Source organism: Thermococcus onnurineus NA1 (assembly GCF_000018365.1).
Classification (GTDB): domain Archaea; phylum Methanobacteriota_B; class Thermococci; order Thermococcales; family Thermococcaceae; genus Thermococcus; species Thermococcus onnurineus.
The window spans coordinates 332,610-553,194 of record NC_011529.1; the positions used below are offsets into that span (position 1 = coordinate 332,610).

Consider the following 220,585-nt stretch of genomic DNA (forward strand, 5'->3'; position numbering starts at 1 on the left):
GTTCGCTATCTTGTTCCATTTTCGAGAGAAAATAGCTATGGGTGCCCAAAAGGCTATCAGGATGAGCATTGACCCGGATGGGAAGTTTGTCTTTTATTCCTCGCTGTTTACAGTTCTCATCGGGTATCCTGTGGTTGTGGGACTTCCGGAAATCCTCAGCCCAAAGACTGCGGACATAATTAACGCCATTCTTGGCCTGATCATAATTACCGCGGGACTTTTAATGGCCAGACGCATTAGCGTCCCTTTGAGGGGCGTTGATGATCGTCTCCGAGAGCATGAAGATGAACCCACGCTCATCGACTCCCTGGTTGTCGGTTTGGCCCAGGGAATTTCTCTTATTGGGGGCATATCGAGGAGCGGACTCACTTTAACGATCCTCCTGAGCACGGGGGCGAGTGTAAAACGCGCCCTTGAGCTGAGCTTTCTTGTCACCCCGGTGTACCTCGTTATGCGGCTTGCGTTTATAGAGAGCTGGGATCCAGACCTCCCGGTGGCCCTTCTCTTTACCGCATTCCTCGCATCTTTCGCTACAAGCATTCTCACGATGAACCTCCTTCTCAGGCTCGCGGAGTCCTTGAATAGGAGGACCTTCCTTATACTCTTCGGTTCAATCGCGGTGATTGTCTACATCCTGGGGGTGATCTTTTGAAGGCTGTAGTGCTCGCCGCTGGAAAAGGTGAAAGGCTGAGGCCTCTCACAGACGACAGGCCGAAAGTTGTACTCAAGGTTGCCAACAGGCCGATAGTCGAGTACGTTCTCGAAAACCTTGACCCGTTTGTGGACGAGTTCATCTTGATAGTTAGATACCAGAAAGAGAAGCTGATTGAAACTCTCGGAGATGAGTTCAACGGAAAGCCGATAACCTACGTTGACCAGCTTGAAGGGGAGGGAACTGCCAAGGCCATGGAGTCAGCTAAGGATTATATTGAAGGAGAAGAGTTCATAGTTGCCAATGGCGATATCTACTTCGAGATAGATGGCATTAAGGAGCTTATCCAGGCATTCAAGAAGGAAAAGGCAGATGCTGCAGTGCTGGTTAAAGAGTTCGAGGATCTGAGTCACTTCGGAAAGATAGAGGTGGATGGAAACCTCGTCAAGGCTGTGCTAGAAAAGCCTGGAAAGGTCTCCGGTTATGCTAATCTCGGTGTCTATATCTTCAAGCCCGATGTTTTTGAATTCATCTCAAAAACGCCGCTGAGCAAGAGAGGGGAGTACGAGATAACCGACACACTAAACCTCATGATAAAAGCCGGAAAAAAGGTGACCTACGCGGCCTATTCCGGCTACTGGAACGACGTTGGAAGACCGTGGAACCTCATCGAGCTCAACGAGTACCTCTTAAAGAATAAGCTGAGGCACGAGATTAAGGGCATAGTGGAGGAAGGTGCGACTCTCGTTCCTCCTGTTGAGATTGGTGAGGGGACCATCATTAGGAGCGGTGCCTATATCATCGGCCCAGTGAAAATTGGAAGGAACTCTCGTATCGGCCCAAACTGCTTCATAAGGCCATACACAAGTATAGGTGACAACTGCCACATAGGCAACGCCGTCGAAGTTAAGAATTCCATAATCATGGATCACAGCAACGCTCCTCACCTCAACTATGTGGGAGACTCGATAATTGGAGAAAACACAAATCTTGGCGCTGGAACGATCACTGCAAACCTCAGACATGATAAAGGCAACATAAAAGTCGAGATAAAGGGCAAACTCGAGGACTCTGGAAGGAGAAAGCTTGGGGCGATAATAGGCCACAATGTCAAGGTGGGCATAAACGTGACCATTTACCCTGGCAGGAAGATAGGCAGCAACTCCTTCGTCGGACCTGGGGTTGTTGTGGATAAGAACATACCAAGCAACAGCCTCGTGGTAGTGAGACAGGAGAAGGTGGTGATGGAAAGATGATTTGGGGAGATATTATCCCACATATTAACTTTCTTTCGAGATGGTTGCTGTTTTTTGCCGTGGCGTACAAGACGTATCAAACCAAGGAAAAGGGCTGGGCGCTGTTGAGTGCCGCCTTTTTCATTAATGCCCTCGATGTTGAGAGCTACATCTTTGGCCCTCTCGGTATTGAACTAAGCGCTGAGATCTACAGAATCGTCTCCAAGATCCCCAACTTCTTCATAGCGATTCTACTTATCTGGGGAGCGATTCATTTAAAGTATGAGACGACCATGTTAAAGCACGTTGTGTATCTCTCGGTATTTTTGGTTGCTTCGTATGTATGGTTGCTTCTCTTAGCCACTAATGTCTTTGGGGATGACTTTATCCTGAGCTCCCTCTTTCCATCCTTTGCCTATGGCGGAGCCCTTATATACTTCGGCTTGGTGCTGAAACGCCATAAGATTTCGGGCCATGGTGTAGATGCACTGTTTCCATGGGGCTTGATACTCCTCGGAGCTCTGAACCTCACGTATCCATTTACTAGGAATCTCGATCAGTTCGTTCCAGTAGGGTTTTCTCTTGGCGCTCTTTTCAGGCTCATAGCCGCTGTGGGGGCAATCAAATTTGTGTTCAACCCTTTTCCCCATATTGAAGTTTCAGGTAAGCAGGATATTCCATCGGGAGCCTTTCTTTATTATACAAAAGATGACGTCTCTGGGAAGTTTGGCAAGTGGGAAAGCAAGTCAGGACTGGTTATGATAACACGCGAGGATGTCAACACGCTCAAACAGCGGATAAGTCCCGACGCTACAGTGTTTTGGATTACAAGGGCCAAGGAAGGCAGGCTGCATGACTCTCCTGCGATCTATGCCATAAGCCCAACTAAGATAGATATACTTATGGATTTCATAGCCAAGGCATTGCAAGAAGGCTACAGTATCATCTATATAGACGCCATTGAGTACCTCATTCTAGAGAATGGCTTTGAGAACGTCTTTAAGTTCCTCCTGAACATAAAAGACAGAGTACTGACTAGAGGGGGGACAATGATACTGGTAGTGGATCCCAATGCCTTGGAAACGTTCCACAGAAAAATGCTGGAAAGAGAATTTTTGGGGGATTGAGTCCCCCTTCAATCCAGTCCCATCTTTTCAAGGAAGCGCTTGTAGTAGTGAGTGTCCTTCTCGAGCTCGGCCTTCTGGAGGAGCTGTCTCTCTATTGCCCTCAGGGCATCGTGAACAGCCTGTATTGCTCCCCAGGTTTCTCCGGTCGCGATGAAGATGCCTCTGTCGGTAACTACTCTCATCCTTGCCTGATAGAGGTAGACTCCCCTGAACTTCTCGCTGAAGCGCCGGATGTGGAGGTATATTATACCCTCATTGCCTAGCAGATCTTCATAGCCGTCCACGAAGCGTTTGATGTCATCTATAATTCTCTCTCTGGTGAAGTCGCTCAGTAGGGCGGCATCTCCTCCGAGCTGGAGGTAGAATCTTGCCTCCTTCTCGACCATCCTTGAAATCGGCAGGAGCAAATCCTTGATGGTAAGGATACCTTTAACTTTCTCGTTCTCATCTACAATGATAAGGCCATCGATGTTGTTGTCTATCATTTTTGCAACGGCTTCTTGGACAGTGGCATCGGGTTGTATGGTAATGACGCCCCTTATCATGACTTCCCTAAGCTGGGTCGAGAATGGTGGTATCTTCTCACCGACGAGTTCACCTGTCTGAGCCCTGAAGCGCGGCTTTATAAACCTGACTATAAGGTCATGGAGCGTAACGAGGCCATCAAGCTTACCCTCTTCGTTTACGATGGGTATCCTGGATATAGAGTGATCGCGCATCGCCGCTAAGGCTTTGGCAACCGTGTCGTCTGGCTTGAGAGTGATGACGTCCTTCGTCATGAACTCCTCTACCTTTCTCTTTCCGAACTCTTCCTTAGCGATCCTGTCCAGGAGCATTAAATCGCTTATGACTCCAATTATTTCAGCTTTGCTCTCCCCAACTGGAAGGGAACGCAGGTCAACCTCGATCATAAGTTTGGCGGCTTTGCTTAGATCCTCATCCGGTTTGATAACTGGAGCGGTCTTATAAACATCCTTAACCTTAGCCTTGGTGGGATCCCACTTGAGGTGGGAGTGTATAATAAGGTCTTGAGTAAGGACACCCTTGTATACGTCTCCGTCAAAGACCAGAATAAGGTCGGGGTCTTCCTTCTCAAAGATACCAATCGCCTCAGAAAGTGGGGCGTTGATGTCTATCTTCTGGAACCTGTCGGTCATAACCTCTTGCACAAGAATACCGACCATTTCTGCCACCTCCTTCATTTTATTATTAGGGCGCCCAATAATTTAAACCTTTGCAATCCTGACTCGATAGATTTTAGTTAAGTTAGGTTAATAAATGTTTCGCGGAAAGGTTTATAAAACTCGCACGAGAACTCCAAACCGCGCCGGGGTAGCCTAGCCTGGGAAGGCGCGGGACTCGAGATCCCGTGGGCGTCAAGCCCACCAGGGTTCAAATCCCTGCCCCGGCGCCATCTGCCGAGCCCGTTGGGAGTCCTTTCCTTCCTTACACTTCCTTCCAAAGCTATTCTTGGGGAAATTAAAGGGTAGAAAAGCGGCTTTCAGTTAGGTGGTTATGTAAGCCCCCTCCTTCTCGACTATAACAGTGTGCTCGAACTGAGCAACGAGACCGCCGCGGACTTCCCTCAGTATCGGGTAGCTGTATATCGCCCCCACTCTATCGAGCTGGGCTAGGGCTAGCTTAAGCTGGCCTTCGGGCATAAACCCCTGGAGCCACCGGTATGCGAAGGGAAGGCCGTTGTACTCCCTCTTTATGTGCATAAGCACTCTTCTTGCCTGGGCCATCCTCACTGGCCTGTCTCTGAGATACATAAAAATCAGTGCCGGTGGAACCTCAATGACCTGTCCTGCCCCAGTTGTGGCGAAGGGTTCTATTGCTATCACGTCACCCTCCTTCAGCACGTAGCTGTCCGCTGGACGGTAGATGTTGGGGATTGAGATGCCGGCGTGGAGTTTATACCTCTCTATCTTGTGACCGCTGAGGTTCACTATCGGGTTGAAGCCGTATCCTCTAATGGTTTCTTCTATGGCCTTTCCAATCTCGTTTATCTTGATTCCGGCGCGGATGACTTTTATAGCGTTCTCGAGAGCCTCTCTCGCAGCCGTCACTAGGTCGTCCTCTTCCATTCCGACCCGGAAGGTCAGGGCGGTGTCGGCTATATAACCATCAACGTGAACCCCAATGTCAACCTTTAGGTAGTCGCCCTCCTTTAGAACGGTCTCGTCGCCCTTGTAGGGCGTGTAGTGTGCCGCTATCTCGTTTATCGAAAGGTTGCACGGAAAGGCAGGCTTTCCGCCGAGCTCGATTATTCTTCTCTCCACGAACTCGGCTATATCATAAAGCTTTGTCCCTGGCTTTATTAGGCTAATTACTTCTTTCTTAACCTGTCTGGCTATCTCCCCAGCTTTTATGAGGGCCTCCCTTTCATCCACGTTCTATCACCAGGATAAGAAAGCAGTCCCCGCCCTTAAACCTTTCCACCCAGGAAAAACCTTTTATTTGGTGCAGACCCTACCTCTACGGTGGGCCCATGCTCGAGCTTGGCAAGTACATCAATATATCAGACGATCTCTTCGTAGTCAAAAACCTGATAGGTGCAATCCTCCAGGGCGTCGGCCTTGCCTATCTCTTCCCGATACTGCTAGCCTGGTTTTATCCCGATGAAATCGACTACGTAATCTACTTTGCAATTCCTGGGATATTTAGTATCCTCCTTGGCGCATGGCTCGCGAGACACATGGGGAAGATTGAGGACGTCAATTTGAGACAGGCGATGGTCTCAGCAGCTTTTACATGGCTCTTTGCATCTTTCATAAGCGTCGTCCCCTTTATGGCTATTGGAGGAATGTCGTTCGTTGATTCTTACTTCGAGAGCATGTCTGCCTGGACTGGGACTGGACTCACCATGATGAGCAACCTCGAGAGCTACCCCCACATTCTCATCTTCTGGCGCTCTTGGATGCAGTGGCTGGGGGGAATTGGTATCGTCCTTGTCGCCCTTACTATACTCATTCGCCCGGGAGTCGCGGCGGCGAGGCTTTACAGAGCTGAAGCTAGGAGTGAGAGAATCCTGCCGAATCTTGTCAACACATCGAAGGTTATCTTCGAGATATACTTCGTCCTTACTCTGGTGGGTGTCTATCTCTACTATCTCAACGGCATGCCGCTTTTTGATGCCGTCATACACTCCATGACGGGTCTTGGCACGGGTGGTATGAGTAGCCACGACCTGAGCATAGGCTACTTCAACAGCACCGCAATAGAGGCAGTCACGATTTTCCTCATGATAATGGGTGCCGTTAACTTCACGGTTCACTACAGGATATTTCGGGACAAACACCTGAAGCCATTCTTTGAGGACGTTCAGGTTCGCTACATGTTCGTGTTCCTCTTCCCGACAATAGCGGTAATGGCCTTCAGTCTCGCCCAGATCGGCGATACCATTGGTGATGCCCTCAGACAGGCGGTCTTCCATGCGGTTTCTGCCATAACCTGTACCGGATTCGGGATAGCGGATCTCAGCAAGTATCCCGAGCTGGCCAAGTTCATGATAGGAATACTCATGGTCATAGGAGGCGGTGCTGGAAGCACTGCAGGCGGTATAAAGCTCATCCGAGTTACGTTGATGTACGAAAGCCTCAAGTGGACGATTCAAGGTGCGATACTGCCTAGGGGTGCGATAATCAAGAGGAAGGTTGGGAACTATATATTCAGCGACGAAGATGTTCAGGAGGTCATGAGCTTCACCATGACGTACTTTGCATTCCTTCTCATCGGAACTGTCTACACTATGGTTCGCCTTGGGACGAGTCTCGTTGATTCCTTCTTTGAGGTGGCTTCTGCCCAAGGAAACGTCGGTCTCAGTGTGGGCATCACGTCTCCAAGTCTTCCCGTTGACATGAAGATTCTCCTCATCCTCCACATGTGGATAGGCAGGCTGGAGATATTCTCAACGCTGGTGTTCATAATAAGCGTCTTCTTCCTCGCCCCCAGGGTGGTGGGCAAAAGATGAACGTGATAACCGTTGAGAACCTCAGCTTCAGGTACAGAAGGGCAAAGGAGTATTCCTTGAGGGATGTCAGCTTTGAAGTCAGGAGAGGTGAGCTACTTGGAATAATTGGCCCGAGCGGGAGCGGGAAGTCGACGCTCTGTCTGACGCTTAACGGTATAATTCCCCACTCGATAAGGGGTGACTTTTCTGGAGAAGTCATCGTCCGAGATCCTGGAACTGGAGAGGAGTATAACACCATAGAAACCCCAGTTGCGAAGCTTTCAACCGTTGTCGGACTAGTTCTCCAGAACCCCGAGAGCCAGCTCTTCAGCATGACAGTCGAGGAGGAGATAGCATTTGGCCTGGAAAATCTTGGCCTGGACCGGAACGAGATAATGAGGCGTCTTCGCTGGGTGCTTGAGGTTTCTGGTCTTAAAGGTCTTGAGAAGGAGTTCCCCCCCAACCTGAGCGGTGGCCAGAAGCAGCGCTTGGCGATAGCAGCTGTCCTAGCAATGAAGCCTTCAGTCTTGGTTCTCGATGAGCCGACCTCCCAGCTCGATCCCTTGGGGAGAAATGAGGTTTTAGGACTTGTTTTGCTCCTCAGGAAGGAGCATGGAATCACAGTCGTCTTGGTGGAACATCATACGGATTACATACTCCGCTTCGCAGACAGGATAATAGTCATGGATAAAGGATCGATAGTACTCGAGGGGAAGCCGCGGGAGATAGCGGAGGAAGCCGAAACTCTTAGGAGACTCGGTATAAATCTTCCCCCAAGCCTTGAGATATCTTACGAACTTAAAAAGAGGGGTTTAATAAGCCGGCTGGCTCTCACTGAGGAGGAACTTCTCTCCGGGATAAGATCTCTCTGAGGTTTAATGCTTCACCAAGGAGTGAGTGCTTCAGATCGTATAGCTTGAGCATGAGCTCGAACCTGGCGTCGGGGTCTTCCACTTCCTCCGCCAGTTTAAAGGCCCCTTCAAGTATTCTGAGAGCTTCCTCTCTGTTCTGTGTTCCCTCTATGGAGGCTATGTAGTATAGGGCCATAGCCTTGTGGAAGGGGCTGGCAATGTGTTTAATTATCAGCTTTGCCTTCTCCACCTCCCCTGCGCGGTAGAACATCTCCGCCAGATGTACGAGGACAACATCGAGCTTCTCTGGATCGCGGACCATCTTCATGGCATAGCCTGCCTTGTCCAGGAGGCCTAGTCTTATCAGGTTCATCAGTATCTCCCTGATTATATCATCGTGGTTTTCTGCCAAGTTAATGGCCGTGCGAAGGGCTAGGTCTCCGTTGAGTTCGTCATCGAGCCGGTAGAATAGGATTGCCAGATCAGCCATCAGCAGTGCCCGATACCGAGGATTGAAGAGGGCGTTGACTGCGGGTATCATCTCCTTTATTCTCTCCCGCGTTCTGCTGACATCTTCCTCGTTTAGTGTGCCGGTTTGCTCCTCCTTGTCCAGTTGCTCCACGATGGAGCGTATTACCATTCTCAGGGCCAGGAAGATGTTGTGCTCCTTCTCAAGGTTCTTTATCTGTTCTAGAGCCTCGTCTATCTCTTTCATTTTGAGGTATTCCTCAATTTCTTCTAGGATTTCGAGCTCGGACTTCTTTTCCTTTCCGCCTATGATGGATTTGAAAAAATCATCCAGCTTCCCCATGACCTACCTCCTTCTCAAGCATCAGCTCGAGGTAGGAACGCCTCTCAAACTTCTTGACCCCGAGGGAGGCCAGTATCTTCCTCAGTACTCTAACGGTCTCCTCCACGACCTCCTCGCTCTCAGCCAGCGCTTCTATCTCGATGAACTTTCCGAGGCCTTCAACCTCGTCGAGTGCTATGACAATGCCCTTATCAACGTAGTACTTTTCCCTGGTTTTCTCGACGATCAGCACCTCTTTGAATCCTAGACTCTCAAGGATTTCTGTATGCTTGTCCGGATCGCTCAGGGGAACCTCTATCTCCTTTCTCGTCTTCGAATTGGGATCGATTTTCGGCCCTTTATAGGTCATAATGGCCTCAAAGTGCCCGTTGAAACGTCTTATCCTGATCCTTAAAGCTTCGTCTGTCTTGGCAAAGTCCCGACAGGGATGCTGAAAGTAGGTGTCCTCGTGGTACTCCCTTCTTATCAGCTTGAAGTTCTCTCTCACCCTCTCAAACACTTCGTCGTCTGCATAGCCCTTAACCTCTATCTCTATCATCTTCCAACCCCCAAGTTCTTCTCAAGCTTCCTCAGGCAGGTGGGACAGTAGAGCGGCCCCTTAATGTCTGTATCAATTATCGAGTTTGAGAAATGCATGACGCATTCTCCCTTCGGGCAGTGGGGAAGACCAAAGACGTGCCCGAGCTCGTGCATGGCCTCTTTGATTGCTCGTTCAACGAAGAGCCTCCTGTTAGGCAGCTTCCCATAGAACTCCGGCCTGAGACGGAATGTGGAAATAACCGCCGCCCCGAGCCTCGAATTGGCCAGACCGAAGATGAAGTTCAATCCCTCCTCATAGAGGTCGAGCGATGTAATCCCGAGGACTGCTCTTGCATTCCTCATCCTCCCAAGCTCCGAGAGTGTTATCAGAAAAGCTCTCCCAAGAAACTGCCTCCTTAAGGAATTGTATGCCTTCAAAAACGGTTCTGGAGGGATAGCGTCGGATATCTCAACAGTGAGGCCGAAATGTGGATAATACGAGCCTACGAACTTCGCTATCTCCTCGGTCACCATTCCATCAACGGTGCCGATAGGCACGATGAGTATCACCCCTCAACACCCCTGAGGAATTCAAGGAGCTCCCTAACGTACTCGATGTATTCCTCCATGTTCCTGAAGGCTATCTCATCGTTCATAAGGTCGTAATCGTAGATGAGTACCTCCCTCAGCTGGGCGAGGAATTCCGCTTTTTCGGCAGTCTCTTTTGGCAGGATTCCCTTCTCTTCAAGGGACCTGATAAGATCAGAGTACGAAAGGGCTATTATTTCCCTTTTCCGACCGAGTTCCGAGAGGCCCTCAAGGAGGGCTTGTATGGCGAACTCGAGCCTCTTGTATATTCCATCCTTTGCTAGGCCCATCAACTTGAACTCCTCAAGGGAATCTGGCATTGCCTCCTTTATCAGCTCGATGCTCTCAACGATGTATTCAACGTTCACTTCCCACACCTATAATAGGCTGGGAAGACAATGAAATAAACTTTTCCCAGAGGGGGACGGAGAAGAGAGCTGAAATAATCAAAGGAAAGGGCTGGATGCCGGGTTCTATCCCGGAGGAAGTTGCGCCACGAACGTGGTATCATGGAGTGAGGTCCATTGGTCTGAGCTCCTCAAGCATGTACTTGGCGAGCTTTACCGTGAGGTCGATGTCCCTAAGGTCAGCGGTCTCGACCTGGCTGTGCATGTACCTTATCGGTATGCTCAGAACTGCAGTTGCGACGCCCTCGCGGTTTATCTGCATTATGTTGGCGTCCGTTCCGGTTGGCCTTGGGGAGGCCTCGACCTGGAGTGGTATCTCGTACTTCTTGGCAATCTCATCGGCAAAGGTCCTTATCTTGGGGTTAATGTTTGGCCCAACGTCCATAACCGGACCGCCACCGAGCTTGGGAACTATCCTGCCCTTGTCACCGACCTGCTTGGCGAAGGTGACGTCCATAGCGATACCAATCTCCGGATCGATGGCGTAGCTGGCAACCCTCGCACCCCTGAGGCCGACCTCTTCCTGAACGCTGGCCACGAAGTATATGTCCGCCTCATGATTCTCGATGGCTCTGGCAGTCTCAATCATCGCGTAAAGGCAGACACGGTCGTCAAGGTAGGGCGTTGCAACTCTGTTCTCGTTGAGCTGGGTGAAAGCTGGGGCAAACTCGCCAATGGTTCCAACCTTGAAGCCCATCTCTTCGGCCTCTTCCTTGCTGTCGGCACCGACGTCCACAACAATGGTGTCCCAGTTCGCCGCCTTCTTCCTGTCTTCGGGCTTCTGGAGATGCGGCGGTATGTGGCCGACCACTCCAAAGCGCTCGCCCTTCTCGGTAAAGAAGCGAATCCTCTGGGCAACCAGAGTCCTCGGGTCAACACCGCCAACGGGGACGACGTGGAGGTAGCCTTCCTTGTCGATGTGGTTTACCATGATGCCTATCTTGTCCATGTGGGCGGCGATCATTATCTTTGGTCCATTACCCTTCTTGTGGGCTATAACGTTGCCGAGCTTGTCGACGTAGATTTCATCGACGTAGTCCTTCAGAGCCTCAATAACAACATCTCTTATTCCGAGAAATTCGTAACCGGAAACACCTGGAGCTTCGACGACCTTCTTCAAAAGTTCAATATTCACCATGGCTTTCGCCTCCTTTAGATTTCCCTCTGAAGGTATTCGGCCTCCTTAATAAGGTTTACGAAGAGAAAAGAGAAGTCAGCCCAGGATGACCTGAAGGTAGGCCTCCTCGCCGGGCTCGAGGTGCTCTATCTCCCACAAAACCCTGTTATCCTCCACTTTCGCGCTTCCCTTCGTGGCCCTGGCACCTAGGGCAGTAACTCCCTTCTCGAAGCGGAAGTTGTCAATGCTCCTCAGTCTGGGGGCCTTAACTTTAACGAAGTAATAGCGGTCGAGCCTCTCCTCCTGGATAATGGGCATGAAGAACGCTGCGTAGGACGTTCCGGCGAGCAGGACGCCGGCTATGAGGAGTATTGCCGCGAGAGGACCATAATTCTTTGGCGGCTGCACGGGGGTGGTGGTCGTGTTCGAGGGCGAGCTGGTAGTGGTGGTTGGCGTTGGTGTGGGCGTTACTGGTGGGACGACCTTGGCACTGGCCTCGGCTCCCACGTACCTGCTGCTCTCGGCCTTGAGCATAATGGTTCCATAGCCCGTTTTCTCAAGGTCTACAACCGTTATTCCCGAAGAGTTCGTGACAGCGTAGTCCTTGCCGAGCGGCCCTGATGCGGTAACTGTTATGTTTGGAACGGGCTCTCCAGTGGAATCGACCACCTTCACTAGAAGTGTCTCGTTTTTCTGAAAATAGCTTAGAAAGAGCTTTTTCACCTCTACGAAGGTCGTAACGATCTTTCCGTCGAGATTGAGAACTATCTCGTAAGTCCCCGGCTGGTTCACGAGGTAAGAGACGGTTCCATCGTCGTCGGTTTTGAAGGGTACACCATTTATCCTGACGGAGATGTCGGAAACGCCCTTTTCGTCCTCATCGTACACGTGGACGTAGATTGCTCCGTCCCTGAAGTAGGCATCGTATCTCAGGTTCCTCTGGTAAACGCGGAAGGTTGCCGTTGTGCTCTTGAATCTGCCGCTGAAGTTGGCCCAGAAGTAGATCATGTAGTTCCCGACCTTCGGCGTAATGAGGGTGATGTTCTTTATCCAGTTCTCACCTGGCTTCAGGTAGATTGTGGTCGAGAACGTCTCGAGAACATCACCATCGCGGGAGAGAGTATATCCTATTCTTCCTATGATGACACCGTTCGCCTGGGATGTTATCCTGAGGGCAGCCGTGATGTTGCTCCCGTAAGTGTACTCGTCGCCTACGTCGATCCTGAGGGCGTAGTCGACAAAGGTCTTCACACTGACAGTTATTTGGGCCTCTGAATAGCTGGAGCCGGCCCTCGCGACGAGGGTGAGTGTGTATTTTCCGGGATCGACGTTGAGTATCTTGACGGAGAGCGTGTCCTGAATCGTCTCGTTCGGTTCAATTGGGTCTCGAATCACCTTGCTCTGGTAGAGGAAGCCCTCCGTTGGGCCGGTGACGTAAACCGTGACGTTTGAGAGTGTCTGGTTTCCAAGATTCATGAGCTTGAAGGGGATTATTATGATGTCCCCAGGAACACCTGAGAATTCGTCGTTGAGCGGGATTATGGCGAGCGGCGACTGGGCACTTACCGCCGGAAGAAAAACCGGAATCATCAGAATTATCAGGGGCAGACCTCTAAGCTTCACCCTTTATCACCCCTTCGAGGGACCTCTGCTTTCCAACAACTTCGTCAAAGGTTAGATAGTTTGGTGTCTGCAGGCTAACCTTATAGTTTTTGCCGCCGCTCTCCAGGTTCTCCGGGTAGAAGAAGCGCCAACCGTTGTTTATGAACTTGACCGCAATTATAGGTTTTCCTCCAAACCTCTCCGCAAAGGAAATGAGCTTCTCGTAGTCTTCCCTGCTGAAGTATAGCTTCTCGTCGTGGGTGCTCTTCACCTCTATGCAGAGGTAGAGCTTTCCGTTGCCGGCTATGATATCGACCTTCTTGCTTCCAGCCGAGCGAACAACCGCGAAGCCGGCCTTCTCGAGCATCTTTATGAGCTCCCTCTCGGCGCTTGCGCCTCTTCTGTATCGCATTGCACTCCCTCGGACTATCTTGTCCGGTTAGGTTTATAAGTTATGTCGAGGAGTTAAGGGCGGTGATGAATATGGCGATTTACGAGTTCGAGGGAAAGAAGCCTAAAATTCACGAGACCGCTTTCATCGATGAGACTGCCTCGGTCATAGGAGACGTTGTCCTTGAGGCGAAGACGAGCGTCTGGCCGTCTGCAGTCCTGAGGGGAGACATAGAGCAGATTTACGTTGGAGAGGGCTCCAACATACAGGACAACGTGAGCATACACACCTCCCACGGCCAGCCGACGATCATAGGAAAATACGTTACCATCGGACACAACGCCGTTGTCCATGGGGCGGAGATAGGCGACTACACCATCATAGGCATGGGCGCGATTATCCTTGACGGCGCCAGGATAGGCAAGCACGTCGTCATAGGTGCAGGTGCCCTCGTCCCCCCGGGCAAGGAGATACCAGACTACAGCCTCGTTGTCGGCGTTCCAGGAAAGGTCGTCAGGCAGCTCAGCGAGGAAGAGATTGAGTGGACCAAGAAGAACGCTGAGATTTATATAGAGCTCGCCGAAAAGCACCTGGGAAGCAGAAAGAAGATTGAGTGATGTCTGATGATATCCCGTTTGGTTTCACATATCCCTCACATTTTATTCAAGCCCGCCTACGACCTCTATGAAAGCTACCTTCTCGACAAGGTTAAGGGAGGTCGCATTCCGAAGCACGTAGCTATAATAATGGACGGCAACAGGAGATGGGCCAGAAAGCTCGAAAAGCCCCCCTGGTATGGTCACCTTTTTGGTTCCCGAAAGCTCGAGGAGATTTTGGAATGGTGCCGCGAGCTTGGAATAAGAACCCTTACCGTTTACGCCTTCTCCACGGAAAACTTCAGGCGTTCCCCGGAGGAGGTAAACGCCCTCATGAACCTCTTCGAGGAGAAGTTCCGTGAGCTCGTGAATGATGAGAGGATCCACAAGTACGGCATCCGTGTAAACGTTATAGGCAGAAAGGAGCTCCTCCCCGAGAATGTGAGAGAAGCTGCTGAAGAAGCCGAGAGGGTCACTAGGAAGTACAACAATTACACCCTCAACATAGCTTTGGCCTATGGTGGAAGGAGCGAGATAGCGGACGCCGTGAAGGAGATAGTGGACGACGTTCTGGCCGGAAAGATAAGCCGGGAAGACATCGACGAGGATCTCATTAAGAAGTACCTCTACTATCCCAACATGCCTGACCCGGACATCGTGATAAGGACGGGTGGTGAAGTGAGGATAAGCAACTTCCTGCTCTATCAGATAGCCTACAGCGAGCTCTTCTTTGTTGATGTGTACTTCCCTGAGTTCAGGAAGATAGACTTCCTCAGGATAATCCGCGAGTACCAGAAGCGGCAGAGGCGCTTTGGAAGGTAGCGTTCTTTAATTGGGACCTTCTTCTGGCAGAACCACCCTTTTTAAAATTTTCCGCTAAAGCTTATTAACATTGGACGAGATTTTTCCACGGTGGTGATCAATGAACTACGAGGAGCTCAGCCCGAGGATCAAAAAAGTTTATGCGCAAGTGAGATACCTTGATGACTATCACTGGAAGATCGAGGGTGACAGGATAATCGGAATTCACAAGAAGAGCAACGTTAGAATCACCATAGACGTCGCTGACAACAAGGAACACGCCGAGAAGCTCTCAGAGAAGAAAGCCGATGGAATCAGGATAATCGCGATTCCTGACAAGAACGTGTTCTACATTCACAACGGGGCTTTCATTCTCACTTACCGCTACCTAAAGGCCACTCTTGCAGACATAAACGACCACATAGTCTGGAGCGGCTTTAAGGTCGTCGAAGGAGAGGGCGGCCTTATTCAGGAAGACTTCTACGAGTACCTCGGAGGAGTGCTTGTCCAGCACATAAAGAACAACATGCTCACCGGCCAGGACTACGTTTTCTGGCAGTTCTACAAGTGCGAGCAGTGTGGCAAGTACGTGGACGTCGAAAGCCTTGAGAGTCACCTCAAGGGACACGGAATAAAGCACCATGAGAAGGGCGAGGAGAAGTACGAGGTCTTTGAGATAAACTTCCGGGAAAGAAAGGTCTACGACAAGTACGGCAAGGAAGTGCCCATGGAAAAATTCAGTGAAGAGGCCAGAGACTTTCTCAATGAAATAATGGCTGGCATGACGGGCCCCATTGAGTGATTCCTTCTTTTTTCTGTTGATGCAATCAGCGGGCTGGAATCCAGTATACAGCGTTCGTGGAGGTGATGGCAGTGATGGAGATGAACGTCATTGACATCTTCCGCAAGGAGGACTTTTCCGGTTCAACAGTTAGCATAATTTATGACGCCTACTCTTCCGCCTGGCAAATTTCTTTGTTGCTCTTGCGCTATGGTTTGGAAAACGGATACTTTGGAATCGTCTCAAACTACACCATCCCACTGAATGCGTTTATGAGAAAGGCAGGGACTGTTGGCCTCAATGTCATAGAAGCGCTGAAGAATGGAGAGATGGCAATAATAGACCTCTTTGGTTCAAGGTACCTCTCAAGGGAGGACATTCCAAACGTCTTCTACCTCGATAAGGTCGAGCCAGAAACTCTGAATCCGAAGATCGAACGCATATATACCACCAATTTGAAGGAATATCTCTCGGAGAAGCCAGCACTTCGCCTGATATACACTCTCGATGGTGCATCCCTCATGCTGGGTGAAGATAACACCCTAAAGCTTTTGAACCAGACCCTCGCTTCAAGGAGCATTGAGCTTCCCAACTCCACGCTGATTCTTGCCATCAATCAGGACGTAGTCTCCCGGCGCTTTGTTGCGTGGGTAGCAAGCATAAGTGATTACGTTATTCTTGCAAGGTCTCGGCTTGACGAAGATGGTCCAAGAGAGTTCCTTTATCTGATAACAGCTCCATACGAAGAGTTTGAGCCAACGGCCTATTCCTTCAGAGTCACAAAAGACAAAGGAATAGAAAAGCTAAAGGTACGAAAGATTAGCCCCTGAACTTGGGCCTCTTCGAGAGGAGAAGCGGCAGCGGCCTCGGCTTGTAGGGGAAGCCCTCAGTCTGGCTCCTTATCTCCCTTATGAGGTCCTCGAGCTGCATCTCACCCTGCTTTCCGTCGCTCCTTCTTCTGACGGTTATCGTGTTCTGCTCCTTCTCGTTTCTGCCGACGACGATAACGTAGGGAATCCACTCCTTCTCGGCCTTTCTTATCTTCTTGTTGAGCCTGTCGGAGGTGTCATCAACGTCGACGCGAATCTTGGCACCCTCGAGCTTTCCTGCAACGTAGAGTGCGTAGTCGAGAACTTCCTCGCTGACAGGAATGACACGGACCTGTATCGGGCTGAGCCAGAGCGGGAACATCGGTTTGATGCCCTTGGACTGGAGCTTGGCCTGCTTCTCGAGGATTGCGTACATAACCCTCTCGATGGCGCCGCTCGGCGAGCAGTGAAGGATGAGCGGGTACTTCTCCTTGCCGTCCTCGTCGTAGTAGGTTATGCCGAACCTTTCGGCGTTCTCAACGTCTATCTGGACGGTGCTAAGGGCAGCAGCCTTGTCGAGGTTGTCCACGAAGTTGAACTCAAACTTGAGTATGAAGTAGAAGAACCTCTGCTTCCACATCTCTATCAGGACGGGCTTGCCTATTATCTTTGCCAGCTCGACGATGAAATCTCTGTTCTCGTTCCAGAAGTCTTCGGTGAACCTTATGGCCACCTCGTAGTCCTCTGGAGTTAGTCCAACGCCCTTAAGAACTTCCATACTGAGTTTGTACTGCTTCTTGAACTCGGCCATGGCCTGTTTGAGGTCCCTGGCGACGGTGTGCATATCGGGCATCGTGAAGGCCCTAAGTCTTCTGAGGCCGGAAAGCTCACCGCTCTTCTCGCGCCTGAAAGAGTATCTAGTCAGTTCATACATCCTCAACGGCAGGTTGCGGTAGCTTATAATGGCATCCTTCTTGATGAGGAACTGGCCGAAACAGGCAGCAAAGCGGAGGAAGAACTTCTTGTCACCGCTCTTAACGATGTACTGCCTCGCCGGGAAGCGGTTGAGGTACTTTTCAAGCGCTGGGTGCTCGAAGTCGTACATAATCGGGGTCTCGACTTCCATCGCCCCGTACTCAACGACCTTCTCCGTGACGTACTGCTCCAGCAGTCCCTTGATGAGCCTGCCCTTCGGGTAGTAGCGTAGGTTTCCGGGGTCGCTTCCTGGTTCGTAGTCAACGAGCTCCTGCTCGAGCATTATCCTGACGTGTGGTGGCTCCCTGTCAGCGATACGGCTCTTGCTTATCTCGTAGTTGGCGAACTTTCTGAGGTTCTCGTGGCCGGTGAAGTCGAACTTGTCAACCTCTATGAGCTCACCTTCGGGGGTTAGGATGTACCAGTAGCTGACGAGTTCTTCCTCCTCTTTCTTGAGGGCCTCTGGAATCTCCTCCTCGGCCTTGGCTTCGCCGCTCGGGACTATCGTCCTGCTGAGTTCTGCCAGTGGGTGGCCCTTACAAGAGAGCTTGAAGGCCTTGTAGTAGCCGAAGGGGGCGCGCTTGACATTGAAGCCCTCCTCCCTGAGCTTCTCTTCGACCTCCCTAAGAACCTCCAGGGCAATGTCTGGCTTGGCCAGCTCACTGCTGAGGTGGGCAAAGGGATAGACGAAGACATTCTCGGCTTTAACCTGGGAGGCAACATCTTTGATTTCGTTAACGGCCTTCTCGACAACCTCATCGGGATTGGTCTCATCGACTTTTTCAACGCTTATGAAAACCGCCAGAACCTCCTCCAGGCGGCCTTTCTTCTGCTCCTCGCTTATTGGCTCTGGGTTTTTCAAGGCCTTGTCTTTGACCTCGTACTCCAAATAGTCGCTGTGTATTAGAAGCATTCTCATCCTTAACCACCACCATAGGCTCAATTGGAATTACTAAAACTTTTCCCCTTGGCTTTATAAATTCTCCCGCGTGGCAAAGACTTAAAAAATCCTGACGGGAACTCCCATGGAGGTGGGAGAATGGATGAAAAGAAAGGCGTAAAAAACGGCGACCTCGTTCTTCCTGGAGATTACCTCGGTGTCATCGAGGAATATCTCCCTGGTGAAGGTGTCAAGGAGGAAAACGGAGAGCTCTACGCCATCAGGGCCGGAAAGGTAAGGATAGACCCAGACAGGATGGAAATCAGTATTGAACCTGTCACCGATACGCCCCCTCTCCCACAGATAGGCGACGTCGTTATCGCCAAGGTCATAGAGGTCAAGCCCCAGGCTGCGATAGTCCAGCTCGTTAAAATTGAGGGCAGAAATGATAGGGAGATAGCTACCTCGAAGCTCGCCGGGATACACGTCTCTCAGGTCAGAGACGGCTACGTAGAGAGCATGACCAACGAGTTCAAGATAGGGGACATAGTTCGCGCTAAAGTCATCGCTAACGAGAAGAGCCCCATACAGCTCTCCACAAAGGGCTACGACCTTGGTGTTATATACGCCCTCTGTTCCAGATGCAGAGCACCGCTCGTGAGGAGGGGTAACCAGCTCGTCTGCCCAAGGTGTGGCCATGTTGAGACTAGGAAGCTCTCATCCCTGTACAGAAAGCTGAAGGTGTGAACATGGCGAGGGCGAAGAAGGTAATAACCATTCACGTTCGCGATGATAGAGAGAAGGAGGAGTTCCTCAGGGAACTCCAGAGACTCCGCCTGCCGGCTTTCATCTACGTCCACGGGAAGCTCAACGACCTAAAAATAAACATCCAGGGCACGAAGGAGGAGATACGAGATGCCATCCACAAGATCAGGGAGATACACAACCGCGTTAGGGCCAAGCTCTATCCCGACAGGCGCGGACTCTACCGCTACACTATAGATGACCTGTTCAGAGAAGCTGGGGCCAGTGTCTCGACGCCGATACTCCTCAAAACCCTCGAGCTCCTCGGAGAGACTGTGGAAGTCAAGGATGGGGAGCTGGTAACGTCGATGCCCTGGGAGGAAATCGTGGAACTCGTTGAGACCCTCGGCGAGTACCTCTCGGATATATCCCTCCAGACGACCAGACAGATAAGGGAGGTCATCCTGCCGGTTGCGGTGGTCTACGACATGGATCCATCCGAGGTTACAGACCTGCTTTTGGAGCTCGGCTTGGCGGAGTGGAAAGAGGATAAGTTTAAATACGAACTGGTGAAGAACAAGGATCAGGCGCTGGAGATACTGCTTAACCATCTGAAGGGTGAGGAAAATGAGGATTGAGGTCATCAAGCGTGAGGAAAACGTCCTTGAGTTCTACCTTGAGGGAGAGGACCATACCTTCGCCAACCTGCTCAACGAGGTGCTTCACGAAAACGAGCACGTCACCTTCGCAGGCTACACCATTGAACACCCAGTGCTAATGGCGAGGAAGCCGAAGTTCAGGGTTGTCACCGACGGCAAGATAACCCCAGAGCAGGTCCTCGAGGAGGCGGCGCAGAAGATATTCGACAGGGCTAGGGCAGTTCTCGAGGCCTGGAAAGAGGTCCTGGGCGAGTGAGCCCCACTCTTTTCTAATTTCTAGTCTACATCCAAAACCCTTAAATCCTGGACTGTTCTAACTTTAAGTTGAAACATTTCGACCTTTCGTGAGGTGGAATGATTGAAGCATCCTCCGGCAGCGCTAATTGCTGTGATCCTTCTAGGGCTTGTGGTGAGGCTCGTACTTGCCCCTTATTCGGCCGGCAGCGACCTGGCCCAGTTCTACGGCTTTGCAGGAACGATGCTGGAGTATAAGACCTGTTTCTATGCCTATGCCGATTCAATTGGCCACATTGGGGAGGGCTGGCCCTATCCTTGGCCCTATGTCTACGGTCCGGTTCTGGCGTACCTTCTCGCGCTGATCCGCTCAATTGTTGGGGGCTCTGTCGAGGCCTTTTGGAGCGGGGAAACATACTACGTTTACGTTGACCCAACTTGGGCTTTCTCCATCAAACTGGTTTTCATAGCTGCGGACACCTTCGCGGCCGTTACCCTGTACCTCCTTCTCAGGGGACGGGGCGAAAAAGTTGCCGTCCTCGGAACGGTTCTATACTATCTGAATCCGGTAACTATTTACGTTTCAGCAGTCTACGGTATGTTCGACCAGTTAGCTCTCCTCTTCTTCCTGCTTGGCCTCTACATATCGACCAGGAGAGAAAAGCTCCCCTACGCGCTCTATGGCTTTACCCTAACTGTCAAGCACACCCTCCTTTTTCCGGTCCTCGTTTCCCTCTGGGATGCCCTTCTTGATGGGAAGTCGGGCGTTAAGAGGCTTGCCCTCTTTTTCTTCGGTGCTTTGATTCCTTTCTTTCCGATGTTACTCCTTTGTCCTTCAAGCCTCCGTTCTCTTCCCGAGCTTCTAGGAGGAATGCGAGTTGGCTACACGCTACCGATTTCTTACAGCTTGAACGGAGTTTCGAGCCTAGCCACATACCTCCATCAGACGAGAGGAATTGATACGCTGGTTTTTCTCGAGCGCTGGTACATTCCCGCGGCCCTTCTATTTGCACTCGTCTTCCTGAGACATGCATTTGAGAAGGATTTGTTCGTCTCGACTTCTCTTGCCTACCTCGTTTTCGTTGCCACTTTCTGGAGGGTTAATCCCCAGTACCTAGCCCCTCTCGTGGCTTTCCTTATTATTATTGCTTTTCGGATAGGGGGTTTCTCTTCGGCTCTAGCTTTGGGAACTGCAATCTATACCGGTTTCTGGCCCATAATGCATCCCACTTCCTTCTGGTTCCACGTGCACCTGCGAAATCCCAACTGGGGGATGGTGGCCCTGATGGACCGTCTAACGCTTAGAATTTTCAGCGACGAGGCCTACGTCGCCTATAGCCTCGGTCTGACGGTCCTTCTCTACACTATAATCCTGACTTCAACGGTCCCACACCTCAAAAACCTTAAAGCCTGGCTCTCCGAGAAGGGGTGGGTGAGAGCTTGAAGTACGAGAGGAACTTCACGGACAAGGGACTGTCAAAGTTTGGCGATTCACTGATCAACTTCGTATTCTCGCTGGCCTTAAGCGAGTACCTTGGAAGACCAACAGGCGAAAGGGTCCCGAACGCTTCCCTGAGCATCGCCCTCGAGCTCTCCGGTCTGAGGCACGTGGTTCCACCGAGGACTGATAAACACGGCAAGGGGGACATAGCGGAAGCCATCTTTGCCTACGCCTGGCTTGAGGGGAAGATAACGGTTGAGGAAGCCGTGGAGATTTTGAAGGAAAACTTCACCGAGGATGTTACTCACTTCTCAAGGAGAAAAGAGGCGATAGGGAAGGCTTTTGCTGAGGTTTTCAAAGTTATAAAGGGAAGGCTGGACTTATAGGCTCGTCAGTAACTCTATAAGTCCCTGCTTCGTCGGCACCTTGGCGAACTTCTCTGGATCTTTGACCTTCAGCAGGAGAGGGACTTCGCCGAAGAGCCTGAGCACCTTTCCGAAGGGTATGTTCCCTTCACCGGGCATAAGGTGTAGGTCGCCGACACCATAAGCTAGGGCATCCTCGGGTTCAACCTGCGGGAAGAACTTTCCGAAGTTGTCATGTATCATGAGGATGACCGTCTTGTCGGTTCCGAGCTTGACGTCCTCGAGGAGCTTGTCAGCGTCTCCCTGGGCGCTCAGGAAGGCATGGGCGACGTCGAGTGCAAAGCCAACGTTCTCCCTATCAACGTTGTCGACGACGTAGAGGGTGTCCTTGACGCTGAAGGTGTTCTCGAGGGCTATCTTTATACCGAACGGGGCGACCATATCCGCCAACTGCTGGATGGCCTCTATCTCGAGGTCGAGCCTTCCGGTTCTGCCGCTCTGCATGACGATGACCTTAGCACCGAGCTTTATGGCGACGTCTGCTATAGCTCTCGCAACCCTGAAGTGCCGGGTATAGTAGATGTGGTCGCGCAGATTGACCGAGGTTGGCATCCTCACTATGTAGTCGATGCCAACGCCGCGGAGGGTCGTTTCTACGTTCCTGAGCTTCTTTTCGACGACGACACCGTTCTTGATAAGTCCAAGGGTGTGCGGGAATATCGAGACGAAGTCGTAGTTCTTTATCTTAACGTCGGCTAGAATCGAGGCGAGCGTCTTGTCCTTCGTGACGAAATGCGGATAAATCGTTACACCTATCTCCATGCTACCACCTACACAAGAGTAGAGCGCTGGATATAAAAGCTTAGCGAGGGGCAGAGTTTAAAAGTTTCAGTCCAGACTATACGTGGGTGAGTGAATGAGGGAAAACATCTGGAAATACATCTCGGCAATTCTCATTCTTCTCCTCGCGGCATCCAGCATAGCGGTTGTTCTGCTCTACATGCAGAACTCCGAGCTCCAGAACTACATACCTTCAAACGTCACAAACACGGTCATAGTTGAAGGATCCATCAACGCAAGCTGCAACGTTACGGCCTACAAGCTCCAGTTAGACGAGCTCCAGAGGCAACTTGACTTCCTCAAAGCTCAGCTGAGGGAGCAGAACCTCCCCGAGGGCAACACCACCATAGCCATTGTTCCCATCTTCGGGCTTATCGACGAGTACACTGCCCTTAGTATTATCCCGGTTCTTAGAGACATCGCCGGGAATGATTCCATCGGGGGCGTCGTGCTGTGGATAGAGAGTCCCGGTGGCTATGTCGGTCCGGTGAGGGAGATATACGCCACTGTTAAGAAGCTCAACCTCATAAAGCCTGTCGTAGCTTATACCGGTGGGATAGCGGCTTCGGGAGGCTACTACATAGCGGTTGGGGCGGAGGAGATAATCGCCGACCCGCTTGCTGAGGTTGGGAGCATAGGGGTCATCTACGTCCACTATAACCTTCAGCAGAACTACGAGATGAACGGGATAAAGGTGGAGGTCTTCAAAACAGGCCCATACAAAGACATGGGCGCCGAGTGGAGGGGATTGACCGAAGAAGAGAAGGCTATGATAACCGAGAGTGTTGACACTTACTTCCAGGCCTTCCTCCAGGCCGTGAGCAGTGGCAGGGGCATGAGTCTCAACGAGACGAAGGAGTACGCTACCGGAAGGACGTGGTTTGCAATGAACGTCACCGGAAGCCTCGTAGATGAGACCGGTGACCTGGACTACGCTGTCAAGGTGCTTGGGGAGATGCTTAATGTAACCAACCCGAGAATAGTGATTTACAGCGGTCGCTCATCTTCGAACTTTGCCATATTCGGAAGCACGGCTCTCCTTCTTGACCCCCGCTATGTTGATCCCTACCTGAAAACGGGCTGAGGGGGTGGGAGCTTGCTGTGCGAGGAGAAGCTCGAGGTGTTTGAGAACGGCTTCGAGGATGGGAAGTTCAACCTCAGGATAGAGTTCTATGGGAGTGATGCCAGAAGAGTTCTGCTGGCCATCATAAGGGAGCTCTACCTGCCGGACTACGGCGAGGACTACGCCTACCCCTTCGAGTGCGCCAAGGAGTCCTGGGGCATCTATATGGACGCTGGCGAGATAACGGCCGAAGAGTTCAGGCCAAGCCCGATAAAGTTCCTAAACCAAAGTGTCCTCAACAGGCTTGAGAAGGTCCTCGCGGGGATAAATGCTCCGGAAGAGGTTAAAGATGCCATCGACTTTGAGAAAGCCGAGATCCACAAGCTCAAGAAAGGTTTATTAGTCCTTGGGAAGAACTTCATCCTTGACGAGGGCAGGGGAGTGCTCTTCGTCTTTAACAAGCCAAGCGCGAGAGAGTTGATACTCAAGTACCTGGGGATGTTGGATGGAGCTTGAAGCTGCCATATGGATAGCGATTTCCCTCATAGTCCTTTACCTTGTATGGGAGACGGTTAGCCCTATCCTTTCCCCTATCATCATAGCCGTGACCCTTGCCTACATACTTTACCCATTCCATGAAAGGCTTGCAAGAAGAATGGGCAACCGGCTTTCTGCATTTACGATGACCATACTCCTGACAATCCTGACGTTTTTCTTCATAATAGGCTTTGCTTTGTGGATGAATGACGTCAAGCACTCGCTCGCTCACTACATAGACGGCTTCTTCACATGGCTCCTCACATTCAACCTCCCGCCCTCGCTCTACGAGCTCGTTCAGAAGCTCGCCGAGGACATACCGAAGCGCTTCGAGGAGTACATCCTCGGCTACACCTACTCCCTTCCCAAGCTCTCTCTCCAGGCAATAGTGATGGTCTTCGCCTTCTACGGCATCCTAGTCAACGCTAGGGCGATAAAGCGCGAGGTCTACTCTCTCCTGCCTTCGGAGAACCGAGAGCTGGCGATAAAGCTTCTTGAAAGAGCTGGCGAAACCCTCCACAACCTCCTGCGTGGCTGGCTCTCCCTTAGCGTTCTCAAGGGAATATTTGCTGCTGCTGGCTTTTTGCTCTTTGGAATGGCCGAAACGGGTGGTGCGATCGCTGCGGGAATTTTCACAGTTATATTCGAGCTCCTCCCGGTATTTGGCGGATGGGTGGTCTGGCTTGCGGGAACTGTGTACCTCATCAATGGGGGTAACATCCTTTGGGGCATTCTCTTCGCTTTCTACGGCATCGTTTTTATCTCGCCGCTCCCAGATTTTCTGCTCAGGCCGAGAATAGCGGTTAGGGAGAGAGGTGTAAACGCACTGGTTTCCCTTGTCGGTATTTTTGGAGGTTTTCTGGCCTTCGGATTCGTCGGCATCATAATCGGCCCCCTCGCGCTGTCCCTCCTGGCCACCCTCGTGGAGGAGTGGAAAGAAGTGAAAGCTAAGGCCCGAACCGCCTTATGAAGTCTGCTATCTTAACCGCATCGAGCGTTTCTTTCACATCGTGTGTTCTCACTATGTTAGCACCCTTGAGGACGGCTATTGCTGTGGCCGCCAAACTTCCCGGAAGCCTTTCCGAGGGGTCTTTTCTGCCGGTTATTGCTCCGATGAACGACTTTCTCGAAACGCCAATAAGTATCGGTCTACCAAATATCTTGAGGGCGTTGAGGTTTGCTATGACCTTGGAGTCCCACTCGTACCAAGGCGGCCACTCCGGGCGGAGAAATCCGATGGCTGGATCAACAGCAATCTCCTCGATGCCGTACTTTTCGGCTATGGTTATGCTCTCCTCGAGGAAATCTATGACGGTGTGAACCGGGTCGCTGAGGTTCCGTACTTCCCCGTGGGCGCAGACTATCACTGGGGCGCCGTATTCTCTAGCCACTTCTGCCATTTTCTCATCGCCTTTGAGGCCGGTAACGTCGTTTATAATGTCAGCACCGGCTTTGAGGGCTTCCTCCGCGACCTTCGCACTGGTGGTGTCTATACTTATCGGAACGTCAACATGCTCTCTGATGGTCTTTATCGCCCACACTGCCCTTCTTATCTCTTCCTCAAGCGGAATCTGGGTCTCAAGGTAGGGGGCAGTCGATTTCGCCCCGATGTCAATAAAAGCGGCTCCCTCCTCCACCATCTTCACCGCAGTTTCTATCAGCTTTTCTTCGTCATTTTTGACGCTTCCTTTGTAGAAGCTTTCGGGTGAGACGTTGATGACCCCCATTATCCTCGGCTCGTCCAAATCAACCCTTGCAAACTTCATGGTTTCACCTCGGTACTGAGCTTGATGCCCCAGAGTATAAATGTTAGGGTCGCGAGGGCTGTGAGCACGTGCCGTATTTCCCAGCTCATGTCGCTCCATATGAGGACGGCGTTCAGGAGAATAAATCCCCCCGGTACAGGAAGCTGGATCATGTCCCTGCCGTTCTTGACCAGCACAAGAACAAAGTACACCTCGGCAAGCACGAGGAGGGCACCCCCGGCAGTAACTGATACAAAAAACGGCAGGAACGCCACCAGGTAAAGCATCCACACCATCAGCTCCTCGAGGCCCAGATTTTCACTCCTCTGCATGTTATCACCGCAGAATGTAATTAAATTCATCCTAAAAAGTTTTTGCCAATGGTTAAAAAACATATGCATCAACTTTCTCCGGTGGTGTTCATGATAATCCGTACTCCCAGGAGGCTCCACCTCGGGCTCATTGACCCTTCCGCTACATTTGGAAGACGCTTTGGAAGCCTTGGAGTTGCCCTAGAGGGTGGCTATGAGATTAAGATAGTCGAGAGTGACTCCATGGAGATAGCCGCTGATGGCGAAGACAGGGAGACGATAGAGTTCGCGATAAAGAGGATGAACTCCTACTATGAAACGGGCGTTAACTATCTCGTAGAGGTTAGAAAGGCCATCCCGAGACACGTTGGTCTTGGCTCAACAACCCAGCTGAGCCTCGCGGTGGCGAGCGGGATAGCAGGGCTCAGGAATCTAAACGTTTCCGTTGAGGAGCTTGCAAAGGTTCTCGGCAGAGGTAAAAACAGTGGAGCAGGCATCTACTCCTTTAAATACGGAGGTTTTGTGATAGACGGCGGCGTTAAGGACGGCATACCTCCGCTCATCTTCCGCGAGGATTTCCCCGATAGCTGGGCATTTCTCCTCATAATCCCAGAGCTGGAGCCCGGCCTCGATGAAGAGGAAGAAAAGCCCGTCATGGCAGGAGTTGTTGGAAGGGTGGACGTCGCGATGGAGATATCCCATAGAATCCTGCTCGGTCTCCTTCCAGCGCTCAAAGAGAGGAACATAAAAACCTTCGGCGAACATCTAAGTGCCATTCAGAGCCTCGTGGGTAGGCACTTCGAAGCCTACCAAGGTGGCGAGTTCAGGGAAGACGTTGAGCTGGTACTTGACTTTTTGGCTCAGAAAACCTACGGGTATGGCCAGAGCTCCTGGGGACCGACGGTTTATGGGCTGATACTCAAGAGTGAGTTCGCAAGACTGAGTGCTGAAGCCCACGATTACCTTCGGGAACACGGAATTAGAGCGAGGGTTGAGCTGGGCCTTCCGAGGAACAAAGGTGCCGAGATAGCCGGGGAGAACGTCTTTCTTGAAAGGCTCCTAAAGAATGTGATGGGTGGGGAAAGTTGACCCTCGATCGCTTCATCAGGGTAAAATACAAGGTCGATAAAGCAAAAGTTGCCCGCCTAAAGGGAATCTTAAGAGAGCTTGGCTTGGAGTGTGCGAGGACAATTGAGGAAAAGGTTGACCTTCAGTTTGATGCTCTCAGGAGCCTGCACGAGAACCTGGATGACGGTGAGCTCTTCATAAAGCTCGTTATTGCTAACTCTATAGTCAGCTACCAGCTGACCGCCAAAGGCGAGCGGTGGTGGTGGGAGTTCTCGCAATATTTCTCTGATAACCCCCCAACTGAGGGCATAGCCGAGGCCTACGCTGAGTTTCTTCCAGTTTCGAGAACTAACAGGCGTCTCGTCGCTGGGAAGATAAAGCGGCTTGAGAAGCTCGAACCTTTTCTCAAGGAACTAACCCTTGACGACCTCAGAAGATACTACTTCGACAACATGGTGGCGCTCAGAGACGACCTGGCCATCGTGCTTGGTTCAAAGAAGAACGCTAAGACAATTGTCTTTGCTGTCAAGATGTTCGGCTATGCCGGGAGGATAACCTTTGGGGAGTTCGTTCCGTATCCAATGGCTATAGAAATCCCTGACGATGTGAGGATAAACACTTACACCAAGCGATTTACAAATGAGCCGCCGGTTAGCTTCTGGCAAAAGATAGCCGAGGAAGTTTCAATCCCACCGCTTCATATTGACTCGATTTTATGGCCGGTTCTTGGTGAGAATGAGGAGGTTAAGGAGAGGCTAAAAAAGCACTGTAATAAGGCTGAAAAGGTTCTGGAGCTTACCGTTCTGTAGCCTTTCTTAACCCCTTCGTTTTTATTAATCCCACTTAAAAGACAAAATTTTTATACTTCCAATATTAGTTGTAACATGATTGGAAACTCTTTCACGGTGATGCTGATAATTGGAGGTGAATTGTATGTGGTGGGGATTTCAGCTTGAGTTTAAGCAGAGCCTTCGAACTAAGAAGCTCTGGGTAATACTCGGCATAATGGCGCTTCTTTACATTCCTGTGTTCTACATCATGAAGAGCATGGGGGCGCAGGATTTCACCGTTGAGGCCGCCATGACGTTTCTGATACAGTTCGTCACGGGCATGGCGGGCTTCTTCATTGGAATACTCGCCCTTCTCATGGGTGCTACGGCAATAAACAGTGAGATAGAAAAGGGAACTCTCCGCGTTGCGATGAGCAAACCCATAAAGAGGCTGAGCTACATAGGCGGCAAATTCCTTGCCCATGCAGTGGTTCTCTTCATCGCCCTGCTCCTCTCAACGCTAATCGGCGTTCTAGGGGTTGTCTACCTTGGTGTTCCGCTGAGCGGCCAGCTCGTGGCGGATGTTCTGCTCCTGAACATGCTGCTCCTCCTGGCAATGCTTCAGCTCGTTGCCCTTGGATACATACTCTCGACTCTCATAAAGTCCTCGAGCTCTGCCCTTGGAGCGGCTCTGGTTCTGGTCTTCGTGCTGTTCCTCATCATGCCAAACATTGTAGGCTACCTTGTGTTTAAGGAGATGATGGACAACCCAGATATGAGCATGAGTGACGTCAAGCAGCTGCAGAAGGATTACACCACTAAATATCTCTTCTACGTGCCCACTTCCCAGGTAGGGGTAATCACCGAAGACGTTGGGACAACCATCGACGAAGGTGCTGAAAATCCTGAATACAGAGGTATGGCATACGCCATAAGCCACAACCTCGTGAACTTCGGGATAATAGTCGGAATGACTCTCCTCTATTTGATCGTCGGATTTTACAGGTTCAACAGGATGGACCTAAGGTGATGCTCATGCTGAGGATTGAGAACCTGGTCAAGGTTTACAAGGACGTTAGAGCCCTGGACGGCCTCAACCTCGAGGTGAAGCACGGCCAGATATACGGTTTCCTCGGGCCGAACGGTGCCGGAAAGAGCACCACCATCCTGAGCGTCCTTGGCCTAATCTTTCCCCAGGAGGGAAGGATAGAGCTCTTCGGTGAGGAGGTTTTTAGGGACGGAAAGTACGACGAGAACAAGCTCGTCGAGGCTAAGAGGAGAATAGGCTACATGCCCGAGCACGCCACCCTCTGGGAATTCCTTACCCCAATGCAGACGCTTGATATAATCGGTGAGGCCTTCGGAATTCCAAAGACCGAGAGGGAAAAGCGCGCGAAGGAGCTCCTCCAGCTCGTCAACCTGTGGGAGGTCAGGGACAAAAAGGTGGGCAAGTTCTCCAAGGGAATGCGCCAGCGTCTGCTTCTTGCCCAGGCGCTCATCAATGATCCTGAGCTTTTGATCCTCGATGAACCTATGACGGGTCTTGACCCAACGGGAATAGCGGAGTTCAAGGAAATCATCAGGGAGCAGAAGAAGGCTGGAAAGACTGTGTTTTTCTCGTCGCACATCCTTGCCCACGTGGAGGAGATATGCGACACCGTTGGTGTCATAGTCAAAGGCAAGCTCCGCGTTGAGGACAACCTTGACAACATCAAGCGCGAGTTCCTCATGAGGGCCGGCTACACGATAGTCCTCGAGACAAACAAGCCCATTGACTTCAGTGGAGCTGAGTGGGCCGTCACGCCTCTGGGAGAGAGGAAGTACCGCATCGTGGCTCCGGGAGACATCAGGGAAGAAATCCATGACTTCGTAGCATCACAGGGTGCTAAGATACTTACGATGCAGGTCAAGGAACCCAGCCTCGAGGAGATCTTTCTCAAGATGATTGAATAACTTTCTTTTCCTTTTTGAGGGGGATTTTGGCCGTCTTCAGAAATAAAATAGAGAATCAGAGTTTTGCCCTCTCGAACTCTTCCTTTTTATCAAGCGGCTTTGTGGCGTCGATTCCCCACTTTGTGGTGAGGCTCTTTTCAGCCGAGGGATCAAGGGAGCTTCCGCGGGCGTTGGGCACTACCACAAGATCTTTATCGGCCTGGAAGCGCGTCGCTATCGCCCACTCAACTTCCCTGTCATCGTATATGTTGATGTCCTCGTCCACAACGACGACGTGTTTCAGGCTCGGGTGCCCTGCAAATGCCGCTAAAATCGCGTTCTTGCCGTCGCCATCGTGTTGCTTGGTTATGCTGACGACCGCGTGGAGCCACATTGTCCCACCCTCCGTTAGGCGGACACCGTGAACCTTGGGGACGACCCTCTTTACGCTCGCGTATATCTGAGGCTCCTTCGGGAGGCCCATGAGCATGTAGTGCTCGTAGCCGCCAGGCAGGAGGGCGTGGAATATTGGATTCTCCATGTGGTGCATTCTCTCGAAGACCACTACGGGCTGCTTCCTTATGTAGTCGTAGGTTCCGGTTATGTCCACGAAGGGACCCTCATCGGTGAGCTCCGGAAGTATCTTGGCCTCGAAGACGAACTCGCTCTCAACTGGAACGGGAATGTCACCAATCTCAGTGACTTCTAGGGGCTTTCCAAAGGCCCTCTGGCTTATAGCCGACGCTATCTCGAGTTCGCTCACGCCGTAGGCTACACTCGTTGCTCCGGCGAGGAGAAGGTGTATGGGATTGCCGACGACTATCCTAACGTCGAGCTCCTCCCCGCGCTCCGCTCTATCCTTCCACATCGAATAAAGGTGCCTTGGCACAAGCCTTATCGCGACGCGCTTCTCGTCGATAACCATCATTCTGTGAAAGGACATGTTAACAAAGCCATTCTCGTCCTTAGCGATGACCATGGCCGAGGTGAAGTACTGACCGCCGTCCTTCGGGTAGTACTTTGGAATCGGGAGCTCCTTAAGAGAGAAATCTCTGGTAGAACTCTCCATGAACGGGGCGTTCTTGACCATCTGGTACGGCAGGGGGTTCTCCATGGCATCTGCTATGAGGTGAAGAATTTCTTCCTTCCTGATCCCAAGATATCCTGCTATTCTCTCCCTCGTTGACCAGATGTTTCCTGCAACTTCCCAGCCGTCCACGTTTCTGAAGAGAACGGGTCTGTCCTTATATTCTAGTAAATAGCGCGTTATCTCAAGCTCCTTGCTGACGGGCTTATCAATGACGACCGTATCATTAAAGTGCTCGATGATTTCCCTCAGCATTTTATCACCTGAGACTACTGTTCCAAAAGGTCTATAAAGCCTTTTTCCAAACTCCCAGCGATTGGCCATGCCCGTGGTGGTACTTCGTATTCCAGACGGCTCTGCACTGGTGTATATCGAGAAAGCTGATCCCCAGGTGTATTTCAGAATATATGAACTACTGACCTACAAAAAGGATTTTGGCAAATGGGAGAAGCCTGAAAGCCTCTACGACCCATATGAGAGGACATTTCCGGTAGGGGTTCTCCCTAGAGTTAAGAAATTCCTCAACTCCAAGGGTTATCGGGTCAGGGTAAAGGATGAGCGCCAGGTTAGGGGAGTTAAGCTCAACTCCACCTGGAACGAGAACTACATTATGCGCAAATACCAGCAAAGAGCCGTAAAGAAAGCTCTGAAGGAGAAGATGGGAGTTCTCTCCCTTCCCGTTGGAAGCGGAAAGACGGTCGTTGGACTGAGGATAATCCATGAGCTTGACCTATCCGCATTGATAGTGGTTCACACGAAGGAGCTTCTCTATCAGTGGGCCGACAAGGTAAGGGAAGTCCTTGGTGTTGAGCCTGGAATAGTGGGTGACAACAAGTGGGAAGAAAGGGCTGTGACCATAGCGATGATACAGACACTCCTCTCCAGAGGTGCCGATAAGTTGCAGAACGACTATGCGATAGTCATGTTCGATGAATGCCATAGGACATCTGCGGCCGAGAAGTTCTATCAGCTGGGCCTTTCCCTACCTCAGGTGTACCGCTTCGGTCTCTCTGCCACTCCCTGGAGGCGGATTAGGGGGGAAGAGATAAAGATAGAGGCCGTTGTGGGTCCGACTATATTCGAAGTCCGCGCCGAAGACCTGATCAGAGAAGGCTTCCTTGCAAAGCCCCGCTTTGAGATAGTAACTTACGAGTCCAGCATGCCGTCCTTCAGTGAGCGCTACAAGGAGCTCTACGAGGATATGATAATGAACAACGATGAGAGGAACCGGGCGATAATTAGAAAGGCCATTGAGCTTGCTAGGAGAGGCCACCGTGTTCTCATCGACGTTAGGAGGATAGAACATGGCAAGATATTGAAGGGGATGCTTGAGAAGGAAGGAGTAAAGGCCGAGTTCCTCAGCTCAAAGAGCCCGAACAGGTGGGAGATACTCGAGGACTTCAAGGAAGGGAGGATTCCCGTCCTCGTGTCCACGTTGCTCAAGGAGGGCGTTGACATACCGGAAATCTCTGCTATAATCCTCGCTGGCGGTGGTAAGAGTGACATTATGACCATCCAGACTATAGGCAGGGCTTTGAGGCCAAAGAAGGGCATGAAGGCCGTTATAGTTGACGTCCAAGACGACGATCCATTGCTCTTCACGCACTTCCTCGAGAGACAGAAGGCTTTGAAGCAATACTATGGCCGCTATTATGACATGGAGATGAACCTAAAGACCAAGAAGAAGGTCGCCAAATAATGCAGCTCTGGTTAATGCCTCTGAATAGCGTTCGAAGAGGTCGTGTTTTGCTTTTCTGATTCCTTTCTCGTTCCCTCTGAACTCGATGCCTTCATATTCTATCCCCCACAGCACCAACCCCTCCGGTCTCGCCGGTGGAATTTTCCTGGAGTACTCGCCGTTGAGCATCTTCTCCACTTCTTCCTCCGTCAGGATGCCCAGTCCACAGAAGCGGAGTGCATTTACTATTCTTCTGGCCATCTCCCACAGGAAGCTTTTGCCTTCGAGCTCAATTATGTAGTATCCTTGGCGTTTGATGATATCGGCTCTAATCAGTTCTCTCACGGGGTTTTTGTGGGGCTCAAGCCTTGCAAAGGCTGAGAAGTCGTGAGTTCCGATGAAGAGCTTTGCGCACTCCCTCATAGCCTTTTCATCAAACCCCGCATCAATGAGGTAATAGCGATAGGTCTTTGACTTGGCCCAGAAGCGGGGGTGGAAATCCTCCGGAACCTCGGCAGTTCCGAGAACCCAGACATCCTTCAGGTGGAAGTTGAGCACCTCAGGCCTGACCAGATCCGGCCTCGAAGCAACGTCAAAGGCCACAACGTTGAAGAATGCAGAAACGCCCCGATCAGTTCTTGATGCACCCTTGAAGTTGGAGCTCTCAACGTCCTCTATTATACCCAGCTTAGTGAGAGCCCTAATGATTTCCCCCTCGACGGTTCTAAGGCCTGGTTGCCTCTGAAAGCCATAGAAGGCAGTTCCGTCGTAAGCTATACGAAGGGCAAGCCTCATGATGGGAAGTTGTTAAGTGAAAGTTAAAGCCTTTTTGGTGTTTAATCTGTTGGCATTATGACAATTATATATGTAAAAATTGGGCAGATTTTGACAGATATCTTCAAAACTTTTCGAAATGTTTAATAAAATTGCCTTAGGATTATCAGCTTAGAAAGAGCTGAAGGAGGTGATCACCAAGTGGAGTCGGCAATTGAACCTGAGGTCTTCATAAACATCGTGAACTTTGATATTATGTGGCGGTTCGTTCTTAAGAACTTTGGTGGGGACTCGAAAAATGTCGGAAAAGATGCCAAGCCGATATTTTCATCACACTTTTCTATTCAAAACGAAAAGATAGATAATGAGAAAGGTCAGAGATACGGCTCCCTGTAGAGCGGCCTCAGAAAGACCTCAAAGGCCGCCACCGGCATTTCTATTCCCCAGTTTTCCAGCACCTTCGGGTGTATCTCCCCAATTATTCCTACTTCCTGACCGTTCACGATGATTTTTCCGACCCTTCCCGGGATGAAGCTGTTGTGCTCGATCTCTTTCAACTCATACTCGAGGCCGAGGTGGTGCATAACGCTGTCGAGAATCTCTTTAACTTCCGTGAAAGTTACGCGTGGATGGGCTATGGCAACTGCAAGCTTGCTCTCGCTTACGGTCTTGGTCTCCTTGTTCTCGTTTATGAGCGTTGTCTTTCCTACCTCGAATATTCTCTGCGGGTACTCCTCGTGGGTGTTCTGGCTCAGGAACTCCATTAAGCTGGGAATCAGCCATGCCCTCAAAGCGGACCACTTGGGGCTTATGGGATTCTCTATTTCCACGAGTCTCGCCGGCGGATGATGACCGTACTCCTCAAAGGGATGCTCTCCGAAGTCGAGGTTCATCTTGGTGTACTGAGCCTCCCTGTTGGTCAGGTTGAAAGTCATAACCTCCTGAAGGCCGTAGCCAACCATGAGCTCCCTCACGGTATCTTCAAACTCAACGAACTTATCTCCCCTGCCCTGGACGGCAAGCTTCGGCTCCTCCGGTTTGATCTCGTTGTAGCCGTAAGCTATGAGGACGTCCTCGAGCACATCACGGGCGTGCATTATGTCATCGCGGAATGCCGGGTACTTGAGCTTGGCCTTTCCATTTTCGAGTTCCACCTCGTAAAACATCCTCTCGAGGAGCTCCTTGATTTCTTCGTCGCTCAGATCTATCCCTGCGAGCCTCCTGATGTACTCGAACTCAACCTCGAACTCCTTTGGAGTTAGGTTGGGTGTCTCTATCTCGAAGTCTCCGTAAACGACCTTTACACTCTTTATCTTCCCGCCGCGCTCGGCCAGAGCAGTGACAACAACGTTAAGGGCGAGCATAATCTTGTTCAAGTCCCAGCCAGTGACGTCGACGAAGACGTTTCTGGTCTCAGTCGTCACCCTTCCGGTCAGCTCGGAGTTGATAATAGGGGGCATGGAAAGGACATTGCCCTCGCTGTCGACGAGGAGCGGGTAATATGGCTTGTCCTTTATCAGATGGCCGTATTCCTTGCCCTTCTCGTGCTTCTCGAGGATTTCTTCGAGACTCATCTTTTCCTCAAAGCCCAGCGGAACGAACTTCTCAGTCTTCTCAGCGGCGCGGTAATAAATTGGCGGCTTAACCTTGTCGAAGTCGAAGATGCCTATTGCAACTTCCCTTCTGCGCCTTCCGAACGTTAGCGCCACCTTTTCCTGGAGGTTGATCATCTGCTTGAGAGCCTCATCGTCGAGGCTGAGGCCCTCAACGATGGCGTAGACACCGTAGGGCCTGATATCTTTCAGCTTTTCATCAACGTAAACAACGACGTCGCTCTTTTCGACCTCATACCTTGGCAGGCCCTTCGCCATCCCAAGTGCCCAGCGGATCTGCCTCGCTATTCCCTCGGCGCTCCAGAGGTCTGGCCTGTTGGTGTCCTTTGAGTCTGCCTTGAAGTAGATCTGACCGTTCTCCTCCCAAACGTCGTCGAGCTCGCATTTCGCGTAGAGGAAAAGGTCTTCCCATTCCTCAACGGTGAAGCTCTTTCCGACGAGCCTCTCTAAATCCGCTTTCGAAACATCGAACTTCGGCATGAGCATCACCCCTTTACCAGACCAGCCTCGCCTCTCTCAGCCACCCCAGGTCGTAGCTGAAGAGATACCTTATGTCGTCGATTCCGAGTTTGAACATGGCAAGTCTGTCAATTCCAATTCCCCACGCTATTACAGGAACATCTATGCCTAGGGCCCTCGTCATTTCCTCTCTGAATATTCCAGCGCCGCCGAACTCGACCCAGCCGAGCTCGGGATGGTAGGCGCTCATCTGTACGCTCGGCTCGGTGAACGGATAATAGTCCGGCAGGAACTTGACTTTCTTGGCTCCGGCGATCTCAACGGCGAAGCGCTTGAGTATACCCAAGAGATGCCTGAAGTTGAGGTCTTCACCAACCACGAAACCGTCCACCTGGTTGAATTCTATGAGGTGCGTCCTGTCCAGGACGTCGGGCCTGAAAACGCGCTGTATCGTGAAGTATTTGCCCGGAATCTCGACACCTTTAGCAAGCTGCCTGCCGCTTAGGGCGGTACCGTGGGCTCTCGGCATCAGCAACATGGCTCTCTCCGGACTCCAGACGTAGCCCCAGCCGCGTGAGCCAGCTAAGCCTCTCTCGTGGGCGGTCTTAACCCTCTCGACGAGTTCTTTATTGGGTAGGTAGCCGCTTTTCGGATATTTAAGCTGATAAGTGTCTGTCCATTCTCTTGCCGGATGGTTCTGAGGCTGGAAGAGAGCGTCGAAGTTCCAGAACTGCGTCTCTATGAGGCTGTCAACAGTCATTTCGATGAAGCCCATCTCTATGAGCCTTCTCCTTATCTTGTCGAGGAATGCCCTGTAGGGCTGCTTCTTGCCGGGATAAATCCTTCTCACCGGCGCCTGGATGTTGAAGCGCTTGAACTCGACCTCACGCCACTTTCCGGACTTTATGAGCTCCGGCGTGAGGGTTGAGACTTCCTCCTTGAGCTCAAGGCCTTTATTTGCGAGCTCCTCTCCTTCGGGCGTTATCTCGACGGTTCTTTCGGTTACGATGTCTTCTTCGGCTATCTTCCTTCTCTTGAGGTCGTTCACCTTGATAATTTCCTCAATCTCACTGACGGGAATAGCTTCTTTCTCGGCGAGGAGCTTTAGTGCCCTGTCAATCGCTCTCTCCTCGGCTTTAAGGCCATTCTCCGTTATCTCGAGGACGAGCTTTCCATCCTCCTTCCTAATGCTCGCCCAGCCCTCCTTCCTGAGGAGGCCGACTATCGGCTTCAGCTCGTCCTCGCTGAGGACTTCTTTGAGGTCATCGAGTGTGACCTTGCCCTTTTTCCTGAGGACTTTCAGAGCCCTCCATTCTGGCAGTCCAATTTGAGCATATTTCTTACCGGTCTCGGTTAGCTTTGCTATCCTCTCGCTCTTCTCGTGGAGCCTCGCCAGACCTTTGCTCTGAAGCCAGAGAACGGCTCTCATGACCGCGACCTGGTCGAGACCGGTTTTTTCAACGAGCTCGTCGAATTTAGCCTTTTTCAACTCGTTAAGTTTTATGAGCGTCAGCTTCTCTTGATAGCTAAGCTCCATAGGGCCACCTCCTTGGGTTGAGTTTGAGAAGAGTTACTTAAGAATTGCGGTGAAAGAAAAATAAGGAAAACTCACTTCTTGTGGGGGAAGAAGACGACCTTTCCAGTCTTGCCGGCGCGCATGAGCTCAAAGGCTTCCTCAAACTTGTCGAAGCCCTTGTACTTGTGGGTTATTATTGGATCGAGGTTGAGCTTGCCGCTCTGAATAAGGCTCGAAACGGTGTACCAGGTCTCCCAGAGGTGCCTTCCGGTTATTCCGTGTACTTCAAGGGCCTTGAAGATTACGAGGTTGTTGATGTCAAAGGTGACCTCTCTCGGGAAGAGGCCGAGCAACGAGACCCTTCCTCCCGGTGTTACCGCCTGGAGGCCCTGTTCGAAGGCCTTAGGAGCGCCGCTGAACTCGAGAAAGACTTCAACACCGGCTCCATCAGTTATGTCCATAACGAACTTAACTGGATCCTCTTCGAAGGGGTTGACAACGTAGTCAGCACCAACTTTCTTTGCTAGCTCGCGTCTAAACTCGCTTGGCTCGCTGACGATGACAGGATAAGCGCCACTGGCCTTAGCAACGGCTATACCTAGGAGACCGAGCGGACCTGCGCCTGTGATAAGCGTGCTCCTTCCAGCTATTGGACCAGCAAGAACTGTATCAACGGCGTTTCCAAGGGGCTCTTGGAGGGTTGCATACTCGGGAGGCATGTCTTTCGGATTCTTCCAAGCGTTCTGGGCGGGAACTATAGCGTATTCGGCAAAGACACCGTCCATGTCAACGCCGAATATCTTTGTGTTCTGGCAGACGTGGTAGCGATTGTGCTTGCAGGCGTAACATTTTCCACAGACTATGTGAGTCTCAGCTGAAATGTAATCACCAACATTGATTGTATCAACGCCGGGACCAACCTCGATGACCTCTCCGGCGACTTCGTGACCCATTATCTGGGGCGGTTTGATCCTGCTCTGCGCCCATTCGTTCCATTCATAGATGTGCAGGTCAGTTCCACAGATACTGGTGGCAAGAACCTTGATGAGAACCTCTCCAGGACCGGGCTTGGGGATATCAACTTCAACGAGCTCCGCACCGTAGGCGGGCTTCGTCTTAACGATCGCCGGCATCTTTTCGGCCATAGCAACCATCTCCTTAATGTTTACATGCTTATCTAAATGGCGGGGCGATATAAACCTTTTGTGAAGGTTCAATGATGTAAACAATAGTTTTCCTGATGGATTATCGGAAACCTTATATTCTCCTTTGAGTATTTTCCAACTAAGTAAAGGGGGTCTAAAGATGGCGCTGATAGTCGTGACCGGGCGAGGAGGTGCGGGAAAAACTACCACCACTGCTAACCTTAGCACTTTCTTAGCCATGAGGGAATATCGTGTCCTTGCTGTCGATGGTGACTTATACCTGCCTAACCTTGGTTTCCACTTTGCACTTGATACTGTAAAGTACACTCTCCACTCGCTTCTCAAAAATCCCGAACTTGATCCTGAATGGGCCATCTACAAACATCCCCAGACGGGAGTTCATGTGATGCCAGGAAGCACGCAGCTTCAGGATGTTCTGGGCATCTCTCCAAAGAGATTAGTAGATATTCTGGAAAGAGTCAAATATCGGTTCGGAGTTGTTTTCGTGGACTCGCCCACTGGAATTCCATTTGACACGCTTCCTACCTTTGAGCTTGCCAACTATCAACTTATAGTGGTTGAAATAGAGCGCTCTCCGATATACTCTTTCGAGGTAATGGTTAAGAACGAGATAGAAAAGCTGAAAGCCCTAGGTGAGAGATATAATCTCAACATTGGTGTGATACTGAACAAGGTCAGGGAGTCAGAGGACATAGTTGACAAGATTATAGAGGCCGTTGAAGAAGACCTCAATGTTCCAGTTCTTGGGTGGATACCCTTTGATAACAAAGTTCCTGAGTCCATCAATTTGGGTGTCCCTGTCATTAAGTACTATCCTAACAGTGATGCCGCCATAGCCTTTCGGGAAACTGGAGAAGTCCTTGAAGAATGGATATTCGGCTGATTTCTGGGGGTGTTGAAATGAACATGGAAGGGCTCGTGGAGAAGGTAGCTAGCGGAGAAATAAAATTCCATCAGGTTGAAAAATATACAAACGGCGACAAGAAGCTCGCCACTGAAATAAGAAGGAAAGCTCTTGAGAAAAAGTTTGGGATAAGCCTCGAGAACATTGGACATTACTCCATAGACCCCAACCAAGTTATCGGAAGGAACATCGAGAACATGATAGGCGTCGTCCAGATACCGATGGGCGTTGCCGGACCGCTCAAAATTAACGGTGAATACGCCAAGGGGGAGTTCTACATTCCGCTCGCGACGACGGAGGGTGCATTAGTAGCTTCAGTCAACCGCGGTTGTTCTGCATTGACGGCAGCCGGCGGGGTCAAGACAACAATTATAAGTGATAAAATGACCCGTGCGCCGCTCCTAAAGTGTCCGGACGCAAGAAAGGCAAGAGAAGTTGCGGAGTGGGTCAAGGCAAACATTGGCTACCTCCAGGAGAAGGCTGTCTCTAAAGTTACGCGGCATGGAAAGCTCCGCGACGTTAAGCCCTTTATCGTCGGCAATAACCTCTATCTGAGGTTTGAGTTTGAGACCGGCGACGCCATGGGTATGAACATGGTCACCATTTCGAGCGAGGAGATAATGAAGGTCATCGAAGAGGAGTTTTCGGACGTTAAGTACCTTGCCCTCTCAGGAAACCTCTGTGTTGACAAAAAGCCCAACGCAATGAACTTCATCAACGGGCGCGGAAAGACGGTCATAGCCGAGGCGATAATCCCACGCGAGATCGTCGAGAAAAAGCTGAAGACCACTCCGGAGCTCATAGCAGAGGTCAACTACCGCAAGAACCTTGTGGGTTCAGCCCAGGCTGGCTCCTACGGCTTCAACGCCCACTTCGCCAACATTGTGGGCGCGATATTCCTTGCAACGGGCCAGGACGAGGCACAGATTACGGAAGGGGCCCACGGCATAACTCTTGCGGAGGTTACCCCAGAAGGAGACCTCTACATCAGCATAACAATGCCAAGCCTCGAGATAGGAACCGTCGGTGGTGGAACTAGGGTCCCGACCCAGAGGGAAGCCCTGAGCATCATGGGAGTTGCCGGTGGTGGTGATCCACCTGGAACGAACGCCAAGAAGTTCGCGGAGATAATCGCTGGTGCAGTCTTGGCTGGAGAGCTTTCACTGCTGGCTGCAATAGCGGCGAAGCACCTCGCCAAGGCTCACAAGGAGCTTGGGCGTTGAGCTTCTTTCCTCTTTTACCCAACGCTTAAAAATCCTAGAAGAGACGTATTTGGGGATGATGACCATTTCCCTCACTCTGAAGAGTGATGAGGAGCCGATGCTCTGACCCGGATATCCCTGTACTTATTGTAATCTAAACTGGTGAGAAAGCCCAAATTTATCCTTAGCCCCTCTATTATATTCCTGGATAACATAAAGCAAAAGAAAAATTAATTAGGATGTTTCCCAAAAAATGTTGGGATGTCTATGATGGTTACAGTTGAAATAGATGGGGACGCCTGCAGTGTTGTATCAATGAGCAGTCACTCAAAGTTGTTTGAGTTTTTATTTGAGAACATGCCAATACAGTCCCTTCATTACAGGACCTTTCTCGCAGATAAAGGTGTGTACATTGTAGAAACCCACGGGACGAAACTTTTAAGACTGGAATGTCCTGAGGGAAAGAAAGCCCTTCTGCATGAGCTTCATCATAGTGAAATTACTCCCCAGGTATTTCTCGAGACGTATCTGAGGGCTCTCTTCAACGTGCTTGACTTAGCCAAGATCAAAGAGAAGGTCGTTCTTCAGTATTATGTCGTCGATAAGTTCGTGCAACCAGTAAAAATTGAGATCAAGGATCATCCCGCTGGGTTTAGGAAGGGCTCCTTTACACTAATCGACGAGTTAATTGCTCAAAACTACGGAAAAGTTGGGCTAGGAAACGTTCGAAAGCTGACAAAGATACGATATGACCCATTGGACATCTTTGGTGGGAAAACCATTGGAAACACGATCCTGATTTTCAATAAGCGTGACTTACGTGAGCTGGCGTTCTTGTATTTCGACGACTATAAGACTGCAAAGACGCTGTTTACCCACACAACTGATTTTTATCTGAACAGTGTGTTTTTTGGTCATCTCAAATTCAAAATACGCAAATTCCTTGGCATTTGATGAATTCAAAGAATAAAATGGAACTTAAAAGGAAACTTCAAGGTGCGGATCCTTGGACTTCCTTCAGCTTTTTCTTTACGAGCTGGCTCACGAGCTTTCCGTCGGCCCTTCCGCGGAGCTTCGCCATAGCGCGGCCCATTATCATACCCATCGCTCCCATGCCCTTGGCCTTTATGACTTCGATGTTCTGCTGGATGACTTCGTCTATGATGCGCTCAACTTCCTCCTCGCTGAGCAGCGTCAGGCCCTTTTCTTCAGCAACCTGCTGGGCCGTCTTCTCTGGGTGAAGCGCGAGTTCCTTGAATATCTCTTCGAAGGCCTCCTTGGCTATCTTGCCGTTGAGATAGAGCTCAAAAGCATCCCTGATGTGCTCGTCGGTGATGTTTTCGATGGGAACCTCCTTTTTGAGACCCTTGAGTACGACGACGAGTATTGATGCAGCGAGGGACGGCTTGACACCCTTCGCTATGAGCTCTTCGAAGAGCTCGTCGCGTTCGTCATTTACAAGGGTTTCAGCAAGGCTCTTGTCGATATTGTACTCCTTTACGTAGCGTTCGGCCCTCTCCTGCGGGAGCTCTGGCAGGTTGGCGAGTATCTCCTCTTTCATATCCTCCGTGATGAGTATCGGCGGTATGTCTGTCTCGGGATACATCCTCGCCTTGCCGGGAAGCGGGCGCATGTACTGGGTGTTTCCATCGGGTAGAGCTCTTCTTGTTTCCTCCGGCACGCCGTCTATAGCCTCCCTCGCCCTCTGGAGAACCTCGCGGAGTGCTTTCTTGGCAGTTTCCTCCTCTGCGGCGACGAGGACGAAGGCGTCATCCTCGCCGAGACCGAGTTTTTCGATAACTGCATTAACCTCCAATTCTGTAATTCCATAATTCGGTAATTCATCAATGTGGAAGATACCTTTCACGTATTTCTTGGCTCTGTCAGCCATCTCAGTTCCGAGCCTCCTGCCGGGCTGAATCTCTTTCCCGATGAGCCCGCGGAACTTGGGGAGCTTAACGGCGAGGACCTTTCCACCGTTATTTATCGTGCGCGCTATTATCTTAGAGCCAGTGTTCTCGAATATCTCAGTGACGTCGTAGAATTCCTCTTTGATGTCCTCTGGCTTGACTCCGCGCCTCCTCAGCTCGTCTCGTATCTCGAGGAGCTTGAGCTGCCTTTCGATTTCTCTCTCAATGATGATTGGTATCATATCTAGCTCCTGGACCCCCTTGATCTCTACTCTGGCACCGCCCTTTATTGAAATGTTGAGATCCTGCCTGATGGTTCCAAGACCGCGCTTGACTTTCCTCGTCGCTCTCAGAGCGTCGCCTATGTATTTGGCGACCACCTTTGCCTGCTCCGGGTGGTGTATGTCCGGAGTCGTGCTTATCTCAACGAGAGGAATACCCAGCCTGTCGAGGCGGTAGATTACCTCCTTGTCTTTCCTCTCGACTATTCTACAGGCGTCCTCTTCAAGGCAAATCGTTGGGATTCCAACACTTCCCCACGGTGTGTCCACCTTTCCGTTCATGGCTATTATTGCCGTCCTCTGGAAGCCTGAGACGTTGGAGCCATCTATGACGATTTTACGCATGAAGTGAACCTCGTCAATGGGAGTGGCGTTGAGAAGGTAGGAAATCTGAAGGGCGACCTTGAGGGCTTCTTCATCCGGCATGTGTGGCGGCTCTTCGTCAATGTAAACGAGGTCTGCCAGTTCGTAACTGCCCTCGTAGATGTAAGTCCTCCCCTTCTTGAACTCCTCCAGAGCAGCCGGATCAATCTCGCCGAGCTCGCTTATAGTTGGCCTTAAACGACGCTGGAAGGTAAACTCCACCTCGTCGCTCAGCTCGCTTGGAACGGGTGAGAATAGCTTTTTGGTGTCGAGTTGCCTGTGGATTTCAAGACCGACCTTAAGACCAAGCTTCTCGTAATCGTACGCCATTGTCATCACCTCAGGAACGTGTCAAACCTCGTGTAGGGCGTTATCTCGCCCGCATAGTTCGTGAGCATCATTTCCCTGACCTCTTTTGGATCATCAGTGTGGCCAAGCACCCACATAAGCTTGACGTAAGCCGTCTCTGGAAGCATGTCTTCGCACGGAATAACGCCCGCCTTGAGGAGCCTTCTTCCAGTGGAGTAAACGTTGAGATTCACCCTGCCGTAGAGACACTGACTCGTCATGCAGACGGCAACGCCTTCCTCAGTAGCGCGTTGTATTGAGTCTATGACGTAGGTCGGCACGTGGCCGAGACCGGTTCCCTCTATGACTATGCCCTTGTACCCCTTGTCCACGAAGAAGTCTATTATCTCGGTGCTCATTCCGGGGAAGGCCTTTACCAAAGCGACCTTCTCCTCCATCTCGTCGTCGACCCAGACCTCGCTTTCAGTCCTTCTGCGGTAGTCCTTTCTGAGGAACTCAATCTCACCACCCGGCCATATTCTGGCTATCGGTATATCGTTTATGCTCCTGAAGGCGTCCCTCCTGCTGGTGTGCATCTTCCTGACCTTGGTTCCCCTGTGAGCGAGACAGTATGTGTCACTCGTCTCCCCATGCATTACAACGGCAACCTCGCCGAAATCAGCCCTTGCCATCCTGACAGAGCATATGAGGTTCATCGCCGCGTCGCTGCTCGGCCTGTCCGAGCTTCTTTGAGCGCCGACGAGTATGACCGGTTTGCCCAAGTCCCTGAGCATGAAGCTCAAAGCCGATGCGGTGTATGCCATCGTATCCGTCCCGTGGGCTATGATGACGCCGTCCTCGCCGTTGTTCAGTATGCCCGCAACTTCGTGGGCTATCCTGACCCAGTACGTCGGGCGCATGTCCTCACTGAGGATGTTCATAAGGAGCTTCGGTGTTATGTTGGCTATTTCAAAAATCTCCGGAACTGCCTTGGCAAGTTCCTCCGCAGTGAAAGCCGGATGGACGGCTCCAGTCTTGTAGTCTATCCTGCTTGCTATGGTTCCGCCCGTTCCAAGGATAGCAACGTTTGGAAGCTCTGGCCTTTTCGGAAACACTTCTTCGAACTCTACTTCCTCTCTTGGCTTCGCCTTCTCGATGATTTCAACTGAAACTATCTGATCAACGAGGATTCCAATGTTGTAGCCATTGTCAAGCTTGAGCGTAAGCGTCTCGCCGGTGGAGAGCTCGTAGGGGTTCATGACTATTCCTTCATAGATGCTCTTGTTTCCGTTATCCTTTTCGATTATTCTGACGTAATCCCCAACACTGAGGCCCTTTTCCTGCATAAACCGCTCAACTTTGCGCATAGCCTTTCCCTCCGCCTTATACTGGTGAGAGGTTAATATAAACCTTCGGGCTGGATGAATGACAAGAATCTCCCAAAAATTTAGATGAATTCTGTCATAATGACAATTACTTAGGTGCTATCTTAAATCTAGGCTCCTCTATCCACTCTGACTTGCACTTCGGACAGCGGGAGGGTATGTTTATCTCCGGCCTGAAGATAAAGCCACACTTCCTACACTCGGCGGGCTTTATGAGAAGAACCTTTCCCTCACGCTTAAGGGTCTTTTGTATGGCCTTCAGGTCTTCGAGGATTACCTTTTTCGCCCCTCTGCCGCGGAGTTCCAATGCTACTGCCAGCTCACCCGGTGAGTAATCGCGCTCCTCCAAAAGCTTTATTATGCGCTGCCTACGAGTCATCATCGCGAGATTGTCGAAAAGGTGAGATATAAAGCTTAGGGTGGGAACATGATAGTCGAGAAGGCTGAAAAGGTTCTTAAAGCACATAGCCTCTGTGACCACTGCCTCGGCAGGCTCTTTGCCCGCCTTGGAAGAAGTACTAACGAGGAACGCGGGAAGGCAATAAGGTTCGTCCTCAACATGGAGCGCTCAGCGAAAGGATTAGAGCCAATAGAAGAGGCTGAGAAGTGTGAGCTCTGCGGGAACGTTTTTGAGAGGATTCCCGAACTCATTGAACTCATGAAAAAGGTGAGCAAAGGGATAGAGTTCGACACTTTTTTAGTCGGTTCCCGCTTCTCCAAGGAGATAAAAGAGAGGGAAAAAGCCCTCTGGGAGGAGTTCGGTATAGACACTGGCGAGCCCATAAACAGAGAATTCAACCGCGAGCTTGGCAAGGCCTTTGGCCTCGCAACTGGAAAGGATACCTCAAAAACTCCGGATGTTGTTTTCATAGTCGAGCCATATTCGGGGAAGATCGAGCTTCAGATAAATCCCCTCTACATTTATGGCCGCTATAGAAAGCTTGTTAGGGGCATTCCGCAGACGCCTCTCCCGGAATTGGAGGAGAGCGTTGCGTCTATAATTTGCCGTCCATTTTCCAGGGCTGCGGGGGGGAAGTGCGTCTTTAAGGGCGCCGGCAGGGAGGATGTTGACGTTAGGATGCTCGGCAATGGCAGGCCCTTCATCCTCGAGATAAAAGGTCCAAAGAAAAGGAAGCTTGATCTCGGAGCTATAGCAAAGGAGATAAATGCGAGCGGAAAGGTGGAGGTTCTTGACCTTCGTTTTGTGACCACTAAGGAGGCTGAGGAAGTTCTCACAAAGAACCATCGGAAGGAATATCTCGCCCTGGTTCTCGTCGAAGATGGTGTAACTCCTGAGGAAGCCAGGGAAGTGGCGGGAGAGCTTAGAGGGCTTGAGATACACCAAAGAACGCCCTGGCGCGTGAGGAAGGCGAGAGCCGACAAAGTAAGGGTCAAAAGGATTCATGAAGCGGAGGCAAGATGGATAGACGAGAAGCACTTTGAGTTGAGGCTAATCACCGATGGCGGCCTCTACATCAAGGAGCTCATCTCGGGTGATAAAGGAAGAACCAAGCCTTCCGTTAGCGACCTCCTCGGGAAGCCAGCCTGGTGCGAAAGGCTGGATGTTCTGAACATCCTCGATGAGTGAAAACTTTATAAACGCTTTTCGCCGATTGGGTAACGGAGCCATAATAGGCTTAGTCCATACGCCGAAAAGGTTTGAAAGTCTGAAAAAGCCCTAATGGATGTCTATATACCCTTTGCGGGATGGGTAAAAATCTGTGAGGTGATTGATATGGTTCAGAAGGCCCACAGCTTTAGGAGGAAGACCAGGGGGAAGCTCAGCAAGAAGCCGAGGAGGAGAGGTCTCCCGCCACTCACCAGGTTCCTCCAGGAGTTTGAGGTCGGGCAGAAGGTTCACATCGTCATCGAGCCTAGCTACCACAAGGGCATGCCCGACCCAAGATTTCACGGAAGGACCGGAACCGTTGTTGGCAAGCGTGGCGATGCCTACATCGTCCAGATTAGGGACGGCGGCAAAATAAAGACCTTCTTCATCCACCCAGTCCACCTCAGGGCTCAGAAGGGATGAGCATGATAGGAAGGAAAAAGCTCGAGGAGCGTTATCTTACCATAGCGGAGACCAAAGAGCTCCTCGAGAGGCGTAAGGCCGAGGGTGTGGAGGAGAACCCGGAGGAACCGATGTTCTACGAGGCCAGAGTTAGCTTGGAACATGCCGAGCGCTTTGCCAAGCTCAAGCCTGAGCAGGCCGTTGAGCTAAAGGAGAAGCTCATAGGCCTCTTCGAGTGGCTCGACGAGAGGCTGGCAGCTAAGCTCGTTGACCTCATGCCAGAAGACTACTTCGACATCCGTGTTATCTTTACCAAGGAAGACTACATGCCTACCCGGGAAGAGGCTGAGGAGATAATAAAGCTCCTCGACGACTACAGGGAGTGACTCCTTTCTTTCCCTTTTCTCGACAAAGTATAAAAACTCCTGATGGGTATAATTTCTGGGGGAGAGAAAATGGATAGGTACCGGAGGCATTCTTACAGGGAGAGTCTCGAAAAGAAGAGGCGGAATGTTGAGTATGAGGAGTACGCCTATGTGCTGGACTATCTGCCGGAAGGATACACTGATTTGAAGACCGGCAGGAGAACCGGAAAGCCTGTGGCACAGGTAATAGGTGAAAAGGCATTCACTCTTCTCGAGGTGGCTCCAAGGGAGGATCTGATGCTGTACGAGAGGGTATTCATAGGCAAGGGGCAGAGGGATAAGATTCTCATGATCAACAAGAAGATCCATTACGATGATCTCACTGCTACCGCTAAGGCTGAACTCCCCTATGTTGTGGAAGAGATAGTCAAGAACAATGAAGAGCGTTTTGTCCAGTTCTTCAACATCGCCCCGCCGATAACCAACAGGCTCCACAGCCTCGAGCTTCTTCCGGGAATAGGCAAGAAGCACATGTGGGAAATCATAGAGGAACGTAAGAAGGAGCCCTTCAAGAGCTTTGAAGATCTGAGGCACAGAGTTAAGGGTCTTCCTGATCCAGCAAAGATGATAACCAAGCGCGTTGTTGATGAGCTTGAAGGGAAGGATCGCTACAGGCTCTTCGTTGGTTCCAGGAGGATATTCAGGGTATGAGGGAGCGCCTCTTTTCTCTCATTTCTAAATACGGATTAAGGGCAAACTCTGACCTTGGACAGAACTTTCTAATAGTAGACGATATCATCGAGAGAAACGTTGAGAGGGCTGAACTTAGCGGAAGAGATGTCGTTCTTGAAATTGGCCCCGGACTTGGTGTTCTCACGGATGCACTCAGCAAGCGTGCCGGGAAGGTTTATGCCATAGAAAAGGACCCACGTCTTGTTGAGATACTGCGAAAGGAGTACAACTGGTCCAACGTCGAGATAATAGAGGGGGACGCTCTAAAGGTTGATTTTCCAGAGTTTAACAAAATAGTCTCAAACCTGCCCTATCAAATTTCCTCCCCGATAACCTTCAGGTTCCTCGGATACGGATTCGAGAGGGCCGTTCTCATCTACCAGCTTGAGTTCGCACAGAGAATGGTGGCAAGGCCGGGCGACAGGAACTACTCTCGCCTCTCACTGATGGTTCAGGCCAAGTCCTACGTTGAACTCGTCGAGAGGATTGGACGAGGTGCGTTCTATCCCCGGCCAAAGGTTGACTCTGCAGTCATTGTCCTTGAACCCAAGCCGAAAAGTGAGGTCATAGAACTGAATGAGGATCTCGTTAGGGCTCTCTTTCAGCACAGGAGGAGTACGGTTGCTGCCGCATTGAAGAAATCCCACCACATGCTTGGTCTCAGCAAGGCTGAGTTCAAGAATGTTAAAGACGTGATTTCCTCGGCACCTTATGCAGAAAAAAGAGTCTTTCAGCTCTCCCCTGAGGAGGTTAAGGAAATAGAAGCATACCTAAAGGTTAACAACATCATCTAGTGAAATTAAGGGTAAAGAAGGTACGGAATTATCTCATTCTTCTTCCTCTTCCGGATAATCTCCAAAGAGTGTCACATAGAGCCTCCTCAACTTTTCGTAATGTCCATTTTCAATCTCCGCCAGCCAGATGAGAGTCGCCCTTACTTTTTCGTCGGTAGTTTGTTCTGCCAGATATGAATAAACATCGTGTGCAATTTTCTCTGTACCCATCAGGTATTCGAGAATGCCCCGGAGGTTTCCCTTAAACACCAGCTCTCTGAGGCGATCTTCGGACAGCTCTACCTCTAGGGCGGGGACATTAACCTTAATAACTTCCTCGCCTGGATACATAGTACGGTACAGCTTTAGCAGTGCTTCGGCGTGTTCCAAGCAGTCTTTATATATACTGAAGAAAAGCTTTGGAATCTGCTCATCCCAGTTGACCTCCTTACTCATTGTGTAGAGTCTGTAGTACATTTCAGCTTCCTTCACTTCTTGATCTATCCAATGAGCTATAAGCTCCTTGGTATCGAGCTGGGAAAGTGCTTCGAGAATTTTTTTAAACTTGATTCTCTCTCTTTCTTTTGTTTTGTAAATGGGGGTGGTCATGATCATCTCCAAATATACATTGGAAAGCAAACCGTTTATACTTTTCGATTTGATATCGATTGATTTTTAAGAGGCACAATAGACTCATCCACCATGATAGTTGCTATCATCGATGGCTATACCGATGAGCCTGCTGGATTGGGTGTTCCCCCGTACCTTGGTATATACCCGCGCTACGCATACGGTGCCATTAAAAAGGCACGTAAAGATGTTAGCATGTTCTATTTGACCATAGATGACCTTCGGGCAACGTTTGATGGTGAAAGGGGAGTTGCCACTAAAAACAAGACACCAAATTTCCCAAAAACGAAAGAGATACTCGAAAGGGCTGACGTTATAATCTACATCGGGGGTCTCCACACTCCGGGTAAGTACCTCTCAGCTGTCCCATCTCAGGTTGAAGAGGTTGCCCTGTTCCTAAAGCCCTTTAAAGGAATTAAAATACTTGGAGGACCGGCTTTCATGGGTTCTGCCCACCAGGGTGGGACAAAGATAACCTCTCGGGAGCTGATGTTTGCTCAGACGGTCTTTGACCACATCGTTTACGGGGACTTGGAGGCTTTTCTTTATGATTTCTTCCGGAATCCCAGAGAAGCCGATCCCTTCAGGTTTCGAACCTATGACGAGCTTCGCGATTACGCCCTCCTGGGTGCAGAGGTCGTGACGCAATTTCCTGACTTCCCAGATTTCGTCATAGTTGAGATTGAGACCCAGCGTGGCTGTCCAAAGGCTATGGGCATAGGCGGCTGCTCCTTCTGCACGGAGCCCGTGAGATATAGAAAGGTCGAGGACAGATCCATTGAGGATATTGTGAGGGAAGTTGAAGTTCTCTACAACCTTGGCGTGAGACACTTCCGCGTCGGTAGGCAGAGTTGCATCTTTTCCTATATGGCAAAATCAAACGGCCGCGTTCCCATACCCAATCCCAAAGCCATTGAAAGACTCTTCCGCGGAATCCGCTTAGTCGCTCCTGACATAAAAACCCTCCACGTGGACAATGCAAATCCTGCGGTGATAGCGAACTATCCTGAGGAGAGCAGGGAGATAGCAAAGGCACTCATTGAGTACGGTACACCCGGAAACGTCGTTGCCTTCGGACTTGAGAGTGCTGATCCAAAGGTGGCCAAGCTCAACAACTTGAACGCCACTGCCGAAGAAACCTACAATGCAGTTAAGCTGCTCAATGAGGTAGGGGGAAAGAGGGGCTACAACGGAATGCCATGGCTCCTCCCAGGAATAAACATACTCTTTGGTCTTCCTGGAGAGACAAAGAAGAGTTACGAGCTGACTTTCCAGTTCCTCAAAAAGCTCCTCGACGATGGCCTGATGGTCAGGCGCATAAACATACGTCAGGTGGTTGTCTTCCCCGGAACCCCTCTCTGGCATATGAGAAATAGAGTAAAGACCGAGAAGCACAAGAAGCTCATCCAGCACTACAAGTACAAGATAAGGCATGAAATCGATCTTCCAATGCTTAAGAGGGTCGTGCCCGTTGGAACGGTTCTCAGGGACGTTAGGGCTGAGGTTTACGACAACGGCCTTACGTACGGCAGACAGATAGGGAGCTATCCACTGATAGTTGGCATTCCCAAAGAAGTCGAGCTTAACAGGTTCTACGATGTTTTAATAGTCGATCACGGCTTTAGAAGCATAACAGGCATTCCGATACCCATAAATGTGAACCAGGAGAGTCCAAAGATTCTTCAGTACATTCCTGGTATCGGTAAGAAGAGGGTTGTGAAGATTCTGTCCAAGAGACCTTTCAGAGATGAAAAGGAATTCTTTAATGTGGTTGGGGATGAGGGAAAAAGAATACTGAAAGATTTAATCACTCTGTAGTGTTCCTCTTTTCTGGCCATGAGAAACCTATGAGGTTCTCGATGAACACAACCTCAGCCCTCAAAGTTTCGTCGGTGACTCCCTCTATTACCAGCACTCCCTTGCGGGGAGTGAATATTCTGTTTTCTGTTGCTCCTTCTGCTGGACCGATCAGGAGCACAACAAGGTGGTCCGGATTCCCTATCTTGCCGCGGCCGATATCGAGCTTAGTCCAGAAGTTCAGGTAAGTCTTTCTGTATCTCAGCCACGTCTGGTTGAAAGCGTACTGCTTGGCGGTTATGTTGTCGTAGCCCATTTCGAGGCCCTTAATGTAGTAGTTTGTTGTGAAGATGTTGGACACTACCCCAGATATCTCAGAGACTGTGAGTGTTCTGTATCTGCAGTCCCCGACATACAGCTGGGGGTTATCTTTACAGTTCTCTACGGAGGGGTCGCCGATAACTATCGTGAAGTACTCATAAAAGCTTCTAATAGTCAGATTCAGGTCAACTTCTGGGCTGCCTGTAATGTAACTGTCCACGGTAATGTTGAATATCTTGGAGCCCGCTGGGGGGGCAGTTCCCTGCTCGATGAGCTTCTGGTACTGCTCAGCGGTGAGGGCGTAGAACTGAGCAGAGGGCGTGTATATTACAACGTATTGGGTGGATGCTTTGGGTGGCTTTGGGCTGATGACGTTGTTGAAGTTATGATACGAGTACATTACATAGCTGATTGGAGCAATGACTATGAGGAGAACTACAAGAACGACTGCGAGCCTCTTTTGATTCAAGGCTAAAACCCCCAGAAGAGAGAATTAAAAGAGAAGGAAAGGCCTTCAGAGGCCAGCGAGGTACTCCATAAGGGCCTCGGCAGCAGCCTTGGTCTCGTCCCTGGTGGCACCAGCGACGATGACAACGTCGTAGCCACCAAGGGCATCCTGGATGTACTCGATGTCGCCTGGGCTGTTGTACCAGTCAACCTGGCTGATGCCCTGCTCGACGAGGTACTGGGTGACGCTGTTGGCGACTGGACCACCAACGAGGATGAGGTTGCTTCCTGGGTCCTCAAGGTTGACCTCATAGTCCATGACGGTTATCGGGCTGGCGACCGGCTTGACCATTACCTGGTCAGCGTAGATGCCAGCAACGTAGTACTCGGTGTCAAGGACATTGTCGCCAACGCTGAGCTCGATCTCGCTGACAGTACCCTCCTTCTCGGTGAGGGCTATATAGGCGTAGGCTACCTTGTAGGTGGTTCCCTCTGGGGCCTGAACGATGCTGTCGTTGGCCGGGTTGTAGTAGGCGTCATGCTCCTTGATCTCGAACCAGTACTTAAGGTCGTAGGTGCCGAAGATGTCAACCGGGTTGCCCTCGAGGGTGTCGCGGTTAGTGAGGGTTATGTTGGTTATGTACCAAGCCTCATCGTTGTTGTCGTAGTAAGTGTTGATAGTCATTGACCATTCCTTGCCGTCGTAGACTACAGTGGCATCGTTGGTGTAGTCAACGACGTCAACTTGGGCCCAAATGCTGGCTATGAGGTGGCCGTCGATACCGACAAAGGTGTCCGTGAGGAGGAGCTTTACCCTGCCGTCACCAAAGACGTCCACAGCGTAGTTCTCGTCCCAGGTTTCTCCGTCCCACAGTTCAGATGGGACCTCGAGGATAATCTGGCCGCTCTCCTCGCCGGTGACGGCGTTCTTGACGACGACGAGGGCCCTCTGGTCGATGATGCTTATGTCGAGGACGGTGACGATCCAGTCAGTGCCCTCGATGGCCTGCGGCTGGCCGACCTGATACCAGGCCTTGCCCTTGTCGAGACCTGCAGTGAAAGTGCCGTTGTTAACATCCAAGACATAGTAGGTCTGTCCGAAGACAGAGAAGGTGTCTCCGACTGTGACACCCTTGACAACTGGATTGGGGTCGGCAAGGGTTCCTCCGTCCTCAGCATCGTCGAGATACCAGCTCTCAACAGTGTCGTAGGTGGCATCAATGCCCCACTCTGGGTAAGCCGGGCTGACTTCGACAGTGGTGGATGTTGTATAGTTGTAGAGTACATAGTCAACGAGGACAGTGACGTTGCCCGGGGTGATTACGAGGTCGGCGTCCTTGGGCGGCATGGTGCCGTCCCACTCGGCGGGGTCCTTGGAGCTGAGCTGAACGTTCTGTATAGTAATGTGCCAGTCAATTAGTTCGTCCACGCCATCTATCATATCCTTGTCGTCAATGTCGGTGGTAACCATGAAGTTGCTTACCCAGTCAGTGTAGGTGCCAGCGTAGGCAGCACCATTCCACCAGTAGTCACCTGGAAGCTCGTCATAGCTGGTGGCCCAGCTGGTAATGTTCGTTATGCCGTGGTCCTCAGTTATCGTGGTAAAGTTGTAAGCGTAGATGGTCCACTCATCGAGGGTGGCAGGTGGGTACTCGGCCTTGATCTTCACGTAAGCGTTCTGGGCCTCGACCTGCTCGGTGGTGTAGAGTAGGCTTCCAAGGGCAACGGCTATGTCAGCGGCGCTGGCAACGTCCATGGCAGCAGCGTTACTTCCGACAACGATTTTAACGTTCGGGGTTCCATCGGCGTTAACGAAGAAGTCCTTCGGAATCTCCGGAACGGTCGGCTGGGCACTGGCAAAGCCGACGGTGGCTCCAACCATTGCGGCACCAACTGCAAGGGCCGCGATCTTCTTCACTTTCATTTCCCAACACCTCCTTAAGTTTGGGCTTACGCCCTAGGATGGTCTAACATGTGTTGTCAATCACTCTCTACCGGATAAGGGTATATATACTTTTCGCTTTCAGACCCTTTCTCTGCTTAAAAAGAGCACGCTAATTGCCGTAAAAATGAAAGGGAGCTTAATTAAATGCCTATAAGGTATTCGCCTTTTGCCGATAATATCATGGGTTGAGCTTGAACTCGGTGTTCTTTTTCTCCATGATCCGTCTTTTTATGGGCCTTGTAACGAGTTCGTTGACGAAGCTACCCAAGTCTGTTAGTGTGTTCTGGAGCTCATTGGCTGTGACGTCGATGATCTCGGGCTCCAGGATAGAAATTGCTACTGGAGCGTACTTTGCAGTCAGCTGGACGAGAGTTTCGAAGGGGGAAAGAAGCTCCGCCGCCAGAAGACCCTTAAACTGGTCATCTTCCTCCTGCCCCTGAACGGCGAGCTTGTTTATCCTGCACCCTTCAATCGTCAGGGCCTTTGCCATCGTGGTTTTTATACCCTCCTCGTTCTCCCCGAAGACTTCTATGACGAAGCGGTAGAGGATGTTCCTGTCTTCGACTATAAAGTCCTCAATTTCATCCCTTGAATAGCCGATTCTTGGCTCTGGAAGGTCGTCGAGCTTTGGATAGACTGCTAGCCCTCCGAATTCTTTCATGAGCTTGCCCATGAAGAGTGAGACCTCTCCGAGAATTTTCATGAGTCTCTTAGACTCTATCTCAATCTTTCCGGGTTTGAGAACCTCAACGATGGCTGGAGAATATTTAAGGGCCAGTCGGATTACGTTTTCTAGATCTCCGGAAATTCCAGCTTCTATAACCCCAGAATACTTAAGGAGCTCCTCATCTTCGTTTTCCAGCACGTCTTCGACGTTTATGTATTTGATTTTGACACCCTTCTCGTTTTTGAGGCTCTTGGCAGTCTCCTCCAGAGCCCTTTCTAAAACTTTCTTGTCGTTTCCAAGGGCTTCTATGTAGAAAATAACCTCAATCTCCGCCAATTTCACCACCACATCCAATCATATCGCTTTTTCATGTAAGTACCAATTATCGGAATCGGTTCACCGCAGTATTCACACTTCCCGTCCTTCACGTGGTACTCAGTGATTTTGAATCCCCAGCGGACTATTAAAGGTTTGCCACACCTCGGGCAGTAGGTGTTCTCCCCTTCGTGTCCGGGCACGTTGCCAGTATAGACGAACTTCAATCCCTCTTCCTTTGCCACGCGATATGCCATCTCGATGGTTTCAAGCGGTGTTGGCGAAAGGTGAGTCAGCTTGTAGTGCGGGAAGAAGCGCGAGAAGTGAACGGGCGTATCGTCGCCGAGGCTCTCGACGACCCACCGAGCGAAGGCCCTTATCTCCTCTTCCCGATCATTGAGCGTTGGAATGATAAGATAGGTCAGCTCAACGTGAATTCCGAATTCTTTCTTTGCTATCTCAGCAATTCTCTTGCTTGGCTCTCTGCTTGGTACGCCCGCTATCTTCATATAGAACTCATTACTGAAAGCCTTGATGTCGATGTTCATGGCGTCTATGTAGGGTGCTAGTTCCCTAAACGGCTCCTCGCGGATGTAGCCGTTGGTGACGAGGATGTTGTTCAGGCCTTCCCTCCGCGCTATCTTTGCAGTATCTAGCACAAACTCGTACCAGATTACAGGATCATTGTATGTGTACGCTATGCTCTCACAGCCGTAGCGTTTAGCCAATTCAACTACTTCGGGAGGAGAAACGTCTCGGATATAGAGGAGGCTCTCATCTGCCTGGCTTATCTCCCAGTTCTGGCAGTGCTTGCAGTGCATGTTGCAGCCGACGGTTCCGATTGAGAATGCACAGGAACCAGGCCAGAAGTGGAACAGGGGCTTCTTCTCAACGGGGTCTGTCGCCATGGACGAAACCTTTCCATAGTTAAGTGTGTAGAGCTTCCCTCCTATGTTCTTCCTTATCCTGCAGGAGCCCCTCTGGCCCTCATTGATGATGCAGTTAAGCGGGCACAAGCGGCATCTCACCTTACCCCCCTCTAGGGGCTCCCAGTACATCGCTTCTCTCATCTATCATCACCAAGGGGAGGTATTCTTACTTCCGTTTAAGCTTTTGGTATCTATCGTAGTACTCACGCATTGTCAAAAATTCGGCGCCCTGGCTCTTGTAGTAATCGATCAGCTTTCCGAGTAGCTCTATAGCTTTATCGCCCGTGTTGAATTTACAATCAAGTCTTATCTTTTCCTTCTGCATCGGCACGAATTCCCAGGGATGGGCAAAGTAAATCTTTGGTTCGCTTAGTTTTGCATGTATGAGCTTCTGGACGCTCCAGGGGAGCCTTATAACGGAAGAAGTAGTAGATGCTGGGACTTCAAGTACGCTTCCAAAGAACTTAACCCCATCTTGGTAGCCCTTGTACCTTGCCTTGGAGGAGTCAACTAAGATGCCGTTCTTTTCCAGTATATCATAATAGTAATTTGGGAACTGCAGGTTGGGGGCCCTAAAGGAGACTACTTCGCCAAACTCCCTGAGAACCTTAATGGATTTCTCTATGGCCTTTCTTCCTTCGTCTCTGGATAGCTTATCCAGTCTCTCGTGGTTGTAGTTATGGCTGCCCAGCTCATGACCCTCATCAATCACCCGCCTGACCAACTCTGGAAAGCGCTTCGCCATCTCGGCCGTGAAGAAGAATGTGGCCCTAATTTTTTTCTCGGCCATGAGGTCCAGGAGCTTTGGCAGGCCTTCCCTCATTCCTCTCGTTGTCGTTAGGTACGGCGGACAGTCGTGCTCAACGTCAAAGGTTATCGAAACCAGCATCAGCTGCTCCTCCTGATGAGTTTGTACAGCAGGTATCTTTTGTCCGTTCCATCGGCACTCTCCATCGTGAGTCTGTAAACCCTCAGGAGCTTTTTAAGTATGATATCCCAGGAAAACTCCTTTTCCGCACGTCTCCTGGCCTCTGTCCCCATTCTTTCTATGAGGTCCTCGTTCGTGAGAACCTGCGCAAGCTTCCGGCTAAGCTCTTCCTCACTGTTTCCAAGGAATCCTGTGACGCCGTCCACTATAAGGTCCGACAACCCGCTCTCGTTCCTGCCAACTATTGTTCTCCCTGTCGCCGAGGCCTCGAGGCCCACCATCGGGAACGCTTCAAGCATTCCAGGCATAAGCACTATATCTGCCGCCCAGTAGAATTCCATCACCTTCTCTCTAGGCATGAAGTCGAAGAGTGTTGTGCGTTCGGCCAGTCCAGTTACCTTGAGATTTTCTTCGAGTTTGGGTCTCATAACACCGTTTCCGACCGCTATCAGCCGTATCATCCTCTTGTCGATCCCCGAAAGCTTGATGGCTGAGGAGATGACGAAGGGCAGCCTGTGAGCCTGTTTTCTCTCCGTCATCCTGCCTATGTAAAAGAGGACTATCTCATCGGAAAGTCCAAGGGCTTTTCTGGCCTTCTCTCTCTCCTCTGGCTCAGGAGGCCTCCATTTTTCGACATCGATACCGTTTGGAACGACGACCACTGGCCTGCCGTTCAGCTTATTTTCGAGCAGATGCTTCGTGTCATTGGCCACAGGGGTGCTTACGGCGATGAAGGAATCGATCCTCCTTAGGTGATATCTTAGCATAGGGCCCAGAATCGGGCCGATCCGGGGATTCCCGTAGAAGGAGTGGTTCGTGGCAACGACTGGAACTCCTCTGATACCCCTGGATAGGTTAGCGACGGCTATCGAAAATGGTGAGTAGATGCTGTGGACGTGAGTTATATCGAAGCCAACCTCTTTATAGAACTCGTTTATCTTCCACAGCTGGCCGAGACCCACGCTGATGTGATGACTTTTCACGTAAATAGACGCTGGAAATCTCCTGACAGGATATGGAAAGTCATCTCCGTAAGGTCTTAGATGGCGGTAGTCATGGGTGATGACGTAGGGCTCATGCCCTGCCTTGAGAAGATTACGGGCGAGCTCATCCATGTGGGTCTCGATTCCACCGATTTTGGGAAAAAACCAGTCGGAGGCTATTGCGATTTTAAGGCTTTCCATACCTCCCGCCCTCCGGACGTTAGCAGTACAATGAATCCCACGAGGCTGCTGAGCACGTAGGAGACGAAGCGCTCCAGTAGAGTTATAGAAACTGCGAAGCCTAGTGGAATGCCGAAGTGGGTCAGCGTTCCAACAAGACCCCCTTCGATGATGCCAATGCCCCCGGGAGTAAAGGCCACAAGGCCCAGGAGCAGGTTGGCTATGGAGATAACCGCGATAAGGCTAAGGCTCAGGTCAAATCCAAAGGCTAGTGTTATGAGCTTGAGCCTTACGACGTCGAGTATCCAGACGGCGGAGCTGAGAAGGATTCCTGCTAGAGTTATGTTGTGGCAATCCCTAAGGGAGAGAATTTTCTCCATATCCTCATCACTCACGGGAGTCTTGAAAATCTTGAGGGAGAAGCTCACGAAGGAGCCCCATTTAATCCATATTGCTGCAGCGCCGGCGATTCCTATCAGGAGCAGAATATCCGGCATGGTTGAAAAGTACATCATTCCAATCAGGAACAGGACAAAGACAGGCACCGTCTCAAGGATACGCTCGTATATTATACTCACCGTGGATATCCCAACGGGAACCTTGCTTCTCCTGCTTATCCAGGTAATCCTCAGCAGTTCACCGCCGCTGCGACTCATGGGTGTTATGTTGTTCATAAATATGGACGCCAGAATGGCTTTTACCAGCTCGAGGAGCGGGACCTCTTTTCCCATGCCCCTGAGGACGAGCTTCCAGCGGATGGCGTAGAGTACGACGCTTATGTAGTATGTGAAGAGTGCTAGGGCTAGGTAATACAGGGGAATTTCTCCAATGAGGGTTAGATACTGCTCGGTTGATGCGACGATGTTCTCGAACATGCTCTCGCCAACCTTTACTCACGATGACAGTTTATAAATCTTATCCGAGTTCTGAGGGTAAGGGAGAAGAACAAAGCGAGGATGCCCACTTCAACGGCTATCAAGGTGTTCCCAGCCTATAGGAGGAACCTCCATCCGTTTTTCCTCAGTGGTAATGAACACTCCGGCCCCTTTATGGACTGTACCTATGACTGTGAAGTCGAAACTCAGTTCCTCAGTGTATTTCGGAGGAATAGTGAAAACCAGCTCAAACTCCTCCCCGCTTGCAAGGGCTATTTCAAGGGGATCCCTTCTGAGCAGTTCGGCCACTTCAAAAACCTCCTCCATTATGGGGAGCTTTGAGGCATCCACCTCTATCCTAACGCCGCTCATCTCTGCTACGAGATGGAGTTCCTTGGCAAGACCGTCACTGATGTCTATGGCAGCGTTTGCGTAATTTCCTATTTTAATCCCCTCCTTTACTCTTGCACGCGGTTCGAGGAGCTTCTCGTATAGAATCTCTTTCGTCGAGAGCGAAACGTCGAGATCGTTCTTCCATACGAGGAGTCCTGCCAGTGGCCTGCCGATATCCCCTGTGATACAGACTAGGTCTCCCGGCTTTGCTCCGCTCCTTGTTAACAGATGCCTGGTTCTTCCGAGTGCAATTCCATCTATTATCAGATCATCTGCCTCGTTGGTATCGGCGCTTAGGACGGGAATCTCGTAGAACTCAAGGGCATTTCCTATTCCCTTCGCTACTCCCTCAAGATATAACCCATCAAAGCCTCGGGGAACACCTAAAGAGAAAAGGAAGCCTATTGGTCTCGCTCCCATAGCCGCGATGTCACTCACGTTCATCGTCACGGCCTTAAAGCCAACCTGCTCGGGCGTCATTATATCCGGAACGTCTGTCTTCCCCACGAGCATGTCATTTGTCGCCACCAGCCATTCATCACCGATCCTCAGTGCCCCTGCATCATCGCCGAGTGGCAGATCACCTTGCTTTTTGAGATATTTCATGAAGAGTTCGATGATTTCGCGCTCCATGGACATCACGCCAAGGTTCAGATGGGATAGTTATTAGGATTGCTTTCGGCATCCGTCGAAGGTTTGCTAGACAAAGCGAGAAATTTATAAATGAAATTTGTGATAATTTGATTAATTCACCCAACTGCGGAGGGGAATAAGATGTTAAAATATCTGCTACTTGCGGTGTTCTTTCCTGTGCTGGCGATAGCATTGACGAAAAAGCTGGGAGAAGACTATGCGTGGGTAAACAGGAAGATAATCCACTTCAGCAGTGTTCCGGCAATTCTCATGTTCAGAGAAGGCCTTGTTTCTGGCATTGAACTTGCTGGAGCAGTTATGGTCTTTGCTATCGTCCAGCTCATAACCCATATAATGAAAAAGGAGCTCAACTGGTATCAGATAAGAGACAACTACGGCGAGGTCTTTTACTGCATCATGTTCAGCGCCATGGCGGTCTTTATGGATGTCAACTACGCCTCCGCGATAATGCTCGTGATGGCCATCAGCGATGGTATCACTGGTGTGCTCAGGTTCTACTATTTCAAAAAGAACGGCTTCAACGTCAAGCTCAGGAAGCACTGGATCGGCAGCGTGGGGTACATCCTCAGCGCCCTTATCATAGCCTTTGTAATGCTGCCTGATCTGAACGTTGTCATGAAGTTTGCTTGGTCTGGCATACTGATGCTCGCCGAGTATCAGAAAGTCATCGATGATAACATTGCCGTTCCAGTAGTTGCGGTTCTGATAAAGCCCCTCTTCATGCTTTGATTTCCTATTACTTTTTCTCTTGAGAGCCTCGCCCTTTAGGGCGGGGAGGAGGTCAGTTTTTCAAAAATTTCATCAGCGAAGTCTGCTTCGGCTTGTATTCTTCCTTCGGCACTTTCACCTCAACGCTCTCCAGCTCGTCTATTCTAGCCTTTCTTATTTCCTCGGGCAGTTTTATCTCTCCGTACTTTCCGCCTCCGCCTGGAATCACTATCAGCTTGCCCTTCCTGTAGGCCCAGACCGCTTTTGCCACCTCCTCGTGAACCTCCGCGAGACTCTCGATAGGCACGTCAACGAGGACTTCAATCTCGCTTCCGAACTCCTTCAAAAAGCGCTCCCAGATGGCCTTCACGGCCTTCGTCTCAACACCTTTGCCGATTACCATCGCTATTATCTCAGCCAGAGGGGCAAGTCTCAGGTAGGGCGGCCTGTCTTTGGGCCTTTCTTCTGTATCCGCCAGCTCGAGAATTCTGTCGTGGACACCCTTCTTTATCCTCCCGCCACACTTGGGGCACTTCCATTTGAAGGCTTTGGCTTCCTCTGGTGAATACTTGGCGTAGCAGCGAGAACAGGCGGTTAGATGGTACTTTCCGAGCCTCGGGTCAAGCCCGGCATTGAGGACTATTCTTCTCCCTCCGCGCTTCAAGATGGCTTTCCTGACCTCCTCAAAGGTTGCCTCTTTGATATTGAAGCGGTTGAACTCTCTCCCGAGTCGGTGTGGCATCGGGGAGTGGGCATCTGAATTGCTGAGGTAGGTGAGTCCGTGATGGGCTTTTATTCTATCTGCCATCTCAGAATCGGCGGAAAGGCCGAGCTCGAGGAAGTGAATTTTGGCCCCCTGATAGGCATCCTTCAGGCTGTTGTACTCCTTGTACAGTGCTGTCCATGGGGTAAAAGCATGGGCTGGGCCGATTAGAACATCGAGCTCGTTCGCAATGTCAGCTATTTCAGCAGCCGAAAGGTTGAGGTGTGGCCTTCCCTCGGTGTCGATGTCGTTTGAATATGGTCTCAGCGCCTCCCGCATCTCGCAAACGGCATCGATACTCGGAAAGATGAGAACGTGATGGACTCTCTTATTGTCCTCGATCTCTGTCGTTAGCAGAAAGCGGATTCCCTTTCTCTCGTAGGTTCCCTCGTCAATCTTTTCGGTGTACTTCAGAAGCTCCTCCTCCCACTTGGGGTTCAAGATGTCTCCCGTGCCCACAAGACCGAGTCCTTTGAAGCGTGCATTCTCTGCCAGCATCGGAATGGTCATTAACTTCGAGACCGCTTTCGAGTACCTCGAGTGAATGTGAAGGTCTCCATCGACGAGCATGAGCATCAACCAAAGGTTGAGGGGGTTAAAGCTTTATAACGGCTTCTCCATAGGTTCAATCGGTGGAAACTATGAAAGTCGAAGGATTCGTTGCCTCTCTGAGAAACGCCGAGACCATCGGCGAGCTGTTCAAGATACTCCAGAAAAAGGGAGTTCCGATAGTCGAGCTCGACGGTAAGAGGTTTCTTATCATCGTCGAGGGAGACTTCGAGGGGAGGAAGTTCTGGACCGAGATAAACGGTGAGAAGGCCAACCAGATGCTCGGTGATGCCATGCTAAACTCCGCCAGCTTCCCCTTCAAGTGCAAGAAGCCGTACACAGGTGGAAATGCCATCTTCGTTGCCTTCGATGACATTGAAGCTGACGAGTTTCTCGTTGCCTACCGCGACGAGGACTACGGCATCTTCTATCGTGTGAAGGACGGAAAGGCTGAAGAGATAACGAAGGAAGAGTACGAAGAGCTGAAAGATAAGATTCCTGAGTTCAAGGTCAAGGGCTTCTCGGAAGAACAGATGGACATGATGGGGGCATTCTTCGGCTGAAAACTTCCACGAGGATAACCATGGACTGGGAGAGCCGGCGCTACGTCAGGAAGTGGGTCACAGTCCTAGTACTGGCAGTCCTGGCTGGATTAGCTGGTGGTATAGGCGCCGTGCTCTTCAGGCTCATGGTGGCATCCGTAGGAAAGCTTTTCTTCTCTTTTCTCCTTCCGCTAATCGCCTATGAATACCACGGCTACAACCTCGGCTACATTTTCCTCCCGGCCTTGGGAGGCCTCCTTATAGCCCCCCTAGTTCGCTATGCGCCCAACATAAAAGGCAATGGAGTTCCCGAGGTCATTGAGGCGGTCATATTCAGAAGCGGCAACATCGGGGGAAAATTCGCCTTTCTGAAGATAATCGCCACCTCAATCTCTATAGGCACAGGTGCAAGCCTCGGAAGGGAAGGGCCCATCGCCTTCATAGGTGCCGCCATGTCCTCTGGTGTTACCCAGCTCCTCAAGCTTCCGCCGGAAAAGAAAAAGCTGCTCACCACCTGTGGTCTCGCCGCCGGAATAGCCGGGACATTCAACACTCCCCTCGCCGGCGCGATGTTTGCCCTTGAGGTTATATACATGGGGGCTTTCTCAATAAACCTCGTTCCTATATTTCTTTCCGCAATCGTCGGCAACGCGGTGACACTTCTAATCCTTGGAAGCGCATCGGGGATAACCATCCCCTCCGGGCTTAGCTATCATGTCTCGGAGCTGTTCTTTTTCTTTGCCCTTGGCATACTCTTTGGACTTATGGGTGTTGTCTATATCAGGGTCCTCTACACCCTTATAGACAGGTTCGAGGGAAGCAGACTTCCGGTTGAGGGCAGGCTTTTCCTCGGTGGAATGGCAGTTGGAGTTATGGGCATGTTCTTCCCAAACTATGGCATCTTTGGGGTTGGCTATAAAGGGATGGACTTGGCTATGCTTGGCGAACTGACCCTCACCATGCTCATAGCCCTCGGTCTCGTTAAGATGGCCGCGACGACCTTCTCCATAGCGAGCGGCTACAGCGGTGGTATCTTCGCCCCGAGCCTCTACATCGGAACCATGTTTGGCTCGGCCTTTGGAATACTCGTTCAGAATCTTTGTCCCTCCCTGCCGGTTCATCCATCGTCCTACGCCCTTGCGGGAATGGCGGCCTTCTTCAGCGCGATAACCCAGGCGCCGCTTACTCAAATCATCATGATAACTGAGATGACGAAGAGCTACACTATACTGCCTCCGATAATGCTCTCTTCCACACTCAGCTTCCTTGTTGCCAGAGCCTTTCTCAGGGGATCATCTGTTTACACACTCAAGCTTGAGAGAAAAGGTCTCCACGTAAAGACTGGCAAGCCAGTTATCCTAGAGACAATCTCCGTCCGCGAAATAATGACATCCATCCCGGTCTACGTCCATGAGAATGAGACTCTCTTCAGGGTGGAAAAGCTGATAGCAAAAACCGGCCACGACTGCTTCCCTGTTGTGAACGATGAGCACAGGGTCGTTGGAGTAATTGGTGTTAAAGACATCCTTGGAAAGTCGACGAAGCTTAAAGCACTTCCGGTCAAGAGGTTTCTGCGTAAAAACTATGCTGTTACTTGTCCAATGGAAACGGCCCAAGATGCCCTGGAGAAGCTTCTTGAATCTGATCAAAACCTCCTCCCTGTTGTGGAGAACTTTGAGAATATGAAACTTATAGGTGTTATTACCAAAAAAGACATATATAGGGCATACTATCGCGGGCTGGAGGGTATGTACATAGAATAACACTTGCCTGGAATGATGGGCTATCAAATGTACAGAACATAAATTAATTCAGGAAGCGAGTCAGAACTATACTGGAGGAATACAGAATGACGGGAGCATCGAACGTCCTGATTCCCAGCGTGGATCTCCTGGCCTATGTCTTCTTCGTAGTTCTGAGTATAGGCCTCGTGTCCCTGCTGATGAGCAAGAAGTTCAACATCTCATACATCCCGCTTTTCATTTTCTTCGGGATATTGGTCGGGCCGCTCCTCGGGCTGCTCAACAGAACTCTTGCCCACGAGCTGTTCAGCTACATCCGTGTGTTCGGTCTCGTGATGATACTGTTTACGGAAGGACATACCCTCAGCTGGAGGATGCTCAAACGGAACTTTGGAACTATAATAACCCTTGACACTCTGGGGCTTTTGATAACCGCCCTTATCGCCGCGCTTTTCTTCTCTTGGATCTTTGACGTTCCCCTTGTTGTCGGTTTCCTCTTCGGGGCAATAGTTGGGGCAACTGACCCGGCGACGCTCATACCCCTCTTCAGGCAGTACCACGTTAGGGAAGACATCGAGACAATAATAGTCACGGAATCTATCTTCAACGATCCGCTTGGTATCGTGCTCACTTCTGTTGCCGTTGCCCTGCTCGTTCCCGAGGCCTCGAGTGCCAAGGTTCTTGAGGGCATAGCTGGCTACGTTGGCATTTATCCCGCGGCGGTGCTATTTTTCTTTTACCAGATGTTCATGTCAATAGCCATTGGCGTGGCCCTTGGAATGGTGGGCTACAGCATCCTCAAGAGAGCAAGGGTAATGAACTTTCCCGAGGTCATTATATTCTCTCTGGCACTGGCCTTCGGCGGCTTCCTCCTTGGTGAGTTTGCCCAGGCCTCGGGCTACCTCGTGGCAACCGTTACTGGCATAGTCCTGGGCAATCACAAGGTTTTCTTCAGAGATGATCCGGGAACCGTCAAGAGGATCATGCGCGCCGTCGAGAGGGAGGTTCACTTCAACGAAAGCCTGGCGACGATATTTACAATATTCATTTTCACACTCCTTGGCGCGAGCCTCGATCCGACGATAATAACTTCCCACCTGCTGCCGGGTCTCGCAGTGGCTTTGGGTTTAATGCTAATTGCCAGACCTCTGGCCACACTCCCAATACTTAGGTGGCGCAGTTTCAAGGAGTACCTGTTCATAGCACTTGAGGGCCCAAGAGGTGTTGTTCCTGCGGCTTTGGCGAGCTTTCCTCTGACGCTTGGAATTACGTACAACAATCCACAGCTCGTTCAGTGGGGCGAAATAATCCTCAGTGCCACCATAATAACCGTGCTTGCCTCTGTCATTGTGGAAACGCTCTGGGTTCCCTTCCTCAGGAAACGGCTTCTCGAGGTAAGGAGCATTGAAAAAGAGATGAGGGCGGCCGGCTACAGGCTTTCCTCCTAACCCTATGGCCCCTTCCCCATAGCCCCAATGAAGTAAAAGAGCAGCTTTGCCGCTGTGAGTGCAGTTACATCCCCCAGTTCGGTTCCGGCGACTTCCATGATATCGAAGCCAGCAATTTTCTTGTTTTCTGCCAGCCACTCGATAGCCTCGATGATGTCCCAGAAGGCCAAGCCGCCAGCTTCGGGTGTTCCGGTTGATGGAACGAGCGAGAGGTCGAAAACATCGATATCGATGGATAGGTAAACCGGCTCCGGCAGGGGCTTCACGAGTTCGACGAATGCATCGAAATCGTAGTCCCTGGCGTGAACCCAAGCGATGCCGTTCTCTTCGGCGTACTCGACTTCCTCCTTTGTCCCGCTCCTTATGCCAAACATTGCCTCATTGACGCCGAGTTCGCTTATTCTTCTGGCGACGCAGGCGTGGCTGTAGGGGTTGTCTTCGTACTGGTCGCGAAGGTCGAGGTGAGCATCGAAGACAACGTAGCTTGCCGGATTCAGCGCTTCCACTGGACCAAGGGTTATTGAATGTTCACCGCCGAGGGTTATCGGTATCGCTTCCGGATTCACTCTTTTCAGCTCCTCGATGGTCTCCCTAACGCGCTCGGCAGTTTTTTTTGCATCACCTGCTATGACTGCGATATCTCCTATATCAGCTATTGGAAGCCCGGCTATGTCTATGTCATAGTCAAGGATGTAGCTCTCGAGGTTGAGCGTGGCGTGCCTTATGAGTGTGGGCCCGAATCTTGTTCCTGGCTTGAAGCTCGTGGTTCCATCGAAGGGGACACCGAGGAGTACGAATTTTGCTTCTTCAGGCTCAACGAGAGGGAATTCGAGCTTAAGTGTTTCGTAAGTGTAGAGGAAGTCCATACCCTCACCTCCGGAGAGAATTAAATAAGCTGTTTAAAAGGTTGCGCAGAAATGGAAGGAAAGACGAGAAGAGAATCACTCGCCCTTTATCTTCATGATCTTGATCCTGCCAAGGGTCTCCCAGTACTCGACGTTGATGCCTTCTTTGAGCTGGCCCTTTATCTCGTCGGCGACGCCGGTCTCGATCGGGACGTCGTAAAGCTCGTAGGTCTCCATGTCCATAATCTGGACGGTGTCTGGAGTCATGGCGATGATCTGGGCGGTTCTCTTGTCGATTATCGGAACGTCAACTTCAGCGCTGGTGGGCTTAACGATGCTTCTGACCTTACCGTCAAAGATGCCAACTGCCTCGATCCTGGCCTTGGCTGAACCGTGCTTGCCCGGTGAGGAAACGGTTATGTTGCCGATTCTGCAGGGCTCTCCATCGATGAGGATGTACCTTCCCGGCTTGAGCTTGCTAACCTGAACCTTGGTCTTGTCTCCCATTTTTCAGACCCCCATAAGCGTTCTAAGGGGGATTGGGAAGGGTCTTTAAAAAATTTTTGAATAAAGGAAAAGACCTCAGCGCCTGCTCTTCAGCAGCGTGGTGTTCATAAACACCGGAACGAAGAGGACGAGGCCGAGAAGTGCACCTATCTTCACGGTGATGGCTGGTGCTCTGATGGCGTAGTAAAGGGTCATAAGGCCGGCGAGGAAGAGCACTCCTATAACTGCAGCCACTATTCCGTTGTTGCGGGTCAGCTCCGATGCGAGGAGCGGGTAAGCCTCTACTGCAGCTATGAGCGCCCCGACGCTGAATGGCACAACGAGGAACATCGTCCTGATGTCCCCCACTACCATGACGCCGGCTAGTATCATGCCGAGGACGGCTACAAACGTGAGGCTTTTGCTCCTGTCCAACTGCATGACCTCAGAGAGTATCTGACTGCCCATCTCAATGAGGACTATTATCGTAGTCAGGCCAGCGAAGTACAGCGAGAGCATGAGGAGATAGATTAACCTGTCGGCGTGGGCTATGTTGCCCCTGAGAACCTCCGGAATGGAGTAGAAGACCTCAATGGAATCCATCGGGCTCTTCTCGCTGTTGATGACATACTCTTTAAGATCCTGGAACTTGAGATAAAGGTTCATAGACTCTTCCGCGGGGATGTTTGGGTTCTGGAAAGCCTTTCCAAATCCCTGATAGGCCGCACCGAGGGAGTAGGCGACGGTAAATGCGGCCGCGAAGCTGAGGATTATCTGAAGTATGAACACTATGCCAAGAACCTTCTTGAGGTCAAGCTCTTCAGGAGTGAAACTTCCTATCACGTAGTAGACTCCAGCACCAATGCCAAAGGAAACAAGCACGGAAACGAGCATGTAGAGGACTCCTCTGAATGTCAGGGACTGGTCAAATGAAGTTATCGATGACACTGCCATCTTCATATACTGGACGGCCTGTGGGGCTGTAACGGTGCTGAGGGCTTGGTTCCTAACGAGGATTGCCGAGACTATGGCGAATAGCACGAATAGGATAGATACAACAGAGATGAACTCCAAGGTTTTGCCCTTCGCCATCAGGAGAAGAATTACGGAGAGTATGATTGTGCCAACTGCAATAACTGGGACGTATTTCGCTCCGATTCCAAAGATGTACACGAGGCTGTAGGCGGAGTAGTAAGTAGTTATGCCGAGCATTATCAGAAGAAACATCACCAGTGTGAAGATCAGCGCCGGGGTTCTTGCTATCTTAAAGAACAGTTCGTAGATGAGGTACCTCGTCCGCTTGGTGCTCTCAGCTTCACTGTAGATTAGGAACAGCGCTATCAGCATTGGAATCAGCGAGATCAGAAAGCCCTTCAGTCCGAAGGTTATGTAGTATTTAGGCAAAACAAGGAAGTTCCATATCCCAAGAATGTAGCCCGTTATTAAGAACGCCATAAGGACGCTTATTTTCCTCATCGAATTACACCCCCGAGGAGATAGTTGGAGTTGTTTCAAGAGGCCTAAAAGAATTAAACATCGGCAAAATATAAAAACATTATGTAGCCCTTCTACCCTTTTCAGAGAACCCAATGCTCAAAGTTGATGATTATCTCGTTCACAACTGTCCATGCCATCAATGGGGCTTTGTAAAGGCTTATCTTCTTTCCGGGAATTTCACTCCTGAAGTCTCCGTGGGGAAATCCTCCGACAACCACCAGCGGGCTCTGGAGTCCTGCAAGGACCTTTCCAAACTCCTGAGGCTTCATGGACTCCCCGTTCTCGTGCATGACGAAGACTCCGTCCGGTTTTATTTCGTCGATGAGCTCAGCCAGGCTCTTCTCCTCCATGCGAAGCAGCTCAAGTCCCTCAGGCACAACACCGTTCTTGAAGAGACTTTCCATCAGACCAACGAAGCGGTTGTAGTTCCTCGGAATCCTTGTCTCTGGCTTGATGTAAATCACCTCGTCGTTCCTCGTGTGGACGTAAACGCGGAGCTTGCCCTCCTTGTTCGCTATGCTCTCAAGCGCGTTGAGGAGGCAGACGTGCACTATGTCTGGCCTCCCGCGCCTCTCACCGTCTTCGAGCTTCTTGAGCGCCGAGTGGTGGTAAGTGCTGTCCAGGAGTACTTCCTCTGGCTTCTTGTTCCTCCTCTTGGCGTAGTTGACTATCGCTGGGTGATCAACTATCGACTTTGGAGCCAGCTCCAGCTCGGAGTCAGCTATCACCAGGTGGAGCATTCTCCCACCTCTCCAGCGTTATTCCTCTCTCGGCAAGTTCCTCAGTGATCCGTGTAAAGGTGTCTATGCGCATTCCGAGTATCTCCGGAGGTATAACACCAAAGATGCAGCCCTTCTCGGCGACGAGACGTGCTACTATCGCAGCGGTAAAGCCCGTGACTCTGGCCATGGACGTGAATCCCTCTTTCTCTTCATCGTAGAGGAGGTAGCCGATTTCCTTCTTTTTGCCGTCGAGGATCCCCCTTCCAACGACCTGCATTATCGAGAAGTCCGGGCTCTCATAGGTCATCAGGGGAGTTATAACTTCCAGTGTCTTGTCTATGTGCTCCGACTTGAAGAATCCCAGCTCCCTTAAAACTTTCATCTTCTCGAGGTGTCCCGGCCAGCGGAGTGTCCACTCTTCGAGCTTTTCAGCTTTAACGCTCTCTAATAAAGAGCGCAGACCGTCGCTCACGAAAGCCTCAAACTCGAAGTCACCAACGGTTACTCTCTCGATCTTCTCGAACGGGTCAACTGCCGTAACATTTCCGTTTCTTATCACTCTCGCCGGCCTCGTGTATTCTTCAATTAGATCTTTAGGTGACCATGTAATTCTGTAATACAGCGGTGGGCGGGGCTCCCTGGGAAGACCGCCGACGTAGATGTAGCCTTCCTTAAGCTCGTCTATCTCCTGCCATATTCTTCCCATAAGTATGTGGCTCAAGCCCGGAGCAAAGCCCGCATCAAAAATGACTGTAACCTGTGCTTTCTCTGCCTCCTCGCGTAGTTCCAGCGGGTTCTCGGGCATGAATGAGACGTCCACCATGTCAACGCCCGCCTTTATGGCGGCCTTGACCGAGGAGTAGCCAAACCTCCCGGGCAGAGCTCCAACGACGAGCTCAAAGCTCTTCATGGTTTCCACGAGGGAATCGAAGTTCGAGGCATCTATTTTTACAGTCTCAGCGAAGTCTTTAACGGAGTTCAGCCTCTCCTCACTCCTGTCCCCTACCCAGACCTCGAACTCGTCTCTTAAATCCCAGGCTATTGCCCTTCCAACGTTTCCAGCTCCAAGAACGAGAACCTTCATGGTAACACCGGAGAGAACCTTGGCGAAGGTATATATAAGCCCTGCTCCTAATTCCTAAGATGCCCATCAGACTCCCAACCTTCCGGAAAAAGGTACTGGAGCTGCTCGCGTCATCCGACGAAGTCAAGGTCATGCACGTAAGCGACACTCCGGAAAGTTCCTACCGCTTCATCGAAGAGCTCATCGAGAAGACGAAACCGAACTACCTGATCCACACTGGAGATTTTGCGGATAACATAAAGCTCGAGAGAAGGCCCGAGTTGAAGCCCCTCTATCGGGAGGCGCTTAGAAAGCTCGCACGAATTTTAAAGGATTCTGATGCAGTAATCTACGTTGTTTCTGGCAACGAAGATGATCCGGAGATAGTGCGCGAGTTTTTCGGCGAAAGTATTGTCGAACCGGGGAGCACCGTGGAAATAGAGGGTTTCCGCTTTGCCCTAGGTCATACTTGGAAAGACGTCGTCAGCCTTGAAGCTGACTTTAGGCTCTATGGTCACAACTTTAAGCTGATTGAGAGAGGTCTGAACGGTGTTCTTGGGGTTAACTTTGTCTTACTCCCGAGTAGGAGGACTTGTCGGGTGAAATATCCATCAGGAACGGATTTTGATAGGGGCTACAAACTCTGGAGGGGTATGTGATGAGGTTCCTGCGTTTTGGGCCCTTGATGGTCTTTTTAAGAACCAAAGACGTAGGGGCTGTAAAGTCCCGTCTCGGTGAGATTTTTGGAGTTGAAGAGATATCCATCGAAGATGCGATACGCGAGAGCAATGAGTTTGAGACCGTAGTCTTCGTCACAGACGAGTGGAAGAAGGAGACGATTCCGCCGGAGATGGCTTTTCTCATCGACAGACACGCTTCTGTTGTCTTGAGCGAGGTCATAAACCGAGCTCTACCCGTGGAGAAAGTCCACATAGAGAGTACCATAATAATGATACGCGTACCTGCCAACGTCAAAGAAGGCCTCAAACTGCTCGCGGAGAAATACAATGGGGAGATAATGAACATCAAAACGGCACTCGACAAAGGAGAAGCAAGCGATACGATAATAGCAGTAACTGAGAAGAAGCTCAACTCCCCAATAGGGCCGGAGGACATAAAGGGGGCCGTTCTCATAAAGAAGGACTTCCTCAGCGTTTATCGCGAGCTTAGCATAGACGCTCCGGTACTGCTAATGAAGTTAATGCCGGAGTGGAAAGATATCACAATAAAAATCTACGATACAGACAAGCGCTACAATGAGAACATAGAGAGGCTCATGATGGTCATAGAAGACCTCGACCTGGGATTCATAGTTGCGGAGGGTTGGGACTGGGACTACCCGAGGCCGTTTATGCGCGTTCCGATCTACAAGCTCAAGCTGCTGACGTGGGAAGACCCTCTCCGGGTGAAGTTCCTACTGAAGGGGCTTGAGTACGTGGGCTACCAGAGGCTGTGCGACATAGATGTCTTTTTCGAGGGTAGGAAGATAAGCTGGGTAAGTGTTTCAAAGGGCTTGGAGAAGTTCGAACTCTCAAAAAAAGCGAGGGAGGAGCTCGAATCCCTATTAAGCGATGAAGTTAGAGAGAGGCTCAAGATCCTTGATGGGGCTCTGACTCGATAATATGGTCCATGGGTACAAGTATCTCGACTCCCTGTTCCTCGGGTTTTATGCTCTTCTTGATTTTTACCAATATGCCGTTGGAGCACTCCACTGAGATAACCCTTGTGGAGAGCTCTTCCAGCTGAGCCCGCGCACGCTCGCTGATCAGGCTGGGGTTGATGAAATAAACCGCGATTCTCTGGGGGACGTTAAGAAAGGATCTGAGAAGGTCCATAAAGAACATCTCATCCCTAATTCCGGCGTTGCTCTTCATAACGAACTCTTCCAACCCAAGGACAAGCAACACAGTTTTAGAATGAGAACTGAGGTACCTGCGGAACGTATCCCTGTACTTTCTAATGTAAACCCTTTCGTCGTGGGACACATCAATGTGTGCTATTATGTTTCCTGTTCTTAGCGTTCCCCCACCTTTTATAACATCAAGATTGTCTAGATCGACATCAATGCCGACGCTCTTAAGGTCTTGAACAATGATTGCTAGCCGGTCAAACCCATCTAGGATCAGAACGTTCGTACCCTTCTCCTGCGCGAACTTAAGGGCACTATAGAAAATAAGATGAAGCGGTGAACATGATGACAGCTCAACGGTTACAGTTTCTCCCATTTTGAACGACCTCACAAAATCTTCCAGAGCTTTCATGGTACCACCTCCAAACCAACGAACTCCAGACGAAGATGCTTAATGATCTCAGCTTTCTTTCCGCCCTCTTTGATCTCAAGGATAATTGGAAGGTAAAACTCCAGCTTCTCGAAAGTTTCAGGCCTCAGTACCCCTACATTGGCAAAGATGACACTGTGGAATCTCTTCTTGATACGGGTTTTCATGACCAACTCAATGAAGAACCTACTCAGGTCGTAGGGGTTGTTCTCCCAGATTGATAAGAGCTTTCCAGCCCCGAGGAAGAAAATCCTGGTCCCTGGAGTCGCAATCTCTTCAATTTTCCTGGCGAACTCTCGAGCAAAGATGGATACATCGTTGAATGGATTGATGGTTGATACGACTCTTCCCTCTTGGGCGATGCCCCCGATTCTAACTGTGGGTATGTCCTTCAAAAAAGTGACGTCCCTGCCACTCAATGCAAGAAATGTAGTAAAAATGTGGAACGTGCTGAAAGCATCTACAATAATTACGTTCTCTTCCTTTTCAAGCGCGTGCCTGACGGTACTGTAAAACAGGAGTTCCGGATGGTCGGTTGGGAGGTATCTAACTAAAATTGTATCCCCTAGAGTGGGAGATTCCAAAAACCTATCGATTCTCAATTTCATCAATGACCCCTCCTAGTTTAGCTACTTTATCTCTATGACTATATCTGATAAAAACTTTCCCTAAAGCTTCCTGAGCTTTGCCACGAAGAAGCCGCTGGTTCCATGTCTGTCAGGGTAAAAGCGCCTTGCCTTCTTTATCTCTCCGCTCAGCTTGACTCCGAAGGGCTTGATCAGGGCAGGCTCCCCGTATCTGAGAGGTAGAAGTTCGACGTCAAAGCTGTCGAGAGTCCACTGGATCACAAACTCGTTCTCTTCCGGCTCGAGGGAACAGGTTGAGTAGACGAGTATTCCACCCGGCTTGAGGTTTTCAAGGGCGACCTTAATCATCTGCATCTGCAGTCCCTGACAGAACTTTATATCTTCCATAGTTCTGTTGGACTTCCGCTCTGGGTTCTTGTGGATTGTGCCGGAGCCTGTGCATGGGGCATCGAGAAGGATTTTGTCGAACTCGATGCCAAGCTCACCCATGTGGAGTGAGGACTTGTGAATGAGTATCGTGTTGGTGATCCCGAGGCGAGAGAGGTTCAGGCGTGTCTCCTTTAACCGCTCTTCTCCAACATCAAAGGCGTAAATGATACCCTCGTTCTTCATGAGTTGAGCGAGATAGCTTGTCTTTCCACCGGGGGCGGCGGCCATGTCTGCTACAATCTCTCCGGGCTTCGGGTCTAAAGCCACGGGAGGATACATCGAGCTGGCCTCCTGGATGTAGAGGAGGCCGCTCAGGTATTCAGGCGTAGAGGTTATCGAGAAAGGCTCGCGCGTGAGGCAGAAGCCTTCCCGAGCCCACGGAACGCGCCTGAACTGAAAGCCCTTCTTGTTGAGGAGCTTCGTGAGCGTTGGAATCTCAACGCGAAGAGTATTCACGCGGAAGCATCTTGGAAGGGGCTTTTCCATGGCCTCCGCTATTGCTAGGGCCCTCTCACCCCAGAGCTGGTAATAGCGCTCCGCGAAGGTCTTGGAGTAGCCGAGGCTGAAGAGTCTTTCTAGCATGAATAGAGTTTGAGCGGAGAATTTTAAACTTTTAGCCCTTTTTCGAAGATAATAGGGAAAAGAAAGCTCAGACCTTAATTCCACCCATAACCAGAGCCATAACCGCCTTCTGGGCGTGGAGCCTGTTCTCGGCCTCGTCGAAGACGACGCTGTTCGGGCTGTCGATGACGTCGTCAGTAACCTCATCGCCCCTGTGGGCCGGGAGGCAGTGCATGAAGATGTAGTCCGGCTTGGCGTGCTTGACGAGGTCCTTGTTCACCTGGAAGGGCTTGAATATCTTCCTCCTCTCCTCAGCCTCGGCCTCCTGACCCATTGAAGCCCAGACGTCAGTGTAGATAACGTCGGCGTCCTTAACGGCCTTGACAGGGTCGTGGAGGAGCTCAAACGAGCCGCCGCTCTCGGCCGCGTTCTGCTCGGCCCACTTGATTACGCGCTTGTCAGGCTCATAGCCTTCTGGAGTAGCAACCACGACGTGGGCACCGAGCTTGGTTCCGGCTATCATGAGGGAGTGGGCGACGTTGTTTCCGTCGCCGACGTAGACGACCTTAAGCCCCTGAATCCTGCCCTTCTTCTCGAGTATGGTCTGGTAGTCGGCGAGAGCCTGGCACGGGTGGGAGAAGTCGCTCAGACCGTTGATGACCGGAACGTCGGCATACTTGGCGAGGTCAACGACGTCCTGGTGGTCGAAAACACGAGCCATTATTCCATCCACATAGCGGCTGAGAACGCGCGCGGTGTCGGCTATGGTCTCGCCTCTCCTCAGCTGGAGGTCGTTGGCGTTGAGGTAGAGACCGTAACCGCCGAGCTGGTAGATTCCAACCTCGAAGGAAATCCTCGTCCTGGTCGAGGGCTTCTGGAATATCATAGCGAGAGTTTTGCCCTCGAGAACGCGGTGCGGCTTTCCAATCTTGTTCCAGATCTTCATCATTTCGGCCGTCTTGAGAATGGTCTCAATCTCCTCCCTCGTAAAGTCCTGGAGGCAGAGAAGGTCTCTTCCGGCTAGGCTAACCACCATGTGCATCACCGCTTAAAGCTGGCGCTCGGTTTTAATAACCCTTTCGTCGAATAAATCTGCTTCCTGCTGAAATCTTTTGAGCATTAACGCTCTGGAGCTTTCCAAACGTAATGGACATCAATGGATTACTTATGCCATCGGTGTCTTTCCGATGGAGATGTGTCCAAAAATTTATGGTTCAAAGTAGAAAGCCTTTTATAAGATTGAAACCACAGATACCTTGAGGTGTGGCTCATGGGGAAGCTTAGCAATGCCAAAATTCTCGGTGGGGTTGGTGCCCTGCTGGGTATCGTGGGACTTGGCTTTATAGGCTTCATACTGAAGCTGCTGGCCGTGAAGAATATATCCGAGGCCACGGGGAATGAGGAGATATTCAGCAAGTACCTCTGGGCGGCGATCTTAAACATAATAGCCGGCATAATACTGTTCATAGCGTTCATCCCAATGATGAGCGGTCGCGAGAAGATTGGCATGGCATCGTTCGGTATAGGCGGCATAATAGCAGTTGTCCTGATGATCGTCGGAGTCTGGTTCATGAAGCAGAGCTACGACATGATAGCAGAGGAAACCGGTGTTGGCATGTTCCACACTGTAGCACTTCTCTACATAGCCGGCGCAATCCTGCTGCTAATAATGATAGGAGCCCTGCTGATAGTCATAGCAGCCATCCTTGAGGTTGTGGCCTTCTTCTCCCTCCCGGACGAGGTTCCTGGGAAGGAAGAGGCTTCTCCGGCCATCTGATTTCTCTTTTTACCATGTTTTTAATTCCCATGTCTCTCCGAGTAAACCTAATAAACCTGAAGCGGTTTTACCTTCGGTGGCGCTCATGAGAGATGGAATCAAGGTCAGACTTGTCAATTATACGAAAAAACCCCTCGAAACTGTCACCTGGGCAGCACTGATAAGCTACTGGGACGAATGGGAGACAGAAGCTTTCGAGAGACTGGGCGAAAAAGACGTTGAGATGCATCTCCCGAGGATTCTCGGCTATGGTCACGAGTCGATTCTTGAACACGCGGTTCTTACGTTCGCGATAGAGGGCTGTTCTCGTGTGTGCAGCCATCAGCTTGTCCGCCACAGGATAGCTAGCTACACCCAGCAGTCTATGAGGTACATCAAGATAAATCCCAGGGATGTTGAAGAGACCTTTGTTATCCCGGAAAGCGTTAAGAAAAACCCAGAACTCTACGAGAAATGGAAGAAACTTATGAGGGAGACGATTCAACTATACGAGGAAACCTACAAAGCTGGGGTCCACCAGGAGGACGCGCGCTTCATCCTTCCCCAGGCGGTGAGGACCAAAATCGTCGTAACCATGAACCTTCGCGAGCTAAAGCACTTCCTCGGCCTTAGAGCCTGTGAGCGGGCCCAGTGGGAGATAAGGGATGTCGCCTGGAAGATGCTGGGAGAAATCGCCAAGAACGAAGAGCTGAGGCCGATAATCAGGTGGGCCAAGCTCGGGCCGAGGTGCGTTCAGCTTGGTTACTGTCCTGAAGGAGAGCTCATGCCGCCAGGCTGCTGGAAGAGGACGAGGGAGAAGTGGAAAGAAGTGGCTCTGGGGTGAAACCCCCGTTAAATTTCTTTTACAAGGTCAGCTCTTGGTGGGTGAAGCTTATGAGTGATGAGAGGAGGAGTATAACCGACGTTATACGGGAAGAGATAATGAGGAGGCCCTTTGTGAGGGAGTGCATGAGCTTGGGAATTGTTAACTATAGCGCCCTTGCGAGACTTCTTGCTGAGGAGCTTGATCTGGACTCTTCGATTCCTGCCATTAAAATGGCACTGATAAGGCTCGGCGAAGAGCTCAAAAAAGAAAAATCCCTCTTGGAAGGCAGGGTTAGGGAGGTTATCGGGAACAGCATCATAGAGTTACAGTCAGACGTGAGCGTGATAACGGTTTCAAAGGAGCGCATTACTGGAGTTATAAAAGATATCTCCGAGATAATGAGTGAGTCACGATTCCTCCAACTGACCCAAGGGAGAGAAACATTTACAATCGTTATTGCAAGTGAAGATGAGGAAAAAGTGTGTCAATTGGTGGGAGAAACCGTCAGCATACTGAGGGATCAAACGGCACTCACCATAATAAGCCCAGGGAGAATAATTGAAACTCCTGGTGTAGTGGCCTTCATGACATCAGCACTCTCATCAAACGGGATAAATATAACTCAAGTGATTTCCTGCTACAAAGACACGATCTTTGTAATTGACCGAAAAGACGCCCCAAGGGCATACCAAATTCTAGAAGAGCTGATAAGAAGGATGCGGTAAATCGTTCTAAATAAACTGTTTCAAATATAACAAAACTTGACTATTTTGAAATATTTGTTACAGAAAACATAAAAACGTTTCGATTATTCCTCGAGTGCTCCAGTTTCGGGACTTGCAGGATAGCGGATGGTTGCTGGAACTGTAAGGAGGGATGACCATGTCAGACTTTGGAGTGCTCTCACTCTTGCCGCCTCTGGTGGCTATAGGCTTGGCAATACTCACCAAAAGGGTCTTATTCGCTTTGTTTTTTGGAGTGTGGGTAGGTGGATTTCTGGTTGCAGGTGGAGATCCAGTAGGTGCAACCACTGAGACACTGAAGTGGATAGTCTTTAACATAGCTTCAGCATGGGAAGAAGACGGCCAGATCATGACAGATCTGTGGAACACTAGAATACTGTTGTTCGACGCACTCATTGGTGCCGGTGTTGCACTTATATACAAAGCGGGTGGAATGAACGCCATCGCCAAAGCCGTAACTCGGAAGGTCAAGACTAGCAGGGCCGCTTCATTGATGGCGGCTATCTTTGGTACCATAATATTCTTCGACGACTACACGAACACAATCATTGTCGGAAACACCATGAGGCCCATCACCGACAGGGCAAGAGTTTCGAGGGAGTTCCTGGCTTACGCTGACGATTCCACCGCCGCCCCGGTGGCAGTTCTGGCCGTGGTTTCAACGTGGATAGGCTACGAGCTTGGACTCCTAAAGGACGCCATAGCAAGTGTGGGCGAAAACATAAGCGCTTACTCGGCTTGGTTCGCGAGCTGGCCTTACAGGTTTTATCCAATCCTCGCGGTCATCCTTGTCTACCTCGTAGCAGCTACTCACAGGCACTACGGTCCGATGTTGAAGGCCGAGTACAGAGCCAGAAAGGAGGGTAAAGTGCTCCGCGACGGCGCCCAGCCGATGATGACCACCGAGGTCGATGTTGGAATGCCTATAGGGGGCAAGGAAAGCGTCTGGGTATTCATACTACCCGTCCTAGCACTGGTTCTCATGACCTTCCTCGGCCTGTGGATCACCGGAGGTGGAAGTGCTGCCTATGCAGAGGGAGGATTCCAGGAGGTTCTGTCGAATGCAGACTCGACGTGGGCCCTCGTGTGGGGTTCGTTCTCAATGGTCATAGTTGCAATGGCGCTCGTCTTGGCTATGAAGATAATGACCCTTGAAGATGTCGAGCACACCTTGGTCGCAGGAATGAAGCAGATGCATTTCGCCATGATGATACTCATCCTCGCGTGGAGCATCAAGAGTGCCTGCGACGCCGTTGGAACTGCTGACTACATAGTCAGGGTGGCCTCAAACGTGCTCTCCCCTGGACTGGTTCCCTTCGTCATCTTTGTGGTGGCAGCGTTCATATCGTTCACGACTGGAACGAGCTGGGGAACCTTCGCGATAATGATGCCTATAGCGGTTCCGCTCTCCTACCAGCTTAGTGGAAGCTTTGGCCCGATTGTTTACGCCAGCATTGCCTCAGTCTTTGCGGGTGGAGTATTTGGTGACCACTGCTCCCCGATCAGTGACACAACCATCATGAGCTCGATGTTCTCTGGCTGCGACCATATCGACCATGTGAACACTCAGATACCCTACGCCCTCACCGCGGGTGTCGTTGGTGCAGTGATGCTTCTGCTCTTCGCCGCTGGACTAAGGAACGGCTGGGTGCTACTGGCGATAGCGGTGCTCCTTCTTGTGGTGCTTCACCGGGTCCTCAGCGAGTGGTACGGCAGACGGGCGGGTATCCCACACGGCAAGGTTCCCATCTATATTGTAGAGGAAAGCTGATTTTTCTATTTCTTTTTGTGTATGCAGTCGTTGACGGGTTCCAAACCAACGGTTTAAGAAATCCTTTTTATGCCTTCTTCTTTACGAATCCCCGGTGAGGACACTGTGAAAACGAAAAGCTGGGAAGTGGAAATACCTCATCCATGGGAGAGTCTCGAAGTAATCCTCAGCGAGCCTGAAAAAACGCTTCCGTTCTTCCCATACTTCGAGAGCATTAGCGGGGATACCGTCAGATTCAAGGTACCACGCTTTATCTTCGACTTCGGCTATGAGTTCAAGCTTGCCGTTGGATTCCGGAAAATGGGTGCAGTATATACCTTCACCGGCGATAAGGGAGTACTCACCGTTACTTTCGAGATGATTGGGAACAAACTTAAGATCACGGCCAGCTGGTCGGGCTTTGGCGAGATGTTCATGGGAAAGCCTCTGGAGATCTTTGCCAAGGGCATAGCCGAGGCCATACGTGACTTCTGCAACGCTCAGGCAGCCTGTCCGGTAGTGGCAATAGCAGGAGAGGAAGGTATTGTAGAGCATATAACTCCTGAAACAGCCCCCGCTTTAATAAAAAGGATTTCGTGGGAACTGCAAGGGCAGGATTTTACCATTGAGGGAGTATCGGAGGATGGGACGATACTATCGGCAACGGTGAAAAATGGCTATCTTGTACAGCTTGCGGTCAGGGACGCCCAAGGAATGGAGACGACGATAGAAGCTGAGGTTCCCGTACTGGAGCTCACGTCTGAACTCTTTGAGGGACTACCTCTCCGTGAAAAGTTCAAAATAAAGGTGAAAAGGCTTTAGGGCTTTTCTTCTTCTCTTAGAACTTCTTCCAGAGCTTTCTTCAGTTCGTCGTAGGCTTCTTCGAGTGACTCCGGAATTACTTTAGTGTCAGCTATGACGGGCATGAAGTTCGTATCACCGTTCCACCTCGGCACGATGTGGAGGTGCACGTGGTCATCTATGCCCGCCCCTGCAACGCGGCCAATGTTCACGCCCATGTTGAAACCGTGGGGATCCATAGCTTTCTTCAGGGCCTTTATCATGATCTGGGAGAGCTTCATAATCTCGAGGAGCTCCTCATCTGTTAGCTCTTCCCACTTTCCGACATGCCTGTAAGGAGCGATCATGACGTGACCCGGATTGTAGGGGTAGTTGTTCATTATTATGAAGCTGTGCTTTCCGCGGTAGAGTATGAGCCTCTCCCTGTCGCGGTTCTCCTTCGGGAAGTCGCAGAATATGCATCCGTCGTATTTGGGTGAGCGTATGTACTCTATCCTCCAGGGTGCCCAGAGCACTTTCATTCTCTCACCTCCAGTGGGAGAAACGGGGCAGGGTTAAAAGCTTTTTTGAACAATCTGAAATACCTTTCGAGGTTCAGAAACATCTGACAAAGCTTTTAACGGTTGGCCACCAACCACCTCTGGTGATAGACATGAAAAGGAAGGGACTTCTGATAATCCTCGATGGTCTTGGAGACAGACCAATCAAAGAGTTCGGTGGAAAGACCCCACTCGAGTACGCGAATACGCCTAACATGGACAGGCTCGCCAAGATGGGAATCCTTGGCCAGCAGGATCCGATAAAGCCGGGCCAGCCAGCCGGCAGCGATACCGCTCACCTTTCGATATTCGGCTACGATCCATATAAGGTCTACCGCGGCAGGGGCTTCCTCGAGGCGCTGGGAGTTGGCCTCGACCTTGACGAGGACGACCTCGCCTTCAGGGTTAACTTCGCCACCATCGAGAACGGCATCATAACCGACAGGAGGGCAGGAAGAATAAGCACAGAGGAAGCCCACGAGCTCGCCAGGGCCATTCAGGAGAACGTCAAACTGCCTGTTGACTTCATCTTCGTTGGGGCGACCGGCCACAGGGCCGTTCTTGTGCTCAAGGGCATGGCCGCCGGCTATAGAGTCGGCGAGAACGATCCCCACGAGGCCGGAAAGCCGCCCCATGAGTTCACCTACGAGGACGATGAGAGCAAGAAGGTGGCGGAGATCCTGGAGGAGTTCGTGAGGCAGGCCCACGAGGTTCTCGAAAAGCACCCGATAAACGAGAAGAGGAGGAAGGAGGGCAAGCCGGTAGCGAACTACCTCCTCGTCAGGGGCGCGGGAACTTATCCGAACATACCGATGAAGTTCACTGAGCAGTGGAAGGTTAAGGCTGCTGCAGTCGTCGCCGTTTCCCTCGTCAAGGGCGTTGCAAGGGCGATAGGCTTTGACATATACACGCCCGAAGGGGCGACCGGGGAATACAACACCGATGCGATGGCCAAAGCCAAGAAGGTCGTTGAACTCCTCAAGGACTACGACTTCGTGTTCCTCCACTTCAAACCTACCGATGCTGCCGGCCACGACAACAACCCGAAGCTCAAGGCTCAAATGGTAGAGAAGGCCGACGAGATGATAGGCTACATCATTGACAACATCGATCTCGAGGAGGTTGTCATAGCAATAACCGGCGACCACTCAACTCCATGTGAGGTTATGAATCATAGCGGCGACCCGGTTCCGCTCCTCATCGCCGGCGGTGGCGTCAGGGCCGACCACACTGAGGCCTTCGGCGAGCGCGAGTGCATGCGCGGTGGAATAGGCAGAGTGAAGGGTCACGACATAGTGTCTATGATGATGGATCTCATGAACCGCTCCGAGAAGTTCGGAGCCTGAACTCTTTTCCTCTTTTCTCTTCCGTGTCGCTTGAAATGAACTTCATTTTAACGTTCAAATGAAAAACTTAATAAGATTCCGAGACGAACCCCCAAAATAGGTGATGGTGTGAAGAGAGTTCCGGTTTTTAACGACCTCAAGAGGATAGGAAGTGACAGGGTCACTGCTATAGGCATAGGTACGTGGGGCATCGGCGGCTACGAGAGCCCTGATTACTCGCGAGATAAGGAGAGCATCGAAGCTCTCAAGCATGGTCTCGAGCTGGGCATCAACCTCATCGACACGGCGGAGTTCTACGGTGCCGGTCACAGCGAGGAGCTAGTGAGAGAAGCGATAAGGGAGTTTGAGCGGGACGATATATTTATCATCAGCAAAGTATGGCCGACGCACTTCGGATACGAAAGCGCGAAGAAGGCCGCCAGAGCGAGCGCCAAGAGACTCGGCACCTACATAGACCTTTACCTTCTCCACTGGCCCAGCGACAGCTTTGAGAAAATCAGGGAGACGCTTCACGCCTTGGAGGAGCTCGTTGATGAAGGATTAATCCGCTACATAGGAGTGAGCAACTTCGACCTTGAACTTCTCAAGCGCTCCCAGGAAGTCATGAAAAAGTACGAGATAGTCGCCAACGAGGTGAAGTACTCCCTCAGAGACCGCTGGCCAGAGACAAGCGGCCTGCTCGACTACATGAAGCACGAGAAGATTGCCCTGATAGCCTACACACCGCTCGAGAAGGGTTCCCTCGCAAGGAACGAGTGCCTGGCAAAAATCGGTGAGAGATACGGCAAAACCGCCGCTCAGGTCGCGCTGAACTACCTCGTCTGGGAGGATAACGTCATAGCCATCCCGAAGGCCGGGAGTAAAGCCCACCTTGAAGAGAACTTTGGAGCCATGGGCTGGAGGCTCTCGAAGGAAGACCGTGAAAAGGCCCGGAGGTGCGTCTGATGTATGGCTACCACAACAGGATAGCACGGGTGAACCTGAGCAAAGGTAAGGTAACCTACGAGAAGCTTGACGACGAGACGATCAGGAAGTTCATAGGAGGAAAGGGGCTTGGCTACTACATCATCTACCGTGAGGTTCCGCCGGGAACCGATCCGCTCAGCCCGGCGAACAAGCTTGTCTTCGCTCCAGGAGGAATGACGGGCTTAGTTCCGGGCTCGAGTAAGGTCATAGCCGTGAGCAAGAGCCCAGAGACTGGGTTAATAAGCGACTCCAGCGGTGGAGACGCCTTCGGGCCCAAGCTCAAGGGCCACTTCGACGCCCTGATAATCGAGGGGAAGGCAGAGGAGCCAGTATACCTCTATATCCATGATGGTGAGGTCGAGATAAGGGACGCCGAAGGCCTGTGGGGCAGAGGGACTTACGAAGTTGCTAAGGAAATCTGGAAGGAGCACCCAAAGGCCAGCATGGCCATGATAGGGCCCGCTGGAGAAAAAACTGCCAGGATAGCGAACATAATCTACGACACCGAGAGGGCCAGTGGAAGGGGCGGTCTTGGCGCGGTTCTTGGAAGCAAGAAGGTTAAGGCAGTCATTGTGGAGCCGGGCCAAAAACCGAATGTTGCTCATCCGGAAGAGTTTCAGCGGCTCTGGAAGGAGTTCTACAGTGAGTTCGCCACCAATCCGAAGTACGGGCACACGAGGAACTACGGAACCACCGATGCCCTCAGGAGCTCGGCGAGCCTCGGCATGAGTCCTGCCTACAACTTCTCGAGGCCTTACATCTCGGACGAGCTGGCGAGCAAATTAGCGGGCGACGAGGTCAAGAAGTATGAGATCGAGCCGGAATGGTTCGTGCACGGCAAGAGCTGTCCGATAAAGTGCGCTCGCTACGTCGAGGTAGAATACAAGGGGAGGAAGATACGCGTCAAGCCCGAATACGAGAGCATAGCCATGCTCGGAGCAGCAACGGGAGTCTTCAACTTCCCGGCTGTTGCGTACTTCAACTGGCTTGCCAACAACCTCGGGCTGGACAGTATAGCAGCCGGAGCTACAATAGCGTGGCTCTTCGAGATGGTCGAGAGGGGCCTAATCGGCGAGGACGAGATAGGTTTCCCCGTTAAAGGCTGGGGTGACGAAGAGGCCGAAGAGAAGCTCCTCAAGCTCATGGCCGAGAGGAAGGGCATCGGTGCGATCCTTGCCGATGGAGTAAAGCGTGCCTGCGAAAGGCTCGGAAGGGGCTGCGAGTTTGCAGTCCACGTCAAGGGCATGGAGTCACCGGCCTGGGACCCGCGTGGAAGGAGAACCTACGCCCTGAGCTACGCTACAGCCGACGTCGGAGCGAGCCACCTGAGGGGCTGGCCGAGGCCGCATCAGCTGCCCAACCAGGGGCCAGCTAAGGAGCTCGTGCCGTCCCTTATCGAGGGCAGGGATGAGAGCTACATCACCGACATGCTCGGCGTCTGTAAGTTCGTGCCCTACAAGATGGAAGACCTAGCGAGGCTCTACAGCATCGTCACTGGCGAGGAGTGGACGGTCGAGAGGCTGAGGAAAGTTGCCCAAGCGGTGGAGAGCATCGCCAGAATCCACGACGCCCTCGACTGGATCACGCCGCCGTACGACGATACCATACCGCCGCGCTGGTGGGAGCCCGAGCCTGAGGGGCCAGCGGAAGGCAACGCGGCCTTCATTGATTACAACGACTTTCTTGAGGCCAGAAGGGAGTTCTACAGGCTGAGAGGCTGGCACGAGGAGCTTGGCGTCCCGCTACCTGAGACGATGGAAGAGCTTGGCTATCCGGAGTTCAAGAGCGATGCTGAGAGGGCTTTGGAGACAGTGAAGAAAAGAATGGAAAGCTGATCTCATCCTTTTTCAATTTTCTGCAACAGACAGTCCTTTTCTGTGCAGTTAAAAGTTAGGACAACGTTCGTACGCTGGGGCACAATAACCCCGATCCACCAGACGTCATAGATCCATACCCTGAGTTTGAGTGTTCCGTTTCCTCTGAAATCGGGAGGTATTTTGATTATTGCGTCTTCTCTGGCTGTTTCAAGTTCAAATGGTTCTGATGACTCGGCTGAGAAGTCAACTTTAAACCCTCTGCTTATGAAAGCTTTCCTGGATGCACTGAAGCGGCAGACGAGGTAACGATAGTTGATGGCTTTCTTCGTCGAGTTCCAACAGGTTAGATTGCCCTTATAGGTTATTCCCGCAATACTGATTTCTTTCCCGTTAATGGGCGCATAATTTTGCTCCGCCAGTAAAGACGACTGGTGGACTACCAAATTAAAAAGGAGAATATAAAGGAAATAAACGACCAAGATCTCTCTAAAGTTGTTTGATATCCGATTTTTGAGGCTCATACATGGTTACCTCCAGTTACGGCCTTTGGAGCGGAACCCAGATTGGTATTGAGTAATATCTAGTGTAGAGCCTGTCTGTTTGGTATAAGGAATGAGGTACTGCTATTCCCGGTCTTACTGTGAGACAGAATTTTATCATATCTTCATCTAGCTCGTAGGGCAAGTGGACCGTGTATGTATAATACTGGCCTATCTCATCAGCTCCGAGATAGCCCAATATTACTCCCCGTGATGTTATAGTTACTGACCCTCTGTAATACTTCTTTAGAATGTTTGTACCTCTGTTGTTCCGGCTTTCTGCAGATAGGCCATTGAGTAGAATACTTATAAATCCTCCTCCTTCAATGTAATTGGAAACAAGGTCTATGAGGGTTCGATGCACTTCAGTAAATTGTCTGCTAGTACGATGTCCACCTATGGCTTCATAATTGAGTTCTATCGGAACATTTGGATATCCAGAACCGAAATAACCTCCACAAAACTCAAATTTAGTGTATAGTGAATGAAACTTTCCATATTTGGGAGCTACTGCATAGCCAACTGAGGTAAATCCTTCCATTCCGTCCTCAAGGTATGCGTAGTTGCTTCCTCTTTTTCTGCTTCCGTAGATTGTCACAACAGCCCTACCAACGACGTTGCCATCGTGGTCGTAGATGTCGAAATACCTTTTTATTGGATACCTAGCCGGTGATGGGGTGTAGTAATAATATCCCATAGGGATTATCTTGTTAGCAGGGGCTCTTTGAATAGATATTTCAAACTCCCCGATATTGAGTGTTTCGTGTTGGGATAGGTTAAATGGCCCAAATGTTAGAGAAATGCCTTGCCGGGTTATGATTGAGGATTTAAATTTTGAATATACTTCACCATACGACAAGGTAAATCTAATGTTATTGCTTTGGCCTATGATCGCTGGGGAAATTGTTCCGGTGGGATGAGCTTGCTTAGTGTTCACAGTGTCAAAATCTCTGAAGACAGGGGAATAAACATTCCACAATATTGTTAGATTTGTTACTTCTTTGGAACTAACGACAAGAATAGTTTTTAGTTTACCTCTCTCAACAAATATTATTTCTGAAACAAGTATTTTTCCTAGGTGGTATTTTCTGATAATTTTTGTGGCTCCACGGTCTCTCTTGATACTAATGTTTGCAGGCTCTCGAGCCAAGTTGAAGATTGTTCCATCGTCCGATAGCAATTTGAATTCTTGATTGAGTCCTGTATATTTGAAAAATGGGATTTCCCTTAGACTGTTTGGCATAGAATTATTCTTTAGAGATACTAAGAACTTCCCCTCATCCCCTATTGGAGGCGATATTGCGCTTGCCGTTCCTGCAGTCATTCCAACCATCAGCAATCCTAGTAGGGCTACCAATAACGATTTCCACTTCACCCAGATCCCTCCGAGGTTTCTGCATCCAATATCTGGTAGTTGACTTTATAAAATTTCCTATTATTAATAGTAATCATTTCTTTGTTAATTATAATTATAGTACAATTCACACATAAATGTAAAATGTGAAAGAGGTGGAATACACCAGAAATGTCACAGAAACCTTAGAAGAAAAAAGAATACCTCAAAATTCTAGTCTGGGGGATAATATTTCACCCCTTCAAAAACGCCTCTACAAGGTTCCTCGTCTCGTTGAATGCCTCGAGCGGGATTCCCTTCGGCAGGCCGCCGATCTCTCCCTTGACGTCCTTGAGGACGCCTTCACCGGCGCCGAGGAACATCCCCTCGCTGACTATTCCGCGGAAGTTCGCCGGCGGGAGCAGGGCAACGGCAACGCGGTTACCCTCCTTAACGGTGAGGTCGTTGGTGACCACAGTTATTGCCCTCTCGCCGATGTTGACGTTCGTAACCAAAAGCCTGTCCGCGTTGGGGTGCTTCCCGACGCTCATGACCTCGCCGACCCTTATGTCCACCGCTATGACCGGATCGTTTATCTTACCTAATGCTAGGCGCTTGTCAAGGTTGAGGATAGTGTTGAGGAAAAACCTGATTTTTGCCACAGCCTCCTCAACCTTCTCGCGCTCGCTCTTGTCGGCCAGGCTGAGGAACTTGTGATGCCAGTCGTCTCCACCAAGAGCCTCGATTATGCCGTTGGCCTTCTCCTTCAGAGCCTGCATCTGCGGAGTCTCTATGAGTTCCTTCGGCTCGATATAGGAGTAGCGCATGGCCTGTATCTCGGGGATCATCTCCTTGGCAAGCTGGATGGCCTTCTTCTTGTCCCACTTGCCCTTGAACTTTGCTCCCTCAATCGTCTTCAGGAACAGCTCCACGCTCTTCTCCGCCACCAGTAAGCGGTAGTCCTTGCTCGTGTCCCACATCTTCTTCACCCTCCAGAGCTTTCAGAACGCGGTTCTTAACGCTTTCGTCCCTTATTCCCTCAGCTATAGAACGGGCCTTCGCTTTGTCTCCCCAGCGTGCGTAAGAAAGCGCAATCTCACCGAGGAGCTCTGAGGCCTTTTTATCGTCTCGAACAACCCCCGCGATTATCAGCGGCTCCTCGAGGAAGCCTATGCGAAGGAACCTCCTTGCGATGCGCTCCAGCTCAACATCTGTCGGCCTGAACTTGCCCACGAAGATTATCTCAAAGGCGTCGTCGAAGACCCTCCTCCCGAGTCTCGGCTGCTCGTGGAGGAAGAGCCAGTAGGCAAGCTCGAGCATCGAAATTGCTCTGCTCTCCAGCGGGAGGAAACGCATCATTTCTATCGCCAGCTCGACTTCACCTTTCTCGAGGAGCTCCTCAACTGCAGCCTTACCCCGCTTGAGGACGTCCCTTATCAGCTCTATTTTGTCCTCCAGGTGCTTGGCCTGGAGCTTGAAGAATATCGACGTGTAAACGTCCCTCGCCAGCTCGTAGAATTCAATGGCTATCTGGTTTGGAATCTCGTCCGCGCTCTTCTCTATGAGTCTTGCTATTCTTATCAGGGAAGAAGTCGCGGCGGAGGAGAGCCCCCTTGAGGCCTGGAGGAGTTCAACCGCTTCCCTGAAGAGTCTGAGCGCGTCTTTATACCTATCGGAGAGAACGAGGTTTCTCGCTATTCCCGCTAGAGCCTCTCCCCGTATCCTCGGGGAGTCTATCGAGTTCGCCAGCTCGATGGCCTTTTCAAAGTATGCCTCTGCATCGCGGTCCCTATCGAGCGTGTACAGCGCCCTCCCCAGAAGGGAGTATGCCAATGCCCTTTCTGGGGTAGCGCTTATGGACTCAAGGGTATCGAGCATGTTTGCGAGAACCTCATCCCTCGGGAAGGCCGTTAAAATCTCAGTTAGAGCAACAAGCCTCTTTATTGGATTATCTATTCCCAGGGCGCTTCTGAGGGCACCCTTGTAATCCCCTTTTGATAGGTAACGCTCCACCCCCTCCGCCACGAGAACCACCGACCGCTAGGAATGGGAAACCAAAGTAAAAAAGGCTATCGCTAACCCTTTACCTTTCTGTCCCACTGTTCGAGCATCATGTCAAGGGCAAGCAGACTGTTGAGTCTAAGGCGAACTTTCTTATTCTCCCAGTCTATCGAGCCCTTGAACTCGTTGAGGAGATCAAACACCTTTTCCGCTTCTTTTGTCGGCAGGTTCCTGCCGTAGAACTCCTCACCGCAACTCGGACACTTAAAGACAAACCCTTCAAAAGCCTCCATGAACCCATCCTTATCGCTGAAAATCTCCCGAGCGTTCTCCATCGGGAGCATCTGTCCAATGAGCTCTGCCCAGTCAAGAGTTGCTCCACAGAGCGGGCACTTGGCCATTTTCAACCCTCCAGATTTCTCAAAAATTTCTCTATTTCTTTCAAAATCAGCTTAATTCCCTCATCGAGGTTGGCTTTGCCGTTGGCTCCCGCGGCCCCGGCGTGACCGCCACCGGAACCCTCTATAATCGGACCGACTTTCTCCATGATCTTACCTAGGTGCAGGCCCTTCTTCACGAGGCTCTCCTTCGCTCTCGCAGAAATTCTAACGCCCTTCTTCTCGCTTCCAACTATTGCTATATCTGCCCCGAGCTGGATAAATGTCTTGCATGCCAGGGACTCGTAGGCCGAAACCTTGGAGACAGCGATTATATACTTCCGGAATTTCCTTATCTCCAGCCTCTGACAGGCCTTTAACACGGCCATCCTCTTGGCCTGGTCAATGTTCTCATCGCTAACCGGGGCAACAAGCTGGAATATCTCGCCCATCTGAATTGGGAACCTTTCCAGAATCTCGCTCACGGCTTTGAAGGTTTTGGCATTGGAATATCGGAACGTCGCGGTGTCGGTGACTATTCCCGCCAGGAGGGCCTTAGCTGAGGTCTCGTCATAAAAGCCGAGATATTTAAACAGCTCCCAGACGATTTCAGCGGTCGAAGTTCTTGAGGAATCAACAATCATTATATCGGCCCTTATCGGATTCTCCTTCTCGGCGTGGTGGTCTATCACGATTATGAACTTGTCCTTGGGAATTTCAATAGGTTCGAGCTGCTCCATGGAGGATGTGTCGAATATCACCACGACGTCCTCACGAACCTGTGGATCCTTCTCGATAGGGACCGGAGAAAGAGTCAGAAGCCTTTTGGTGTATGAGGATATGCTTTGAGCAACACCGATTCTGACATCCTCTATTCTAGTGGATTTAAGGTAGAGGGCGAAGGCTATCGCCGAGCCGAGGGAGTCCGGATCAGCGTTGTGGTGGCAGAGCAGGAGGAAGGACTTGTCCCTTGAGCTTTGCAGGAAGCGCTTAAGCTTGATTTTCCCTTTCATTGGCTATCTCCCTCAGCTTCCTCTCAACAATTTCGTAGGCCCTCTCGACGGCCTCGTCGATGAGCTTATCAACGTCCACCTTGACGAAGATTGGAACCTCTAGATAAACCTCAATCTCAAGGTCGAGGGTCTCCTCCCTGTTTATCCTCATCGTGACCTCGATGTCCTTGACCTCGCTCCTCGTGAGGTGGTCGAAGACGTAGTCTATTATCGTCTCCTGGGCCAGTTCGCCTATCTCGATGAGCTGCTCTTCGCTCAGCTCTGGAAGACCTATATGGATAACCCTCTTTCCGCTGCTTCCCTTGTCCATCGCTACCACCCCAAAGGAAAGAGAAGAGATCAGCCGGCGGTCGGCCTTAGAGCAGTCTGTATCTTCTGGGTGAGCTCCTTGAGCTTTTCGTTGAGCTTCTTCTCCTGCCTCTCGAGGGCGTTGAGCCTAACTTCGAGGGTCTCGACTTTCTCCTTCAGCTCCTCGAGAGCCTTGGCCTTGTCGGTCTTAACGATGAGCGTCCCAACGGTCTTGTAGATGACGGTTCCCTCCTCAACCTTCTCGATTTCCTCCAGAGCCTTCTTTGCCTCGGTGAGCTCGAGCTGGACCTTTTGCTTCTGCTGGATGACGAGCTGGAGCTGCTGCTGGTAGCCCTCAAGCTGTCCCAACATAGCCTGAACCTGCGGCGGGATGTTCTGCACGACAAACACCTCCGTAATCGTAATGTCAGGTTAGAATAAGGACGGGGCTTTAAATAGTTTAGGCTAAACTTCTAGAGAATCCATCGCGACCTTAATCCAGCGAAGGTATGAGTTGAGGGTTCCCCTCAAAGCCGAGTTGTCCCTCGCAAGAAAGTGGATAATGATTCTACTTCCCTCGAGGAGAAAATCGATTTTGCTCCTTCTATACGGCACGCTCTTATGCTCGTAAAGGACACTCTCATAAACTACCCTAGCCGTCTCCTCGTCGGGAAAGGAGAGCTCAATTACTCCCTCGATTGGCCAGGCTTCTTCTTTATTCCGAGGGCCTCCTTGTAGTCCCATCTCCGGCCGTCCTCCATTATCCATATCTTGACGCTTATGAGCGGGCCAACTGCCCTCTCTTTCGTCACGTCGAGGCGGTAGAAGTTGACCGCCATTCCGCGCGGGTGTCTCTCGATGACGCCGAGAACATCTGTATTGTATCTGTCAGCTATACCGAGAAGGGAACGCTCCTTTCTGGGAACGAACTTCCCTCCAGTCAGCTCGGCGAAGGCCTGCGCGAAGGCAACGTGATCGAGGCCGACGCGTTTGGCGGTGGTGACGATGAAGGGCATCTCCTCGCGTATGGGCCTTATGTTTCTGAAGCCTATCTCGCGCTGGAGCTTTATGCCGTGGAGGTAGAGGTAGCCGAGGTAGCCCCAGTCGTCGGGGTCGACCTTGATGAAGGTCATCTTTAACGGGTTGCCTTTCCAGACGTTGACAATGAGAAGCCTCTCGTAGTTCCTGTCGTAGGCCTCCATGAGAAGGTCTTGGATGGTCTTCTTACCCCTCGTCAGGTAGAGGGAGTTGGGGAACACCCTCTCCAGGTCGTGCCCGAAGCTCCTCGTCCTCCTGGTGGGTCTGTGTGAAGTCGTTATCAGCATCATGGCCCTCACTCAAAACTCAGTTGATTGGATAAAAGCCTTTCGAAATTGGAAAGAATCAGATTGCCTTTACGCGCCTGGCCACCCTGGGCCTGGGCTTGTAGAGTATCTTGCTGCCGCAGTAGGGGCAGCGAACCTCTCTGGTGTTCTCGAGGTCGAGCTCGACCTCCTTTCCGCATTTCGCACAGCGGTAAACGGCCATCACCATAGTTATCACCCTAAACTAAGCAAAGGAAAGGGGTCAGGCCTTGGAGGCCGTAACACGCTTGGCGACCTTTCCAGCCGGGGTAACCGGCAGGTAGGCGCCGCCGGCAAAGGTGGCACCGCACTTCTGGCACTGCCATATGCCGGTACTTATCCTTCTGACCGCCTTCCTTCCGCAGACCGGGCAGATGTGCTTCTGCTTCATCTTGGCCTCAACGGCCGCGACCCTTCTTCTGATCTTGAGACCGTACCTCGGACCGAACCTTCCGGCTGAACCGACCTTAGTAGTCCTTCCCATGAGCATCACCCCTAATTATCAGCAATTTTCACGACTGAAGGGTTTTTCCGGGGACGTTTTATAAACCTTTGCATATACCTGGACACCGAGCGGGCTTATGCCTAATAAACCTTTCGCGTGGAACTTTGCCAAACAACGTTTCATCAGGAAGCTTTTGGAAAAAGCTTCATTAAAAGTTCGTGATTCCTTTCAATATTGCGTCCGGTAAGACGTATTTCACAAAAAGAATGTAATTCAAGAGTTAAAAACTGTGTTGGGTTGTGCTCTTAAAATGGATTTGCTCTTTTTGAGGCACCCGCAGGTGCCGATGGAGTGAATCCATGCAAATTACGCGGTTTTAAAAGGTTTTGAATTCAGAACAGGAATTTCGATAGGAAATACACTTTTTTCATTGGACTCGGCAGTTCAAGAATCACGAATCTTGATCAAACTCAACGGGACTGTCGTCCCGTGCGTTGGAGCTTTGCTCCAACGTCGCGCAGGCGAAGTTTGTATCGAAAGGGGGCCTTTGGGAGTGTCGGCCCCCTGGGGGTCCCGAGGTCATCGCAACCCAATACTCCTCGGGCGTTCCAATTTTAGCATAAAGCCTTATAACACTTACACTAACCTCGGTTAGGTGAAAGTATGGGTGGAACGATCAGCAAGATAGTTCACTTTCGCGATGAGGAAGAGTTTCTCGACGACATGACGGAGATAATGGAGCGCTTTACCTATCTGGCGAGCCGCTACGGCCACAACCCGATAGAGGGCATTCTCCTCTGGGACTACATAGGAATTCAGGACGAGGAAGGCATTAAGATATTCCGTGTTGGCGAGTTTCCTTACTTCGAGGGCACGCTGAAGCTCGACCTTGAGACTCTGCGCGTCATGGAGCGCTACTTCGACGAGATGGAGAGCAAGTGGGACGAGCTCCGCGTGGAGGACATCGCCTACTTCGTGGAGATGCTGAACGAGGCTCTTGGGAGGGAGATAGTCTTCTACGAGGCCTATGATCTTGGTCTCGACAGGGACACGGCTTACATAATCCTCAACCTCGTGAGCCTCCATTACCTCGAGAGCGTTCTTGACGGGAAGGACCGGGAGATATTCGAGGAAGCCGTTCAAATGCTCATGAAGTATATTTGATTCAATGATTACAGAATCATGTAATTATGCAATTGCAGAATGGGGTGGTGGCTATGCTCGTCAAAAAGAGGGGCATCTTCACTGAAGAGGATGCGAGAAAGGTCATAGAGATAGCGAACAGTGAGAATGTCACGGAGATAATAGTCATGGCCGAAAGCGTAACCGAGGAGGCCAAGAGGCGCCTCTGGGACTACGCGAGAGGAGTCCAGCTCATGGCTGACCTCACTGGCGAGGATAGGAGCGTGAGGGTTGAGATACTCGAGGGTTACGTGAGCGATAAGGTAAAAGGAATAGACCTCAGTGAGGTGTCGGAATGAAACTCATAATGGCCGAGGTGTTCAACAGCTGGCAGGGGGAAGGAGGGAGCGTTGAGGGTTCTGCCTTTGGACGGAGGCAGATATTTGTCCGATTCGCAGGCTGTGATCTTAACTGTGTATGGTGCGACTCGAAGGAGTTCATAGATGCCTCCAAGGTCTTGCGGTGGCGCTATGAGGTGGAACCTTTCACCGGAAAGTTCGAATATAAACCTAACCCGGCGAGCTTGGGTGAGGTAGTCGATGCCATTCTGCGGCTTGATACGGGGGATATACATTCCATAAGCTACACCGGCGGCGAGCCAACGCTTCAGGTCAGGCCGCTCAAGGCCCTCATGGAGAGGATGCACGAGCTTGGCTTTTCAAACTTCCTTGAGACCCACGGCGGCCTTCCAGAGCTGATTAAGGAAGTAGCTCATCTCACGGACTACGCCAGCATCGACATAAAGGACGAAACGGCTAAGGCAACTGAAGACTGGAAAGCTCTCGTTCTCCGTGAGGTAGAGAGCATCAGAATCCTGAAGGAAGCCGGCGCAGAGACCTACGCCAAACTCGTGGTGACGAAGGACACAAAGATAGAGAACGTCCGCTGGTATGCCTCCCTCCTGAAAGGCCTCGCACCACTTGTTATCCAGCCGCGAGAACCCATTGACATCTCCCAGCCAAAACTGATGGAGTTCTACCGCGAGGCGGCTCTGATAATGGGTCGGAAGAACGTTGGACTGAGCTTCCAGGTGCACAAGTATCTCAACGTCTTGTGAGGTGTAGGCATGAAAAAGGCCCTCGGGCTTGTAGGTCTTTCGGCGGTTTTTGTGCTCATCTCTATGTACACTCAGAACTCCAATCCGACAGCTTCCCAGGTAAGCGCTGTTCTATCTCTCGTCATTCTCATCATAGGCTCTTTCTACCTCAATCGCGACGAGAGGGGAGGTAAGATAGTCCCATGGGCAGGTTTGGTGCTGCCCCTTCTCCTCTTCCTGAACTACGGGAACCCGCTCTACCTGCTCGCTGGTCTTTTCCTTGGAATCGGCTTTCTCTGGAGATCAGAGCTCTCAGTAATTCCACTCGTTTTGGCAGGCTTTCTCCTTGGCTGGCTCGCCCTTCAGGAGGATGCATATCTCGTAAGAACCATCGGTGCCTTCATCCTCGCAGCGAGTATAATCACGGGCGTCGCTTCGCTATATTTTGCTCTCAAACTTAGGTGAGTTTTTAAGTCCGCTCGCGAACTTCCACCGGCGATGATGACATTGGCCTTTGGGGTTAGTGATGCCCGGGATCGACGGCCTGAGCCAAAAACTTTTAACCTTTAACTTCCTCCCAATCTCTGGTGGTAATAATCGAAGTCCTCAAGTGCGAGCACTGCGGCGCTCCGCTCGAGACGACGCCGGAGGATATAATAGTCGTCTGCCCTTACTGCGGCTATCCGAACGCCTATGATGAAGTCTTCTCCAAGGATAACGTCTTCTTCGTGGAGAGCCTTCCAAAGAAGGAGATCCTGCGCCTATTCTGGGAGAGGGTTGAGAATGACAAAGACTTCCTCGGACTCCGGGGAAAGATAAAGATTGCGAAGGTTGAGGGGGTTTACGTTCCCCTCTGGTTCGGCAAGGTGGAGGGAAGAGGGTACGTCCGCTTCGTGGACTACGAAAGAAAGGGCAACAAAAAGAGGAAAGTCGTGAAGTACCATGAGTTCGAGGACGATTCAGTCGTCTGTATTCCTGCCAGGAGAAGTGTTTACGACATAGCTGTCGAGGCATTGGCAGAGAAATTCGAGCGCGGCGGATACATTACGTTCAAGGAGCTCAGAAACACGCTCAAATATATGATGGAGGTCAGACCGATCAAAGAATTAACGCCCGAGAAGTGGGAGGGCCTTAAGCTGGAGTTCCTGAACACCGATTTTGGCAAGGAGCAGGCTAGAGCAGCGTTGCTTGATAGGGCTTCTGACTTTGCAAAGGAAAGACACGTTCCCAAGGACAAGCCCTTGAAGGCTTTCTCTTTTGGCGGTGATGTCGAAGAAGTTGCCCTTGTCTTCTACCCGCTCTGGAAGGTCTACTACGACTTGGAGGGTGGAACGTATTTCGTGGCCTATGACGGCAGCAAGGGGAGGGAAGTTATAGCGCTGGAGCCCGTCAGGATATGGCGTAAGGTGGCTTACTTGACCACGGCCCTCTTGGGGGTTGGAATTGCGGCTTTCTTCTCCATGTTATACGGAAACTTAGCTTACTGGGAAGTGGTTGCCCACGCTAGACAGGGTGCCCTGGGTATGCTGATCCTTCCGGGTCTTGGGGCTTACTTTGGCTACGAGCTTGCGAGGGGATACGGAAGGAAGATGGCGCGCGACGTGAGGGTTGAGAGATGAAGGTCAAATGTCCTAACTGCGGAGCGGAGTTTGAGAGTGAGGAAGCTGGAATAGTCACCTGCCCCTACTGCGGCTTCCAAATCAAGCTCGGTGAAGCTAAGACCTTCACCTACGACCTAAAGGTCGAAGACCCCTGGAGGCCTTTAAGCTCGTTCATCAGACTCCAGAGGCTCTCGCCCAATGACGTCGAGTGGAAGGCAAGAATCCTGGAGCGAGAACTGTTGTACATTCCCTTCTACGTCTTCTTTGTGAAAGCCGAAGGGCTTGCCCACAGCGGTGGACTCTCGACGGCCGATGGGCGAGTTGAGTTCTTTAACTACGTTACCGTTCCAGCCGCTGATGGCTTTGACGAGCTTATTAACTACCCGTTGCCGACGAGGGGCAGGCGCTACTTCGATGGAAATGTGGGGGGAAGGCTTGTCGAGAAGAGCCTCAATGAGGGAGATGCTGAAAAGAGGCTGAAGAGGGAGATACGCGAGCTGCTGAAGATGGAAGCCAAACGCTATTTCCACTGGAGAAGCGTGAGCATGGGCATGCCGACTTTCGAGCTCCAGTTTGATGGCCTCGTTTACTATCCCATCTGGAAGCTGAAGTACAAGTACGGCCCCTTCACCTATCGCGCGTATGTTGATGGCGCCGACGGCAGAATTCCCTATGCGGAGTTTCCCATCTCCTTCACGAAGAGAATTGTTAATGCCCTCCTCGGATTCGGTCTCCTCGCATCGGGCTTCTTCTTCGGGAGGTTCTTCATGCCCTATGGAGCCACTGCAGTTCTTGGCTCCATGGCAGGGGCGCTCTTCGGGGCTTGGCCGTCCCTAAAGCGAGCCTTCCGCTTCCACGGGAAGGCCAGCGAACACAGGCTTTTAAGCGAAGTTGCTGAGGATTTCGCTCCGGAGGGGGAAGCCTTTGAGGCAATAAGACGCTTCTTGAAGGCCCACTTCTAAGCCGTCAAATTTTTAAATCCTCACTATTTTAGTAACCGGCGGGAAGATTAATTGGAGGAGGTGAAAGCATGCCGGTCATCGAGGAGGTCGCAAAGGTTTCCTTCGAGAGGGTCGGCATGCACTCCCATATAAGGGGCCTCGGCCTCGACGAGAACGGAAAGGCGAAGTTCATGGCCGACGGCATGGTGGGGCAGGTTAAAGCGAGAGAAGCGGCTGGAATAGCCGTCGAGCTCATCAAGCGCGGAAAGCTCGCTGGGAAGGGAATCCTCCTCGTTGGCCCGACCGGGAGCGGTAAGACGGCAATAGCCATGGGAATAGCTAGGGAGCTCGGCGAAGATGTGCCCTTTGTCCAGATTGCCGGAAGTGAGATTTACTCCGCCGAGGTCAAGAAGACCGAGTTCCTGAAGCAGACCCTCAGGAGGGCCATAGGCGTTAGAATCAGTGAGGAGAGGAAGGTCTACGAGGGTGAAGTCAAGGAGATTGAAGTCAGAAAGACGAGGCACCCGTTCAATCCGTACGTGGAGATTCCCGAGAGCGTGATAATAACGCTCCGCACGAAGGACGACGAGAAGACCATAAGGGCCGGCAGGGAGATAGCCTACCAGCTCATGGAGCTGGGCGTTGAAGAGGGCGACGTCATACAGATAGACGCTGAGACGGGCAGGATTTCAAAGCTCGGAACTGTCAAGGAGGAGGAAGGCCTCTTCTTCAAGAGAAAGGTCAACCTGCCGAGCGGTCCGGTGCTCAAGATAAAGGAGTTCACCTACACTGTCACGCTCCATGACCTCGATGTTGCGAACGCGAGGGGAAACATCTTCGGACTGCTCTTTAGCTCTGGGGCGGAGATAAGCGACGACATCAGAGAGAAGGTCGACGAAATGGTCAAGAAGTGGATTGAGGACGGCAAGGCAACGCTTGTCCCGGGAGTGCTCTTCATCGACGAGGTTCACATGCTCGACATTGAGGCCTTCTCGTTCCTCGCGAGGGCCATGGAGAGCGAGTTAGCACCGATACTGATACTGGCGACCAACCGCGGAAGGACGAAGATTAGAGGAACGGACCTCGAGGCCCCGCACGGCATACCGATAGACATGCTCGACAGGCTGCTCATAATCAACACCGAGCCCTACAAGAGGGACGAAATCCGCGAGATAGTCAAGATTCGTGCGAGGGAAGAGAAGATTGACATAAGCGAGGAGGCGATTGAGTACCTGGCAGAGCTCGGCGGGAAGACCAGCTTGCGCTATGCCGTCCAGCTGCTCGCTCCCGCCAGCATCTTAGCGAGGGGTGGAAGGGTGGAGAGGGAACACGTAGAAAAAGCTAAAGAGTACTTCGCCGACCTCAGAAGGAGCATAGAGTTCGTCGAGAAGCTGGAAGGAATGCTCCAGTGATTCCTTATCTTCTCTTCTCCCCCATTATTTCTATGAGCCTTCTGCACAGCTTGAGGTGGAACATGAACTCATGGTATGTTCTATTCTGCTCCGGAAAGATTACTTTCAGCTCGTTGAGCCCCCGCTTGCCTCCAAACTCACCGAAGATTGTAACCCCGTTCACCTCGACGACGCCAAAAACAGCGGCGAGGTTGAAGATGAGCGTCCTCAGCTGGTAGGCTGAAACTTCGTGCCTCCCTAGCTCTGCCGTTGGGTATTCGAAGAGGAAGTACTCCAGCCCTTCTATTTTGGCAACATCCGTTATCGCTATGTCCGCCGTCAGGAAGACGAGCAGGGTTGGTGTCATCTCGTCGTAGCGCTTGAGGGACTTGATAATGATCTCGTCGTTGTTGTGGGCGAGCTCATTGACGCTTTCGGCTATGATTATCCTGTCTTTCAGCCTCTCAAACTCTTTTAGGGCAATGTATGCAGCCTTTCGAGACTTCTTGACGCGCCGGTTGCTGAACTCCTTGAGCAGGTGGGCGTTCTTGACGGCTTTCCTCATCTCGCTCAGCTGACCGTGGCGGTATTTGTAGTTCATTGAGTTCTCTATCTCCTTCTGCACACCCTCTGCGACGACTATCTGGTAACCGTCGAGTGGCCGGAAGCCCGAGATAAAGCGGTGGTAGAAGAGATTAGTGTCGGGAGCGAAGGCAACCCCTTTGCGGAGGTACTTGTAGAGCTCGAGGCTCTTCATGAACCCGTTTATGTTGTCGTAGCGCAGAATTCCGGCCGAGATGAATGCCTCATAGAAGTCGCTGTATGTCGGCAGTTCGTAGGAGAGGTGCTCGGGAACGGCCTCGTTGAATTCATGGCGGTTTACCAAAACGTCCAGTTCGTAGCCTTTCTCGCTTGGTTCTACCCTGAATAGGGGAAGTTCGTAGAGGGGGTAGCTTACCACTATCTCTGGCAAGATATTGATGAGCACCTGAAGCTCGGGCTTCTCAATTATTTCATAGCTCAACGACATTCCCATCACCGAGGAAGTTCTTGAGGCGCTGCATATGCTTCGGGATCATCATATAGGGCCTGTCCGGAAAATCCATGTCCAGCAGGGCCATGTAGATTATCCTGTCGACTGGAAAATCCCTTATCTGAACTACTGCTGCCGTTGCGAGGGCCTTCCTTCCCGAGGTTATGTCGAGCCCGATAGTGTATCCCTCTTCCGCAAGCCTCTGGAAGAGCTCCTTGAACTTCTTATCCGCCTCGAGAAAGCTGTTGTTGGGTATCACGACGGTCTCTATCTCAGGGTTGAAGTTGTAGGCCTGCGAGATAACCTTTATGGCCTCCACAACTTTGGGCAGCTTTTTCCGGTAGACTTCCTCCGTAAAGATGAAGACCTTTCTTGGCTTCCTGTTCCTTGAAACGACGGCATAGTAGGTGTTTACGAGCGCCCATTCCGAGCGACCGAGCAAAGTTACGTAGGCTATCTTTCTCGGATTTATCATGCAAAATTCCCCCATGCGAAGGCGATTACTTTATAGGCGAACGCCCGCAGGGATGGTCTAGGGGTTATCCTCCCCTCAACGGCTTTATGGGCGAGAGTGAATGGCACGAGCGGGAGGATGAAATACTCCACGCCGTAGGTTTCTATCCCTAGACCTCTTAGGATGAAGAGAACGAGCAGAGCCGCGAAAACACCCGCTGGAAGTGTCAGTACTGTGAGGAGAATCAAATCCGCGGTCTTATCCTTCTTTTCTATGCCTGGGATCGCGACAATCCAGAAGAGGAAAATCAGAACGAGGAAGTGGAGCAGGAGTTCCTCGAATGTGACATCTATCAGCGGCTCGCCCTTGGCGAGCAGATAGTAGAACCAGGCCGCTCCAAAGGAATAAACAAGGGACATCGGGATAGACACTCCCCACTTCATTCGAGGGAAGCCTTTCTCATTCTCCATGCTTCCACCTCATTCAACTAACAGCATCCCGTACAAAACGCTTTCGGAGAAGTCTATCTCCACGAGCCGGCTGATCTCTATGCCGATAGCATCTACCGACGGTCTCACTTTCGTTGGCATCCTGCAGGGCTCTCCCCTCTCAAAGGTACAGTCGTCACAGAGGTTGCAGCTGCCCGGGAAGAGTGCCATTGCGTACATCTTGCCCTCCTTGAAGAGCTCTTCTTCGCGCTTGAGAAGGTAGAGGATGGCCTTTCTCTTCTCGGCTTCAAAATCGTCCATGTCAATTTCAAACTTTATGATGAGTGCCTTTCTGAAGTGGCTCACCCACTCCCTGGCTTCCCTCCAGTCCGGGGCATGCGGGGGACAGCTCGGCCTCTTCCCGTACATGGGACAGGTCATGCACTTCCAGACGGGTCTTGGTGAAACAACTATCTCCCCCGCGTTAATTTCTCTCTCCCAGAGCGCCCTCATAGAGCATCGAATGTGATACTCTTGGGAGACTTAAAACCTTAGCCGTAGGATGGGTGACTGCTATTGTCATTAACAAATCTTTGGGCCAAAACATTTTTATGTTTGAAAACCTATTCACTGATATAAGGATAGTTGCGCTCGTGCTGGTTTCGGTTTTGCTGCTCTCAGCCGGTGGGTGTCTATCCCCCAATAACGAAGATTGGGATGTGAGAATGGATTTGGAGATAGGCTCCGTCTTCCACAACGGGGATTTCATCCCGGTGGAATTCACCTGCGACGGCGAAAACGTAAACCCACCGATATTCATTGGCCACATTGACTCAAGGGCCAAGAGCCTTGTGATTAGTCCCACCAATGGGAGAAGTCGATGCCCCAATCCACGTCGTCCAAGGAGTGAATGACTTCGGAAAGATAGGTTATAGCGGACATGTCCACAGAGGGGACACAGGGTGCACCACTATCAATTCAAGGTCTATGCCCTTGACACAGAACTCAACCTCAAGCCCGAGGCAACGAGAAGGGAGTTGGAAAAGGCCATTGGGGGTCATGTTATCTAGTGGGGAGAGCCGGTAGGCCTCTACGAAGAAAATAAAAGTCATGAGTAGAGCAGTTTCACCACGAGATTTATTGCACTCTGAAGTGCAGACAGGAAGTTCAGGGTAAAGAATATCCAATCTCCTATTATATAGGAATATATCGTCAGCAGTGTTGCCGCTACAACGTAGATTACGATAAACTTCAGGTTCAGCGGGCAGTGTTTTTTCTTCACGGTCTCGATGGTCTGAGGCAACCACGAGCTGACCAGCAGTAGCATTCCCAGGAGTCCTATTATCTCTCCACCGTTCATTTTTCTCACCCGAACGGGAAACGGGTGAGCCTAAAAAAGCCTTGTGGATGTATACATGTTAAAACCAGGTAATAGAATGTCCTAAATAGGCAAGTCTAAGCTAAAGCTGGCTCGCGAGCCGAGACATTGCCCATGTTTTAACGTCTTCATCAAGGATACTGTTGATAATTCCCATTGCATCGGAGATCTTACCTGCTTTGGCAAGGGTTAGCGCAACTTCAGCCTGTATCTTCGAGCGGTTTGAAAGGTCAGTTATGTAGTTGGCTATTTTCATGGCCTCTTCGGGTTTGTCAAGGTTCAGAAACTCAAAGGCGAGACTCATTAAAGCCTTGGTGCTTTCGTCACGGTTGTCTATATCGAGGGCGGATTTTATGGCCCTTTCCAGGACTTCCCTATAATCGGCCCCTCTCTTTGCCAGCACGACAGCAATGCGTGAGAGGGCCTTTGCCCTGATGCCTTTGTCGGGTATATCTTCCGTCATCTTGACGGCTTCTTCGAAGTTTCCGGAATCAACAAGCTTGAGGACCGCCTCATAGAGCGCCCGAGAGCGATACCACTCCTGCATGATTATCCCCACAATTTTTGGGCTTTGGAGGATTTAAGCTTTCCGCGGCCAAGGTTTATAACCTCCCACGAGAAGTATCTGACAGGTGAGAAAATGAGGAGGACTGCTTTACTGTTGCTTTTCCTCCTGACAGTTTCGCTGCTCTCCTACGCAGTGGCCGAAACCCAGATAGATTCAAACAAAGTTCACTTTTACATGTATGGCATGAGCACCTGTCCGCACTGCCAGAACATGAAAAAGCTCATCCCAGAAATCTATGGCCCCGAAAGTCTGACCTATTACGAACTCGTGAACAATGAGGAGAACCAGAAGCTCTTCGGCGAGCAGTACAAATACACAGGCATTATGGGAGTTCCTGCGGTAGCAATAACCTACAACGGAACCCTTTACGCTATAATCGAGGGAGAGTTTAACGTCTCGGCGACGCCCGAGATAATAGAGGCTGCCATGGAGAACAACGGGCTTATCCTCTTTGTTGCCGGCCAGGCTTACATCATTAAGAACGAGACAATCATACAGAAGCTCCAGACTATATATGTCGAGCACAGGCTTCCCGAGGCTGATACAACTGAGACTTCAGAGATTACAACTTCCACGCCGTCTGAAGATGAAACCACAAGCACAAGCGAAAACAACGACAAAGTGTGCGGTCCGGGAATAATGGCCGTTCTCGTGATAGTTCCCATTGTTCTCCTGAGGAGAAGGCGCTGACCTTTTGTTCTCAACTTTTTGTTTTAGAAATCCACAAAAAGTTATGGGATGGAGTGACTACCATGAGGAGTGAAGTAAAGGCGTTGGCTATCATCCTACTAACTTCCTTTGGGATAAGCTCCTTAGCACTCTGGGCACTCGGTTTAACTCACTTCATCCCCCAGTTTTTCACGCTTGCAATGAGCGACTCCATAAACCCGTGCACCTTTGTCATCTACACCATGCTCCTCATAGCACTCTCCGTTAGAGAGATTTCACGGAGGAGGCTCTACATCGTTGGGGCGTCATTCATAGCGGCCGTATACATCTCATACTATCTTCTGGGCGTTGGCCTTCTCTACTTCGCTGGCCGCCTGCCTCTCTGGGCTGCCGGCGTTGCGGCCATAATCTTCGGCCTTTATACTATCGTTACTGGATTAATGGAGAGGTCTAGGGTTTTTGGTAAGAGCGGCCTCAGGAAGAAGATATTCAGCAGCGACGCGACACTCTTAGGAGCTTTTACCCTCGGTGTTATAGTGTCGACGACTCTCCTTCCTTGCTCTGCCGGGAGCTATCTCGTCTATGCGATAATAATCTCAAAGAGCGGAAAAACGCTCGCTTTTCTCCTGCTTGCGCTCTACAACCTCGTCTTCGTGCTCCCGCTGGTGGTCATACTGTTGGCGATGGGAAGCGTCACAGAGAGCAAGCGCTTCTCCCAGGCGATGGTGAGGCACAGCAGGGAGCTGTCCGTGATAGCAGGGATACTGCTCATAGCGATAGGGATCTGGGTTCTCACGGGGGCCTCACTGTAGGCCTAGCAGCATCCTTACTTTTCTCTCGAACTCCCCAAAGTTCGGCACGCCTATAAACTCTACTCTGTTGTTTATCAGTATGGTGGGAGTTCCTAGGATGTTGTGCTCCATAGCCTTTCTCTGTCCTTCTGGCGTTGCAACACTCAGCTCTCTTGCAACGACGCCGTTATACTTCCTCTCGAGCTCCCTTGCCATCTGGACTGCTATTGGACAGTAGGGACAGCCTGGGGCGGTAATAACCTCAATGACGACCTTCGGCCCCTTTGACTTGACCTCTATCATTCCAGTCCTCTTCATCAGCTCGAGCATCTTTTTTCTCCTGATCATCTCCAGCTCGTCCATGACTCACCCCCCAATAAAGATGTAGAAAAGGGGGCTTAAAAAGAAATTCTTGAAAAAAGCTTCAATCAACGGCGTTGAGGTGAATGAGGAGCAGTATCGCGAATATTACCGCCAGTGCAATGTGAACCTTCTTCCAGTTCCCCAGTATCTTGACGAACTTCTTGGCCATGGTACTGTCGTGTTTCTTTGCAGCTACTGTTACTTTGCCGTGAATGTAGCGTCCAACAAAGCCGCTGACGTTCAGCAGAACAAGTGTTATGGCCATGCTGAGACCGGTTATTCCAGCGAGACCTGAGTAATTATCGCACGAGAAGAAGTGAACGAACACCAAAAGGGTACCTGTTATCGTGAGGGCATGGTGTATCGTAAGTGGATAAATCGGCCCAAACACCGTCACGTAAGGCTGCTCAGGCTTTATTTCGAAGCCCCACTCGCTCGTTTTCTTGTGAATTATCAGAAGTTTCCGCTTGGTTAGGGAGTAATAAACTACTCCAGTAGCAATCATCGCCACACCGACTACGGCGAAGGCGGTGTAGCCAGCCTCGTATTCGTCTTCTTCCCCTTCGTACTCGTCGGCAAGAACGAGTGGAGCTAAAAGGAGAATTAAAAGAACCAAAGCGAGAGCCCGCTTCATCAGGATTCACCTCAGAAAGCTCCGCTTCCTAACCCACATATCTTCGCGAAGGGACAGACGGCACAGTCCTCTGTGTACGGCTTGAGGTATGGCTCACCCTTCACGGCCTTCGTTATCTCCTTGGCTTTTTCCATGGCCTCGTCTTCTCCTTTAAGAACGAGTGTTACGCTGCCCTCGGCTCCACCGGCACCTCCGGCAGCGATTGGTATTGCCTCAACGTCGGCAAGTATTCTGTATGCCTCAACTTCCGTCACTGGGTGAGCATGGGGGATTGGAACCAGAGCCGCGTAGAGGCCTGTACCCCAGTCAAAGGAATATATGCCAGTGAGCTTGGCGCTCTCTTCGACTGGAGTGGGTACGAACTTCTCCAGGCTTATGGGCGTTATCGTAAAGACTCCTTTGGTTATCGTCCAGCCAAAGGTCTTGCCTATCGTTCCTCCGTCTGGGGCGGCGGCAAAGACGGCCACATTCCAGTTTACGTCTATCGCATTTCCGCCCTTGATGAAGACGTCCTTCGGCCCCATCTCTTTCAGAGCTTCTATCGGCTCGCCCTCAAAGGGCTTCCCCTTGTAGAGGACGAGATGCTTCGGCCAGGTATTCTTGGGGGTAACGCACGTTCTGCCTTTGCTTATTGTTCCAACGGTCCACTTCTCCTTTTCGATTTTCTCCCCGAGAAGTTCCTCGGCTATATAAGCTGCGGTTGTTCCGGTCGCGATGTAGACAAAGCCGTGCTTAAGGGCGTGCTGGACTTCTTCCATGGCCACTACCGCTTTGGCTATCAACCTTTTGCTCTCGGGTGGAGTGAGGGTTACAAGTGCCCTTTTCATGAGAATCACCCAGTTAAGATACACGTCGAAACATATTAAATGTTGTGTTAGTCTCAGCGTAAACTTTCGGCTAACCGAACAGCTCCAGGCAGACCCTGCACTGGGCAGGGTTCAACTCAGGATCAATTTGAGAGTGGAAAGAACAGACGTAACCTTTGCTCAGCATCTCCAGTGAGATTTGAACTAGCCTTAAGTGGATTTCGTACTCGGTAGGCCTCTTCTGGATTATCTCCTCGGCGAGCTTTTTGAGGCCATCATCTATGTCTGGGAATTGGGCAACGTCTATTAAAGCCCCCCTGTCCATCCTCAGATATCGAGAAACGGCAGACTGGGTAATGTGCAAAAGCTCCGCTATCTGTGTCTGCTTGAGTCCCTTCTCCCTGAGTATCTCTACAAGCCTGCGCCTCAGCGAGGGATAGACATAGCGTGAAGCAACTTCGAAAGCATTCGTTTTCATATACCCTTGTATGACGCACGGAATATTTAAGACTTTTGGTCGAATTTAGGCCAAGCCTTAGGTTGGATTAAACGGACATTTTCTTTGTCATAACTCGTGGTTCTCTGGAGATTACAATGTAATGACACGTGTCATATATACTTTGGGTGGGCGAGAAAGTCGAAAACATCTACTTCAAAAATTAGAACATGATGTAACAGTTAATACAATCATGCGTCCCGAATATTTTCTTTCCAGCTATGTAAATATGGCCTTTTAGGTTAAGAAACCGCAAACTTTTTATGAAGGTATCTTCATTTATAACTCGAAGTATATGACAGGTGTCATAGGAGGGATCGTGATGAAGTTGTCTGGAGGTGTTGGGATGCTCTGCAACCAGTGTTCGATGAGCCTAAGTGGTGGCTGTACCGTTAGGGGCGTGTGCGGAAAAGATCCGGACTTGAACTCCCTTCAGGAAGCGCTGCTCTATGGAATAAAGGGCACCGCCGCCTACTACTACCACGCGCTCGAGGTTGGCTACGACAATCCAGAGATTGGCCACTTCCTTGCCGAGGCCCTATACTCTACCCTGACGAACGTCAACTTCGACAAAAACCGCTTCCTTGGACTCATTCTTGAGAACGGAAGGATTCACCTAGAGGCCATGAAGCTCCTAGACAGAGCCTATGTGGAGACCTTCGGCAGGCCGGAGCCGGTAGAGGTCCCCACTGGAACTGCTGACGGGCATGGTATATTAGTCACCGGCCACAGCTATAAGGCACTCTACGAGCTCCTGAGGCAGATAGAGGAGATGGGACTGCAAGATGAAATTAAGGTGTACACCCACGCAGAAATGTTTCCCGCTCATGCATATCCAGAGCTGAGGAAGTTCAAGTCGCTCTACGGCAACTGGGGTGGCTCGTGGCTCTATCAGAGGAAGGAGTTCGCGGAGTTTCCAGGGGTCATACTGGGTACGAGCAACTGTGTGCAGCAGCCGACAAAGGCCTACGCGGACAGAATATTCACAGTTGGAATAGCCGGCCTTGAGGGAGTTCCTCACATCGAGGACTACAACTTCGAGCCGCTTATCAAGCGCGCCCTTGAAACACCGAAGATGGAGAAGATAGAGGGAGGAAAGCTCCTCACGGGTTTCCACCACACCAACGTGCTGGCAATGAAGGACAAGCTGATAGAGCTGATCCAGGAGGGCAGGATAAGGCACATATTCGTGGTTGGCGGCTGTGACACGCCACACAAGGGCATGAGGTACTACGAGAGGCTCACCGAGCTGATTCCGGAAGATGCCATAATACTCTCCGCCGCCTGCGGTAAGTTCCGCTACAACGCAAGGAACTACGGCACCATCGACGGAATCCCGCGCTTCCTCGACTTCGGCCAGTGCAACAACGTCTACTCCATAATCGAGATAGCCGTGGCCCTGGCGAGCGAGCTTGGAACGGACGTGAATTCGCTCCCGGTCAGCATAGTTCTCAGCTGGATGGAGCAGAAGGCGATAGCCATCCTCTACTCCCTGCTCTACCTCGGAATAAAGGGTATCTACATCGGTCCAAAACCGCCGGAGTTCCTTACCCCGGCTGTCTTCGAAATCCTGAGGAAGCAGTTTGACCTTAGGCTTATCGGAGACCCAGAAAAGGATCTAAAGGATATGCTCAACAGAGGGATAAAGATTGAAGAAGGGGCGGCTCTGGTAGAAGAGCTCGATTAATCTCTCTTCTCCAGTTTTTTAAGTTCTTCCATCATCTTCTCGAATTTCTCGTCGCTCATACCGAGAAGCTTTTTGGCTTGCCTAAGGGTCACCGTCCGGGCTAAGGTTTTCCTCATTGCCGGGTTCTGGAGCGGAGAGAAGCCATACTTGACGAGTATCTCAAGGGATTGAGGATATGCCCTGAGGAGCTTGGCCACGTTGGTGTCTTCTATTATCTCATCCAAGTTATCGTCGCACTCTTTAACTTCCATTTAAATTCCTTTGAGCTTTCGGTCTTCGTAACTTTGAGGACGAAGAAACCGCCGACTTCTCTAACTTCAATGTTGTATCCTGCCTTCTCTAACTTGGGAATCAGGTCAACGAAGGGCCTGTCACCTATCGCCTCAAGGATATCACCAACCTTGAGCTTCCCGAAGCTCTCGAGGATCATAACCGCTGGTTGGGGTGGTTTCAAACCCCCAACATCGAGCATCATTTTCGCTTACCGTTCGAATGTATGACACTCGACATATAAGCTTTGCTGGTCAGGATTGTTTAGTTTTCTATGCCCAGATATGTCCAGAAATACTTATAAGCGCCACCTATGACATATGTCATGAAGGTGACTAAGATGACCGAGTTACTGAACAACAGGGAGTATAAGAAGGAGCAGCTCAAGAATCTGCTCAAAAAGATACACGAGGGAGAAGATGTAAACAAGCTGAAGGCCGAGTTTAAGGCAGCCTTAAGTAGCATCTCCCCCCTTGAAATCCCGCTCATCGAGCAGGAGCTGGTGAAGGAAGGCATCTCCGCCAAGGAGATAGCCAAGATGTGCGACATCCATGTCGAGCTCTTCCGCGAGGCAGTTTCGGGTACTGACGAGCTCGAAGAGAAGGATCTTCCAGAGGGACATCCGCTCAGGACTCTCTACGAGGAGAACAAGGAGATAATGAAGGACGCCGAAATGCTTAACCTTTACGCCTCGACACTGGTCAACACCAAGGACGAGCGCATGAGGAAAGAAATCCTCGGCGTTCTGGAGGAGATAGTGGGCAACCTCAGGAAGGTCGGTTTCACGCACTACAATCGCGAGGAGATGCTTACGTTCCCGTACATCGAGAGAAGGGGTCTAACTGCAATAGCCACTGTCCTCTGGACAAAGCACGACGAGATAAGATTCATGATTAAGCGCCTTGCTGAACTTCTAGCGGGAAGAGAAGAGATGTCTTGGGAGGAATTCGTGGAGAAGTTCAAGGCCAAGGCAAGTGAGACCTCATTCGCCCTTAGTGACATGGTCTTCCGGGAGAACAACATTTACTATCCGACCCTCAAAGCCCTCCTCACGGAGGGAGAGTGGAAGGCCATCCGCCAGCAGGAAGACGAGATTGGCTATTACAAGGTGAACCCTCCCATGTGGGATCCCGGTGAGAATGTAAAGCCGCTTCACCCATGGGAGATTGATCCCGAGCTGAGCGTTGAACAGCTCCTTGAGCTTCCAAAGGAAGTTCAACAGGCCCTGAAGGGTCAACCTCTGGAGTTTGACAAAGCTGAACTCAAACGTGAGGGCGACATAGACCTTGGAACCGGCTACGTTAACGTCGAGGAACTCAAGGCAATATTCGAGGCCCTTCCGGTTGATGTGACCTTCATAGACAAGGACGACCGCGTGAGGTTCTTCTCACCGGGCGAGAGGATATTCGTTAGGACCCCTTCCGTGCTCGGAAGACCTGTCCAGCTCTGCCATCCGCCCAAGAGCGTCCACATCGTGAACAAAATCCTCAAGGCCTTCAAAGAGGGCAGGAAGAAAGAGGCCACCTTCTGGATACGAATGGGGCCGAAGTATGTTTACATCAAATACGTGCCGCTGTTCGATGAGAACGGCAACTACCTCGGGACGCTGGAGATGACTATGGACATAGCAGAGTATAAAAAGATTGATGGCGAAAAGAGACTGCTTGACTGGAGGGATTGAAATGATTGTTGTCAATGTTGAAAATGCTGAGATGATGGAGAACCCACATGGTGTCGATGTCAGAAAGCTAGTCGCGATGGAGAAGGCTCAGATATTCCACATCACACTGAAGCCGGGTGAGGCTCTCAAAAGGCATGCAACGCCAGTGGATGCCTTTATCTACGTCATCAAAGGAAAGGGCATTGTGGAAGTTGGCGACGAGAGGGCGGAGGTTAAGAAAGGAAGCCTTGTATACCTGCCGAAGGACGTTCCCCACACGGTTTCTAACTCTGGGAGCCTAGAGATGGCGTTCCTTGTTATTAAGGTGGTGTGAATGATTAGAGGAAACCCGGAGATATTCAGAAGGCGTGTGGAGAGGTTCCAGAAACTGCTCCGGGAGAACGAGATAGATGGTGCTGTCATAAGGACACTCTCCAGCTTCATCTACTTCACCGGCACCAAATGGCTCCGTCCGAGCCTCTTCATCCCTGCCGAGGGCGAACCATTAGTTTACGTTGTCAAGGGAGAGGCGGAGCTTTTCAAAAGAAAGAGCTGGATAGAAAATGTCGTCGAGTTCCAGAAGGTCGAGGACCTTATGGCTGGTGTTGTGAGCTGGATACATCGCAACGGCATGGAGCGTGTCGGTCTTGAGTTCGGCATTGAAAGGGACGCATATCTCATATTCCTCAAGATATTCGAGCGTCTCAATCCAACGGTTGAGATAGTGGATATCCTTGATCTCACGATGGGCCTCAGGATGATAAAGGATGAATGGGAGCTCGACAATATCAGGAAAGCTGGAAAGATAGCCCAGAAGGGTATGAAGGTTTCAGAGGATGTTATAAAGCCTGGCATGAGCGAGCTCGAGATAGCGGCCGAGGTTATGCGCGAGCTCATGCTCAACGGCTCTGAGGATCCAAAGGTCTACGTTTCAACGACACCGAGGGCACATGCCGAACCCTTCCGCGACCTCAAGGTTCCCGAGAACGGGGTTGTTACCGTCGTTATAGGTGCCGACTGGAACCACTACTATGCCAATATGGCGAGGACTTTCGTGATTGGAGACCCTGGTGAGAGTGTAAAGAAGGCAATCGAGGTCAAGGAAGAGGCCTACAAGCTGGCGCTTGAAGAGACTCGGATTGGTGTCCCTTTAGCTTCCGTGGAGAAGAAGCTTGCGAATTTCTTTAAGGAGCGGGGCTTCGATGATGCTTACATAGCTGGCTACACCCACGGAGTCGGTCTGTTAATCGAGGAACCGCCGATAACGACCATCGTCGTCCCACAGAGGGCCGCGAAGGTACAAGAGAATATGGTTCTCACAATAATCCACCCGCCGCTCATGATTCCACAGGGCACTATAAAGCACGAGGACACTTACATAGTAAAGAAAAACGGTCTTGAGAGGGTCACCTAAAACACCCTTGCGTAGCCCCACTTCCGGACGCTCGTCAGGATTGATGTTTCCGTGCTCCTTATTCCCTCGATCTTTCCCAGCTTTTCTATTAGAAAGCTCTCCAGCTCCTGCAAATCCTTCACCGTTACCTGCATGAGTATGTCGTGCGCTCCTGTGGCTATGCCGAGAACATCAACTTCAGGCAGCTTGCTTAGCTCTTCCGCTGCTTGCTTTATTTTGTTTGGCTCGATGTCAACGGCTATGAATGCCACTATGTTATAGCCCGCCTTGAATGGGTTTATCAGTGCCGCGAACTTTCTTATGATTCCCCTTTCCAAGAGCTTCTTCACGCGGAGCCTTACCGTCGACTCAGGTACTCTGAGCCTCCTCGCTATCTCCGAGTAGCTCGCCCTCCCGTCCTCCTGGAGGATGTGGAGTATCATCCTATCGAGTTCGTCAAGGTGTTCATTCTCCCGCATTATGCAACCACCTATTCTGTCAATTCGACATTAAGGTCTTAAGCTTTTCTGCGAATTCACCAAAATTTGGGCGAAATTACTATTAATTCTACAACGTGTATAGCATTGGAGGCGAGATTATGGAGAGGGATGAAATAATCATGAGGTATTCAAGGGTATTTCCCAAGGCAGCGCGCGTTACCTACGCCCCTATAGTCGGAGTGAGGGCTGAAAACGCCAAAGTGTGGGACATCGAGGGGAGGGAATACATAGACTTCCTGAGCAACGCTGCTGTCCAGAACGTCGGCCACAACAACCCGCGCGTCGTGAATGCCGTTAAAGAGCAGGCCGATAGGCTGATTCACTTCACCTTCATCTACGGCTTTCCAGTCGAGCCCCTGCTCTTGGCAGAAAAGCTCGCCGAGATTTCCCCCATAGAGAATCCTAAAATCTCCTTTGGTCTCAGCGGAAGCGATGCCAACGATGGGGCAATAAAGTTCGCGAGGGCCTACACTGGGAGACGTCACATCCTCAGCTACCTAAGGAGCTATTATGGGGCAACGTATGGGGCGATGAGTGTCACCGGTTTGGAACTTGAGGTCCGCTCCATCGCAGGAGAGCTAAGTGAAGTTCACTACATTCCTTACCCAAACTGCTACCGCTGTCCCTTTGGCAAGGAGCCGAGGACCTGCCACATGGAGTGTGTTGAGTATCTGAAAGAGAAGTTTGAGGGAGAGGTTTACGCAGAGGGAACGGCTGCACTCTTTGCCGAGCCCATACAAGGCGACGCCGGGATGGTAGTGCCGCCGGAGGGCTACTTCAAAAAAATCAAGCGCATCCTCGATGAGCACGGCATTCTCCTCGTGGTGGACGAGGTGCAGAGCGGACTGGGTAGGACTGGAAAGTGGTTCGCGATAGAGCATTTCGGCGTTACGCCGGATATAATAACCCTCGCTAAGCCCCTCGGTGGCGGCTTACCTATAAGTGCGATAATCGGAAGGGCCGAGATAATGGACTCCCTGCCACCGCTCGGCCACACCTTCACGCTGAGCGGCAACCCAGTGGCGAGCAGAGCGGCCTTGGCAGTCATCGAGGAAATCGAAGAGAAAGATCTTCTTAGGAGAGCCAAAAAGCTCGGAAAGTATACGAAAAAGCGTCTTGAGAAGATGAAAGAGGAGCATGAACTCATCGGTGATGTCAGAGGGCTTGGACTGATGCTCGGCGTTGACCTCGTCAAGGACAGGGATACTAAGGAGAGGGCCTATGAGGAGGCAAGAAAAGTTGTATGGCGCGCCTACGAGCTCGGCCTTGTTTTGGCGTTCCTCCAGGGCAATGTGCTGAGGATCCAGCCGCCACTAACGATAGAGGAAGATGTGCTTGAAGAAGGTTTGAACAGGCTGGAGCAGGCGATAGCCGACGTCGAGGAAGGTAAGGTTCCAGATGACGTTCTTTCAAAGGTGCAGGGATGGTGATTTTAACAAGTTTTTGTCTATTTAGCTCATTTCCGAAAACTTTTTAAACAAATTTTGATACAGCTTGAGCGGGCTTCAATGGAAGCTTGGGAGTTCGAAAGGAAGAAGGTTTTGAAGATTGGGATCGAGGATAGAGTTGAGCCCTCAAAAGCTTTGGTTTTTGGCCTTCAGCACGTTCTGGCGATGTTTGGAGCGACCGTCACTGTTCCGCTGGTCGTGGGCGGTGCAATAGGTCTCAGCGGCGACCAGGTTGCCCTCATGATACAGGCGGTTCTTCTGACTATGGGTATCGCGACGCTCCTGCAGACAACGATAGGCTCGCGCTACCCGATAGTCCAGGGTTCGAGCTTTGCCTTCATCCCAGGGCTGATAGCGATAGGCTCAAGTATTGGCATGGCTGCTGTACAGGGTGCACTTATCGTGGGGGGCTTGATTGAGGCGGCTATAGGCTGGCTCGGTATAATCGGCAAGGTCAGAAAGCTCTTCACACCCCTCGTCACAGGAGTTACAATAATGCTCATAGGCTTCAGCCTGGCGGGCGTTGCCGTCAAGAACTTCCTCAACTTTTATGCCGACCCAAGCGGAAGCACCGTCGTGAGCTCCGTCATCGTCGCGGGGGTTACCTTCCTCACAACAGTGTTCGTCGCACTGAAGGCAAAGGGCAGCCTCAAAGCAATGCCCGTTGTCATAGGTGCCTTGGTGGGATACCTCGTCAGTATCCCCATAGGCCTAGCCAACTTCGACCTTGTGAAGAACCTTCCAGCATTCAGCCTGCCCAAGCTTCTTCCCTGGGGTGAGCCTATATTTGATACGACGGCCGTTGTCATCCTGCTCTTCGCCTTCATGGTGAGCATAATCGAGAGCGTCGGCGACTACCATGCCATAGCGACCGTTACCGGCTCGGAAATAACGGAGAAGCACATAGCCCGAGGTATAGGCAGTGAAGGTCTGGCCTGCTCGATAGCCGGCCTTTTGGGGGCCTGCGGAACGACGAGCTATTCGGAGAACATAGGGGTCGTTGCCCTGACAAAGGTCGGGAGCAGGCACGTCGTTCAGGTCGGTGCAGTCATTCTAATCCTTCTGTCGCTGGTTCCCAAGTTTGCGGGGGTTCTGGCATCGATGCCGGCCCCAGTGCTCGGCGGTCTCACCCTGGCTCTCTATGGCATGATAAGCGTCACAGGGCTTAGGTTGATAACCGAAAAGGTCGAGCTCAACGACAGAAACACACTTATACTGGCTGCAGCTCTCGTAGCCGGCCTTGGAGCACCGCAGCTTCCGGCAGAATTCCTCGCCCACTTTCCGGAGATAGTTTCCAGCATACTTGAGTCAGGCATGGCGGTTGGAGCATTGACGGCAATAATCCTTGACAGGCTCCTTTGATCTTTCAATTTTTGAGAAAAGAAAAAGGAATTAGTAGATGGGACTCCTGTACGTTCCTCTGAACTCAAGCTCCTCAGGCATGTTGGAGAACGCTATTATCTGGTAGATTGCGGCAATTAGCAGCAGGATGCTGCCTATGAGTATTATGAGTGTTAACGCACCCCACCAGAGCCATTTGGCGGTCTTCTGGAACTCTTCTACCCCGGTTATTTCGTACATGACCTCCCACGCCTGCTTCTGGAAGTATACTGCCAGTATAAACACGGCGATTATGAGTATGATGCCGAGCAGAACCATCCCTATACCGAATGTCTCATAGGGCTCATTCATGCCGCCTTTCGGCAGTGTTATTGCTCCAATCAAGATGAGAACTATTGCGAATACTACTCCTGCAATGGCCACAATGACGCTGTAGAGGTAATACTTGAAAGGCCTCTCATCACCAACCTTATCTCCGATTCCCTTCAGGGCGAGCAAGACCAGTATGAATGCAATCAGTGATAGCGTGCTTCCAAAGACGCCGATGTAGGGTATTGCTCCCATAAACGCCGCGACGAGCGCTAAGATTGATCCCCAGAGACCGAAGTTCTTTTCATTTCTGACGTCTATTGCCATAGAATTCCACCAAATTAATAACTCACGAACTTCTTAAAATCATTTCGAAAAAATGGCAAGAAATTAATGGGAAAAAGAGGTTCATTCTTTCTTTTCTTCTATCTTCCCAGCTTCCTTCTTCTCAGTGGGCTTTTCAACAGGCTTGGTATCATTCTTTTCCGCTGCTTTTGCGGCTGCCTTCTGAGCAGGCTTTGTCGGTGGCTTCGGCGGTCTGATGCCGTAGCCGAGTATCTTGAACTTCATGACCTCTCCGTCTCTCAGGTAGTAGGTGACCTCCTTCGTTTCCTTGTTGAACTCTATCTTCTCCACCGGGAATCTGTAGTCGGGGAACTTCTCGTTTATCTCCCTGAACTTGTCTGGATGGATTGGAACCCAGTCAAAGAGCTCCAGCTCCTCGTCCTTCCACTCGGTGGTGAGGATGTAGTTCTCGATGAAGCCCAGCGCTCCAGGTGGACAGACGTCGACACAGAACTCACAGAAGGTACACCTGCCATAGTCTATCTTTGGATGTGGCCTCTTCTCCATCTTGCCATCCACTTCTATCCAGGTCATCTCTATTGCCCTCGCCGGACATATCTGGCCGCAGAAGTTACAGCCGACACACTTCTTCCAGTCTAGGGTGTGGAATCCCCTGTAGTCCTTAGCTATCTGTACCCTCTCGTAGGGTATCTTGATAGTAACGGGCTTCTTGAAGAGGTACTTGAGGCCCATCCAGGGCTTGATGAATGATGGCTTCTTCCTGACTTTCTCCTCTGGGGCGACCTTAAAATCAACCTCCATTTTCATCACCTGTCAATGTCTGGTGGACAGTTGTCAAGGCTCATCAATATCACGGGGACGTCGGCTATTCTTGCTCCAACCAAGAGCTGCTCGAGAACCCTGACTCCGTGGGCTATACTTGGGCCCCTTATCTGCACTCTGTACGGCTTGTGCTTTCCATCACTGACGACATAGGCACCAAAGTCGCCCTTCGTTGATTCCACGTGGGCAAATGCATCTCCAGCCGGAACCTTAAACCTCGGGAGATTCTTGAGCTTGGGATCTTCAACCTTATACGGTCCGCTCGGCGGTCCCATCTCGAGGAGCTGGTCGAGGATGTAAAGATCCTGCTCAAGCTCGAAGCGCCTTATCAAAGCCCTCGCGAGGGCATCGCCCTCCTTCAGGACGGGAACCTCGAAGTCGAGCTCTGGATAGAGCAGGTATGGATCTGCCCTCCTCACGTCGTAGGGAACGCCGGTGGCTCTGAGGTTTGGCCCAGTGACGCCTTCGGCGAGGGCAAACTTCTTGTCCATCACTCCAATTCCCTCAAGCCTCCTGTGGGCAACGTAGTTCTCGAAGACAAGGTTGTCGAAGTCTGATAACTTGCTCCTGATGTACTCGACGGTGTCCTTGAGCTGGCGAAGCCACTTGTCGCCCGGAATGTCCCTCCTGACACCGCCGGGGATGGTGTATATGTGATAGACCCTGGCACCGGTCAGTTGCTCGAAGAGGGCCATCAGCCTCTCCCTGTAGGCAGCAGCCCACTGACCGGCAGTGTAGACACCGAGCTTGAAGCTGAGACCCATTATCCAGAACAGATATGCGGAAACCCTCGCCATTTCGAGGACGGTTGTTCTAATCCACTGAGCCCTCTCTGGAACCTCCCAGCCGATTATCTCATCAACGGCCATTGAGTATATTGCCTCGGGGACGTCTGGCTCTGGAACACAGATTCTAAGGAGGAGCGCTATGTTCGTGTGCCACGGCCTGTACTCGGCGAGCTTCTCAAAGCCCCTGTGGAGGAAGCCGGGGTTGGCTATAGCCTTCACAACCCTGTGACCGTCCATCTTGAGGATTATGCTGAAGTTCTCAGTAGCCATGTGCTGTGGGCCAAAGAACAACTCGTAAGTGTCCTTATCGATTGGGAGCAGATCCATCCCATTTTCTCTCGCTTCCCGAATGAGCTCATTCTGTGAAACCATAACTCTCACCTCAAATCACGTAGTTGTCCTTATCCTCATCGAACCTGTCGAGCAGCTTGTACTTCTTCTTCACGTAGGTCAGCATGTCGAAGTCCTTTCTGTGCGGGAAGAGCCCCTGCTCGGTATCGTCGAGGATCCACGGCATCTCCATCTTCTCATTGCCCTCGAAGTAGACTCCAAAGAAGTCGTGGGCGTCCCTCTCGTAGGTCTCAGCCACAGGGTAGATATCCTTGACGGTTGGCATCCTTGCCTTATCGAGATCCCTCGGAATCCGTGTTCTGACCATGGCGTGGGTTCTGTGGGTCACGCTCCACATCTGATAGATAAGCTCAAGCTCACCGTCGTTGGGCCAGTCGACGGTCGTTATCTGGAGCATGAGCTCGAAGTCGTTATCCCTGAGCAGCATGAGGAAGTCCCTTATCCTGTCTGCCGGAATGCTGAACTCAATCCTCCGTTCGCGCCGCACCTTGCCCTCGGCGTAGGGGGCTTTTTCAAGGATTTTGTCAACGAGCATCTGCTCTCTCTCCCACTTAACTTCCCCCATCTCGTTCACTCCTCCTTTTTCTTGTCCACCAGCCATGGGATCCACCTTCTGGCTTCCCTCTCACGCCATCCTTCGCCGAAGAGCTCGTCCTGGTTCTTCTTGTACCACTCGTAGTTCTCCTTGTACCTCTTCCATCCGTCTGCTGTTCCGTTCTCAATCATCTCCATTATCTTCTGGATTCCGTCCATGACTGCCTCTGGCCGCGGCATGCATCCGGCTATGACGACATCGACCGGGATGTACTTGTCGAGGTGCTTGATAGCGTTGTAGGCGTCCCAGTAGATTCCACCGTTGAGCGGGCAGGAGCCGTGCGCCAGGACGTACTTTGGATCAGGTGCCATTTCGTAGGTGATTATGATTCTTTTGAGGGTCTTTGGCGTAACGTAGCCCGTGATGAGGAAGAGGTCGTACTGTCTTGGACTCGGGTCCGGTATCATACCGAATCGCTCTAGGTCATACCTTGACGTCATGAGGGGCGGCATCTCTATACCGCCGCATCCGGTACAGAACGACACAATCCAAAGGCTCTTCTTTCTCGCATAATTAAAGAGAGGTTCAAAGAGTCTCCAGTCCACCATTTTCATCACCTCACAGGCTTGCAAGTATCGCTCCGAGTGCGGCTATGATGGTCGGCCACTTCCAGTAGAACTTGGCCGCCTGGTCAATCGTGAACCTCGGGAATATCGTGCTGACGAATACCGCTATGAGGAGCACCGCTATCTGCTTGACGAGGAGTATTGCAAGGCTGGCTATGGTGTTCAGTATCGGGCTTGCAAAGGCAGTAATAACTGCTCCGCCTAGGAATATGTTGCTGAAGAACAGCGTCTCCGCGAAGAGGGCTATGGCGTGCTGTATCTGGAGTATCCCCATGTGTTTTCCGCCGAACTCGACCATCGGACCGAGGGAGATTTCACCTGGTGCAATCATGATGTCGAAGGGCTCCTTGCCGAACATTGCCTGAAGGACGATGTCGTAGGCTATGGCGGCTAAGAGGAGCGGCAGGTGTATTATACTCCATCCGCTGATCTGCTGAGCCATGACTATCTCGTAGGTGCTGAAGGTTCCGTAAAACTCTGCGAGTGCTATTATCGCGAAGCCGAGGGGCACCTGAATGGCCAGCATAGTAAGCAGGGCCCTCTGGGCGCCTATTCCTGCATAGGGGTTTCCTGAGCTCATTGCAGCGAACATTATTCCCAGCATCGGTATCTCGAGGAGGAAGGTGATGAGGATGAGGTCCCCGTAGGCCCTGAGTATGCTGACGCTTCCCAGCGGGATGAAGAACAAAGCCAGTACCGTAGCTCCAAGGGCGTAGATGATGCCGAAGTCGTAGATTAATCCGTGGGTAATGTTCTCCTTCTTGCCGAAGAACTTGATGGTGTCAAGTATGGGCTGATAGATTGGCGGTCCTACCCTTCTGTGTATCCTTGCGCTCACTTTCCTGATTATTCCCATGAACATGAACCCGACGAAGGTCGCATAAATTAGGAGGAATAAAGCCTTCAGCGCTACCTCAAGCATTCTTCACACCCCCCACATAGCGAGGATTAACAGGACTATGGCAAGATACCAGGCATAGCTCTGGACGTTTCCATTGTAGACGTAGTTCCTCATGGTCTCGGCGAAGTCCTCAACAGTCTTTCCAACGTCCTTGTAGAACCTGTCAAAGCTCATTCTGAGCCAGAAGGACAGGGCCTCCTTGAGCGGAAGGAAGAAGTTCCTCCTGATGGTGAGGTTGTACTCCATCGTTACTGGGTTTCCTGACTGGTAGGTGTCCGTAACGGGGACTTTTCTCACGCCTGCCCCCATGAAGTAGACTATGGCCGCAATGAGCATGCCGACCACAAACCAGACGGTGAGGAGGAGGCCGTTGTACTTACCGAAGCCGAGGTTCAGCTCCCATATAGTTCCACCGATGACCTCTCTGCCGAATATCTTGTTTAACTCCTGGGCCACAAGACCTGGAGCGACACCGAAGACGACGTTGAGCACCGCAAGTATGCCCATGCCTATGGCAAGGGGCAATGGAGCGTCCTTGGTGTCATCAAGGTCGGTTGGCCTCTGACCGAACCAGACTGCGTAGGTGAACCTGATGAGGTAGACGAAACCTACGGCACTTCCAAAGAACACCATCGCACCGAGTATTGGCATGTTCTGGCTTATGACCGACTCAAAGATTAGCCACTTGCTGGCGAAGCCGACCATCGGCGGAATTCCAGCGAGGCTGAGTATTGCTACAAAGGCCATCGCAAATGTTACTGGCATCTTCTCTGCCAGTCCGCCCATGTCTTTGAACTCCGTCTTCCCGGTGCGGTAGATTATGGTGGCCACTATGAGGAAGAACAGTCCCTTGAAGAGGGCGTGGCTTATGGCGTGGTAGATGGCGGCTTCGATGCTCAATGCAGTCCCAACACCTATGCCCACTAGGATGTAACCTATCTGGCTTATACTGGAGTAGGCGAAGAGCTTCCTGATGTCCTCCTGGAGCGCCGCGAGGATGCCGCCGACGATAATGGTTAGACCACCGAGAAATGCTATGATGTAGCCGAACTTGGGGACGGTTCTAATCGTTCCGAATTCGTAGAGCAGGCGGTAGCCTATGAGCATGTAGATGAGGATAAATCCGTAAACGCCAGTCTTGCTGAGGACGCCGCTGAACATCGCGGTGTAGCTCTGGTTGGTCTCGCTGTAGGCATCGGGCGCCCACACGTGAAGCGGGAACATCCCGGCCTTAACGCCAAAGGCGACCAGGAAGAGACCGAAGATTAACGCAATTTCGCCCTTGCTAAAGATGGTAGATGAGCCGACAGCCGCCAGTGCCGCGTCCTGTGAGAACGCTCTGTAAACTTCTATAAAGCTGAAGGAGCCGACTTTGGCGTAGATTATGCCTATCGCTATGAGCATCGCGTAGGCTCCGATAACGCTGAGCACGAAGTACTTGAGTGAGGCCTCCCTGTTGTACTTGAGGACCATCATGAAGCTTCCGAAGGTCATGATTTCCCAGAAGATGAAGAACCCTAACAGGTCGTAGGCTATGAAGATGCCGTAGACGCCGGTGAGGCTCATCAGGGCAAACAGCCACTCGTAGCCGTTCTTTGAGGTTGAGACCATTCCAAGCACTGCGGCAAGGCCAACAACACCGGCTATCATAGCGAATATCCAGCTCATGTGGGTTAATGTGAACTCAAGGGTGAAGCCGGCAAAGTTCAGCGTGTGCTGTATCATTCCTTCGGCATCAACGGTTGGATAGAGCTTGATGAGGTAAGCTAGGGGAAGGGCTGCACCGGCAACGCCGAGCAGCTCTCTAATAACTTTGATGTCAAGCGCCCAGGCGATAACGCCAGCAATCAGAGGCGCGAAAATGATAACGATGAGTTCGTTAATCATGCTCCCACCCCCATCAGTGGAACGTTCTTAACGTACTGGGCCACGTTGAAGATGTCCTCCCCAGCCTTCCTGGCGAGCTCCCAAACGTAGTCCGGGTAGACTCCTATGACGACCACCAAAGCCGCGAGGAAGAACATCATGAGGCCAATGACCATGCTCTCGCTGATTCTCTCTCCCTCTCCTTCGAACCATATGGCGTGGAGCAGCCTGAAGTAATAGACCGCCTCCACGACGCTCGCTGAAAGTACAAGTACTGCCGCCCAGGTGTAGCCGACGTTCAGGGTCGCAAGGATTATTCTGATCTTGCTCCAGAAGACGTTGAAGAGCGGTATTCCGATGGTGGCTACTGCACCAACTGAGATAGCGAAGGCCGTGAGCGGCATCCTCCTGCCGAGTCCCTGGAACTTCTCCAGCTCTGCACCGCCGAGGGTTATCGCCACGTAGCCGACGGCGAGGAACAGGAGAACTTTGACTATTGCGTGGTTGATCATGTGGAAGACACCAGCGTCAACGCCGGCCTGAGTGCCGAGGGCGAAGGCGAGTGCTATGAAGCCTATCTGGGCGATACTGGAGTAGGCTATCATCCTCTTGACGTTCTTCTGCCTAAGCGCTGCCAGCTCGGCAACGACGACGGTGAGGGCGGCCATTACGATGAGAAGCCTGAGCACTGAGCCCCAGCTCTCGACGACCTGCATGAGGTAGATAATCCTCGCCATGGCGTAGAGGGCAGCCTTGACGACAAAGGCGGAGAACATGACGGTGATTGGGTGCGGTGCTGCCTGATAAGCGTCGGGCGCCCAGGCGTTGAGCGGGAAGAGCTCAGCTTCGACGGCCAGACCAAGAATTATGAGCGCGAGGCCGACCTGGGCTACGGTGGGATCCATAGTTGCTGCGAGCTGGGCTATCTGGGCCATGTTGAGGGTTCCGAGGGAGCCGTAGATTAAAGCGACACCGATGAGGAAGAAGCTTGAACCGATTCCACCGAGGATGATGTACTTCATTGACGCTTCGGCCGATTCACCTGTCTTGTTGTAGGCCGTGAGGGCGTAGGCAGTTATTGCCGTTATCTCCATGAAGACGAAGAGGTTGAATATATCACCGGTCGCTATCATTCCGGTGGCACCAAGCATCAGCAGGAGGAAGAGCATGGCATACTTGTCGATGGGTTCGGTTTTGACCGCGCTGATGCTGAAGATCGAAGTGAAGAGGCTAACGACTGCTATTATGAGTACGAAGAGCGCCGCGAAATGGCCGAGGTAGAGGTTGATTCCAACGGGTGGCTTCCAGCCGCCGGCGATGACTATTATTGGCTGGCCAGTAGTATAGACCTCCTTGAAGACCCATGCGGCTATTCCAGTCTGGAGGGCGGTAACTAGGATCAGGAAGTACCTGACGGCGTTCTTTCCCATTCCCTTAAACACGGGGACGAAGAACGCGCTGATGAGGGGTAACGCTATGAGCAGAGCAGCGTACTGCCCGTTCATCCTCTCAACCTCCTTATCTCTTCAACGTTAAGGGTTCCGTACTTCTCGTAAATCAGTATGGCAACGCTAAGGGCCATGGCGGTGGTGGCAACTCCAATAACTATAGCCGTGAGAACCAATGCCTGCGGAATCGGGTCAACTGCCTGGCTCGGACCTATTCCTTCGCTCAGTATTGGGGCGCTCTTGCCGCTCACGTAGCCAATGCTGATGAGTAGCAGGTTAACACCCGTTTCCATTATGCTGAGGCCTATGAGAATCTTGAGCAGGTTCTTTTTCACCAGGATTGCGTAGAGGCCTACGAGGATGAGCGCTATCGCACCAAAGTAGTAGACGCTTATCATTCGCTCACCTCCTCCTTGAGCATGTTGTCGATGATTCCGCTGAGCTCCGTGCCGACCTTAATGCCGATGATGGTGTAGATTATTGGTATGAAGCCACCGCTCAGCAGTCTACCGACGTTGTCCCAGCCAAACTGCCAGGTCTGCCATATCCAGTCGAAGAGGAAGTAACCGCCTATTGCGAGACCAACTAGACCAACGGCGACGTAGCTCATGCCAGCTAGGCCCTCAGTGACCTCAAAGCCCCTGTGTGGGATTTCGTAGGTTATGAACGCGAGGTACAGCAGCAGGAAGGCAGTGGCAATGGTGGCTCCTCCTGGGAATCCTCCACCCGGGGTGAGGTGTCCGTGAATGAAGATGTAGGCACCGAAGAGCATCACGAAGGGGAAGAGCAGCCTCGTTCCGGTTGTGAGAACTATTGAGCCCTCGGTCTTTGCGGTTCTCTCCTTCTTTCTTCTCCAGAGCAGGGCTCCAACGCCAGTAGATGCTATAAACAGGACGGTGACCTCACCAAGGGTATCAAATCCGCGGTAGTTGACGACGACGGCGGTGACGGCGTTAACAGAGCCGGTCTGCTGTTTCACATTGTCGAGATAGTACTGGCCGACGAGCATCTTGTCCTCGCCGAAGGGGACCCCGGCCAACCCCTGAGCCAGCCAGTACCCTATGATGAGGAGTGTGATTATTGCCAAAGCGCGCTTGACTACCATCTCACCCACCACCCGGGCGTTTCTTCTTCCTCCGTCTCGAACCTCTGGGTTCTCTTAATGGCGAATATGAACACGGCACCGCTGAGTGCAGCACCTATTGCTGCCTCGGTCATAGCCACGTCCGGAGCCTGCAGGAAGAAGAACAGCAGTGAGGCGAACAGGCTGACGGCTGCCATTCCGACGGCGGCAGCTAGTATGTCCTTCCACTCGACGGCGAGTATTGCGGAGACTACCATGATCGCAACTATTAAGTGGGGGATGTAATACGCGAGGTTCATTCCTCACCACCCTCTCCGGTTTCATCAGTTTCTTCGGGGGTTTCCTCGGCTTTGACCTTCGCCTCGAGGTGCTCACTGTACTTGTCGACGATGCTGCCTTCCCACAGTGGGATTCCGCTCTTGTACGCTGCCCTTATGAGTGCGTGGGCGCTTATTGGGTTGGTAAGCAGGAGGAACACAGCGATGACAATGGTCTTTGTGAGCCATGCCGCGCTTCCGAAGTCGGTCCCGAGAGCCCAAATTCCGACACCAACTATGACACCCAGAGAACCAAGGGTGGCGCTTTTGGTCGAGGTCTGCATCCTGTTGTAAACGTCGGGCATCCTGATCAGACCTAGGGCTGATAGGAAGTAGAAGAACGTCCCCAGCAGGACGAGAACTTCTCCGATCACCGTAAGAGCGTTCATAGGCCTCCCTCCATGTAGCGCGCGAATGCCATGACTCCACCGAAGGCCAGAATCGCGTATACCAGGGCAACGTCGAGGAATATCATTCTCTGGTAGTAGAGCGCGAAGAGCACCATTAGTCCGGTGGTTATGGTTGTCATTATATCAACAGCCACGATTCTGTCCACTGTCGTTGGTCCTCTGAAGATCCTGTACATGCTGAGGAGCGTTGCTATCGCTATCAGGGCGAGATAAACGTTTATCCCTATCATCCGAAGATCACCTTCAGGAACTTTTCAAAGGGCTCGGTTATGCTCTTAGAAGCGCCTTCAACGGAATCATCCTTGACGTCTATCCAGTGGATGAAGTACCTGTCACCGTCAACGTCGAGGGTTATGGTTCCGGGCGTCAGGGTTATTGAGTTCGCAAGGCTGAGCTTCCCAACGTCGCTCTTGAGAACAGTTCTGCACTCAACAATTCCTGGGTTTATGGGTCTCTTGGGGTGAAGAACTCTGTATGCAACATCGAGGTTGGCCATGATCATTGCCCAGAGGAAGTAGGGTATGTAAGCTATTGCGTAGGCGATCCTCTTTGGATGCAGGTTTGCGAGGCCATTGGTGGTGAATATCTCGTAGGTGAAGGCTCCGACGATTAGAGACAGTAGCAGGCCGAATCCGAGTTCTTGTGGATCTAAACTAGCCGTTAGAAACAGCCATATCAGGAACAGCACGATAACCGTGTACAGGTAGCGGCTTATCTTGCTTGCTTCTCCCATTCAGCAACCCTCCAGTGGTTGATGGAAGTGCTCCCAACAGAGTTAAGCGAAGCTAATTTTAGGTTTAAAACAATGACTTATAAACCTTACCAGCGAAGAACAAAGGTTTAAAACTTTTGGTTAAAATAGAGACGGCAGATTTGTTCTATGATGTTAAGAAGAGTCCTTTGGGACGCATGACTTTATAGAAGTCATGAACTTCTCAAATTTGTTTACTAAAAGTTGAGAAAGTTGAGGAAAACTTCAATCAACAAATTACAGGAGAAGAGAGGGTTCAATAAATTGAAATCCTCTTGACGCCCTCAAGCTTGGAGAGTTCGTTTATCAGGTCTCCAGGAATCGGCTTTTCAGTGATGATGGTGAGTGTTGCTTCGGGATACAGCTCCGGATCCTCGGCAACTACCTGAATAATGTTGATGTCCCTCTCGGCGATCTTCTGAGCGATCTTGGCGAGTATTCCTATCGCCCTCGGCTCGGGCTCGATCTCAATGACGCCGTAGCCAACATGCCTCCCGACGTACTTCATGTGAACGGTTGGCTCGAGGTTGGTGTATATCTCCTTCAGCTCGGGTATCTTGAGTATCATGCCGACGGTCTCCTTGACGACCCTTCTGTCCACGTCAAGGGCCTTGGCTATCTTGGTGTATGGAACCTCTATGTCGCCCGCTTTAATCTTCATGTCGTCAGAGACGCGAAGGCCATACTTGAGAAGCGTTTTGGCAATCTGCTTTCTGACGGGATATTCATCAAAGTAATGCTCAATCTTTCCCCACATGATCAATCACCCATGGTAGTCCATCGATAGACTGTTTAATTCAATAATATTAAAATGTTTCCATGCCCGCATGATGGCAAAAGGTCTTCCCTTAAAAATCTTTAGGCGGGGGAGTCTTTGAGATTCCATCATGTGACGGATTTTTTATCCATCGACGAATTTTTAAAAGGCGTTTAGGAAACCGGGAATCATGATTGAAGTCAAGCTCCCCCATACGTACTTTGAAGATCTCGGCGAGAGTGTAAGACTAATCTGGCGAGATACTCTCTATGCCGAGTTTGAAAAGAGTGAGCTGATTCAGGTTATAAAGCGAAAATATCGCGTGAAGCCAGAGGTTACCGCGAGGGATGGTGCGCTCATTATCGATACCGATTATTCCGACGTCGAAAAGTACATTGCAATATACATTCAGAACAACCTCGGCGCCCTTCTTAGAAACAGGTACACAAATCGAAAGGTTCTCTACATTCACGAGGGGATGGACGTTCCTTTACTTGGTTACAACGCTTTTGGCTTAATAGATAGGGGAACTAATCTCATCCAAATTAGGGGTGTGAGCGGCTGCAACCTGAGCTGCATCTTCTGCTCTGTTGACGAGGGGCCCTATTCAAGAACCAGAAAGCTCGACTATGTGGTTGATATTGATTACCTGATAAAGTGGTTTGACGACGTCGCTCAAATCAAGGGAAAAGGTCTTGAGGCACACTTAGACGGTCAGGGAGAACCACTTCTCTATCCTTTCCGCGTGGAGCTCGTTCAGGCTTTGAGAGAGCATCCGAACGTTAGGGTAATCTCGATGCAGAGTAACGGGACTCTGCTAAACGATAGACTCGTGGAAGAACTTGCTGAGGCAGGTCTCGATAGGGTGAATCTCTCACTCCACTCCCTCGACCCAGAGAAGGCCAAGATGCTTATGGGGCGGAAGGACTACGACCTTCAGCATGTCCTGGACATGGCCGAGGCGCTGGTAAACGCCGGAGTGGACGTGCTCATTGCCCCAGTGATAATCTTCGGCATCAACGACAACGAGGCCGAGGCCTTCATAGAGTTCGCGAGGAGGATTGGGGCGGGTAAGAGATGGCCTGCTCTTGGCTTCCAGAACTACATCCCCTACAAGTTCGGCAGGAATCCAACTATAGCCAAGCTCGTGCCGTTCAAAAAGTTTTACGAGTGGCTCCGCGAGCTGGAGCAGAAGACCGGCATGAAGCCCCTCGTCCTGAAGCCTCACCACTTCGGCATGGAGAAGCGTGAATTCATCCCCCTTGCCTTCAGGCCGGGGGAAGTTGTAAGGGCCGAGGTTGTTCTGCCAGGCAGAATCCAGGGTGAGATGCTGGCAAAAGCCAGGAACAGGCTTATCGAGGTCATCAATACAGATGCCGAGGTCGGTGACAGGATAAAAATCAAGATAGTGAGAACGAGGCATGGGATTTACATAGCAACTCCCATTTAGGAAGATTATTTAAGCACTGCTCTTCCACAATACTTTGATGATTAGTATGAATTGAGGTCTTCATAGGGGCATCTTCTTGTAATGGCTGTCATAGGTGTTTATTTAGCGTCACAAGTTCCACTTTAACTTAAGAGTACACTAAGAGCATTTTACTCCATATACTCCCCCAATTCGACTAGAGTAAGTCGCCCCGAAGGCTCAGAAGCCGTTTACGTTGTTGTTTTGGCCGATGGTTCCTTTTATCCTACGGACGTCAAAAACTGTTGAAGCGGAAAAATGATGAATGACGTTGAAGACTGGTTCAAAACTTTATATAAATCGTGAACTCCTCACATTCAGCTCTCCTTTTTCGTAAAGCTCAAGCAGAATTTCAGCTATTCTCTGTCCCGATTTTCCATCGCCGAAGGGATTTGGAGCACTAGCCATCTTCTTGTAGAATTCCTCATCGCTCAGAAGTCTTTCGACGTGGCTCAGGGTTCTCTCCTTTTCGAGACCAACGAGGACGTTGCCGCCGGCTTTCACGGTCTCTGGCCTCTCAGTGTTGTAGCGGAGGGTCAGGCACGGTACGTTGAGGATTATGCTCTCCTCCTGAACACCTCCCGAGTCCGTCATGACTATTTTCGCGTTCCTCTGGAGCTTTAGGAAGTCGAGATATCCAAGCGGCTTCGTGACGATAAGGTTCTCTATCGCCTCAACACGTTCCCAGAGGCCAAAACTCTCGAGCTTCTTCCTCGTTCTGGGATGCATGGGATAGACAACCTTAACCGGCAACTCCTCAAGGATTTCCAAGAGCCTTCTGAGATTCTCCTTGCTGTCCGTGTTCTCAGCTCTGTGGGCGGTGAGGAGTATGTACTCCTTGGGTTTGAGGCCGAACCTTTCGAGGACGTCGCTTTTCCTCTCGGCTATCTCTGCGTTCTGGAGGACTGCGTCAACAACGGTATTGCCCACGACGTAAACGTTCTCAGTTATGCCCTCGCGTTCGAGGTTTTTTCTTGCCTCTTCCGTCGGGGCAAAGAGAACCTCACTTGCGTGATCCGCTAAAATCCTGTTTATCTCCTCCGGCATCGTTCTGTCGAAGCTCCTTAAGCCAGCTTCAACATGGGCAACGGGGATTTTCAGCTTGACGCTTGCCAGTGCGCCGGCAAGGACGGTGTTCGTATCGCCCTGAACGAGCGTGACGTCGGGCTTTTCTTCCATCAGGACCTTTTCAATCTTAATCATTGCCGTTCCCGTCTGTTCGGCCTGTGTTCCAGAACCAACTTCAAGGTGGTAGTCTATCCTCCTGAGCTCTAGCTCCTCGAGGAATACACTGCTCATCTCGTAGTCATAGTGCTGGCCGGTATGGATTAAAAGGGGCTCAACGCCCCTCTCCTCGAAGGCTCTGATAACAGGAGCAAGCTTTATTATCTCCGGCCTCGTTCCGAATACGAAGGCCGGTTTCAATACTCTCCCCTCCCAAGGCCTTTGAAGATGAACCCCTTGGGCGGATCTTCTACGATGTGCCTGCCGTCGATGAGGATTCTGTTTCTCATCAGCTTTCCGAGCTCCTCCCAGTCGAGGGATTTGAAGGCCGTATGGTCGGTTGCTATGACTATTGCATCTGCGCCTTTAACAGCATCTTCTATGCTCTCATGAGTCCCTTTTACGAAGGGATCGTAAGTTCTAACCTCTTTAACCTCCTCATTTATGGCGTCCATAAAGGCAAAGGCCGGTGAATTCCTGGTGTCATCACTGTTTCCCTTGTAGGCCAGACCAAGGATAACTACAACTGCCTCTTCGGGCGGCAGATTTATCGTCCTGAGAGCCTCAAAGAGCAGATCCTTCGTGAAGAGCGGCATGCTGTCGTTTATCTCTCTTGCCAGCTTTATCAAGCCGAAGTCTTCCTTCGCAGGCCAGACGAGAAGGTGAGGATCTTTCGGCAGGCAGTGTCCGCCGACGCCTATTCCTGGAACATGGATTTTAACCCTCGGGTGGGTGTTGGCCAGCTCTATCGCCTCAAAAACGTTTATTCCATACTGATGGGCCAAGAAAGCGAATTCGTTGGCCAAAGCGATGTTTACGTCGCGGAAGGTGTTCTCCATGAGCTTGACTACCTCGCTGACGGTGGAGTTGGTCTTGAAGGTTTGTCCCTTAACAAAGGAACGGTAAAGCTTCTCGGCGAGTTCGGCGCTCTCGGGAGTTATTCCGCCAAAGATTCTTGAATTGTAAATGAGCTCTTTAAATATCCTCCCCGGCATGACCCTCTCTGGGGCGTGAACCATGTAGAAGTCCTCCCCGGGTTTGAGTCCAGTGATCGCTTCAATCAACTCCGCCATCTTCACTGTGGTAAGCGGCGGGACCGTGCTCTCTATGATAATGAGCGAGCCTTTTTTCATAGCCTTTGCAACGGTCTCCACGGCACTCTCGAGATAGCTTAGATTGGGCGTTTTATCTTCCTTCAGGGGAGTCTGGACGCAGATTATGTAAACGTCCTTTTCTCTTATCTCTTCTGGATTTGAGGTCGCTTTCAGGTTGCCGCTTTCAATGGCTTTTCTAAGGAGTTCATCTATCTCCGGCTCGATTATGTGTGCCTTTCCGGAGTTTATCTTCTCAACGACCTTCTCCCGTATCTCGTAGCCTATAACCCTAAAACCCGCGTTGGCAAACATTATGGCCGTTGGGAGGCCGATATATCCGAGGCCTATGACCGCTATCTCCGCTGTTCTTTCCTCTATCATCTTTTCTAGCATGCCTCTCACCTATCCCAGTGGAGATGTCTCTCAATAAAAGCCTTTCCCAAAAAACGATTTCTGAACTGATTTCTGCGATGTGAGTGACTCTGGGAGAATTTTTGCCCTCCTGTGGGCTCTTACCTGTTTTTTGTTTTTTCATCACGTCAATTTCATCGAAAGAAAGCGTTTTAAACGTTCTTTTGGCCTAAACCCCTACTGAAAAACTTTGAAAAGAAGGCTTCACAACCGTTTTTTGGGAAAGTCTTATATTGAACAGGGTTGTCCCGTAGTTAGGTGAGTGGAATGAAGGTATGGATAGACATCACGAACGCTCCTCACGCTCACTTCTTCAAGGGTATAATCAGGGAGCTGGAGAAATCCGGTCACGAGGTTCTCATTACCACCCGTGAGTTCGATGGGTTAACCGGCATTCTGGACATGTTGGGATTCGATTACTACGTCGTCGGCAAGCATGGCGGCGCAACCCTGGAGGGCAAGCTCCTTGCAAGCACTGAAAGGATGTACAAGCTTTCCAAGCTTATCATTGAAGAGAAGCCGGATCTGGCACTCTACAAGCACTCTGCCGAGGCACCGAGAGTTGCTTTTGGGCTCAAGATTCCCTCCATCGGCTTCGTCGATAACGAGACGGCAGTTGCACAGAACAAGCTCATCCTTCCATATACCAGTCTATTGCTTTACCCAATTGCAATAGACGCCTACGAGCTGCTCAAATGCGGGGCCGATCCAAACGGCATGCGCCCGGTTAAGGGGTTCTCAGAGCTTGCCCATCTTTACGGATTCGTTCCCGACAGAAAAGTTCTCAAAGAGCTTGGTGTGAAAAAGAACGGCTACATAGTGATGCGCACCGAGCCCATAAAAGCTAACTATTTCAACGGCTCCGAGAAGAGTGTCCTTGAGGACATTATTCCAGTGCTGCCAGACGTTCCTATAGTTCTCTTTCCGAGAATAGAGGGGCAGAAAAGAAGGTTTGAGAGATTTTCCAACGTCATAATTCCGGAGAAATCTGTGGACAGCCTCAGCCTGCTATACTACGCCAGGTTGATGATAGGTGCCGGTGGAACGATGAACAGGGAGGCCATAGCTCTTGGCACTCCAACTATCTCAACGTATCCCGGCAGGCTCCTTGCGGTTACAAAATGGCTGGTCGAGAAAGGGGTTAAGTTTCACTCCACAGATCCGGTAAAGGTCGCGATGATGGCCGAGCGCATGATGGAGCTGAACGGAAGCTACAGGACATACATAAGAACAGTCATCAGCGGCTTTGAGAATCCGATGGATGTCATTCTCAAGGAGATAGAAACCTACGAGGAGTTTGGAACATTCAGGACAATGAAAGTGGAAGAATCAGCCAATTCCGGCGATGCTCGGAGTTATGTAGGCCTCAATGAACGCCGCAACAAGGAGAAGTAGTATTGAGAGAGCAAGAAGCCTCAGAGCCTTTACTGTCCCTCTTCTGAATCTTTCCCCGGCTTCTTCATCCCCATGGACTATTTCTCTGTACCATATTATACCCGCAACTCCTGCCACAGCCAGGGCTGGAATCTCGATGACCCCATGAGGGATTATCCCGAGGACTATCTGCCCCGTCGAGAGCTCCCCTGTAAGCTGGATAGCTCTTACAACCAAGCCGACAATGAAGCCGTTAAAGGCCATTATGAACCAGGGGCCGAGGCCAAAAAGCAGGCCCGAGAGCATCATGAAAAGAGCAACCATGGAGTTATTGGTGAATATTAGAACAAAGTTCTTGAAGCTGGAATCTGAAATTGGCCCGATTTCTTCGGCTATTTTCTTGACGGCATCTATAGCTACGTCGGGATTGCCAAGGGCGAAGGCGTAGCCCAAAAAGGACGCCGCGATGAACACCAGGAGTAGAAGAAGGAAAGTTCTTGCGGGAGAGCCCTTTTTTGATCCGGGCACCTCGCTCACCCTCACTTCTTAAGGGCATTCTTAAGGGCTATCTTGAAGTCCTCGACGTTCACGTAGGGCATCTCTATGTCCATCCTGACGGCAAAGAACTCGTCGATGATCTGCTCGAGCTCCTCCAGCCTGTGGCCCTCAAGCTCTCTTTCAAGGTCGTGGATAGCCTCCTCTGGGTGCATGAAGAAGTCCCCAGTTATCTTGACGTTCTCGGCTATCCCCTTCTCTTCGTCGAACTCTATCCTTATCAGGCCCTTCTTGGCCTTGTGCTCACCGACGTGGTGCTTCATACCCATCCCCAAAGTAAATCCCGCGGAGAACTTTTTAAAGGTTGGGTATAAGTGGTTGCGGTGGTGGGAATGGGATACACTGAGGTTAAAGAGAAGGTCAGGCTCATCTTAACGGAAGAACTTAAGAAGATGCTCCAGGAGAGCGGCAGGGAGTGGGAAGGTGAGGTAACCTTTGATGAGACTCCAAACATCGAGCTCGGCGACTTTGCCACGACGGTTTCCTTCCAGCTTGCGAGGGTCTTCAGGAAGGCGCCCAAACTAATAGCGGAGGAGATAGTTGAGCGCATTAAAGACAAGCTTCCTGGGGAAGTAAGCGACGTCAAGGCTGTAAACGGCTACATAAACTTCTACCTAAATTACGAGGCTTTTGGAAAGGACCTAGTCAGTGAGATTCTCAAAAGGGGCGAGCACTACGGTGAGAGCGAGTTTGGGAAGGGCAGGAAGGTCATTGTAGAGCACACTTCCGTCAATCCGACCAAGCCTCTTCACATGGGTCACGCGAGGAACGCTGTTCTCGGAGATACGATGGCAAGGATTATGCGCGCCCTGGGCTACAACGTTGAGGTTCAGAACTACATTGACGACCTTGGCGTTCAGTTCGCCCAGGTTCTCTGGGGATACCTCAACCTGAAAGAAGAGTTTGAACGGCTCGAGGCAGAGCTTAGGGAGAAGGGAGTCAAGGAAGACGTTATAGACCACGTTATGGGCCTTCTTTACGTCGAGGTTAACAAGCGCATAGAGGGGAATCCTGAGGTGGATAAAGAAGTCCGCGAGCTTATGAAGAAGCTTGAGGAGGGTGACAACGAGATAGCCGAAATCGGAAGGAAGCTTGCCGAGAGAGTCGTTAAGGCTCAGATGATGACGACCTATAGGATGAATATCACCTACGACCTCCTCAGCTGGGAGAGCGACATAATGAGGAGCGGCATTTTTGAGGAGGCCTACGGCCTTATCGAGAGCAATCCCAACTTCTTCTGGGCTGAGGAAGGTAAATACAAAGGAGCCTTCGTGATGGACCTCAGAAAGCTCTTCCCTGACATGAAAAACCCCTTCCTCGTCCTTAAGAGGAGCGATGGGACGGCAACTTACACCGGCAAGGACATAGCCTATCACCTCTGGAAGTTTGGCAAGGTTAGCTCAGACATGCTTTACAAACCGTGGGACAGGCTGGAAGACCACGAGACCTGGACGACGGCCCCCGACGGCGAGGAGATGTCCGGAAAGTTTGGTAAAGCGGATATAGTCATTAACGTCATCGGCGCCGAGCAGAAGCACCCGCAGATGGCCATAAAGTACGCCCTTCAGCTCCTTGGCTTTGAGGACTCGGCTCAGAACTTCCACCACCTCGCTTACGAGCACGTTGTGAGGCCAGAGGGCAAGTTCAGCGGAAGGAAAGGGACCTGGGTTGGCTTCACCGTTGATGAGGTTCTCAACGAGGCGGTTAGGAGGGCAAAGGAGCTCGTCGAGGAGAAGAATCCCAACTTAAGCGAGGAGGAGAAAGAAAAAATAGCGGAAGCCGTCGGCGTCGGTGCTGTTCGCTTTAACCTTGTCAAGTACAGCCCGGACAAGATAATCACCTTCCGCTGGGAGGACGTGCTAAACTTCGAGGGAGAGAGCGCCCCCTACGTGCAGTACGCCCACGCACGCTGTGCCTCAATCCTTAGGAAGGCCGAGGAGAGCGGCGTTAGCGTTGAGTGGGAGGAGCTCCTCAAGAGGGCTGACTTCTCAAAGCTCACCAACAGGGAGAAGGAGCTGATAAAGCTCCTTGCAAGGTTCCCGGAGATAATTGAGGGAGCAGGAAAGGACATCAAGCCGCATTTGATTCCATGGTACGCGAACGAGGTGGCGAGCCTCTTCAACAAGTTCTACATGGACCACCCTGTCCTCAAAGCGGAGGATGGAGTGAGGGAAGAGCGCTTGCTCCTTGTGCTGGCCACGAAGCAGGTGCTGAGGAACGCTCTGGCTCTGCTCGGCATAGAATCACCGGAGAAGATGTGAGAAAAGCTAAAATACTTTCCTTTTCTAACTTTTCCGGTGATGTTATGCGCGGTGTTATAGTTCCCCTTGTAACACCTTTTAACGAAGACTACTCTATTGATGTTCCTGCCCTTGAGGAACACATAGACTTTCTCCAGAAGGCCGGCGTTCATGGAATATTTATCAACGCGACCACTGGCGAGTTCACGAGCTTGAGCGTCGAGGAGAGAAAGTTCCTGGCCGAGAAGGGGCGTGAGCTTGTCAATACCACATTCTACCTTGTGGGAACGGCTTCCACGAACACATTTGAAGTCATAGAACTGACAAAGCACGCCCAAGACCTTGGCGCCGATTACGTTGTAATAGCTCCACCCTACTACTGCCCGCTGAACGAGACGGCCCTCTTTAGGCACTACTCGATGGTTGCCGAAAGAACCGATATCCCGATAATCCTCTACAATATTCCGAGCTGCGCAAACCCTCTGAGCGTTCAGCTTATTAAGCGGCTCGCCCTTGAGTACTCGAACATAGCTGGCGTCAAGGAGACGATAGACAGTGTGAACCACGTGAGGGACGTGATCATCGAAGTCAAAGGTGAGCGGGAGGATTTCATGGTGTTCACAGGCCTCGATCAGCACTTCCTTAATACCCTAATCCTTGGCGGTGATGGGGGGATAATGGCGTGCGCAAACTTCGCCCCAGAGGTTCACCTTGCACTCTATAAAGCCTTCCAGGAGAAGCGCTTTAAGGACGCGTTTATCTATGCCCAAAAGCTTGCAAGGCTCTCGAAGGTTTATGACTTGGCCTCATCTTTCGGTTCGGCGATAAAGCTTGCAATGAGCCTCAGAGGCTTCTCAATAAAGCCTGTCCTTAGACCCCCGTATATCATCGACGGAGATGAAGTAAAAGAAGAGATCAGAAAGCTCCTCCGGGAGGTGCTTTACTGAATCTTGTACCTCAAGAAGGCTCCAAGACCGCCAAAGGCCTTGTAGAACTGCTGACCCTCTTCGGTGTCGAGGGATATTATCTCAACCTCGGCACCGCTCTCTTCTGCCAGCTTTATGAGCTCCTCGGCGACGTCCCACTTCTCGAAGCTTATGTTCTGACTGCCGCACTTCGGGCAGTGGGTAAGCTTCTTCTTGTAAACATGGAACTCCTGCTCGCTCATTGTCTTGAGCTCCTCCCAGCCGCAGGCATTGCACTTCGCCTTAACCCTGACCTTGTCGTAGCCCTCGCTGATGAGGAGCGTGTCAACGGCACCGAGCTCTAGAGCCTTCCTGACTTCCCTCTCGCCGTAGGTTATCAGCCCAGTGTCCTTGACGAGGTGCCTGAAGAAGTCCTGGATGAGCTTCCTTTCCTTCACAGCTTCGTGCTCGCTGAGTATGTCGCTGGCCTTCTCAACGAGCTCTCTGAGGCCATATTCGCCGTGGTAGCTGATGTCAACGACTCCGATTACCTTCTTTCTGAGCTCATGGTGTAGGTAGTCGCCATCAACGAACTCTTCCTTGGTCGGCCCTGGGCCGCCTATGATGATTCCCTTGAGCTCACCCTTTTCAAGAAGCGGTAGGAAGGCCTTGGCGGCGTGCTCGGCGATTCTCTTCATGAACTCGTGGGTTTCCTGCTCACGAATCCTCTCGTAACGCCTCGCCGACTGACCACCTGCCCTCGTTTTTCCTGGGACGTTTGAGGTGAGATCATCGATAACCTCAATCCTCTTACCCCTCAGAAGGCCTATCGTGGCTTCGTTCTTCTCGACGGTTATTAGACCGTAGGCGTCCTTAACGCGGAGCATTTCCTCAAGAGGCTCCGTTACAAAGGTCTGGTCGCAGCGGTAAAGGCGAACCTTAAGGGGTTCCGGTGGAACTATGGCCCAAAGTTTTATATCGCTCACTCCCTCCTGCTCACTCACATTTCCAACGAAAAGGGCCAAACCGTTCTCGGGGGTTTTTCGATAGAGCTTGAGGTGCTGCATGGCTCTCTCAAGGGCACCAAGAACGTTCTTTCGGGTGGATTTTGATTTAATATTCTGGGCAGTTCCATACTCCTCCCTAAGCTGTTGCATGACCTTGTTTATGTCGTAGCCCGCTGGGATGTAGAGGCTTACAAGCTCGGTCGCTCGGCCTCGATAGCTCTTCAGCTCCTCCACTTTTTTCTTGAGCTCATACATTTCGGCTGATTTGTGAGACATGAGCATCACCCTCCAAAACTTCTCTCGCCCCAAGAAGGGCACGAAAAGGGAATTTATAAAGATTTAGATAGAGGCTAAAATCGAAATCTGGAGGGAGCTATAACCACGAGAGTATCACCAGCAAAATAACTCCCACGATGCCGCCTATGGCCACGATAAGGATGTTCAGGAAGGTGTACTCAACGTGTGCTATTCCGACGGTGTTGAGTATCCAGAGGAGTATTAGGCCGATAATTGCGTTGGTAACTAGGTACTTCAGAATGGCCACTGTCAGCTTAATAACTAGGTAAAGAGCAACCACCAGCAGGACTAAAAACAGCAGCGTTTCAATCATGAGACCACCTCAAGAGAGTTTTTCTAGGGTTTCCATCGCTATCTGGCCGAGTGGAACCCATTTCTTCCCTTCAAACGGGAGTATAACCTTGTCCTCAACATTTACGAGCTCTTCAACGTACTCCCTGGTCTCTTTAGCGTTGAGCTCACCGAGTAGTATCAGCGCAAAGCCCTTGGTGTTCTTGTCACCTTCTCTAATCTCCTCTATCAGGTCATTGATAATAGTGTCCTTAAGCTTCATTATTTTAGTCTGGAATCTACGGACAAGTTCGTAGGACAGAACCATTGCATTTTCCTTTACGTAGGGATTTCTATTCTTCGTGAGTTCCACCGCTTTTGGAAAGATTCTATCAATGTGGGATTCGAGAACTTCACCCCTCTGCTGGGCAATCATCCCAAGAATCAGGAGAGCATCTCCGCGAATTCCCGGCACACTATCGTCGAGGAGCTCAATGAGGCCATCGAGTGCCTTTTTGTCTTTCATGACCATTGTAATGATGTCACTAAACCGCTCTTCTTCTATGAGCTTTTTTATTTTATCTTTTTTTTGAGCCGAATGACAAGAATCCCATGGTATCACCCTAAAGCTAAATTGGGTGTGCTAATGTATTAAGTTTTTTGTTTGCCAACTTGGGTTTTAAAAATTTCCCACTAAACGATTATATAGAACACTTCAAACAGAAGCATAAACCCACAAATCTATCTATTTTTTTCTATAATGCTTTCCATTCTTGTTGAAATATTCTCCTCAATTGAGTCTTGGAACTCTCCAGCTTTGTGAATAGTCCCAAACCTTGGGCCAAAAACTTCCCTACGAACAGCATTATCAGAATAATTGCAATAGTTATCACAAAAAGATACTCCACTGAACCCTGAGCGTTTTTTTCTCATGCAAACCCTCCAACTAGTGATAAAGGTAAAAAGTTAAGATCGAGAATTTCGAACTTTAGCCTCCAGTTATGTTTCCTTCAAGTGCACTAGTTATATTGCTTTCCGCTTTATCGGCTATGTCACTTGCTCCTTGCCCTCTGTCGCTGAGCTGCCTCCAGACTATGAGGACTATGACCAGCGCGGCAGCAATCATAAACAGGTACTCAATAGCACCCTGGGCCTTTCTCTTCATTTTCTTCACCTCCGTGGGATTACTTCATACATTAATGCACTGAAAAAGCTTATATAGCTTTCTCCCCAAACTTAAGGAAAAGACCCTCAATACTGTGGAATCATCAGGGGTGGTCTTGTGGAGTTGTTAAGTCTCCAATGTGAATCCTCAAACATTGAAGATTGTATAAGTAATATCCTATCCAAGTCGCGGAAATTACTATCCTCGAAATCAGGTTTTATATCTTCCTCAAAGATAGCCCTAACTTTCGGTGCGTTCATGAACCTTACAGTAACTCTCCTAATAGATCCGCGTAGTAATATGTTAAAAGGCCTCCTTGCCGAGTATTCCACAGGCAGGAATAAAGAGGACGCGATAAACAAGACTCTGGAAAAAATTAACAGGTTCCTGCCCAGGGACGCACAAGTCGTCAACTTCGAAATAGGTACCTACACCACTCCCGTGACCAGAAGGACTTATGCAGTTGGTGTTGTTGTTTACAATGCACCCCTAGAGAAAAAATCCTTCACTGAGCTCACGATAAAAGAACGCAGAGAACTGCTGGCCGGTGTTCTGGAGTCCTTCAACTACAATCCGAAGGTTCTTAACATATCCGAAATCGCTAGAATGTTCGGTGTTTCGAGGGACTCAATATACTATGATATCGAACAAATCTTAAAGGAAAGAAAGATCAACCGGTGACCCAGAGCGGTCTCGGTGTTGCAGAAATTAGGAAGATCATCACTGCCAGAATAACCAAGACGAGCCTTTTCTTTGAGATTGAGGAGACCTCATCGAGTGCTCCAGGATTTCCGACCGAACCCATCAGGAGCACAAGCATGCCCCAAATGAGCCAGCCGACCCAGAGAAAGCTCATGCCTATGAGAACTAAACCAACAGCAATCGTGAGATAGCGGTGCGTCTTCTCACTGAGGAAGGCCCTTGCTATGTGGCCGCCATCAAGCTGAGCAGCAGGAATGAGGTTTAAGAAAGTCACTAGAATGCCCACCCATCCAGCAATGGCAACGGGATGTAAGAAAATCACTGTATCCTCTGGGAAAGTCACGATGTATTTCTCCAAGAGCAGGAATATCAGATTCTCCCCAAAGACTATACTGCCTTCTGTGGGCGAGACAAGTTCCGCTGGCACTGGAATGGAAAGTCTAAGTCCGATTATGCTTACCGGGAGGGCTATCAAAAACCCAGCTATTGGTCCGCTGATACCAAGGTCTATTGCTGCATTCCTTGTGGGCAGTGGTGATTTTACCCTGATTACTGCCCCAAGCGTCCCCAGCATGCTAGGGAAGGGAATGAAGTATGGCATTGTAGCTCTAACGCCATGATACGCCGCGGCTATCTTGTGGCCAAGCTCGTGGGTTCCCAGTATTGCCATGACACTTATCGAGAACGCAATCGCGTTGAGATAAGGGTTTCGTATTCCAGGAAGACCGTAGTAATTAAGGGTATCTATGTAGGCCAGCGAGAGGTAGTAACCGGCCAGGAATGTAGTGAAAATCGTCGCGATGAGGAAGATCCACGGCAACCACCTGTTGTCCTCCTTTATTTCCTGGGCAGGGAAGACAAAGAGCAGCACTTTACCCTCACGCTTCTTGAGAGCGGCCCAATAGCCGAGTTCTTCAAGCTCTCTTAGGACTCTCTCAAAGTTATTTTCCATTATCCCTTGAACTTCAAAGACGAAGACGTTGCCATCTATCTGTTTTAGTTCAAGATTATAGAACTCCTTCAGCTTTTCTTTGAGGTTCTCCGGGAGGGAAGGCCTGCTTGGCTGGACCTGCACTGTGAGCTCTTGGGACTCCGTATAGAATCCTACCAGAACCATGTCCCTTCCACAGCGAGGACAGGCTTTCTCGAGCAGTGGCTCGGATGAATCTAGGATCTCCCTATGTCCACAGTTGATGCACTCGTAGATGCCCCTCGACATTTTTTGCACTCCCTAAAAAGAATTGAAACGGACCTTAAAAATGCTATTCCTCAACTTCGACCAGTCCCTCGTCGGCTTTGACCCTGACCCTCTGTCCACTCTTGAGCTTGGAGACGTCTATGCCATCAACCATAGGAATACCCGCTATTATAGCTCCTGTTGCCACTATTGTCTCGGCCTCACCGACGATTATTGCCTTCGGCGCCTTTCCGTTCTTCTTAAGGGCGTAGATAACGTAAGAGCCAACGGTTGATCCCTTACCACGTGGAAATGCCAGGACTTTTCCAGCTATGCTCTGGCCCCTTATATCGCTCTCGGCGTCGGTAACTATTCCTGTATTGGGGTCAACGCCGCCGAGGAATGAAAGGGGCTTCTGCGAGACTATCAGTTCTCCCTCAGCCTTGCCACCGACGATCTTTCTGCCCTTGAGTTTCATTTTCTCACCTCACGGTGCCTCTTTTATGAGGTTTTCTGCATCGTCGAGCCTAACCTTGAAGCCAAAGGACCGGAAGTAGAAGGCTGATTTTCCGCTGTTGGTGGCCACTCCTCTGTACCAGCCCTTTATCGGCGAGACTACGAAGCATATGTCGGGAATAATCCTGCCGTTGTAGCGCTCTATGATCTCGGTGTAGCCTAGAGAATCTGCCAATGCCTTAACTGCTCTGCTTGCAGTGATAAAGAGAGGTATCTTCAAGGGTCTCCCGCGCATTCTCAGCAGTTCGGTGATTTCCTTAATCTCTGCTAGGGAAGCGTGTGGGCAACCAATTAGAATCATGTCTATCTCACTCCAGTCATCGGCGAACTGCTCCCTAACGGCTCTGATATCGGAATCCTCAACGGTTATCGTTTCGAGCTTGTCAGTTATAGCATCTCTATATTCAGGGGTCTCACCTTCCACATGATATAGAGCTATAGAGCCGCTCGCGGCCATAGCGGCGCCCATCTCTTTGAGATACTCAGTCATCTCGGGCTTCAGGCCTTTGATGTATGGCACGTCATTGCCGAGGATTTTTCCAAGGTGATAACCTAAGGCCGCATAGTCCACGAAAGTCCTGACGTTTGCATCAACACTGATTATGACGGTTGCTTTCCTGTTTTTGTCCAGATGCAGGCCGTAGTTAGGAGTTTTGCCCACTATCGCGGCGGCTAAACTTGAAGGTCCTCCTTCGCGGTTGGTCCTCGCACCCAAAATCGAGTTGGCGAAGCTTACCGCTGAACTTTCGCTCCAGGCCAAGTGATCACCGAACTTTGGAAGATTTGCCCCGTAGTAGGGGGTGCACGTGGAGGTAACTTCTATGCCCATCTTCCTGTAAAGCCCCAGAACTTCCAGCTGCTTTTCCATGAACTCGTCGTCGCCTATTCCCGCTGGGTTGAGGGTTGTGTAGACGCTGACTTTGGCTCCAGCTTCGACGAAGTCTCTCAGGAACTCGATTCCAGCGTCGCCGATGTTTTTGTATGAAACACCAGCAACCTGAGCACTTTTAATTGGAATGAGCCTGTCAGCACCGTAGATTTCTCCCAGAGCCACGAGTATCTCCATGGCCTTCTGGAGGGCGTAGCCGTATTCGCCGGCCAGGATGAGTTCTTCCTCTTTGGTCAGGTACATTCTACCACCAGAGAATCTGGGGAAAGAGGAGTTATAAACTCTTCTTTTCAACACTTATTAACCGTAAAATTATTATACTAAAAAGTTCTAATTTTTAGTGACATCATCGGAGGTGTCTACCATGACATCTCCAGTAAAAAAGTTGCAATGGTAATAGTTTTTTTGAGGCAATAGTCGCAGGCTCAGTCAAGCCAGTGGGAGCATGGGGGGCTATATACGACGTGGTTCTATACGATACCGGGCCTGACTTTTATGCAACGAGAACGAATAGGTTTCTGGCCGTACACTTACAAGTTTACAATGCAAGGTACTCTTGGGACATACACGACTTCATGGTACCAGGGGTCGGGGTGGGGGTACATCATTATTCCAGTTCTCGGGGTGTATGTTCTAGATTATGCGGCGGCAGAGTTAACTAATAGCGCCGGATTTAGATTATTCAGAACTTATACGGAGCCTGGATTTACAGAAAGTTTCTATTACCCCTACCCGAGAGATAATGAAGGAGGCCCTCGCTCTGAGTTGGAAATAGGTTGGCATTATGTGAATGTTTACGAGAGGTAGAGGGGGTGATCCCTATGAAAAAGATACTAGCACTCATTATTATGTTGTTCATTGGAAGTGTTCTCGGAACAGCGTATGCTCTTGTTGAGCCTCCATCCAAGGATACTCTAGTTACCTCTGCGAGAACTCTAGTTGCTTACAATTTCACGAGAAGTATCGAGTTTAATCAGTATTATGTACATGTTATTGAGCAGAATGGGGTCAGAAAAGTTATGAAAGATCTCACATATATTGGTAAAGTTATTACAGTAGGACACATTGACATGAGAAAGGAAACAGTGAAGGCGATGGAGGAGTTCTATGTCAATGGAACCCTTCTGACACGTGCCCAGGTGATAGTAAACTTGAACACTGGGGAGATTAAGGGGACTATCATGTTGAACAATGGAACGACAATGGACTTGACAGAATTCTGGAGTCAGTACTATGGTATTGAAAAGGATGAGGCCATTACTATGTTCGAAGACAATCTTCCGATGATAGCATTCAGGCTTCTTGTCCTCAACTCAACAGGTCTATCTAGGATACAGTTGCAACTATCTACAACGGATAGGATTCTAATGGGTCTTGGACTTAAAGAAAGGTTGTTTGCGTATAGGTTCACGTCCCTCTCAGGAAAAGAGTGGACTGTATTGGTGAATTCAAGGGGCATTCCAGTACGGTTCGAGTCCCAAGATAAGGACTTGAAAGTTACGGTTGTTGTGCAACCTTCTGAGTAACATAGTGATTTTTTAGTTTTCTTATTTTGATACCTCCCCCGCAAAATTTATAAACCCTCCACGGTTCACTAACTAACGGGTCGAGCAGCGGGGTGGGGCAGCTAGGAGTGCCCGCCGGGCTCATAACCCGGAGGTCGGAGGTTCAAATCCTCCCCCCGCTACCATACTGTTTTGGGTTGTATCTTCTTGCCTATGTCTCTTGTACTAAACTTCGAGCAACTTCTCAGGTTGACCTGTTTTTGGATTGTGGATCAGTTCCAGTTGCAAATTTTGCAACGCTTGATTTGAAACATTAAGCGTATTGTGGAGTGAATTCCAAGCTTTCAGAGCTCATTCACTGTTGTTGACAGCTAGGACTATTTTTTCTAAACTCTCTAAAGTACTTATGGACATCCTACGAAACTTTTATTTACGTTTGCCACATAAATCTCGTGGGGATGAATATGAAACGGGGAGTTTCTAGTATCGAGTATTTGTTTCTTATTGCTGTGGCACTGGTAATAGTACTGTTTGTCATTCACCAGCTGGTAGTAATGACTTCTGATTACACAGACGTAATGGAAACTATTTCAACTGAAATAGCACAGGAACTTGCAAACCAGTCATGCAACGGGACGTCTAAAATCGTGATATACTATGTTCATTATGATGCCAAGGGAAACGACAATTATCCCTGGAACCTGAATGACGAGTACATTGTTATAGCTAACCTGGGGTGCAAAGACGAAGAACTGAGTGGATGGAAGCTGGTGGATGAAAAAAAGCATACATACACTTTCCCGAGTGGAGTTATTGTGAAAGCGGGAAAAACGGTAACTGTGCATACCGGCTCAGGTACAGACACTGACACAGACCTTTACTGGGGTAGTAGCTGGGGGGCAGTCTGGGACAATGACGGCGACACTGCGTACCTTTACGATGCGAGCGAAAACCTTGTGGACAGTTGCAGCTGGACTGGAAAAGAAGGAGGAGCTGTCAGCTGTCACTGATGGCAAACTTTTTAAACTCCTTCTTTTAGGCTGATGCGAAGGGGCGGCTGGCGGGAGCTGGCCGTCACCGGGAGGTGTATGATATGGCAAGGATACACGCGAGAAAGAGGGGTAGGTCTGGTTCTAAGAGGCCACCGAGGACCGCTCCGCCGACCTGGGTAGAGTACACGGCGGAGGAGGTCGAGGGGCTCGTTATTAAGCTCAGGAAGGAAGGCTACAGCGCTGCCATGATAGGAACCATCCTCAGGGATCAGTACGGCATTCCGAGCGTCAAGCTCATCACCGGCAAGAAGATAACCAAGATACTCGAGGAGAACGGCCTCGCCCCTGAGATCCCGGAGGACCTCATGGCCCTTATCAGGAAGGCCGTCAAGCTCAGGAAGCACCTTGAGATGCATCCGAAGGACAAGCACTCAAGGCGCGGTCTCCAGCTCACCGAGAGCAAAATCAGGAGGCTTGTCAAGTACTACAGGAGAACCGGCAAGCTGCCAGCGAAGTGGCGCTACGATCCAGAGCAGGCCAAGCTCCTGGTTCGCTGATTCCCCTTTCCTTCTTATAAGGTGGTAAAATGGACAAGGGCGCTTTCTTGGAGAAGGCCCGTGAAGGAGCAGAGCTAATCAAGATGCACATCGAGCTAGGGCACACTATAAGAATAATCTCCCACCGCGATGCGGACGGAATAACTGCCGGGGCGATTCTGGCGAAGGCGATATTACGTGAGGGCGGTAGCTTTCAGCTCAGCATTGTCAAGCAGCTCAGCGAAGGGCTTATCCAGGAACTTGCCGCGGAGAAGCACAAGATATACGTCTTCAGCGACCTTGGGAGCGGCTCAATCGAACTCATCGAGAAGTACCTCGAGGGAGCGACCGTTGTCGTTGCTGACCATCACCCACCGGAGAAGAACGAGTTTTCCACTGATTCCCACCTGCTTGTCAATCCAGTACCATTTGGAGCCAACAGCGTTCGCGATCTGAGCGGCTCCGGCGTTGCCTACTTCGTTGCTAGAGAGATGAACGAGAAAAACAGGGATTTGGCCTACATTGCCATCGTTGGGGCAGTCGGCGACATGCAGGAGATAGACGGCACCTTCCACGGCATGAATCTCGATATCATTGAGGACGGGAAGAGGCTTGGCATTCTGGAGGTCAGGAAGGAGCTCCGCCTCTTCGGCAGGGAAAGCAGAACTCTCGCTCAAATGCTGGCTTACGCAACAAATCCAGAAATACCCGAGATAACTGGTGACGATAGGAAGGCCATCGAGTTCCTCAGGGCTAAGGGCTTCGATCCCGACATGAAGTACTGGCAGCTCCGTGAGGAAGAAAAAAGGCGGCTCCACGATGCCCTTGTCATTCACCTGATAAAGCACGGTGCCCCAAAGGAGGCCATAGACAGGCTCATCGGTGATGTGGTCATAAGTCCCCTCTACCCTGAGGGTGACCCCAGGCACGAAGCGAGGGAATTCGCCACACTCCTCAATGCCACTGGAAGGCTGAACGCTGGAACGCTAGGTGTTGCAATCTGCCTCGGCGACGAGGAGGCCTACAAGAGAGCTAGAAAGATGCTCGACGACTACAAGAGAGAGCAGATCGAGGCCAGAAAGTTCCTCATCCAGAACTGGAGTATGGCCGACGAAGGAGAGCACGCCTACGTTTTCTATGCTGGCAGGAACATCCGTGACACTCTGGTGGGCATAGCGGCTAACATAGCGATAAACGCGGGCCTAGTTGACCCGGAGAAGCCCGTGGTCGTTCTGGCTGACAGCGACGAGGATCCAAACCTCGTGAAGGGCTCGGCAAGGACTACGGAGAAGGCCCTAGCGAAGGGCTACCACCTTGGAGAAGCTCTGAAGGAAGTGGCAGAGAAGCTCGGCGGTGAAGGTGGAGGCCACGCTATAGCTGCTGGCATACGCTTTCCGAAGGACAGAATAAACGAGTTCATCAGGTATTTCAACGATGTTCTTGGAAGACAGCTCAAGGGGGGCAGGAACGTTGCGGATTGAAGCAACGGCGAAAATCATCTGGCACTACAGGAGCGAGGAGAGAGCGAAGGCTATAGCCCAAGCTCTAGAAGTGGACAACGCTAGCCTTCCTGAAGGCCTAAAGAAAAGTTTAAATGTGGTAACCCGATGGGAAGATGGGGACGTCATAACAAAGGTTAAATACTCGGGTGAGATTGAAACACTCATCAAAGCGCTGGACGATTTGGTGTTTTCAATCAAAATCGCCGAAGATGTCACGTGAAAGGTTGGAGGTGTTAAGATGGCAAAGGGTAACCCAAGGAAGAGGGCTGCTGCTACCAAGGATAAGTGGAAGATGAAAGAGTGGTACGTGGTTTACGCTCCGGACTTTTTCGGCAACAAGGAGATAGGCCTCACCCCCGCTGATGACCCCGAGAAGGTCATCGGTCGCGTCATTGAGACCACCCTCAAGGACCTCACCGGCGACTTCACCAAGGGTCAGGTCAAACTCTACTTCCAGATCTACGACGTCAAGGGCCAGAACGCCTACACTAAGTTTAAGGGCCACACCCTCTCCAGGAGCTACATAAGGAGCCTTGTCAGGAGAAGGACCACCAGGGTTGATGGCATATTCAACATCACTACCAAGGACGGCTACAAGCTCCGTGTTATGGGTATGGTCATCGCCTACAGGCGCATACAGACCAGCCAGGAAAGGGCTATCAGGGAGATAATGAGGGACATCATCTACAAGAAGGCCGAGGAGCTTAACTACAAGGACTTCATCCTCGAGGCCGTCACCGGCAAGATGGCTACAGAGATAGCTAAGGAAGCTAGGAAGATCTACCCGATTAAGAGGGCGGAGATAAGGAAGATAAAGGTCCTCGCAGAGCCGGAGGCCTGAAGGCCTCTCAACCTCCTTCTCTATACCTTCCAGATTCTCTTCTCGGCAGGCTTTTAAGGGCCCAATCATTCTCTCTCTGGAGGTGAGAGCGTGAAGTTTCTCGTTAAGACTCAGAGGGGAATGGAGAGCGTTGCTGCTAACTACATTCGGGAGATTCTTCCGGATGCGGAAGTTTGGGCGTCTCCCATGGGCTACTCGGGTCTTGTTGTAGTTGAGGCGGAAGATGAGAAAGCCGAGGAGAAGATTCTTGAAATTCCAGAAGTCGAGAGAGCCATAAAAGTTCTCCATGAGGTTCCCGCCCGGCTTGACGCCATCTTGAGCGTGGCAGAGGATGTTGCAAAACTCATCGATGAAAATGAGACCTTTGCAGTCAAGACCAAGCGTAGAGGGAAGCACGACTTCTCGAGCATTGATGTGAACAGAGAGCTTGGAGCAAAGGTCAGAGAGCTGACAAACGCTGACGTTAACCTCAGCTGGCCGGATAAGGTCGTTCAGGTAGAGATAATAGGAGATAGAGCTTACATATCTGTTCTTCCAGGCGAAGAGTACAGGAAGTTCACACCAAACAAGATAGACGCGAGGAAGCTCTTCCGCAAAGTTACCCTCGTTCAGATGCCTTACTGGGGCGACTACAAGGCCTGCAGGTCTTTCGGTGAGAAGATTGGGAGAGCCGCTCAGGCCTTTGAAGTTAAGGAGCTCATCATAGCTCCCAAAGAGAAGATGGACGCTTTTGAACTAATGGAGTTCATTAAGGGCGTCAAGATTGGCCAGGAAAGCAGATACCAGATACAGCGCGAGGCTTATCCCTGGAAAGTCGAGAAAGTTCCAGTCAGCGTATGGGATCTCTACCAGGTCGTTCGCGATAAGCGGAGGAACAAGAGGCTCCTTATAATCACCGATCCCAAGGGGCCGTCACTGGCTGAGGTGAAGGATAAGCTCGCCAGGGATATGTACTACGCGAAGGAAGTCGTTATCTTCGTCGGCTCCCGTGAGGGCATACCACGCGGCCTCTTCCGCTTCGCGGATTATGTTGTTGACTTAGCACCGTATATGACCTTCGCAACTGAACACGGCATTCCTGCGGCCCTTGTGTCCATGTGGGAGATCTACGAAGAATACTCTAGAACGAGGGAAGGGGAAGAGTGAGTTTTTACATTTTTCTTTAATTCAATAATTGTACAGCGGCGTCAGACCCTAAGGTCTTCCTCACCGCTCAGGAATCCGCCGTAGTCATCATCCGCCAGTCAGGCTTTTTCAGGTTTTCTTTTAAACTTCACGCGAGGACGTAGAAGAGAAGTGCACCGATGGAGCCGCCAAAGAGTGAAGCAAGAAAGTTTGTCGAGTTATTATTTGTTATTCCCTCGTTTTCAAGGGTAGCTCCAATAAGACTGTCTAAGTTGACCCCGATAAATCCGCCAATGGTAACAGCCAGGAGCATCATGATCTTTTGCTCTGTGAGTGGAAGGGCGAACAGGGCCATAATGAAAGAACCCAAAAGTGCGAACAGCTCTCCGGGCCACGAAATAGCTCCGTTAACACCGGGTCTAGCTGGCTCAAAGGTGGTTATCAACCTTGGATTTTTTCCGAAAATCTTTCCAAGCTCGCTCGCAAGAGTATCTCCATTAACTGTAGCTATCGAAGCAAAAGTCGCTGCCCAGAAAACGTCCATATGGGAGAAGTATTCAAAGGCCAGAAAGATTACTGCGGCAAGGCCATTGCCCATAACGTTGCCCCAACCCCTCACACCGTTTCTGCTCTGAGCAAGGCCGAGTTTTGCCTTTTCCCTGAACCGGTACTTGGTTGCAAGGACTCCAAGAACCACGAAGGTTACCATCGCCAAGAAGGGATAAAAACCACCAAGCTCCAGAACGACCAGACCGACAGCTGCAGCTGCCAAAGCACCCTTAGCATCAAGGGCTTTCAGTTTGTATGATCCTATGCCAAGCCCTGCAACCACTGCAACGTCCACTGCCAGTCTCTCGAGCATCTCTGTCACCTGGAAAATGCCCCAACTGAGGCTTTATTATTCTTTCCTTCGTCAATGGACGAAGGAAGTAAAAGAAATCAGAGAACCTCAAACTTCACGGTGTCTGTTACGAAGGTTATATCAAGCTTGTCAATGCCTGGTATCTTCTTGGAAACATCGGCGATGATTCTCTCCAGCTCTTTCATATCCTTTGGACCAACGATGTGGATAACCAAATTGTGCGAACCAATGGCACGCTGAATTATCTTGATGTTTTCATCATCCTTCAGAGAAGAAATTACCTCGTCAAGGTCAATCGAAGGCTTAACAGTTATCCCGAGGATGACGTGAATGTATCCGAGAGCATCATAGTCAGGGATTATAGTATACTTTTTGATTATACCATTTCTCTCGAGACGATCCATTCTCCTGGAGATTCTCTGTCTTGTCGTGCCAAGAATTTCGGCGAGCTCCTTGTAGGTCAAACGCGCGTTCTTGGCGAGAAGCCTCAAAATCCTTATGTCAATCCCGTTTATTTTATCTGCCATCACATCCACCTCCCGGGATTATGTTTGTGATTATGCTCCCAATTATAAAAATGTTTCGACAATTTGGAGGATTTCTAACCAGTAGGTTATCCCAAATGACCCATCCCACTTTAAAACTGGGTTATATTTCAAACCACAATGTTACAAAAAAATGTGAGTATGCTGGAGATTTTATCCATCCGTGTTATCCCATCGATCCCTGTCACGTTCCCTGTACTTCTCTATGCTCTTCTCCAGGGCACTCAGAAGGTCCACTTCGTAATAGTTGGCTATACACGAGAGGGCAAACATGACGTCGCCGAGTTCCTCCGTCAGCTTTTCCGGGTTGCCTTTTCCCTTGACCCCTTCAATTTTCAGTAGTTCATCAGCTAGTTCTCCAATCTCTTCCATCAAAGCTGCGAGCATCTCGAAGGGACTCCAGTATCCACCGAATTCTTTAACAAGGTCGTCAACTCTCCGCTGATGGTCGTTCATATAGCTCACACCAGTCCAGTTCTCACCCTTACGAGGTATTCCTCGAGAACCTCTGTGTTCGTTCTGTAAAAGTGCATCTTGCCTTCTTTTCTCTCAAGTATCAGGCCCAGAGCCTTTAGCGTCCGGAGGTGGTGGCTGATCAGAGTCTGATCTTGGTCGAGTATCTTTGATATCAGACACACGCAGAGCCAGTTGTCCTTTAGGATCTTGAGTATCCTGAGCCTCAGCGGGTTTGAGAGTGCCTTGAGGAACTTCATGACGTCCTCTTCTACCCGAAGGTTAACCTCCTTGTCTAGGTCAGGGATGCCACAGGTCTCTGAACACTGGAGGACAGTTCTTCTTTGCTTCTCATCTAGTTCGTTCAGAACTTCCCTAACCCTCATGCTGCAACACCGATTAGCAGATTGGGACACATCTATTTAAGAATTTTCACATGAAGTTAGTCAAGGATTTCGACCTTCAGACGGCTCCCATCACTTTTATAGGCCCTCACGCTGTCTTCTGTAAAAGGATAGGCAATTATCAGATGGACACCCCCAAACTTGGAGAAAAAGTTCAGATCTGCCTGGGATGGCCATGGATTCGGGCCAGGATGCGAGTGAACGGTTCCCTTTATGCTCTCGTCGTAGGGCAGCATCCATGTGTTGAAGAAAGCCGAACTCCTCCCAAAATGAGGATCTGGGGCTATAAGAACCTCTTCAAAAACGCCAGCCTTCTCCCTCAAAAAGCCAGCGAACTCGTTGGGATAGAATTCGCGGGCTAATTCAAGGAGGTATCCCAAGAGCTCCCTTCTAATTTTGACGGTTTCCATCTTGCTCACCGAAAATAATCAAAAGGGGATATCAAAGAGCGGCAATTGCCTCTATCTCAACCTTAACGCCCTTCGGCAGATTGGAGACTTCGACTACCGCCCTGGCCGGCTTGGACTCTGAGAAATATTTCTCGTAAACCTCGTTGAACTTGGCGTAGTCGTTTATGTCTCTCAGATATACTGTAACTTTAACGACGTTCTCAGCGCTTCCGCCGGCGGCTTTCACTACTGCTAGCAGGTTCTCAATTGCCCGCTTTGCCTGTTTCTCTATTGAGCCCTCCACGAGCTCTCCTGTCTCCGGATTTATTGGTATCTGGCCGGAGACAAAGAGTAGCCTGCCTGCCTCAGCGACGATCCCCTGGCTGTAGGGCCCTATCGGTTTTGGGGCGTTTTCTGTGAAAACAACCTTTTTCATTTTCCCACCTCCGAAAATTAAGAAATCAGCGAAGCGAAGATTCCTCATCGCCTCCGCTCGGGTGTCCTCGGCCTCATCATTTCTTCTCCAGGTATTTCTCGAGGTTCTTGGCTGGAACGTCGAGCGGAAGACCTATCTTCTCAAGGGCCTTCCTGAGGGCGTAAACCTTGGCGTGCTCCTCAAAGCCCTCCCTTGCGTAATTCTCCGCCTGGAAGTGCTTGTACTTCTCAACAACGGCTGGAATGTCTGCCTTTTTAACCTTTTTGAACTCCGCGAACCAGGCATCAATACCTTTCACGTCTATTCCCGCGTAAACAGGAAGCTTTAGAGTTATCGTCTCGTTTATGCTAGCTAGAAGCCTCGCAACGTCGGCCATCGGTGTCTTTTCGTCGATTATCAGTCTCTTCACTACCCTCCATTTCCCGTGCTCGGCACTGAGGTGGAATGCCGTGAAGTTGACGTGATCCTCGTTGTAGGGAAGGGCTATTTTTACCTCCCTCAGGGGCTCTTCGGGGTAATCTACGGTAACCTTCTTTTCGAGAACCTCCCTGACGAGGATCGCCTTCGCGACCTCAACGAGGTGTTTCTTCAGTTTCTTATCCTCCTCGAAGACGAGGGCACCGAGCTTTCTTGCCGTTCCGGGGGATTTAAGGGCCACCACCGCGTCGCTCAGATCTTTTCTGGCTATCTCTTCGGCGAGACTCATTATCCCGGCGATGTTCATGACCTCCGTTAGGTACTCTGGTATCTTGGGGTTTACGGTATTAGCGATGCTCGCAAGGAAATGGGCCACCATCTCGTCTTCCATGTTGCGGAGCCTGTCTCCTACCTTCCAGCTTCCGTGACGGGCAGTGAAGATAATCTGATCCTCAACCTTCATCGTTTTCACCAACTCCTAATGGATGTCAAGGCCTATTTTAGCTTTTTCTTGACCATCTCAAAAAAGTTATAAATTGCATTGAGCATTCGAGTTTGAGAGAGTAAAAGAGGGAAGGAAAATGGGGGACAACGAGAAGATTAATAGGGAAGCCCTGGCCCCCAGGGAGTACGGAGAGAGCTTAGAGCTTGGTATTGAGTTTACGACAACTGAGGAAATCGAAGTTCCCGAGAAGCTTATCGACCAAGTCATCGGCCAAGAACACGCGGTTGAAGTTATCAAAACTGCCGCCAACCAGAAGAGGCATGTTCTTCTGATAGGCGAGCCGGGAACAGGTAAGTCCATGCTCGGTCAGGCCATGGCCGAGCTGTTGCCAACAGAAACCCTAGAGGATATCCTCGTTTTCCCCAATCCCGAAGACGAGAACATGCCCAGGATCAAGACCGTCCCTGCCTGTCAGGGCAGGCGTATTGTAGAGAAATACCGCGAAAAGGCCAAGAGCCAGGAGAGCGTAAAATCCTACATCCTCCTCTTTGTCATGTTTACCGTTATGCTCGCACTTTTCATTGAATTCAGTGCAACTACACTCCTGATGGGGCTCTTCGTTGTTATACTTACAATAATGGCCCTCTCCAATATGCGCCTTAAGAGTACTGTCCTCGTTCCCAAGCTTCTTGTGGACAACTGCGGAAGAACCAAAGCTCCCTTCATCGACGCTACTGGCGCCCACGCGGGAGCGCTCCTTGGTGATGTCAGACATGACCCCTTCCAGAGCGGTGGGCTCGGCACTCCTGCCCACGAGCGCGTTGAGCCAGGAATGATACACCGCGCTCACAAGGGAGTTCTCTTTATAGACGAGATTGCCACGCTCAGCCTTAAGATGCAACAGAGCCTCCTCACCGCCATGCAGGAGAAGAAGTTCCCGATAACCGGCCAGAGTGAGATGTCGAGCGGTGCGATGGTAAGGACTGAACCTGTTCCGTGTGACTTCGTCCTCGTCGCGGCAGGAAACCTCGATACAGTGGACAAGATGCACCCTGCACTCCGCTCGAGGATCAGGGGTTACGGTTACGAGGTCTACATGCGCACCACCATGCCGGACACGATAGAGAACAGGCGCAAGCTCGTTCAGTTCGTGGCTCAAGAGGTCAAGCGCGACGGAAAAATACCCCACTTCACGAAGGAGGCTGTGGAAGAGATAGTCAGAGAGGCCCAGAAGAGGGCTGGAAGGAAAGGTCACCTCACGCTCCGCCTCAGAGACCTCGGCGGTATCGTCAGAGCTGCTGGTGACATAGCTGTCAAGAAGGGCAAGAAGTACGTGGAAAGGGAAGACGTCATTGAGGCAGTCAAAATGGCCAAACCCCTCGAGAAGCAGCTTGCTGACTGGTACATCGAGCGCAAGAAGGAGTACCAAGTCATCAAGACTGAGGGTAGCGAGATAGGTCGCGTCAACGGTCTGGCCGTCATAGGCGAGCAGAGCGGTATAGTCCTTCCGATTGAAGCAGTTGTCGCCCCAGCTGCGAGCAAAGAAGAAGGAAAGATTATAGTTACAGGAAAGCTCGGCGAGATAGCGAAGGAAGCCGTTCAGAACGTCTCGGCGATAATCAAGAGGTACAAAGGTGAGGACATAAGCCGCTACGATATTCACGTCCAGTTCCTCCAGACCTACGAGGGCGTTGAGGGCGACTCAGCCAGCATAAGCGTTGCCACCGCTGTTATCTCGGCCCTTGAGGGGATTCCGATAAGACAGGACGTGGCCATGACAGGTTCGCTCAGTGTCCGTGGCGAGGTGTTGCCGATAGGCGGTGCAACACCAAAGATAGAGGCCGCAATAGAGGCTGGCATAAAGATGGTCATAATCCCCAAGAGCAACGAGAAGGACGTCTTCCTGAGCAAGGACAAGGCCGAAAAGATCCAGATATTCCCGGTCGAGACCATCGATGAAGTCCTTGAGATAGCCCTCGAGGAGAGCGAGAAGAAGAGGGAGCTTCTCAGGAGGATCCGGGAGACCCTGCCCCTTTCCCTTTGAGACGCTTTTTTTCTCTCCGATCTTTCTCACACGGAACACTCTTTTTATAGCCTTCCACATCTTTGGCCAGAATGCTTAAAAGATGGTGAGTCTAGGTTACCGTGGAGGTGAGAGATTGCTCAACGTAGAGAACCTCAAGGTCGCAGTTGGAGGCAAGGAGATTCTTAAAGGTGTGAACATTTCTGTGGGTGACGGGGAGTTTCATGTAATCATGGGGCCAAACGGATCCGGAAAGTCAACGCTCGCTCTGACCATTGTGGGTCATCCAAGGTATGAAGTCAGGAACGGGAGAATACTCTTCAATGGTGAGGACATAACTGATCTTCCCCCGGACGAAAGGGCCAAGAGGGGGATAATGCTGGCCTTTCAGCATCCGGAGGAGGTTGAAGGCGTCAGGATAATGGAATTCCTCCAGCAGGTTCTTGCAGAGGTTAAGGGGATTGATCTCGCCGAGGCGTACGACATGATTGTTGAGACCGCAAAGGGGCTCTGGTTCAAAGAGGAGGATCTCATGAGGTACGTTAACGTCGGCTTCTCCGGCGGTGAGAGGAAGAGATTTGAGATTCTCCAGGCACTTCTTCTTGAGCCGAAGCTCCTCATCCTCGATGAGCCTGACAGCGGTGTCGATGTCGATTCACTCAGTGTCATCTCGAGGAAGATAGATGAGCTTCACGAGAAGGGGACGGCGATTCTCCTGATAACTCACTATGGCAGGATACTCCAGCACCTCGACCCAAGCAAGTTTAGGGTTCATGTGATGAAGGACGGCAGAATCGTCCTTGAGCGCGGAGGCGAGTTCGTGAAGGAGATCGAGGAGAAGGGCTTCCAGAAGATTTTCGAGGAGTGTGGTTGCGATGAGTGAGATAACCATTCAGGAGGCCAAGGAGATCATAGCGCAGGAGATAGAGAACCTCGCGAGGCGAAACAAAGAGCCAGAATGGATGACGCGCATAAGGTACAAAGGCTTAGAAGCCTTCGAGAAGGCTCCTCACAATGATCCGGTCATTAGCAAGGACGAACTGCTGAGGTTCATAGCCAAGCCCGAGATAGAAGGCCTTCCAGAGCACATAGAGAGCCTCGATGACCTCCCACCGGAAATGAAGGCACTCCTAGACAGGCTCGGCATAAGCGAGGTCGAGCAGAAGTACATCGCTGGACTTGCCGTTCAGACGGACACGGGCATAATCTACAACCAGTTCCTCCAGGAGTGGGCTAAAAAGGGCCTAATTGTTCTTCCTATGGAGGAGGCCGTGAAGAAGTACCCTGACGTTGTAAAGAGGCACTTCCTCCAGATGTTTAGCGTTAATGAGAGCAAGATGGCTGCTTACCATACGGCAGTGTGGAACGGGGGCATTTTCCTATATGTCAAGGAAGGTCTGAAGGTTCCATTCCCGCTTCACCTGTTTTTCCTCATCCAGGAGAGCGCCCTCGCTCAGGCGCCGCACATCATAATCATCGCTGAGAGGAACACCGAGTTCCATCTTATAGAGGGCTGTACTGCACCGGTTCTGGTTAGGCACTCTCTCCACCTTGACATGACTGAGGCTTACATACACGATGGGGCAAAGGTACAGCTCACGGTCCTCCAGAACTGGCCTGAGTACGTTCACACGAGGCCGATGACACGGGCCAGAATCGGCAAGAACGCCCGTTTCATCAACACAACCGTTGGCCTCGGCACCGGCAGGAGCAATATAGCGAACCCCAAGTACTGGGTTGAGGAGAACGGTTACGTCGAGCTCAATGGGATCATTCTCGGTCAAAAGGACTGGTATGTTGATCTTGGCGGCGAGATGTACCTCCAGGGGAGGGAAGCCGCTGGAATAAATGCGAGCAAGGCAGTCATAATGGACGAGAGCACTGTCATAACAAGAGGAAAGATAGTGGCCGAAGCGCCAAGAACCAAGGGGCACATAAGCTGCGACGCCTTGCTGATGAGTGACAAAGCTGTGATGGAGACATATCCGGGCCTGGTCAGCAGGGTTGACGACGCCGAGCTGAGCCACGAAGCCGCTATAGGCAAAATCCGTGAAGAGGAGCTCTTCTACCTTATGAGCCGTGGCTTGAGCGAGGAGAAGGCTACTCAGCTCATAGTCAAGGGCTTCCTCGAGCCGATGCTCAAGGACATACCAATGGAGTTCCTCGTGGAGATACGGAAGATAATTGAACTTGCCGTCAGTGGCGGGATGTAACTGAAAATTTTCCCTTTTGTTTTCAAATTTTCCTAATTTTGATCTCTTTATTCTGGAAAACCCTCAACAAAGTATTTTTAACTAAAGTCTCGTTTTTCTGAAGGGTGATGCTATGGATCCGATGGCAAAGGCCTTTGAGGAGGCAAAGAAAAACCCGAAAATGAGGAAGAGGCTCAAAATAAAGGCGGCATTTTCGCTGCTCTTGTTCGTGATGTTCCTTGGGGTGATATTCATCACTATTGGAACTATAATCGCCAGCAAAACTGGAAGCTTCTTGGGAATGACTCAGCTGGATTTTCTCAAGCTCAGAGCCAGGTACGGCATAATAATGATGTTCCTGATTATAATCCATCTCGCGATGAACAGAAGCATAATGAAGAAGGAGCTCGAGCTCCTCTTCGGCTGAGTTCATTTTAACTCTTATTTTTTGACTAATTCTTCAACGAGCTCAACAGCCTTCGGAAGGGCTTCCCTAACTTCCTCGGTCAGTTCCATACCCAGGTTGATTTCCTTAGCAACAATACCAATGAAGTGGATTTCAACGTTGGCAAGCCTTTCATCGAGTGCCATGAGGAGTTTGAGCCCGTCTATTGCCCCCATGAAGTGCGCACTCCTAATTTCAGCTTTCAGCTTCTCGAAAACTTCACCGCCGCTCACGTGGATTATTTCTCCCGGCTTGAACTTTTCGCTAAGTATGGCGTCGATGATTATGAGCCTTTCCTCTCCACTGTAATGGCTCTGGAGCATGAATATGTCTGTGCCAACTTCTAGAACGTTGTAACCTTTTTCCGCCAAAAGCCTGCCGACTTTCAGGCCGACACCATCATCCTTCATAAGTTCGTTGCCGAGGGCGAGGATTAGGGTCTCCATGAATACGCCTCCAAAGAAGAATCTGAGAGGGGAATAAAAAGATATGGCTAAAGCCTCGCCACGTGCACCGAACAGGAGATGCACGGGTCGTAGGCCCTGACGACCATCTCAGCAAGGAGCTTCAGCCTCTCAGGATCGTCGTTGTAGTGCTTCTCAGCCATCATGCGTACATGAACCTCCATCATGGCGAGATTGAAGGCTGTGGGCGTTATGATATCCGCGTAAGCTACTCTTCCGTCCTTGACTTCTAGGGCGTAGACGAGGATTCCACGCGGTGCCTCGGTGGTGCTGACACCGAAGCCGTCCTTTACATCTACCTCGTCCCTCGGCCTTATCGGCCATTTAGCGAGGGCCTCGTCGATAAGGTCGATGCCCCTCTCCATGAAGTACACTAACTCAAGCGCCTGGGCGAGGTTGTTGGCGAAGGGGTTGGTTGGCCTGAGTAAGTCCTTGTGGCTCTCGTAGAGCTCCTTTGCCCTTCCGTAGAGCTTATCAGCATGGTTGACAACGCGCGATATGGCTCCCGTCATGAAGGGCTTCTCCCCGTTGTAGAAGCTGTGCTTGGCGAAGCTGTGCTCCACAACGCGCTCAACCATGTGCTTCTTGTAGCCCTCGCTCGGGAACTCGAAACCGTCGCTGACGCTTATGGCGTCGCCGTATATGCCGTAGACGTCTCCCCTCGGCCTGACGGCCATATGGATTATCGGCCCCTCGACTTCCTCGTACTGCTCAAGCTTGGAGAACAGCTCGAAGGTGTATTCTGCAAGTGGAAGGGCCTCCTGGAGCCTCTTCTTCATCTTCTCCAGCGTAGTCTTGTCGGGGAGCTTGCCAAAACCACCCATGACGACGTTTTCCTGGTGGATGGCCCTTGCACCAAGCTCGTCCATCATCCAGCTTCCGAGGTTCTTAAGGTCAAGGGCAATGTTGATCTCTTTCTTGTACTTGTCAAGCATTTTGAGCGGGTTGGAGTAGCCCATGTAATCTGGCAGGACGAGGAGGTAGAGGTGGAGCGCGTGGCTCTCTATCATGTCTCCAATGTAGAGAACCTCCCTGAGGGCCTGTATCTCCTCGCGTACCTCAAAGCCAACTGCCTTTTCAGCCGCCTCGACGGCAGTGAGCTTGTGGGCTGCTGAACAGAAGGAGCATATCCTAGGATAAACGGCCAAAGCCTCGTCGAGCTTCTTGCCTATGGTTATCGCCTCAAAGAACCTCGGACCCTCAATGATGTTGAGCTTGACCTCCTTGACCCCGTCATCACCAACGACTATTTCAACGCCGCCCTTGCCCTCTACACGCGCTATGTGATCAACGGTGATTGGAAGGTAGAGGTTCTTCATTCTTTCACCCCCTGAAACTGAAAGACCTTATCGACCATCTCCTCCAGCTTTGGATTGTGTGCGTTGAAAATCTTCATTCTTTCGAGGATTTCTTCCTTGGTGAGGCCCTTTTCCTTGAACGTCCTGGCAAGTGAGTCGAACCATGCAACGTCGTAGCCTATCGCCCCTCTACATCCTATGCATGCTATTCCGTAGCTCGGGCATCTTGCGTCACAGCCCGCTCTCGTTATCGGGCCAAGGCACGGCTCGCCCTTCTCGATGAGAATGCATGTGTTACCCTTCAGTCTGCACTCAAGACAGACCGGGTAATCGATGTCCTCTGGCCAAGAACCAACGAGGAAGGTACCTATGGCATAGATGAAGTCCTTCTTCTCAGGTGGGCAACCGTAGATGCGGTAGTCAACTTTGATGTAGTTTTCGAGGGGTTCGGCCATCTTCGGCTCGAACTTAACCTTCCCATCGCCGTAAACGGCCTTCCATAGCTCTTCGAGGCTCTTATCCTTCTCCCAGCTCTGAACCCCACCCTGGGTTGCACACGCCCCAACTGCAACGACTATCTTGGCGTTCTCGCGTATCTTCTTGACGAGTTCAACCTCTTCCTCTGTTGAAACGCTTCCTTCGATGAAGGCTATATCGACGGGCTCATCTTCACTGCTGTCACGGTCAAGCATGTACCAGCAGACGATTTCAGCGTTCGGGAGCAGCTGAAGTATCTCGTCCATCATGGCGAACCGGAGCTGACAGCCGTAGCATGAGGTGAGAGCGTAAAACCCTATACGAACCTTCCCCTCCATCTCCACCACCTCAGTCCAGCAGTCCCGGCGTTGATACTATGTCGAAGTACGTGAAAACCGGTCCATCTCTGCAGACGTACTTCCAGCTAGTACTCGTTCCGACGTTACAGTGGCCGCACTTGCCTATTCCACACTTCATTTTCCTTTCCAGCGTTACATAGATGTTCTCAGGGCGGTAACCGTAATTGATGAGCGCCTCGAAGACCGCCTTATACATCCTCGGCGGACCGCAGATAGCTATCGCGGTGTTCTTCGGGTTGGTATTGGCCTCGACTATGAACTTCTGAGGCCTTCCATGTCTGCCGGGCCAGTCAGGATCTCTGGTTACGCTCTGAATTATCTGGACGTTCTCGGCCTCTGCGAGATCCTTCATGGCTTCAAGTTCCTTGTAGAAGAGGAGGTCCTTTCCGTAACGGGCGGTGTTGATGAAGGTTATGTTTCCGTACTTCCAGCGGTTGTCCATGGCGTAGAGGAAGACGCTCCTGAGTGGGGCTGTTCCTAATCCTGCGGCGATGAGGAGTAGGTCCATCCCTTCCCACTCATCGACAGGGAAGCCGTTTCCGTACGGCCCGCGGACAAGGACAGTGTCGCCCGGCTTGAGCTTGTGAACAACTGTGGTGACTCTTCCCGCCTTTCTGATACAGAGCTCAAAGAATCCTCTCTTCATGGGAGACGAGCAGATGCTTATCGGGACTTCGCCAACACCGGGTATGGTAAGCTGAACGAACTGTCCTGGCTTAAAGGTCCAGTTCTCGGCTATCTCTTGATCTTCAAACCTGAACAGAAATAGCTTCTCTGTTTCTGTTAAACGGTACACTCTGAGAACCTTGACCCTGTCAAGGGCGTAGGGATTGTCGTGACACATGCAGACGTGAGCCTCGTTCATATGTCTTCACCTCTAATGTTGTTGGCATATGCAAAACCTTTCTTTGGAATTTCCTCGCTCAGCTTTGACGGGCAGGATGCATCCTCCAATCCAGCTATAATTCTGAGGTTCTTCACGAAATCAATGCCCGCCGGACAGAAGGCAGTACATCTTCCACAGCCCACACAGAAGTTAATTCCAAGTGTCCAGTGGAAGGACATCTTACAGAGATAGCGGTTTATGAAGCGGTCCTTCTTCGTCGGCCTGAAGTTGTGGCCGCCCGCGACCAGTCCGTGGCTCCTGAACTTACACGAGTCCCAGCGCCTTTCCCTGTATCCCGTGTCTCCGTCGAGGTTGACGATGTCCTGAACCTCATAGCAGCGGCAGGTCGGACACACCGTGCTGCAGTTGCCGCAGGCGAAGCACTTCTCGGCCTCTTTCTCCCAGAGGGGGTGCTCCATCTCCAGCTCGAGGAGGTAGTGGATGTTGTCCCACTCCTCATGATACCTAAAAGCCTGGGCGCGCTTCCTCTCGAACTCTCTGAAGTTGCAGATGTCCTCCTGTGCGACTTCAGTGAAGAGCTTGATGTTCTTGTCGACTATCCTATGACCGGTGGGGGTCCCTATCCTTATCAGCCAGCCGTCAGGGAGCTCGTGGAAGAACAGATCAAAGCCGTCGTGCTCGAAGTCCGTCCTGAGCAGGTTGCAGAAGCAGTACTCGTCGGGCATACAGCTTATACCGATGATTATGCCTTTTTCACGCCTGACTTTGTAGTACTTGTCTGGGTACTCATCCAGATATACGCTGTCGAGTATCTTCAGACCGTAGATGTCGCAGGCGTGGAGACCGAAGAGGACGAAGGGCTCGACTTCGGGGATTACTTCCCTATACTCTGCTTTTGAGATGCTGAACTCGAACATCTTCTCCCTTGGTGCGAAGAAGAACTTCTTCGGCGGCATCAGGGTTCTCGTGTAGTTGAATTCAATCTTTCTGACGTCGTCAATTTCTCTAAAATCATAGAACTGATCGGAAATTTTCACTGGGGCGTACAGCTTTCCGAGGTTTTTTAGTCTTTCTAAAAATTCATATGTATTTTCTTTTGGAAGCTTGACGTATCTCATATTACCACCCCCCCAATGGACATAAACTTACGCGTGCTCATGTTTGTTCCCTCAGTCTCGGCTTGGTAGATAGATAAAAAAGCGTTTTTAAACCCGGAAATTGTAAACCAAAGGTTAAAACTCTTTTGTTTAGTTAGAATTTTAGAGATAACAAAAATGTTAGACGTAATGATGTCCCTTTTAGCGGTTCCGAGAACAATATAAACCATTATAACCCATTCCAAGCCACTATAGTCGTATAAAGTTCCTAATCAACTAATGAAGCAGTGTTGAACCTTTAGTTTGGAAAAGGCCGTTAAAAAAACGTTTTTAAGCAAATTCATTTAACACCTGAATGAACATCTTGGGACATTTAATGTAGGGTGGTGGGTATGGCACAGAATAATTCACTCGTGCTGTATGATGTTCATGAGACCGTGGATGTGTGCTCAAACGTTGGCTGTGTTAAGACCAAGGCCACTCCATCAAGGCTGCTCTTTGCGGGTTTCATGGCTGGTGCATACATAGCCTTTGGATTCATTTTTGCCATAGTCGCTAGTGCAAGCTTCCATCCAAAGCTGGGCACTTTCCCAAACCTATCTCTCTTCAAGCTGCTTCTGGGTGCAGTTTTCCCAGTCGGTCTCATAGCCGTCCTTCTTGGCGGTGCGGACCTCTGGACGGGCAACGCCCATATAGTAACACTTTCGAAAATGACGGGCAGGGCGAGCGTTAAGGATGTGCTCTACAACTGGATCGGCAGCTACACAGGCAATTTCGTAGGCTCGGTCTTCTTGGCATTCTTGGCAGTTTACGGAACGGGGCTCATGGCAGGTGGTTTGTTCAAGGACGTTCTGATAGGCATTGGCAACTACAAAGTGGCGCTCACCCCATGGAAGGCCCTCTGGCTGGGAATAGGCTGTAACTGGCTTGTGAACGTGGCGATATGGCTCTACATTCGCGCCAAAGACACTGCCGGGAAGGTAATCGTAACCTGGTTCCCGATCTTCGCCTTCGTTGCCATAGGTTTTGAGCACAGCATAGCCAATATGTGGGCCATAAGCGCCAGCATATTTGCCTCGGACGGTGCGATAAGCTGGGTCCAGTTCTTCCACAACATAATCCCAGTCACGATAGGAAATGCCATCGGAGGCTTCCTCTTTGTGGGCTTCTACCACTGGTACCTCGCTGACGGTAGAAATGCCATTAAAGAGCTGATTGACTTTGTCGAGGTGCTGGCACTCTTCGTCTTTATCATGGTGCTTATCCCAGCGGGAATAGCCTACGCCCTCAGCGGTCTCGGAAACATTGCCACATGGCTTGTGCCACTCATCATAAGTGTCTATGGAGTTGTGATGACGTATTTAGTAAGGAGAGCGCTGTGAAGGTTCAAAATGAAGATAGGGCGGTGGTGCGGATGGAGGAGTTTAAGATTGGCCTGTGCCCATACTGTGGGATGGGGTGCAGGTTTTACATAAAGACTCTTAACGGGCAGCCCATAGGAATAGAGCCGTATCCCGGTGGTGTTAATGAAGGAAAGCTCTGTCCAAAGGGTGTCGCCGCCGTTGACTTCCTCAGACACAAAGATAGGCTGAAAAAGCCGCTCAAGAGAACTGAAAACGGCTTCGTCGAGATAAGCTGGGAACAGGCGATAAAGGAGATTGCTGAAAAGCTTCTGGAGATACGCGAGAAGTACGGGCCGGATACGTTAGGCTTCTTCTCAAGTGCCCGTTGTTCCAACGAGGAGAACTACCTCCTGCAGAAAATAGCCCGCCTTCTGGGCACCAACAACGTCGACCACTGCGCGAGGCTCTGTCACGCCTCAACGGTCGTCGGTCTTGCTCAGACGGTTGGCGCTGCCGCTCAGAGCGGCTCCTACACGGACATACCCAAGGCTAAGGTACTCCTGATATGGGGATACAACCCGTCAGAAACCCACCCGGTTCTCATGCGCTACATCCTCCGCGCGAGGGACAACGGGGCCAAGATAATCGTCGTAGATCCGAGGAAGACGAGGACTGTCTGGTTCGCCGATATGCACCTCCAGCTTAAGCCTGGAACGGACATAGTCCTAGCCAACGCCATGATGCACGTCATCATTGAAGAAAGGCTCTATGACAGGGAGTTCATCATGAACCGGACGAAGGGCTTTGAGAAGCTCATAGCAGCTGTCCAGAAGTACACGCCAGAATACGCCGAGGAAATAACCGGTGTTCCCGCCAAGCTCATCAGAGAAGCCGCTATAACCTTTGCTACTGCCGGACGGGGCATCGTGATGTGGGCAATGGGACTGACGCAGCACGTCACTGGGGCGGCCAACGTTAAGGCCCTCGCTGATCTGGCTCTGATCTGTGGCTACGTCGGAAGAGAAGGAACAGGTCTCTTCCCGATGCGCGGTCAGAACAATGTTCAGGGAGCATGTGACATGGCAGCCTTGCCAAACGTCTTTCCAGGCTATCAGAAGGTAACTGACGACGAGAAGAGGAAGCACGTGGCGGAAATTTGGGGCGTTGAAGATCTGCCCTCGAAGCCGGGCCTTACTATTCCAGAGATGATTGATGCGGCTGCTAAAGGCGAGTTGAAGGCACTCTACATAATGGGCGAGAATCCGGTCATGAGCGATCCGAACACGAAGCACGTTATCGAGGCTCTCAAGAACCTCGAACTTCTCGTTGTTCAGGATATATTCCTCACCGAAACGGCCGAGCTGGCTCACTACGTGCTCCCAGCAGCCGCATACGCCGAGAAGGAAGGATCATTCACCGCGAGCGAGAGGCGCGTCCAGTGGAACTTCAAGGCGATTGAGCCGCCAGGAGAAGCCAAACCGGACTGGGAGATACTGACGATGCTTGGAAAGGCTCTCGGCCTGCCAAAGTTCGACTACTCAGACGTTGAAGATATTACGAGGGAGATAACCCTCGTTGCTCCGCAGTACCGTGGGATAACCCCCGAGAGGCTCAAGCGAGAGGTTATGGGTGTGCAGTGGCCGTGCCCGAGCGAGGATCATCCTGGAACGCCGAGGCTGCACGTCGAGCGCTTCGCCACCCCCGACGGAAAGGCCAACATAATCCCCGTAGAGTTCAAGCCACCTGCAGAAGAGCCCGATGAGGAGTACCCATTCATACTGACGACATTCCGCATCGTCGGCCAGTACCACACACTCACGATGAGTAACAGGAGTGAAAGCTTGAAGAAGCGCTGGTCCAGCCCGTACGCCCAGATAAGTCCGGAAGATGCAAAGAAGCTGGGTATACAGGATGGTGAAATGATAAGGATAGTTACGAGACGTGGAAGCTACACCTGCAGGGCGGTCGTTACTGAAGATGTCTCGGAAGGGGTGATCGCAGTTCCGTGGCACTGGGGGGCCAATATACTCACGAACGATGTCCTCGATCCAGAAGCAAAGATTCCCGAGCTGAAGGTGGCCGCATGTAGGGTGGAGAAGATTGGGGGGTGCTGAAGATGGAGAAAAAGCTGTTCATAAACCTCGGGCGCTGCATTGCCTGCCGCGCCTGCGAGGTGGCCTGTGAGAAGGAGCACGGAATTTCATTCATCACGGTCTATGAGTTCAGGGACATAGCGGTTCCCCTCAACTGCCGCCACTGTGAGAAGGCTCCGTGTATCGAAGTCTGCCCGACGAAGGCCATCTATCGCGACGAAGATGGCGCAGTTGTGATAGACGAGTCCAAGTGTATCGGCTGCTACATGTGTTCGGCCGTCTGCCCCTACGCGATTCCGATAGTTGACCCGATAAAGGAGCTGGCTGTGAAGTGTGACCTATGTGCCGAAAGAAGGAAGGAGGGCAGAGATCCGCTCTGCGCTGCGGTCTGTCCCACCGATGCGATAATCTACGCTGACCTCAACGAGCTGATGGAAGAGAAGAGGAGGCGCAAGGCCGAGCGCATCGTCGAAGCCCAGAGGAAGGCGGTCGAAACGCTCGCCTACTTCGGGTGATGACGGTGCTGAAGGTGGAGCTCTGTGTGGGGTGTGGGGTTTGTGCAAAGGCCTGCCCCCACTCGGCCATTTCAGTTTTTGAAGATAGTGTGAGGAGGATAGTCTTCGACCCGAAGAAATGCGAAGAATGCTCCTTTGAGTGCAACGAAGCCTGCCCAACGGGGGCGCTGGAAGGGAAGTCAGACAAAAGGGAGCTGGTCTTTGAGTTTGCCTACTGTGCCATCTGCGGGAAAAGGCTCAACATCGTGAAGGAAGAAGCCGAATATCTTGCAAAAAAGCTGATTGAGCTGGGTGAAAACCCTGAGATTGCCTTTCTCTGTGATGACTGCAAGAGGAAAAGGCTGTTTGGCGTTGCCAACAAATATGAGGCTTACCTGGGGTGATGAGTATGAGCGGGATGAGGTTTGCGTTCCTGTGTAGGGAAAGACCAGAACCAACTGGGAAGAAGATAGCCGTTATCGGAGCCGGACCGGCAGGCTTGGCGGCAACTGGCTACCTTGTCTGTCAGGGTCATGAGGTTCATGTTTACGACAAGTTGCCGGAGCCTGGAGGATTAATGCTATTTGGCATACCAGAGTTCAGGATTCCAATATACCGCGTTAGAGAAGGCTATGAAGAATTAGAAAGGGTCTACAATGTCAAGTTCTTCACCAGAACCAAAGTGTACTTCGGGAATCTGGAAGGAGAATCAGGAGACGAGTTCGTTGAGAACAGGGTAGACTTCAAGGAACTCGTGGAGAAGTACGATGCGGTACTAATAGCAACAGGAACGTGGAAGTGCTGGATTCCAAACATTGAGGGAGCGGAGCTTGAGGGTGTCTTCCCGGCCCTCGAGTATCTCTTTAGGATAAAGAGCGCCAAGCTCGGCCACATGGATTGGGGCAAGGTCACACCAGTGGAGGGCAAGAAAGTGCTGGTCGTTGGTGCCGGCCACACAGCCGTCGATGCCGCATTGGAGAGCGTTCTCCTCGGAGCGGATAAGGTGTACCTCAGTTACCGCAGGACGATAAGGGAGGCTCCTGCGGGGGCCTACGAGATTAACCTCCTCCAGCAGAGGGGTGTGAAGTGGCTGGAGAGGACGATGCCGGTCAGGATAATAGGTGAGAACGGAAAGGTCAGAGCTGTGGAGCTGGTGAAGACCAAGCTCAGTGAACCCGACGAGAGCGGCAGGAGGAGACCTGTTCCAATAGAAGGTTCGAACTTCCAGATAGACGTGGATTATGTCATCTTCGCCGTCGGTCAGAGCCCCACTCCACCCTTCGCAGAAGAGATCGATATAGCCGTCGATAAGAAGGGCAGGATCGTAGTTGATAACAGGCACATGACGAGCAGGGAAGGTGTTTTCGCCGCAGGAGACGTCGTTTTAGGCCCGTCAAAGGTTGGTAAGGCTGTTAAGGATGGCCTGTATGCTGCTGAGGCCATGCACATGTGGCTGATGGGGAGGTGATGGGAATGACGAGGAGAATCCTTCACGTTGATTACAGCCTTTGTATTGGCTGTGAGACGTGTGAGGCAGTCTGTGACTTCCTCCACGGTGGCAAGCCCAACATAAGGATTTACTACACTGTCACCGGACTTCCGATTCCAATAAACTGCCGCCACTGCGAGAGGGCACCCTGTATGGACGTCTGTCCTGCAGGTGCAATTTACCGCGACAGCGACGGAGCCATCATAATAAACCCTGACAAGTGCATAGGCTGCTACATGTGTCTTGCCGTCTGTCCATTTGGCGTGCCGAGCTTTGACGTCAAGACTAAGGCAGTCACGAAGTGCGATATGTGTGCCGACAGGAGAAGGCTTGGCATGGAACCTGCCTGCGCCGAGATGTGTCCCGCAGAGGCAATATTCTTTGGAAAGCCCGAAGAGGTCGAGGACAGGATAAGACGCAGGACTGCCGAGAGGATAGCACGCGAGAGGATAGCTGCCGTAGACATGGAAGGTGTTGGGAGGATGCTTTAACTACCCATCTGTTTTGACCTTTTCATCGTTTTGTCGGAACTCACAAGTATGGCCTGAAAGTCCTCTGTGTGTTAAATTTAAGTGTTTTAGTTTGTTCAAAAAAGAAAACAAATCTGTGTATTATAATTTCCGTAATATTTTTATGCTTTTGTTTACCATTTTAGTTAAAGAAACTGGGATTTCATTAGACATTTTGTTAAAAACTATTGGTTATGCATTTCTTGTTGTAAAAAGGTTTTTATTCTACCCGAAATAGCTACAAATGAACACATTTGGAGGGATGTACAATGTTGTGGGAGTCCCAGATCCCCATAAATCAGGTGTTCGAACTTCGCTGCAGATCCATGACATACTTCGGTGTTGGAGCCATTAACAAGTTCTACGACATAGCCAAGGATCTTAAGGAAAACCGCGGCATAACCAAGGTCATTCTCGTCACTGGAAAGAGTTCATACAAGAAGTGTGGCGCCTGGGACGTTGTCAAGCCCGCCCTTGAGGAGTACGGTATTGAGTACGTCCACTACGATAAGGTCGGCCCAAACCCAACCGTTGATATGATCGATGAGGCCACCCAGCTCGGTAAAGAGTTTGGAGCCCAGGCTGTTATTGGCATTGGTGGTGGAAGTCCAATTGACAGCGCCAAGAGCGTTGCGATTCTGCTGGAGTACACCGACAAGACTGCCAGGGACCTTTACGAGCTTAAGTTCACCCCAACGAAGGCCAAGCCCATCATAGCCGTGAACACGACTCACGGAACTGGAACTGAAGTCGACAGGTTCGCAGTGGCTTCGATTCCGGAGAAGGAGTACAAGCCGGCCATAGCCTACGACTGTATCTACCCACTCTACTCCATCGACGACCCGGCGCTTATGACAAAGCTTCCGGCCGACCAGACTCGCTACGTAACCATTGATGCCCTTAACCACATCACAGAGGCCGCCACCACCAAGTTTGCTAGCCCTTACTCAATACTTCTCGCCCAGGAGACCGCCAGGCTGATATTCGACTACCTCCCAGAGGCCCTGGCTCACCCGGACAACCTGCAGGCCAGGTACTACCTGCTCTACGCCTCCGCGATAGCGGGTATATCCTTCGACAACGGCCTGCTCCACTTCACCCACGCTCTTGAGCACCCGCTCAGCGCCGTAAAGCCAGACCTTCCACACGGACTTGGCCTCGCCATGCTCCTGCCGGCAGTTATCAAGCACATCTACCCGGCCACCGCCAGGATACTCGCCGAGGTCTACAGGCCACTCGTTCCAGAAGCTAAGGGAGTCCCGGGAGAGGCTGAACTCGTCGCAAAGAAGGTTGAGGAGTGGCTCTTCAACATCGGAATCACTCAGAAGCTGATTGACGTTGGCTTCACTGAGGAGGACGTTGATAAGCTCGCCGAACTCGCCATGACCACCCCAAGCCTCGACCTGTTGCTTTCACTTGCCCCGATTGAGGCTACCAAGGAGACCGTCGCGGCCATCTACCGCGACTCACTCTACCCGCTTAACAAGTGAGGTATCTGCTTCACCTCTATTTTTCAATTTTGAGTTCCCTTGTCACTGTGGTCTTTCGTGTTCCCACAAACAATGATGCCGTTTTAGTTATTGACAAAGGTTTCTAATCCTGAACTGCCCATGAAATCACAAGCACGAGCAAGAACGGGGTCCTTCTTGGAATTACTAGGCTTGACGTCCCCTCTGGGGCAAAATACTGTATTGTTATGTTCTCTCCTAGTTTTAAGGTTTGGGGATTAATAGGACCTCTCAACGCGCTTAGATCGTCAAGTGAAGGGCATCTCACTCTCCCCTCGCCTTTGCATCAAGGCGGAGGTAGATAAACAACATAAGCATAAATAGGGTTATGTAGTAGCTCGCCTCGAAGGGAACCACTCCCATAAGTCCCAATGTGTATATGAGCGTAAGGATAAGAACGACGACGAGCAGAAGCCTGTAGAACGTTTTCCTCTCCATGTTCCCACCCGGGGGGAATGGGTGGGTGGACTTTTAACCTTTACTAGAATAAATAAAAAGGAGATCAACCGGAGGCTGAAGAGGCTGCATTGCAAACGAGTGGCTGTGGCTGATAGTTGAAGAGCTCCGGGTGCAGGAACTCGGCTATCTCCTCGAGGCCGTAGACTATTCTTGGACCAGGTCTTGAGACGAGATTGTCGTCGCTGATTGTGTAGACCCTACCGTTCTTCACTGCGTCAGTGTTGGCAAGCTCGGTGTTGCACAGATCCTCGGCAGTTATACCTGCATGGGCTGAAAGAATTATTATCTCCGGGTTTCTCTCGAGCACCTGCTCAAGGCTGACCTGGGCCCAACCGCTCATGTCAGAGAAGATGTTCTCTCCACCGGCGAGTTTTATGAGGTCGTCCTGGAAGGTGCCACTGCCCGGAACATAGAGCGGGTTCCACCAGGTTATGAAGAGCACCTTAGGTTTCTCCTGCCCGTTGACCATTGAGGTGATATAGCTCACCTTCGCCTTCATGTCGGCAACTACCGCCCTCGCCCCTTCCTCACGGTTGGTTATCTCTCCAAGCATCTCTATCTCTATGTAGATGTCGCTGATGTTCTTTGGATCCACTATGACGACGGGGGCTATCTTTTCGAGGTCGCTCAGGATTGGCATCGAGAAGCTGTCTACGAGGATGAGGTCTGGGTTGAGGGATGCTATAATCTCAAGGTTTGCGTACTGGCCATAGCCACCTACACTTGTGATGTTCCTGACGACTGGTGGGAAATCATCGTAGTCTGTAACTCCAACCACCTTATCACCTGCTCCGATGTAGAATAGGCTTTCTGTAATGCTCGGTGCAAGGGAGACTATTCTCATCGGCTCGCTCTCGATAGTAACCTGCCTGCCGGCAAAGTCCGTAACTGTAAGTGGGTATGCCGTCTCGAATGCTTTCGGGTGAAGGAGCTTAGCGAGGGTTTCCAGGCCCCTAACAACCCTTGGGCTCGGGTGAATAAGGTCGTTCTCGTTCTCGATCACGAAGACCTTTCCTTCCTTGGCTGCCTTCGTGTTGGCAAGCTCGCCCTTGTAGACATCCTGGACAGTCATGCCGCAGTGGGGGGTAAGTATTATCACGTCAGGGTCCCTCTCGATGACCTGCTCGATGCTGACGGTCGGCCAGCCTTCAGCGTCTGCGAAGATATTTTCTCCCCCTGCAAGGTTCATGATGTCGCTGATGAAAGTGCCGCCGCCGGCAGTCATAAGCGGGTTGTTCCAAACAACGTAGAAGATCTTAAGCTTGGGTTCATCCTTAACCGCCGAGCTGATGGCGTCTATCCCTGCCTGGAATTCTGCCATTGCGGAAGCGGCGACATCTTCTTTATTAAATACCTTCCCAAGGAGTTCAAGAGCCTTCGGTATGTCATCCAGACTGTGGGGATCAACGACAACAACTGGGGCTATCTTTTCGAGGTCGCTCAGGATTGGCATCGAGAAGCTGTCTACGAGGATGAGATCCGGCTTGAGTGAAGCTATGATTTCGAGGTTCGCGTACTGACCGTAGCCGCCGATCCTGGTTACGTTCGCAACCTCCGGCGGGAAGTCATCGTAGTCTGTAACGCCGACTACCCTGTCGAAGAGACCGAGATAGTAGAGGTCTTCTGTTATGCTGGGCGCGAGGGTAACGACTTTCATTGGCTCCTTCTCGATTGTTACTTCTCTGTCTGCAAAGTCAGTTATAGTAATTGGATAGTAGGGCTTCTCTGTTGCAGTCGTGGTCGTTTCACTCGGGCTCGAGCCCGAAGTGGTCGTTGGGCTAGGGCTCGGGCTTGACGTTTCGCTTGAGGTGGTACTCGGCACGGTCGGAGTGGTGGTTGACCCGTTTGAGCTTATACAGCCGGCCGCTATGACTGCCCCGAGCATTAGGAACATGAGCAAGACGGCAGTCTTTTTCATTGCCATCACCTGGATTATTTGTCCATTAGTGGTTGGGCTAGAGGTATATAAGTTTGTTGGATATTTTGGCCATCTGTGAAAGATCTAAAAAGAAAAGGAACCCTCACTGCTTTCTCATCACGAGGAACGTCAGAATAACTGCTCCAAGAAGCAAAATACCCGCGAGTCCAAGGCCCCATAGGGGTATCCCTCTGGAGTCTTCCGTTGTGGTTGTGAGCGGCGTAGCGTTGTGCATCGTCGTCGGGGTGACCTTGGGGGTTGTCGTCTTTGGGCTTTCCGTGATCGTGTCGATAGTAATAGTGGTCGTGGTCGTTGTGGCTGCTGTTGCCTCTTCAGCTGGCGTCAGTTTTGACGCCTGCAGGATCACCCAACGGAGCAGGTTGGTGACGAATTGCTGACCGTCGAAGAGGTAGGAACCATAGCGGTTTATCCATATTGGCACAGGACTTCCGTAGGGGCTCTCGGCACTGACTATGAGCAGGCTTTCAGCGCCGTTAGGAAGCTCCACGAACTCGACCGCAAGGAGTGTGAACAGCCCCTTCTCCCAGGTTCTGTAGGCCATTGGCTCGGGGGCGTAGTTGTCCTCTATCATGCCGTTGCCGCTCGTTGTGATGATTCTGTAAACTCCCTCCGGGATTTCTCCGGCCATAAGGGGGTGCCACTTGCCGTTCTCGTCTGTCCATGCTATGACACCGGGCTCATGGAAGAGAACCTTGCCGACCTCCGACTGATAACCTTGATTGAGTATTGATGCATCAGGTGTTCGAAGGTCAACTCTGACGTAGCCGGCCACATAGACGCTCTTCCCGGCGTTGCTGAACGTGTCGGTAGTGGTTGCATAGTCTATCCTGAGTCTGACGTTCGGGATGGCTGAGAGGAGTTTGTTGACGTTGTCTTGGATGTAGGCCCCATCTTTGATGTCTGAGTCACCGGCCACCCAGAGGACTTTCCCTCCCTCGGAGAACCACTTTACTATTGCGTCTATTTCTTCCGGGGAAAGTTCTTCTCTGAGCTGGCCGATTATCAGTATGTCGACGTCTTTCAGGGCTTCATAGGTTATAGTGTAACCTAACCGTCTAACGTTTGCTTTCTCCAGTCCTGAATCATAGCCAAAGTACGCCCAGTCGTACCATGACAGAGTGGGGATAATTCCCTCTGCAACAACATTACCTGTCATAGGGTCAATTATGGGGGTTACCAGTGCAACAGTTCCCTCATTATGGGATACGTCAACGGCTATCATTGTTGCCCCGGCGTGCTCAGAAAATACCACAATGAGAATCAGAATCATAAATAATAACGCCCTTTTCACGGCCATTCCCCCGTTAAGTAATCGGCAGCTCTCATAGTTAGACACCTAATGATAAAATGTTTTCCCCACCTCTAAAAGAGAATAGTGTGAAACGGACTACTCTCTCCCTTTGCCGATCCGGAAAATGTCCACTCTGGTAATGATTCCTTTTATTCTACCCTCTCTGTCCTGAACAAGGACGGCCGGATGCTCCTCGAGGAGATACTTTACGACCTCCAGATCTTCATCCTCGTTCACTATCGGAAACGGCTCCTCCATGACCTCCATGACCTTTCTGTCGTAAATATCCTCATACTCAAGGCTCTGCCTCACAAGGGTTCGCTCCGTGACAGAGCCAACAATCTTGTTGCCAGCTATGACCGGAATTTGCGAGATGTTGTGATCGTTCATAATTCGGATAACGTTTTCAACGCTCTCGTAAGGCTTGACGGAGATAACTGGGGAAGACATCACGTCTTTGGCCCTTAGCTGGGCCTTTTTACACTCAAGAAGGGCCTGAAGAATTCGATTGAAAGTTGACAGTCTGGGATCGACCTTTCCCGCCTCGAGCTTGGCAATATAGGCCTGAGTCACGCCAGCCTTTTCAGCGAGTTCTTCCTGGGTTATCCCTAGCTCCTTTCGAATTCGCCGTATTTCCTTTGGATCGATGGGACGGGGTATTATCACCACAAATAACCACCAGTTATTAATCCCAGTCTGGGAGGTTATAAGCTTTGTCCAGAAGTGTGTTTGACGGTTCAGAAAGGCGTTGAAATGCTGTGGGCCGGGCACAGAGGCCCGCGTTCATTCCCTCACGCGGGTGGATGCTCCCGGCCCTGTGGGCTCGGCGTGAGCACAACCCCATCACCCAGCCCGATACGTCTGGGGTGCGGGTTCGTCCGAGCCCCACGAGGGTACAATTGTACCCTCGCTGTCGGCGATATTCCCTATGCTTCAGGGCTTAAAACCTTGGCGGTTCAGGCAGTGGATATAAGTATGACTCCAAGCACAGCCAGAATGAGACCCTCCAGTATCTTCTTGTTGGGAGGCTCCTTCAGGAGCAAAATTGCCATAGCAGAGGCTATTATTGGATTTATCGCGGATACCGGTGCCGCTATCTGAGAACCCACGAGGTTGACCGAATAGACGAAGAAGTACTGCCCGAGCATGAGCCCGCTGATGGCGGCGCCTATAAGGACAATGGCCTCTTTCTGGGTTATTTCCCTGAGCTCTTTTCCATATCTCGGCAGGAAGAGGGAAATACCTATTGCCGCGAACACCATCCTTATTCCTGCCAGAGAAAGAACGTCTATACTCTGGGTGAGCCAGTCCATGGTCAGTATCGCGAAACTCCATGAAACGGGTGCGAGAAGGGCGAAGACAAATCCTCTGAGATTTATGTGCTCCTCTTCCTCTGCCTTCCTGACGACGATTATGGCCACAACAACGAGTATGGCGCCGACGATGACCTGTGGGCTTATCTTTCTTCCGAGGAAGAGGGAGGCCCAAAGTATTGTCCAAAGGGGATAGGTTGAGGTTATGGGCACCGTCCTTGAAACACCCATGAGCTTGAGGGCGTTGAAGTAGAAGTAGTCACCTACGACAAAGCCAAACTGTGCCGAGACGAACGCCACCAGAAGGAGCTCTGGCGGAAGCACGGCTATTTGAGAAAAAGTGCCGTTGATGAGAAAGATAACCGCGAACATTATAGAAACGGCATAGAGGCGGAAGATGTTCACCGCCACGGGACTTTTGTTTCTCATACCCACCTTTATTAGCATCGTCGATGCCGCCCATGAGAATGCAGAGGTAATGGCAGCTAGAACTCCAAGGATCAGCGTGTTCATGTGTACATCGAATATATTTCAGCTTAAAAACTTGGCGTTTCGATGGGAGACGAATAATTCATACGAGCATTGCCAGAGCCAAGGTGTAGAACCACTCCCCGTCGACCCATACATCCAGGCTCTTTCCAGGCTTGTAATCTTTCCGAGTGAAATACAAGATGTACCCATAGCCGTTCAGAACAGCAAACACCAGCATGGGCAGGTAGTGCTCAAAGTACCCGAAGGCATGTGCCATGATGAGCCAGGGTATGAAGGTTGAGTTCATCAGAAGTAGGAGCCTTTTGCTCCTCTCCTTTCCGAGCTTTACAGGTACCGTCTGTATCCCACTCATCCTGTCTCCCTCAATGTCCCTGACATCGAAGAGTATCGTGTTTACCATGCTCTTCATGAAGAAAAAGTAGTATATCAAAGCCACTTTTTGAGGATCTGCACTTCCCGCAACTAGATACGGCAGAAAAGTAGTTCCATTTGCCCATGTTATGGCTATTGTCGCGTTCTTAACCCCAGTGATATCTTTAAGCCTTGGATATCCGGGAAGCAGCCGGATACTGTAGAGGGCGCCCGCGATTATGGGAAACAGAACGACCAAGATTGCCCATGGACTCGTGAGGGCGCTCAGGATTACCGCCAGCACGAGGGACAAGAGCACGGCATATTTTATGAGCTTGGCGACTTTCTTCACATACTCAACCCGTTCGGGATTGTTGATTTCATCCTCCTTGATGTCAGTCAACTTGTTAATTCCGTAAACGCTGAAGACAAGGAGAAACGTGGCCGCGAGCAGGTTCCATCGAGGGGCTATGCCATAGAGCAGAAACGAGAAGTAGAGCTTGAACACGCCGCTTGCCGCCAGAAAGATGGACGTGGAAATGAGAAAAGTGAGCACACGACCAGCTAACCCAAGGCCTGGACTCAGGGCGCCGACAATTCCGTTCTGTTTTGAATATTTGGAATAGCCAGAGGACAACCTCATGCTCTTCATTGATTAATAATTTTAAACTGAGATTATATAACTCTCTCAGCCTTTTTCTTGTAATACTCGAAGAGCTCTATTCCCCATTTTTTGGCCCGTTCACTGGTGCTAACTAGGTCGTTCATCATGTCGTATGTACCATTGGGGAGGAACAGGCCAAGGGACAGAAAGTTGTTCGTTACGGTAAACGCGACCTTTGGATTCTCCTCGATGACGTACAGCCTGACGTTCGGCAGGTTCTTGACTTTCTCAACCGCCTCTGGGGATGAAAGTTCAACCAGCTTCTCGTACACCGTTCTGGTCGTTATAATCTCAATATCGACCTCTTTTCCGAAAACCAGCTCCAAAAATTCCTCTGGATAATCCGCAAACAGTATAGGGGACACCCCCTTTATCCATTTGGACGTCCTTATTAACTCCATGTATATCTCATGTGGTAGCTTCAGGTATTCGGGCGTTGTCGTGTGGAGCTCAGAATCCCTCAAGTCTCCTATTCTCAGTAAAAGCTCTTCGGGAATGCCGCTCAGGTCATGGGAGAGCCAGAATTCCTCGAACCGTCTTATGCTCTCTAGCGCCCCCCAGATGTTCTTAACTTGGAGAGAAACCAAATGACCTATGTTGGTGAGTCGGTATTGTTTGGTTTCCGGATCCTGGATTATCAGCATCTCCTCCATCAGGTCACTGAGGACGTGGGAGATGGTCGATTTGGTCGAACCGACCTGAGAATGTATCTCACCCAGTATTTTTGGTCCCTCCGAAAGGGAGAGCAACACTTTGTGGCGCACGTTTGATGTTACAATCATTTTAAGCACGTTTTCAGGATTCATGGCCTCTCCTCCCGTTCTTTCTACGCCATCATCCTAATAAACTTTTCTTGATATTGCACCTTTTGTCCTATCAGAACAATTTTGTTTTTTAAGAACAAAAACGTTATATATCCTAAGTGCCAAAGGAGTATTGTGAAACACATGCAGGTGGTAACGTCTGGTCTGGACTACATCGACCGCGCCATTGGTGGTGGCATAATAAGGGACTCAAGTCTGTTGGTGATTTATGACTCATTCTCACTGGGCTGGAAGCTACCGTTTGAAATCATGAAGCGCCATATCTCCAGAGGGGTGCTGGGCATTCTCATAAACTACAACCTTCCGCTCCCAAGGTTAATGTTGAGGGCTAAATCTGTGGGCCTTGACATTGAGAAGGAAGGAGAAAGGGGTAACATTGCGATCATCGATGTTTTCGGGTCTAGGTACGATTTTCACCATCCGGAAGACTACGTCTATAGGATAGAAAACTTCAATCCAGAAACATACATTCCAAAACTTGAGCAGATATACAGGACTATCTTCAAAAAGACCGATAAAACGGACGTGGTTGGCTTCATTTTTTCATTGGATGGAATGGCCTTCGAAATTGGGGAGGAACGCAGCATAAAGCTCCTTAAGCACCTCTTATCCAGCCGCATTATAAACGGACGGCACCTGTTTTCGATGTACCTTCTGGGGGAGGACAGGGTATCCAAGGGTTTCCTCTCGTGGAGCATTGAGTTTAACGATTACGTACTCGAATTTTCAAGTGAAAAGGGTGATCATGGGATTTCTGAGCAGATGTACGTTATTAAATCGCCGTTGGTTAAATTCGAGCCCATGGCATATCGCTACGACACCAAACACCAGAACATAATGCCCCTCACTTCTCCAAAAGACTGAGGCAGGAACAGAGTTAAATACCTTACAAACAATGGCAGAATGAATGATGACCTCGGCAGAACTGACGTCAGGATGATGACGATCTTGAGTGCTGAAAAGAAAAAGAAATCAACGGATGATAACGTTGAGCCTGCGGAGGGCCATTCCAATTCCGTATTCCCTTGAGACCTCTTTTATGATTCTGTTTACAGTCTCCGCGATGTCCTGGCGTATCTTCTCGTCTGAAACGCCGGAGAACGATCCAAAGAGTCCTCCAACGTTCTCCCTCAGGAAGCTGGCCTCGATGTCGACATAGACCGTTGAGCCCTTGACTTCGTGGTTCATCTTGAGCCACTTGAAGGTGACCCTTGGAACGAGCTTAAGCTCCGTGTGTATTCTGCTCTTCAGGGTCTCCACGGCAGGCTCTATGCGGCCCTTAAGCATGGTCTCCTCGGCTTCCTTCTTCTTCTCCTCAGTGAGTACAGCAAGCTCATCTATTCCGGCCTGCTTGAGGAGCTGCTCAACCTCCTTCTCGAGGAGTTTCTTCTTGGCGAGTACCTCTGCGGCCTTGCCCGAGGTTGCGACAGCGGTAGCTCCAGTGGCCGCCTTGGGTGTGATCGCTGGGGCGATAATCTCCACGTCGATGTTGTGGACGGTGATATAGCGGTTTATGCTCCTGCTCAGCTCCCTAGCATGCCTCGTGAGAACGTCATTCACTATTCTCTCGACTGCATCCTTTGAGGTTCCCGTCTCAGCAACCATCGAGAGGTTTATCTCGAACTCTCTCCTTCCTTTGACATCGAAGTATGCCTTCGTGACCTTTATTCCGGCGCTCTCGATTTCGGTTATGACGGTTCTGGCGTATGCGCTGAAGTAGGGCCAGACGTCCTCCAGGGCGGACAGGGAGATCTTCCCGTCCTTTGTGACGTTGGCAGTCTTCTTTTTGTCTTTGTCAACGATCTCCTGCGGTTTGACCTCCTGACCGTCGATGACTATGCTAACGTCCCTGATTATCGGCTTGACTTCAGCCTCCCTGAGGAGAACTGGTGCGTATTTGCTGACCGCGTGGAGCATCCTCTTCTCTGCTATCTCGATGTCCCTAGCGCTCCCAGCGGAGGAGCCGTAGATGTGGACATTGAGGTAAACGATACCCTCCCCAACATTTGCGTCAAACTCTATCCTGCTGATCCTTAGACCTTTTATCCTCTTGGCATCCTTTAAGAGATCTTCCGCATATATCTGGAAGGCCTTCTTGGGGAGGGTTCCTCCGGTAAAGTTTATAATCACCTCAGGCTTTCCGGCAGGGGCTGGCTTCGTCTCCTCTTTTATGATCACAGGAGGCTTCTCTTTCACCCCCCCGGCGAGAGCCAGTTTGGGTGCTGGTACGGACTCGGCGGTGGCTATGGCTGCGGTTTCTTTCTTCTCTTCTGTCTTTCCTGGCGGACCTTCCTTGACCTTCCCGAACAGCTCGTTTAGTGGGATTTTTGGAGTTTGAGCGTACACATCAACGTTATCAGCTATCGACAGCTTGATTTCTAGCTCATCTAGAGTATAAACGTCAACGACCATAGGTTTACCGAGGAATGACTTCAACACGCTGATTGCCTCTTCTCCAATCAAGCTCTGTTTCTTGTCTATCAACAGACACTCTGCGGCGAGTATCTTTGACCTGTCGAAGAGAATCGTCATGTAGTATTTTCCGCTCGCGTCTTTGGCGAATATCTTAAGAAACGCCCCGTTGCCTTCTGAGAGGGCTTTCTTGATGAGGTCCCCCAGCTCCCCCGCAGATGTTACTACCATGTTTTCCATGATGGGCTGCTTGTTCGGCAGCTGCATACTCACCACCATTAGCTATATATATCCTTCCACCAAAGAAATCCCGAAGGAATTCACCGTCTTAGTATATCGGCGCTTGTATTTAAACATTATTGTGCAAAAAGGTGAGAAATATGCGGGTGCTGATATTCGGAGGTGGCGCAATCGGCCGCTCGATAGCCGAGTCCCTCAAGGGAGAGTTTGAAATCATAATAATTGAGAAGGACGAACTCCGTGCTAAGGCCCTAGAAGAGAGCGGTTTTCAGGTGATTCAGGGAGATTTCTCATATACGGCCACGCTTCTTAAAGCGGGAATCGAGAAGGCTGAGATGGTTATAATCACAACCATGAACGTGGATACAATCAAGAAGACCGTCTATGTTATCAGAACCAACAACAAAGAAGTTCCAATCATTACCATTCTCCCCGATGAGGTGAGCCTCGAAGAGCTTGTCTCCCAGATAAACGAAGAGTTTGAGGCCGAGATCAAGGTGGACTACGCTATCTCTCCGAGAAGTGCCCTCAAGGATGCCATGGTGAGAACCGTCGAGATGCTCGGAGAGAAGAAGAACGCCAATTTACTCGTTAAGAAGCTCAAGGAACTTAAGAGCAGGGGGGACTCTCTCCTTATCGTCATACACGACAATCCTGATCCCGATGCCATAGCCAGCGCGACCGCTTTGAGCGTCATAGCCCAGACCCTCGGATTCAAGACCCAGATAGTCTATGGTGGCGAGATAACTCACCATGAAAACAGGGCTTTCGTCAACCTCCTCGGGATAGATCTGAGAAAGATATCCCGCGGCTCCTACGAGCTGAAGCGCTATCCCTTCATAGCCCTCATTGACTGCCAGCCCAACGGAAACCTGACGATACTCGACCAAGGCGACTACGAAAAAATAAAGATTCTCATTGACCACCACCAGATACTCCAGCACCTCAAGGAGCTTCTTCCGGAGGATGCGTTCCTCGACATAAGGCCAGAGGTCCATTCGTCCTCCGCTATACTCGCGGAGTACCTTAGAATGCTCAACATTTCGGTCAACCCCGTCCTTGGGACTGCACTCTTCTATGGCATTTACATCGACACCAAGAAGTTCTCGAAGCTCAGCCACGTCGATTTGAAGGCCATCGAGTTCTTGGCTGGAAAGGTGGACTATGAACTCCTCGATAAGATAGAGCACCCAGATATAAGCACAGAGACAGCCGAGATACTCGCTAAGGCCATAATGAACAGGCGCATCTACAAGAACGTGGTCATTTCGAACGTCGGATTCATCACCAACCGCGACGCCATAGCGGAATCGGCGGACTTCCTCCTGAGGCTCGAGGGAATAACCACGGTCCTCGTCTTCGGCATCGTTGACGACAGGATAGAGATTTCAGCCAGAACGCGCGACGTTAGGGTGAACATAGGTGCGGTTCTCAGAGAGGCTTTCGGAGACATAGGAAGTGGCGGCGGTCATGCTCAGTCAGGCGGTGCCAGAATTCCGCTAGGAATCTTCAAGCTAGCCAAGGACAAGAGCTCCCTCCTGAGGCTGGCGGAAGAGGCAATAACAGAAAAGTTCCTAGAGGCGCTAAAAGTTAAAGAGGCTTAGCATCACTCTTCTTTTGCCTTTACAAGTATTATGTCGCCTATTGCAGTGACTCTGTCGTAGGGAACACCGACCTTTTCTCCCGGCAGTCCAAGCGCGAGAACCTTTCCGCGTCCTCTGTCTATATCTATGAGTATCTCGTCAACGTAGCCGACGTAATAGCCTTTGGTGTTGTAGATCTGCTTTCCGTAAAGTCTCGAGAGACGCATCACCATTTTAACCACCAGGGTAGGTTATCGGTGAACGTATTTAAACGTTACCTCCTCGGGATGTTTTTGGCCTTCGTGAAGGTCCATCTCGCAAAGACGGCGAAGAAAGCTAAAATTGCTCCCATGACGCCCACCACGAAAAGGCTTGTAACGGCTCCCTCCGTGCGCTGTAGAGGCTGATAGCCCTTAAATATCAGCATTGCAACGGCGAAGCCGCCGAAGTAGGTCAGAGGAACGAGGAACATGTCGAGAAAGTTTCTAGATTCAATCAGAACGAGTGTTACCATCACCGCGGCAAGAAATATGTAAACCTCATCTGGCTTTACATCCCTGACCATCCACAGCCCTGCGAGCATGGAGGTAACAAGAAAGCCGAGCGGGAAGGAATACGCTGCGGCCCTTGTTTCCAAAGGGTGCCTGAAGCCAAGGAAAGCTCCCAGGAGCATGCCGGCATAGATAAGGTAGATGAAATTCTCGCTTCCCGTTGGGGAGTATAGGGCGACAGCTATGGCAAATCCGATGAACGAGCCCAAACCAGACCATGTCAGGATCGACTTCCAGTCCTTCATCATTTCACGACCCTTATGGTTATTCTAGAGCCATCTTCAAGGCTGAGCTCCTCCCTGAGGCATACCGGGGCGATTATCTCGGCTATTCTCGGTGGATGAACAGTTCTCGAGGGTATCACTATGGCACCCTCCACGTCGCCGATTCTGACGCGATATGCCTTGACATCGCCAAAAGTCCTCCCATCTTTAGCGAAGCCCGGAAGCACGACCGGTCTAACCCCGCAGAGTGCATCAAAGACAGTTCTCGGGAACAGGACCCTGACGTTCAGCGTTCCAGGGTAAGGGTCAAAGCCGAGGTACTCCCTTATCAGGTGGGAGTACTGTCTGACGTAATAGGCTCCCTCACCGATTCCCGATATGACCTCTCCGATAATTATCCCGTTGTAGAGAACCTCTGAGATGGCGTCGCAAAGATTCTCAAGGAAAGCTAATCCCCCCTGGCTTATTTCCACGTATGTCTTTCTTCCCTTAACGTCTTTCGATATGAGTCCTTCCTCCTCCATTTCATCGAGCAATCTTAGAACCGACTGGGGTGATACACCAAGCTCGTTTGCAAGCTCTCTTAGAGTTATTTTGACCTTTTCTCCTATCGCTCCTTTCTTTGCTAGCAGGATGAGCAGTTTGAGCCTCTTCATAAGCTTCCCCTCTTTGACAGTCTGTCTGCGAGCCTCAGTGGTTTTGGATAGTCTCGCTCCAGCAGGGTCTCAACTATTCTGGCCGCAGAGTCTAAATCGATTAAATATCCGACGCTTACATAAGCTTTTCCCACCCTCACGAAGGACCTCTCAGGAGCACCGCGGAGGAACTTCTTGGCAACTCCTATGGTTGGTCTTCCGATTAGCAAGCCGACGTGGGAAGCCAGTCCGTAGCCCCGTGGATGGGCCTTTCCGTGACCATCAATAAGAAGGAGGTCAAAATCCTCACCACGGAGAACCAGCAGAATTGGCCTCGTCTCTCGCAGGAAAAAGAAGGTGGGTACGTAGGGAAAGCTTACCTCAGTTTCCACGACCTTTGTCTTTAGAACCTCGCAGTCTGGGAAGGAGCAGAGGAGAAAGGCAGCTCTGGCTGTGTTTTCTCTGTATGAAACGTCCACAGCCGCGACAGTTTGCACTTTTTCGATCTCGAGCGGGCTCTCCACCACTCTCAGGGCAAGCTTTCGCTGGGTTTCTTCAATTTTTTTGAGCTTTTTCCCCAATTCCATAATTACCGAATCACCTAATTATGTAATTCGTTAATCATTTAACACCTTTCCGAGCTTCTCCTCAAGGTTCCTGTTGAGCTTCGCCCTCGTCAGGTCCTCGAGGGTTCTTTCGAGTATATGTCGCGCCTGATCCTGCTTCTGCCTCACATTCACCAGGCCTTTTGGATACTCGAGCGTCATGAGCTCCTCGTAAGTTTCTTCCATGAAGCGATAAACTTTCTCGGCATCTTCAATATTTCCGTCGAGGAGCAGAAGCAGAAAGTGTCTCCTCAACTCGCCTATGAAGTCGCCTATGCCAAGCGCGTAATCAGCGTGAGGTACAGCAAGCTCCTCCGGAGAGGGAAAGTCTTTTCCGGTTATGTAGCTGTAGAACAGAGTTGCCTCCACGAACTCCTGATGGGCGCTCTGAACATAGCCCGTAAAGTATAGGTCGGGATGGTCTTTCAACTTCTCCCTCAGATAATTAACCTTTTCGCGCGCCATGTTAAGCCTTTCCTCAGCAGTCTTAGCATCTCCCCTGTGAAGGGCTTTTATTGTGTCTCCGCTCAAGCGGACGATTTCTCTTGTTATCCTTAGGGCATCCTCCCGAAGCGAGTCCTTCTCGTCAAGAACTTCTCTAATCCTGTCAATAATCTCCTTCAGTCCCATAATCTCACCGAGGAGAGTTCGAGAAAGACCTTAAAAATGTGGGCTTGGCTGATCCCCCGCCCTCATGGAGTGCCCCGCGGCAATCTCCGGCGGTCCGGAGGCCAAGCCCTGTCCGCCCGGCATCGTCCCTCGTGCTCACGGCACCCCGTCGGGGCGCTCCCACGGTCGGGCCACCGGGCGTGTCGGATGCTCCCGTTGTGGAGAATTTTCGAGAAAATTTTAAGGGTTTCGGATTTTATGACTGATAGGAATATTAGTCTACCTAATTCATGCCGAAAATTATATAAGCTGATGAACAGACCCGCCCAAGACGACAAGATTCGAGGTGACGCTTATGCCTGAGAATGTTAGGAACATAGTTGTTGAGGAGCTCGTTAGAACACCGGTTGAGATGCAGAAGGTCGAGCTTGTCGAGAGAAAGGGTATAGGCCACCCGGATAGCATAGCCGATGGCATAGCCGAGGCCGTCAGCAGAGCTCTAAGCAGGGAGTACATAAAGCGCTATGGCATCATCCTCCACCACAACACAGACCAGGTCGAGGTCGTCGGAGGTAAGGCCTACCCGCGCTTCGGTGGCGGTGAGGTCATCAAGCCAATTTACATTCTCCTCTCCGGTAGGGCTGTCGAGATAGTTGATAGGGAGATGTTTCCTGTCCACGAGGTTGCCATAAAGGCTGCTAGGGAGTACCTGAAGAATGCCGTCAGGCACCTTGATCTCGACCACCACGTCATCATTGACTCCCGCATTGGTCAGGGAAGCGTTGACCTCGTTGGAGTCTTCAATAAGGCCAAGGAGAATCCAATTCCACTTGCCAACGACACCTCCTTTGGTGTTGGCTACGCCCCGCTCAGCGAGACCGAGAGGATAGTCCTTGAGACTGAGAAGCTTCTCAACAGCGAGGAGTTTAAGAAGGAGTGGCCGGCCGTCGGCGAGGACATCAAGGTTATGGGCCTCAGGAAGGGCGACGAGATAGACATCACCATCGCCGCTGCCATAGTCGACAGCGAAGTCCAGAATCTGGACGACTACTTTGCCGTCAAGGAAGCAATCTACGAAGCCGCCAAGGACGTTGCTGAGGCCCACACTGAGAGGAAGGTCAACATCTACGTCAACACCGCTGACGACCCGGAGAAGGGAATCTACTACATCACCGTCACAGGAACCTCAGCCGAGGCCGGTGACGACGGAAGCGTTGGAAGGGGCAACCGCGTAAACGGTCTCATCACTCCGAACAGACACATGAGCATGGAGGCTGCCGCTGGAAAGAACCCTGTCAGCCACGTCGGAAAGATATACAACCTCCTCTCAATGCTCATCGCTAACGACATTGCCGAGCAGGTCGAGGGAGTTGAAGAGGTCTACGTCAGGATACTCAGCCAGATAGGCAAGCCCATCGACCAGCCGCTTGTCGCCAGCGTTCAGGTCATACCAAAGAAGGGGTACTCCATTGATACCATCCAGAAGCCGGCCTACGAGATAGCTAACGCCTGGCTTGATGACATAACCAAGATACAGAAGATGATCCTCGAGGACAAGCTTAACGTCTTCTGAGCTCACCCTCTCTTTTCTTCAAAAGTTTTTAAAGTGAAGGGATTGTCAGAGAACTGGGTATCCGTTCTGCTTGAGAACCCTAACGAGTCTGGCCTCCTCGGCCATGAGAATGGCTTTTTCCTTTTTGACCTTGGTAAGCTGCTTTGCGGCGGCCTTCTTCTGACGCGCAAGTCTAATAAGCTTGGCCTCCTCAAGCATGAGGAGCTCCTTCTGCTTCTTCACAACATGCAACTTCTTCTGGAGCAATTTGAGCCTTTCCATTCCGACCCACCTAAAGTCTATAGTACCCTCAGACCTTAAAAGGTTTTCGCTGAATGCCATACTAAACTTCGACGATTAACGAGGAACAAGCATATAAACTCCGGGTCAGAAGCTACGATAAGTTCTCGGGGGTAAATCGATGATAATCTCAGTAAGTGGCACTCCCGGCGCAGGTAAAACTACGGTCTCAAAGCTCCTGAGCGAGAGGCTGGGTTACGAATACGTGAGCGTGAAGGAGCTGGCCCTCTCGAGAGGGATAGGTGAGAGGGTTAGTGACGAGATTGAGATAGACGTTGATGAGCTTGCTCGGGTTGTGCGCGAGGAGTTCTCGGGTAGGAACGTTGTTTTGGATGGCCATCTCAGCCATTTTGTGCCCGCAGACGTTGTTATCATCCTGAGGGCCCATCCCAGACTCATCGCCGAAAGGCTCAAAGCTCGAGGGTACTCCAAAAAGAAGCTGGCCGAGAATGTCGAGGCTGAGCTGGTTGATGTAATCCTTGTGGAGGCCCTCGAAGAGAACGAAAGGGTTCTTGAGGTGGATACAACAGGTAAATCCCCCGAAGAGGTAGTAGAGGAGATCCTAACACTTCTCAAAAGCGGAACGAAGAAACGTGTTGGAATCGTGGACTGGAGTGAGGAATACGACAAGGTGGTTCAGTACCTGATGCTGGGGGATGATTAAGTATGGAGGCCCTTATGTGGTTTGGGGTCCTAATAGTTATGGGTCTCGTTACCGTTCTCTTGGTGGCATTGGGTTATCTTCTGGGTGAGTGGATTGGTCTCATTGTTGCACTGATTTTCTCCATTCTTCTGAACTTCGTGGTATACTGGTACAGCGATAGAATCGTACTGAAGTGGTATCGGGTCAGAGTCGTTACTAGCGAAGATTACCCAAGGCTCTATGAGATGCTGAGCAGACTCTCGGCCAAAGCTGGGATTCCGACACCTAAATTGGCACTCTCACCTGTAGGGACACCCAACGCATTTTCTACGGGCAGGAGTTCCAAACACAGCATTATCGTACTGACTTATGGGCTTTTAAGGATACTTGACCCAGAGGAGATAGAGGGTGTCATGGCCCACGAAGTTGCCCACATTAAACACCGTGATACTCTCGTGCAGACGGTGGCCTCTGTGATAGCAGGTTCAATCCTGGGAGTTGCTTATTTGATTGGGGGCATTCCAAGGTTTTTCTCCGATGGAAAAGTGGAAGACTCTCAGAACGGTCTGCTCTTAGGGCTCTTGGCACCATTCGCCGCTGGAATCCTTTGGCTTGGTCTGGCCAGATCAAGGGAGTACTTGGCTGATGAGAGCGCCGCCAGGATAAGCGGCAAACCCCTGGCACTTGCGAGTGCACTGCTTAAAATAGATAAAGCTATCTCCTTCAGGCCCATGAAGGGGGGAAACCTTGCAACGGCGCCGATCTTTATTGTGAACCCATTCAGAGGAAGTCTAGCCAAGCTGGTATCGACCCATCCTCCAACCGAGAAGAGAATTGAACGGCTTATGAAGCTCGCGGAGCAGATGGATACATACACATAAATGGAGGTGATCTCATGAGGCTTCTCGCTGTAACGGACATACATGGAAACAGTAAGATGTCAAAAAAACTCGCTGAAACGCTGCAAAATGAGGACTTCGATGCTCTTCTCATAGCTGGGGACCTCACACACTTCACTGGCGCTGAGACTGCTGAGAAGGTACTTGAACCCCTCATGAACCTTGGAAAACCGATAATAGCCGTCCACGGCAACTGCGATGGAAGGGATGTTCCAGAGCTTCTGGAGGAACTCGGAATCTCCGCTCACAATAAGCGGGTCGAACTTGATGAGATTGGTATTGTTGGAATAGGCGGCTCGAACATAACGCCATTTAACACTGTCTGGGAGCTTAGCGAGGAAGAGATTAGAGGAATTCTCAAGCAAAACTACCACGATGGAGACGTAGTCCTTTCTCATGCGCCCCCTTACAATACCATTGTGGACAGAGTTCATTCTGGTCTTCACGTAGGCAGCAGAGCCCTCCGTGAATTCATCAAAGAGAAGCAACCCCCACTTGTGGTCTGCGGCCACATCCACGAGGGCAGGGGGATAGACAGGATTGGAGAAACCCACATCGTGAACCCTGGACCACTCTTCAGGGGTTACTATGCGGTTATAGACTTCAAGCCAGAAAAGGAAGTAAAGATAGAGTTAAGAAAGCTCTAAACGAGCTTCTTCTCCCTCAAAACCTTCTCCATCCTATCCATAGCTTCCTCAAGCTGTTCGTATGCAGTCGCGTAGCTTATCCTTATGTAGCCCTCGCCAGCCTCTCCAAAGGCACTTCCAGGAACAATGGCGACTTTGGCCTCGAGGAGCATCATCTCGCTGAACTCCCTGCTCGTGAGTCCGGTGTCCCTTATGCGCGGGAATATGTAGAATGCTCCTTTCGGTTTGACCGTCGGCAGGCCCATCTCGTTGAGACGCTTCCAGACGAGGTTTCTTCTCCTCTCGTACTCCTTTTTCATCTCCTCAACGGCTTTCCAACTCCTCTCGTCTTTCAAAGCCTTTGCAGCGGCGTACTGGGCGAAGGTCACTGGGCAGGTGGCGTTGTACATCTGGAAGCGGGTCATCTTTTCAATTATCCACTCCGGTGCGGCCACGAAGCCAAGACGCCAGCCTGTCATGGCAAAGGTCTTGGAGAAGCCGTTTATCGTTATTGTTCTCTCGAACATGCCGTCGAGAGCCGCTATGCTGTAGTTTTTGACACCATCATAAACGAAGTGCTCGTAAACCTCGTCGCTGAAGATGATAAGGTCGTGCTCCACCGCGAAGTCAGCGATTTCCTCCACGTCCTTCTTGGTGAGAACCGCTCCAGTGGGGTTGTTTGGGCTGTTTATGATGAGCGCACGCGTCTTCTCAGATACGTGCTTCTTCAGGTCGTCAACACTCAGACGGAACTCGTTTTCTTCATATGTTGGAACTTCGACAGGCTTCCCTCCCGCGAGGATTACTGCGGGGGCATAACTCACAAACATTGGGCTTGGAATTAAGACCTCCTCTCTATCCTTGAGAAACGCCGCGAGCCCCATGACGAACGCCTGATTGGCTCCGACGGTTATCATTACCTGGCTCTTTGGGTCAACTTCAATGCCGTTCTGTTCCTTCAGCTTCCACGCAACGGCCTCACGGAGCATCATGATTCCAGCGTTGGGGCTATAATGCGTCATTCCTTTGTCGAGAGCCTCTTTGGCATACTCTTTTATATGCTCTGGAGTATCGAAGTCCGGCTCTCCGATTCCAAGTGAGATGAGACCCTCAACGCCCTGAGCTAGGTCAAAAAGCTTTCTGATCTCAGAAGGGTTAACGAGTTCTAACCTGTCGCTCAGCGCCATGAACATCACCGAAAGTTCTTCGGCCCAATGTTTATAACTTTACCTTGGCAAAAAGATGGACATCAAAGAATAGTAAATTTCATTGATGGACGACAAATCCCCCAAGAACCAGCACGTCCAACCCAGCCTTTCTGAAGCTTCCCAGCGCGTCCTTCGGCGAGCAGACTATTGGTTCACCGTGCATGTTGAAGCTGGTGTTTAATACCGCCCCAAGACCCGTTCTCCTCTCAAAGGCCTTTATGATGTCGTAGTAAACTGGGTTGAGCTCCCTCACAACGCTCTGCGGCCTCGTCGTCCCATCCACATGAACAACCGCTGGAGCTTCCCTTCTAAACTCCTCGCTCGCGGTGTAGCTCATCGTCATGAACCTGTTGGGCTCACCGTTGAGATCCGCCAGATACTCTCTCGCTCTCTCCTCGAGCATCGAAGGAGCAAATGGCTGGAAGACATCGCGCTTTAGGGCCACGTTGAGTCTCTCCTTAACTCCATCGTCCCTTGGGTCGGCTAAAATAGAGCGGTTGCCCAGGGCCCTTGGTCCAAACTCCATCCTTCCCTGGAAAAAGGCGACGATTTTTCTATCAACTAAGGAATCGGCGACGAAGCCCGGGACGTCGTCTACCTCCTCGAACTCGGCACCCTCCCTCCTCAGGAATCCCTCTACCTCGTCCTTTGAGTAGTCCGGCCCAAGGTAGACGTGCTCAAGCTTGAATGGTTTCCATTTGCTGTCAAGTCTCTCAAGCTGCGCCTTGACGAAGATTGCCGCTCCAAAAGCCAGTCCTCCATCGTCCATTGCCGGGAACACCCACAAGCTTGGGAAGAGCTTTCTCAAAATGGCGTTGGCCTTGACGTTCTGGGCAACTCCGCCGGCGTAGGCGAGCGGAAGACCGTACTCCTTCAGCTTGAGGCCTAGCTCGTCAATGAGCTTTTCGAGGTGTGCCTGAGCGCTGGCCGCTATCTCTATTGCCCTTCTTTGGAGTTCCCCGTCGAGCTTCCCGCGCTTCATCTGCCCTGCGATTTCTTTAGCCCTGCTCAAGGGATAGCTGAATAGCTCGGCCAGCTTCCTCGTAGCTTCAACGCCTATGAGTTTGAGGTGGTTGTCGAAGGTTAAACCGTTCAGCTCTATGATATTGCTCAAATCATAGGTGGGCCTTCCGTATGCTGCCAGGCTCATCACCTTGCCCTCGTGGCGCATTGGCTTAAAGCCAAGGAGCTCCGTAACAGATGCGTAGAAGTCGCCGAGGGAGTCTAGATAGGTGCTCTGGGCGATTTTAATCATCTCTCCATCTCTCGCGATATAGATTGATGAGCTCAACCCATCTCCAGCGGCGTCTATGCTCAGGGCTATAGCATCCTTCCAGCCGCTCGTGTAGTAGGCACTCGCAGAGTGAGCTAAGTGATGCTCAACGAAGAGAACTTTCCTCTTGAAATCCGGCCCGAAAATGACGTGCAGGTTGTTCTCAAGCTCTAAGAGCCGCTTCTGCTTCCGGAAGATGCCAGCAATGGCTATGATTTCAACTTCCTCGGGCGAAACACCCGCCATCTCGAGGACTTTCCTCACGCTGAGAGTTGGAAATCCTCGGTACTTCTTAACCCGGTTCAGCCTCTCTTCGTTAACCGCGAAGATACTCTCGCCGTCTATCAGCACAGCTCCCGCATCGTGGCCGTCGTGGATTCCCAAAATCATGGTTGTGCATTCGATGTTCGTTTTTTAAACATTAGGGGAGGGAAGAATTTAAAAGCCCTGCCGAATGAATACATTTGAAGGAGGTGGAACCATGAAGAGGGCCGTTGCACTCCTTGCGGTTCTGATGGTGGTGCTTGTCCCATTCGCGGGAGCCGCCAGTGCTACCGCTTGGAGCTATGAGAACTTCATCAAGCAGTCCATCGCCTGGTACTACCTCTACCAGAGCGATGAGGAGAAGTTCAACGAGCTCTACAACCTCAGCGTCCAGGCCAACGTCAGTAACGAGACACTCCAGCTCGCGATGGAGCTCTACACCAACGCCACCGCTGAGTTCGAGAAGGCGCTGATGTACGGCATTCCGGACGAGGGAAGGACCTTGCGCTGGGTTGTCTTCAGCGTCCACATCAGGAAGGCCTACCTCTACATCGAGCAGGCCATCGAGCTCCTTGAAGCCGTCATCGAGAACGAGAGTGCTTGATTTCGTCATATTTCCTTTTCTCAGCTGTTTTCTACTTGTGCTTCAAAAGCGAAGTGTAGGAGAATAGAAAGGAAAGCTCAGTATGTTCTGGCAAACCTGGCGATGAACTTGGCGTCTCTTCCGCAGACAGGGCACTTCTTGCCCTCGATGCCTTCCTTGGCCTTCTCCTCGGGATAGGGCGTTCCGAGCATCTTGGCGTCAAGCTCTTCCTCCATCTTCAGGCCGCACTCCTCCTCGCCACACCAGGGAATCTCAACTATTCCGCGCCTGTCCTCAAAGACTGCCTTGGCCTCCTCGATGGTGTCAACGCGCTTGATGTGGGTCCTGAGGAACTCTTCGGCCCTCTTGTGGAGGTTCTCGTGGATTTCGTCGAGGGTCCTCCTGACAGCCTCGACTATTCTATCCCTCTCAACAGTCTCCTTCGTGAGCGTGTCACGTCTCGCTAGAACTGCTTTCCTTCCTTCAACGTCTCTTGGGCCGACCTCTATTCTAAGCGGCACGCCTTTGAGCTCCCAGTCGTAGAACTTTCTGCCAGGCCTTATGTCGCGCTCGTCTACATGCACCCTCAGGCCAGCTGTTCTAAGCTCCTCTGCAATCTCGCGAGCGTAGGTGAATACATCTGCCCCTGCGTCTTTCTTTGGAATCGGAACAATGACGACCTGTATTGGAGCTATTGTGGGTGGCAGAACCATTCCCCTGTCGTCTCCATGGATTGCTATAACAGCTGCGAGAAGCCTCTCGCTCATTCCGAATGTCGTCTGGTGAACGTACTCGTGGTCACCGTTTTCGGTCTCATAGAGTATCTCGTAGGCCTTTGCGAAGTTCTGCCTGTAGTTGTGCATCGTTCCTATCTGAAGCGTTCTGCCGTCGGGCATCATTACTTCGGCACCGAGGGAATAGTAAGCTCCCGGGAACTTGTCCCAGTCGGGCCTCTTGGAGACGATGTATGGAATCGCAAGGAACTTGGCGAGGTTGTCGAATATCTCAAGATCCTCCTTTATCTGCCTCTCGGCATCCTCAAAGCTATCGTGAGCCGTGTGGGCCTCGAAGAACCTGCTGATTTCCCTGACACGGATGAGCGGCCTCGTGTGCTTGGTCTCGTAGCGGTAAGTGTTAACTATCTGGTAGACCTTGAATGGAAGGTCGGCATGTGAGCGAATCCAGAGAGCGAACATTGAGTACATTGCAGTCTCGCTCGTCGGCCTGAGGATGAGCTTGATGTCGAGGGGATCGTGACCGGCGTGGGTGACCCAGAAGACCTCCCCCTCAAAGCCCGCTATGTGTTCTGCCTCCTTCTGGAACTCGGTTTCAGGGATGAGTGCCGGGAAGAGAACCTCATCATGGCCGGTTCTTTCCATCTCGGCATGTATGAACCTCTCAATGTTGCGCATTATTTTAAGCCCGTACGGGAGCCAGATGTTCATTCCCTTGACAGGGTAACGCTTGTCCTGTATCCCGGCAGTTTCAATCAGCTCGTTGTACCACTCGCTGAACTCCTCGCTCCACTTCTTGCGCTCAACCTTCATCGACACCACCTAAAGTGAGAGGCCGAAAAAACTTTTTAAGCTTTCCCGGGGGGCAGCGGACATTCTGACAAACCTCGGGCAAAAACCTTAATAGTTCGTTTCGATAACCATCTTAAGGTGATATCATGAGGCCCAAGGTCTTGGTTCTTTTCAAGATAAAGAGCAAGCCTTTAGAGGAACTCAAAAAGCATGCGGATGTTGAGCTGCTCCTATATCCAAGTGTTGAGGAGCTCAAGGAGAAAATTGGGGAATTTGACGGGATAATTGTTTCTCCCCTAAACCCAATTCCGCGTGAAGTCATCGAGAGGGCCGAGAAGCTAAAAGTTATAAGTTGCCACTCCGCCGGCTACGACCACGTCGACGTGAAGGCCGCCACCGAGAGGGGAATATACGTCACAAAGGTTAGCGGTGTTCTAAGCGAGGCCGTCGCCGAGTTCGCCGTCGGGCTTATGATAGCCCTCCTAAGGAGGATAGTCTACACCGACAGGTTCATACGCGCTGGAAAGTGGGAGTCTCACAGGGTAATATGGAGTGGCTTCAAAGACATTGAGACAGTTTACGGCAAAACCGTCGGAATACTCGGCATGGGGGCGATAGGGAAGGCCATAGCGAGACGAGTCAAGGCGCTCGGTACGGAAGTGGTGTACTGGTCGCGCTCGAGGAAGAAAGACATCGAAGAAGAGGTTAACGCGAAGTACCTCTCGCTCGAGGAGGTTCTTAAGAGCGCTGACATCGTTGTTTTGGCCCTCCCTGCAACGCCGGAAACCTACCACATCATCAACGAGGAACGCCTAAAGCTCATGGAGGGGAAATACCTCGTCAACATCGGCCGCGGAAGTCTCGTGGATGAAGAAGCCCTCGTGAAGGCACTGAAAGAGGGAAAGCTGAAGGGCTACGCCACTGACGTCTTCGAGAGGGAGCCAGTTACCGAGCACGAGCTCTTCGGCATGGAGTGGGAGACTGTTCTAACGCCACACTACGCCGGTCTGAGCAGGGAAGCAATGGAGGATATGGGCTTTCGGGCTGTGGAGAACCTTCTCACTGTTCTTCGCGGTGAGGTTCCAGGGGACCTCGTTAATCGGGAGGTCCTAAAGGTCAGGCCGATTGAGGAGGTAAAGATGCTCTGAGGTGATGAAAATGCTCGTTGAAGAGCTGAGGGAGATAACTGCCATACCCGGTATTTCCGGCTACGAGGAGAAGGTTAGGGAGAAGCTCATGGAATGGCTTGAGCCCTACGCGGACTGCACCGTAGACACTATCGGAAACCTCATCGTAGAGCTGGGCGAGGGTGATCTTAAGGCCATCTTCATGGCTCACATGGACGAGATTGGGCTTCTGATTACGGGCATAACCCCCGATGGAAAGCTCCGCTTCAGGAAAATCGGTGGAATAGACGACCGCCTCCTCTACGGCAGGCACGTGGATGTAATCACCGAGAGCGGGAATCTCGACGGTGTTATAGGAGCTTTACCAGTCCATCTGAACCTTGAGAGGAAGTTCGATACGGTCCCATGGAACAGGCTCACCATTGACATCGGAGCGGAGAGCAAGGAAGAAGCCCTCGACATGGGAGTCAAGGTTCTGGACTATGCGGTCTTCAAGAAGCACTTCGCGGTGCTCAACAACCGCTATGTCTCGACTCGCTCCTTGGACGACCGCTTTGGTGTGGTTGCCCTTGTCGAGGCTATTAAGGACCTGGTCGACCACGACCTCAACGGCCGCTTCATCTTTGCCTTCACCGTCCAGGAGGAGATAGGCCTCAAGGGGGCCAAGTTCCTCGCGGAGCACTACTCTCCAAAGTACGCATTCGCCATCGATTCCTTTGCCTGCTGCTCCGAGCTGACTGGAGATGTGAAGCTCGGTGGCGGGGCGCTCATAAGGGCCGTGGACAACTCAGCGATTTACACTCGCAGGCTCGCTAGGAAGGTCTGGGAGATAGCGGAGAAGAACGATATATCTATTCAGATAGGTGTAACGGGTGGAGGAACGGACGCCTCTGTCTTCCAGAGCAAGAGCGAAGTTTTGGCCCTGAGCGTGCCCATAAAGTACCTCCACAGCGAGGTCGAGACGCTCCATTTGGGTGACCTTGAGGCACTGATAAAGCTCATAGAAGCGATAGCTTTCGAGCTGTGATAGACGCTGAGAAAACGGAGGTGATCAATTGCTCAAATATCTTGGCTATTTCACGGTTGGTGTGTTCATCGGAATCCTCGCGGCTCTCTTCGGCCTCGGTGGGGGCTTTCTGATAGTGCCGACACTTAACCTGCTTGGGGTTGAGATACACCACGCAGTGGGAACGTCCTCCGCTGCGGTTGTTTTTACCTCACTGAGCTCTGCCCTCGCATACTCAAGGCAGAAGAGGATACACTACAAGATCGGCCTTCTGCTCGCTAGCACCGCAGTGATTGGAGCATACATCGGAGCTTGGATGACGAGCTTCATAAGCGCTGGGATGCTTAAGGTCATCTTTGGAGCAACGCTCATCATAGTCGCAATCAGGATTTACCGCAAGAAAACGGCAGAGCCAACGGAAGTAAGGCTTGAAGACGTTAAAGTTGACTACAGGCTCGTCCCAATCGGCGGCTTCTTCGCTGGAATAGCAAGCGGCCTGCTCGGCGTTGGGGGAGGGATAATCAACGTGCCTTTCCTGACGTGGCTCGGTCTCCCGATACACTACGCGGTGGCCACTTCCAGCTTCGCCATAGTCTTCACAGCCACGGCTGGTGCCATAAAGCACTACACCCTCGGAAACGTTGAGCTCCACTGGCTCGTTCTCCTTATTCCGGGCTTGATAGTCGGCGCCCAGCTCGGGGCAAGGATTGCCAAGAGAACCAAGGCGAAGAACCTGAAGAACGCCTTCGCGGTCGTCATGGCTCTGCTTGCCCTGAGGATGATTCTGAAGGGGCTGGGTTATCCTGTGCCGTGAGGTCTCTCTGCCTTTCTTATCTTTACGTAGGAAACGCCGAGGAAAACAGCCAAGGCCACCGTAAGGAGCCACGCCACCAGCAATGGCCTATCGTAGGAGTAGTAGAGCTCCCCTGTGAGGGCGTAGGGCAGGGAAAGCGGGAGGAGCATTATCGATAACGTAAATCCGAGGACTCCCCCGATTACGAAAAACACCATGTTTTCACTGCCGTAATCCATCTTCTCTCCGAGAGCAAGCTCCGCACGGTAGCCGATTATGGCAGTTGAAACCACCAGAATCGCCGCCAGAAGAAGGTTCGGGGAACTCAGCTTTCCATTTTTCCACTCGTGCACGCCGTAGGTGAGCACCAGCAACAATCCACCTGCCGCGGAGCTGAGCCAGACCGAAAGGTCTTTGTAAAACCCGTAGGGAGCGTCCCAGTTGGCGAAGGCGATAGAGCCGGGATGGGTGAGGGCGAAGACAAGAACCACTAAAAGCCAGAACTTAAGTTCTGAGCTCCTCATAGAACCACCGGAGGATTTTTAACGCTCCCTCTAAAAAGAGTTTTTATGTTGAATTACCTCCTGGACTTCATCCTCGGCCTTGGCATTGGCCTCATAGCCGGCCTTTTTGGGGTTGGAGGGGGATTTCTCATAGTTCCTGCTCTCACGATACTCGGCCTCCCGATACACGTGGCCATAGGCACGAGTTTGATGTGCATAGTCCTCAGCTCCCTTTCCGCGGTAGCTATCCATGTAAGAAAGGGGACGATACTCTACAGGGTTGTCCTGATTAAAGAAGCCTTTTCGATTCCTGCCGCATTAATTGGAGCCTATATATCATCTTTACTTCCCGGAAGAATCCTTAAATTTGTTTTTGCCTTGCTTCTTGTCTATCTGTCATTTAGAATGTGGCGGGGTAGGGACACTTTCGAGTTTGAAGAGAAAGAGATTAAAACATCAAGGATCTCCGTCGTGGGGGTTGCCTCGGGACTAATGTCCGGTCTCCTGGGCATCAGCGGGGGAATTCTGAACGTCCCTTTGTTCCATGCCTACGTCGGAATCCCCATGAGGTATGCCGTTGGAACTTCGAGTCTGGCGCTCTTCTTCACCGCCCTTGCCGGTTCTCTCGGTCACTACCGCCTCGGTCAGGTTGACGTTCATACCGCACTCCTACTTGCCCCAGGTCTGCTTGTAGGGGCCAGAATCGGTGCCCTTTTGGTTCACAGACTTCACCCCTGCCACCTCAAGAGGGCCTTTTCCGCCCTTCTCATTATCGTGGCACTGAAGATGCTCTTCTAAGGCTCACGTTTATTAGCCTGTTGACAAACCATTAACGGTGGCAAAAATGGATGAGCTTTTCGAGGCTGTTAAGTCTGAGTACGGGGTTGAGATAAAGGATGAGCGTGATATGACCAATGTGTGGAAGCTCATCGAGGCACTCGAGGAGAAGGGCTGGGTAGTCTACATAATCACTGCGCTAAAGACAGAAAGCAAGTCGATGCATGGCACCCAAACTACGGAAGCTTATATGCTCAGTTTGGGGATATCCCAATGTTTGGAAGCATAATTGGGGGAATTTGTGCCACTGCTCTGCATATAAGGGATCTTGAGAAGAATGGAACGGTGTGAAACGTACTTTTCACAGGATTCCTCAAATAGGTTGAGCCAGTAGGTATGAACGGTGATGCCGATGGTAGGCACAAAGTGGGGGGCATTTGCCCTCGTCCTGTTACTGCTTGGAAGCGTCGTTCCACTGAGCATGGCCGAAGACAACGCCACTGCAAGCGATGCAACCCTTCTAGACAACAGCACCAGGGAGACGGTGATAGCGGAGCAGCTCATCAACCAGCTGCAGAGGCTTAGTAAGTTTGCCGAGGATAAGATAGAACCTATTAAGGACAAACTGTCCGAGAATTCCAGCATATTGGCCAACTATGAAACCGCAGAGGAATATAAGGGCAGGGCTATCAGTGAATACGAGGCTGGCGCTTATTATAACTCAATCCTGGACAGTCTGACGGCGATGCACTACTACAAGCTCGCCCTCTCGAGGCTTCAGGAAGCGGCAGATAGGGTTCAGGATCTCAGGGAGCGCATCAGGATCGAAACTGAGAGGATGATGGAGTACTTCCAGATGGTCGAGAAGACCATCAGGTTCGCCCAGAACCAGGGGGTCGACGTGAGCAACCTAACTCAGCTTTACAACGAGACCAAAGAGGCGTACAAACTCGTCCTCGATGATCTGAAGGCCGGGGACATAGAAAGGGCCAAGGCTGACTATGAATCCGCCAAGGAGAAGAAGGCCTTACTCGACGAGGAGCTGAGGAAGGTTCGTGAGGAGCTCGCCTATGCCAACGCAGATAAGATAGTTCGGGACTTCCTCATCAAGGGTGAGAAAGGAATAGAAATAGCCCAGCAGGCAATCGAGAAGGCCCAGGAGAACGGCTACAACGTCACCGGGCTTCAGGAGAGACTCGATGCCTTCGCCGCGGTCTACAATGAGGTGAAGGCCCTTGCCGACGAGGGCAGGTGGGAGGAGGCCCTCAAAGTAATGGACGAAAACAAGGAGACCATCAGAGAATTCCAAAAAGCTGCTGAGTTCATCAGAATGAAGGTCTACGAAAGGGAGCTCGAGGAGAAGCTCAAGGACGTGAGAGCGTTCCTTATGGAGATGGAGAACAGGATTGAAAAGGATGCCAAGGCGCTGGCCGAGCTCAAGAGGGAGGGCGTGGACACTACCTCTGCGGAGATTCAGCTGAAAGTCGCGGTGCAGGAGCTTAGGATCGGCGTTGAACTCCTTAAGGACAGGAAGCCGCTCCAGGCCAAGGCTCATTTCGCAATAGCCCTGAACATGCTCCACAAGGTCGACGAGTTTATCCTTGCCCATTCATGACCCTTTCCCTTTTCATTTGATTTGGAGGGATGCTTAAATGGAGAGGAAGTCGCTCGTGATATTCATGATAACGGCTCTTATTCTCGTTCCGGTGGTTAGTGGAGAGTATACCGTCTCGTCTCTGGTTCTGACCGTCTACGAGGACGGCTACGTTAAGGTTGAATACGAGCTCCTTCCCGCTGATTACGCCTCTCAAATTGAGGTTTCCCTCTTCGGAGAGCATTATGAGAACCTCTTTGTAGAGAATGAGAACGGGAACCCCCTGAACTTCCGGCTAGATAACGGCAACCTTTTGATTTACTCAGAGGATGCCCAGGTCGTCAGGGTCTCCTATTATACCCCCGACTTAACATCCAAGGATGGCATTGTCTGGACGCTCAAAGTTTCGTCTGAGAGTCCTTTCACCGTGGTTCTCCCGGAGAACTGCATAGTTGTTGACCTGAGCGACATTCCCCTCGAGATAGCGGGCAACTCCATAACTATGCCTCCAGGAAACCAGAGCGTCTCCTACACCCTCCAGTACACCGGAACTTCCGAGGAGAACTCGTCGAACTACCTCCTCATTGCTCTCTTCGTTGGTGTCGCCGTGATTGGGGGTATAGCCGTATACCTCCTCAGAAGGAAGGGCAGCGGGGGAATGGAAAGACCTAAGCTCACTCGCGAGGAGTTCGAGAAGAAGCTTGAGGGGCTCGAGCTAAACGATGAGGAAAAAAGGGCCCTGCTCTATATCTTCGACAAAGGCGGTAGGGCGAGTCAGGCGGAGGTACGGGAGGCCATTGGACTTCCCAAAACTACTGCCTGGAGGATGTTCAAGCGCCTGGAGCGGAAAGGGCTGGTGAAGGTTATAAAGGGCAGAAAGGAAAACTGGGTGGAGCTGAGGTTTTAACCAGAACATGAGTTTATTTGGCTTTGAAAGTTTATTTTTGTTCTTTCAATCTCTAATTCTCCCCATAGAAACGTGGAGAAACGTTCTGAAACACGAAAATTCCAGCGGGTTCCTAATATATTAGTCGTGCCTAGTCATTATCAAGGTGAGAGCCATGAAGATGAGTATGAAAACATTGTTGGTGCTCTTTATAGGGGCACTGATACCCCTTAGCACTGCAGCTTGGGCTGCCAGTGTAAACGCTACTGAGACCACCAACGTTACTGCATCAGCCAACGGAACCCTGCTAGTAAATGCTACCAACATGACCAACGTCACGAACACCACCAATACTGGCCTCCAGACAGCGGCGTATAACCTCCTGATTATAGTGGATAACGTCGCGAACTACACTGCTAATATGATAGCCGATCTCAACGTGAGTAACGTTACCTTGCCAAACTGGACATTGGAGGCATATTACCAAGCGGAGACAATGAGGAAAGAGGCGTGGGATCTTTACTATGCAGGAAATTATGAAGGGAGTATAAACGCATCGATGTCTGCACTAGAACTCTACAAGGAGGCAGTTGAAGAACTAATGGACTACTACACAGATCACCAGGAACACCAGATCGAGGAGCAATATGAGTATTATGAACTCATTACGGAGGCTAAGGAAGAACTCAATAGGGCAGCTGAATACTTCCCGTATGTTGAGAAGGTAATTGAGGAAGCTCAGGCTGAAGGCCTCAACGTTACCGCTGTTGTAGAGCTCTACAACCGGACAAAAGAGGCTTATCTAGTGGTTGCCCAAGACATCGCCAACACCGACGGCAACATAACGAAGCTTGAGAACGACCTTGATTATGCAGAAGAGCTCATGGACAAGCTCGAAGACGCCGTTGAGGAGCTGACCGAGCAGATAGTGGACGCCAAGGCAGAGGAGATAAGCTATGCCTTCATGGAAAAGCTCCAGGAACATATGAAGCTCATGCAGGAGTCAATGGCCATGCTTCAGAACTCTACTATCATCAACGCAACTTATCTGGCGGAAGACTTTGCGGAGTTGCAGATGATGTACGAACAGTTTACCCAGCTCGTTGAGAGTGGTCAGTACGAGGAAGCGCTTGATATGCTCCACGACATCAACGAAGAGCTCAAGGATATAGTCGAGGAAACCAAGGAGATTGAGAAAGAGATGCACGAAGAAAAGGAGCACGAGGATGAGTATGAGGACGACGAGAGCCACGACGACCAGAGTGAGGAGTACGAGGCAGACGACCAAAGTGGAGACTACGAGGAACATGATGATCACGAAAGCGACGATGGCCAGTATGATGACTCGGACGAGGGAAGTAGTAGCGACGACTACGAGGATGAGGACTACAGTGATGATGAAGAGGACGACGAATGAACGTCCCTTTTTTACTCATATTTTTTAAGGTGATTCTCTCAACTTCTCGGGGGTGTTGGGATGAAAACAAAGGCAGCGGCGGTACTCGCAATTGCAGTCATGCTCTTGCCCCTCGTCGCGGGGCAGTACACCATCACGTCCATCAGCATTACCGTATATGCCGATGGATACGTTAAGATAGTTGAGGTTATCCAGCCGGAGAACTATACTGTAAGCGTTACCATTCCCCTTCTTGCGGCCAACGTTGAGGGCCTAGTCGTTATTGATGAAAGGGGCAGTCCTTTACCCTATGAAATAAATGGTTCCACGCTCATCGTGTATTTTGAAAACGCCACAGGCATTAAGATAACCTACTACACCCCTGACCTGACCGTCAAGAACAGGGCCATATGGAGTGTCCGTGTTGGCTCAAATATACCTGTCAAAATAACTTTCCCCGAAAATGCTGTCATTGTTGACCTGAGCGACATCCCCCTCGAGATAAACGGCAACTCAATCGTCATGCCTGCGGGCAATCAGACGGTTTCCTATGTTCTGGAATATCTGCCAGCTGGGACAGAAACGGCCCAGACACAGACTACCCAGTCCATCTCGGAAACATCTGCCTCTGAAAGTTTCGTTAACTCCACCGCACCCTCAACCACTGGCTCGTCAACTGAAACCCCCTCGGGTAGCTCCACCAGCTGGGCGACGATTGGAATACTCGCTCTCCTTGCCCTCTCCATAAGCGGCTTCATATACCTGAAGAGTGGTAGGGAAGAGAGCGGATCGGCACCAAGCATCAGCAGGGAGGACTTTGAAAAGAGGCTCACGGAGTACGACTTGACAAAGGATGAGGAAAAAGCACTGCTTTATCTTTTCGACAGAGGCGGAAAGGCAAGGCAGTCCGAGGTCAGGGAGACGCTCGGAATCCCGAAGACAACTGCCTGGAGAATGTTCCAGAGGCTCGAAAAGCAGGGCCTTGTGAGGGTCTACAAGAAGAAGAGGGAAAACTGGGTGGAGCTCAGGCTTTGAGCTCCCCTCATCTTATTCTTGCCCCGAGCTTTACCTCCTTGTCCGGCATAAGCAGGGCAACGTTCTCGCCGTCGTCGGCAGCGAGGAGCATTCCCTGGCTCTCTATTCCCCTGAGCTTCTTGGGCTCGAGGTTGGCTATGATAACGACGTAGCGGTTGAGGAGGTCGTCCTTGCTGTAGTACTTCTTGAGTCCAGCGACGAGCTGCCTGACCTCATTACCGAGGTCAACCTTTACCACGTAGAGCTTGTCCGCGTTTGGGTGATCCTGCACATCAACAATCTTTCCAACCCTCAAGTCGAGCTTCATGAAGTCCTCGAACTTAACGTACTCCACTTTTCCACCCTCCTTTTTCTTCTCCTTTTTGGCCTTCTTCTCAAGCCTTTCGCCGTATATGCTCTTAAGGATTGCCATGGCCTCATCTTTACGCTTCTCGCCGAACCTCTCGAGGGCAACCTTAACGACGTCGTCCGTCCTGTAGTACTTGTCAAGGAGCAGCCTTGCGCTCTCAGGGTTGCCTCTGGCTATGTAGTTCACGATGAAGAATATTATGTCCTCATCAGTGACCTTTCTGAAGAGGATTTCCGCTCTCCTAACCCTGTGGCCTGCTGGAATCTCGATGAACTCCCAGCGCTTGGTCTCCTCGAGGTTGAGCAGGTGCCATATCTTCTCACTGGCATCCGGCAGGAACGGCTCGAGGAGCACTCCAAGGACCTTGACGATCTGGAGCGAGACATTAACAGTTGTTGCCGTCCTCTCGCGGTTTTCCTTGGCTGTCTTCCATGGCTTCTGGTAGTCGAAGTAGCGGTTGCCGAAGATTGCCAGCTCCATTACACGCCTGAGAGCGTCTTTGAAGCGGTAGGTGCTTATCAGCTCGCCCGTCTCTTTCAGAGCTTTCTCAATCTCCTCGAAGGCCTGCCTGTCCAGATCATCAAGCTCGCCCCTTTCGGGGACGACGCCGTCGAAGTAGCGGTTCACGAAGGTTAGAGCCCTGTGCACGAAGTTTCCGAGGTTGTTCACCAGCTCCTCGTTAATCTTTGTCTTGAAGTCGGCGAAGCTGAAGTCGCTGTCCCTCGTCTCGGGCATTATAGCGGTGAGGTAATAGCGGAGGTAGTCAGCCGGGAAGGCGTCGAGGAACTCGTGCACCCAGATGGCCCAGTTTCTGCTCGTTGAGAACTTCTTGCCTTCCAAGTTGAGGTACTCGTTGGCGGGGATGTCGTACGGAAGGAGCCACTCGGCCTCGGTTTCTTCTTCCTTGTACTTGCCGTAAGCCATCAGGAAAGCCGGCCAGAATATCGCGTGGAAGGGTATGTTGTCCTTGCCTATGAAGTGGATGACCTTTGTCCCTCCGTCAAGGTTGAGCCAGAACTTCTTCCACTCATTCTCCTTGCCTTCCCTCTTAAGGTGCTCGACGGTTATGCTGATGTACCCTATCGGCGCTTCAAACCAGACGTAGAGAACCTTGCCTTTGACGTCCTCGTCATCGAGCGGCACTGGAATGCCCCAGTTTAAATCTCTCGTTATGGCCCTCTCCTCAAGGCCCTCCTCAATCCAGCCGAGGACTGTGTTCTTGACGTTCGGCTTCCAGTGCTCCTGGCTTTGGACCCACTCCTTAAGCTTCTCGGCGAAATCCTGCATTTTTATGTAATAGTGAGCAGAGTCCCTGAAGGTTATTGGATTGCCGCAGATGTTGCAGCGCGGATTTATTAGCTCTTCCGGCGTGAGCGGATGGCCGCAGACCTCACACTGGTCTCCCCTCTGGTTCTCAGCACCGCAGTAGGGGCACGTGCCTATAACATACCTGTCCGGAAGAAACATCTTGTCGTGCTCACAGTAGGCCTGCTTGCTCACCTTTTTAATGAGGTGATCGTTCTCTAGAGCCTTGAGGAAAAAGTCTTGGCTTATGCGGTAGTGGACCGGCAGTTCAGTTCTGCCAAAGTAGTCGAAGCTTATCTTGGCCCTTTCAAAGGTCGTCTTGATGTGCTCGTGGTAGTAGTCGACTATCTCCCTTGGGCTTTTCCCCTCTTTGAGCGCTCTGAAGGTTATTGGTGTCCCGTGTTCATCGGTTCCACTGATGAAAATCACTTCCTCTCCCTTGAGCCTCAGATAGCGGACAAATATATCCGCAGGCAGATATGCTCCAGCAAGGTGTCCAGCATGAATCGGCCCGTTGGCGTAGGGAAGAGCGGAAGTCACCATGTATCTGACCATTTTAACCACCGCCACACCGTCGTTTTAGTCCCTTATAAGACCTGCGGATTTTAAGCATTACGGTGGGTTATTTTTAAAGGTCGAAAATATGTTGAGTTATACATAAATCGATCCCCAAAGGTTTTAGGGCGTTGACGCTAATTTGGATTTCGGATGGTAGGAAAGTCAGGGTGAGTAAAATGAAGTCCCGCATCATCGAACGCTTCAAATTTGAGGCGGCACATGCCGTTGTAATCGGCGGAAAGCCTGAGGAGATCCACGGCCACACTTTCTGGCTTGAGGTGGCGGTGGAAGGGCCGCTGAGGAACGGCTACGTTATGAACTTCCTTGAGCTGAGAAGAATAGTCAATGAAATCATCGAGAGGCTCGACCACAGGAACCTCAACGCCCTCTTTGAGAACCCGACGACTGAGAACGTCGCCCTCTGGATAGCGAAAGAGATTGAGAAGAGGCTCCCTAAGGATGTCAGACTCCAGAGGATAGTTCTCTTGGAAGGAGAGGGAAACGGAGTGGAGTTTGAGTTTTAAGCTTTCTCCGTCCTTATTTCCTTAACGCTCTCGGCAATCGCTATGCCGTTCGAGCCTTCAAAGGAAATCTTCTCCGGCAGCGAAATCTTTACAGGAACGGCCTTGTTTTTCTCCTCGGTTGGTGACCATCTTATTAAATCCCCTTCCTCAACCTCGAGGACGTTTATCATCCCAACCGGGCCCTCAATGATGTACCGGGCGGCCTTCTTAGGGACATAGACTCGCCACTTCCTGGCGGTCTTGAAATCCACCACGCGGCGGGAGGAGTCAAGCCAGATAACGTCGATATCACTCAGCATGAAGAACATGTGAATCGAAGCGTTAGCCCTCGTTTCGGCTGGCAATACAAAAACAAGCGCGTAGTTGATGTCTCTAACCAGCATTAGGCCTCTAAACCGCTTGAAGAACGTGTCTGCGAGCCTTACCCTTCCGTGCCATATCCTGCCCTTGGTCTCGTTTACGAGCATAGAACCAACTCTACTCCCCGGTTGATAAGTTTTTGGGAAATGAAAGAAAAATAGACGAACTCAGAGCTCGCCTTTCTTTGCTTTCTCACCGAGCTCAAAGCCTTTGTGGAGCGCCCTGAGGTTTATCTCCTCTGTCCCCTTTGGGACCGCGTCGAGGACGGCCTTTTCTATTGCTTCCCTGCTCACGACGTCCGTTAGGGCGACCAGCAGGCCAAGGGTGAGTATGTTCATTGTTAAACTAAGGCCGGTGGTTTCCTCCGCTGTTTCCGTTAGAGGGAGGGCGTAAACCTTCAGCTTCTTCTCGAACTCCTCATCGCGGTGCGGCACGAGGTCGCTCTCGACTATTATTGTGGCTCCTTCCTTGACGGTGTGGAGGTACTTGCTGTAGGCCTCCTGGGAGAAGAAGACCGCACAGTCCGGGTGGATGGTCTTGGGATAGTCGATCGGCTCGTCACTTATCACCACCTCAGCCCTGCTCGCTCCACCCCTTGACTCCGGCCCGTACGCCTGCGTCTGAACCGCGTAGAGGTTCTCATAAACGGCAGCGGCTCTGCCAAGGATGACGCTGGCGAGGATAACACCTTGGCCGCCGAAACCGCTGAAGAGGATTTCCTTCCTCATTCTTCCCACCCCATCATCCTCTTGGCCCTCTTCTTGTACTCCTCGTACTCTCTAACGAGACCCGGCCTGTCCCTGTCGGCGAACTCGCCGATGACGATCTTGCCCTCGAGCTCTTCCGGAGACATATTCTTGGCCTTGCTTATCGGTACGGTTATCTTCTGATACCAGCGGAGCAGTTCTGGAGACGTCTTCATCCTGTTCCTCCTTCCGAAGCTTATAGGACACGGCGAGAGGAATTCAACGAGCGTAAAGCCCTCCTTTTGAAGTGCCTTCTTGATGCTGTTGATTCCCTGGAGGTAGTTGAAGACGCTCCAGCGGGCGACGTAGTTGGCCCCTGCTGAAACGGCGAGATCCGCTATATCAAAGGGGTTCTCGAACTGACCGTAGGGAGCAGTAGTTCCACGCAAGCCTTTGAGGGCTGTAGGGGCCACCTGGCCGCCCGTCATTCCGTAGGTGAAGTTGTTGATGAGTATCACCGTGACATCGAGGTTCCTCCTTATGGCATGGATGAAGTGGTTTCCTCCGATAGCTGCCGCGTCACCGTCACCCATGAAGGCGATTATCTTGAGCTTTGGATTGGCGAGCTTTATACCCGTGGCAAACGCTAAGGCCCTTCCGTGGGTTGTGTGCAGCCCATCGAAATTGACGAATCCCGGAACGCGGGAGGAACATCCTATACCGCTGACCCAGACTATCTCGTCCGGGTTGAGGCCGAGGTCGTCTATGGCTCTGAGCGTGTACTGCAGGGCCGAGCCTATTCCACAACCCGGACAGAATATCGTCGGGAGCATGTCCTTTCTCAAGTATTTATCGCGAATCTCGTAAGCGGACTTCAGGTACATTCAGCCCACCACCTTCTCGACTATCTCCATCGGAGTGTGAACCTCGCCGCCAATCTTGCTTATCAGCTCGACCTCGGCTTTCCCGTCTGCTCCCTCCCTGACAAGGTGGTAGAGCTGTCCGAGGTTCATCTCCGGCACGTATATCTTCTTCACGCGCTCCGCCAGCTCTTCAATCATGTCGAAGTCAAAGGGCCAGATGGTGTTGAGCTTGAGCAGGCCTGCTTTGATGCCCCTCTCGCGCAGTAACTTGACCGCTCTGATGGCTGAACGGGCGACTATTCCAGTGGTGATTATTGCTATCTCCGCATCATCAAGCGCGTAGGTCTCGTAGGAGATTATGTCATGCTTGTTGTTCTCAATTTTGCCGATTATCCTCCTGATGAGCCTCTCGTGGACTTCAGCATCAACGGTCTTTGGTCTTCCACGCTCATCGTGGGTTAAACCGGTGACGTAGGTGCGGTAGCCCCTGCCGAATATCGGCATCGGTGGAACTCCATCGCCGTGGATGTCTCCAAAGGGGTACTTTGCCTCCTCCTCGGTGGCGGGAAGCTTTCTCTCAACGATCTCAATCTCTTCGGGGACTGGAATGTAAACCCTCTCGCGCATGTGGGCTATCTCAGCGTCGGTAAGGAGGACCACTGGAGTTCTGTACTTCTCAGCCAAGTTGAAGGCTCTTATCGTCATGTCGAAGGCTTCCTGAACGGTTGACGGGCTGAGAACGATTAGGCTGTGGTCGCCGTGAGTGCCCCATATTGCCTGCATTATGTCGCCCTGTGCAGCTAACGTCGGCTGACCCGTGCTCGGACCACTTCTCTGGACGTCGACAACGACTATCGGTGTTTCCGTCATCACAGCATATCCAAGGTTCTCCTGCATGAGCGAGAAGCCAGGGCCGCTCGTTGCAGTCATGGCCTTAGCCCCTGCCCAAGATGCGCCAATTATAGCGGCGATACTTGCTATTTCGTCCTCCATCTGTATGCTCACTCCATCGACGAGCGGCATGTAGAGGGCCATGGCCTCAAAAATCTCGCTCGCGGGAGTTATTGGATAGCCAGCGTAAAAGCGGCAGCCTGCCAAGATAGCTGCTCTTGCTATGGCTTCATCACCCTGGATGAAGTCGCTCTTACCGACAGGAAACGGGTATCTCATTTCAATCCCTCCTCATAGCCGGCATTGAATGCCTTGATGTTTATCTCCTCCGTCCCCTTCGGGACGCGCCTCTTTATGGCCTCTTCCACGTTTTCCTTTTTCACAACACCGGTCTTCGCGACCAGATAGCCAAGGGCTACCATGTTAACAGTCAAAGCGAGCCCGGTGTTCTCCTCGGCCAGGCGCGTGAAGGGGGCACCGATGTAATCCTTATCAGGCTTGACAAGGTCAGTGTCGATGATGAGAATGCCATCTTCCTTCAGCTCCTCCTTAACGGTGTCGTAGCCGAGCCGGTGAAGGGCAACCAGAACGTCAGCCTTGGTGACAATGACATCGTAAATTGGCTCCTTTGAGATGATGACGTCCGCTATGGAGTGACCGCCGCGGGAGGCCGAGCTGTAGTCCTGCGTTTGAAGAACGTTCAGACCCTCAATCGCGGCCGCCTCGCCAAGGATAACACCGGCCAGGACGACACCCTGGCCGCCTATGCCTGCGAACCTAATCTGCATGGCTCTCACTCCCCCTTAAGGCCGAAATGCTCCTGGACTTCATCAATAAGCTTGTTCAGCTCTTCGGTGAACTCGGGCCTCTGTCTGTTGATTATCTCGCCGATGATGAACTTGCCCTCAAGCTCTTCCGGTGACATCTTCTTAGCTTTGCCCACGGGGACGCTGTTCTTGAGGAACCAGCGGAGCATCTCTGCCGGCTCCTTCATCTTGTTCCTCCTTCCGTACTGGACAGGACACTGGGAAATGACCTCGACGAGGGAGAATCCCTTAACCTGGAGGGCTTTCTTAATGCTCTCTATGAGCTGGTAGACGTGGGCGGTAGTCCACCTTGCCACGTATGAAGCTCCAGCGGCAGCAACAGTCTCGGAGATCTGGAGTGGGTGCTCTATGTTTCTGTACGGGCTGGTGGTGGTCTTTGCCCCAAAGGGTGTCGTCGGAGCCACCTGGCCGCCGGTCATTCCGTAGATGAAGTTGTTGACGAGGATTACCGTTATGTCTATGTTCCTCCTCGCGGCGTGGAGGAGATGGTTTCCGCCTATGCTGGCCAGATCACCGTCGCCACTTATGACGACGACCTTCTTGTCCGGCAAACCGACCTTAACTCCCGTCGCGAAGGCTATTGCCCTCCCGTGAGTCGTGTGAAGGGTGTCGGCTAGGAAGTAGGGAGAAGCAATCCATGCGGAACATCCTATACCGCTGACGACGACCAAATCCTTCGGGTCTATCCTAAGCTGGTCAACTGCATTTGCAAAGGCGTTGAGAACGGTTCCGCCACCACATCCTGGACAGAGGGCTGTGGGCAGGGCCTCCTTACGGAGATATTTGACCATCGGATAAGTGGAATAGATTTCCTTTGCCATCAGGCAACACCCCTTATCTCGCGCAGGATTTCCTCAACGGTCAGAGGAACACCGCCTATCTTGTTCACGCCTTTGAGAAGAACGTCGTCGTTGACGAAGCGCTGGACTTCAAGGATTAGCTGGCCAAGGTTCATCTCGGGAACAAGTATTGCGCGAACCTTCTTTCCGAGCTCTTTTATTCTCTTCCCCGGGAACGGGTGGACGGTCTTCGGAACGAAGAGGCCGACCCTTGTTCCTTCCTCCCTGGCTTTCAGTACCGCTCCGAGTGAGGGCCTCGCGGTAACGCCCCAGCTGACGACGAGTATCTCGGCATCATCCGTAAAGTACTCCTCGTATTTCTCATAAACGTGCTTATTCTGCTCTATCTTCCTGTGAATTCTTCTCACGAGCCTGTCGTGAACTTCCGGAGTGTAAACGTCCCTAAGACCGTTCTCCTTGTGTGTGGAGCCGGTTACATGGGTGAAGTAGCCGTGGCCGAAGAGGGGCATCGGTGGGACACCATCGCCGTGCGGGTCTCCGAAGGGAAGCTTTGCTTCTTCCTCATTCTTTGGCAGTTTGCGGTAGGTTATCTCGATTTCTTCCACGTCGGGGATCTTTATCTGTTCCCTCGTGTGGGCAAGAACACCGTCGAAGAGCACAACAACCGGGGTTCTGAGCTTCTCGGAGATGTTAAAAGCCCTCACAGTTTCCCAGAAGGCGTCTTCAACACTTATCGGTGAGACGGCAACTATCGGGTGGTCTCCGTGAGTTCCCCATCTCGCCTGGAAGAAGTCACCCTGAGCACCCTTGGTGGCCTGCCCCGTGCTTGGACCGCTTCTCTGAACGTCAACCAGAACGAGGGGAGTCTCCGTCATTACTGCGTAGCCGAGGTTTTCCTGCATGAGCGAGAATCCTGGTCCAGCCGTTGCGGTCATGACCTTGAATCCAGTCCAAGAAGCCCCTACCATTGCAGCAATGCTTCCGATTTCATCCTCCATCTGAAGGTAGTAGCCGCCAAGCTTGGGCAGCTCTCTTGCCATCGTCTCGGCTATCTCGCTTGAGGGAGTGATCGGATATCCTGCGTAAAAACGACAGCCTGCAAAGAGCGCACCGTATGCAACGGCCTCGTTGCCCTGCAAGAAGTAGTTGCCCGGCTTGTAAAGCCTCTTCAAAAGCCTGAGCTGTTCAGGCTCATCACCTCGGATTATCATGAGTCACCACCTTACTGCTATGGCAAAGTCCGGGCAGAGAAGCTCACAGAGCTTACATTTAACACACTTCTCGGCGTGCACGGGAACCGGATAGTGAACTCCCTTTTCGCTCAGCTCCTTACTCCACTCAAAGACCTTCCTGGGGCACATTTCAACACAGATTCCACAGCCCTTGCACAGAAAAGTATCAACATTGATTTCCACAACATCCTCAGCCCTTCCAACCACGAGGTAACCATCCCTTTCAACCACGGTTTTCCCTTCGACGTTTGCCATAATCATCACCCACGATTTGTTAAACCCGTTTACGTATGTAAACATTTAAAGCTTTCGTGGAGGTACATCTATGATCATCAAAGAAGCCCGACGGACATTAAAAATGAGTCGAAAAGAGCGCATAAAAAGCATTTTAAAAACGAAATCCATTCACCACGTCATCAACTGCCAGTCGAGGAGACCGTTCTCGACTATGTACTCCCATCTCTCCCTGCACTCGGGCTTGAGGTTCTCGATGTATTTGAGATCCTGCGTTGCGGAGAACTTCTTTATCGCTCTGCCTATCTGTCTGTCGTAGTCGGTGAGGCAGTTGTGGGGGCCACGTCTCGAACCCGCTCCAACAGGGTCGCTCAGGATTCTCTTGTCTGGGAAGCGCTTCTTTGCCCACAGGAGTATCTCCACCGCACTCCAGAGCCAGGGCGGGCGGTATTCACCCTTCTCCCAGAGTCTCTCATAGAGCGTCCCTTTCTGGATGTCAGTGATATTTATGGAAAAGGTGTCCGTGTAGGGCTCGGCTTTTATGATGCTCGCCTTGACGTCCTCTATGCCGTCGCGCTCACTAAGGAAGATCGTCTTCAGGAGGAGGTACGTTTTCACCTTCGCACCCGCTTCGTGTGTTATCTCTGCAGCCTTAACGAAGTCGTCGAAGGTGTTGCCTTTGTTTATTGAAACGTCGGCTATGTCATCGTTGGCGGTTTCGAGCCCTATGGCTACCTCAAAATGCTTGTCTGGAACTATCTCTGCGAGCTCTCTAACCGCGTCGTAGCGAACAAGTTCGCTCCTGCTCTCTATCACAATCTCTTCTACATTCTCCATTCCCGCAAGAATCTCGAAGATTTTTCTCCTCGTTTCAGGCTTTAGCTCGCCGTTGTCAAGGAATGAACCTGAGGTGAACATCCTCACTGCAACCCTCTTCCTGCCCTCTACCTTCTTTAAGGCCTCTCTAACGTAATCGACTAGGGCATCCTGGCTCCATCTAACCTTTGGAGCTGCCGTTGGGTATGCGCACATGTAGCAGGCCTGGCCTATCCTAAAGCGATAGCAGCCTATCGTGGGCAGGATTATGAAGAGTGCAGTCCCGGGCTTTCCAGCAACGTTGTCCTCACTCGTCCAGTACGTCATCTTTTAACACCAGCTTAGGCTGGAAATCAAGGTTTTTAAAGGTGAGGCCTTAGTTCATAGTATGCCCAGGATACTCATAACTAACGATGACGGAATTTATTCAAAAGGCATCCGTGCCGCTGTAGAGGCCGTTAAAGACCTTGGAGAGGTTTATGTCGTCGCTCCCCTCTTCCAGAGGAGCGCCAGCGGAAGAGCCATGACGCTTCACAAGCCGCTGAGGGCAAAGCTTGTGAACGTGCCGGGGGCAAAGGTTGCCTACGGCCTAGACGGCATGCCCGTTGATTGCGTCATCTTTGCTCTCGCAAGGTTCACCCACTTCGACCTGGCGATAAGCGGTATCAACCTCGGAGAGAACCTGAGCACAGAGATAACAGTCTCCGGAACGGCCTCCGCTGCCATAGAAACCGCCACCCATGGGATTCCCAGCATAGCGATAAGCCTCGAGGTCGACTGGAGAAAGACCCTCAGCGAGGGCGAGGGGATAGACTTCTCAGTTGCGTCGCACTTCCTGAGGAGAATAACCAGGACCGTCCTCGAGAAGGGCCTTCCAAAGGGCGTTGACATGCTCAACGTGAACATCCCGAACGATGCCACCCCGGAGACGGGGATAAAAGTGACGAGGCTCGCGAGGAGAAGGTACCGGCCAACCATTGAGGAGCGCATCGACCCAAGGGGATATCCTTACTACTGGATAGTCGGCAGGAAGTGCGAGAAGTTCGAGCCCGGGACGGATGCTTACACCCTAAAGGTGGAGAGGAAGGTCAGCGTGACGCCGATAAACATAGACATGACAGCGGGGGTTGACTTGAAAGAGGTTGAGAGGCTGCTGAGATCAGGCTTATAATCGAATGGTCAAATGAGTTGTTGTCTTCCTGAGAACAGGATGTGTTGCAGTGGTGTTTATGACAAAGAACAGCCTGTCCAAGCTGATCTCAGTTTACCTTCCTGCCTTCACCATTGTGTTTTTTGGTGAGATTTCTCTATTCTGGCTTCCCAGGGACTACTACATAGGTGCTGACTGCTGGTCCCTGATGCCTCCTGCCTGCAACTTCCACTACAAACCCAACTTCACCCTTCCAGCTCTGGCTTTAATACCCGCCCTGCTCCTTCTGCTTCTCTGGCAATGGAGAAGGGTTGAGCACTTCAAAGCCGCCGCCATGGTTACTGCGTTCTCGGCTTTACTCATCACGACCCTGCCTGCGATAGTTGGTGTCCCTTCGTTGTCCTCATTCACTCTGATGCTCATCGTGTCGCTCTTTTTCCCTTTGGTAGTTGCTTGGAGTATGGGAGACTATTACCGGGACAACAAGGCTGGCATCGCCTTCCTTGTACTAACCTCGGTCGTGGTGGCGTTCATGCTGTGGGCTTTAATCCGCATGGGTGTCGCTGTGGCAGTCTAACATGGAAACACCGAGAAAAAGGATGGGAGTCTTAGGCCTCCCCAAAAATCCTCTCAACGAACCACTTCTCGTCGAAGGGCTTGAGGTCGTCGTAGCCCTGACCGACGCCGACAAAGAGTATCGGCGCCCCTATGGCGTGGCTTATGCTGAGTGCGGCCCCACCACGGGCGTCGGCATCGAGCTTTGTGAGAATTACCCCATCTATCCTAACAGCCTCGTTGAACTGCTTTGCCTGCTCTACCACGGCGTTTCCGGCTAAGCTGTCGCCGACGAAGATGACAAGGTCAGGCTTGGTAACGCGCACTATCTTCTTCATTTCGTCCATAAGGTTTCTGTTGAGCTCATTCCTCCCGGCGGTGTCTATGAGAACGACATCAATGCCCCTCGCCTTCGCATGCCCTATTGCGTCGTAGGCTACCGCCGCCGGATCAGCGCCGTAGGAGTGCTTGATAACCTTAACACCAACACGCTTTGCGTGCTCTTCTACCTGCTCTATTGCCCCTGCTCTGAAGGTGTCGCTCGCTGCTATGACGACGGAAAGGCCGTTCTTCTTGAGCCAGTGGGCGAGCTTGGCTATGGTCGTGGTTTTCCCCGAGCCGTTGAAGCCAACAAAGGCTATGACGAAGGGCTTTTCTTCCTTTGAGCGAATCATCTCGAGGAGGTCTATCCTCTTCTCTGGGGTCAGCACCTCCAGAACAGCCTCCCTAACGGCTTTCTCTACTAGTCCCTTCTTGTTCGTCCCTATCTTGACCTTCTGGCCGACGAGCTTCTCTTTTATCTTCTCCCTGAGAGCCTCCACCGTTTCGAGGGCAACGTCAGCCTCGAGGAGTTCTAGCTCAAGATCCCAGAGGGCGTTCTCGACGTCTTTCTCTCTTATCTCAGTCTGGGAAACCTTCTCGACGAATGAGCCTAGCTTCTCCTTCAGCTTTCTGAACATATTCACCACCTGATGAGCGAGACGCTTGGACGTATATAATTATTATGAAATGCCCTCTGCGATAGCTGGTGTCATCACACCTCAGACCCGAAACCGCTCGTCATCGGGCGATGGTGAGTTATCCTAAAGATGTTTATAAATCAGCTCCTTCTGATGTACGTCTTGCTTTCCACCACCCTTCCATTCTCAAGGCGTATGACATCGACCCTTTCAAAGCCGACGGTTTCCCTCTTGTAGGCTACAAGATAGTCGATGAGCTCCCTGATCGGGTAGCGCGTTATTGAGTCCTTTACGTACTTCGTCTCGTAGAGCAGGATGAGCTTATCCCTGTTCTGCTCGAGCCAGCGGTGAAGCTTTTCTCTCTCTGCCTTTGAACGGGAGAGTGGGTTCACTATGAAGTAAACATCGAAGTCCCTACCCTCGTAGGGCGAGCCGATGTAGACCTCCCCATCGACTTGGAATGGGAGGTATTCGACGAGTATGGCCTTCGTTCTCTTACTCCAGGCATCGAGGTATATCTTTGCGAGTCTCTTGCCGTCACCAGTTATTAAAACGACTCCCGAATTCAGTTCGGCTATTTCCTTCAGCATTGTCATCACAAAAAACTTTTACCAGATAGTTAAAATTCTTTCTCAAATTTCCGGCGTTCTCAAGACCGCAAAGTATATATCTCGACTTGGAGTTATACCTTTGAAAACTCCAGGGGTGTTAACATGAAGAAGTGGTTAAGTCTGTTTTTAATCGGCCTCCTGGCCATTAGCGTCGTGGCCAGCGGCTGCATAGGTGGAGGAGAAGAGACCACTACCAAGGGCAAGATAGCCATCGTCTATGACGTCGGTGGCAGGGGTGACCTGAGCTTCAACGACATGGCTTACCTTGGTGCTTCAAAGGCAGCTAAGGACTTCAACCTGGAGCTGGTTGAGGTCCAGAGCGCCAAGGAGACTGACTATCTCCAGAACCTTGAGACCCTTGCCCAGCAGGGCGAGTATGAGATAATTATTGCTGTCGGTTTCATGATGACCGATGCCGTTAAGCAGGTCGCCGCCAAGTACCCCGACCAGAAGTTCGCCATCATCGACGGATTTGACCCAGAGATGCCAGACAACGTCATGATGATACTCTTCAAGGAGAACGAGGGCTCAGCACTTGTCGGCGCCCTTGCAGGAATGGTCGCCGCCAACGACGACAAGGACAAGGTCGGTATCGTCCTCGGCATGGAGATCCCGGTTCTCTACAAGTTCGAGGCTGGATACAGGTTCGGTGTTTCATGGGGCGTTGACTACTACAACCAGAAGATGAGCACCAACAAGAAGGTCGACGTTATCTACCAGTACACCGGAACCTTCACCGACGCGGCCAAGGGTAAGGCTGCCGCCCAGGCCCAGCTCCAGCAGGGCGCTTGGGTCATCTACCAGGTCGCCGGTGGAACCGGTGTTGGTGTCTTTGATGCCGTCGCCGAGGCTCTGAAGGCCCAGGGTAAGGACATGGGACCGCCGTTCGCCATCGGTGTTGACTCAGCCCAGGACTGGATCAAGCCGGGCATCATCATCGCAAGCATGATGAAGAGAGTTGACGTCGGTGTCTACACCGCCGTTAAAGCGGCCGTCGAGGGCACCTTCAAGGGCGGTGTCGTCGAGCTCGGTCTCAAGGAGGGCGGTGTTGGAATAAGCACCATCGAGGACGTTAAGGAGATGTTCAACTCCCTCCCTGAGGACACCAAGAAGCAGAAACTCCAGGAGCTTGGATTCGACAGCGAGGATCAGCTCTTCGCCAAGCTCGAGGAGACCAGGAAGCAGGTTCCCGACTGGGTCTGGCAGGCCATTGACGAGCTCAAGCAGAAAATAATCAACGGCGAGATCCAGGTTCCAGCGCCAATGGACAAGGACGGCATTGAGAAGATAAGGAACGCCAACGACTGGACCGAGATGATGGGTTGAGAACCTTTTTCTTCTTTTTCCGTTTCTCTTTGCAGGGGGTGTCGCCATGGAAGAAGTGCCGCTGATACAGATGAAGAACATTGTGAAGGTTTACTCTGATGGTACGAAGGCTCTGAAGGGTGTTGACTTTTCCGTTAAAAAGGGCGAGATTCATGGTCTGTTAGGTGAGAACGGAGCAGGTAAGACCACCCTCATGAAGATTCTCTCCGGCATGATAAAGCCCACGGAGGGTAAAATTTACATAAACGGTGAGGAAGTTCACTTTAAGAGCCCTGCAGATGCCTTGGAAAAGGGCATTGGTATCGTCCACCAGCACTTCACGCTTGTTGAGGTGTTTAACGCTCTTGAGAACATAATCCTCGGGATGGAGGGGCACAGTTTATTCTCGAAGATAGATGTGGTAAAGGCCACGGAAAAGCTCCAGAAGCTGATGGACGAGCTGAACTTCCAGGTTCCCCTTGATATTCCGGTTGAGAAGCTGCCCGTCGGTGTCCAGCAGAGGATTGAAATCCTCAAGATGCTCTTCAGGGATGTCGACATACTTATCCTCGACGAGCCGACGGCTGTTCTAACGCCGATAGAGGTCAAAGAGCTGTTCAGGGTTCTCAACCTGCTGAAGAGCCAGGGTAAGACGATAATCTTCATCAGCCACAAGCTCAAGGAGGTCATCGAGATAACTGACCGCGTTACCGTCCTCAGGAAGGGCGAGCTCATAGGAACCATAGACACCAAGGACGCAACGCCCCAGATACTAGCCAAGATGATGGTTGGAAGGGAGGTCGTTCTCAGGGTGGAGAAGCCCCCCAAAGAGCCGGGAGCGCCTATTCTTAAGGTTGAGAACCTCTGGGTTAAGGGCGACAGAGGTGAGGACGCCGTTAAGGGCCTCTCCTTTGAGGTTCACGCCGGCGAAATATTCGGTATAGCCGGCGTTGAGGGCAACGGTCAGACCGAGCTTATAGAGGCTATAACTGGTCTCAGAAAGGTTGAGAGAGGAAAGATCATTCTAAACGGTAAGGACATCACAGACAGGCCACCGAGAGAGCTCTACGACCTCGGGCTGGCCCATATTCCAGAGGACAGAATAAACATGGGTCTCATCGTTGACATGAGCGTCGCCGAGAACTCGATCCTCGGCCTTCAGTGGAGGGAGAAATTCAAGGGACCGCTCAACTCGATAAGGTGGAACGCCGTCAGGGAGCACGCTAAAAAACTCGTTGAGCAGTTCGATGTAGTCGTTCCGGGTATAAACGCTCCAGCAAAGAGCCTGAGCGGTGGAAACCAGCAGAAGCTCATCGTTGCCAGAGAGGTAAGCAAGGAGCCTGTCTTGATAGTCGCATCCCAGCCCACAAGGGGTGTTGACGTTGCCTCCACTGAGTACATTAGGAACTACCTCGTCAAGCTCAGGAACGAGAACAAGGCCGTTCTGCTCGTTTCCGCCGACCTTGATGAGGTAACCCAGCTGAGCGACAGGATGGCCGTCATGTATGAGGGAGAGTTCATGGGCATCGTGAAGCCCGAGGAGGTCACAGAGGAAGAGATTGGAATGATGATGGGAGGGATCAGACGTGAATGAAAAAGTGAAGGGCTTCCTCAAGCCGCTCGCGGAGAGCCTGCTGGCGGTGTTCATTGGATTCTTCCTAGGTGCGATAATCCTCCTCGCGTTCGGTTACAGCCCCTTTGAGGCCTATTATTGGCTCCTGAGGGGTTCTCTCGGTTCCACATCAGGAATAGCCTCCACACTTAGCTATGCCACTCCGATCATGCTCACCGCCCTGACATTCGCAATAAGCGCTAGGACAGGAATCTTTAACATCGGTGCCGAGGGTTCTGTTTACTTCGGGGCAATAGCTGCGATAATATTCACCAACATCTACGGCAACGTCCTCTTTGGGCTCCTCATGGGCATGCTGGTTGGGGCGATGTGGGGCCTTCCAGCAGCTTTCCTCAAGGTCTTCCGCGGTGTTCACGAAGTTATCTCAACTATCATGCTCAACTGGATAGCCTGGTATGCCGTCCTCTACCTCGTCACCGGCCCATATGCCAACCCCAGCGACCCTAACAAGACCATTCTCGTCCCGGAAAGCGCAAGACTTCCGCTCCTCGGCGGCTCAAATCTGTCAGTGGGGTTCATACTTGCCATCGTAGCTTCCATCATCGTTTACTACATCCTCTGGCACACTGAGCTGGGCTTCGGCATGAGGGCCAGCGGCATGAATCCGAAGGGTGCAGAGTACGGGGGAATCGATCCAAAGAAAGCGATAATATGGTCATTTGTCATAGGCGGATTTGCGAGTGGTCTTGCTGGCGCCGTTGAGGTCATGGGAAGACCTCCAACTTATGCCATAAGCCAGGGAATGGCCAACATCAACGGCTATGGTTTCGACGGAATAGGTGTTGCCCTCGTCGGAAGAAATCACCCACTAGGCATAATCTTCGCGGCAATGTTCTTTGGCATGCTCCGTGCCGGAACAACAATGATGCAGATTGGAGCAGGGGTTCCGCTCGAGATTATCTACGTCATTCAGGGTATAATCGTCGTTGCCGTCGCGATTCCTGGTCTGATTGACATATTCAAGAACTTGAGGAGGGTGAGGGCATGAGCCTCGGATCATCAATCGTCCCAATCCTAGTGACCTCACTGATGGCCATGGTGCCCATAGTCCTTACGAGCGTTGGTGCGGTTGTCAGCGAGCGCGCTGGAATAGTCAACATCGGCTACGAGGGAATCATAATGATAAGTGCCTTCTTCGGCGCTATTGCGGCAGAAGTCAGTGGAAGCTGGTTCATCGGCCTTCTTGGAGGAGCCTTCGTCGGCGCCCTTCTCGGAATGCTCCACGGCTTCATCACGGTCTACCTCAAGGGAGACCACATCATCCCGGGTATTGGTATAAACCTCCTCGCCATGGGTCTCGTCCCCTTCGGTATCGTGGCCTACTGGGGAACGGCAGGTCAGCACCAGGTTCCAGACACCGTCAGGGTTCCCAACTGGAACACCACCTACGGGAACATCAGTCCCATGATAATAGTGACCCTTGTCATAACTTTCGTCACCTACTGGGTGCTCTTCAAAACGCCGCTTGGGCTGAGGATAAGGGCCATGGGTGAGAACCCAGAGGCGGCAGATGCCATAGGCCTGAACGTTGAGAAGTACCGCTTCTGGGCGGCAGTGTACGGTGCCGCACTGGCGGGTCTCGCTGGAGCATACATCAGTATAGACTGGGTCGGAGCGGTCACCAAGAACGTTGCAGCTGGAAGGGGTTTCATAGCGCTCGCCAACATGGTGTTCAGCGGCTGGAACCCGCTAATGGCTCTGGTCGGAGGATTCCTCTTCGGATTCTTTGACACGCTGGCAATATGGGTCCAGTCCAGCCAGGTCGTTCCGTGGCAGTTCGTCCAGATGCTGCCCTACGTGATGACCATCATCATTGTGGCTGGAATAATAGGAAAGGTCCGCCCGCCCAAGTGGGACGGCAGGCCCTACAAGAGGGAGTGACCCTCTTCTCATTTTCTCTTTCCCGACAAAGTTGGGAGAAAGGAAAGGCTCACTTCTTGAGGATTACTCCAAGAGCGGTTCCTAAGACAAGACCAACAATGATGGAAACGACGACATACCGTGTGACGTCTGTCCTAGCCTCGGCTAGTTTTTCAGGGGGCTTTTCTCCGAGCGCCTTGATCACCGCGGCGCTGTTCTCTATAAGCACCTCTGTATAGGGCCTGTCCTTCCAGAAGACCGTTATCTCGGCCAGGGACTTCCCGCTCTTTACAGCTAACTCCTTAGCTGCCTCCTTCAGCTGGTCAGGGCTTTCCTTTCCATAAACTATGAGGTCGGTTTTCTCGGCGGTGGAGACGAGCTCGTCAACTCCAAGTGCTGGGACTTCTTCTTCTGGCTTTATTGAGGCAACTGCCTTTATGCCAAGCCACTCAATGGCGTACTGGTTGGAGGGCATCTGTATGACAGCAGTCCTATTTTCCATCACAAGGGCCTTATAAGCCTCGACGATGATCCCAACGCGTTCTCTGAAGCTCTTGAACTCCTTTCTGTATAGCTCGGCATTGTACGGGTCGGTCTTCTCGAGGGCCTTCTCGGTTGCTTGAGCTATTGCCATCGCATTGTGGGGATCGAGCCATATACCGTGTGAGTTGTCCTTGCTGTTGTACCAGTACTCGCTTAGATACCGGAAGCCTTCAGCTTTGTAGTCGTCTATGAAGAGCACCTCACTAGTTATCGTTCCTTCCTCTTTCAGCTCGGCGATTTTCTTTTCCACGGGTAAATGGCCCCCGGTAGTCACTATGACGTCTGCCTGGCGCAGGAGCTCGATTTGGCTTGCTGTCAGCTGGTACTCGTGCGGATCTGCGCCGAGAGGGATTATGTAAACAACCTCCACAGAATCCCCGAAGGCATCTTGAACTATCGCTGCCAAAGGTGCTATACTCGTCACCACGAGGGGCTTTTCTCCAGCCCCACTGGTGAGTGGAATGAATGATCCGATTAAAAGCAACACTATGAGTAGAGTTCTCGTCCTCATTTTCGGCCACCCTAACAGAATTCAACGATTAACTTTAAAGGTTGTCGGAAAGTTTTATAAGTTTCCGCCCGCACTACCACTTGGTGTCGTCATGAAGAGATTAGCGGCGTTAATAATCATGCTGTTGTTCCTGAGTAGTGCTGTCCCAGTAAGCGCTTACAATGTCAGCTCCAAGGTTTCGGTAACCATAAGCCCCAACTCGGAGCTTCTTTCAGTGGTCTATTATCTGGCTTTTGGAAGAAACGATACCTTCGTCATAGATAGAGAGGACTACCTCAGTGATGTTGATTCTTACTTTGGCCCATATAGAAATCATCCTGTCGTCAAGATGCTCAGGGAGCATTTGGAGAACGCTACGACAATCCCAGACAGGGACATGAGGCTCTACTACCTCGAGGCATATCTTTTGATGTGCACGGAGCCGCCAGAGCTGGAACCTCTGGTTCTTGTGAATGATGAGTGGTTCTTTAGATTCCTGAGCGCTCTTCGGGATTTTGCAGAGAAAACGGACTTTATGGAATTTTACAAAACCAGTCAGAGGTATTATCAGGAAGACCTTAATACCTACATCACTGCTCTAGAACTTTTACCTCCCGATGAGTTTATGGGGCAATACGTTAGCATTTCAAACGTGCGCTTTGAGTTTCTGCATCCCTACCTCGTTGCCGTCCATGGCCACAGCTTCAACCCGATAATCAACGGCACACAGATATACGGCGCTGGCGGAATGATTCCCCTGGTGAGGCGCGACCCACAGAGGACTGAGTGGACATACAAGACAGCCCGCGACACAATGTTTGGTCTGCCGCTCAACAGGGACTACATTAAGAACAAGAGACTGGGCGAGCTCATCTATCTCGGCTTCGTCTACCACGAGCTTGGCCATGACATCACGACCGAGGAACTGAACTGGAACTATGGTCTTACCTACGACCTCAGATACCTCGAGGATACGATAGAGGGGGATATGCCTTACCTTGCGACATATGACATCCACTTCTGGTGGGACACGATGATGGTGTACGAGGGCTTCGCCGACGGGTGGATGGACTTTTCACTGAAGAGTGTTGATCCCGCCTATGTGGAGCTGGCGATGTGGATGCAGAGGGCATGGGGAGAGTTCTGGATAGAAGACATGGTTGAAATCTACGAGAAGTACACTCTGATAAGCGTTCAGGAAGGGAGGTCGCTGGGTGACTACATTGTTGACATGATGAACGAGCTGGAGGACAGGGTTTCGCCCGAGAAAGCGGGAGAGTTATACCAAAAGCGCGTTCCAGTGACACCCCTCAGGGCCCTTGACAGGGGAGCCGTTGCTGGAAAGGTCATCGTAGTTTACGGCACCCAGAATCCAGACCCGAATGGAACCGAATATGACAGGGAGACGGCTGAGATTGTTGCGAATTACCTTGAGACCTTCTACTCCCAGTGGCCAGACGGCGTCGAGGTGATCATTAAGGCCGACGTTAACGTTACCGACGAAGAACTGCGGGAGAACCTTATCCTCATTGGTGGCCCCCTTGCCAACAAGATTGTTGCCGAACTCCAGGACGACTTTCCGTTGCGCTTTGTGAAATACGGAGACGAGTGGGTTTTGGAAAGGTCGGAGCACTGGGACTGGGAGATTGCCTCCTTCATACTCCAAGAGAACGATGCCTATCCAGTCCTTGAGGGGTGGAACGCCAACTACTTCAACGCATCGGTGATAATGGCCATCAGGAACCCGCTCAACCCTGAAAACTACATTGTATGGATAGCTGGAGCAGATCGCTACGGCACGAGACTTTACAAGAATCCAACCTACTACCTCAGCAGCTACGAAATCTTCAATGGAAAAGAGATAGAGATGGGATTCTACGTTCAGCCGCTCGCGTCTTCCTGATTGGGGCTGGTCTCTTCCGCTTTCTGCCCTTCCTTTCCGTTTCCGTTGCTTTTTATGTGCGGCTTGCCGATGGCTATGGTAAATCCCTTGAAGCTGTCATCCTTCCTGTTGAACTCCATGGCTAGTGGAAGGCCATGGTCGTCGTTGAAGACTATTCTCACTATCCTCGCCCGCGAGTGATCGTTCAGGTAGTCCTCTTTCAGCCGCTCGTAGTTGTCTATGGCCTCGTTGATGCTCTCACTGTGCATGTCGTAGATTTCCCTGGCATAGACGCTGTGGCTCTTGATTTCCTCGACAGTCTTCTTCCGGTCCAAGCTACCACACCCTCAGGCTTTGCGCCAGGCTCCGTCGCGGAACTTAAAAACCTTCCTGCGCTCGGCCATTCTGAGGGCTTCCTCAAGTCTGCCTTTTGGAACCTCAATGCCGTGGAGCTCCTTGAAGAGCTCGATGATTTCATCGGTGGTTAAGGACTCCCTCTCCTCGAAAAGGTTGTTAACGAGGTTTATCATATCCTCCACGAAGTTCCAGGGGAAGATTATCCAGGCCCAGTCGATCTCCTCGCCGTAGTAGTCTGGGTTGAAGCGGGAGCCTCTTATCGTAAGCAGTGTTGCTGCCCTAACCTCTGCCGGATTCTGGCTCTCCACGTAATTCTTCGCCAGGGTTAAGCTCTCTCCAGTGTCACTGATGTCGTCCACGATAAGAACATTCTTTCCGCTCATGTCGTAGTTGCTGCCGTACTTGAGTC

General features: G+C 51.2%; 247 protein-coding genes, 2 tRNA genes and 1 pseudogene (2 of these 250 only partly in view). 112 read left to right on the top strand and 138 right to left on the bottom strand.

Going from position 1 to position 220,585, the window contains the following annotated elements:
• The 3 genes in view from TON_RS01875 to TON_RS01885 are tightly spaced (at most 59 nt apart) and all read left to right on the top strand, a layout consistent with a single transcriptional unit that may run on beyond the window.
• On the top strand, positions 1-652 hold the 3' portion of the coding sequence (locus tag TON_RS01875) for an undecaprenyl-diphosphate phosphatase (protein ID WP_012571315.1). 164 nt of this gene lie to the left of the window's left edge; 652 of the gene's 816 nt are visible here — the last part of the coding sequence; the start codon falls outside the window, past its left edge; its stop codon occupies positions 650-652.
• A complete protein-coding gene (glmU, locus tag TON_RS01880; protein WP_012571316.1) occupies positions 649-1,908 on the top strand; it encodes a bifunctional sugar-1-phosphate nucleotidylyltransferase/acetyltransferase in 1,260 nt (419 codons plus the stop codon). Before TON_RS01875 ends, glmU begins: the two co-directional genes overlap by 4 nt.
• Before the next feature lie 59 nt (positions 1,909-1,967).
• On the top strand, positions 1,968-3,014 hold the full coding sequence (locus TON_RS01885; RefSeq protein ID WP_187146216.1) for a DUF835 domain-containing protein: 1,047 nt from the start codon (positions 1,968-1,970) through the stop codon (positions 3,012-3,014).
• An 8-nt stretch (positions 3,015-3,022) separates the two neighbouring features.
• Here TON_RS01885 and TON_RS01890 read toward each other — a convergent pair whose 3' ends face one another.
• Positions 3,023-4,198 (bottom strand): CBS domain-containing protein, encoded by a 1,176-nt coding sequence (locus TON_RS01890; RefSeq protein WP_012571318.1) that lies wholly within the window; start codon positions 4,196-4,198, stop codon positions 3,023-3,025.
• A 142-nt stretch (positions 4,199-4,340) separates the two neighbouring features.
• Here TON_RS01890 and TON_RS01895 point away from each other — a divergent pair.
• A tRNA-Ser gene (locus tag TON_RS01895) sits at positions 4,341-4,428 on the top strand.
• Between the two features lie 91 nt (positions 4,429-4,519).
• Here the strand turns inward: TON_RS01895 and map are convergent.
• Positions 4,520-5,407 (bottom strand): type II methionyl aminopeptidase, encoded by an 888-nt coding sequence (map, locus tag TON_RS01900; protein WP_012571319.1) that lies wholly within the window; start codon positions 5,405-5,407, stop codon positions 4,520-4,522.
• 98 nt (positions 5,408-5,505) lie between these two features.
• Here map and TON_RS01905 point away from each other — a divergent pair, with 98 nt between their 5' ends.
• Positions 5,506-6,987: a TrkH family potassium uptake protein gene (locus tag TON_RS01905; protein WP_012571320.1), complete on the top strand. Its 1,482-nt coding sequence runs from the start codon at positions 5,506-5,508 to the stop codon at positions 6,985-6,987.
• A complete protein-coding gene (locus TON_RS01910) occupies positions 6,984-7,838 on the top strand; it encodes an ATP-binding cassette domain-containing protein (RefSeq protein ID WP_012571321.1) in 855 nt (284 codons plus the stop codon). Before TON_RS01905 ends, TON_RS01910 begins: the two co-directional genes overlap by 4 nt.
• Here the strand turns inward: TON_RS01910 and TON_RS01915 are convergent.
• The 7 genes from TON_RS01915 to hjc all read right to left on the bottom strand — a co-directional run bounded on the left by TON_RS01915 (position 7,798) and on the right by hjc (position 13,273).
• The gene (locus TON_RS01915) at positions 7,798-8,628 is read right to left on the bottom strand and encodes a hypothetical protein (protein ID WP_012571322.1); all 831 of its coding nucleotides are present in this window, start codon (positions 8,626-8,628) and stop codon (positions 7,798-7,800) included. The genes TON_RS01910 and TON_RS01915 overlap by 41 nt on opposite strands.
• On the bottom strand, positions 8,612-9,166 hold the full coding sequence (gene cyaB / locus TON_RS01920; RefSeq protein ID WP_012571323.1) for a class IV adenylate cyclase: 555 nt from the start codon (positions 9,164-9,166) through the stop codon (positions 8,612-8,614). The genes TON_RS01915 and cyaB overlap by 17 nt, the downstream gene beginning before the upstream one ends.
• Positions 9,163-9,717, bottom strand: a complete 555-nt coding sequence (locus TON_RS01925) for an archaemetzincin family Zn-dependent metalloprotease (RefSeq protein ID WP_012571324.1) — start codon at positions 9,715-9,717, stop codon at positions 9,163-9,165. Before TON_RS01925 ends, cyaB begins: the two co-directional genes overlap by 4 nt.
• Positions 9,714-10,112 (bottom strand): DUF86 domain-containing protein, encoded by a 399-nt coding sequence (locus tag TON_RS01930; protein WP_238516331.1) that lies wholly within the window; start codon positions 10,110-10,112, stop codon positions 9,714-9,716. The genes TON_RS01925 and TON_RS01930 overlap by 4 nt, the downstream gene beginning before the upstream one ends.
• A 130-nt stretch (positions 10,113-10,242) precedes the next feature.
• Positions 10,243-11,280 (bottom strand): lysyl aminopeptidase, encoded by a 1,038-nt coding sequence (locus TON_RS01935; protein WP_012571326.1) that lies wholly within the window; start codon positions 11,278-11,280, stop codon positions 10,243-10,245.
• 75 nt (positions 11,281-11,355) lie between these two features.
• Complete coding sequence (locus TON_RS01940; RefSeq protein ID WP_012571327.1) at positions 11,356-12,882, bottom strand: membrane protein; 1,527 nt, start codon at positions 12,880-12,882, stop codon at positions 11,356-11,358.
• Positions 12,872-13,273 (bottom strand): Holliday junction resolvase Hjc, encoded by a 402-nt coding sequence (gene hjc, locus TON_RS01945; RefSeq protein ID WP_012571328.1) that lies wholly within the window; start codon positions 13,271-13,273, stop codon positions 12,872-12,874. Before hjc ends, TON_RS01940 begins: the two co-directional genes overlap by 11 nt.
• Before the next feature lie 71 nt (positions 13,274-13,344).
• Here hjc and TON_RS01950 point away from each other — a divergent pair, with 71 nt between their 5' ends.
• From TON_RS01950 to TON_RS01965, 4 genes are all read left to right on the top strand, one after another.
• Positions 13,345-13,869 (top strand): gamma carbonic anhydrase family protein, encoded by a 525-nt coding sequence (locus TON_RS01950; RefSeq protein ID WP_012571329.1) that lies wholly within the window; start codon positions 13,345-13,347, stop codon positions 13,867-13,869.
• A 6-nt stretch (positions 13,870-13,875) separates the two neighbouring features.
• Entirely contained in the window at positions 13,876-14,670 is a 795-nt protein-coding gene (gene uppS / locus TON_RS01955; protein ID WP_012571330.1) for a polyprenyl diphosphate synthase, read from the top strand.
• Between the two features lie 100 nt (positions 14,671-14,770).
• Complete coding sequence (locus tag TON_RS01960; protein ID WP_012571331.1) at positions 14,771-15,451, top strand: TBP-interacting protein; 681 nt, start codon at positions 14,771-14,773, stop codon at positions 15,449-15,451.
• Between the two features lie 65 nt (positions 15,452-15,516).
• Positions 15,517-16,260, top strand: a complete 744-nt coding sequence (locus TON_RS01965) for a hypothetical protein (RefSeq protein WP_238516333.1) — start codon at positions 15,517-15,519, stop codon at positions 16,258-16,260.
• Here TON_RS01965 and TON_RS01970 read toward each other — a convergent pair.
• Positions 16,250-18,133 carry a threonine--tRNA ligase gene (locus tag TON_RS01970; RefSeq protein ID WP_012571333.1) on the bottom strand — a complete coding sequence of 628 codons (1,884 nt, stop codon included), beginning with the start codon at positions 18,131-18,133 and terminating at the stop codon, positions 16,250-16,252. The genes TON_RS01965 and TON_RS01970 overlap by 11 nt on opposite strands.
• Positions 18,134-18,253: 120 nt before the next feature.
• Between TON_RS01970 and TON_RS01975 the strand changes: the two genes are divergently transcribed.
• The 5 genes from TON_RS01975 (at position 18,254) to TON_RS01995 (ending at position 21,558) form a co-directional block, all read left to right on the top strand.
• Positions 18,254-18,841, top strand: a complete 588-nt coding sequence (locus tag TON_RS01975) for an exosome complex RNA-binding protein Csl4 (RefSeq protein ID WP_012571334.1) — start codon at positions 18,254-18,256, stop codon at positions 18,839-18,841.
• A gap of 2 nt (positions 18,842-18,843) precedes the next feature.
• The gene (locus TON_RS01980; protein WP_012571335.1) at positions 18,844-19,476 is read left to right on the top strand and encodes a DUF2067 family protein; all 633 of its coding nucleotides are present in this window, start codon (positions 18,844-18,846) and stop codon (positions 19,474-19,476) included.
• Positions 19,466-19,753, top strand: a complete 288-nt coding sequence (locus TON_RS01985) for a DNA-directed RNA polymerase subunit L (RefSeq protein WP_012571336.1) — start codon at positions 19,466-19,468, stop codon at positions 19,751-19,753. Before TON_RS01980 ends, TON_RS01985 begins: the two co-directional genes overlap by 11 nt.
• A 102-nt stretch (positions 19,754-19,855) precedes the next feature.
• Complete coding sequence (locus TON_RS01990) at positions 19,856-21,175, top strand: hypothetical protein (RefSeq protein WP_012571337.1); 1,320 nt, start codon at positions 19,856-19,858, stop codon at positions 21,173-21,175.
• Positions 21,172-21,558 carry a ribonuclease III family protein gene (locus TON_RS01995; protein WP_012571338.1) on the top strand — a complete coding sequence of 129 codons (387 nt, stop codon included), beginning with the start codon at positions 21,172-21,174 and terminating at the stop codon, positions 21,556-21,558. Before TON_RS01990 ends, TON_RS01995 begins: the two co-directional genes overlap by 4 nt.
• Here TON_RS01995 and TON_RS02000 read toward each other — a convergent pair.
• Positions 21,553-22,359 (bottom strand): sugar phosphate isomerase/epimerase family protein, encoded by an 807-nt coding sequence (locus TON_RS02000; protein ID WP_012571339.1) that lies wholly within the window; start codon positions 22,357-22,359, stop codon positions 21,553-21,555. The genes TON_RS01995 and TON_RS02000 overlap by 6 nt on opposite strands.
• 94 nt (positions 22,360-22,453) lie before the next feature.
• Here TON_RS02000 and sppA point away from each other — a divergent pair, with 94 nt between their 5' ends.
• The 3 genes from sppA to TON_RS02015 are packed head-to-tail and all read left to right on the top strand — an operon-like array spanning position 22,454 to position 24,947.
• Entirely contained in the window at positions 22,454-23,461 is a 1,008-nt protein-coding gene (sppA, locus tag TON_RS02005; protein WP_012571340.1) for a signal peptide peptidase SppA, read from the top strand.
• Between the two features lie 12 nt (positions 23,462-23,473).
• Complete coding sequence (locus TON_RS02010; protein ID WP_012571341.1) at positions 23,474-23,956, top strand: PH1570 family protein; 483 nt, start codon at positions 23,474-23,476, stop codon at positions 23,954-23,956.
• Entirely contained in the window at positions 23,946-24,947 is a 1,002-nt protein-coding gene (locus tag TON_RS02015) for an AI-2E family transporter (RefSeq protein ID WP_012571342.1), read from the top strand. The genes TON_RS02010 and TON_RS02015 overlap by 11 nt, the downstream gene beginning before the upstream one ends.
• On the opposite strand, the gene folP is transcribed toward TON_RS02015, so the two are convergent.
• Positions 24,925-25,743 (bottom strand): dihydropteroate synthase, encoded by an 819-nt coding sequence (gene folP, locus TON_RS02020; RefSeq protein WP_012571343.1) that lies wholly within the window; start codon positions 25,741-25,743, stop codon positions 24,925-24,927. The genes TON_RS02015 and folP overlap by 23 nt on opposite strands.
• A complete protein-coding gene (locus TON_RS02025) occupies positions 25,740-26,054 on the bottom strand; it encodes a hypothetical protein (RefSeq protein ID WP_048055025.1) in 315 nt (104 codons plus the stop codon). The genes folP and TON_RS02025 overlap by 4 nt, the downstream gene beginning before the upstream one ends.
• Before the next feature lie 90 nt (positions 26,055-26,144).
• Here TON_RS02025 and TON_RS02030 point away from each other — a divergent pair, with 90 nt between their 5' ends.
• From TON_RS02030 to TON_RS02045, 4 genes are all read left to right on the top strand, one after another.
• Positions 26,145-27,122, top strand: a complete 978-nt coding sequence (locus tag TON_RS02030; protein WP_012571345.1) for a beta-ribofuranosylaminobenzene 5'-phosphate synthase family protein — start codon at positions 26,145-26,147, stop codon at positions 27,120-27,122.
• Positions 27,119-27,910 carry an N-glycosylase/DNA lyase gene (locus tag TON_RS02035; protein ID WP_012571346.1) on the top strand — a complete coding sequence of 264 codons (792 nt, stop codon included), beginning with the start codon at positions 27,119-27,121 and terminating at the stop codon, positions 27,908-27,910. Before TON_RS02030 ends, TON_RS02035 begins: the two co-directional genes overlap by 4 nt.
• Before the next feature lie 124 nt (positions 27,911-28,034).
• On the top strand, positions 28,035-28,901 hold the full coding sequence (locus TON_RS02040) for an ABC transporter permease subunit (protein WP_012571347.1): 867 nt from the start codon (positions 28,035-28,037) through the stop codon (positions 28,899-28,901).
• A gap of 5 nt (positions 28,902-28,906) precedes the next feature.
• The gene (locus tag TON_RS02045) at positions 28,907-29,824 is read left to right on the top strand and encodes an ABC transporter ATP-binding protein (RefSeq protein ID WP_012571348.1); all 918 of its coding nucleotides are present in this window, start codon (positions 28,907-28,909) and stop codon (positions 29,822-29,824) included.
• A 55-nt stretch (positions 29,825-29,879) separates the two neighbouring features.
• Here TON_RS02045 and TON_RS02050 read toward each other — a convergent pair whose 3' ends face one another.
• Entirely contained in the window at positions 29,880-31,145 is a 1,266-nt protein-coding gene (locus TON_RS02050) for a UbiD family decarboxylase (RefSeq protein ID WP_012571349.1), read from the bottom strand.
• 73 nt (positions 31,146-31,218) lie between these two features.
• Here TON_RS02050 and TON_RS02055 point away from each other — a divergent pair, with 73 nt between their 5' ends.
• Entirely contained in the window at positions 31,219-32,589 is a 1,371-nt protein-coding gene (locus TON_RS02055) for a DEAD/DEAH box helicase (protein ID WP_048055141.1), read from the top strand.
• Here TON_RS02055 and truA read toward each other — a convergent pair.
• The gene (gene truA / locus TON_RS02060) at positions 32,560-33,363 is read right to left on the bottom strand and encodes a tRNA pseudouridine(38-40) synthase TruA (RefSeq protein WP_012571351.1); all 804 of its coding nucleotides are present in this window, start codon (positions 33,361-33,363) and stop codon (positions 32,560-32,562) included. The genes TON_RS02055 and truA overlap by 30 nt on opposite strands.
• Positions 33,364-33,543: 180 nt before the next feature.
• Between truA and TON_RS02065 the strand changes: the two genes are divergently transcribed.
• On the top strand, positions 33,544-33,738 hold the full coding sequence (locus tag TON_RS02065) for a hypothetical protein (RefSeq protein WP_048055026.1): 195 nt from the start codon (positions 33,544-33,546) through the stop codon (positions 33,736-33,738).
• Here the strand turns inward: TON_RS02065 and pheT are convergent.
• From pheT to tdh, 3 genes are all read right to left on the bottom strand, one after another.
• Positions 33,717-35,435, bottom strand: coding sequence for a phenylalanine--tRNA ligase subunit beta (gene pheT, locus TON_RS02070; protein ID WP_012571352.1), 1,719 nt, complete (start codon positions 35,433-35,435; stop codon positions 33,717-33,719). The genes TON_RS02065 and pheT overlap by 22 nt on opposite strands.
• 13 nt (positions 35,436-35,448) lie before the next feature.
• Positions 35,449-36,951 (bottom strand): phenylalanine--tRNA ligase subunit alpha, encoded by a 1,503-nt coding sequence (pheS, locus tag TON_RS02075; protein ID WP_012571353.1) that lies wholly within the window; start codon positions 36,949-36,951, stop codon positions 35,449-35,451.
• Positions 36,952-37,022: 71 nt separating this feature from the next.
• A complete protein-coding gene (gene tdh, locus TON_RS02080; RefSeq protein ID WP_012571354.1) occupies positions 37,023-38,075 on the bottom strand; it encodes an L-threonine 3-dehydrogenase in 1,053 nt (350 codons plus the stop codon).
• Positions 38,076-38,235: 160 nt separating this feature from the next.
• Here tdh and TON_RS02085 point away from each other — a divergent pair, with 160 nt between their 5' ends.
• The 3 genes from TON_RS02085 to TON_RS02095 all read left to right on the top strand — a co-directional run bounded on the left by TON_RS02085 (position 38,236) and on the right by TON_RS02095 (position 41,156).
• Positions 38,236-38,979, top strand: coding sequence for a MinD/ParA family ATP-binding protein (locus TON_RS02085; protein ID WP_012571355.1), 744 nt, complete (start codon positions 38,236-38,238; stop codon positions 38,977-38,979).
• A gap of 17 nt (positions 38,980-38,996) precedes the next feature.
• Entirely contained in the window at positions 38,997-40,223 is a 1,227-nt protein-coding gene (gene hmgA, locus TON_RS02090; RefSeq protein ID WP_012571356.1) for a hydroxymethylglutaryl-CoA reductase (NADPH), read from the top strand.
• Between the two features lie 240 nt (positions 40,224-40,463).
• Positions 40,464-41,156, top strand: a complete 693-nt coding sequence (locus TON_RS02095; RefSeq protein WP_148202355.1) for a hypothetical protein — start codon at positions 40,464-40,466, stop codon at positions 41,154-41,156.
• Between the two features lie 37 nt (positions 41,157-41,193).
• Here the strand turns inward: TON_RS02095 and gatE are convergent, their stop codons facing one another.
• The 3 genes from gatE to TON_RS02110 form a co-directional block, all read right to left on the bottom strand.
• Positions 41,194-43,092 carry a Glu-tRNA(Gln) amidotransferase subunit GatE gene (gatE, locus tag TON_RS02100; RefSeq protein WP_048055027.1) on the bottom strand — a complete coding sequence of 633 codons (1,899 nt, stop codon included), beginning with the start codon at positions 43,090-43,092 and terminating at the stop codon, positions 41,194-41,196.
• Positions 43,092-44,411, bottom strand: coding sequence for a Glu-tRNA(Gln) amidotransferase subunit GatD (gene gatD, locus TON_RS02105; RefSeq protein ID WP_012571360.1), 1,320 nt, complete (start codon positions 44,409-44,411; stop codon positions 43,092-43,094). Before gatD ends, gatE begins: the two co-directional genes overlap by 1 nt.
• Positions 44,412-44,517: 106 nt before the next feature.
• Positions 44,518-44,811 (bottom strand): transcriptional regulator, encoded by a 294-nt coding sequence (locus tag TON_RS02110; protein ID WP_048055142.1) that lies wholly within the window; start codon positions 44,809-44,811, stop codon positions 44,518-44,520.
• A gap of 45 nt (positions 44,812-44,856) precedes the next feature.
• On the opposite strand from TON_RS02110, the gene TON_RS02115 reads away from it, so the two are divergent.
• From TON_RS02115 to rsmA, 5 genes are all read left to right on the top strand, one after another.
• Positions 44,857-46,017, top strand: a complete 1,161-nt coding sequence (locus tag TON_RS02115) for a tRNA pseudouridine(54/55) synthase Pus10 (RefSeq protein ID WP_012571362.1) — start codon at positions 44,857-44,859, stop codon at positions 46,015-46,017.
• Between the two features lie 147 nt (positions 46,018-46,164).
• Complete coding sequence (locus TON_RS02120) at positions 46,165-46,461, top strand: 50S ribosomal protein L21e (protein ID WP_048055028.1); 297 nt, start codon at positions 46,165-46,167, stop codon at positions 46,459-46,461.
• A gap of 2 nt (positions 46,462-46,463) precedes the next feature.
• Positions 46,464-46,826 carry an RNA polymerase Rpb4 family protein gene (locus TON_RS02125; RefSeq protein WP_012571364.1) on the top strand — a complete coding sequence of 121 codons (363 nt, stop codon included), beginning with the start codon at positions 46,464-46,466 and terminating at the stop codon, positions 46,824-46,826.
• Positions 46,827-46,895: 69 nt separating this feature from the next.
• Positions 46,896-47,516, top strand: coding sequence for a DUF655 domain-containing protein (locus TON_RS02130; RefSeq protein WP_012571365.1), 621 nt, complete (start codon positions 46,896-46,898; stop codon positions 47,514-47,516).
• A complete protein-coding gene (rsmA, locus tag TON_RS02135; protein WP_012571366.1) occupies positions 47,513-48,331 on the top strand; it encodes a 16S rRNA (adenine(1518)-N(6)/adenine(1519)-N(6))-dimethyltransferase RsmA in 819 nt (272 codons plus the stop codon). Before TON_RS02130 ends, rsmA begins: the two co-directional genes overlap by 4 nt.
• Before the next feature lie 33 nt (positions 48,332-48,364).
• On the opposite strand, the gene TON_RS02140 is transcribed toward rsmA, so the two are convergent.
• Positions 48,365-48,925, bottom strand: a complete 561-nt coding sequence (locus tag TON_RS02140; RefSeq protein ID WP_238516414.1) for a ferritin-like domain-containing protein — start codon at positions 48,923-48,925, stop codon at positions 48,365-48,367.
• Between the two features lie 87 nt (positions 48,926-49,012).
• On the opposite strand from TON_RS02140, the gene TON_RS02145 reads away from it, so the two are divergent.
• Positions 49,013-50,758: a radical SAM protein gene (locus TON_RS02145; RefSeq protein WP_012571368.1), complete on the top strand. Its 1,746-nt coding sequence runs from the start codon at positions 49,013-49,015 to the stop codon at positions 50,756-50,758.
• Here the strand turns inward: TON_RS02145 and TON_RS02150 are convergent.
• The 8 genes from TON_RS02150 to TON_RS02185 all read right to left on the bottom strand — a co-directional run bounded on the left by TON_RS02150 (position 50,748) and on the right by TON_RS02185 (position 59,353).
• Entirely contained in the window at positions 50,748-51,527 is a 780-nt protein-coding gene (locus TON_RS02150; protein ID WP_012571369.1) for a hypothetical protein, read from the bottom strand. The genes TON_RS02145 and TON_RS02150 overlap by 11 nt on opposite strands.
• A gap of 45 nt (positions 51,528-51,572) precedes the next feature.
• Positions 51,573-53,429, bottom strand: a complete 1,857-nt coding sequence (locus TON_RS02155; RefSeq protein WP_012571370.1) for an S-layer protein — start codon at positions 53,427-53,429, stop codon at positions 51,573-51,575.
• A 199-nt stretch (positions 53,430-53,628) separates the two neighbouring features.
• Positions 53,629-54,453: a hypothetical protein gene (locus tag TON_RS02160; protein WP_012571371.1), complete on the bottom strand. Its 825-nt coding sequence runs from the start codon at positions 54,451-54,453 to the stop codon at positions 53,629-53,631.
• 2 nt (positions 54,454-54,455) lie between these two features.
• Positions 54,456-55,502, bottom strand: coding sequence for an AmmeMemoRadiSam system radical SAM enzyme (gene amrS / locus TON_RS02165; protein WP_012571372.1), 1,047 nt, complete (start codon positions 55,500-55,502; stop codon positions 54,456-54,458).
• Positions 55,503-55,527: 25 nt separating this feature from the next.
• Positions 55,528-56,250, bottom strand: coding sequence for a polysaccharide deacetylase family protein (locus tag TON_RS02170; protein WP_012571373.1), 723 nt, complete (start codon positions 56,248-56,250; stop codon positions 55,528-55,530).
• Positions 56,250-57,473: a glycosyltransferase family 4 protein gene (locus tag TON_RS02175; protein WP_012571374.1), complete on the bottom strand. Its 1,224-nt coding sequence runs from the start codon at positions 57,471-57,473 to the stop codon at positions 56,250-56,252. Before TON_RS02175 ends, TON_RS02170 begins: the two co-directional genes overlap by 1 nt.
• Complete coding sequence (locus tag TON_RS02180) at positions 57,449-58,327, bottom strand: lysylphosphatidylglycerol synthase transmembrane domain-containing protein (protein WP_012571375.1); 879 nt, start codon at positions 58,325-58,327, stop codon at positions 57,449-57,451. Before TON_RS02180 ends, TON_RS02175 begins: the two co-directional genes overlap by 25 nt.
• A gap of 90 nt (positions 58,328-58,417) precedes the next feature.
• Positions 58,418-59,353, bottom strand: a complete 936-nt coding sequence (locus tag TON_RS02185) for a thiamine-phosphate kinase (protein WP_012571376.1) — start codon at positions 59,351-59,353, stop codon at positions 58,418-58,420.
• Positions 59,354-59,494: 141 nt separating this feature from the next.
• Here TON_RS02185 and TON_RS02190 point away from each other — a divergent pair, with 141 nt between their 5' ends.
• Positions 59,495-60,103 (top strand): diacylglycerol/polyprenol kinase family protein, encoded by a 609-nt coding sequence (locus TON_RS02190; protein WP_012571377.1) that lies wholly within the window; start codon positions 59,495-59,497, stop codon positions 60,101-60,103.
• A 52-nt stretch (positions 60,104-60,155) separates the two neighbouring features.
• Here TON_RS02190 and TON_RS02195 read toward each other — a convergent pair whose 3' ends face one another.
• On the bottom strand, positions 60,156-61,415 hold the full coding sequence (locus TON_RS02195) for a TIGR00375 family protein (protein ID WP_048055029.1): 1,260 nt from the start codon (positions 61,413-61,415) through the stop codon (positions 60,156-60,158).
• A gap of 71 nt (positions 61,416-61,486) precedes the next feature.
• Here TON_RS02195 and TON_RS02200 point away from each other — a divergent pair, with 71 nt between their 5' ends.
• From TON_RS02200 to TON_RS02210, 3 genes are all read left to right on the top strand, one after another.
• Positions 61,487-61,957: a hypothetical protein gene (locus TON_RS02200; RefSeq protein WP_012571379.1), complete on the top strand. Its 471-nt coding sequence runs from the start codon at positions 61,487-61,489 to the stop codon at positions 61,955-61,957.
• A 20-nt stretch (positions 61,958-61,977) separates the two neighbouring features.
• Positions 61,978-63,699 (top strand): chloride channel protein, encoded by a 1,722-nt coding sequence (locus tag TON_RS02205; RefSeq protein WP_012571380.1) that lies wholly within the window; start codon positions 61,978-61,980, stop codon positions 63,697-63,699.
• A gap of 86 nt (positions 63,700-63,785) precedes the next feature.
• Positions 63,786-65,126, top strand: a complete 1,341-nt coding sequence (locus TON_RS02210) for a cation:proton antiporter (RefSeq protein WP_012571381.1) — start codon at positions 63,786-63,788, stop codon at positions 65,124-65,126.
• Between the two features lie 2 nt (positions 65,127-65,128).
• On the opposite strand, the gene speB is transcribed toward TON_RS02210, so the two are convergent.
• From speB to TON_RS02235, 5 genes are all read right to left on the bottom strand, one after another.
• Positions 65,129-65,992 (bottom strand): agmatinase, encoded by an 864-nt coding sequence (gene speB, locus TON_RS02215; RefSeq protein WP_012571382.1) that lies wholly within the window; start codon positions 65,990-65,992, stop codon positions 65,129-65,131.
• A gap of 75 nt (positions 65,993-66,067) precedes the next feature.
• The gene (locus tag TON_RS02220; protein WP_012571383.1) at positions 66,068-66,478 is read right to left on the bottom strand and encodes a translation initiation factor IF-5A; all 411 of its coding nucleotides are present in this window, start codon (positions 66,476-66,478) and stop codon (positions 66,068-66,070) included.
• Between the two features lie 75 nt (positions 66,479-66,553).
• A complete protein-coding gene (locus TON_RS02225) occupies positions 66,554-67,933 on the bottom strand; it encodes a sodium-dependent transporter (protein WP_012571384.1) in 1,380 nt (459 codons plus the stop codon).
• 101 nt (positions 67,934-68,034) lie between these two features.
• On the bottom strand, positions 68,035-68,694 hold the full coding sequence (locus tag TON_RS02230; RefSeq protein WP_012571385.1) for a 16S rRNA methyltransferase: 660 nt from the start codon (positions 68,692-68,694) through the stop codon (positions 68,035-68,037).
• Positions 68,672-69,760: a saccharopine dehydrogenase family protein gene (locus tag TON_RS02235; protein ID WP_012571386.1), complete on the bottom strand. Its 1,089-nt coding sequence runs from the start codon at positions 69,758-69,760 to the stop codon at positions 68,672-68,674. Before TON_RS02235 ends, TON_RS02230 begins: the two co-directional genes overlap by 23 nt.
• A 59-nt stretch (positions 69,761-69,819) precedes the next feature.
• Between TON_RS02235 and TON_RS02240 the strand changes: the two genes are divergently transcribed.
• Positions 69,820-70,398, top strand: coding sequence for a metallophosphoesterase (locus tag TON_RS02240; protein ID WP_012571387.1), 579 nt, complete (start codon positions 69,820-69,822; stop codon positions 70,396-70,398).
• Entirely contained in the window at positions 70,398-71,360 is a 963-nt protein-coding gene (locus TON_RS02245; RefSeq protein WP_012571388.1) for a hypothetical protein, read from the top strand. The genes TON_RS02240 and TON_RS02245 overlap by 1 nt, the downstream gene beginning before the upstream one ends.
• On the opposite strand, the gene TON_RS02250 is transcribed toward TON_RS02245, so the two are convergent.
• The 4 genes from TON_RS02250 to argF form a co-directional block, all read right to left on the bottom strand.
• A complete protein-coding gene (locus TON_RS02250; RefSeq protein WP_012571389.1) occupies positions 71,329-72,000 on the bottom strand; it encodes a DUF257 family protein in 672 nt (223 codons plus the stop codon). The genes TON_RS02245 and TON_RS02250 overlap by 32 nt on opposite strands.
• Positions 71,997-72,626 carry a DUF257 family protein gene (locus TON_RS02255; protein ID WP_012571390.1) on the bottom strand — a complete coding sequence of 210 codons (630 nt, stop codon included), beginning with the start codon at positions 72,624-72,626 and terminating at the stop codon, positions 71,997-71,999. The genes TON_RS02250 and TON_RS02255 overlap by 4 nt, the downstream gene beginning before the upstream one ends.
• 60 nt (positions 72,627-72,686) lie before the next feature.
• Positions 72,687-73,616 (bottom strand): NOL1/NOP2/sun family putative RNA methylase, encoded by a 930-nt coding sequence (locus tag TON_RS02260; protein ID WP_048055030.1) that lies wholly within the window; start codon positions 73,614-73,616, stop codon positions 72,687-72,689.
• Positions 73,617-73,683: 67 nt separating this feature from the next.
• Positions 73,684-74,631, bottom strand: coding sequence for an ornithine carbamoyltransferase (gene argF, locus TON_RS02265; RefSeq protein WP_012571392.1), 948 nt, complete (start codon positions 74,629-74,631; stop codon positions 73,684-73,686).
• Between the two features lie 234 nt (positions 74,632-74,865).
• Here argF and TON_RS02270 point away from each other — a divergent pair, with 234 nt between their 5' ends.
• The 5 genes from TON_RS02270 (at position 74,866) to TON_RS02290 (ending at position 79,492) form a co-directional block, all read left to right on the top strand.
• Positions 74,866-75,372, top strand: coding sequence for a DUF996 domain-containing protein (locus TON_RS02270; protein ID WP_012571393.1), 507 nt, complete (start codon positions 74,866-74,868; stop codon positions 75,370-75,372).
• Between the two features lie 85 nt (positions 75,373-75,457).
• Positions 75,458-76,195, top strand: coding sequence for an FAD-dependent thymidylate synthase (gene thyX / locus TON_RS02275; RefSeq protein WP_012571394.1), 738 nt, complete (start codon positions 75,458-75,460; stop codon positions 76,193-76,195).
• A 50-nt stretch (positions 76,196-76,245) separates the two neighbouring features.
• A complete protein-coding gene (locus TON_RS02280) occupies positions 76,246-76,902 on the top strand; it encodes a DUF7523 family protein (protein ID WP_012571395.1) in 657 nt (218 codons plus the stop codon).
• A gap of 157 nt (positions 76,903-77,059) precedes the next feature.
• Positions 77,060-78,691, top strand: coding sequence for a Na+/H+ antiporter NhaC family protein (locus TON_RS02285; RefSeq protein WP_012571396.1), 1,632 nt, complete (start codon positions 77,060-77,062; stop codon positions 78,689-78,691).
• Positions 78,692-78,796: 105 nt separating this feature from the next.
• Positions 78,797-79,492: a hypothetical protein gene (locus tag TON_RS02290; protein WP_048055031.1), complete on the top strand. Its 696-nt coding sequence runs from the start codon at positions 78,797-78,799 to the stop codon at positions 79,490-79,492.
• Here the strand turns inward: TON_RS02290 and TON_RS02295 are convergent.
• Positions 79,489-79,992 (bottom strand): HIT family protein, encoded by a 504-nt coding sequence (locus TON_RS02295; RefSeq protein ID WP_012571398.1) that lies wholly within the window; start codon positions 79,990-79,992, stop codon positions 79,489-79,491. The genes TON_RS02290 and TON_RS02295 overlap by 4 nt on opposite strands.
• Positions 79,993-80,123: 131 nt before the next feature.
• Between TON_RS02295 and TON_RS02300 the strand changes: the two genes are divergently transcribed.
• From TON_RS02300 to TON_RS02310, 3 genes are all read left to right on the top strand, one after another.
• The gene (locus tag TON_RS02300; RefSeq protein ID WP_012571399.1) at positions 80,124-81,356 is read left to right on the top strand and encodes a 2,3-bisphosphoglycerate-independent phosphoglycerate mutase; all 1,233 of its coding nucleotides are present in this window, start codon (positions 80,124-80,126) and stop codon (positions 81,354-81,356) included.
• Between the two features lie 108 nt (positions 81,357-81,464).
• A complete protein-coding gene (locus TON_RS02305; protein ID WP_012571400.1) occupies positions 81,465-82,301 on the top strand; it encodes an aldo/keto reductase in 837 nt (278 codons plus the stop codon).
• The gene (locus TON_RS02310; protein ID WP_012571401.1) at positions 82,301-84,157 is read left to right on the top strand and encodes an aldehyde ferredoxin oxidoreductase family protein; all 1,857 of its coding nucleotides are present in this window, start codon (positions 82,301-82,303) and stop codon (positions 84,155-84,157) included. The genes TON_RS02305 and TON_RS02310 overlap by 1 nt, the downstream gene beginning before the upstream one ends.
• A 2-nt stretch (positions 84,158-84,159) precedes the next feature.
• Here TON_RS02310 and TON_RS02315 read toward each other — a convergent pair whose 3' ends face one another.
• From TON_RS02315 to TON_RS02365, 12 genes are all read right to left on the bottom strand, one after another.
• Positions 84,160-84,660 carry a hypothetical protein gene (locus tag TON_RS02315; protein WP_048055032.1) on the bottom strand — a complete coding sequence of 167 codons (501 nt, stop codon included), beginning with the start codon at positions 84,658-84,660 and terminating at the stop codon, positions 84,160-84,162.
• 16 nt (positions 84,661-84,676) lie between these two features.
• On the bottom strand, positions 84,677-86,011 hold the full coding sequence (locus TON_RS02320) for a hypothetical protein (RefSeq protein ID WP_012571402.1): 1,335 nt from the start codon (positions 86,009-86,011) through the stop codon (positions 84,677-84,679).
• A gap of 254 nt (positions 86,012-86,265) precedes the next feature.
• Entirely contained in the window at positions 86,266-86,991 is a 726-nt protein-coding gene (locus TON_RS02325; protein WP_012571403.1) for a tRNA-binding protein, read from the bottom strand.
• Positions 86,918-88,045 carry a tetratricopeptide repeat protein gene (locus TON_RS02330; RefSeq protein ID WP_148202356.1) on the bottom strand — a complete coding sequence of 376 codons (1,128 nt, stop codon included), beginning with the start codon at positions 88,043-88,045 and terminating at the stop codon, positions 86,918-86,920. The genes TON_RS02325 and TON_RS02330 overlap by 74 nt, the downstream gene beginning before the upstream one ends.
• Before the next feature lie 41 nt (positions 88,046-88,086).
• Complete coding sequence (locus TON_RS02335; protein WP_012571405.1) at positions 88,087-88,413, bottom strand: hypothetical protein; 327 nt, start codon at positions 88,411-88,413, stop codon at positions 88,087-88,089.
• A 2-nt stretch (positions 88,414-88,415) separates the two neighbouring features.
• A complete protein-coding gene (locus TON_RS02340; RefSeq protein WP_012571406.1) occupies positions 88,416-89,402 on the bottom strand; it encodes a DHH family phosphoesterase in 987 nt (328 codons plus the stop codon).
• On the bottom strand, positions 89,380-89,712 hold the full coding sequence (locus TON_RS02345) for a DUF3194 domain-containing protein (protein ID WP_012571407.1): 333 nt from the start codon (positions 89,710-89,712) through the stop codon (positions 89,380-89,382). Before TON_RS02345 ends, TON_RS02340 begins: the two co-directional genes overlap by 23 nt.
• Positions 89,713-89,741: 29 nt before the next feature.
• Positions 89,742-90,092: a prefoldin subunit beta gene (locus TON_RS02350; RefSeq protein ID WP_012571408.1), complete on the bottom strand. Its 351-nt coding sequence runs from the start codon at positions 90,090-90,092 to the stop codon at positions 89,742-89,744.
• A gap of 63 nt (positions 90,093-90,155) precedes the next feature.
• Complete coding sequence (gene pcc1 / locus TON_RS10235) at positions 90,156-90,434, bottom strand: KEOPS complex subunit Pcc1 (RefSeq protein ID WP_012571409.1); 279 nt, start codon at positions 90,432-90,434, stop codon at positions 90,156-90,158.
• On the bottom strand, positions 90,377-91,018 hold the full coding sequence (locus TON_RS02355; RefSeq protein ID WP_012571410.1) for a ribosomal biogenesis protein: 642 nt from the start codon (positions 91,016-91,018) through the stop codon (positions 90,377-90,379). Before TON_RS02355 ends, pcc1 begins: the two co-directional genes overlap by 58 nt.
• A 55-nt stretch (positions 91,019-91,073) precedes the next feature.
• The gene (locus tag TON_RS02360; RefSeq protein ID WP_012571411.1) at positions 91,074-91,223 is read right to left on the bottom strand and encodes a DNA-directed RNA polymerase subunit P; all 150 of its coding nucleotides are present in this window, start codon (positions 91,221-91,223) and stop codon (positions 91,074-91,076) included.
• Between the two features lie 33 nt (positions 91,224-91,256).
• The gene (locus TON_RS02365; protein ID WP_012571412.1) at positions 91,257-91,517 is read right to left on the bottom strand and encodes a 50S ribosomal protein L37ae; all 261 of its coding nucleotides are present in this window, start codon (positions 91,515-91,517) and stop codon (positions 91,257-91,259) included.
• A 624-nt stretch (positions 91,518-92,141) separates the two neighbouring features.
• Between TON_RS02365 and TON_RS02370 the strand changes: the two genes are divergently transcribed.
• The 7 genes from TON_RS02370 (at position 92,142) to TON_RS02400 (ending at position 97,650) form a co-directional block, all read left to right on the top strand.
• Positions 92,142-92,642, top strand: coding sequence for a hypothetical protein (locus TON_RS02370; protein ID WP_012571413.1), 501 nt, complete (start codon positions 92,142-92,144; stop codon positions 92,640-92,642).
• Positions 92,643-92,695: 53 nt separating this feature from the next.
• A complete protein-coding gene (locus tag TON_RS02375) occupies positions 92,696-92,959 on the top strand; it encodes a hypothetical protein (RefSeq protein WP_012571414.1) in 264 nt (87 codons plus the stop codon).
• Positions 92,956-93,717 (top strand): 7-carboxy-7-deazaguanine synthase QueE, encoded by a 762-nt coding sequence (locus TON_RS02380; RefSeq protein WP_012571415.1) that lies wholly within the window; start codon positions 92,956-92,958, stop codon positions 93,715-93,717. Before TON_RS02375 ends, TON_RS02380 begins: the two co-directional genes overlap by 4 nt.
• Before the next feature lie 9 nt (positions 93,718-93,726).
• Positions 93,727-94,161, top strand: a complete 435-nt coding sequence (locus TON_RS02385) for a hypothetical protein (RefSeq protein ID WP_012571416.1) — start codon at positions 93,727-93,729, stop codon at positions 94,159-94,161.
• 122 nt (positions 94,162-94,283) lie between these two features.
• Positions 94,284-95,315 carry a membrane protein gene (locus TON_RS02390; protein WP_012571417.1) on the top strand — a complete coding sequence of 344 codons (1,032 nt, stop codon included), beginning with the start codon at positions 94,284-94,286 and terminating at the stop codon, positions 95,313-95,315.
• On the top strand, positions 95,312-96,259 hold the full coding sequence (locus TON_RS02395; RefSeq protein ID WP_012571418.1) for a hypothetical protein: 948 nt from the start codon (positions 95,312-95,314) through the stop codon (positions 96,257-96,259). Before TON_RS02390 ends, TON_RS02395 begins: the two co-directional genes overlap by 4 nt.
• Before the next feature lie 68 nt (positions 96,260-96,327).
• Positions 96,328-97,650 carry a RuvB-like helicase gene (locus TON_RS02400; protein WP_012571419.1) on the top strand — a complete coding sequence of 441 codons (1,323 nt, stop codon included), beginning with the start codon at positions 96,328-96,330 and terminating at the stop codon, positions 97,648-97,650.
• Between the two features lie 4 nt (positions 97,651-97,654).
• On the opposite strand, the gene TON_RS02405 is transcribed toward TON_RS02400, so the two are convergent.
• From TON_RS02405 to TON_RS02420, 4 genes are read right to left on the bottom strand one after another with little or no spacing between them, the layout of a single operon-like run.
• Positions 97,655-98,659, bottom strand: coding sequence for a PIN domain-containing protein (locus TON_RS02405; RefSeq protein ID WP_012571420.1), 1,005 nt, complete (start codon positions 98,657-98,659; stop codon positions 97,655-97,657).
• Entirely contained in the window at positions 98,643-99,137 is a 495-nt protein-coding gene (locus tag TON_RS02410) for a hypothetical protein (RefSeq protein ID WP_012571421.1), read from the bottom strand. Before TON_RS02410 ends, TON_RS02405 begins: the two co-directional genes overlap by 17 nt.
• Positions 99,134-99,586: a hypothetical protein gene (locus TON_RS02415; RefSeq protein WP_148202357.1), complete on the bottom strand. Its 453-nt coding sequence runs from the start codon at positions 99,584-99,586 to the stop codon at positions 99,134-99,136. The genes TON_RS02410 and TON_RS02415 overlap by 4 nt, the downstream gene beginning before the upstream one ends.
• A 9-nt stretch (positions 99,587-99,595) precedes the next feature.
• Positions 99,596-100,057, bottom strand: a complete 462-nt coding sequence (locus tag TON_RS02420) for a DUF2284 domain-containing protein (RefSeq protein ID WP_012571423.1) — start codon at positions 100,055-100,057, stop codon at positions 99,596-99,598.
• A 212-nt stretch (positions 100,058-100,269) separates the two neighbouring features.
• Between TON_RS02420 and TON_RS10705 the strand changes: the two genes are divergently transcribed.
• Both TON_RS10705 and TON_RS10710 read left to right on the top strand, forming a co-directional pair.
• A complete protein-coding gene (locus tag TON_RS10705; protein ID WP_187146233.1) occupies positions 100,270-100,458 on the top strand; it encodes a hypothetical protein in 189 nt (62 codons plus the stop codon).
• Positions 100,459-100,497: 39 nt separating this feature from the next.
• Positions 100,498-100,614: pseudogene (locus TON_RS10710) on the top strand (YbhB/YbcL family Raf kinase inhibitor-like protein); the annotation flags it as partial.
• Positions 100,615-100,652: 38 nt separating this feature from the next.
• On the opposite strand, the gene TON_RS02430 reads toward TON_RS10710, so the two are convergent.
• Entirely contained in the window at positions 100,653-100,904 is a 252-nt protein-coding gene (locus tag TON_RS02430; protein WP_012571426.1) for a PQ-loop domain-containing transporter, read from the bottom strand.
• A 100-nt stretch (positions 100,905-101,004) separates the two neighbouring features.
• A complete protein-coding gene (locus TON_RS02435; protein WP_012571427.1) occupies positions 101,005-101,469 on the bottom strand; it encodes a hypothetical protein in 465 nt (154 codons plus the stop codon).
• A 93-nt stretch (positions 101,470-101,562) separates the two neighbouring features.
• Here TON_RS02435 and TON_RS02440 point away from each other — a divergent pair, with 93 nt between their 5' ends.
• Positions 101,563-102,180 (top strand): CGP-CTERM sorting domain-containing protein, encoded by a 618-nt coding sequence (locus tag TON_RS02440; RefSeq protein ID WP_012571428.1) that lies wholly within the window; start codon positions 101,563-101,565, stop codon positions 102,178-102,180.
• A 62-nt stretch (positions 102,181-102,242) separates the two neighbouring features.
• Positions 102,243-102,971 carry a cytochrome c biogenesis CcdA family protein gene (locus TON_RS02445; protein WP_012571429.1) on the top strand — a complete coding sequence of 243 codons (729 nt, stop codon included), beginning with the start codon at positions 102,243-102,245 and terminating at the stop codon, positions 102,969-102,971.
• Here the strand turns inward: TON_RS02445 and TON_RS02450 are convergent.
• The 4 genes from TON_RS02450 to TON_RS02465 form a co-directional block, all read right to left on the bottom strand.
• Positions 102,963-103,313: a thioredoxin family protein gene (locus tag TON_RS02450; RefSeq protein ID WP_012571430.1), complete on the bottom strand. Its 351-nt coding sequence runs from the start codon at positions 103,311-103,313 to the stop codon at positions 102,963-102,965. The genes TON_RS02445 and TON_RS02450 overlap by 9 nt on opposite strands.
• A gap of 61 nt (positions 103,314-103,374) precedes the next feature.
• A complete protein-coding gene (locus TON_RS02455) occupies positions 103,375-103,947 on the bottom strand; it encodes a hypothetical protein (protein WP_012571431.1) in 573 nt (190 codons plus the stop codon).
• A gap of 11 nt (positions 103,948-103,958) precedes the next feature.
• Entirely contained in the window at positions 103,959-104,774 is an 816-nt protein-coding gene (locus TON_RS02460; RefSeq protein ID WP_012571432.1) for a hypothetical protein, read from the bottom strand.
• 70 nt (positions 104,775-104,844) lie between these two features.
• Positions 104,845-105,231 carry a transcriptional regulator gene (locus TON_RS02465; RefSeq protein WP_012571433.1) on the bottom strand — a complete coding sequence of 129 codons (387 nt, stop codon included), beginning with the start codon at positions 105,229-105,231 and terminating at the stop codon, positions 104,845-104,847.
• A gap of 340 nt (positions 105,232-105,571) precedes the next feature.
• Between TON_RS02465 and hcp the strand changes: the two genes are divergently transcribed.
• On the top strand, positions 105,572-106,936 hold the full coding sequence (hcp, locus tag TON_RS02470; protein WP_012571434.1) for a hydroxylamine reductase: 1,365 nt from the start codon (positions 105,572-105,574) through the stop codon (positions 106,934-106,936).
• Here the strand turns inward: hcp and TON_RS10550 are convergent.
• Both TON_RS10550 and TON_RS10555 read right to left on the bottom strand, forming a co-directional pair.
• On the bottom strand, positions 106,933-107,160 hold the full coding sequence (locus TON_RS10550; RefSeq protein ID WP_048055035.1) for a DUF1858 domain-containing protein: 228 nt from the start codon (positions 107,158-107,160) through the stop codon (positions 106,933-106,935). The genes hcp and TON_RS10550 overlap by 4 nt on opposite strands.
• A complete protein-coding gene (locus TON_RS10555) occupies positions 107,148-107,366 on the bottom strand; it encodes a hypothetical protein (RefSeq protein WP_012571436.1) in 219 nt (72 codons plus the stop codon). Before TON_RS10555 ends, TON_RS10550 begins: the two co-directional genes overlap by 13 nt.
• 180 nt (positions 107,367-107,546) lie before the next feature.
• Between TON_RS10555 and TON_RS02485 the strand changes: the two genes are divergently transcribed.
• Genes TON_RS02485 through TON_RS02495 form a run of 3 tightly spaced genes read left to right on the top strand, consistent with a single transcriptional unit; the run spans position 107,547 to position 110,280 of the window.
• Entirely contained in the window at positions 107,547-108,887 is a 1,341-nt protein-coding gene (locus TON_RS02485) for a DUF438 domain-containing protein (protein ID WP_012571437.1), read from the top strand.
• Between the two features lies 1 nt (position 108,888).
• Complete coding sequence (locus TON_RS02490) at positions 108,889-109,200, top strand: cupin domain-containing protein (RefSeq protein WP_012571438.1); 312 nt, start codon at positions 108,889-108,891, stop codon at positions 109,198-109,200.
• Between the two features lie 3 nt (positions 109,201-109,203).
• Positions 109,204-110,280 carry a M24 family metallopeptidase gene (locus tag TON_RS02495; protein WP_048055143.1) on the top strand — a complete coding sequence of 359 codons (1,077 nt, stop codon included), beginning with the start codon at positions 109,204-109,206 and terminating at the stop codon, positions 110,278-110,280.
• Here the strand turns inward: TON_RS02495 and TON_RS02500 are convergent.
• The gene (locus TON_RS02500; RefSeq protein ID WP_012571440.1) at positions 110,277-110,738 is read right to left on the bottom strand and encodes an Lrp/AsnC family transcriptional regulator; all 462 of its coding nucleotides are present in this window, start codon (positions 110,736-110,738) and stop codon (positions 110,277-110,279) included. The genes TON_RS02495 and TON_RS02500 overlap by 4 nt on opposite strands.
• Positions 110,739-110,857: 119 nt before the next feature.
• Here TON_RS02500 and TON_RS02505 point away from each other — a divergent pair, with 119 nt between their 5' ends.
• Entirely contained in the window at positions 110,858-112,189 is a 1,332-nt protein-coding gene (locus TON_RS02505; RefSeq protein ID WP_012571441.1) for a leucine/methionine racemase, read from the top strand.
• Positions 112,190-112,267: 78 nt separating this feature from the next.
• Positions 112,268-113,569: a uracil-xanthine permease family protein gene (locus TON_RS02510; RefSeq protein ID WP_012571442.1), complete on the top strand. Its 1,302-nt coding sequence runs from the start codon at positions 112,268-112,270 to the stop codon at positions 113,567-113,569.
• A 30-nt stretch (positions 113,570-113,599) separates the two neighbouring features.
• Here TON_RS02510 and TON_RS02515 read toward each other — a convergent pair whose 3' ends face one another.
• The 15 genes from TON_RS02515 to TON_RS02585 form a co-directional block, all read right to left on the bottom strand.
• The gene (locus TON_RS02515) at positions 113,600-114,184 is read right to left on the bottom strand and encodes a DUF996 domain-containing protein (protein ID WP_012571443.1); all 585 of its coding nucleotides are present in this window, start codon (positions 114,182-114,184) and stop codon (positions 113,600-113,602) included.
• A gap of 81 nt (positions 114,185-114,265) precedes the next feature.
• On the bottom strand, positions 114,266-114,964 hold the full coding sequence (gene nuoI, locus TON_RS02520; RefSeq protein ID WP_012571444.1) for an NADH-quinone oxidoreductase subunit NuoI: 699 nt from the start codon (positions 114,962-114,964) through the stop codon (positions 114,266-114,268).
• A 5-nt stretch (positions 114,965-114,969) separates the two neighbouring features.
• A complete protein-coding gene (locus TON_RS02525) occupies positions 114,970-116,145 on the bottom strand; it encodes an NADH-quinone oxidoreductase subunit D (protein WP_012571445.1) in 1,176 nt (391 codons plus the stop codon).
• A 10-nt stretch (positions 116,146-116,155) separates the two neighbouring features.
• The gene (locus TON_RS02530) at positions 116,156-116,689 is read right to left on the bottom strand and encodes an NADH-quinone oxidoreductase subunit C (protein ID WP_012571446.1); all 534 of its coding nucleotides are present in this window, start codon (positions 116,687-116,689) and stop codon (positions 116,156-116,158) included.
• Positions 116,690-116,694: 5 nt separating this feature from the next.
• On the bottom strand, positions 116,695-117,267 hold the full coding sequence (locus TON_RS02535) for a NuoB/complex I 20 kDa subunit family protein (RefSeq protein WP_012571447.1): 573 nt from the start codon (positions 117,265-117,267) through the stop codon (positions 116,695-116,697).
• 10 nt (positions 117,268-117,277) lie between these two features.
• Complete coding sequence (locus TON_RS02540; protein WP_012571448.1) at positions 117,278-118,207, bottom strand: respiratory chain complex I subunit 1 family protein; 930 nt, start codon at positions 118,205-118,207, stop codon at positions 117,278-117,280.
• 3 nt (positions 118,208-118,210) lie between these two features.
• The gene (locus TON_RS02545) at positions 118,211-120,073 is read right to left on the bottom strand and encodes a proton-conducting transporter transmembrane domain-containing protein (RefSeq protein WP_012571449.1); all 1,863 of its coding nucleotides are present in this window, start codon (positions 120,071-120,073) and stop codon (positions 118,211-118,213) included.
• On the bottom strand, positions 120,070-121,557 hold the full coding sequence (locus TON_RS02550; protein ID WP_012571450.1) for a proton-conducting transporter transmembrane domain-containing protein: 1,488 nt from the start codon (positions 121,555-121,557) through the stop codon (positions 120,070-120,072). The genes TON_RS02545 and TON_RS02550 overlap by 4 nt, the downstream gene beginning before the upstream one ends.
• Complete coding sequence (locus tag TON_RS02555; RefSeq protein ID WP_012571451.1) at positions 121,554-121,898, bottom strand: NADH-quinone oxidoreductase subunit K; 345 nt, start codon at positions 121,896-121,898, stop codon at positions 121,554-121,556. Before TON_RS02555 ends, TON_RS02550 begins: the two co-directional genes overlap by 4 nt.
• Positions 121,895-122,605: a Na(+)/H(+) antiporter subunit B gene (locus TON_RS02560; protein WP_012571452.1), complete on the bottom strand. Its 711-nt coding sequence runs from the start codon at positions 122,603-122,605 to the stop codon at positions 121,895-121,897. Before TON_RS02560 ends, TON_RS02555 begins: the two co-directional genes overlap by 4 nt.
• Complete coding sequence (locus TON_RS02565) at positions 122,599-122,883, bottom strand: DUF4040 domain-containing protein (RefSeq protein WP_012571453.1); 285 nt, start codon at positions 122,881-122,883, stop codon at positions 122,599-122,601. The genes TON_RS02560 and TON_RS02565 overlap by 7 nt, the downstream gene beginning before the upstream one ends.
• Positions 122,880-123,290 (bottom strand): monovalent cation/H(+) antiporter subunit G, encoded by a 411-nt coding sequence (mnhG, locus tag TON_RS02570; RefSeq protein ID WP_012571454.1) that lies wholly within the window; start codon positions 123,288-123,290, stop codon positions 122,880-122,882. The genes TON_RS02565 and mnhG overlap by 4 nt, the downstream gene beginning before the upstream one ends.
• Positions 123,287-123,541: a monovalent cation/H+ antiporter complex subunit F gene (locus TON_RS02575; RefSeq protein ID WP_012571455.1), complete on the bottom strand. Its 255-nt coding sequence runs from the start codon at positions 123,539-123,541 to the stop codon at positions 123,287-123,289. The genes mnhG and TON_RS02575 overlap by 4 nt, the downstream gene beginning before the upstream one ends.
• Entirely contained in the window at positions 123,538-124,044 is a 507-nt protein-coding gene (locus TON_RS02580; RefSeq protein ID WP_012571456.1) for a Na+/H+ antiporter subunit E, read from the bottom strand. The genes TON_RS02575 and TON_RS02580 overlap by 4 nt, the downstream gene beginning before the upstream one ends.
• Positions 124,045-124,318: 274 nt before the next feature.
• Positions 124,319-124,819, bottom strand: a complete 501-nt coding sequence (locus tag TON_RS02585; RefSeq protein ID WP_012571457.1) for a hypothetical protein — start codon at positions 124,817-124,819, stop codon at positions 124,319-124,321.
• Positions 124,820-125,009: 190 nt separating this feature from the next.
• Here TON_RS02585 and TON_RS02590 point away from each other — a divergent pair, with 190 nt between their 5' ends.
• Positions 125,010-126,269 (top strand): radical SAM protein, encoded by a 1,260-nt coding sequence (locus TON_RS02590; RefSeq protein ID WP_012571458.1) that lies wholly within the window; start codon positions 125,010-125,012, stop codon positions 126,267-126,269.
• 309 nt (positions 126,270-126,578) lie between these two features.
• Here TON_RS02590 and wecB read toward each other — a convergent pair whose 3' ends face one another.
• A complete protein-coding gene (wecB, locus tag TON_RS02595; RefSeq protein ID WP_012571459.1) occupies positions 126,579-127,712 on the bottom strand; it encodes a non-hydrolyzing UDP-N-acetylglucosamine 2-epimerase in 1,134 nt (377 codons plus the stop codon).
• Complete coding sequence (locus TON_RS02600; protein ID WP_012571460.1) at positions 127,709-128,998, bottom strand: UDP-N-acetyl-D-mannosamine dehydrogenase; 1,290 nt, start codon at positions 128,996-128,998, stop codon at positions 127,709-127,711. Before TON_RS02600 ends, wecB begins: the two co-directional genes overlap by 4 nt.
• Before the next feature lie 285 nt (positions 128,999-129,283).
• Between TON_RS02600 and TON_RS02605 the strand changes: the two genes are divergently transcribed.
• The gene (locus TON_RS02605; protein ID WP_012571461.1) at positions 129,284-130,411 is read left to right on the top strand and encodes a DUF354 domain-containing protein; all 1,128 of its coding nucleotides are present in this window, start codon (positions 129,284-129,286) and stop codon (positions 130,409-130,411) included.
• Here the strand turns inward: TON_RS02605 and TON_RS02610 are convergent.
• Together TON_RS02610 and TON_RS02615 are read right to left on the bottom strand one after the other, a co-directional pair.
• Entirely contained in the window at positions 130,346-130,918 is a 573-nt protein-coding gene (locus TON_RS02610) for a stage II sporulation protein M (protein ID WP_012571462.1), read from the bottom strand. The genes TON_RS02605 and TON_RS02610 overlap by 66 nt on opposite strands.
• 11 nt (positions 130,919-130,929) lie before the next feature.
• A complete protein-coding gene (locus TON_RS02615; RefSeq protein ID WP_012571463.1) occupies positions 130,930-131,208 on the bottom strand; it encodes a lipoate protein ligase C-terminal domain-containing protein in 279 nt (92 codons plus the stop codon).
• 69 nt (positions 131,209-131,277) lie between these two features.
• On the opposite strand from TON_RS02615, the gene TON_RS02620 reads away from it, so the two are divergent.
• Positions 131,278-133,206, top strand: a complete 1,929-nt coding sequence (locus TON_RS02620; protein ID WP_012571464.1) for an arginine--tRNA ligase — start codon at positions 131,278-131,280, stop codon at positions 133,204-133,206.
• A gap of 44 nt (positions 133,207-133,250) precedes the next feature.
• Complete coding sequence (locus TON_RS02625; RefSeq protein ID WP_012571465.1) at positions 133,251-134,132, top strand: dihydrodipicolinate synthase family protein; 882 nt, start codon at positions 133,251-133,253, stop codon at positions 134,130-134,132.
• Here the strand turns inward: TON_RS02625 and prf1 are convergent.
• From prf1 to TON_RS10240, 5 genes are all read right to left on the bottom strand, one after another.
• Positions 134,126-135,373 carry a peptide chain release factor aRF-1 gene (prf1, locus tag TON_RS02630; protein ID WP_012571466.1) on the bottom strand — a complete coding sequence of 416 codons (1,248 nt, stop codon included), beginning with the start codon at positions 135,371-135,373 and terminating at the stop codon, positions 134,126-134,128. The genes TON_RS02625 and prf1 overlap by 7 nt on opposite strands.
• Before the next feature lie 97 nt (positions 135,374-135,470).
• The gene (locus TON_RS02635; protein WP_012571467.1) at positions 135,471-135,707 is read right to left on the bottom strand and encodes a pro-sigmaK processing inhibitor BofA family protein; all 237 of its coding nucleotides are present in this window, start codon (positions 135,705-135,707) and stop codon (positions 135,471-135,473) included.
• A gap of 9 nt (positions 135,708-135,716) precedes the next feature.
• Entirely contained in the window at positions 135,717-136,196 is a 480-nt protein-coding gene (locus tag TON_RS02640) for a HEAT repeat domain-containing protein (RefSeq protein ID WP_012571468.1), read from the bottom strand.
• Positions 136,197-136,405: 209 nt separating this feature from the next.
• Positions 136,406-136,597, bottom strand: a complete 192-nt coding sequence (locus TON_RS10345) for a hypothetical protein (RefSeq protein WP_148202358.1) — start codon at positions 136,595-136,597, stop codon at positions 136,406-136,408.
• Positions 136,598-136,652: 55 nt separating this feature from the next.
• Positions 136,653-136,829 carry a class III signal peptide-containing protein gene (locus tag TON_RS10240; protein ID WP_012571469.1) on the bottom strand — a complete coding sequence of 59 codons (177 nt, stop codon included), beginning with the start codon at positions 136,827-136,829 and terminating at the stop codon, positions 136,653-136,655.
• 258 nt (positions 136,830-137,087) lie between these two features.
• Here TON_RS10240 and TON_RS02645 point away from each other — a divergent pair, with 258 nt between their 5' ends.
• Complete coding sequence (locus TON_RS02645) at positions 137,088-137,510, top strand: helix-turn-helix domain-containing protein (RefSeq protein WP_148202359.1); 423 nt, start codon at positions 137,088-137,090, stop codon at positions 137,508-137,510.
• On the opposite strand, the gene TON_RS02650 is transcribed toward TON_RS02645, so the two are convergent.
• The 3 genes from TON_RS02650 to TON_RS02660 are packed head-to-tail and all read right to left on the bottom strand — an operon-like array spanning position 137,500 to position 140,356.
• The gene (locus TON_RS02650) at positions 137,500-138,750 is read right to left on the bottom strand and encodes a site-2 protease family protein (protein WP_012571471.1); all 1,251 of its coding nucleotides are present in this window, start codon (positions 138,748-138,750) and stop codon (positions 137,500-137,502) included. The genes TON_RS02645 and TON_RS02650 overlap by 11 nt on opposite strands.
• Positions 138,751-138,793: 43 nt before the next feature.
• Positions 138,794-139,186, bottom strand: coding sequence for a DUF126 domain-containing protein (locus TON_RS02655; RefSeq protein WP_012571472.1), 393 nt, complete (start codon positions 139,184-139,186; stop codon positions 138,794-138,796).
• Positions 139,187-139,195: 9 nt separating this feature from the next.
• Positions 139,196-140,356 carry an aconitase X catalytic domain-containing protein gene (locus tag TON_RS02660; RefSeq protein ID WP_012571473.1) on the bottom strand — a complete coding sequence of 387 codons (1,161 nt, stop codon included), beginning with the start codon at positions 140,354-140,356 and terminating at the stop codon, positions 139,196-139,198.
• A gap of 578 nt (positions 140,357-140,934) precedes the next feature.
• On the opposite strand from TON_RS02660, the gene TON_RS02665 reads away from it, so the two are divergent.
• The 8 genes from TON_RS02665 to TON_RS02700 all read left to right on the top strand — a co-directional run bounded on the left by TON_RS02665 (position 140,935) and on the right by TON_RS02700 (position 146,635).
• Positions 140,935-141,639, top strand: a complete 705-nt coding sequence (locus TON_RS02665; RefSeq protein WP_012571474.1) for a hypothetical protein — start codon at positions 140,935-140,937, stop codon at positions 141,637-141,639.
• Between the two features lie 86 nt (positions 141,640-141,725).
• A tRNA-Met gene (locus tag TON_RS02670) sits at positions 141,726-141,803 on the top strand.
• Positions 141,804-142,082: 279 nt separating this feature from the next.
• The gene (locus tag TON_RS02675) at positions 142,083-142,628 is read left to right on the top strand and encodes a lamin tail domain-containing protein (protein WP_012571475.1); all 546 of its coding nucleotides are present in this window, start codon (positions 142,083-142,085) and stop codon (positions 142,626-142,628) included.
• An 83-nt stretch (positions 142,629-142,711) separates the two neighbouring features.
• Positions 142,712-143,167 (top strand): 30S ribosomal protein S15, encoded by a 456-nt coding sequence (locus TON_RS02680; protein ID WP_012571476.1) that lies wholly within the window; start codon positions 142,712-142,714, stop codon positions 143,165-143,167.
• Between the two features lie 29 nt (positions 143,168-143,196).
• A complete protein-coding gene (locus TON_RS02685; RefSeq protein ID WP_012571477.1) occupies positions 143,197-144,627 on the top strand; it encodes a DHHA1 domain-containing protein in 1,431 nt (476 codons plus the stop codon).
• The gene (locus TON_RS02690) at positions 144,617-144,868 is read left to right on the top strand and encodes a KEOPS complex subunit Pcc1 (protein WP_012571478.1); all 252 of its coding nucleotides are present in this window, start codon (positions 144,617-144,619) and stop codon (positions 144,866-144,868) included. The genes TON_RS02685 and TON_RS02690 overlap by 11 nt, the downstream gene beginning before the upstream one ends.
• A gap of 18 nt (positions 144,869-144,886) precedes the next feature.
• Positions 144,887-145,489: a 30S ribosomal protein S3ae gene (locus TON_RS02695; protein ID WP_012571479.1), complete on the top strand. Its 603-nt coding sequence runs from the start codon at positions 144,887-144,889 to the stop codon at positions 145,487-145,489.
• 90 nt (positions 145,490-145,579) lie between these two features.
• Positions 145,580-146,635: an SPOUT family RNA methylase gene (locus TON_RS02700; RefSeq protein WP_012571480.1), complete on the top strand. Its 1,056-nt coding sequence runs from the start codon at positions 145,580-145,582 to the stop codon at positions 146,633-146,635.
• A 127-nt stretch (positions 146,636-146,762) separates the two neighbouring features.
• On the opposite strand, the gene TON_RS02705 is transcribed toward TON_RS02700, so the two are convergent.
• From TON_RS02705 to TON_RS02735, 7 genes are all read right to left on the bottom strand, one after another.
• On the bottom strand, positions 146,763-147,476 hold the full coding sequence (locus TON_RS02705; protein WP_012571481.1) for a DUF92 domain-containing protein: 714 nt from the start codon (positions 147,474-147,476) through the stop codon (positions 146,763-146,765).
• A 77-nt stretch (positions 147,477-147,553) separates the two neighbouring features.
• Positions 147,554-148,003: an Lrp/AsnC family transcriptional regulator gene (locus TON_RS02710; RefSeq protein WP_012571482.1), complete on the bottom strand. Its 450-nt coding sequence runs from the start codon at positions 148,001-148,003 to the stop codon at positions 147,554-147,556.
• A 171-nt stretch (positions 148,004-148,174) separates the two neighbouring features.
• The gene (locus tag TON_RS02715) at positions 148,175-148,477 is read right to left on the bottom strand and encodes a MazG nucleotide pyrophosphohydrolase domain-containing protein (protein WP_012571483.1); all 303 of its coding nucleotides are present in this window, start codon (positions 148,475-148,477) and stop codon (positions 148,175-148,177) included.
• A 5-nt stretch (positions 148,478-148,482) separates the two neighbouring features.
• Entirely contained in the window at positions 148,483-148,860 is a 378-nt protein-coding gene (locus TON_RS02720; protein WP_012571484.1) for an ArsR/SmtB family transcription factor, read from the bottom strand.
• A gap of 56 nt (positions 148,861-148,916) precedes the next feature.
• Positions 148,917-149,288: a Mov34/MPN/PAD-1 family protein gene (locus TON_RS02725; protein WP_012571485.1), complete on the bottom strand. Its 372-nt coding sequence runs from the start codon at positions 149,286-149,288 to the stop codon at positions 148,917-148,919.
• Positions 149,289-149,319: 31 nt separating this feature from the next.
• Positions 149,320-149,703 (bottom strand): RidA family protein, encoded by a 384-nt coding sequence (locus TON_RS02730; protein WP_012571486.1) that lies wholly within the window; start codon positions 149,701-149,703, stop codon positions 149,320-149,322.
• A gap of 76 nt (positions 149,704-149,779) precedes the next feature.
• Positions 149,780-150,583, bottom strand: a complete 804-nt coding sequence (locus tag TON_RS02735; protein WP_012571487.1) for a DUF2666 family protein — start codon at positions 150,581-150,583, stop codon at positions 149,780-149,782.
• Positions 150,584-150,701: 118 nt separating this feature from the next.
• Here TON_RS02735 and lonB point away from each other — a divergent pair, with 118 nt between their 5' ends.
• From lonB to TON_RS02755, 4 genes are all read left to right on the top strand, one after another.
• Positions 150,702-152,609 carry an ATP-dependent protease LonB gene (gene lonB / locus TON_RS02740; RefSeq protein WP_012571488.1) on the top strand — a complete coding sequence of 636 codons (1,908 nt, stop codon included), beginning with the start codon at positions 150,702-150,704 and terminating at the stop codon, positions 152,607-152,609.
• Between the two features lie 115 nt (positions 152,610-152,724).
• Positions 152,725-153,471 carry a Fe-S cluster assembly ATPase SufC gene (sufC, locus tag TON_RS02745; RefSeq protein WP_012571489.1) on the top strand — a complete coding sequence of 249 codons (747 nt, stop codon included), beginning with the start codon at positions 152,725-152,727 and terminating at the stop codon, positions 153,469-153,471.
• On the top strand, positions 153,464-154,801 hold the full coding sequence (locus TON_RS02750) for an SUF-like minimal system protein SmsB (protein WP_012571490.1): 1,338 nt from the start codon (positions 153,464-153,466) through the stop codon (positions 154,799-154,801). The genes sufC and TON_RS02750 overlap by 8 nt, the downstream gene beginning before the upstream one ends.
• Positions 154,802-154,913: 112 nt before the next feature.
• Entirely contained in the window at positions 154,914-155,207 is a 294-nt protein-coding gene (locus tag TON_RS02755) for a hypothetical protein (RefSeq protein WP_012571491.1), read from the top strand.
• A 14-nt stretch (positions 155,208-155,221) separates the two neighbouring features.
• Here TON_RS02755 and TON_RS02760 read toward each other — a convergent pair whose 3' ends face one another.
• From TON_RS02760 to hydB, 5 genes are read right to left on the bottom strand one after another with little or no spacing between them, the layout of a single operon-like run.
• Entirely contained in the window at positions 155,222-155,671 is a 450-nt protein-coding gene (locus TON_RS02760) for a hydrogenase maturation protease (RefSeq protein WP_012571492.1), read from the bottom strand.
• 47 nt (positions 155,672-155,718) lie between these two features.
• Complete coding sequence (hydA, locus tag TON_RS02765) at positions 155,719-157,008, bottom strand: NADPH-dependent hydrogenase/sulfhydrogenase 1 subunit alpha (protein ID WP_012571493.1); 1,290 nt, start codon at positions 157,006-157,008, stop codon at positions 155,719-155,721.
• Positions 157,005-157,802, bottom strand: coding sequence for an NADPH-dependent hydrogenase/sulfhydrogenase 1 subunit delta (gene hydD / locus TON_RS02770; protein ID WP_012571494.1), 798 nt, complete (start codon positions 157,800-157,802; stop codon positions 157,005-157,007). The genes hydA and hydD overlap by 4 nt, the downstream gene beginning before the upstream one ends.
• A gap of 10 nt (positions 157,803-157,812) precedes the next feature.
• On the bottom strand, positions 157,813-158,688 hold the full coding sequence (gene hydG / locus TON_RS02775; protein ID WP_012571495.1) for an NADPH-dependent hydrogenase/sulfhydrogenase 1 subunit gamma: 876 nt from the start codon (positions 158,686-158,688) through the stop codon (positions 157,813-157,815).
• Positions 158,685-159,788: an NADPH-dependent hydrogenase/sulfhydrogenase 1 subunit beta gene (hydB, locus tag TON_RS02780; RefSeq protein WP_012571496.1), complete on the bottom strand. Its 1,104-nt coding sequence runs from the start codon at positions 159,786-159,788 to the stop codon at positions 158,685-158,687. Before hydB ends, hydG begins: the two co-directional genes overlap by 4 nt.
• A gap of 371 nt (positions 159,789-160,159) precedes the next feature.
• On the opposite strand from hydB, the gene TON_RS02790 reads away from it, so the two are divergent.
• The 7 genes from TON_RS02790 (at position 160,160) to TON_RS02820 (ending at position 167,185) form a co-directional block, all read left to right on the top strand.
• Positions 160,160-161,149, top strand: a complete 990-nt coding sequence (locus TON_RS02790) for a formate/nitrite transporter family protein (protein ID WP_012571497.1) — start codon at positions 160,160-160,162, stop codon at positions 161,147-161,149.
• A 32-nt stretch (positions 161,150-161,181) separates the two neighbouring features.
• Positions 161,182-163,224 (top strand): formate dehydrogenase subunit alpha, encoded by a 2,043-nt coding sequence (gene fdhF, locus TON_RS02795; RefSeq protein ID WP_012571498.1) that lies wholly within the window; start codon positions 161,182-161,184, stop codon positions 163,222-163,224.
• Between the two features lie 2 nt (positions 163,225-163,226).
• Positions 163,227-163,718, top strand: coding sequence for a 4Fe-4S dicluster domain-containing protein (locus TON_RS02800; protein WP_012571499.1), 492 nt, complete (start codon positions 163,227-163,229; stop codon positions 163,716-163,718).
• A complete protein-coding gene (locus tag TON_RS02805; protein WP_238516337.1) occupies positions 163,718-164,101 on the top strand; it encodes a 4Fe-4S dicluster domain-containing protein in 384 nt (127 codons plus the stop codon). Before TON_RS02800 ends, TON_RS02805 begins: the two co-directional genes overlap by 1 nt.
• A 5-nt stretch (positions 164,102-164,106) precedes the next feature.
• On the top strand, positions 164,107-165,165 hold the full coding sequence (locus TON_RS02810) for an FAD-dependent oxidoreductase (RefSeq protein WP_012571501.1): 1,059 nt from the start codon (positions 164,107-164,109) through the stop codon (positions 165,163-165,165).
• Positions 165,166-165,170: 5 nt separating this feature from the next.
• Positions 165,171-165,677, top strand: coding sequence for a 4Fe-4S dicluster domain-containing protein (locus tag TON_RS02815; protein WP_012571502.1), 507 nt, complete (start codon positions 165,171-165,173; stop codon positions 165,675-165,677).
• Positions 165,678-166,021: 344 nt separating this feature from the next.
• Positions 166,022-167,185 carry an iron-containing alcohol dehydrogenase gene (locus tag TON_RS02820; RefSeq protein WP_238516339.1) on the top strand — a complete coding sequence of 388 codons (1,164 nt, stop codon included), beginning with the start codon at positions 166,022-166,024 and terminating at the stop codon, positions 167,183-167,185.
• 282 nt (positions 167,186-167,467) lie between these two features.
• On the opposite strand, the gene TON_RS10425 is transcribed toward TON_RS02820, so the two are convergent.
• The 7 genes from TON_RS10425 to TON_RS10090 form a co-directional block, all read right to left on the bottom strand.
• Complete coding sequence (locus TON_RS10425) at positions 167,468-167,641, bottom strand: hypothetical protein (protein ID WP_012571504.1); 174 nt, start codon at positions 167,639-167,641, stop codon at positions 167,468-167,470.
• Positions 167,642-167,705: 64 nt separating this feature from the next.
• Positions 167,706-169,586, bottom strand: a complete 1,881-nt coding sequence (locus TON_RS02830) for an ABC transporter substrate-binding protein (RefSeq protein WP_238516340.1) — start codon at positions 169,584-169,586, stop codon at positions 167,706-167,708.
• Positions 169,587-169,683: 97 nt separating this feature from the next.
• Positions 169,684-170,823, bottom strand: coding sequence for a hypothetical protein (locus TON_RS02835; protein WP_238516341.1), 1,140 nt, complete (start codon positions 170,821-170,823; stop codon positions 169,684-169,686).
• A gap of 165 nt (positions 170,824-170,988) precedes the next feature.
• Positions 170,989-171,561 (bottom strand): CBS domain-containing protein, encoded by a 573-nt coding sequence (locus TON_RS02840; protein WP_012571507.1) that lies wholly within the window; start codon positions 171,559-171,561, stop codon positions 170,989-170,991.
• Positions 171,562-171,848: 287 nt separating this feature from the next.
• Complete coding sequence (locus TON_RS02845) at positions 171,849-172,718, bottom strand: DMT family transporter (RefSeq protein ID WP_012571508.1); 870 nt, start codon at positions 172,716-172,718, stop codon at positions 171,849-171,851.
• 58 nt (positions 172,719-172,776) lie between these two features.
• Complete coding sequence (locus TON_RS02850) at positions 172,777-173,700, bottom strand: UbiA family prenyltransferase (RefSeq protein WP_083757802.1); 924 nt, start codon at positions 173,698-173,700, stop codon at positions 172,777-172,779.
• 23 nt (positions 173,701-173,723) lie between these two features.
• A complete protein-coding gene (locus TON_RS10090; RefSeq protein WP_012571510.1) occupies positions 173,724-174,518 on the bottom strand; it encodes a helix-turn-helix transcriptional regulator in 795 nt (264 codons plus the stop codon).
• Between the two features lie 132 nt (positions 174,519-174,650).
• Here TON_RS10090 and TON_RS02860 point away from each other — a divergent pair, with 132 nt between their 5' ends.
• Positions 174,651-175,400, top strand: a complete 750-nt coding sequence (locus TON_RS02860; protein ID WP_148202361.1) for an RAD55 family ATPase — start codon at positions 174,651-174,653, stop codon at positions 175,398-175,400.
• A 108-nt stretch (positions 175,401-175,508) separates the two neighbouring features.
• On the opposite strand, the gene TON_RS02865 is transcribed toward TON_RS02860, so the two are convergent.
• Positions 175,509-177,215: a hypothetical protein gene (locus TON_RS02865; protein WP_012571512.1), complete on the bottom strand. Its 1,707-nt coding sequence runs from the start codon at positions 177,213-177,215 to the stop codon at positions 175,509-175,511.
• 113 nt (positions 177,216-177,328) lie between these two features.
• Here TON_RS02865 and TON_RS02870 point away from each other — a divergent pair, with 113 nt between their 5' ends.
• Complete coding sequence (locus TON_RS02870) at positions 177,329-178,792, top strand: DHH family phosphoesterase (RefSeq protein WP_012571513.1); 1,464 nt, start codon at positions 177,329-177,331, stop codon at positions 178,790-178,792.
• A gap of 2 nt (positions 178,793-178,794) precedes the next feature.
• Here TON_RS02870 and TON_RS02875 read toward each other — a convergent pair whose 3' ends face one another.
• The 5 genes from TON_RS02875 to TON_RS02895 are packed head-to-tail and all read right to left on the bottom strand — an operon-like array spanning position 178,795 to position 181,416.
• A complete protein-coding gene (locus TON_RS02875; protein WP_012571514.1) occupies positions 178,795-179,004 on the bottom strand; it encodes a PRC-barrel domain-containing protein in 210 nt (69 codons plus the stop codon).
• Positions 179,005-179,045: 41 nt separating this feature from the next.
• Positions 179,046-179,570, bottom strand: coding sequence for a hypothetical protein (locus tag TON_RS02880; RefSeq protein WP_012571515.1), 525 nt, complete (start codon positions 179,568-179,570; stop codon positions 179,046-179,048).
• Positions 179,567-180,202, bottom strand: a complete 636-nt coding sequence (locus TON_RS02885; RefSeq protein WP_012571516.1) for a DUF120 domain-containing protein — start codon at positions 180,200-180,202, stop codon at positions 179,567-179,569. Before TON_RS02885 ends, TON_RS02880 begins: the two co-directional genes overlap by 4 nt.
• A complete protein-coding gene (locus TON_RS02890; RefSeq protein WP_012571517.1) occupies positions 180,199-180,768 on the bottom strand; it encodes an endonuclease V in 570 nt (189 codons plus the stop codon). The genes TON_RS02885 and TON_RS02890 overlap by 4 nt, the downstream gene beginning before the upstream one ends.
• Before the next feature lie 30 nt (positions 180,769-180,798).
• Positions 180,799-181,416: a translin family protein gene (locus tag TON_RS02895; RefSeq protein WP_012571518.1), complete on the bottom strand. Its 618-nt coding sequence runs from the start codon at positions 181,414-181,416 to the stop codon at positions 180,799-180,801.
• A 334-nt stretch (positions 181,417-181,750) separates the two neighbouring features.
• Between TON_RS02895 and TON_RS02900 the strand changes: the two genes are divergently transcribed.
• Positions 181,751-182,968 carry a methionine adenosyltransferase gene (locus TON_RS02900; RefSeq protein ID WP_012571519.1) on the top strand — a complete coding sequence of 406 codons (1,218 nt, stop codon included), beginning with the start codon at positions 181,751-181,753 and terminating at the stop codon, positions 182,966-182,968.
• A 45-nt stretch (positions 182,969-183,013) separates the two neighbouring features.
• On the opposite strand, the gene TON_RS02905 is transcribed toward TON_RS02900, so the two are convergent.
• The gene (locus TON_RS02905) at positions 183,014-183,229 is read right to left on the bottom strand and encodes a hypothetical protein (protein ID WP_048055038.1); all 216 of its coding nucleotides are present in this window, start codon (positions 183,227-183,229) and stop codon (positions 183,014-183,016) included.
• Between the two features lie 139 nt (positions 183,230-183,368).
• Between TON_RS02905 and TON_RS02910 the strand changes: the two genes are divergently transcribed.
• From TON_RS02910 to TON_RS02920, 3 genes are read left to right on the top strand one after another with little or no spacing between them, the layout of a single operon-like run.
• Positions 183,369-183,911, top strand: coding sequence for an adenylate kinase family protein (locus TON_RS02910; RefSeq protein ID WP_012571521.1), 543 nt, complete (start codon positions 183,369-183,371; stop codon positions 183,909-183,911).
• Positions 183,912-183,913: 2 nt separating this feature from the next.
• A complete protein-coding gene (locus TON_RS02915) occupies positions 183,914-184,771 on the top strand; it encodes a M48 family metalloprotease (protein WP_012571522.1) in 858 nt (285 codons plus the stop codon).
• A gap of 14 nt (positions 184,772-184,785) precedes the next feature.
• A complete protein-coding gene (locus tag TON_RS02920; protein WP_012571523.1) occupies positions 184,786-185,436 on the top strand; it encodes a metallophosphoesterase in 651 nt (216 codons plus the stop codon).
• Here the strand turns inward: TON_RS02920 and TON_RS02925 are convergent.
• Both TON_RS02925 and TON_RS02930 read right to left on the bottom strand, forming a co-directional pair.
• Entirely contained in the window at positions 185,433-186,602 is a 1,170-nt protein-coding gene (locus tag TON_RS02925; protein WP_012571524.1) for a pyridoxal phosphate-dependent aminotransferase, read from the bottom strand. The genes TON_RS02920 and TON_RS02925 overlap by 4 nt on opposite strands.
• A gap of 79 nt (positions 186,603-186,681) precedes the next feature.
• Positions 186,682-188,286: a carbamoyltransferase family protein gene (locus tag TON_RS02930; RefSeq protein ID WP_012571525.1), complete on the bottom strand. Its 1,605-nt coding sequence runs from the start codon at positions 188,284-188,286 to the stop codon at positions 186,682-186,684.
• A 91-nt stretch (positions 188,287-188,377) separates the two neighbouring features.
• On the opposite strand from TON_RS02930, the gene TON_RS02935 reads away from it, so the two are divergent.
• A complete protein-coding gene (locus TON_RS02935; RefSeq protein WP_012571526.1) occupies positions 188,378-188,764 on the top strand; it encodes a hypothetical protein in 387 nt (128 codons plus the stop codon).
• A 77-nt stretch (positions 188,765-188,841) separates the two neighbouring features.
• Here the strand turns inward: TON_RS02935 and proS are convergent, their stop codons facing one another.
• On the bottom strand, positions 188,842-190,290 hold the full coding sequence (proS, locus tag TON_RS02940) for a proline--tRNA ligase (RefSeq protein WP_012571527.1): 1,449 nt from the start codon (positions 190,288-190,290) through the stop codon (positions 188,842-188,844).
• 125 nt (positions 190,291-190,415) lie between these two features.
• Here proS and TON_RS02945 point away from each other — a divergent pair, with 125 nt between their 5' ends.
• The 3 genes from TON_RS02945 to TON_RS02955 are packed head-to-tail and all read left to right on the top strand — an operon-like array spanning position 190,416 to position 193,216.
• Positions 190,416-191,417 (top strand): 2-hydroxyacid dehydrogenase, encoded by a 1,002-nt coding sequence (locus tag TON_RS02945; protein WP_012571528.1) that lies wholly within the window; start codon positions 190,416-190,418, stop codon positions 191,415-191,417.
• 10 nt (positions 191,418-191,427) lie between these two features.
• Positions 191,428-192,423: a M42 family metallopeptidase gene (locus tag TON_RS02950; RefSeq protein ID WP_012571529.1), complete on the top strand. Its 996-nt coding sequence runs from the start codon at positions 191,428-191,430 to the stop codon at positions 192,421-192,423.
• A gap of 28 nt (positions 192,424-192,451) precedes the next feature.
• Positions 192,452-193,216: a sulfite exporter TauE/SafE family protein gene (locus TON_RS02955; protein WP_012571530.1), complete on the top strand. Its 765-nt coding sequence runs from the start codon at positions 192,452-192,454 to the stop codon at positions 193,214-193,216.
• Here TON_RS02955 and TON_RS02960 read toward each other — a convergent pair.
• Positions 193,201-193,719, bottom strand: coding sequence for a hypothetical protein (locus TON_RS02960; RefSeq protein ID WP_012571531.1), 519 nt, complete (start codon positions 193,717-193,719; stop codon positions 193,201-193,203). The two genes, TON_RS02955 and TON_RS02960, sit on opposite strands and share 16 nt — an antisense overlap.
• A 45-nt stretch (positions 193,720-193,764) precedes the next feature.
• On the opposite strand from TON_RS02960, the gene TON_RS02965 reads away from it, so the two are divergent.
• The 6 genes from TON_RS02965 (at position 193,765) to TON_RS02990 (ending at position 199,386) form a co-directional block, all read left to right on the top strand.
• The gene (locus TON_RS02965) at positions 193,765-194,496 is read left to right on the top strand and encodes a sulfite exporter TauE/SafE family protein (protein ID WP_012571532.1); all 732 of its coding nucleotides are present in this window, start codon (positions 193,765-193,767) and stop codon (positions 194,494-194,496) included.
• Positions 194,497-194,533: 37 nt separating this feature from the next.
• The gene (locus TON_RS02970; RefSeq protein ID WP_238516343.1) at positions 194,534-194,764 is read left to right on the top strand and encodes a hypothetical protein; all 231 of its coding nucleotides are present in this window, start codon (positions 194,534-194,536) and stop codon (positions 194,762-194,764) included.
• Positions 194,765-194,881: 117 nt separating this feature from the next.
• Positions 194,882-196,090 (top strand): coiled-coil domain-containing protein, encoded by a 1,209-nt coding sequence (locus tag TON_RS02975; protein ID WP_238516345.1) that lies wholly within the window; start codon positions 194,882-194,884, stop codon positions 196,088-196,090.
• A 37-nt stretch (positions 196,091-196,127) separates the two neighbouring features.
• The gene (locus tag TON_RS02980; protein ID WP_012571535.1) at positions 196,128-196,976 is read left to right on the top strand and encodes a helix-turn-helix transcriptional regulator; all 849 of its coding nucleotides are present in this window, start codon (positions 196,128-196,130) and stop codon (positions 196,974-196,976) included.
• Positions 196,977-197,130: 154 nt separating this feature from the next.
• The gene (locus TON_RS02985) at positions 197,131-198,372 is read left to right on the top strand and encodes a hypothetical protein (RefSeq protein ID WP_012571536.1); all 1,242 of its coding nucleotides are present in this window, start codon (positions 197,131-197,133) and stop codon (positions 198,370-198,372) included.
• A 60-nt stretch (positions 198,373-198,432) separates the two neighbouring features.
• Entirely contained in the window at positions 198,433-199,386 is a 954-nt protein-coding gene (locus TON_RS02990; RefSeq protein ID WP_012571537.1) for a helix-turn-helix transcriptional regulator, read from the top strand.
• 7 nt (positions 199,387-199,393) lie between these two features.
• Here TON_RS02990 and metG read toward each other — a convergent pair whose 3' ends face one another.
• Positions 199,394-201,595 carry a methionine--tRNA ligase gene (gene metG, locus TON_RS02995; protein ID WP_012571538.1) on the bottom strand — a complete coding sequence of 734 codons (2,202 nt, stop codon included), beginning with the start codon at positions 201,593-201,595 and terminating at the stop codon, positions 199,394-199,396.
• Positions 201,596-201,774: 179 nt separating this feature from the next.
• Here metG and TON_RS03000 point away from each other — a divergent pair, with 179 nt between their 5' ends.
• Positions 201,775-202,122 carry a 6-pyruvoyl trahydropterin synthase family protein gene (locus TON_RS03000; protein WP_012571539.1) on the top strand — a complete coding sequence of 116 codons (348 nt, stop codon included), beginning with the start codon at positions 201,775-201,777 and terminating at the stop codon, positions 202,120-202,122.
• Here the strand turns inward: TON_RS03000 and TON_RS03005 are convergent.
• The 9 genes from TON_RS03005 to TON_RS03045 form a co-directional block, all read right to left on the bottom strand.
• Entirely contained in the window at positions 202,119-202,589 is a 471-nt protein-coding gene (locus tag TON_RS03005; RefSeq protein WP_012571540.1) for a DUF192 domain-containing protein, read from the bottom strand. The two genes, TON_RS03000 and TON_RS03005, sit on opposite strands and share 4 nt — an antisense overlap.
• 60 nt (positions 202,590-202,649) lie before the next feature.
• A complete protein-coding gene (locus TON_RS03010) occupies positions 202,650-203,210 on the bottom strand; it encodes a 2-oxoacid:ferredoxin oxidoreductase subunit gamma (protein ID WP_012571541.1) in 561 nt (186 codons plus the stop codon).
• Positions 203,207-204,052, bottom strand: a complete 846-nt coding sequence (locus TON_RS03015) for a 2-oxoacid:ferredoxin oxidoreductase subunit beta (protein ID WP_012571542.1) — start codon at positions 204,050-204,052, stop codon at positions 203,207-203,209. Before TON_RS03015 ends, TON_RS03010 begins: the two co-directional genes overlap by 4 nt.
• Positions 204,053-205,201: a 2-oxoacid:acceptor oxidoreductase subunit alpha gene (locus tag TON_RS03020; protein WP_012571543.1), complete on the bottom strand. Its 1,149-nt coding sequence runs from the start codon at positions 205,199-205,201 to the stop codon at positions 204,053-204,055.
• Complete coding sequence (locus TON_RS03025; protein WP_012571544.1) at positions 205,198-205,710, bottom strand: 2-oxoacid:ferredoxin oxidoreductase subunit gamma; 513 nt, start codon at positions 205,708-205,710, stop codon at positions 205,198-205,200. Before TON_RS03025 ends, TON_RS03020 begins: the two co-directional genes overlap by 4 nt.
• A gap of 5 nt (positions 205,711-205,715) precedes the next feature.
• Positions 205,716-206,570: a 2-oxoacid:ferredoxin oxidoreductase subunit beta gene (locus tag TON_RS03030; protein ID WP_012571545.1), complete on the bottom strand. Its 855-nt coding sequence runs from the start codon at positions 206,568-206,570 to the stop codon at positions 205,716-205,718.
• Positions 206,570-207,760, bottom strand: a complete 1,191-nt coding sequence (locus tag TON_RS03035) for a 2-oxoacid:acceptor oxidoreductase subunit alpha (RefSeq protein ID WP_012571546.1) — start codon at positions 207,758-207,760, stop codon at positions 206,570-206,572. The genes TON_RS03030 and TON_RS03035 overlap by 1 nt, the downstream gene beginning before the upstream one ends.
• A 3-nt stretch (positions 207,761-207,763) precedes the next feature.
• Positions 207,764-208,036, bottom strand: coding sequence for a 2-oxoglutarate ferredoxin oxidoreductase subunit delta (locus TON_RS03040; RefSeq protein ID WP_012571547.1), 273 nt, complete (start codon positions 208,034-208,036; stop codon positions 207,764-207,766).
• Between the two features lie 150 nt (positions 208,037-208,186).
• Positions 208,187-209,158 carry an archaeosine biosynthesis radical SAM protein RaSEA gene (locus tag TON_RS03045; RefSeq protein ID WP_012571548.1) on the bottom strand — a complete coding sequence of 324 codons (972 nt, stop codon included), beginning with the start codon at positions 209,156-209,158 and terminating at the stop codon, positions 208,187-208,189.
• Positions 209,159-209,219: 61 nt separating this feature from the next.
• Between TON_RS03045 and surE the strand changes: the two genes are divergently transcribed.
• A complete protein-coding gene (surE, locus tag TON_RS03050; RefSeq protein WP_012571549.1) occupies positions 209,220-210,002 on the top strand; it encodes a 5'/3'-nucleotidase SurE in 783 nt (260 codons plus the stop codon).
• A gap of 58 nt (positions 210,003-210,060) precedes the next feature.
• Positions 210,061-210,558: a hypothetical protein gene (locus tag TON_RS03055; RefSeq protein ID WP_012571550.1), complete on the top strand. Its 498-nt coding sequence runs from the start codon at positions 210,061-210,063 to the stop codon at positions 210,556-210,558.
• Positions 210,559-210,589: 31 nt separating this feature from the next.
• On the opposite strand, the gene ftsY is transcribed toward TON_RS03055, so the two are convergent.
• Entirely contained in the window at positions 210,590-211,495 is a 906-nt protein-coding gene (ftsY, locus tag TON_RS03060) for a signal recognition particle-docking protein FtsY (RefSeq protein WP_012571551.1), read from the bottom strand.
• Between the two features lie 140 nt (positions 211,496-211,635).
• Positions 211,636-212,085 (bottom strand): hypothetical protein, encoded by a 450-nt coding sequence (locus tag TON_RS03065; RefSeq protein WP_012571552.1) that lies wholly within the window; start codon positions 212,083-212,085, stop codon positions 211,636-211,638.
• A 123-nt stretch (positions 212,086-212,208) separates the two neighbouring features.
• Between TON_RS03065 and TON_RS03070 the strand changes: the two genes are divergently transcribed.
• The 4 genes from TON_RS03070 to TON_RS03085 are packed head-to-tail and all read left to right on the top strand — an operon-like array spanning position 212,209 to position 216,925.
• A complete protein-coding gene (locus TON_RS03070) occupies positions 212,209-213,432 on the top strand; it encodes a BMP family lipoprotein (protein ID WP_012571553.1) in 1,224 nt (407 codons plus the stop codon).
• A 46-nt stretch (positions 213,433-213,478) separates the two neighbouring features.
• The gene (locus tag TON_RS03075; RefSeq protein WP_012571554.1) at positions 213,479-215,005 is read left to right on the top strand and encodes an ABC transporter ATP-binding protein; all 1,527 of its coding nucleotides are present in this window, start codon (positions 213,479-213,481) and stop codon (positions 215,003-215,005) included.
• Positions 214,998-216,032 (top strand): ABC transporter permease, encoded by a 1,035-nt coding sequence (locus TON_RS03080; protein ID WP_012571555.1) that lies wholly within the window; start codon positions 214,998-215,000, stop codon positions 216,030-216,032. Before TON_RS03075 ends, TON_RS03080 begins: the two co-directional genes overlap by 8 nt.
• Positions 216,029-216,925, top strand: coding sequence for an ABC transporter permease (locus tag TON_RS03085; RefSeq protein WP_012571556.1), 897 nt, complete (start codon positions 216,029-216,031; stop codon positions 216,923-216,925). The genes TON_RS03080 and TON_RS03085 overlap by 4 nt, the downstream gene beginning before the upstream one ends.
• A 49-nt stretch (positions 216,926-216,974) precedes the next feature.
• Here the strand turns inward: TON_RS03085 and TON_RS03090 are convergent, their stop codons facing one another.
• Positions 216,975-217,958 carry a metal ABC transporter solute-binding protein, Zn/Mn family gene (locus TON_RS03090; protein WP_012571557.1) on the bottom strand — a complete coding sequence of 328 codons (984 nt, stop codon included), beginning with the start codon at positions 217,956-217,958 and terminating at the stop codon, positions 216,975-216,977.
• A 91-nt stretch (positions 217,959-218,049) separates the two neighbouring features.
• Between TON_RS03090 and TON_RS03095 the strand changes: the two genes are divergently transcribed.
• Positions 218,050-219,840: a DUF4932 domain-containing protein gene (locus tag TON_RS03095; protein ID WP_012571558.1), complete on the top strand. Its 1,791-nt coding sequence runs from the start codon at positions 218,050-218,052 to the stop codon at positions 219,838-219,840.
• Here the strand turns inward: TON_RS03095 and TON_RS03100 are convergent.
• Positions 219,819-220,154 (bottom strand): hypothetical protein, encoded by a 336-nt coding sequence (locus tag TON_RS03100; protein WP_012571559.1) that lies wholly within the window; start codon positions 220,152-220,154, stop codon positions 219,819-219,821. The genes TON_RS03095 and TON_RS03100 overlap by 22 nt on opposite strands.
• Positions 220,155-220,166: 12 nt before the next feature.
• Positions 220,167-220,585 carry the 3' portion of a phosphoribosyltransferase gene (locus TON_RS03105; RefSeq protein ID WP_012571560.1) on the bottom strand. 229 nt of this gene lie beyond the right edge of the window, so only the last 419 of its 648 coding nucleotides appear in the window; its start codon lies beyond the right edge, outside the window — the gene reads right to left on this strand; it ends in the stop codon at positions 220,167-220,169.

Bases quoted from the DNA above. Each gene is read 5' to 3' on its own strand.
- ftsY (WP_012571551.1), bottom strand. From the start codon at position 211,495: ATGTTCAGAAAGCTGAAGGAGAAGCTAGGCTCATTCGTCGAGAAGGTT.
- argF (WP_012571392.1), bottom strand. From the start codon at position 74,631: ATGGTGGTTAGCCTAGCCGGAAGAGACCTTCTCTGCCTCCAGGACTTT.
- TON_RS01910 (WP_012571321.1), top strand. From the start codon at position 6,984: ATGAACGTGATAACCGTTGAGAACCTCAGCTTCAGGTACAGAAGGGCA.
- TON_RS02790 (WP_012571497.1), top strand. From the start codon at position 160,160: ATGGCACAGAATAATTCACTCGTGCTGTATGATGTTCATGAGACCGTG.
- TON_RS02930 (WP_012571525.1), bottom strand. From the start codon at position 188,286: ATGATTTTGGGAATCCACGACGGCCACGATGCGGGAGCTGTGCTGATA.
- TON_RS02985 (WP_012571536.1), top strand. From the start codon at position 197,131: ATGAAGATGAGTATGAAAACATTGTTGGTGCTCTTTATAGGGGCACTG.
- TON_RS02865 (WP_012571512.1), bottom strand. From the start codon at position 177,215: ATGCAGCTGCCGAACAAGCAGCCCATCATGGAAAACATGGTAGTAACA.
- surE (WP_012571549.1), top strand. From the start codon at position 209,220: ATGCCCAGGATACTCATAACTAACGATGACGGAATTTATTCAAAAGGC.
- prf1 (WP_012571466.1), bottom strand. From the start codon at position 135,373: ATGTCTCACAAATCAGCCGAAATGTATGAGCTCAAGAAAAAAGTGGAG.
- TON_RS02450 (WP_012571430.1), bottom strand. From the start codon at position 103,313: ATGGACGAGCTGGAGATGATCAGGAGAAAAAAGATGCTCGAGCTGATG.
- TON_RS02645 (WP_148202359.1), top strand. From the start codon at position 137,088: ATGAACCTTACAGTAACTCTCCTAATAGATCCGCGTAGTAATATGTTA.
- TON_RS03010 (WP_012571541.1), bottom strand. From the start codon at position 203,210: ATGAGGAAGGAAATCCTCTTCAGCGGTTTCGGCGGCCAAGGTGTTATC.
- TON_RS02655 (WP_012571472.1), bottom strand. From the start codon at position 139,186: ATGAAACTCAAGGGCAGAAAGATCGTCGGTGGCAAGGCTGAGGGAGAA.
- hjc (WP_012571328.1), bottom strand. From the start codon at position 13,273: ATGCGATACAGAAGAGGCGCAAGCGCCGAGAGGGAGCTCATAAAGATG.
- TON_RS02445 (WP_012571429.1), top strand. From the start codon at position 102,243: ATGAGGAGTGAAGTAAAGGCGTTGGCTATCATCCTACTAACTTCCTTT.
- TON_RS03055 (WP_012571550.1), top strand. From the start codon at position 210,061: ATGACAAAGAACAGCCTGTCCAAGCTGATCTCAGTTTACCTTCCTGCC.
- mnhG (WP_012571454.1), bottom strand. From the start codon at position 123,290: ATGAACGCTCTTACGGTGATCGGAGAAGTTCTCGTCCTGCTGGGGACG.
- TON_RS02675 (WP_012571475.1), top strand. From the start codon at position 142,083: ATGAAACGGGGAGTTTCTAGTATCGAGTATTTGTTTCTTATTGCTGTG.
- TON_RS02805 (WP_238516337.1), top strand. From the start codon at position 163,718: ATGACGGTGCTGAAGGTGGAGCTCTGTGTGGGGTGTGGGGTTTGTGCA.
- TON_RS02110 (WP_048055142.1), bottom strand. From the start codon at position 44,811: ATGATGACTCGTAGGCAGCGCATAATAAAGCTTTTGGAGGAGCGCGAT.
- TON_RS02505 (WP_012571441.1), top strand. From the start codon at position 110,858: ATGGAGAGGGATGAAATAATCATGAGGTATTCAAGGGTATTTCCCAAG.
- TON_RS02115 (WP_012571362.1), top strand. From the start codon at position 44,857: ATGATAGTCGAGAAGGCTGAAAAGGTTCTTAAAGCACATAGCCTCTGT.
- TON_RS01915 (WP_012571322.1), bottom strand. From the start codon at position 8,628: ATGGGGAAGCTGGATGATTTTTTCAAATCCATCATAGGCGGAAAGGAA.
- TON_RS02415 (WP_148202357.1), bottom strand. From the start codon at position 99,586: ATGGAGAATGAGAAAGGCTTCCCTCGAATGAAGTGGGGAGTGTCTATC.
- TON_RS02435 (WP_012571427.1), bottom strand. From the start codon at position 101,469: ATGCAGGAGTGGTATCGCTCTCGGGCGCTCTATGAGGCGGTCCTCAAG.
- TON_RS02145 (WP_012571368.1), top strand. From the start codon at position 49,013: ATGATAGTTGCTATCATCGATGGCTATACCGATGAGCCTGCTGGATTG.
- TON_RS02915 (WP_012571522.1), top strand. From the start codon at position 183,914: ATGGAGGCCCTTATGTGGTTTGGGGTCCTAATAGTTATGGGTCTCGTT.
- TON_RS02715 (WP_012571483.1), bottom strand. From the start codon at position 148,477: ATGAACGACCATCAGCGGAGAGTTGACGACCTTGTTAAAGAATTCGGT.
- TON_RS02935 (WP_012571526.1), top strand. From the start codon at position 188,378: ATGAAGAGGGCCGTTGCACTCCTTGCGGTTCTGATGGTGGTGCTTGTC.
- TON_RS02710 (WP_012571482.1), bottom strand. From the start codon at position 148,003: ATGGCAGATAAAATAAACGGGATTGACATAAGGATTTTGAGGCTTCTC.
- TON_RS02510 (WP_012571442.1), top strand. From the start codon at position 112,268: ATGGAAGCTTGGGAGTTCGAAAGGAAGAAGGTTTTGAAGATTGGGATC.
- TON_RS02695 (WP_012571479.1), top strand. From the start codon at position 144,887: ATGGCAAAGGGTAACCCAAGGAAGAGGGCTGCTGCTACCAAGGATAAG.
- nuoI (WP_012571444.1), bottom strand. From the start codon at position 114,964: ATGGAGGTTGATTTTAAGGTCGCCCCAGAGGAGAAAGTCAGGAAGAAG.
- TON_RS02280 (WP_012571395.1), top strand. From the start codon at position 76,246: ATGAGTGATGAGAGGAGGAGTATAACCGACGTTATACGGGAAGAGATA.
- TON_RS02370 (WP_012571413.1), top strand. From the start codon at position 92,142: ATGGGTGGAACGATCAGCAAGATAGTTCACTTTCGCGATGAGGAAGAG.
- TON_RS02525 (WP_012571445.1), bottom strand. From the start codon at position 116,145: ATGGTTTCACAGAATGAGCTCATTCGGGAAGCGAGAGAAAATGGGATG.
- TON_RS02535 (WP_012571447.1), bottom strand. From the start codon at position 117,267: ATGGTGGACTGGAGACTCTTTGAACCTCTCTTTAATTATGCGAGAAAG.
- TON_RS03000 (WP_012571539.1), top strand. From the start codon at position 201,775: ATGAAGTCCCGCATCATCGAACGCTTCAAATTTGAGGCGGCACATGCC.
- TON_RS02990 (WP_012571537.1), top strand. From the start codon at position 198,433: ATGAAAACAAAGGCAGCGGCGGTACTCGCAATTGCAGTCATGCTCTTG.
- metG (WP_012571538.1), bottom strand. From the start codon at position 201,595: ATGGTCAGATACATGGTGACTTCCGCTCTTCCCTACGCCAACGGGCCG.
- TON_RS02980 (WP_012571535.1), top strand. From the start codon at position 196,128: ATGGAGAGGAAGTCGCTCGTGATATTCATGATAACGGCTCTTATTCTC.
- TON_RS03075 (WP_012571554.1), top strand. From the start codon at position 213,479: ATGGAAGAAGTGCCGCTGATACAGATGAAGAACATTGTGAAGGTTTAC.
- TON_RS03015 (WP_012571542.1), bottom strand. From the start codon at position 204,052: ATGTACCTGAAGTCCGCTTACGAGATTCGCGATAAATACTTGAGAAAG.
- TON_RS02885 (WP_012571516.1), bottom strand. From the start codon at position 180,202: ATGAAGAGGCTCAAACTGCTCATCCTGCTAGCAAAGAAAGGAGCGATA.
- sppA (WP_012571340.1), top strand. From the start codon at position 22,454: ATGAGGGAAAACATCTGGAAATACATCTCGGCAATTCTCATTCTTCTC.
- TON_RS02380 (WP_012571415.1), top strand. From the start codon at position 92,956: ATGAAACTCATAATGGCCGAGGTGTTCAACAGCTGGCAGGGGGAAGGA.
- TON_RS02235 (WP_012571386.1), bottom strand. From the start codon at position 69,760: ATGAAGGTTCTCGTTCTTGGAGCTGGAAACGTTGGAAGGGCAATAGCC.
- TON_RS02125 (WP_012571364.1), top strand. From the start codon at position 46,464: ATGATAGGAAGGAAAAAGCTCGAGGAGCGTTATCTTACCATAGCGGAG.
- TON_RS02500 (WP_012571440.1), bottom strand. From the start codon at position 110,738: ATGCGGGAGAATGAACACCTTGACGAACTCGATAGGATGATACTCCAC.
- TON_RS01960 (WP_012571331.1), top strand. From the start codon at position 14,771: ATGAACTACGAGGAGCTCAGCCCGAGGATCAAAAAAGTTTATGCGCAA.
- TON_RS02920 (WP_012571523.1), top strand. From the start codon at position 184,786: ATGAGGCTTCTCGCTGTAACGGACATACATGGAAACAGTAAGATGTCA.
- TON_RS02735 (WP_012571487.1), bottom strand. From the start codon at position 150,583: ATGAAGGTTGAGGATCAGATTATCTTCACTGCCCGTCACGGAAGCTGG.
- TON_RS02375 (WP_012571414.1), top strand. From the start codon at position 92,696: ATGCTCGTCAAAAAGAGGGGCATCTTCACTGAAGAGGATGCGAGAAAG.
- TON_RS01935 (WP_012571326.1), bottom strand. From the start codon at position 11,280: ATGGTGAATATTGAACTTTTGAAGAAGGTCGTCGAAGCTCCAGGTGTT.
- TON_RS02030 (WP_012571345.1), top strand. From the start codon at position 26,145: ATGATAATCCGTACTCCCAGGAGGCTCCACCTCGGGCTCATTGACCCT.
- TON_RS02515 (WP_012571443.1), bottom strand. From the start codon at position 114,184: ATGGCAATAGACGTCAGAAATGAAAAGAACTTCGGTCTCTGGGGATCA.
- TON_RS01950 (WP_012571329.1), top strand. From the start codon at position 13,345: ATGGCGATTTACGAGTTCGAGGGAAAGAAGCCTAAAATTCACGAGACC.
- TON_RS02540 (WP_012571448.1), bottom strand. From the start codon at position 118,207: ATGCTTGAGGTAGCGCTGAAGGCTTTATTCCTCCTAATTTATGCGACC.
- TON_RS02815 (WP_012571502.1), top strand. From the start codon at position 165,171: ATGACGAGGAGAATCCTTCACGTTGATTACAGCCTTTGTATTGGCTGT.
- TON_RS02295 (WP_012571398.1), bottom strand. From the start codon at position 79,992: ATGAAAGTGCTCTGGGCACCCTGGAGGATAGAGTACATACGCTCACCC.
- TON_RS02225 (WP_012571384.1), bottom strand. From the start codon at position 67,933: ATGAGGAAAATAAGCGTCCTTATGGCGTTCTTAATAACGGGCTACATT.
- TON_RS02130 (WP_012571365.1), top strand. From the start codon at position 46,896: ATGGATAGGTACCGGAGGCATTCTTACAGGGAGAGTCTCGAAAAGAAG.
- TON_RS10555 (WP_012571436.1), bottom strand. From the start codon at position 107,366: ATGATCCTCGAGAGCTTCGGGAAGCTCAAGGTTGGTGATATCCTTGAG.
- TON_RS02620 (WP_012571464.1), top strand. From the start codon at position 131,278: ATGGGATACACTGAGGTTAAAGAGAAGGTCAGGCTCATCTTAACGGAA.
- TON_RS02175 (WP_012571374.1), bottom strand. From the start codon at position 57,473: ATGGAAAGCCTTAAAATCGCAATAGCCTCCGACTGGTTTTTTCCCAAA.
- TON_RS02245 (WP_012571388.1), top strand. From the start codon at position 70,398: ATGAGGTTCCTGCGTTTTGGGCCCTTGATGGTCTTTTTAAGAACCAAA.
- TON_RS02190 (WP_012571377.1), top strand. From the start codon at position 59,495: ATGTTAAAATATCTGCTACTTGCGGTGTTCTTTCCTGTGCTGGCGATA.
- TON_RS01980 (WP_012571335.1), top strand. From the start codon at position 18,844: ATGGCGAGGGCGAAGAAGGTAATAACCATTCACGTTCGCGATGATAGA.
- TON_RS01890 (WP_012571318.1), bottom strand. From the start codon at position 4,198: ATGGTCGGTATTCTTGTGCAAGAGGTTATGACCGACAGGTTCCAGAAG.
- TON_RS02590 (WP_012571458.1), top strand. From the start codon at position 125,010: ATGATTGAAGTCAAGCTCCCCCATACGTACTTTGAAGATCTCGGCGAG.
- TON_RS02410 (WP_012571421.1), bottom strand. From the start codon at position 99,137: ATGATAAATCCGAGAAAGATAGCCTACGTAACTTTGCTCGGTCGCTCG.
- TON_RS02400 (WP_012571419.1), top strand. From the start codon at position 96,328: ATGCCGGTCATCGAGGAGGTCGCAAAGGTTTCCTTCGAGAGGGTCGGC.
- gatE (WP_048055027.1), bottom strand. From the start codon at position 43,092: ATGACAATGGCGTACGATTACGAGAAGCTTGGTCTTAAGGTCGGTCTT.
- TON_RS10345 (WP_148202358.1), bottom strand. From the start codon at position 136,597: ATGAGAAAAAAACGCTCAGGGTTCAGTGGAGTATCTTTTTGTGATAAC.
- truA (WP_012571351.1), bottom strand. From the start codon at position 33,363: ATGAGGCTTGCCCTTCGTATAGCTTACGACGGAACTGCCTTCTATGGC.
- speB (WP_012571382.1), bottom strand. From the start codon at position 65,992: ATGGACTTCCTCTACACTTACGAAACACTTAAGCTCGAATTCCCTCTC.
- TON_RS10240 (WP_012571469.1), bottom strand. From the start codon at position 136,829: ATGAAGAGAAAGGCCCAGGGTGCTATTGAGTACCTGTTTATGATTGCT.
- TON_RS02625 (WP_012571465.1), top strand. From the start codon at position 133,251: ATGCGCGGTGTTATAGTTCCCCTTGTAACACCTTTTAACGAAGACTAC.
- TON_RS02685 (WP_012571477.1), top strand. From the start codon at position 143,197: ATGGACAAGGGCGCTTTCTTGGAGAAGGCCCGTGAAGGAGCAGAGCTA.
- TON_RS02355 (WP_012571410.1), bottom strand. From the start codon at position 91,018: ATGATGCTGATAACGACTTCACACAGACCCACCAGGAGGACGAGGAGC.
- TON_RS02195 (WP_048055029.1), bottom strand. From the start codon at position 61,415: ATGCTCGTCGATGGAGACCTTCACATTCACTCGAGGTACTCGAAAGCG.
- TON_RS02830 (WP_238516340.1), bottom strand. From the start codon at position 169,586: ATGGCAATGAAAAAGACTGCCGTCTTGCTCATGTTCCTAATGCTCGGG.
- thyX (WP_012571394.1), top strand. From the start codon at position 75,458: ATGAGAGATGGAATCAAGGTCAGACTTGTCAATTATACGAAAAAACCC.
- TON_RS02945 (WP_012571528.1), top strand. From the start codon at position 190,416: ATGAGGCCCAAGGTCTTGGTTCTTTTCAAGATAAAGAGCAAGCCTTTA.
- TON_RS02000 (WP_012571339.1), bottom strand. From the start codon at position 22,359: ATGGAGATAGGTGTAACGATTTATCCGCATTTCGTCACGAAGGACAAG.
- cyaB (WP_012571323.1), bottom strand. From the start codon at position 9,166: ATGATAGAGATAGAGGTTAAGGGCTATGCAGACGACGAAGTGTTTGAG.
- TON_RS02180 (WP_012571375.1), bottom strand. From the start codon at position 58,327: ATGTTCGAGAACATCGTCGCATCAACCGAGCAGTATCTAACCCTCATT.
- TON_RS02485 (WP_012571437.1), top strand. From the start codon at position 107,547: ATGACCGAGTTACTGAACAACAGGGAGTATAAGAAGGAGCAGCTCAAG.
- gatD (WP_012571360.1), bottom strand. From the start codon at position 44,411: ATGCGCAAAGTTGAGCGGTTTATGCAGGAAAAGGGCCTCAGTGTTGGG.
- TON_RS02210 (WP_012571381.1), top strand. From the start codon at position 63,786: ATGACGGGAGCATCGAACGTCCTGATTCCCAGCGTGGATCTCCTGGCC.
- hydA (WP_012571493.1), bottom strand. From the start codon at position 157,008: ATGAAGAACCTCTACCTTCCAATCACCGTTGATCACATAGCGCGTGTA.
- TON_RS02455 (WP_012571431.1), bottom strand. From the start codon at position 103,947: ATGAAGCGGGCTCTCGCTTTGGTTCTTTTAATTCTCCTTTTAGCTCCA.
- pheS (WP_012571353.1), bottom strand. From the start codon at position 36,951: ATGGAGCTTAGCTATCAAGAGAAGCTGACGCTCATAAAACTTAACGAG.
- TON_RS02465 (WP_012571433.1), bottom strand. From the start codon at position 105,231: ATGAAAACGAATGCTTTCGAAGTTGCTTCACGCTATGTCTATCCCTCG.
- TON_RS10090 (WP_012571510.1), bottom strand. From the start codon at position 174,518: ATGAATCCTGAAAACGTGCTTAAAATGATTGTAACATCAAACGTGCGC.
- TON_RS02965 (WP_012571532.1), top strand. From the start codon at position 193,765: ATGTTGAATTACCTCCTGGACTTCATCCTCGGCCTTGGCATTGGCCTC.
- TON_RS02250 (WP_012571389.1), bottom strand. From the start codon at position 72,000: ATGAAAGCTCTGGAAGATTTTGTGAGGTCGTTCAAAATGGGAGAAACT.
- TON_RS02285 (WP_012571396.1), top strand. From the start codon at position 77,060: ATGTCAGACTTTGGAGTGCTCTCACTCTTGCCGCCTCTGGTGGCTATA.
- TON_RS01975 (WP_012571334.1), top strand. From the start codon at position 18,254: ATGGATGAAAAGAAAGGCGTAAAAAACGGCGACCTCGTTCTTCCTGGA.
- TON_RS03090 (WP_012571557.1), bottom strand. From the start codon at position 217,958: ATGAGGACGAGAACTCTACTCATAGTGTTGCTTTTAATCGGATCATTC.
- TON_RS02405 (WP_012571420.1), bottom strand. From the start codon at position 98,659: ATGTCGTTGAGCTATGAAATAATTGAGAAGCCCGAGCTTCAGGTGCTC.
- TON_RS02800 (WP_012571499.1), top strand. From the start codon at position 163,227: ATGGAGAAAAAGCTGTTCATAAACCTCGGGCGCTGCATTGCCTGCCGC.
- hydB (WP_012571496.1), bottom strand. From the start codon at position 159,788: ATGAGATACGTCAAGCTTCCAAAAGAAAATACATATGAATTTTTAGAA.
- TON_RS02315 (WP_048055032.1), bottom strand. From the start codon at position 84,660: ATGAGCCTCAAAAATCGGATATCAAACAACTTTAGAGAGATCTTGGTC.
- TON_RS02890 (WP_012571517.1), bottom strand. From the start codon at position 180,768: ATGGAATTGGGGAAAAAGCTCAAAAAAATTGAAGAAACCCAGCGAAAG.
- TON_RS02705 (WP_012571481.1), bottom strand. From the start codon at position 147,476: ATGCTCGAGAGACTGGCAGTGGACGTTGCAGTGGTTGCAGGGCTTGGC.
- TON_RS02310 (WP_012571401.1), top strand. From the start codon at position 82,301: ATGTATGGCTACCACAACAGGATAGCACGGGTGAACCTGAGCAAAGGT.
- TON_RS02045 (WP_012571348.1), top strand. From the start codon at position 28,907: ATGCTGAGGATTGAGAACCTGGTCAAGGTTTACAAGGACGTTAGAGCC.
- TON_RS02960 (WP_012571531.1), bottom strand. From the start codon at position 193,719: ATGAGGAGCTCAGAACTTAAGTTCTGGCTTTTAGTGGTTCTTGTCTTC.
- proS (WP_012571527.1), bottom strand. From the start codon at position 190,290: ATGAAGGTTGAGCGCAAGAAGTGGAGCGAGGAGTTCAGCGAGTGGTAC.
- TON_RS02230 (WP_012571385.1), bottom strand. From the start codon at position 68,694: ATGCTCCACCTGGTGATAGCTGACTCCGAGCTGGAGCTGGCTCCAAAG.
- TON_RS02170 (WP_012571373.1), bottom strand. From the start codon at position 56,250: ATGCTGGTTTCGATAACCTTTGACGTTGAGCACGACTGTCCGCCGTAC.
- TON_RS02870 (WP_012571513.1), top strand. From the start codon at position 177,329: ATGCGGGTGCTGATATTCGGAGGTGGCGCAATCGGCCGCTCGATAGCC.
- hydG (WP_012571495.1), bottom strand. From the start codon at position 158,688: ATGAACGAGGCTCACGTCTGCATGTGTCACGACAATCCCTACGCCCTT.
- TON_RS02640 (WP_012571468.1), bottom strand. From the start codon at position 136,196: ATGGTCATGAAAGACAAAAAGGCACTCGATGGCCTCATTGAGCTCCTC.
- TON_RS02665 (WP_012571474.1), top strand. From the start codon at position 140,935: ATGAAAAAGATACTAGCACTCATTATTATGTTGTTCATTGGAAGTGTT.
- TON_RS02220 (WP_012571383.1), bottom strand. From the start codon at position 66,478: ATGGGAGACAAGACCAAGGTTCAGGTTAGCAAGCTCAAGCCGGGAAGG.
- tdh (WP_012571354.1), bottom strand. From the start codon at position 38,075: ATGGCCGAAAAGATGCCGGCGATCGTTAAGACGAAGCCCGCCTACGGT.
- TON_RS01965 (WP_238516333.1), top strand. From the start codon at position 15,517: ATGGCAGTGATGGAGATGAACGTCATTGACATCTTCCGCAAGGAGGAC.
- TON_RS02085 (WP_012571355.1), top strand. From the start codon at position 38,236: ATGGCGCTGATAGTCGTGACCGGGCGAGGAGGTGCGGGAAAAACTACC.
- TON_RS02550 (WP_012571450.1), bottom strand. From the start codon at position 121,557: ATGAACGGGCAGTACGCTGCTCTGCTCATAGCGTTACCCCTCATCAGC.
- TON_RS02820 (WP_238516339.1), top strand. From the start codon at position 166,022: ATGACATACTTCGGTGTTGGAGCCATTAACAAGTTCTACGACATAGCC.
- lonB (WP_012571488.1), top strand. From the start codon at position 150,702: ATGGGGGACAACGAGAAGATTAATAGGGAAGCCCTGGCCCCCAGGGAG.
- TON_RS02810 (WP_012571501.1), top strand. From the start codon at position 164,107: ATGAGCGGGATGAGGTTTGCGTTCCTGTGTAGGGAAAGACCAGAACCA.
- TON_RS03030 (WP_012571545.1), bottom strand. From the start codon at position 206,570: ATGGCAAAGGAAATCTATTCCACTTATCCGATGGTCAAATATCTCCGT.
- TON_RS02725 (WP_012571485.1), bottom strand. From the start codon at position 149,288: ATGGAAACCGTCAAAATTAGAAGGGAGCTCTTGGGATACCTCCTTGAA.
- TON_RS02755 (WP_012571491.1), top strand. From the start codon at position 154,914: ATGGATCCGATGGCAAAGGCCTTTGAGGAGGCAAAGAAAAACCCGAAA.
- TON_RS02490 (WP_012571438.1), top strand. From the start codon at position 108,889: ATGATTGTTGTCAATGTTGAAAATGCTGAGATGATGGAGAACCCACAT.
- TON_RS02430 (WP_012571426.1), bottom strand. From the start codon at position 100,904: ATGAACGGTGGAGAGATAATAGGACTCCTGGGAATGCTACTGCTGGTC.
- TON_RS02680 (WP_012571476.1), top strand. From the start codon at position 142,712: ATGGCAAGGATACACGCGAGAAAGAGGGGTAGGTCTGGTTCTAAGAGG.
- TON_RS02720 (WP_012571484.1), bottom strand. From the start codon at position 148,860: ATGAGGGTTAGGGAAGTTCTGAACGAACTAGATGAGAAGCAAAGAAGA.
- TON_RS02365 (WP_012571412.1), bottom strand. From the start codon at position 91,517: ATGGGAAGGACTACTAAGGTCGGTTCAGCCGGAAGGTTCGGTCCGAGG.
- TON_RS02835 (WP_238516341.1), bottom strand. From the start codon at position 170,823: ATGATAGCCGTTGACGTATCCCATAATGAGGGAACTGTTGCACTGGTA.
- TON_RS02300 (WP_012571399.1), top strand. From the start codon at position 80,124: ATGAAAAGGAAGGGACTTCTGATAATCCTCGATGGTCTTGGAGACAGA.
- TON_RS02270 (WP_012571393.1), top strand. From the start codon at position 74,866: ATGGGGAAGCTTAGCAATGCCAAAATTCTCGGTGGGGTTGGTGCCCTG.
- TON_RS03095 (WP_012571558.1), top strand. From the start codon at position 218,050: ATGAAGAGATTAGCGGCGTTAATAATCATGCTGTTGTTCCTGAGTAGT.
- TON_RS02385 (WP_012571416.1), top strand. From the start codon at position 93,727: ATGAAAAAGGCCCTCGGGCTTGTAGGTCTTTCGGCGGTTTTTGTGCTC.
- TON_RS03085 (WP_012571556.1), top strand. From the start codon at position 216,029: ATGAGCCTCGGATCATCAATCGTCCCAATCCTAGTGACCTCACTGATG.
- TON_RS02140 (WP_238516414.1), bottom strand. From the start codon at position 48,925: ATGATCATGACCACCCCCATTTACAAAACAAAAGAAAGAGAGAGAATC.
- TON_RS02580 (WP_012571456.1), bottom strand. From the start codon at position 124,044: ATGGGAGAAGCAAGCAAGATAAGCCGCTACCTGTACACGGTTATCGTG.
- TON_RS02530 (WP_012571446.1), bottom strand. From the start codon at position 116,689: ATGGGGGAAGTTAAGTGGGAGAGAGAGCAGATGCTCGTTGACAAAATC.
- hcp (WP_012571434.1), top strand. From the start codon at position 105,572: ATGAAGTTGTCTGGAGGTGTTGGGATGCTCTGCAACCAGTGTTCGATG.
- TON_RS01985 (WP_012571336.1), top strand. From the start codon at position 19,466: ATGAGGATTGAGGTCATCAAGCGTGAGGAAAACGTCCTTGAGTTCTAC.
- TON_RS02845 (WP_012571508.1), bottom strand. From the start codon at position 172,718: ATGAACACGCTGATCCTTGGAGTTCTAGCTGCCATTACCTCTGCATTC.
- TON_RS02925 (WP_012571524.1), bottom strand. From the start codon at position 186,602: ATGGCGCTGAGCGACAGGTTAGAACTCGTTAACCCTTCTGAGATCAGA.
- TON_RS01970 (WP_012571333.1), bottom strand. From the start codon at position 18,133: ATGAGAATGCTTCTAATACACAGCGACTATTTGGAGTACGAGGTCAAA.
- TON_RS02635 (WP_012571467.1), bottom strand. From the start codon at position 135,707: ATGATTGAAACGCTGCTGTTTTTAGTCCTGCTGGTGGTTGCTCTTTAC.
- TON_RS02905 (WP_048055038.1), bottom strand. From the start codon at position 183,229: ATGGAAAGGCTCAAATTGCTCCAGAAGAAGTTGCATGTTGTGAAGAAG.
- TON_RS02345 (WP_012571407.1), bottom strand. From the start codon at position 89,712: ATGGACAAGGGAAGCAGCGGAAAGAGGGTTATCCATATAGGTCTTCCA.
- TON_RS02205 (WP_012571380.1), top strand. From the start codon at position 61,978: ATGGACTGGGAGAGCCGGCGCTACGTCAGGAAGTGGGTCACAGTCCTA.
- TON_RS10705 (WP_187146233.1), top strand. From the start codon at position 100,270: ATGGATTTGGAGATAGGCTCCGTCTTCCACAACGGGGATTTCATCCCG.
- TON_RS02850 (WP_083757802.1), bottom strand. From the start codon at position 173,700: ATGAAGAGCATGAGGTTGTCCTCTGGCTATTCCAAATATTCAAAACAG.
- TON_RS02875 (WP_012571514.1), bottom strand. From the start codon at position 179,004: ATGGTGATGCGTCTCTCGAGACTTTACGGAAAGCAGATCTACAACACC.
- TON_RS02900 (WP_012571519.1), top strand. From the start codon at position 181,751: ATGCCTGAGAATGTTAGGAACATAGTTGTTGAGGAGCTCGTTAGAACA.
- TON_RS03025 (WP_012571544.1), bottom strand. From the start codon at position 205,710: ATGCAGATTAGGTTCGCAGGCATAGGCGGCCAGGGTGTCGTCCTGGCC.
- TON_RS02600 (WP_012571460.1), bottom strand. From the start codon at position 128,998: ATGCTAGAAAAGATGATAGAGGAAAGAACAGCGGAGATAGCGGTCATA.
- TON_RS02340 (WP_012571406.1), bottom strand. From the start codon at position 89,402: ATGAAAGGGAAAATCAAGCTTAAGCGCTTCCTGCAAAGCTCAAGGGAC.
- pcc1 (WP_012571409.1), bottom strand. From the start codon at position 90,434: ATGGGACTACAAGGAGGCCCTCGGAATAAAGAAGAAGCCTGGCCAATC.
- TON_RS02555 (WP_012571451.1), bottom strand. From the start codon at position 121,898: ATGATAAGCGTCTACTACTTTGGTGCGATAGCGCTCATCCTCGTAGGC.
- TON_RS02050 (WP_012571349.1), bottom strand. From the start codon at position 31,145: ATGCTGAGGGAAATCATCGAGCACTTTAATGATACGGTCGTCATTGAT.
- TON_RS02975 (WP_238516345.1), top strand. From the start codon at position 194,882: ATGCCGATGGTAGGCACAAAGTGGGGGGCATTTGCCCTCGTCCTGTTA.
- TON_RS02255 (WP_012571390.1), bottom strand. From the start codon at position 72,626: ATGAAATTGAGAATCGATAGGTTTTTGGAATCTCCCACTCTAGGGGAT.
- TON_RS02240 (WP_012571387.1), top strand. From the start codon at position 69,820: ATGCCCATCAGACTCCCAACCTTCCGGAAAAAGGTACTGGAGCTGCTC.
- TON_RS02585 (WP_012571457.1), bottom strand. From the start codon at position 124,819: ATGTGGGGAAAGATTGAGCATTACTTTGATGAATATCCCGTCAGAAAG.
- uppS (WP_012571330.1), top strand. From the start codon at position 13,876: ATGATATCCCGTTTGGTTTCACATATCCCTCACATTTTATTCAAGCCC.
- TON_RS02420 (WP_012571423.1), bottom strand. From the start codon at position 100,057: ATGAGGGCGCTCTGGGAGAGAGAAATTAACGCGGGGGAGATAGTTGTT.
- TON_RS02395 (WP_012571418.1), top strand. From the start codon at position 95,312: ATGAAGGTCAAATGTCCTAACTGCGGAGCGGAGTTTGAGAGTGAGGAA.
- TON_RS10425 (WP_012571504.1), bottom strand. From the start codon at position 167,641: ATGGAGAGGAAAACGTTCTACAGGCTTCTGCTCGTCGTCGTTCTTATC.
- TON_RS02605 (WP_012571461.1), top strand. From the start codon at position 129,284: ATGAAGGTATGGATAGACATCACGAACGCTCCTCACGCTCACTTCTTC.
- TON_RS02460 (WP_012571432.1), bottom strand. From the start codon at position 104,774: ATGAAAAGGGCACTTGTAACCCTCACTCCACCCGAGAGCAAAAGGTTG.
- TON_RS02575 (WP_012571455.1), bottom strand. From the start codon at position 123,541: ATGATAGGGATAAACGTTTATCTCGCCCTGATAGCGATAGCAACGCTC.
- TON_RS02650 (WP_012571471.1), bottom strand. From the start codon at position 138,750: ATGTCGAGGGGCATCTACGAGTGCATCAACTGTGGACATAGGGAGATC.
- hydD (WP_012571494.1), bottom strand. From the start codon at position 157,802: ATGGAGGGGAAGGTTCGTATAGGGTTTTACGCTCTCACCTCATGCTAC.
- fdhF (WP_012571498.1), top strand. From the start codon at position 161,182: ATGGAGGAGTTTAAGATTGGCCTGTGCCCATACTGTGGGATGGGGTGC.
- TON_RS02335 (WP_012571405.1), bottom strand. From the start codon at position 88,413: ATGGCCAAGTGCCCGCTCTGTGGAGCAACTCTTGACTGGGCAGAGCTC.
- TON_RS03005 (WP_012571540.1), bottom strand. From the start codon at position 202,589: ATGCTCGTAAACGAGACCAAGGGCAGGATATGGCACGGAAGGGTAAGG.
- TON_RS02950 (WP_012571529.1), top strand. From the start codon at position 191,428: ATGCTCGTTGAAGAGCTGAGGGAGATAACTGCCATACCCGGTATTTCC.
- TON_RS03065 (WP_012571552.1), bottom strand. From the start codon at position 212,085: ATGCTGAAGGAAATAGCCGAACTGAATTCGGGAGTCGTTTTAATAACT.
- TON_RS02545 (WP_012571449.1), bottom strand. From the start codon at position 120,073: ATGATTAACGAACTCATCGTTATCATTTTCGCGCCTCTGATTGCTGGC.
- TON_RS02660 (WP_012571473.1), bottom strand. From the start codon at position 140,356: ATGTACCTGACCAAAGAGGAAGAACTCATCCTGGCCGGCGAATACGGC.
- TON_RS02880 (WP_012571515.1), bottom strand. From the start codon at position 179,570: ATGATGAAGGACTGGAAGTCGATCCTGACATGGTCTGGTTTGGGCTCG.
- TON_RS02040 (WP_012571347.1), top strand. From the start codon at position 28,035: ATGTGGTGGGGATTTCAGCTTGAGTTTAAGCAGAGCCTTCGAACTAAG.
- TON_RS03045 (WP_012571548.1), bottom strand. From the start codon at position 209,158: ATGACGTACTGGACGAGTGAGGACAACGTTGCTGGAAAGCCCGGGACT.
- TON_RS02910 (WP_012571521.1), top strand. From the start codon at position 183,369: ATGATAATCTCAGTAAGTGGCACTCCCGGCGCAGGTAAAACTACGGTC.
- TON_RS02325 (WP_012571403.1), bottom strand. From the start codon at position 86,991: ATGTGGGACACGAGCAAGGACTACCGCTTACTGGTGGCGGAGAAGAGC.
- TON_RS02320 (WP_012571402.1), bottom strand. From the start codon at position 86,011: ATGGTTGGAATGACTGCAGGAACGGCAAGCGCAATATCGCCTCCAATA.
- TON_RS02155 (WP_012571370.1), bottom strand. From the start codon at position 53,429: ATGAAAGTGAAGAAGATCGCGGCCCTTGCAGTTGGTGCCGCAATGGTT.
- TON_RS02560 (WP_012571452.1), bottom strand. From the start codon at position 122,605: ATGGTAGTCAAGCGCGCTTTGGCAATAATCACACTCCTCATCATAGGG.
- TON_RS02615 (WP_012571463.1), bottom strand. From the start codon at position 131,208: ATGAAGCACCACGTCGGTGAGCACAAGGCCAAGAAGGGCCTGATAAGG.
- TON_RS03035 (WP_012571546.1), bottom strand. From the start codon at position 207,760: ATGATAATCCGAGGTGATGAGCCTGAACAGCTCAGGCTTTTGAAGAGG.
- amrS (WP_012571372.1), bottom strand. From the start codon at position 55,502: ATGAGAGAAGCGATGTACTGGGAGCCCCTAGAGGGGGGTAAGGTGAGA.
- TON_RS02015 (WP_012571342.1), top strand. From the start codon at position 23,946: ATGGAGCTTGAAGCTGCCATATGGATAGCGATTTCCCTCATAGTCCTT.
- TON_RS02200 (WP_012571379.1), top strand. From the start codon at position 61,487: ATGAAAGTCGAAGGATTCGTTGCCTCTCTGAGAAACGCCGAGACCATC.
- TON_RS02025 (WP_048055025.1), bottom strand. From the start codon at position 26,054: ATGCAGAGGAGTGAAAATCTGGGCCTCGAGGAGCTGATGGTGTGGATG.
- folP (WP_012571343.1), bottom strand. From the start codon at position 25,743: ATGAAGTTTGCAAGGGTTGATTTGGACGAGCCGAGGATAATGGGGGTC.
- pheT (WP_012571352.1), bottom strand. From the start codon at position 35,435: ATGCCGAAGTTCGATGTTTCGAAAGCGGATTTAGAGAGGCTCGTCGGA.
- TON_RS02895 (WP_012571518.1), bottom strand. From the start codon at position 181,416: ATGGGACTGAAGGAGATTATTGACAGGATTAGAGAAGTTCTTGACGAG.
- TON_RS02185 (WP_012571376.1), bottom strand. From the start codon at position 59,353: ATGGAGCGCGAAATCATCGAACTCTTCATGAAATATCTCAAAAAGCAA.
- TON_RS03020 (WP_012571543.1), bottom strand. From the start codon at position 205,201: ATGAGATACCCGTTTCCTGTCGGTAAGAGCGACTTCATCCAGGGTGAT.
- TON_RS02730 (WP_012571486.1), bottom strand. From the start codon at position 149,703: ATGAAAAAGGTTGTTTTCACAGAAAACGCCCCAAAACCGATAGGGCCC.
- TON_RS02750 (WP_012571490.1), top strand. From the start codon at position 153,464: ATGAGTGAGATAACCATTCAGGAGGCCAAGGAGATCATAGCGCAGGAG.
- TON_RS02095 (WP_148202355.1), top strand. From the start codon at position 40,464: ATGTCTATGATGGTTACAGTTGAAATAGATGGGGACGCCTGCAGTGTT.
- TON_RS02120 (WP_048055028.1), top strand. From the start codon at position 46,165: ATGGTTCAGAAGGCCCACAGCTTTAGGAGGAAGACCAGGGGGAAGCTC.
- TON_RS03070 (WP_012571553.1), top strand. From the start codon at position 212,209: ATGAAGAAGTGGTTAAGTCTGTTTTTAATCGGCCTCCTGGCCATTAGC.
- TON_RS02565 (WP_012571453.1), bottom strand. From the start codon at position 122,883: ATGAACCTCGCGTATTACATCCCCCACTTAATAGTTGCGATCATGGTA.
- TON_RS02440 (WP_012571428.1), top strand. From the start codon at position 101,563: ATGAGGAGGACTGCTTTACTGTTGCTTTTCCTCCTGACAGTTTCGCTG.
- TON_RS02360 (WP_012571411.1), bottom strand. From the start codon at position 91,223: ATGGTGATGGCCGTTTACCGCTGTGCGAAATGCGGAAAGGAGGTCGAG.
- TON_RS01905 (WP_012571320.1), top strand. From the start codon at position 5,506: ATGCTCGAGCTTGGCAAGTACATCAATATATCAGACGATCTCTTCGTA.
- hmgA (WP_012571356.1), top strand. From the start codon at position 38,997: ATGAACATGGAAGGGCTCGTGGAGAAGGTAGCTAGCGGAGAAATAAAA.
- rsmA (WP_012571366.1), top strand. From the start codon at position 47,513: ATGAGGGAGCGCCTCTTTTCTCTCATTTCTAAATACGGATTAAGGGCA.
- TON_RS03040 (WP_012571547.1), bottom strand. From the start codon at position 208,036: ATGGCAAACGTCGAAGGGAAAACCGTGGTTGAAAGGGATGGTTACCTC.
- TON_RS02260 (WP_048055030.1), bottom strand. From the start codon at position 73,616: ATGCTAGAAAGACTCTTCAGCCTCGGCTACTCCAAGACCTTCGCGGAG.
- TON_RS02760 (WP_012571492.1), bottom strand. From the start codon at position 155,671: ATGGAGACCCTAATCCTCGCCCTCGGCAACGAACTTATGAAGGATGAT.